We start from the raw sequence: 230686 nt of genomic DNA, 5'->3' as shown, positions 1-230686 counted from the left end.
TCTCGAAAATCTATGGCTAATATACGGTACGTTCAGCCCTACGCCATTCCCTGTTGTAGCAGAAATCATGAGCAACACTCTCTTCTCGCTCGCATACATATGTGTAGGATTCTGGTCTCTTAAAGAATTCCCGATGCGAGTACGTGGGCGCTGGATCCTCGCCTTCGGCATACTCGTTGGCAGCATAATAGTGTCTACACTCATAGCCTGGGCATTACTCTCATTTTCGCCGATGCACGCCGAAAGTCACCTATTCGAAACCGCCCTTAATACAGCGTTAGGGCTTTCGCCAGATGATCTGGCCGAACGCGGCCAATACTGGGCTCCACCAGCCGTCCGCGTTATTTCAGGAATCATATCCGCCGGCGGTCTCTATATCGCACTGATCGTGTTGCTAAAGTCTGCAAAAGTGCCATCAGTCAGTTCTGAAGAACACATGATGATCCGGCGGCTCCTCCTGGATCCGCCATCGCCAGATTCTTTAGGCTATTTCGCAACGCGATATGACAGAAACGTTGTGGCATCGCCAGATCAGAAAGCTGCTGTGACGTACCGTGTAGTCAACGGTGTGTGCTTGGCTGCCGGCGATCCAATCGGTGATCCGGCATCCTGGAAAGCTGCGATTAAAGAGTGGCGTGCCCATGCCCGGAAGAATTCGTGGGTGGTGGCCGCCGTATCTGCGTCAGAAGCCGGTGCGCGAGCATACAAGAGTGCCAGCCTAAATGCGATCCCGCTGGGTGATGAGACGATCATCGACGTGGCCGATTTTCATGTGAAAGATTTGCCTGATGTTCGGCGCGCGCTGAGCGCCCCGAACCGTGCGGGCTACACTGTGAAAGTTCGCCGTCAAAGTTCGATTCCAGCTGATGAACTTATCGAGCTCTCATTACGTGCAGATGCGTGGCGTGTAGGTGATGAACGTGGTTTTACGATGGCGTCGGAACGTGTAGGGGATCCGCGTGATTTCCGTAGCGTGATCGTCACAGCCCACGATGCCGATGGTCATCCTGTTGGAATCTTGACGTTTGCTCCGTGGGGTTTGCATGGTCTATCGCTGGATGTGATGCGGCGTTCGCCGGATGCCGTTTCTGGCGTGACTGAATTCATGGTGGCCTCTTTGGCTCAAGAAGCCCAAAACATGGGCATCGAACAGATTTCACTTAACTTTGTGGTGATGCGCGAAACTATTGAACGTGGTGCCAAAGTCGGTGCCAGCCCACGTGAACGCTTCGCGCTCAAGTTCTTGATGTTCACCTCCCGCTGGTGGCAGATTTATTCACTCTACAGATCGAATGTGAAGTACCGGCCCCGCTGGCAGACGCGCTATTTGTGCGTCGATAACGCATTCTTCACTGCTCGTACGCTGATCGCATACGCCACGGCAGAAGGCTTCTTGCCGTCGATTTCACGCTACTTCCCGCCGGTTGGTGATCCACACGAGATTATTGAATTAGAAAAATCACTCATTCATCAGGACGTTCCAGAACCACGGATTCCGGAACAGCGCCGGGTTCGACGCCGCAAACTCGTAGAATTTGAACAAGGCGGAGGGATCGGGTATCCAGTTAGTGTGCCACGTACACACTCCATCGCCGATGCGGTGAATATGGAGGCAGGCCACATGTCCTTGACCGGCCGTGTTCACCACGTTCGTGATTACGGTGGTGTTGTGTTTGCCGATATCGTGGAAGAACACGCTCACATCCAGGTGATTTTCGAACGAAGTGCAGGGGAGGCGTGGGCAACGTTCCGGGCTTGTGTGAATCGTGGTGATCTGGTTTCGGTTACTGGTGATCTTGGCGCATCGCATTCTGGCACATTTTCGCTCCTTGGCGAATCGTGGGCTATGGCTGCCAAATCACTGGTACCTATGCCAAAAATCCCGCTCACAAACCCGCACCTTCGTGCCAAACTACGGCACATCGATTATGCGATGAATCCACAGGCTTATAACTTGTTCCGTGCTCGGGCACAGGTGGTTGCCTATGTTCGTCAGACTCTGTACGCGCAAGGCTACTTGGAAGCCGAAACCCCTATTTTGCAAACAATCCACGGTGGTGCGAACGCCCGCCCGTTCCGCACGCACATCCGCGCCTATGATCAGGCGCTCACCTTGCGTATTGCTCCAGAGCTTTACCTTAAACGCCTGGTGGTTGGTGGTACGCCGAAAGTATTTGAGATCGGCCGAAACTTCCGTAATGAAGGTGTGGACGCCACACACAATCCTGAATTCACTTCACTTGAAGCGTATGAAGCATACGGAGATTGGGATACGATGCGTGTTTTAACGGAAGAATTGTTCCGTGGGGCTGCTACCGCGATTCATGGCAAGCCAGAAATCGTGGCAGAAGACGGCACGGTTCTAGATCTCTCCCAGCCTTGGCCAGTTGTTTCAGTATTCGATGCCGTGTCTGAAGCTGTAGGACGCACGATTGTTCCAGGCTCCACTATTGCAGAGTATGCGGACCTGTGTGAACGTTACGAAATCGAAGCAGAAACAGTGGGACAGCTTGTTACTGAGCTGTATGATGAGTTGATTGAATCGTCTACGGTATTTCCAACGTTCTACACAGGATTCCCGGTAGAAACTTCGCCTTTGACGATGGCCGATCCAGATAATCCGCACATTGCTCAACGTTGGGACCTGGTGGGATTGGGAATGGAGCTAGGCACAGCTTATACAGAGTTGGCTCATCCACTTGAACAACGAGCCCGCTTCACACAGCAGTCTCTGTTGGCCGCCGGTGGTGATCCTGAGGCAATGGAAATCGACGAACCGTTCTTAACTGCGCTTGAATTCGGTATGCCTCCAACGGGTGGTTTGGGAATTGGCATGGATCGGATGGTTATGTTCTTAACCGGCACAACGATCCGTGACGTTCTTGCTTTCCCATTTGTTAAACCTGAGAAATAAACGGCCACACAAGCTCTGGGTGCGTTAAAGGGAAGAGATGCCCTTCGCCCCAGAGCTTGTGCGTTGGTGCGTTCAGGATCTGGCCGAGTTGATCTTGCTCAGTGAGGAAACGCCGTTCGCTCCCATTTCCTGCGCCCACAAGGATCTGTGTAGGTACCTCTAGTTGCGTATCTTTTAGTAGTTTTGCTACCCGGTGTTCGACTATTGACGCCGTTGCAGACTGTTCGTACAAGAACTTCACGTTTTCTTTTCCACGGTAGCGTTGTTGAATAACAGCACGATCTACGAATGGGGTAAAGGCCAGTGGAATAAAAGGCGACGCTATCTGAGAAATAAGCGAAGAAAACCGGGGGCTGTGTAATTGTGTGTGTAACGCAGGGAAGGTTGGATCTAACAGGATCAGTGCGTTTATTCGCTCAGGAAATTGAAGTGCCCACTCCAGAGCAACCAGCCCGCCAAGTGAATGGCCGATGAGCGTAACTTGTTCAGGGGAGTCAAACTCAAAATCTGCATGAGTCCACGAATGACCCCACGGATCATAGATGGATACGTGGGGTTGATATGCGGCATAAAGTTCAGGTGCGAGTGCTAATCCGGGAATCAGTAATACCATAAGGGCGCAACACACTTCCTGCGAACATTAAAATCGCGCATGAAAAGAACACTTGGATTCGTTGCGGATAACCGACTGGGTACCCGCCAAAATTACAGATCGTCACAACCACAGTAAAGAAAATGTAAAGCATCGATACTCCAGCGATTACTGACGTATTAGGCTGTAAGAAGCGCCCACGATATGCCATCAACAGCGTTAACAGGGCAACAGCACACAATGCGATATTGGCAATCGCGGATGCCACCATGTGTGCGGTTAATCCAGTTTGTTCACAATAGCTGAGGGATTCGGCGCATTTTAACGGTAGCGTTACATCAAACACGGTAGCGATTGCGAACACGGAATACCCAATAGCGATGAGAATCTGGACTTTGTTCCATAGGGTAAAAACTTCCGCTAAACAGATGATACCTGACAGAACTAGAGCAGCCGATAAAAGATCGGCTGTAGCGAAAACTAACCGGTAGGGGCTATCGCGCGCAAAGTATTCAGATAGATAACTGGACGCGGGATCAAGTGGAAAATTAAAGACAGCTTCTATCAAAAACGATGCATACATGAGGCCACTGATTACGCATAGCCACAAGCCGAGTCGATAGACGTGCGATGAGGGACTAATAGTAACCACCTGCGATACATCAATGTTAGAAACGTAGTTACTCTAGCTTAGCAGAGGAACCAAAGGCTCACACCAACAAAATGTATAAAAGAAATACTATGACTTTAGTAAGTCAATGTCAATGTTTAGAGGAAATCTATAAAAGAATCGTTCATAATATGATATCCGCTAGTCAGGGAAAAGTAAATCTGGTTTGGTTGTAGTGCTGATAAACATAAGGAGGCATAATGAGGCGATTATTTTCCTCAGTTGCATTCGCATCGGTGGTGAGCATATCTCTAGGTCTTGCCCCGTGTGCGACGGCGAGTCCATTCGTCGAAAAGCCGCACTCCGCCGGTAGCGAGTTATCGTTCCATGACATGGAAGAAATACTTGGGCGGAGTGCAACGGCCGAATCAAAGCGGGCTCGCGTGCTGGTTATGCTTAAAGACCAGGAATTCGATCCATCTGAATCATCAGAAGAAAAGCATATTGAGACTCAAGAAGAGCTACTGTCACGCTGGCAGAAGAAATATGGCTTAAAAGTTCGCCGCCAGCTTGGGTACCTCGTTAACGGTTTCTCGGCGGACATGCCCGTGAAGAAAATGGCTGCGTTGCAGAATGAACCACGAGTATCGTCGGTTAAATTCGAACGCACCTATGCTCGTGCAGAACACAATGCCCGCCAGATGGAAGGCGTTCCACAAGCTTATGAACGCCATGGTTTAGACGGTACTGGTGTTGTCGTTTCGATTATCGATTCGGGTATCGATCCAACGCACAAGGATCTCAAGTTCACCGATGAAGATTGTAAGAAAGCCAAGCTCAAGCCTGACACAAAGCACAGCATTTTCACCTGCAAGGTGCCAACAGGTTACAACTTTGCTGATGAGAACTTTGAGATTACGGACAAGAATAAGTCGGAGCATGGTCAACACGTCTCTGGCATCGTTGCCGCGAACGGGTCGGCACACGGCAAGGCCGACGTCGTCGAAAATCAAAGTTTCGACGGCGTTGCACCTAAAGCGCAACTCTTGGCCATGAAAGTTTTCTCCAACAAACCTGATTCGCGGGCAAGCGATTCGGACTTGATCGCGGCGATTGAAAAATCGGTCAAACTCAAGGCAGACATCATCAATATGTCGCTCGGTTCGGCAAACGGAAATCGTAACGCATCCGATGGCGTATTCCGCGCAATCAAGAAGGCGCGCGAAGCCGGCGTGATGGTAGTTGTTGCTGCCGGAAACGAAGGCCTGAACTTCTCCGAAAACGGGGATACGAACGATACTCGTGGGCAACTAGACGACGGCACGCTCGGATCGCCAGCCGCTGATACGGGCGCGTTCGCTGTGGCTTCCCTTGATAATGCGGTGCAAGTGCTTCCTTTGGCCAAATGGAAGAAGAAGGATGGCAAGGAAGAAAACCTCATCCACAAGACTTCCACCGGCAAACCGGACAACACAGAACATACGATCGTGGACTTTGGGTACGGTGGAGCAGGGGAGTTCACTCCCGAAAAGAAAGCCCAAGTCAAGGGAAACATCGCGCTCATTCAGCGCGGTAAAGAAAAATTCTCTGACATGTTCAAGCGTGCCATCGATGAAGCGGGCGCTATCGGGGTTCTCGTCTACAACGATGAAAAGCGCGGCGAAGAATTCATTGGCATGGGCGGCGTAGAAAAGTACACCCAGTTTTCGGCATCAACCTACCATTCAGTTGGCGTGAAGATTGCTGAAGCAATCAAGCAGGGTGAAGTCAAAGTGACGTTCACTGACAAACGCCAGCTGGTTGACTATGCGGGGAAGAAGCACCTTCGTCCGTCGTCGTTCACCTCCTGGGGCCCAACCCCAACGCTCGATTTTGCGCCGCATATCGCAGGTATCGGCGGCGAAGTCTTCTCTACGTTGAATAAGGATCGCTACGCATCGGATTCTGGTACGTCGATGGCTGCGCCAAACGTGTCCGGACTTTCTGCGCTCCTGTGGCAGCATTTCACGAAGCAGAACCCGAAGATGTCTCGTGTGGACATCGTGAAGCGGATTCGTACCGCGCTCATGAACACGGCCCAGATTCCTACTAACGAACAGAACGTTCCGTACGCACCACGTCAGGTGGGTGCGGGTCTTGCTCGCGTTGATAACGCTGCGGAAGCGAATGTTACCGCCACCGTTGACGGCGAACCGTTCGTTTCTTTGGGCGAACTGAGTGGGCCAAAATCGTTCACCGTTACGCTTCACAACCACGGTTCGATGGCCGCAGTTTATTCAGTTCCAGCGCAGCGCGTTGTGAATGAAACGAACGGGGTGAATGAAAAGACAACGACGTTCGTGGCAACTAAAGAATCCCTGACCGCTGATCGTGACTCGGTAGTTATCCAGCCGGGAGCCGAAGAAAAAATTACGTTCACCGTGTCTCCCGCCGTGGGAACTGACCACTATATTGAAGGCTGGGCAGAGCTCAAGGGAACCCAGGTTCCAGATCTTGCGATTCCGTACCTCGGATTCGTGGGCAACTGGAACAAGGAAGCGATCATCGCTCCGGCAGGCGAACAGTGGGGCGATCCAGTGAAGGTTAAGGCCTCTACTGTTCTTGCTACCTTGCGCGAAGATTCAGCAGTGCCACTGACTGAAGTGCAGGATCTTGCAGAAAACAAGGACAACAAGCGTGACCTTTCGTTGTGGATCTCTCCAAACGGTGATCAGATGCAGGACGTGGTGTTCCCACAGATGTTGATCCGCCGCAACGCCGCCGACGTCGAATACTCGGTAACGAGCGAGGACGGAAAGTTCAAGCAAACCACCGGAAAGCAGCAGGATCTGCGCCGCCCGCAACTCAAGCACGCAGTTGAACCGGGAGCAACTCGCGAAGACATCCTCTTCACCGCGGGAGCATACGGGTTCGACGGCAAGATCTATGATAAGAAAAACGTCAAGTACACAGTTGTTCCCGATGGTAAGTATGTTTTCCATATCAAGTCGCGCGTGTCAGAAAAGCACCCTTGGCAAGAAGTGAAACTTCCATTTGGCGTCGATACATCGGTTCCAAAGATCACGATTGGTGAGTATGACGGCGAATACGTGAACTTTGATGTTGTTGATGAAGGTTCAGGAATTCAGGTCAAGCCGATCGCGGAAACTGATCGCGCGGTGAACATCGTCTCTGAACGTATTAACGAATCGGATACTCACTTCCGTGTGAAGGTTGGGAAAGACGCTAAATACGTGGCCATCACGGCAGGCGATATGGCTGCAAACGTTGCACGCGAACACAAGATTTTGCATGATGACAAGCTGGCTATTGCCTTCGAAACTGCGATGACGAAAAAACTTATCGGTGACGTCACGCCATTCGTTGTGAAGTACGGTGAACCTGCTGGGCCTAAGGCAGTTATCAGCGGTTACGTTGCGCCTGAAGTTGATAGTCTGACCGTCAACGGCAAGAACGTTGAGATTGATAAGCATCACTTCGAAACTCTTGCACCTCTCACGGTGGGGGAGAACAAGATCGAGGTCAAGGCGTTTGATAAAACCGGTAAGGTGCTTAAGTCGATTGTTCTGACTCCGTATTATGACAACGTTGCTCCAACTCTTAAGATCACGGAACGTAAGATCGACGGAAATAAGGCCACTATTTCGGGTACTATCGCGGATAACAGTGACCTAGCCGAATTGAGCGTTATTGCTAATGGGCAGAACGCTACCTTGAGCGACGATGTGACCAAGAACAGTAAGACGTTCACTGTAACGGTTGACTTCGATGAGGAAACTCAAGAAATCACCGTTGTTGGATCTGACGGCGGAAACCGTACTACCAAGACGGTATCTGTGACTGGTGACTTTACGCCTGATCCGGCAGGACCAGGTGGTCCAGGTGTGCCGCCGCCACCTCCGCCGTTGCCAGGTGGACCAGGCGTACCACCTCCACCGCCACTTCCGCCGGGAGGCTTCACGTCATTTAGTGCAAACCTTCCAAAGATTGACAACGCTACCTGTGGTCAGAACATCCCAGTGTGTGCTGTTCCAAACACCACGCCAGATTATGATCGTGCCACGAAGACGTTCACGTTGCGCGGCACGGTGAACGCAGGAACTGTGGCCAAACTTCAACTCGTACCATCCGGAGATGATCGTGACGGTGTGATGGCTGAAGGTAAACCATTTGTTGCGACAATCCAGAAAGACGGAAAGTTCGCTCTTCCTGTTCACGCAGAAACTGGCCAGAATCATTACCGGCTTGAACTGTTTGTTGCAGGGGAAAAGGAACCTGTTCGCACGAAGGCGCAATCCTTCAAGCTACTCATTGATGTCAACGTTCCAACAGTCACGTTCAGCGAACCGAACGTGATTGCAGGATCGATCTTCACTAACCAGGACGCTGTTACCTTTACTGGAAAGGTTTCCGATGATGGCTGGGGATACAAGTTCCTCATCAACAAGGACACGGTTGAAGAGCGCGAAAACGAAGCAGGCCACGGGCCAGAATCGAACGAACGCGAATTCACCTACCCAGTGAAGGTAGAAGACGGCGATAAGGTACTCGTCACGGTCATCGATCGTTTCGGCAACCAAATCCTTGGTGTTTATCCGGTAGTTGTGGATAAGGACGCCCCCGTCGTCGGCTTCACTCAAGAAAAGCAACCGGTGGTGGACGGACGTCGTCTTGAAAGCGACGCCACAATCGTTACCAAGGCTGAAGATAAAAATCTGCGCGGGTTCACGCTCTCAGTTGTGGACCACAAAGGCAAGCAAATCTTCACCGATACCCAATATTCCGACGTTGAAATGACAGAAAAGAAGCCAGAAGAACTCATGGCAGACGTACGTGAGATCCGAAAGGAAGCACTGGCTCGCTCGGCTGAAAAGAAGCGTCTGGAAGAAAAGGAAACCGAAACTGGTGACAAGGCGGCCGAGCAGCCAAAGGATGAAGTCGTTGTTTCTGGAAGCAAAGCGACCGTGACTGCACGCGAACTCGCAATTCCGTTCGCCGTAGACAAACTGCCAGCAGGAAACTACGCAATGACCGCAACCGCAACCGACCTGGCAGGAAACCAAACCGTTTCCTCCGTCAGTATCGTTGTGGATCGAATCCCAACCATCAAGGGTCCTGAATCGGTAGACGTTACGGTAGCGAAGAGCCAACTAGCGAAATTCGCAACCATTGGTGAACAGGTGTTTTCCCACTACACAATCGACGACGACGGGGTAGCAGACCTTCTCGGAACCGGTGGCGTAGAGGGCGAAACTGAACTACAGTTCGCGTCTGGAACCGAGTTCAAGGAAGGCGCTAATACTGTGACAATCCGTGCGGTGCAACCAAACGGTCTTGAATCCTCACGCGTTATCGCCGTCAAGGTGACCATCGATGACTCGAAGGATACTCAACCGGATTCTTCCAATAATGGTGGGGAAGAAGACCGCACTCCGGGAACACAAGGCGGGAACTCCGATCGACCCGGGCGCACGATTCCAGTTCCACCTACCCAGGTGGCCTCTGCTGGTAAGGCTTTGGCTGCCACCGGTACCGTTGCAGGAGCATTGGGCCTTGTGGCCATGGCGTTCATTGCTGCTGGAGCTGTTATTGCGCGGCGGCGGGCTTAATGTGAGGCTATAGGAAATGCCTGCAATTTCATAGGGAATACGGCACGGCCTCCAACATACGTGGAGGGCGTGCCGTATTCCCATATTTTGTGCAGGTGTTCGATTTTTATGGTCCGGCGCGGGGTATAGCGGTTCGGCGGAAATACGGCCAATTTTTACCCGGCGTGACCGAACCTCGTAGAATGATTCCATGCGTATCCTCGTTACCGGCTTCGAGCCATTCGGAAAAGACACAGAAAACGCCAGCTGGGAAGCAGTTTCCAGGCTTCCGCGGCATATCCTTACCGAAGATGGTGATATTACGATCATGACCGCCCGGCTCCCTGTGGTGTTTGCGACGGGGCCCGATGCGCTGCGTGCGGCGATCGCAGAACACGAACCAGATGCAGTGATTGCGGTGGGAGAAGCGGGCGGGCGTACGGATATTACGCCAGAAAAGATCGCCAAAAATATCGCAGACGCACGGATTCCGGATAATGCGGGTGCCCAGCCGCGCAATGAACGCCTCGATGATGGCGAACCAGAACTTTTGACGCGCCTGCCCAATGCCCAGATTGTTGCAATGTTCCAAGCGATGGGGCTACCTGCTTCAGAGTCAGAAAATGCAGGGGAGTACGTGTGTAACGCGATTTTTCGGGCGGTGCTCACCTCGTTCGCGGGGCCGGCCGGTTTTATTCACGTGCCGGCGGCTCGTTCGCAGGGTCTGGCCACGGTTGGCGAAGAAACGGATCGTGATGGTGCGCCAGCGCAGCCGAACTTGTCTTTCACATTTGCAGATCTGACCAGGGCGCTCACGCTTGTCTGCCGCATTCTGGCAACAAATGGCAACAGGGCGGAGTAAATAATCTGCGCGCTGTAACGTTGTGAGTCATAAGGCTCACGTTTTCATCGTGGGCCTGTCGCATTCAACGAGGTATGCAAAGGAATATCGATGAAATACCGACGCAGATTGTTCGCCGTACTTGCGGCAACAACGTTACTATTAGGCGGGTGTGCTGGTTTTGGCGGCATCGATCTTGCTAATGTAGGAAAACCTGACACAGTTTCGTACTTTAAGATCGCACTTAACCAGACAGAATCGCACCCGTCGTTCAAGGCTTTGGAGAAGTTTTCGCAGAGCGTTGCAGAGAAGACCAACGGCCGGTACAAGATTGAAATCTTCCCTAATGAACAGTTGGGATCGCAGCAGGAAGTGTTGCAGCTGGTGAAGAACGGCGCTATTGAGATGGCGATTGTTTCTGGCACCCAGCTTGAGAATGTGAATAAGGATTTCCAGGTTCTCAATATGCCAACGACTTTTTCGTCGATCGAACATCAGATGGATGTGTTGCAGGATCAAGACATTGTAGGGCCGTTGTTTAGTTCGCTGGAAAAGGGCGAAAATATTACGGTTTTGGGTGGCTACACGCAGGGCACTCGTAACATTTACACCACGAGCAAGGAGATTCGGGAGCCTGCTGATTTGGCGGGTTTGAAGATTCGCGTTCAGGAGTCCGATATGCATATTCGGATGATTGAGTTGATGGGTGGTTCTGCTACGCCGCTTTCGTATGGTGAAGTGTATTCGGCGTTGCAAGCTGGCGTTTTGGATGGGGCTGAGAACAACGAGGTGTCGTTCAACACGGCTAAGCATATGGAGGTTGCGAAGCATTACGCGTACACGAACCATTTGGTTGGTTTGGATTACATGATTATGCGTTCTGATTTGTTGCATGCGATGCCGCAGAAGGATCGTGAGTTGTTGTATTCGGCTTGGTACGATTCGATGGATTTCCATACGGAGTTGTGGAAGGAATACACGCAGGAATCGGTTGCGATTGCGAAGAAGAATAACGCTGTGTTTAACGACGTCGATCGCGCGGCTTTCGATGCTGCTTTGGCTCCGATGAAGGATGAGTTTTTGACCACGACGGAGCAGCGTGATCTCTTTGACCGTATCCAGAAGGCGAAGAAGGAGGAGAAGTGATGAAGGCTTTGACTCAGCATGTTAACCGGGTTGTGGGTTATGTGTGTGCGTTGCTGTTTGCGTTGTTGGTTGCAACAACTGTGTGGCAGGTGTTTTCCCGGCTCGTTTTGGATTCGCCTGTGACGTGGTCTGAAGAGCTGGCAAAGATTTTGTTTGTGTGGCTGTCATTCTTGGGTTCGGCGTATGTGTATGGTGAACGTGGGCATATGGCTGTGGAGTTTTTGGCGCGTCGTTTCCCGAATGCGGTTGAGCGATTGTTGGCGTTGGGTACTCATGTGGCTGCGTTGTTGTTTGCTGTGATCGTGTTGGTATGGGGTGGCGCGAATGCTGCGGCGAATGCTTGGTCGCAGAATTTGACTGCGTTGCCTACCACAATTGGTGTGGTTTATGTGGTGATTCCGATCGCTGGTGTGGCATTTGTGTTTTATACCGTGAGCCATCTGATTGCTATTTCTACTGGTCAGATGAGCACGTATCCGATCCCTGATTCTGAGCGTGTTGTGGCTGAAGGCGAAGAGATTGCTGAGAATACTGAACTTGTTACGGAAGGAGAGATGAAGTGACTCCAACTGTTGTAGCAGGACTGATTCTCCTTGTTGGAATTGTCCTTTTGATTGCTCTTTCTGTGCCTATTGCTATCGCGATTGGTTTGCCTACGGTGATTGCTGCGATGGCAGTAATGAATCCGGATGTTGCTGCGATGTCTATTGCGCAGCGTATGTTTACTGGTGTTAATTCTTTTGCACTGTTGGCGATTCCGTTCTTCATTTTGGCTGGCGTGCTGATGAATCATGGTGGTATTGCTGGCCGTCTGATTGATGCTGCGAAGGTTTTGGTTGGCCGGATGCCGGCGTCGATGCCTCAAGCGAATATTGTTGCGAATGCGATGTTCGGTGCTGTGTCTGGTGCTGCTGTTGCGGCTGCTTCTGCGGTGGGTACGATCATGGGCCCGCGCATGGAGAAGGAAGGCTATTCTAAGCCGTATACGGCTGCGGTGAATATTGCGTCTGCTCCGTCAGGTATGTTGATTCCGCCGTCGAACACGTTCATTGTGTATTCGTTAGTGTCTTCTACTTCGATTGCAGCATTGTTTGCTGCGGGCGTTGGCCCGGGCTTGCTGTGGGTTGTTGCATGTATCGTGGTTGCGTTGATCTTGTATCGTAAGGAAAACGTTATTCGTGATGAGGAGCGTCCATCGCTTAAGCTCGCTCTTGTTACGTTGTGGCGTGCAGTTCCATCGATGTTCATGATTGTGATCGTGATTGGCGGTATTATCGGTGGTTGGTTTACGGCTACAGAATCGTCGGCTATCGCGGTTGTGTACTGTTTGGTGTTGGGCTTTGCATACAAGAACTTGTCCGTGCGTGATCTTCCAGGGATTTTGCTGGACTCTACTCGTACGACTGCTGTGGTCATGTTGCTTGTGGCTGTGTCTTCTGGCCTGTCATGGGTGATGGCGTTTGCACGTATTCCAACGTTGATTACGGATACGCTCTTGTCGATTACAGATTCTAAGACTGGCATCTTACTGATCATCATGGCGATTCTGCTTGTGATTGGTACCTTCATGGATCCGACTCCGGCTATTTTGATCTTCGTACCAATCTTCTTGCCGATCGTGACGAACTTGGGTGTGGATCCGGTTCACTTTGGCGCGATGGTAGTTATGAACCTATCGGTTGGTGTGATCACGCCGCCAGTGGGCAACGTTTTGTTCGTTGGCTCTAAGGTTGCTGGATTGCGAATCGAACCTGTGATTGCCAAGCTGTGGCCATTCCTGGTGGGAATCATTTTGACACTGCTTATCGTGGTGTTTGTTCCTCAGGTATCGCTCTGGCTACCGCAGGTTGCAGGGCTGATGTAAACTGCGCGTGACGCAAGGGGGCCGAATCGTCTGATTCGGCCCCCACTTGCGTTCAACGGGTGTTGAGCTTAGGCGTGCATGCACCACCCGATCCACCGATTTGCAACGCTGCAAGAGAATACTTGACAATTGCCACAAGACATTGACGAACGGCAGATAGATGCCAGGTGGGGAGGGAGCGCTATCCCTCCCCATACGCCAACGATAAGACGCCTTACTGACGTGTTGATCGAGCTACATACGTATCCGTAATAACCGTGTTACGAACACGGTTAAGTAGATCTTCACGATCCTCCCAATTGTGAGCCATGAGTTGGGCTGCGGTGAATTCGGCGTCGATCACAGGGTTAACCTTGTAGGTAACAAGAGAAACACCTGTTGCTACAACGAAGTTCACGATGAATCCGGGAACGATTTCGTACAGATCGAAGATTCCGCCAGTGAGGTTGCTCCATACTACTACCGTGACAGCTCCAGCGATCATTCCGGATAATGCACCAGACGTTGTCAGCTTGCGCCAGAAGAGCGCCAAAAGTACAACAGGACCGAACGCACTGCCGAAACCAGCCCATGCGAATGCAACGAGTTTCAAAATAGTATCCGACGGCGATATTGCCAGCCCAGCCGCAATCGCAGAAATAATCGTGACGCCCGCGCGAGAAAGCAGAACACCAGTCTTTTCAGACACGCTCTTGTGGAAGAACACCGAATAAATATCTTCAACAAGTGCCGACGACGATACCAGTAACTGCGAAGAAATCGTGGACATGATTGCAGCCAAGATCGCCGCCAGCATGAAGCCTGCAATAAGTGGGTGGAAAAGGATCTGCCCCATGTAAATAAAGACTTGCTCAGGGTTATCAAGAAGCGGAATCTCACGTTGATGCGCGTAAGCAATTCCAACCAGGGCAGTACCCATCGCACCCAACACTGAAATTGCCATCCAGCCGATACCAATACGGCGGGCGGCAGGCGCCTCTGATGGTTTTCGCAACGCCATAAAACGCACAATAATATGCGGCTGGCCAAAATAGCCCAAACCCCATGCAACAGCAGACGCGATACCAATCAGACCAGTAGTGGTGAGTGAATGTTCGCCAAGAAGCGAGGTTAGGTGAGGATTCACAGCCGTTGCCGACGTGAACGCTTTAGACGGCCCACCCACAGCAATGAACCCCATCACCGGTACCATCACAAGCGCAAGAAGCATCATCGCGCCCTGCACAAGATCGGTCCACGACACGGCCAAGAAGCCACCTATAATCGTGTAAAAAATAGTCACGATCGCAACCAGCAACATACCCGTCAGATAATCAGTTCCGAACGCCGCGTGGAAGAACGTACCGCCAGCAACCATGCCAGACGATACATAGAACGTGAAGAAGAACAGAATGACGATTCCAGACACGATGCGAAGCGCATGCGACGAATCGCGCAGACGCGAATCCAGAAACGACGGAACCGTGATCGAATCGTGTGAAACCTCAGTATAGGAACGCAAACGCGGCGCAACAAACTTCCAGTTCAACCATGCGCCGATCGTCAAACCAATCGCGATCCACGCCTCCACAAGGCCACGAGCATACAGAGCCCCCGGCAACCCCATCAAAAGCCAGCCAGACATATCTGAAGCCCCTGCCGAAAGAGCAGCAACTGCGGGGTTCAGTTGGCGGCCACCAAGCATGTAGTCATCAACTGACGTATTTTTGCGATAAGCCCACAGGCCGATACCAACCATCGCCATCAGATAGACGGCCATCGATATGATCTGGTAGATCTGCTCGCTCATATACCACCTCCATAGTTTCCATATTCGGCAATAATTGCTTCATCTTGTAACACAGACTCACTCATGGTACAACCATGACAGGATACCTTGATGGGACATGCGAACAAAGGTGATGATAACCCTCCCCCATGTTGCGCTAAAAGCGATCAAACAGGTATAGTCCAGATCTGCGATCGGCGTAGCCGCGTCGTCGTCCCTAACACCCCACGTGCCCAAGCACGTGAGGCGATCCCTATCAGTCAAACTCAGAACGCTGGAATGATCTCGCCGTCTGGGTAAGAATCGCGGATGAACTCAGCAACCTTCGGATCGTGAAGAAGTTTCTCCAACTTCGCGATCGCCTCAGCCTTCTTCGAATCCTTCTTCCACGCCAAAATGTTGCCGTACGGGTTATCTTCGCCAGACTCAATCGCGATCGAATCCTTTGCCGGGCTCAAACCGTGATCCAAAGCGAAGTTGCCGTTGATAACCGCGATGTCAACGTCTGGAAGCTGGACTGGAACAATCGCCGGATCCGCCTCAATAAGAGTGAAGTTACGTGGATTTTCAGCCAAATCGTGAATCGTTGGGTTCTTAACGTCCTTCAACGTAAACACCCCAAGCTTCTCCAACAACTTCAACGCACGAGCCTGGTTAGACGGATCGTTGTTTACAAGAATCTTCGCACCATCAGCAAGATCCTTAACATCCTTCACCTTCTTGGAGAACACAGCGTAAGGTTCGATTTGAACGCCCTTGCCATGTTCAAATTCGTAACCTTTATCTTCAACTTCAGTATCGAAGTAAGGCACATGCTGGAAGAAATTAGCATCCAGTTCGTTTTCATCCAACGCCACGTTTGGCTGAATGTAATCAGTGTATTCCTTGATCTCGATCTTGATGTTTTCAGATGCGGCCAAGTTTTCGCTCACGAATTTGAGGATATCTGCGTGTGGAACAGGGGAGGCGCCCACCACGATCGTGTTCGAATCGGAGGCGGCGCCGGACGCACCGTTGTCCGCTCCAGAAGAGCATGCGGTCAGGGCAAGAAGGGAAGCGAGAGTAGCCGTAGCAATATGACGAAGTTTCATGATGTTCCTCTACAAGTTAAGGATGTGGCAGATAAATGGGAAGCCACGATAAATGGCGTGCGCGCAGGGAAGAAACAGGCGCGTGACGGGACGTGCCAAGGCTGGGAAGCCCGGCTGGTAGAGCCTTAGCGGTGATCCACCAGCCGGCTAAACATGTCACCCATCCACTGGACGATCTGAACCATGATAAGGATGACGATAACGGTAATGATCACCACGTCAAAGTTGTGGCGCGTATAGCCGTGGTTGATTGCCAGGGCGCCAAGGCCACCGCCGCCAACCATAGACGACATAGCAGAATAGCCGATCACTGTAATCGTAAGAATCGTGATGGATTGAATGATTGACGGGAGCGCTTCGCGAACAAGTACACCAGACATGATGGCAAAGCGTGATGCGCCGGCCATCTGTGCTGCCTCCACTTTTCCTTGGGAAACAGCCAACACATTAGATTCAACCAGGCGTGCAAAATACGGCACTGCGGAAACGATCAGAGCAACTGTGAAGGCCGGCCAGCCAACAGTAGATAGCCATGGAACGTTGATGAATCGGATCGCGTAGAGCACGATAACGGCTAAGATGATGAAGGGGATTGCGCGGCCGATGTTGACGAACGCGCCAATAGTTTTGTGAGCCCAGCGGTGTGGAATCAAGCCATCTTTGCGTGTTTCGGCAAGAATGACCCCCAGCGGCAGCCCGAGGAGCACTGTGACGATCGTCCCCACGCCAACCATGTAGAGTGTTTCGATGATCGCTGGCCACAGCTGCTCTTGGATGATTGGGCGGTTGAACCACGTGCCTTCATCTCTGCGGGCAGTGTTGATGAGGGCTGGCAGGTAAGTTGTGAGTAGTGTGTTCATGCTTCTCGCACCTGCGCAAAAATCGTGGATTTATCAAATTGGGCGGCACATCGTTCACCAGTGCCGATAGGGACTGTGAGGGCTAGGCGGCCCACTTGCACATCATCAACCGATTCGAATGTTCCGGCGGCGATATCTGCGCCGAGTTCGGCAACTTTGCTCAGGACGCGCGATCCAGTTGGTTCACCCGGACGTGACGTGAAGTAAAGATCGATAATATCGTTGAGTTCGCCAACTTCAGGATCGAGTTCCGGTAGCGGGATAAGCTTGCGTGCCAAAACTGATGATGGATCGCTTAAGATATCGCGAATGTGCCCAGTTTCAAGGATACCGCCTGCATCGAGTAGCGTGACGGAATCGCAGATTTTCCGAACAACGGACATTTCGTGGGTAATAACGACGACGGTGACGCCGGTTTGTTCCCGAACGCTCTGGAGCAAGTTCAAGATTGATTCAGTGGTTTCTGAATCGAGCGCGGAGGTTGGTTCATCTGCGAGAAGGACGGCTGGTTTATCTGCTAGGGCGCGAGCGATTCCGACGCGTTGGCGTTGCCCGCCAGATAACTGAGCGGGGTAGGAGTTGGCGCGATCTTGTAAGCCAACAAGTTTAAGAAGTTCTTTGACGCGCGTATCGATTTCTGCCGCTGGAACTTTCGCGATACGGAGCGGGTAAGCGATGTTTTCGTAGGTGGTGCGAGCATCGAGAAGATTTGCTCCCTGGAACACCATGCCAATTCTTCTGCGTGCGGCACGAAGTTCTGATGAACGAAGCTGAGTGAGATCTTGGCCATCAACTAAAATAGCGCCAGATGTTGGGCGTTCAAGTGCGGTGAGGCATCGGATAAGTGTAGATTTTCCTGCTCCCGATTCGCCCACAATGCCGTGGATCGTGTTGTCAGCGATACTGAGAGATAGGTTGTTTAAGGCATGGACATCTGAGCTGCCCTTTCGAGGATATACCTTCGATACGCTCTTGAGCTCAATCATGCTTGCCTCCATCGTTCCCGGCGTTAGCACCCACCTGATGTGGGTTGCTGCAGCTTCTGCGAGCCGAGTCTCTCTGCTGCTCTTGATGAACACATTCAAGGTTTCCATGTTCCATGCTGAAAATCAACCCGTTCCAGCATACGGACGTGTTATGTGGGGTATCTGGCATGCGATGTGCATAGTGTTCAGTAAAGTGTGTGGGAGGCTCGTGCAACTATTGAATCTATGAATGAAAAAGAACCATGTGAAACCAGAAAAAATCTATCTCCGCTGCAGATACGCCCAGCCCGTATTCATGTTGAAGTTATTCCCATCTTTCCGTGCCGTGCGCACGTCAAGGACATCAGAAACATGGTAGAAACCACAGTGCTGCCTACTTCTTCAGAAGCAGGCAGCACGTAAGGGTTAGCCGTGATCGCTATTTTAAGGAAAGATTGTTAGCAGTGAGCGGCGGCAACAGCAAGCTTGAGTGCCTTTTGGAAGTTGTTTTCGCGTTCTTCTGCGGTCATATCTTCACCCGGAACAGTGATGTGATCGGAGATCGTGAGAACGGACAAGGCTTGGCGATCATACTTGGCTGCGAGCCCGTATAGTGCGCCTGCTTCCATTTCGGCACCGAGGCAGCCAACCTTTGCGAGCGCTTCGTTATCAGCTGGATCAACGCCGTAGAAGCGATCACGGGACACAATTGGGCCAACAACGACGTTCTCATCATCGCCGGCGGCATCTGCTGCTGCGCGAACCAGTTCGTAGGATGCTACTGCGGAAAAGTGAGTATTTGGTGTGAGGAACGTGTTCATCACGCCTTCGTAGTGTGCGCCGTTAGCAATCACAACATCGCCAACCTTGACCTTAGGGGAGAGGCCGCCAGCAGTGCCAACACGGATGATGCGCTGCACATCGTAGTGCATGAATAGTTCGTTTACGTAAATGGAGAGCGATGGTTGGCCCATGCCAGAAGCCATGATAGAAAGCGGCTTGCCGTTAACTTCTCCGGTGAAGCCAAGGATTCCACGAACATCTGTGACTAAGCGGGCACCTGGCATCAGCATGTGTGCCATGCGTGCCGCACGCTTTGGATCGCCTGGCATAAGAACTGCTGGAGCGAAATCGCCGAGCTCGGCACCAATATGAGGAGTTGCCATTGAAAACATCCCTTTCAAAATTTTCTCGTTTATGTTCAATAGTCTCACATTTGTTTATGTGAGCAATAGTAGAAAACTATTTCTTTTCTGACGTGCCGAAAACCTTTGCGATCATAGCTTTGCGTTGGGCGCGTTTAGTCTGCTTTTGGACGGTTGGAGAATCGTTTTGGGCCACGTTCACGGCGAAGTCTTCCCAATGTTCTTTACGAAGTTCCAGGAAATCGCGTGGAGCACCGCCTGGCCGATCTTCCATCGTGTTGAGGTATGGGTAGAGATCGTGCCCGCGCAGGTAAAGCACAATAGCATTGACGGCCGCTACGATCGGCACGATAAAGAGCGCGCCAACGATACCTGCTACGGAAGAACCACCTGCCACGATAAGCACGATCGCAAGTGGATGGATGTTTAGTGCGTTACCTTGTAAAACAGGTTGAAGGAGATTGCCTTCAATTTGCTGAACTACCAAGATCCCCAGCATCATCATGGCTGCCATGAAGAACGATTGGGTGTTCACCAGCACGATGATGACGGCCACGAAACCGGAAACAAACGCGCCCACAATAGGTACGAATGCAGCCAAGAAAACAATTACACCAATAGGAAACGCAAGACTGAAAGGCGTGTTGAGGAGAAGGGCGATTGCGGCAATACCAACGGCATCTACTAAAGCAACGATAGCCTGAGTCTTGGTGTAGTTTCCTACCATCACCCATGCGCGAATACCTGCTTCATTGGCAGAATTCTGGTATTGCAACGGAAGAAGGCGAACCATCCAGTGCCAAAGCCGGCGTCCGTCTTTAAGGAAGAAGAAGAGTGTGAAGAGAACTAAGACGAACCCGGTAATGAGGGAAGTTACGGTTGATCCAACGGCAACGACGCCGCCAAGGATACGCCCGGAGTTTGTGGTGAGAGTTCCTTGTAGTGAGTTCCATGCTTCATTAACGTACGCGCCGATATTAGGGAAGCGTTGGGTGACTTCTTGCACGATGGAGCTAACACCTGCTCGAATCTGATCGGAAACTTCAGAGACGCCGGAAATGATGCCCACGCTAGATCCCCAGATGAGTACGCTTAGGAACGCGAGTAGCGTGAGTAGCGCAATGGCTGCCGCCAATCCAGAACCGAACCGGAGATGTTTAGAGAGTCCTGATGCTAAAGGTTCTAAGATCACTGCTAGCAAAAGCGCCACCATCACGGAAATGATGAGTGTGTAGAACTGAAAACTCAACCAGCCGATCCCAGCTAGTACGATCGTGACAACGATTAATCGCCAAGCCCATGCTGCCGCGGTGATCAACGGTAGGGGAACTTTGTTATCACGATGTTCTTCTGCGGGACTTGCTTTCATAAATATCTCCTTAAGTGCGTACAATGTTTTCAGCCTATCAATTGCCTGCGACGTTGCGGGCAAACATTCCCGCGAGCTTTGGAGAAAAATGACACAGTATGCCTTAATTGCGTTCGATTTAGACGATACGCTTGCGCCTTCTAAGTCTCCGTTGCCACCTCACATGGCGAAGGCATTGTGCCGTTTACTTGATTGCGTAGAGGTTTGCGTGATCTCCGGTGGTCATTTTGGCCAATTTTCGGCCCAGCTCCTTGCCAATCTTGACGCAACCCCGCAGCAACTGACTCGCTTGCATCTGATGCCTACTTGCGGCACACGATACTTGCGTTTCATTGATGGCGATTGGGAAACGATCTACGCTCGTGATCTGGAGCCAGAAGAACGTGCAGCCGCGCTTGCATCGTTGGAGAAGCGCGCGAAGGAATTGGGCTTGTGGGAAATCGAAACATGGGGTCCGATTTTGGAAGATCGCGGTTCTCAGATCACGTTTTCGGCGCTGGGGCAGGAGGCTCCGGTTGATGCGAAGAAGGCCTGGGATCCTGATAAGACGAAGAAAGAGGCGTTGCGTAGCGCTGTTGCGGCAGATTTGCCTGGGCTTGAGGTACGGTCTGGCGGTTCCACGTCGGTTGATATTACTCGATCTGGAGTAGATAAGGCGTATGGTATTGCAGAGTTGTCGAAGCAGACGGGCATTGCTATTGACGATATGTTGTTTGTAGGGGATCGTCTTGATGAAGGCGGTAACGATTTCCCTGTGCTTCGACTTGGTATTTCGGCCTACGCTGTAACAGGTTGGCAAGATACAGTTGAGTTTGTTACCAGTTACGTAGATGAAAGATGTGGCGCTCATGAGTAAGAAGTCTGTGCGCGAGTTGAGCGAAGCTGAAATCGATGCGCGTATTGCAAAGTATGAGTCTCGCCCTACATCTCACCAGCGTGCGGGTGGCGCCGAACCCGGTTTTGCCTGGTTAGTGACGATCTGCGGTGCGATTGGCGTATGGGCGGCGATTTCGTTGCTAGTTGCTGAAAAGCAGAAATTATTGCACCCAGATAGTGTTTTGCCATGTGATATCAATCCGCTGGTGGGGTGTGGAAAATGGGTTGGTACCTGGCAAAATGAGGTCTTTTTTGGCGTGTCTAATTCGGTGTACGGGTTAGCATTTTTTGCAGGTATCGTTGCGCTTGGTCTTGCGCTGGTTTCGGGTGCTCGATTCGCGCGCTGGTTATGGTGCGTTTTGGCGGCCGCGCTTAGTGCAGGCATGTTGTGGATCGCTTGGTTCATGTACGAAAGTTTTGCGGTTGAAGGTTCGCTGTGTCCGTACTGCTTAGTCACATGGTTTGTCACGATCACCTTGTTTGCTCACACGATTTCTCGCGTGGCACAGTCAGGGCATTTTGGGGATAAAACCGCCGACGCCGGGCGCGCACTTGCACGCAATCGCTGGCTCGGCGCCGGGGTTGGGTATGCAGTTATTATCCTGCTGATCGTTGTGACCTTCTGGGAACAGTTGCCACTATTTTTCGTATGAGCGCAGGTTATAGAGCATCCATATATTCTGGGACGTGTTCGCCATAGCCAAGATCGAAGAGTGCACCGCGTAGTTGCATCATGGCTTTGGTGATATCGACCGCGGGTGCTGCAGTTGCGTTATGCAGGTTTGCGGCTGCTTCAGATTCGGCAGGAATTACGTGAATATGAGTGTGTGGAACTTCGAAACCAAGGATTGATACAACGCAACGTTCAACGCCGAATGCTTTTTCTTGAGCAGTAGCAATAATCTGTGCAACGGACATAGCGTGCGCGAAAACGCGAGGATCGACGTCGTTAAACTTCGCAACTTCTTCGCGTGGGACTACCATCACGTGCCCTGGACGTGCCGGTTCGATTGTGGCCATGACTACCACGTCGTCGTCAGCCCACACGAATTTCCCGGGGATGTTGCCTGCAATAATCTGTGTAAAAATACTACTCATAACTGTAGTCTACCTCTCGATGACGTTTGGTGGATCACACAAAGCGCACTCAAAGAATGTCGGTGGCCTGCGATACCATGGGAATTAAATGATTTTGTTAGAAAAATAAGGAGAATCATGTCGGCAATAGAGAGCTTCCCGCATCGCTACACTGCCGAACTTGCCAATAAGATCGAAGCATCGTGGCAAGATCGGTGGGAACGCGAAGAAACATTCAACGCTCCAAACCCAGTAGGCGAACTTGCTGGAGATGGCGAACTGGCTCCGGAAGCCTACTTCTTGCTTGATATGTTCCCATATCCATCAGGCAAGGGCCTTCACGTTGGGCACCCACTCGGTTTCATTGCAACCGATTGTTTGGCACGCTACCAGCGCATGCAAGGTAAAAACGTCTTGTACACCATGGGCTTCGATGCGTTTGGTTTGCCAGCAGAACAATATGCTGTGCAAACCGGCCAACACCCACGCATTACAACAGAACAGAACATTGATAACATGCGGGGGCAATTGCGTCGCCTCGGGATGTCGCATGAAAAGCGCCGCTCCGTTGCCACTACCGATAACGATTTCGTGGGGTGGACTCAGTGGATCTTCTCCCAGATTTTCAACTCCTGGTACGATCCGGAAGCTCCAGGCCGTGAAGAAGGCACCACTGGCCGCGCCCGCCCAATTTCTGAATTGATCGCTGGATTTGCCGATGGATCGATCCCAACGCCAGAGGGCAAGGCTTGGTCTGAGATGAGCCCCGAAGAACGCCGTGCAGCTGTGGATGCCCGCCGTTTGGCTTATGTCGATTATGCCCCGGTGAACTGGGCTCCAGGCCTCGGTACCGTGTTGGCAAACGAAGAAGTTACATCCGAAGGCCGCTCCGAACGTGGCAACTTCCCAGTTTTCAAGCGCAACCTGCGCCAGTGGATGATGCGTATCACCGCCTATTCTGATCGTTTGGCTGCAGATCTGGACAAAGTTGATTGGCCAGAAAAGGTCCGTTCGATGCAGCGTAACTGGATCGGTAAGTCTCAGGGCGCACACGTCGATTTCACTGCGCACGGCGCCGATTCCGATCACACCCTTACCGTGTTCACCACCCGCCCAGATACTCTCTTCGGCGCAACCTTCATGGTCGTTTCGCCAGAACACCCAATGTTGGCCGGGGAAGCACTTCCTGCCGAATGGCCAGAAAATACACAGCCTGAATGGACTGGTGGGGCAGCAGATCCTGCAACCGCAGTGAAGGAATACCAGCGTGCAGCCTCCCGCAAGTCTGATAAGGAACGTGCGGATATGGAAAAAACGAAAACGGGCGTTTTTACCGGCATCTTCGCTTCCAACCCTGTGAATGGGGCACAGGTTCCTGTGTTCACCGCAGATTACGTGATGATGGGCTATGGAACCGGTGCAATCATGGCCGTTCCATCTGGCGATCAGCGTGATTTCGATTTTGCGCGCGCGTACAACGTGCCAATTATTCCAACGATTCAAACCCCAGAAGATTTCGATGGCGAATCGGCATGGACTGAAGATGGCCCAATCATCAACTCTGAAAATTCCGAAATCTCGCTCAACGGCCTGGATAAGGTGGCTGGCAAGGCCAAGATCACCGCGTGGCTAGAAGAAAAGGGAATCGGTAAGGCCGCGATCACGTACCGGTTGCGTGATTGGCTGTTCTCACGCCAACGCTACTGGGGCGAACCGTTCCCAATTGTGTACGATGAAGATGGTGTGGCACACTCCCTGCCAGATTCCATGTTGCCAGTGGAACTGCCAGATACCCCTGATTACTCACCACGTTCGTTCGATCCGGATGATGCGGATTCTGAACCAGAACCGCCACTTGGCCGCCTCACCGACTGGGTGAATGTGGAATTGGATTTGGGCGATGGGCTCAAGAAGTACACCCGCGAAACCAACACCATGCCGAACTGGGCAGGTTCATGTTGGTACGAACTGCGCTACATCGATCCGCGCAACGGCGAACAATTCATTGCTCCAGAAAACGAAGAGTACTGGATTGGTCCAAAGGAAGGTAAGCCGGCTGGCGGTACCGATTTGTACATCGGCGGTGTAGAACACGCAGTTTTGCACCTGCTCTACGCACGTTTCTGGCATAAGATTCTCTTCGATCTAGGCTACTTGAGCTCTAGCGAACCATTCCACAAGCTGTTCAACCAGGGCTATGTTCAGGCATACGCATACACTGATTCCCGCGGCCAGTACGTGCCAGCAGATGAGGTTGTTGAAGTTGCCGCCACCGATGGTTCTGGCGAAGTGACGTTCGAATGGAACGGGCAACCTGTGAACCGTGAATACGGCAAGATGGGCAAGTCCCTGAAGAACATCGTTACCCCAGATGAGATGGCTGAACAGTACGGTGCTGATACCTTCCGTGTTTACGAAATGTCGATGGGCCCACTCGATGCCGATCGTCCATGGGAAACCCGTGCAGTTGTTGGGGCTCAGCGTTTCTTACAGCGTCTGTGGCGCAATATTGTTGATGAACAAACTGGCGAACTCGTTATCGTTGATGAACCAACTGATAAGGAAACAGCCAAGCTGGTTGCCCGTACGATTCGCGATGTGCGTGAAGAATTCGATGGCATGCGCATCAACACTGCGATCGCCAAGATTATTGTGCTCAACAACCATGTCACAGGTAAGCCAGTTACCCGCGAAGTCGCTGAAGCACTTGTTCTGTTGGCATCGCCAGTTGCACCGCACATTGCGGAAGAACTGTGGGCGCGCCTTGGACACTCTGAATCGTTGGCACACGTACCTTTCCCTGAAGTAACGGACGAATCGTTGCTCGTGGATGATACCGTTACGTGTGTTGTTCAGGTGAAGGGCAAGGTTCGTGATCGTCTTGAAGTCCCTACTGATATTTCGGATGCAGATCTTCAGGCGTTGGCGCTGGCATCAGAGAAGGTTGCGCAATTCCTTGACGGCGAACCACGTAAGGTGATTGTGCGTGCACCAAACCTCGTGAACGTCGTTCCGTGATAGACGGTGTATGAGGGTGTGCAGCAATTTTTGCTGCACACCCTCACTTTTACCCGGGCAAAGGAATTTAGGATAAGAATTTTCCACAATATGGGATTCGAGTTATCACATGTTCTGGATAAGAGAGTAAGCTAATACGAAAACCGCGGCGGGCGGTACTTGTGACGATACGAAAAAGGAGAATGTGTGGTGGCGATGGCTGGTACAACAATCGAAGCAACCAAATTTGATGGGATGCCGGCATGGAGACTAACCTCTGCTAGCGGGGCAACTGCACTTGTGGCTGAACGTGGTGCCACGCTTATCTCTTGGGAGCCTCGCCCGGGAATCAACGTTATTGACGGATACGAATCTGTGGCAGAAATGGAAGATGGGCGCGATGCTCGTTCCAAGGTTATGGCCCCTTGGCCAGGCCGTCTCACCGGTTCGTCCTATGTGTATGATGGCGAAACCTACACGGTGAATGAACTTCCAGAAGGTGCGGCACACGGCCTTGTTGGTGAAGCACAGTTTGATGCCACCAATACGGATGGCGCGCTTACACTCACCCACAAGTTCCCAGGTTCTTCCGGTTACCCGTGGTCGTTCGAACTATCTGTCACTTTCTCGCTTGATACCGGAGCAGATAATGAAGAGCACTTGACTGTTTCTTTCATGGCACGCCATGAACACAGCCACGGTATTCCATTTGCTATCGGCTGGCATCCATACCTTCGCTTCCCAGGTTCACGTGCATCGAACATGTCACTGACTATCCCCGCACGCACCCGCATCATCTTCAACTCATCGTTGATCCCACGGCCAGGCGAAGCCGCCTATGCTGGCATTAAGGCTCCTTACCAGCTTGATTTCTTGGGTTCCACAAAGCTCGATACGTCGTTCCGTGGGCTCGTTCCAGATGAAAACGGTGTTGTAACAACGATCCTTCGTGATCCATCCACAAATGCACAAATAGACATCGTTCAAGAACCAGCCGAAGCCCCAGTGGTTCACATCTACACGGCAGATGGTGCAACACGTAACGTTCGCGGTTCAATTGCTGTTGAACCATTGTCACATGTGGCTGATGCGTTCAACCGCCCAGATGCTGCAGGTTCGATTGTGTTGGCTCCAGGAATGGCCCGCACACTTACCGTTACTTTGACATACCGCAAGTAACCGCGCGATGCGTGAGCATCGTAAGAAACGTAGAGATGGCCGGGAATCTAGGTATTCCCGGCCATCTGTTTAGCCGCGTAACGGCGTCACATTATTTGCGGCGCGTTCCGAACAGGCCACGCGTGATTTCGCGTGCCAAGGTTCGTCCGGCAGTTTTGATCACGGAATCGAAGATAGAATCGCGGCGTTTTGCTGCACGTTCGGCTTCTTTTTCCGCTTCGCGTGCTCGCCGTTCTTGTTCGCGTTTTGCGGCGCGTTCTTCTGCTGCGATCTGTTTTTCTAGTTCGCGTGCTAGGCGATCTTGTTCTTTTGCCTGTTCACGTGCAAGTTTTTCGGCTTCCTTTTGAGCTGCGGCTTCGGCTTGTGCCTTAATCTTGGCAAGCCGTTCTGCTTCCATGCGGGCTTCAAGCAGTTCATAGGCTGATTCAGGATCAACCACGTCTTTGTATTTGGCCATGGAAAGTGATGCGTCCAAAGCAGCCTTGATCGCCGAATCGGATGCCACACCCATGGATGCGGACGGCGCCCAGATACGAGTTGGTGCTACAGGGGAGGGGCGTCCCTTCGAATCAAGAATAGTCACGATCGCTTCGCCCGTTCCGAGGCTCGGCAGGAGCTTCTCCAGATCAAGTGGTGAGTTCGGGAAAGTCTTGACTGTTTCGCGCAACGCCTTGGCATCTTGTGGAGTGTGAGCACGGAGTGCGTGCTGGATCTTCGCGCCGAGTTGCCCAAGTACGTCGTCCGGAACATCTTTTGGCGTCTGGGTGACGAAGAAAATACCCACGCCCTTGGAACGAATCAAGCGGACGGTTTGCACAACTTGGTTGAGGAATTCAGGGGAGGCGCCGTTGAAAAGCAGGTGCGCTTCGTCGAAGAAGAATACCAATTTTGGCACATCGGCATCGCCGCGTTCTGGCAGGATTTCGAACAGTTCTGCCAAAAGCCACATGACAAATGTAGAAAAGAGCGCTGGGCGCGAGTACACATCTGGCAGTTCGAGTGCGGAAATGACGCCACGGCCATCCGCCGTAGTTCTGATGAATTCAGAAACATCGAACGCGGGTTCGCCGAAGAATGCATCGGCGCCTTGTGCTTGGAGTTCGGCGATTTCGCGCAAGATAACGCCTGCGGTTGCACTGGAGATTCCGCCAATTGTGGCGAGTTCCTTCTTGCCATCGTCCGACGTGAGGTAAGTAGCCACAGCCCGCACATCATTCAAGTCAATGAGCGCTAGCCGTTCTTGGTCTGCCCAGTGGAAGATGAGCGAGAGTGCGGATTCTTGCGTGTTGTTGAGTCCGAGAACTTTGGAAAGGAGGATCGGTCCGAAGTCTGACACGGTGGTGCGGATCGGGGTTCCGTTTCCTTCTCCGCCGAGCGTGTACAGTTCCGTTGGGTATGCGCGCGGACTCCAGGTTTGGCCTTGTTTGGTTGTGCGTGCGATGAGTTTTTCCGATTCGGTTCCAGCTTCAAGGAGCCCGGTCAGATCGCCTTTGATATCGGTGAGGAACACGGGCACGCCTGCCGCGGAGAGTCCTTCTGCTAGCAGTTGGAGCGTACGTGTTTTTCCGGTTCCGGTTGCGCCGGCAACAAGTCCGTGGCGGTTGAGCATTCCGATCGGTAACGTAATATTCACGCCTGGTTGCGGTTCTCCATCTTCAATATAGGTGCCGATCGTGAGATGGTTTGGTGAGGAAGCGTAGGCGTCTTTTAGGTGGGTTCCGTAGTCTGAAAGACTGCGTGGTTCTTCAGCCACCGGTTCTTGGGCGGGTTGCGGGGTTTGCGTTGCGGCCATCGCGGCGTCGAGTGCCGCTTGCGCTGCAGCAGCTTTCGCGGCGGCGGCTTCAGCTTGAGCAGCGAGGGCTTCCGCCTTGAGGCGGGCGATATCAGCTTCAGTAGTCATACAGACATTGTACGTGTGATGACGAGTTTTCCACCGTTTGCGTTAACGCGTTTTTTATCCACAGATGATTTTCGACGACGACGCCGTGCGGCATACTCAAACTATGACTGAACCACCTCCTCGGCGTTCTACACGGCCACTTCGCAGATCACCTCGGCATCGTATCGGATACACGGATTCACAAGATACGAAGCGCGGTTCCTCCATGTCTCGAATCCACTCATTAACATCGGCAGCACTTGCCATGGGAGGCGGGGATGATATCAGTGCATTGACTCCGCATCGGCGTGTGCCAGCACGCTTTGAGGTTGGCCCTCAAGCTGCACGAATCATCGCGATAGGCGTGGTTCTAGTTGCGCTCGTGGTGGTTATGTCCACGATGATTCAAACTCCAGATCATGTTCATGCTCAGCAAGAAACTGTGGAAGAAGAAACCGGGCCTGCACAACCGCGCCAACCTCCTGTGCCTGTGAAACCCGAAGAACCGAGTACACTCACTGTTTATGTTTCAGGAGCCGTTCATCAGCCTGGCGTGGTGACTATACCTGATTCTTCGCGTATACATGATGCTGTTCAAGCCGCAGGTGGGCCCACAGAACATGCCGATATGGTTCGGATCAATTTGGCAGCTCGCGTAACGGACGGGGAACATATTCACGTTGCGAGCGTCGGGGAAGCCCCAACAAACGACGCGTCTCAGCCCGCATCGACACCCGCGAGTAACGGAATCGATATCAATACCGCGAGCGCCACCGAACTACAAACGGTTCCAGGGATTGGGCCCGCTACTGCGGCTGCGATTGTGCAGTGGAGGGAAAAGAACGGAAAGTTTGCCGCGGTCGATGATTTGACTCGGATTAGTGGGATCGGGGAGAAGACGATCGAACGTATCCGTGACCATGTGCGAGTGGGGCCGTAATGGCTGGGCAGGATTATCGGCTTGCTTTGCCGGCAGTGATAGTCATGATGGTGGCGTGCTCTCCGTTGACAATTCTGCCGTTCATATTCGGTGGAGCACTTGCCACGTTACTGTTTGGGCTTGTGATAGGGAAGCGTTACCCGGTGATTGGCCGTACGGTAGTTCTTGGGGGAGTGTGTGCACTGTGTAGTGCAACCACGTCGTTCGTGTGGGGAACGTCGTCGGCTTCTAGCCCACTTGGTCAAGCACAACGTACCCAAACTCTAGTGGTTCTTCACGGAACCGTGGCATCGCACCCGATGCGAAGCGCTCGAGGACTCGATTTTATTCTTCGTACACAAACCGTCACTACAGGTCACGATACACACCGGCAAGAATCTATCGTACGAGTAAAACTCACGGACCGCACAGATCTTCGACGCTACGATTCTGTGGTTATCACGGGGAAGATGGAAGAACCGTGGCCGGGAGATTTTTGTGAAGGACTGATAAAAGCTCGCAATGTGTCTCGTATTGGATCTGCACACGGCTGGTACACATATGTAGGGCAGGTTCATCGTGCCCTCGTTAATTTTGCTCAATCCACGCGAACACACGATGATGCGCTTATTCCTGGTGTTGCTCTGGGAGACGATTCATTGTTACCACGGCGAATAAAAGATGCGATGCGTTCGCTCGGATTATCTCATCTCACCGCGGTATCCGGAGCACACGTCTCTCTTACAATTGGTTTAGCCCTCATGATGATTGGGCAACGATGGCGCTACCTCGCAGGCGGTGGCGCGCTATGCGCTACATACATACTCACTACGCTCGTATCGCCGGAGCCCTCGGTCACTCGTGCAGTCATGATGGGCTGTCTACTGAGTATCGGGATAGGGCTACGCTACTGTGCCACGGCACTGCCGCTCCTGTGCCTCACCGTCATCTATGCGTCTCTTACCGATCCACGGCTAGTTCGCAGCCTAGGATTCCAACTCTCCACAGTAGCTGTAGCAGCAATCGTCATCGGAGGAGCTCCCTTACGCAACCACCTCACTACTATCATGCCTCGGCCCATAGCAGAAGCAATCGCCATACCATTCCTCGCTGGCATCGCAACCGTCCCGCTACTCATCAACATCCAAGAAACCGTATCAGTCCTCTCCATCATTGCCAACGCCATTGTTGCCCCAGTCATAGCCCCACTCACCATCCTCGGACTCGGCGGAGGAATCATCGCACCTCTCCTGCCAGCTTTCGGAACGATCCTCCTGTCAATAAGCGGCTTATGCACATGGTGGATAGGCGTCGTCGTCGAAAATCTCCCAACCTTGACTCTCCCAACGCTCCTTTCAACACTCACCAACGTCGCGATAATTTCACTAGTGCTCATCATCGCGAAACAACTACGCAAGAGAGAAATACGCCATGCGAACGTGGGATACTAGAACAATGACCTGGGATACTATTCAACTTGCGCCAATCGTCCTCATACAGTCAGGGGAACCCGTCTACGCCGAACGCGCCATTACGCTCCTCAAACGTCAAGCGCGCAGCATCGATCCCAACACAGAAGTAACCGATATCGATGCGCAAACCTATGGCCCCGGATACCTCTCCGCCATCGCGTCCCCCTCACTCTTCGGAGAACGGCGCCTCCTCATCGTGCCCAACCTAGAAAACCTCAACGCGGCCTTTCAAGACGACATCCTCACCTACCTCACCCAACCAGAACCAGACGTCGTACTCATTCTGCAACACAACGGGGGAGTCAAAGGCAAAAAAGTCCTCACCGCACTCAAAAAACACAACATCCCAACCACCACAATCTCCGCAGTCAAAAACCAACGCGACAAAACCCAAGCAGTCATGGCAGACATCCGCGCCGCCGGCCGCAAAATGACCCCCGAAGCAATCGGTGCACTCATCGAAGCCGTAGGATCAGACCTCCGCGAACTCCTCGCAGCCGTCCAACAACTCCTTGCAGACGTCCACGGACTCATCGGAGAAGACAACGTCCACACCTACTTTGCCGGCCGAATCGAAGCAAAAGGCTTCAACGTAGCAGACGCGCTCATCGTCGGAAACATCGGAGAAGCAGTCAAACTAGCACGGCACGCGCTCGCGACTGGCGCCAGCCCCACCGCAATCCTTGGTGCCATTGCTTCTAAATTACGAACGATGGCTCACATTTTAGGGCAGAGATCCGATGGAATCGACGTCAAAGTGAGCATAGTCCCTTGGATGGCAGAGCGGGCTAAACGGGACTTGCGCGGATGGACTCCTGCCGGGCTTGCCGTTGCTATATCAGCCATTGCCAAAGCCGATGCCGATGTTAAGGGCGGATCAAGAGATCCTGAATATGCACTCGAACGAGGCATCTTAGATGTTGGACGCGCCCGGAAAATACGTGGATAGCCCTCAGATTCGGAGGGTAAAGTCAGAAAGTAGATTCGCCGAAAGGAGACAAGGTGCGAATAGGTGTACCAAAAGAACCGCACGCGCAGCAAGCGCTCGTGTCCACAACCCCCGATACCGCCGCCAAACTGGTGAAACTCGGATATGACGTTGTTATTGAACAAGGCGCAGGGAATCGCGCTAGCTACCCTGATTCTCAATATGAAGCAGCAGGAGCAAGAATCGTTGGTGGCCCTGACGCGTGGGGAGCGGACATCGTTCTCACCCTAGATACTCCACCTGCGGAACAACGTAACCTTATGAAGAATGGTGCCACACTCATTTCGCGCATGGCACCAGCAGCTCACCCAGATACGCTGAACGATCTGGCAGAACGTGGAATTACCGGGCTTGCCATGGATATGGTTCCGCGTATTTCGCGTGCGCAATCACTGGACGTGCTTTCTTCCATGGCAAACCTTGCCGGATACCGTGCCGTAATTGAAGCTGCTGCTAACTTTGGGCGTTTGTTTAATGGGCAGGTGACTGCTGCCGGAAAAGTACCACCTGCCACCGTCTATGTGATTGGTGCTGGCGTGGCCGGCCTGGCTGCGATTGGCACCGCTAACTCCATGGGTGCCATAGTGAATGCTACTGATGTTCGTGCAGAAGTTGCTGAACAAATCGAATCCATGGGCGCCTCTTTCATAGGCATCCCAGCCCCTGCCCAAGAATCTTCCGATGGGTACGCGAAGGAAATGAGCCAAGAACAGGCACATGCTGCTGAAAAACTCTATGCTGAACAGGCTGCAGTATCCGACATCGTTATTACTACCGCGAATATTCCTGGCAGGAAAGCACCGATCTTGCTCTCTGCGGAAGCCGTGGCCGGCATGAAGCCTGGATCTGTGATCGTAGATTTGGCCGCTGCGAATGGCGGAAACTGTGAACTGACCGTCCCAGGATCTGTGATTACTACAGACAATGGTGTGATTATCGTTGGGCACACCGATTACTCGGTGAAGCTACCGGCACAGGCATCCCAACTATTCGGCCAAAACATTGTCAATTTCTTCAAGCTCACCACGCCGAACAAAGACGGTCAGCTTCACTTGGATCTTGACGACGTCATCGTGCGGCAAATGACTGTGACTTTGGATGGGAAGATTATGTTCCCGCCGCCTCCTGTGAAGGTGTCGGCTGCGCCTGCTGCAAAGCCGGCGCCAGTGGAGGTGCCCGCGCCTGAACCAGTTCACGAAAAGAGCTGGCTAGCCACATACTGGTGGATGCTTGCCGCGGCGGGCATGTTTATCGCGCTGATCTACGCTGCTCCTGCAGGAATGACAAGCCATTTCATGGTGTTTGCGTTGGCATGCGTGGTGGGCTTCTACGTAATCACGTCGGTTACCCACTCGCTCCACACACCTTTGATGTCCGTAACAAACGCTATTTCCGGAATCATAGTTGTAGGTGCACTAACCCAGATGGCCAGTGCATCAATTTTGGTCCAAATCCTTGCGTTCATCGCCGTAATCGTTGCATCAATTAACATCTTTGGTGGCTTTATGGTGACAGACCGTATGCTCAAGATGTTCACAAGGAGCTAACCCATGACAACGATGGATATCATGACTTTGACTAATCTCGATTTTGTTCCTTCATGGACGCACCAACTTCAATCGGTGGCCTACATTGTTGCCGCACTGCTCTTCATCTTGGCCCTTGCAGGGCTCTCACGCCAGGCAACGGCAAGCCGAGGAAATCAACTCGGCGTGATCGGTATGGCACTGGCACTGATTGCCACGGTGATCGTAGCATTCGATGGGGCACAAGCTCCAGTAACTACTGTGATCCTCACCTTGCTTGCCATGGGTATTGGCGGTGCTATCGGTATCTACAAAGCACGCAACGTTGAAATGACGGGCATGCCAGAACTCATCGCTCTGTTGCATTCCTTCGTTGGTCTGGCCGCAGTTCTTGTTGGCTACAATTCATTCATCATTCAGCCAGGTGGCATGCCAGGATCGGGCTTCCATTTAGGTGAAGTCGGCTTGGCTGTGTTCATTGGCGCCGTCACATTGACGGGATCAATCGTGGCTTACCTGAAACTGTCAGGAAAGATGGGTGGAGCACCTATGACCTTGCCTGGGCGCAACTGGCTCAACGCCGGTGCGCTCGCTGTGTCTTTCTTGCTGATCGTGTGGCTAGTTAATTCCACTTCGTTGGCTTCAGGCCTCATTCCGTTGATCATCCTCACCTTCGTTTCGCTTGCCCTCGGCTTCCACTTGGTTGCCGCCATCGGCGGTGGCGATATGCCTGTTGTTGTATCAATGCTGAACTCATATTCCGGATGGGCAGCGGCAATGGCTGGTTTCACGTTGAATAACGATCTGCTGATTATCACAGGTGCGTTGGTCGGTTCCTCCGGTGCCTACCTGTCCTACATCATGTGCCAGGCAATGAACCGTTCCTTCGTGTCCGTTATCCTTGGCGGTTTTGGTGCGGCACCAGCGGGCACAAGCGAAGCCCGCGATTATGGTACCCATACTGAAGTTTCGGCAGCAGACGTTGCCCGGATGCTCAAGAACGCTAAATCGGTAGTGATCACGCCCGGTTACGGTATGGCCGTAGCTCAAGCACAGTACCCGGTTGCTGATCTGACATCGAAACTTCGCGCACTAGGTATTGACGTCAAGTTCGCCATCCACCCAGTAGCAGGCCGTTTGCCAGGGCACATGAACGTGCTTCTTGCCGAAGCTAAGGTGCCATACGATATCGTGCTAGAAATGGACGAAATTAACGATGACTTTGGCGACGTCGATGTTGTTCTTGTTATCGGCGCCAACGATACAGTGAACCCTGCAGCACAAGAACCAGGATCTCCAATTGCCGGTATGCCAGTGGTGAAAGTATGGGAAGCAACCCGTGTTATCGCATTCAAGCGTTCCATGGGCAATGCCGGCTATGCAGGCGTGCAAAACCCACTCTTCTTCAACGAAAACACTGACATGCTTCTTGGCGATGCCAAGAAGACCGTAGAGGACATCATTAGCGCGCTCTAAACAGGTGCTCTGACGAAAATGAATCCAGGCGAAGACACAAGCGGATATAAAAAGGGCGTGGCCTGAAGGCCACGCCCTTTTGCGTTAAACGCGAGCTCACTTACCGAGCTTAGCTACCTGAACGGCGAGCTTCGACTTACGGTTAGCAGCCTGGTTCTTGTGGATAATACCCTTCGAAACAGCCTTGTCCAGCTTGCGGCTGGCAACCTTGAGAGCGTCGGTTGCAGCCTCAGCATCGCCGGTGGCGATTGCTTCGCGGGTCTTACGAACGAGCGTCTTGAGCTCGGACTTGTAGGCCTGGTTGCGGACACGGCGCTTTTCGTTGGTCTTGATGCGCTTCTTCTGGGACTTAATATTTGCCACGTGAATCTCTTTCATTTCTCGTGAATGCTTGTTGGCATTCGCGAAGGAATACGGTCGGTGAGGGCTTGCCTGATCCGGACTGTAAGGCGTGGGGACACCCGTGGTTATGAATCGAGGCCGGACTTCCTACCCGACCAGGTAAAGAAAGTCCGTAGCCCAGTCTAGCAGGTCACCCTCTCTAGTTCTGCCAAGTTATCGTGGAACGGATCACGCACAAAGATGCTTTTTGATCCCAGCCACAACGCGCTCAAAGATAGCCCGATCAATCTGGCCGCCAGTACGGCGAATCTGATCCACGTGCACGATCATCAGCCGGTTCAAACGAACCTCTGAATCGCGCCGCTTGGCATCCCACGGCCCGGAACCAATATCCATCCAATACCTGCCCCAACGGGCTTCATCGGCAGCATCGCGATCGTGATCCTTTGAGGTAGTTTGTGCAAATACCACGTGATCAGGGCCGTACATCGCTGCAACCAGTACGGGGCGATCTTTGCCACGGCCATCGTTTTCTTCATATGGCACCCAAGTCCATACGACTTCACCCGGATCAGGTGCGTCGTTTCGCACTGGATTGTAGGCGAAACGCGGCATCCCGAGCGTACGCACATCATAATCAATCGCGTGTTCGTAAGGGCTGGGTAGCGTTGTGCCAGGCGAGGGGGTGTGGGCTGGTTTTTCTGTTCGATGAGATGTTGAACCAGCCGAACGTGGAGACGAAGATGACGACGAAAGTGCGCTCTTCAACGCGCCAACGCCAAGGTCGATCAGAACATGAGAAAGACGATTCCACAAGCTCATCGTTACTGATCCGATTCTTCACGTTCGGTATTAAAAAGAAGCTCGGTGAGTTCAACGTGAAGGCGTTCCACGTTAGGCACATCGTGAAGCTCCAACGGATTTCCAGCAGAAGTTTCCAATATAAGCGTGCCGGCGCCAAAAATCCGATCGATGAAATCGTGTTCGTAGGCCACGTTAGAAATACGGGAGAGAGGAATATCGTGGCCAGTTTTAGAAAAAATACCGCTACGAGTAATGATTCGGCGAGTGGTGATCGTGGAGGTCGTCGTTACCCACTTGAGCCACGGAATACCCCATACGAAAAGTACGGCAACGGCCGCCACGCCAGCAATAGCCCACGCACCCCACGGAGTGAAGCGCTCTGGCATGTAGAGAATGCCAACAACTAGTAGTGCAAGCACAACAATAAGCGCGCAGGCGTTCCAAAAGAGAGCCTTCGGATGTTCATGCATGTGCCGGATAACGTGTTCATCACGGCCAAGAAGTTTTTCTGGTAAAGCCATAGTAGAGATTCTGCCACACCCTAGAGCCAAATAATTATTCCAACGAATATGAGGAAAATACCTACAGGAATCGCGGCCAGACTCATCACAGCACTCACGATAGTCAGCCGCAGATCATCTTTAAGATAAGGAGCCTTCTCCACGCCGCCAGCCCCAGCAATCGCAGCCCGCTGAGCCGCTTCAATCCGAGGAAGAAATACAGGACGCTTATTGGCAGCCTCGCGTGCCGCATCGGCATGGCGTTGAGCGGCTTGTACACGCGCAACTTCGTCGTCGAACGAATGAGACGTACCCACAACGCTACCGTCTTCATTCAACACCGTCACGTCAGACGTACCTGTTGCGGCGGTAGTCAACCGGTCAATCGTGGCATCCACAGCCCGCGCCAAACGGAACCGCAACACAGCAAAAAGCCCCACGAAACCCGCGAAAACAAGCGCCATCACGAACGGCCACCAACCCCACACGGTGCCAGACGAACGCCCAGCACCCCAACCCACAAGAAGCGCCAAACCGCTCACGCACCCAGACGCAATCGCAAGCATGCGCCCCGGAAGCCGCGTAAGCCGTTCAATCACGGGAAGAAGAAAATTTAAAGAACCTGCGGTGATACTCATAACCTAAGTGTGCCACTATGAGCGCACAAACGCTCGCCACTGGTATCGTTGGATCGACTATATGAAAAGGAGAACACGTGCCTGTTTCAACCGCTGCCGAGCTTAAAATCATTGAGCCCGCCGCTACTGATCCGTCGCGGATCCGCAACTTTTGCATTATTGCCCACATTGATCACGGCAAATCGACGCTGGCCGATCGAATGCTCCAACTTACTGGCGTTGTGGCAGAACGCGATATGCGCGCCCAGTACCTGGACCGCATGGATATTGAACGCGAACGCGGAATCACGATCAAATCGCAGGCCGTCCGTATGCCGTGGAGCGTGGATAAGCAGGCGTTCGCCTTGAATATGATCGATACGCCAGGGCACGTCGATTTCTCTTACGAAGTTTCCCGTTCCCTCGCAGCTTGCGAAGGCGCGATTTTGCTGGTGGACGCGGCCCAAGGCATCGAAGCCCAAACCCTCGCGAACCTCTACATGGCCCTGGAAAACGATCTGGTGATCATCCCGGTGCTGAACAAGATCGATCTGCCGGCCGCCAACCCGGATAAGTACGCGGCCGAATTGGGTTCGCTCTTGGGCGTGGATCCTGATGATGTGATTCGCGTTTCCGGTAAAACCGGCCAAGGCGTGGATGAACTTCTGGATCGTATCGTAGCTGAGATTCCGGCGCCTGTGGGCGATGCGGATGCCCCAACCCGCGCGATGATTTTCGATTCTGTTTACGATTCGTACCGTGGCGTGGTCACGTATGTGCGTGTGGTGGATGGCAAGTTGACTCCGCGCCAGCGCGTGTCGATGATGTCTACCGGCGCCGCCCACGAACTCCTGGAAATCGGCATTATTTCGCCAGAACCGAAGCCATCGAAGGGCTTGGGCGTTGGTGAAGTGGGCTACCTGATCACGGGCGTGAAGGACGTTCGCCAGTCTCGTGTTGGTGATACGGTTACCGATTTGCGCAAGCCGGCCGCGGAGCCGCTGGCCGGATACCGTGATCCGAAGCCAATGGTGTTCTCGGGTATCTATCCGATCGACGGTTCTGATTACCCAGCCTTGCGTGACGCCCTGGAGAAGCTCAAACTGAACGATGCCGCTCTCACCTACGAACCAGAAAATTCTGTGGCGTTGGGCTTCGGTTTCCGTTGTGGCTTCTTAGGCCTGTTGCATTTGGAGATCATTCGCGAACGCCTTGAACGCGAGTTCGATTTGGATCTGATCGCTACGGCGCCGTCGGTTATTTACCGCGTGGTCACCGACGCCGGCGAAGAACGCATCGTGGCGAATCCGTCTGAGTTCCCGGAAGGGAAGATTAAGGCGATTTACGAACCGCTTGTTGAAGCAACGATCTTGACCCCGAAGGATTTTGTGGGTTCCGTGATGGAGTTGTGTCAGCAGCGCCGTGGGATCATGGGCGGTATGGATTACTTGTCTGAAGATCGCGTTGAGTTGCACTACAAGTTGCCGTTGGCTGAAATCGTGACGGACTTTTTCGATCAGCTCAAGTCACGTACGAAGGGTTATGCGTCGCTTGATTACAAAGAGGAAGGCGAACAGCCTGCTGATTTGGTCAAGGTTAATATTTTGCTCAATGGCGAAACAGTGGACGCGTTTTCTGCGATTGTTCACCGTGACGCCGCGTATCATTATGGCGTTGAGATGACCGGCAAGCTGAAGGCTCTGATTCCGCGCCAGCAGTTCGAAATCCCAGTTCAGGCCGCGATTGGTACGCGTGTGATTGCGCGTGAAACGATTAAGGCGTTGCGTAAGGACATGCTTGCGAAGTGCTACGGCGGTGACGTTACGCGTAAGCGCAAGTTGCTTGAGAAGCAGAAGGAAGGCAAGAAGCGCATGAAGTCGATTGGCCGCGTGGACGTTCCGCAGGAAGCGTTTGTGGCCGCGTTGGCTTCGGAGATGCCGGAGGCGAAGAAGAAATGACGACGACGAACGAGCCTGAAGGCCGTAACAAGAACTATGGCCGGATCATTTCTTTTACCCGCCGCGGTTCGCGGCTGGGGGATAAGTTTGAGAAGGTCATGGCAGAGCATGGTTCGCACTATGTGATTGACTATCCTGCTGGTGAAGCTCAGACTACGATTGCTGACGATGCGTTTATCGATCTGAATACTGCGTTTGGGCGGGTTGCTCCTATCGTGGTTGAGATCGGTCCTGGTTCAGGCGAACAGTTGATTTCGCAGGCACAGGCGCATCCGGAATGGAACTTTTTGGCTCTGGAAGCCTGGGCTCCAGGTGTTGCACGATGCGTGAATGCTGCCGTGCGTGAAGGCGTGGAGAACGTGCGCATCATGGAAGTTGATGCTGCGCAGGCGTTGCCAATCCTGTTCCGTACGGATGTGGAGAATCCGAATACGCGGGCGGCACAAGTGTGGACTTTCTTCCCGGATCCGTGGCGCAAGGCTCGCCATCACAAGCGACGTATCGTGAACGAAACGTTCGCACGTACTGTTGCTGGCGTGTTGGCCGCTGACGGCGTGTGGCGGATGGCTACCGATTGGGATAACTACGCATGGCAGATGCGTGACGTTATCGAACGTAGCGAATGGATGGATAACCTGCACACTGGCGAACGCCCAGATCCGAATGATGAAGGCGATTTCGTTGGTGGTTTTGCCCCGCGATGGGATGGGCGCACCATGACTCGTTTCGAACAGCGCGGTATTGATGCCGGCCGAAGTATCCATGATGTGTGTGCATCGCCAAACCAGGCTGCGGCAACGATCTCCCTCCCGTGATCGATCTACCCGCCAAGCAACTGCCGGCTTTTGGACTGCCGAATCCGGATGTCACATCCGGATTCGGTGCCTACGTTCATATTCCGTTTTGTAGAGTGCGGTGTGGGTATTGCGATTTCAATACCTACACGAATACAGATTTCGGGCCGGGCGCTAAGGTCAGCGATTATCAAGAATCTGTTGCGCGCGAAATCGAACTTTCGTCCCACCAACTGATTGCAGGTGGTGATCCGTCACTCACCTCCATATTCTTCGGGGGTGGAACGCCAACCATGCTCAACGCAACCCAACTCGTGGCTATCTTGAGGAAATTGCGTGAGACGTTCGGCGTCGTCAATGGGGCAGAAATAACCACCGAAGCAAACCCGGAAAGCGTCAATCGTGACGCGCTCGAAACGTTGAAAAACGGGGGATTTACGCGCGTTTCGTTCGGAATGCAAAGCGCGGTTTCCCACGTGCTGGACACTCTGGAACGGCAGCACACGCCAGGGCAGGTACGCGAAGTGACGCGATGGGCGCGCCAAGTTGGGCTCGACTACTCTGTAGATCTGATCTACGGCGCGCCAGGGGAAAGCCTAGACGATTGGCAGCGATCACTGGATGCCGCTATCGCGCTTGAACCAGGGCACATCTCCGCATATGGACTCACTATCGAACCAGGCACGGCCATGGGGCGTAAGGTGCGCAAAGGCGAACTCCCCGAAACTGATCCCGATGAGATGGCAACCAAATACGAAATGGCCGAAGTCGCGCTGAACGAGGCTGGCTATTTCTGGTACGAAGTCTCCAACTGGGCCAAACCTGGAAAAGAATCCCGTCATAACCTTGCCTACTGGCGCAACACAAACTGGTGGGGATACGGGCCAGGCGCACACAGCCACATCAACGGCTCACGATTCTGGAATGTTAAGCACCCCGGCGCCTATGCGAAACATCTAGCTGCTGGAATGATCCCTGCCGCGGAAATCGAGCATCTCACCGATGCTGAACGGCGCGAAGAAGCCATTATGTTGGGCGTGCGCGTGGCTGAAGGGATTGCGGTTCCGGATGTTGAGCCGCATGTGGTTGCTGGGTTGATCTCGGATGGGCTGATTGAGCCTGGTGAGGCGCTGCGCGGGCGGATCGTGCTGACACTGCGCGGGCGGTTACTTGCGGACACGGTGATTCGGGCGCTGTGGTAATCGGGCCTGCTGATAGCAGGGACTCTGTGCACCCAGTTTGCATTTTTGGCTAGAAAACCGGGTTTTTCGGGGTAAAAGTTCCGAAAATGCAAACTGAATGCACGCAAGACCTATGGAAGATTGAATTGGCGCTTTTGCTTTGCCAAAGTTCCATCAACTACGATCACTATAGATATCAAGCGGGGAGTTCGCAGTACACTGCTAGCTCTCTAACCGAGAGGGTGTGCCATGGGGAACTACGTTATGCCAGCCATTACGATCATCTTTTTTACACTGATCATTGGCGCAATTGGGTATGTGATTTTCGGATCGCGGCACCAAGGTGCATGGGATGACGAAGCCAAAGTTAGTGCAGTCATGCGCAAACGTGGCTGGAAGGTTCGCCCGAAAGTCGATGAAGTAACATCGTTCTTGTTGGGATCAGACACGCCAGGGGAGATGTGGCCGATCGAAGCCGGAGAAACCGGTGTTCAAGGCATCGTCCATGCGCCATGGAAAGCGGTTACTGTTCAGGGCCTTCACGGAGATAAACTATATGTCACGCTAGAACTTGCTCAGCGTTCAGATGGTGCAGTTGCTAATCTCAGCGAAGCGATCGTGGAACGTGAACTTGAAGGATTTGAGGTCCGAACTGCCGGTGCTAGCATCCCCAACTACCTTACAGCGGACGTTCGTTCAAGTATTTCGTCATGGAACGAACTCGAAGCACTCTACCTTAATGGAGAACACCTCACGGCAGTTTTTGAAACTCAATACGGCGAAGCCGATATCGTAGAGCGTGTTGATGCCTACTCCCGCCGCTTGATAAGCATCGCTCACGAATTGCCTGCGAACCTCTGGGAATAACAGGCTAAGTCCCCTACAGTCCAGCAGACACGAACCTACAGTCCAGCAGACACGAAATCGATTAACTCTTCCATTCTGCCCAGCAAAGATGGCTCTAAATCCGTGTAGCTATTCACGGCCCCCAAAATACGTTTCCAGCCTAAACCGATATCTTCCGCTGTTTCGTGCGGCCATCCTAGGCGAGCAAGCGTACCAACTTTAATGTCTTCGCCACGCGGAACAACAGGCCATTCAGTCATGCCCAAAGCACGCGGCTTCACCGCCTGCCACACATCAACATACGGATGCCCTAGCACCAGTACGCCAGGCATTTTCATCGCCGCCTGCGCAATACGCGATTCCTTCGATCCAGGAACAAGATGATCTAGGAGAACGCCGGCCCGAACGTCGGCGGATGGATCAAACACAGCCAACATGTCAAGCAAATGATCGGCACCGAACAGCTCCTCAACCATGATGCCTTCATACGCCAAATCTTCGCCCCAAATTTTCGTAACCAATTCGGCGTCATGCTTACCCTCAACCCAAATACGCGACGGGCGGGCCACGCGGGCTTTGTGTGCAACGTGCAGCGAACCAGACGCGGTGAGGGTTTTGCCGGCAACGGTGCGAACGTCGTCGCTACGCCCCGCAACCAGTTTCGCAACCGGCGGTTTCAAATCCACCGCCACGCCTTCGTGCCAGAAGCCCTTCCCCAACTCGAACGAACGGCGCCGATGGTTCCGATCCTCCAACTCCATCTGCCACTGCCCACTCACTTTGCCTACGCGAACCACTTCGCCTACGTAACCAGACGTGACGTCCTCCAACACCATGCCCACCTCAACCGGAAGTGGACGTGCGGCCTTGCGGGCGTGCATGCCAGACGCCAAAACATCGGAACCATAACGATCGAAACTCATGCGTCCCAGCATAAAAGACAGCACGCCGCGTGTGGGTGCCGGCACGCCTGTGTGCGGGAAATCGGCACAACGATTGTAATCTTTATGAAGTTATTTATATTTTATGTGAAATAAATAAAATGAAAATAATTAAATAAAAATAAGTAATAACACTATACGTTGAAACGTATTGATGATCCTTATACGCCAAACGCAGGAGCAAAACCGCCTGTTCTCGCTGGTCGTGAAGAACAGATGGATGATTTTGAATTGCTACTTGCTCGTGCCTAAAAGGACGTCCGGCAGATCTCTTTAGGGATTCGCAGTGCGCTGTATAAAATCAAACCTCGTGCCAAGTGGAACGATCGACTCGAAGCTGCTGCGCGCGCATAAGCGCGGTGTGGTCCTTCTTATCGACGAAATTCAATTCCTAGAACGTTCCCAACTAGAAGCCCTCATTATGGCGATACATAAAACTGTGCAGCGTGCCTTGCCCATCACCTTGGTTGGGACTTCCGCAGATCGCTGAACTGGCCGGTGACGCCAAATCATATTCGGAGCGGCTATTTACGTTCCCTAAAATCAGTTCCCTTGAAGGCGATGCTGCCCGTGATGCGTTTGCTAAGCCCGCAGAAGAGGAAGGCGTAGAGTGGTCTGTTGACGCTTTAGAGCGTGCAAGGCATCTTACAGAAGGTGATGGGGCGTAGTTCGGTTTGGGACCAACGCGTTCGGAGCTAATCAATATGGGCTTACTGTATACCCCAAGGCACGGGTATGCGGAGTTTACTGTGCCACATTTCGATCGTTTTATGCTTCGTGAGATGCCTGAATTGATTGTTCCAGAACTTCGGAAGCGGCATGCAGCAGAATAGTTGAGTTGGTTTTGGGAAGGGGGTCGTGTTTCGTGGTGGGTAGGGTGTTCTGGGGTTTGAGGTTTTTGTTTAATGTAATCGTCGTGTTCGGTATAAAGGCCTTCTAGGTGCAATAGGTTGACTGTGTTTGTAAGTAATGCCATTTTTGTGTGTTTTGGTTTTGGGCTGGTGGTTTTTATAGCGTAGTATGCATATGACTAATCGGACAATTATCTAGTTTAATATACGGTGCCGTAGGTAGCGTCTAGTTTTTCTATATACAGGAGTTACGTCCATGAACACCAAAAATTCACTGGCAATGCGAGCCGCGCTTGCTGCTACGCTCAGTGGCGTTGTCGTCGCGGGGGCAGCGCCTGCTTTTGCTACCCCGGCTACGGGTGCTGAAGCTGCGAAGGTTGTTGTTTGCCCGACGGAGCAGGTAAAGCAGGAACAGCTTGAGCGTGCGCGCCAAGCGGTAGAAGCTGCTCGTGCAAAGGTTGTTGAAACACGGGCTGCTGTGGAGGCAGCAAAGTCCCATGTGGATGAAGCACAGGCTGTTTACGATGCGGCGCAACGGCAGGCTGATACGACAGCGGACAGTCTGGCAAAGGCAAAAGGTGAGCTTGTCAAGGCAAAGTCGGCCGTGAAGGTTGCGCAGAGCGCTTATGATGCCGCAGTCGCTGCAGAAAAGGCTGCGAAGGACGCCTATGATGCTTACCAGGCGGCTAAGCCTGATGAGGTAGCTGCGCGCCTCGAGGCGGCTAAGAAGGCTAGCGCGCGTGTGGCCGAACTCAACAAGGCAATGCGCGATGCGAATAAGGCCTCCGTTGAGGCAGGCGATGCAGAGGCGCTTCGCCGCGAGATGGTCAAGGCAAACAAGGATGCGATTGACGCTGGTAAGAAAGCCCAGGAGGCCGAGGCTGAGCGTAACGAGGCGAATAAGGCCGCGATTGACGCAGCAAAGAAGGCCAGCGACGCTAAGGCTGATCGCGACGAGGCGAATAAGGCTGCGATTGCTGCTGGCGAGGCGGTCAAGACCGCCGTAGAGGAACGCGATAAGGCCGATAAGGCACAAACGCAAGCGTACAACGCGTTTGAGGCTGCCAAGGCTGCAAAGAAGGCATACGATGAGGCTAAAGCTGCATATGAAGAGATAGGCCCGGGTGCTGTTGCGGAGACCCTCGAGAAGGCAAAGGCTGCTGCAGAAGATGCAGAAAAGCGCCGCGAGGCGCTGGTCGAGGCACAGCAGGCTTTGATGAAAGCAGGCGGTAACTTTGACCCGGAGACGCTCGCCAAGGCTAAGGCTGCCCAAGCAGAGGCTGATAAGAAGACCGCCGCCGCCGCCAAGACGCTCACGGATGCCGAGGAGGCTGTTAAAAAAGCCGAGACTGCTGTTGAAACGGCTAAGAACGTGAAGAAATTTGCTGAAGCCAACCTAACCGGGGCGGAAAAGGGCAAGGACGCGACAGAAATCGAAGAGGCCAAGAGGAAAGTCGAAGACGCGACGCAGAGGCTGGAAAAGGCGACGCAGGAGCTGACAAAAGCGAAGCAGGAAAAGCAAGCGGCAAATGAAGCGTTTGAGCAAGCGAAGCAGGAACTACTCGCAGCTAACAAGGTTTACTGGGAGGCACAGGCGGCAGAGAAGGCTGCCAAGGATCACGCGGCTTTGAAGGCTAAGGCTGAGGCAGCCGAGGCTGAATACAACAAGATTGATCACATTAAAGTGGCCCACGACCTTAAAGATGCCGAAGCGAAGGCAGCCGAAGCGGATAAGCTTCGCAAGGTGATGGACGACGCGCTCGAGGCCTCGCAGAAGGCAGGTCACCCCGACGAGCGTGAAGAGGCTATGCGTAAAGCTGCGCAGACCTGGGCAGCTGCAGACAGAAAGGTTAAGCCTCTCCAGGATAAGGAGGCCGCTGCTGATGAACACGCTAAGAAGATGCAGGATGCTCTAGTCGCTGCAGAGCAGGCGGAAAAGAAAGCTGACGCCCGTGGTGCTTCTGCTCAGGCGGATTTCGAGGCTAAGGAAAAGGCTGAGGCTGCTGCGGATGCAGTGCTGAAGAAGGCTATCGAGGATCATAAGCGGGCTGAAGTAGCGGAGGCTAAGGCACAGGAAGCATACGATGCTTACCATGCCGCTAAGCCGGAGGAAGTTGAAGCGGAGCTTGTGGCTGCGCAGAAGGCTGCTGAGCATGTGGCTGAGCTGAAGAAGGCAATGGCTGATGCTAATAAGGCATCCCTTGAGGCTGGCGACGCCAATGTCCTTAAGGATAAGCTTGCACAGGCGAAGGATGGTGAGAAGGCTGCTAGTGCAGCAGTGTCTGAGGCAAGTATTGCTGATGAGGCTGCGCGGGATGGCGTTCAGAATGCCAAGGATGCCCTTGCTTCTGTTAAGGCAGCTTTCGACAAGGCTGTTCAGGCTGCGTCGGATGCTGATGGTGCGCTCAAGGCTGCAAGCGGCAAGCTGAGCGAGATCGAGGCTCTGCCACCGTGCGAGGCTCCTGGCAAGGCTCCAAGCGATCCTAAGAAGCCAGCGGGTGCGGAGAAGCCAGCTTCTCCATCCAAGCCTGCTGGCCCGCAGAAGCCTGCGGGTGCGGAGAAGGCTGGCTCGCAGCTGGCTCGCACGGGTGCTGAGACGGGTAACGCTGTGGCGTTCTCGTTCATGGCGCTTTTGGGTGGTGCGGGGCTGTTCGGGGCTTCGCGCTACACCGCGCGTCATCGTCGGGGCTAAGTTGTCTACAACTTTGATCTAAGTGTGGGTAATCGCGTGTGCGGTTACCCACACTTGTTTTTAATATGCTGAGTGGTCGATGGGTGTTGACGTAGCTAGACGGTTAGGTCAGGCTTACCGTGTAGGAGCGAAGACATTCTTCATCCGGATCTGGACTGTGGAAGGTATGGCGTGCGGGACGTATGTGGCTGTGGGACTGCCAGCATGAATGGAGCCCCGTGAATGCCACGGTGAACGTATCGATGGCGAGCACTACTACAACAAGAACACCCGGGCTGTAGTGTTATCTATGAGCGCGGCAACGATCGACCGTTGACAGCCGAACGTGAAGAGCGTGTCGTGAAGGGCATATATGACACGCCCGAAGAACTCGCGCTCCTTGCCACACTCTATACACACGTGTGTTTAACGATGAACTATGTCACCCCAACGGTCAACCCCGCTGAACTCACCCGGAAAATCACCCCTCAAAACCACCTCATCGGCCATCCATGAAAGACAACCAAGACACTGACCATCGGCCCTGAAACAAAAACAGCACGAACAACGCTACCAACACGGAATCAACATCCGGCTCGCCTAACACCCATTACACACTCAAAAAACACGAAGCATGAAAATCATTACACACTCAAATTAACACGAGGCATCCCGCTGAAAATAATCAAAAACTCATCACTTATTTGCAAAATCAGGAATACATGCATCCCACTAAGCCAGAAGGGGAAGATGAGATAAGAGTATGTACGAAAAGCTAGTGATCTGATCGTATAGCAAAATTTTGGAGAAAGGCGCTATTGAATCAGAAGTACGGGACATCCTGGCAAGTAGTCTTAGGAAACCGAATATTGCTTTAGCGCTCATGAAGTCTATTCAAGAAGTGGGTGGAATTGATGATCTTCCAATTTCTGAGCGTGAGGAACGTGCACGGACGGCGGTGCTTCAGTGATTATTCTCGATACGAACGTTATTACAGAGATTCTCCGGACCGTCCCTAATGAATCAGTTACGTCATGGCTAAAATCTTGTACGGATGATATTGCTATTACAGCGATTACTGTTGCGGAACTTTTAGCGGGAGTAGAACTGCTTCCGTCAGGAAAGCGTAGAAATGCGTTGTCGGCGCGTATTAATGCTGTTCTCTCTATGTACCGTGGCACGCAGAGGAAGCGTAAGTATTTTGGCACGTTGTGAAACGATATGCATCTTATTGCATCCTGAAATACTGCCTTAACGTCGCAAACGTTCGCCCAACGTGAGATCGGTGACCAGAGCCGTGTGCTGCCATGAAACTCCCAGCCTTCCCACGTAGAATTAGCACTCGGGGCAGGCGAGTGCCAACACACAGTGAGGAGGGAACGTGTCAGACGAACGCAGGAAAATTGTGCTGGGTGCGATCGTGCGTGATTACGTTGCCACCCGCGAACCGGTTGGCTCTAAGGGAATTGTGGAACGGCACAAGCTGGGTGTATCGCCGGCAACGGTACGCAACGATATGTCTCACTTGGAGGAAGCTGGGCTGATCGTCCAGCCACACACGTCGGCAGGGCGCGTCCCAACGGATGCGGGCTATCGCGAATTCGTCGATTCGATTCATGAACTTAAACCGCTTTCGGCCCCAGAACGCCGTGCGATTGAAAAGATCCTCAGCGAAGCTGTAGATCTAGATGACGTCCTGGACCGTGCTACCCGCGCCCTTGCCCACATCACAGGCCAAGTGGCAGTCATCCAATACCCATCCCTGCGCCGCACGGCCCTGCGTCACGTAGAAATCGTGCCGCTCGGTGAACTCCACCTCCTGCTCGTGATTATCACGGACGCAGCCCGCGTGGAAGAACGCACTCTCACTCTCACGGCTCCGGTGCCGCCAGAAAGCATCGCCCTGATCCGCACGATCATGAATACGCAGTGTGCGGGCAAACAGCTTCAAGAACTGGACACAGCGTTCGAACGCGTCTACGCGGATGTCCCAGAACACCTCGCGTCTCTTGCCACCACGATCACCACGGCGATTTCCCACACGCTCGCCGCAGAATCGGAAGAACACGTGGTGGTGGCGGGCCGTAAAAACCTGGCCCAGTACGATCTAGATTTTGATGGCTCCCTGTCCTCAATGCTCGATCTGCTGGAAGAACAGGTGGTATTGATGCGAATGCTGGCGCATATGGACGATAGTCTTTCGGTCCATATTGGCCGCGAAAACGTGGATACGGAGTTGGATAACGCGTCGGTGGTGTCCACATCGTATTCGGGTACGGGAAATACGTCGGTTGCGCGCCTGGGAATTATTGGCCCAACGCGCATGGATTACCACCACACGATGTCGGGAGTCCATGCGGTTGCTCGCTATTTGTCGAATATTCTTGGTGGAACGCATGACCACCGTTAAAATCAATTTTTCACATGTAACTATCGAAGAAGGAACACGTGGCTGATTACTATCGCACGCTTGGTGTAGACCGTAACGCAACTCCGGAAGAAATTAAGAAGGCTTACCGGAAGCTCGCGCGTAAGCTCCATCCTGATGTTGCCGGGCCTGATGGCGCGGAGCAGTTTAAGGAAGTTTCTGAGGCTTACGATGTGCTTTCGAATAAGGAAAAGCGTCAGATGTACGATCTGGGTGGCGCGGATGCTGTGAAGAACGGTGGTGCTGGCGGCTTTGGCGGCGCTGGTGGCTTCGGTTTTGATGGCGGTTTTGGCGATATTTTCACGAGTTTCTTTGGCGGTGGCGCGGCTGAGCGAGGTCCGGCGTCGCGTGTTCGCCGTGGTGCGGATTCGTTGGTTCGCCTGGATTTGTCGTTAAAGGACGTGGTTTTTGGCGTTGAGAAGACGATCACGGTTAATTCGTTTGTTGAGTGCAATACGTGCCATGGGGATATGACTGCTCCGGGTACGTCTCCAGTGACGTGTACCGAGTGCCATGGTTCGGGTTCTGTTCAGCGCGTGACGAATTCGATTTTAGGCCAGATGGTGTCCGTTGTTGCGTGTAGTCACTGCCAGGGATATGGAACGATTATTGTGACGCCGTGTCCTGAGTGTGCGGGGGAGGGCCGTGTTCGCGCGAACCGTTCCGTCACGGTGAATATTCCAGCGGGTGTTGGGAATGGTATGCGGATTCGTATGCAAGGCCGGGGTGACGCCGGTCAGGCTGGCGGTCCTGCAGGCGATCTGTTCTTAGAAGTGTATATTGCTGAAGATCCGTTTTTTGCTCGCGAGGGTGACGATTTGATTGGGGCGATTGAAGTTCCGATGACGTCGGCTGCGTTGGGAACCACCTTGGATGTGAATACGTTTGATGGCGTTCACACGATCAAGATTGAGGCTGGCACGCAGTCGGGTGACGTGATTTCGTTGCCTGGTTTGGGCGTGGGGCGTTTGCATCGTGGCACGCGTGGCGATGTGAAGCTTCAGATTTCGGTGGCTACGCCTACGAAGATCGACGACGATCAGCGCGCTTTGCTTGAACAGCTTGCGAAGCTTCGTGGTGAAGAACGTCATGCGAAGCCAGTGACAGCCGGCGGATCAGTGTTTTCTAAGCTGCGCGATAAGTTTACTGGGCGTGCCTGATGACCTTGCCAGTGTATGTGGATCCTGATTTATCCGCGGCTTGCGTGGGGGAGACGATTCGTCTCGACGGCGATGAGGCCCGTCACGCTGCTACGGTTCGGCGTACTCGTGTAGGGGAGCGGATAGATATTGTTAATGGCAAGGGCTTGCGCGCCACGATTACTGTGACGGACGTGGCTAAGAGTTCGCTGGTTGGCACAGTGGAGCACGTAGCGAACGATCCTGCTCATAACCCGCAGATTACTCTTGTTCAGGCACTCGCTAAGGGAGGCCGTGATGAACAAGCGGTAGAAACAGCAACGGAATATGGGGCAGATGCCTTCATTCCGTGGCAGGCTGAACGCAGTATCGTCTCGTGGTCCGATCCTGCCAAGGCTCGCAAGGGCGTTGGGCGTTGGGAAGCCACAGCACAATCGGCTGCGAAGCAATCGCGCCGTTCCTGGATTCCTACTGTGGATCAGCCGCACTCTAGCGCGTCTTTGGCTTGCCATATCGCCGATTGTTGTGCCGATGGCGGCGTGGTCTACATCTGCCATGAAAGCGCCACCACGCCGATCACGACGCAACTGGATAGCTCCAGCCGCAAGGTGATGATCGTCGTCGGGCCTGAAGGTGGAATTACCGACAAAGAACTCGAACTTCTCACGAACGCGGGCGGGCGCGTCGTCCTGTTAGGCGAACACGTCCTGCGTTCCGCAACGGCGGGACCGTGGGCAATCGCGGTCATACGTGCGTAGAATGGAACTGATGACTACCTCGCATACTGTAACTGTTCCGCAACGTATCCCGATGATCAATGTGCTCGGGCACCGCGATGAAGTGCTCCGTGCGCTCGAACGCGGCCTTGCGCCGGCGCAACTCTACGTCCGCGGGCGTGATATTCAGATAACTGGCCCCGAAGCCTCCGTGGATATTGCGCGAAGCCTGATCGGCGAACTCGTCTCTGTGGCATCGTCCGGGCAACACCTCACAACTGACGCCGTGGAACGGGCCATGACAATCATGACTAACGGCCTCAACAAGCCAAAAGAAGTCCTCACCACCGATATTCTCACCAACCGCGGGAAAACTATCCGGCCAAAAACATTCGGCCAGAAAGAATACGTGGATGCGATCGATGAAAACACGATTGTGTTTGGAATCGGCCCAGCAGGTACAGGAAAAACATACTTAGCGATGGCGAAAGCCGTGGTGGCGCTCCAAACAAACCAGGTGAAGCGAATCATCATGACTCGCCCTGTCGTGGAAGCTGGCGAATCGCTCGGCTACCTGCCAGGATCGCTGAATGACAAGATCGATCCGTACATGCGGCCGCTCTACGATGCTCTCTACGATATGCTCGATCCGGAAGCAATTCCGAAACTCCTGGCTGCAGGTACAATCGAAGTGGCGCCACTTGCATACATGCGCGGCCGCACACTCAACGATGCCTTCGTGATCCTTGACGAAGCCCAAAACACCACGCCGGAACAAATGAAAATGTTCCTCACGCGCCTGGGATTCAACTCGAAGATCGTGGTCACAGGCGATTTAACCCAGGTGGATCTGCCGCGCAACACCACATCGGGACTCGGAATCGTGCGGCGGATCTTGCGTAACGTGGACCATATTAAATTTATTGAACTTGGAGCAGGGGACGTGGTGCGTCACCGCTTGGTAGCAGACATCATCGATGCATACGCACGATACGCAGGAGAGGATACCCATGATTGAGGTTAATGACGAATCTGGTTTTGAGCCAGCGCCACAGCTTGAAGAAATTTCGGAGCTAGCCACGTGGGTTTTGGACGATCTGCGGGTGCATCAACAATCTGATCTCTCCATCGTGATGCTCGATGAGGAAGCGATGTCTGCCTTGCATGTGGAATGGATGGATCTGGAAGGCCCAACTGACGTCATGTCTTTCCCTATGGATGAACTGCGGCCAACGCCGCTGGGCGTGGAACCTACGCCTGGCATGCTGGGAGATATCGCTATTTGTCCGCAGGTCGCGGCGCGTCAGGCGCTGGCGGCGGGGCACAACACGATGGAAGAAATCCTGCTTCTCACCACGCACGGTATTTTGCATTTGCTGGGCTACGATCATGCGGAACCGGACGAAAAGAAGGAAATGTTTGAACTTCAGCGGCGTTTGCTGTTGACCTTCTTGGCGCGCCGCCCGCGCGATCCACAAGATCCGAATGCGACTATCGATGACATCGCTCCTACGGTGGAGTAGCAGTGTCTGAAATAGAATCTGTGCCGTTGCCGATTCTTATCACGATTGCGGTAACGTGTGCGCTATTGGCTGCGTTTGGCGCGTTGCTACTTTCGGCCCTGTCGCGTATTACGCATACGCAGGTGGAGGAAGCAGAAGATGAGGGGCAGTCTGGCCCGTTCGTTTCGCTGATTGTGACTCACCGGTTGGCGGCGATTACTGCCGTGACTGCGGTTCGTTCAGGTATTTTGGTGTTGCTGGGTGCCACGTTGATGGTTTTGGTGGGGTTGGTGTTCCGCAACCTGATGCTGAACTTGGTGGGCGTTGTGATGGCGATGCTGCTCACGCTCGGTTTGACCAACATTATTATCCCTCCCACTTTGGGTTTTAAGTATCCTGTGCGGTCGGTTCGCTTAGGTGGCCGGTTGTTGTGGTGGCTTACGAAGATCGGTTCGATTTTTGTCTCGCGCCGTGATTCTGATGATGATGCGGGGGATACCGACGACGATCAGCGCACCTACATGGTTGAGCGCGTATCCGAATCCGAAGCATTGGAAGATGAAGAACGTGAGATCGTGCGTTCCGTGTTCGAACTGTCTGAAACGATGGTTCGTGAAGTGATGGTTCCGCGCCCGGATATGATTACGATTGGTGCAGATGAGCCACTGGATCGGGCCATTTCGCTGTTCAATCGTTCTGGGTATTCGCGTGCTCCTGTTATTGCGGAGGAAAGCGATGACGTGGTGGGCATTTTGTATCTGAAGGATGCGATTCGTAAGACTCACCGGAGGGTGGATGCGGATTCGCTCACCGTTTCTGATGTGATGCGCGAACCTGTGTTTGTTCCGGAAACGAAGATGGCTGACGATCTGTTGCGTGAGATGCGTGCAGACGCGAAGCATATGGCTCTTGCTGTTGATGAATACGGCGGGATCGCCGGCTTGGTCACGATCGAAGACATTTTGGAAGAAATCGTGGGGGATATGGTGGACGAACATGACAGGGCCGAACCTGAAATCGAAGAGTTATCGCCTGGAGTTTTTCGTGTTCCGGCTCGCCTTCCAGCGGATGAACTTGGGGAGCTTTTTGGTATTAAGATTGACGACGACGACGTCGAAACCGCTGGCGGCCTTCTAACCAAGGCGCTGGGCCGGATCCCTATCGTTGGATCGTGCGCGCAAGCGTATGGCGTAACCATGAGTGCTGACCGATTTGAAGGCCGGCGTAAACTCCTACAAACTATTATCGCTTCGCGTGTTGAAACAGAAGAGGACGAACCAAAGTGACTGATTCGATGATTGCTAGCTGGCCAGAAGATTACCGGGCTGGTTTCATTTCTATTGTTGGGCGCCCGAACGCCGGCAAATCAACTCTCACCAACGCACTGGTGGGAACAAAGATCGTGATTACGGCTAATCAGCCAGAAACAACGCGTCGAATCGTTCGCGGTATCGTGCAACGTGATCACGGGCAGTTGATTCTTGTTGATACGCCTGGTCTGCACCGGCCGCGTACGCTCCTTGGTGAACGTTTAAACGATATGGTTCGTGATTCGCTTGATGGTGTGGATGCTGCGCTTATGTGTTTGCCGGCTGATGAGAAGATCGGCCCGGGCGATCGTTATTTGTTGCGTGAACTTGCTGAGGCCCGCGTTCCGATTTTCGCTGCTGTGACCAAGATCGATAAAATTTCGCGTGAGGATCTGGCAGCGAAATTGATCGATGTCAGCCAACTGCACGATTTTGTTGAAATTATCCCGCTCAGTGCGAAGTCCGGGGAACAGGTTGCCTTGGCCGCCGATGTGCTCTTGAAGCATATGCCGCTTTCGCCACCGCTGTATCCGATGGATGCTGTAACTGACGAATCTGACGAAGCCATGATCGCAGAATTCGTACGCGAAGCCGCACTTGAAGACGTGCGTGACGAACTTCCGCACTCGATCGCCGTCGTCGTTGAAGAAATGATCGAACGTGAAGCGAAACCGGGCGCTCAACGACCGCCGCTAATCGATATCCATGTCCATATTTTTGTGGAACGTCCATCGCAAAAGGGCATCATTATTGGACACGGAGGGCAGCGTTTGCGCAAAGTAGGCCAGCAGGCGCGCGCGAATATTGAACGGTTGCTTGGCCGAAAAGTCTATCTTGATCTCCACGTCAAAGTGGCAAAAGATTGGCAGCGCGATCCTAAACAACTTGGCCGTTTAGGGTTCTGATCTGGCGTGAAAACCTACCGCGATGATGCCATCGTGCTGCGTACTCACGATATTGGGGAAGCAGATCGTGTGATTACCATGCTTTCACGCAATCACGGAAAAATCCGGGCTGTTGCCAAAGGCGTGCGGAAAACGGGCTCGCGCTTCGGGGCGCGAGTAGAACCGTTTTCCCACGTGGATGTGCAGATTTACTTAGGGAAAACGCTCGATACGATTTCGCAGGTGGATACGCTTTCGCAATATGGCCGCACGATTGGGCGCAACTATGATGCCTATACGGCAGCCAGTGCGATCGTAGAATTTGCGGACATTATTAATGACAGCGACAGTGCGGCCGATCCTCAACTCTTCGCGTTGCTTCACGGTGCTCTCTACGCCGTAGCTCAGCAGGTGCATCCTCCTGAATTGATCGTCTATTCCTATATCTTGCGATCGATGATGGTGGCCGGTTGGGGATTTTCTATCGATGAATGCGCGTCGTGTGGCGTGCCGGGGCCTCATTCGGCGCTGAATATCGCCGCAGGTGGGGCAGTGTGCGATGATTGCCGGCCTGTAGGATCAGCAACGCCGTCTGTGGAAACCTGGCAGTTGTTGCTGGCGCTGATCGTAGGAGATTGGGCCAGTGCAGATGCTGCCACGATCGCTGCGCGCAAATCTGCCGCCGCCATCGTCGGTGCTTACTCCCAATGGCATATCGAAAAACACGTGAAGTCTCTACGGCTTCTTGACGTAAAATGAGGAACCATGGAACGAATCACGCCAACAATGCATGACCCTATTGCTCCTCCGGCAGGAATTGCAGGGCCACCTGCAATTCCTGCCGATGCTGTGCCAAAGCACGTTGCTGTTGTGATGGACGGCAACGGGCGGTGGGCTAATGAACGCCATTTACCGCGAACCGAAGGGCATCGGGCTGGCGAAAAGGCGCTGATGGATGTTCTTGCAGGGGCAGTTGAAATCGGTGTTGAGGTGGTATCTGTGTATGCGTTTTCCACCGAAAACTGGAAACGTTCCCCATCCGAAATTGCCTTTTTGATGAATTATTCACGGGATGTGATTCACCGGCGCCGGCACGAACTTGACGATTGGGGAGTAAAGATTGTGTGGTCTGGGCGCCAGCCGCGTTTGTGGAGCTCGGTTATCAAGGAGCTGCAAGAAGCCCAGCGCCTCACTATGTACAACTCCACTATGACCTTGAATTTCTGCTGTAACTACGGCGGGCGTGCAGAGATCGCGGATGCTGTTGCGGAGATTGCGGCGGCGGCCGCGCGCGGTGAGATCAAGCCGCGAAAGATCAACGAAGAAACGATTGCCCAGGCGCTCTACCAGCCGCACCTACCGGACGTCGATTTGTTTATCCGTTCCGGAGGCGAACAACGCACGTCCAACTTTATGCTCTGGCAGGCATCGTATGCCGAAATGATGTTCGTTGATGAACCATGGCCAGAATTTGATCGGAATGTGTTGTGGCGATGCATCGAACAGTATGCATCCCGCAATCGCCGGTTTGGTGGGGCCGTGGATCAGGTCACGCAGGAGTCATAGGAGAGGTAGCTAGACGTTAGCTACGAGGATTCCGATTCCATACGTGACCCACATGGCCAAGTTTCCCCACACGATATTTCGGAGTGTGGCCGGAACGATCGGTGCTCCTCCAAGCCATGCAGAAACGGATCCGGTGATCGCCAACGCAAAGCTCACAGATATGACGGTGAGCCCAACTGCGAGGCTAGCAGGGGAGAAGATCATCGCCAAGAATGGAATGGTGGCTCCAAGAACGAACGCCACCATCGAAGCCCATGCAGCATGCCACGGATTCGTGAGTTCATCTGCATCAATCCCGTATTCGTATTGAGTGAGCGCGTGAACGGGATCCTTCTTGGCGAGTTCTTCAGATATCCGCCAGGCAAGAGGCTTGGAAATTCCTTTGCCCGCAATTAAACTGGCCAGCCGCATCTGAGCCCCGTATGGATCGCGAGTGAAGAATGCACGCTGGTGATCTACCGCCGCCTTTTCCGTATCGCGCTGAGTGGACACAGAGACGTATTCGCCCGCCGCCATCGAAAGCGCGCCAGCCACCATGCCTGCCAAACCGGCGGCAAAAAGTGCATGATTATCTACGGCAGCGCCAGAAACTCCCATAACGATACCGGCTGTAGACACGATGCCATCGTTTGCGCCCAGAACACCTGCGCGGAGCCAGTTGAGTTTTGTGCCAAGCTCAGCGGAATCTTCGTGTGCAGGCGTGAAATTTAGGTGTGAAGGAGCGCCACGTTTGACGTCGCAATTACACGCAGCATTATTAAAAGTAAGAGTCACTTTATACTCCTTTCGTCTCTAACTTCCCTATGTTTATCACCCTACTCGGAAAAGAAATGTTGGTATAGCAAGGTTAGGCACGCCTTGGGACGGTAGTCCTAAGTTTTGTTTTTAGGGTTTGAGGACGCATAAAATAGGAGACTGAATCATCATGAAAGGTTGAACCTGTGAACTCTGCGCGCCGTTACATCATTCTTACTACGTTCGAACATCCTCATATCGTTGCAGCAGTGCTGAGCCTTCGGGGGATTACCGCTTCCGTTGTTCCCACAGAATATGGGGCAGTAGTAGTTCGTGATATTCCGGTAAAAGAGTTTGACGATTGGGATATTTCCGAGTTGCTTGGGGAAACATCGGGTAATGACGATTCCATTGAACCTTCCGATCAGCCAGAACTTGTGGCTGCGTTACTTTCCGAGTTATCGCCGTACGGAGTTGTCTTGATGGTTGCCGAATTGGGAGACGACGTCGGGGCCGAAGCTGGCACATCTGGCATTGTATCGGGTGTGCGCTATATGAACGGCGAACGTGGAGAAGAAATACCTGGCGGTCTGTTATTGAATGCGGTTGATCCTCTAGTTGAATACCTCATTTTGGGAGAGAAGAAGCCTGCGGATATCGAAGGCAGTGTTGAACACCTCTCTCATAAAGAAATTGCTGAAATTCTGGGCGCTATGAATCCTGCAGGAGATGAAAACGATGCCTGATCTCGCATCTCTTCTTACTCCGAATCCGTATGCCAACGATGATGGCTCCATGCCACAGGAATTGCGTAAGGCATACGAATCGTCATCAGATCAGCGTGTTGAGAACATCGTGCGCGCACTAGATCGTGTTCTCCTGCCGGTTATCCCACACGCGCATCCGGGCACAGACGCCAACGGGAAAGTCCTCGAACATACCAGCCAACCATCCCATCCATTGGAACGTGAAGAAGGGCTTGTCACAGCCCAGGTGCACAATGGCCGCTCCGCCGTCGTCGTCTTTTCTCACGCGGAAGCGCTAACTAACTGGAACGCAACAGCGCGGCCGGTGCCAGTGAGCATCGAAGCTACCGCTATCGCAACGTTAAAACAGAAAACTGGGCTGATCGTGCTCGATCCAGGAACCGACAACGAAACGGTGCTGGGTAGAACCGCGGTTATTACGCTGGCGGCAGGCGGAAAATGGTTGGCTCCGTGGGCCGATCCGAAAATACGCGGTGTTATCACGAAGCTCGCGGAAGAATATCGTGACCATGTGCTGTCAATCGAACTTTTGCCAGATGTAAACGGAACCGCGATCGTGGATATGGTTTTTTCGCGGGACTCTGCCACAGAAACAGTAGTTGCTGTAGCGCAAGCCGTGGCGGCAACGCTCGAAACTGACCCATACGTGCGGGCGCGGCTCGATCTTGTAGAAATTCGCCCACGTCCAGAGTGAACGTGCGCAAGCTCACCGAAAAAACGCGAAAATGGCGCGGTGCTGCTTTTGGGAAAGTAAACGCAAGCTGGTAAAGTAACTCAGTGACCGACCGGCAATAGCCGGAACGCAAGCGGAGAAAATCCCACCTGGGTCCCTAAGGGATCGGGTTACGAGAATACGGCACTGTACCGTATGCCCTCTGGACTCCGTGCGCGTCGCACGTCGAAGTAAGTTAGAGGAGCAATTATCAACGAGCCAAGAATCAACGATCGAATCAACGTGGCTGAAGTACGTCTCGTGGGCCCTGCTGGAGAGCAGGTAGGCGTTGTACGTGTGGAAGATGCACTGCGACTCGCTCAGGAAGCGAACCTCGATCTTGTTGAAGTGGCGCCGAACGCGAACCCGCCAGTAGCCAAGCTTATGGACTACGGCAAGTTTAAGTACGAAGCCGCACAGAAGGCACGCGAGTCACGTCGCAACCAAGCCAACACGCAACTAAAGGAAATGCGCCTCGGTCTCAAGATCGATCAGCATGACTACGAAACCAAGTTGAAGCGAATCATCAAGTTTCTCAACGGTGGTGACAAGGTCAAGGTTCAGTTGCGCTTCCGTGGCCGTGAGCAGTCTCGTCCAGAAGTCGGTGTCCGGCTTATGGAACGTTTGGCTGCCGATACTGCAGAAGATGCTGTGGTTGAATCTGCACCGCGCGTCGATGGTCGCTCCATGGTGATGGTGCTCGCACCAACCCGCCGCAAGTCTGAGGCGAAGTCCGATCAGCGCCGCCGCCGCGAAGCTGAACGCGAAAACCGCCGCGCCGAAGAAGCACGCCGCGCCCAAAAGAACGCAGAACGTGTTGCTTCTAAAACCGGTGCTGAAGAAGACGAATAGCCTACTTACGACAAGCTGACACGAACCGCTTCCAGTCACGAGGAAGCCAGAACAGAACGCTGCTCTAAAGGCAGCATTGAGGGAAAATAAAATGCCAAAGATGAAGACGCACTCCGGTGCAAAGAAGCGTTTCCGTAAGACGGGATCCGGCAAGCTTATGCGTGAGCAGGCTGGCAAGCGCCACCTCCTCGAGCACAAGTCGTCCCGCCGCACCCGCCGCCTGTCCTCGGATCAGCCGGTGGCTCGGGCAGACGTCAAGCAGGTCAAGTCATTGCTCGGCATCTGAGCTAGCTCGCACTAAAGGAGAAAAAGAAACATGGCACGCGTAAAGAACGCCGTTAATTCCAAGAAAAAGCGTCGCACAGTCCTTGAGCGGGCTTCGGGCTACCGTGGTCAGCGCTCACGTCTGTACCGTAAGGCTAAGGAGCAGGTTACCCACTCCTTCGTGTACAACTACCGTGATCGTAAGGTCCGTAAGAACGAGTTCCGTAAGCTCTGGATCGCACGTATCAACGCAGGTGCTCGTGCAAACGGTATGACTTACAACCGCTTCATGCAGGGTCTCAAGCTTGCTGGTATCGAACTCGATCGTCGTATGCTCGCCGAAATGGCAGTGAACGATCCAGCTGCTTTCACTTCGGTTGTTGAAGCTGCTCGCAAGGCTCTTCCAGCTGACGTTAATGCTCCAGTTGCTTGATTCTAATCAATAAATTTCTGCGCTCCCGCTCTTAACTAGTAGAGTGGGAGCGCAGTCGTTTTTACGACACTGAAAAGAGGATGACATGCCACGTACCCCGATGATGACGATGACCGGCCAGCTGAAAAAAGCAACGGGACTGTACCGCCGGAAAATGCGCGTACAATACGAACAAGCAATTGTGGAAGGTCCACAAGGGGTTCGGGAAGCTTTATTGTGCTATGAACGTGGTATTCGCGATGTGTATGTGACGCAAGAAGCGTTAGAACGGCATCCTGATATTGATGCTTTACTGCGTCGTGTCGATCCATATACTCATATTCTTCCGAACGAATTGTGTAGCAGCGTTGCCCCTAATTCGCAAGGAATCTTCGCAGTTATTGCTATTCCAGATGAGGAAGATATCCGCGATATCTTTGCGCACGGAAAACTTGTGGTGTGCGCATTGGAAAGCGTAGATCCAGGAAACGTTGGAACAATTATTCGGTGTGCGGATGCATGCGGGGCAGACGCTGTTATTTTAGGGCGCGGTTCGGTTGAAGCAACGAACCCTAAAGTGATGCGTTCAAGCGCGGGCTCATATTTCCATATTCCCATTTTGGAAGATGAAGATGTGGCAGACGTGGTGGCTCATGCGCGTGAGGCTGGATTCCAAATTCTTATCGCTGACGGTCGCGGAGAATACGATCTGGGGCAATTAGCTGATCAGGCGCTTTTGGAGTCGGAAGGCGCGCAGTGCGGGGCTGCTGCGCAAGCCGGCAGCGCAGAAAGCGCTGCCGAACCGGGAAGCGCAGCTATCGATTTGCGTCGCCCAACATTGTGGATGGTCGGAAATGAAGCGCATGGTTTTACTGATGAACAATACGGCTATGCCGATGGTCTGGTTCGAATTCCGATGTGGGGAGCGTCCGAGTCATTGAACGTTGCGATGGCGACGTCGATATGTTTATTTTCGTCGGCGCGTGCTCAGCATCGCGGCTAGCGAAAGTTTCCGCATATCAGAGCATACTTTTGCGGAATGGTGCCGTAATATTTTCGATACTGCATCTAGCTAAAAATGCAGTAGAATGAAATCGTTACCGAAAAGTTATATGAAAATGGCGTTTTGCCTTGCACACTGGCAAAGGAGGCCATAACATAAATTTGTCGGACAACATACGAGCTAGTCGGTCGCGGCTGTTCATATGCTCAATGGAGAGGAAAATATATGTTTGTCAAGAAGACTCGCGTTGTTGCGGCTCTTGCTGCAACAGCTCTGGCGCTCAGCGCCTGCGGCGGTACTACAGGGGATAAGAAGGCAGACTCTGCAGCACCAGAAGCAAAGGGTCCATCCGGCGTTCTTAACGCTGGCGTTGCTTACGAAACCACCAACTGGAGCCCGATCCACGCTGGATCTGCTCTTGCTAACGGTGTTAACTGGCACATTCTTGAAGGTCTCTACAACTTCAACATGGCAGATTACTCCACCGAAGCAGCTCTTGCTGCTGGCGATCCAAAGGAAGTTGGTGAACTGACCTACGAAATCTCCCTTCGTAAAGGTGCAAAGTTCTCTGACGGCAAGGACGTCAAGGCTGAGGATGTTGTCAAGTCCTTCGAGCGCAACTCGAACGAAGGCGGTCTTTACACCCCATTCTTCAAGGCGATCAAGTCCCTGACCGCCAAGGATGACACCACCATCAAGGTAGAACTTAACTCCCCATTCGCAAAGCTTAAGGAGCGCTTGGCACTCGTCAAGGTCGTTCCAGCAACCATGACTGATGACGAACTCAAGACCAAGCCAATCGGTTCCGGTCCATACAAGTTCGAAGATGCGCCAAAGGAAGGCTCACCAGTGACCGCTGTGGTCAACGAGCACTACAATGGCAAGAACCCAGCAAAACTCGAGAAGATCGTCTGGAACCCACAGAAGGATGACAGCCAGCGTTTGGCTGCTGCCCTCGGTGGCACCACTGACGTGATGGAAGCTGTTCCAGCTGCTACCATCGATCAGCTCAAGGGTGCTGGTTGGGAAGTCAAGGAAGTTGAAGGCTACAACAACCCATTCTTGATGTTCAACACCACTAAGGCGCCATTCGATAAGCCTGAAGTTCGCCGCGCACTCCGCCAGGCAATCAACGTTCAGAAGCTCATCGATTCTTCCCTCGATGGCAAGGCTGTGGAAGCAAAGTCCTTCCTGCCAAAGGTCAACCCAGACTTCAAGGAACCAGCTACCGATCTGAGCTACTCCGTTGACAAGGCAAAGGAGCTCTTGGCTTCCGCTGGAGTTTCCTCCTTGGAAATCACCTTGCTGACAACCGATCACCCATGGGTTGCTAACCTCGCTCCACAGATCAAGGAAGACCTTGAGAAGGTTGGTGTGAAGGTCAACATCGAGTCCAAGGCTTCGGCAGCTCTCTACGCTGATAACGCAGACGTTGAGAACCCAACCTACGATGTCATCCTCGCTCCTGGAGACCCATCGGTCTTCGGTAACGATCCGGCCATCTTCTTCTCCTGGTGGTACGGAGACAACGCTTGGATGCACAAGCGTTCGAACTTCGCTAATTCCGATAAGGAAACCTACGACAAGATTCAGAACCTGATGGCTGAAGCAGCATCCTTGGCTGGTGCTGACGCTAAGGCCAAGTGGGGCGAGATCCAGGATATCGTTGCTGAAAAGGCTCCGATCTTCCCACTCTTCCACCGTACAATGATCACCGCCTACAACCCAGCAGCTCTTGATGGCGTTGACCCCATTGCAACAACCGGTCTGTACCTCCTCGGTGCAAGCCACAAGTAATTCAGACATCTGAATAGAGCCAATGAGGGGGCGGATGCGTATACCCGCATCCGCCCCCTCTAGGTTTGACAGTCGTCAGAAAGAATAGATGGAATGAACAATCTACTTAGACTCATCGGGCGCCGTCTGATTGCGTTGCCAGTGATGGTGCTGGGCGTGACAGTCCTCGTCTTCTTAATTATGGCACTTTCCCCAATCGATCCTGCCTACAGTACTCTTGGTGAAAACGCTACCCCGACCGAACTTGAAGCATTTAGAGCACAACACGGCTTGAACGAACCAGTCTTGGTTCGCCTCGGTGCATACATTCTTAACCTCGTCCAGGGTGATCTTGGTATCTACGGTGTTGGTGTATCAAACACGGTTTCTTCGCTCATCGCTCAGGCCCTTCCTGTCACGCTGCAGTTGACTTTCTTTGGACTCATTCTTGCTGTCCTTTTCTCATTCCCACTAGGAGTCATCGCAGCTATCTACCGTGATCGTTGGCCAGATCAGGTTATCCGTGTCCTTTCGGTTATCTGCATTGGTACCCCTTCTTTCTGGCTAGCTGTTCTACTTGTGCTCGCTTTCATCGGTAAGTTGCCAGTTTCGGGTGCCCTTCCTGGAATGTTTGACGATTTCAGCGGTTGGTTCCTCCGCATGCTTCTGCCGGCAGTCGCTCTGGCAATTCCAGTGATTGGCCAGATGACTCGCGTGGTTCGTACCTCGATGGTTGAAGAACTTGATCGTGATTACGTCCGCACTGCTCTTGGAGCAGGTATTCCAAAGTCTGTTGTTATTGGTCGCAATGTTTTGCGTAATGCCCTTATCACCCCGGTTACTGTTCTCGGTCTTCGAGTCGGTTATCTCATGGGTGGTGCTGTTGTTATCGAAATTATTTTCGCTATCAACGGTATGGGCCAAGTTCTTATTAAGGGTATCCAGAACAACTGGGTCAATCTTGTTCAGGGTGGCGCATTGGTGGTTGCAATCGCATTCATCATCGTCAACATTATTGTTGACATGCTCTACTTGCTGATTAACCCACGTATTAGGTCGGTGTGATCATGGGAAAGAAAGAAAAACTCAACAAAGTGACAAAGCCAGGCGCTAAATTCTCCCGAATTAGTAATATGAGCCTCGGTGCGCGAATCGCTCTAGGTTTGCTCACAACGATTGCATTTATTTCGTTGATTGCACCATTCATCGCGCCATATGCTCCTGATGCGATTTTCGATAAGTGGGCTGCCCCAAGTGGCGAACACTTCTTCGGAACTGATCACGTTGGCCGTGATATCTTCACCCGCCTCCTGTACGGTGGTCGCTTCTCACTAATCATTGGTCTGTGTGCAACTGCTATCGCGCTGTTCTTCGGTGCAATTATTGGCTCCATCGCTGCTGTTGTTCGCAAGTCCATTTCCGAAGTCATCATGCGTATTCTAGACATCATTATGGCTGTCCCGGGTATCGCAATGGCTGCTGTCACCGTGCTCGTCTTCTCCGCACGGTTCAGCTCCGACAACCTCGCAGGTATCCTGCTTGTTATCATCTGCTCGATCGCATTCGTCTACACGCCTCAGCTTGCACGTATTGTCCGTGCAAACGTTATGAGCGCTTACGGCGAAGATTACGTCCGTGCAGTTGTGGTTTCTGGTGCTCGCGCACCATGGATCCTGATCAAGCACGTTATGCGTAACACTGCAGCACCAGTGCTCGTGTTCGCAACAGTGCTTGTTGCAGACGCAATCATTCTTGAAGCATCTCTGACCTTCATCGGTTCCGGTCTGCAATCCGCAATGGTCCCAACCTGGGGCAACGTCCTGTCAGATGCATCTGCCAACATGTCCGTTATGCTCGGTAAATGGTGGACTGCATTCTTCCCAGGCATCCTCATCATGATTACCGTGCTTTGCCTCAACATCCTGTCTGAAGGTATCACTGACGCCATGGTGGCAGCGCCAAAGGGCGTGTCGGTTGCACAGGTCGCATCGTCGTCGAAGCGTAAAGCAGACATGCTTTTACTCGATCCTCGCAAGGCATACGCAGAACAAGCCGAATCGCTCCAGGCGCGCATCAACGCCCTCCATACCGTAGAAACGCAACGCAACGATCGTTTTATGGCAGATCCAAGCGTGACGCCGCTGCTCGAAGTCAAGAACTTCTCTATCAAGTTCCCACGCCACGGGGATGTGAACGTCGTCGATAACGTGTCCTTCTCTGTTGCGCCCGGCGAAACTATGGGCCTTGTTGGCGAATCTGGCTGCGGTAAATCGATTACAGCACTCTCCATCATGGGGCTCATCGATCCTCGTGCAGAACTTTCCGGTGAACTCCTGTACCAAGGAAAGAACTTGCTCGAGATGAGCGTGAAAGAACGTCAAGCGCTACTTGGCCACGAAATGGCCATGATCTACCAAGACGCCCTCAGCTCGCTCAACCCAGCAATGCTCATCAAGGCGCAGATGAAGCAGCTCACCTCGCGTGGCGGAACCCGAAGCGCGGAAGAACTGCTCGAACTCGTTGGTCTGGATCCAAAGCGTACGCTCGAATCCTACCCACACGAACTCTCCGGTGGTCAGCGCCAGCGTGTGCTCATCGCAATGGCACTCACGCGCGATCCAAAACTCGTGATCGCAGACGAACCAACTACGGCTCTGGACGTGACCGTTCAAAAGCAAGTCATCGCACTGCTCAACGAACTGCGTGAAAAGCTCGGCTTCGCCATGATCTTCGTGTCCCACGATCTCGCACTCGTTGCGGAAGTTGCCCACTCGATCACGGTTATGTACGCAGGCCAAGTTATCGAACAGGCGCCAACCTCCGAACTTCTGCTCCACCCAACCCACGAATACACCCGTGGTTTGCTGGGCGCAGTTCTTTCGATCGAATCTGGATCCGGCCGCCTCCACCAGGTGCCAGGAACCGTGCCATCGCCAAAGGACTTCCCAATCGGCGATCGCTTCGCGCCACGATCCTCGCACCCAGATTACGGATTGGACATCCGCCCAGTCCTCACCGAAGTTGGCCCACGGCACTACTATGCCGCGTTGCCACCACGGCCAGAACAAGCCACCGAAACACAGAAGGCAGGTGAAGCGCTGTGAATTCTCAAGACACACCTATCATCGAACTGAGAGACGTCAAGGTCACCTTCACCACCCGAACCGGATCTCTATTCAAACCAAATAAGATCCAAGCAGTTCGCGGCGTGAACATGAAGGTCATGCCAGGGCAGACACTCGGTATCGTGGGCGAATCCGGCTGTGGTAAGTCCACCACCGCAAATGTGATGTGTGGCCTCCAGATGCCAACCGAAGGCCAAGTGTTCTTTAACGGTGAAGAAGTCACGAAGCGTACAGCAGATGCTCGCCGCCGTATCGGACGCGTTGTGTCGGTTGTGTTCCAGGATCCAGCCACCGCGCTCAACCCACGTATGGTTGTGCACGATCAGCTTGCCGATCCAATGCGCGTGCACAAGATTGGAACCGAAGCGGACCGCGAAAAGCGTGTGAGTGAACTGATTTCGATGGTCGGCCTACCAGCATCGGCATTGGATGCTCTCCCAGGGCAGCTCTCCGGTGGCCAGCGCCAGCGTGTGGCAATTGCTCGTGCGCTTTCACTGGAACCAAAAGCGATCATCGCAGATGAACCAACATCCGCACTAGACGTTTCAGTGCGCGCACAGATCCTGAACCTACTCACGGATCTCAAGAAAGAACTGAACCTCGCAATGGTGTTCATTTCTCACGATATTCAAACGGTTCGCTACGTTTCTGATCGTATCGCCGTGATGAATAAGGGCCTTGTTGTTGAAGAAGGCCCAGCAGCAGATCTTCTTTCGAATCCGAAAGATCCTTACACACGGAAACTCCTGGGCGCAGCGCCGTCATTGCTACACCCAACTCTTTAAGGAAAAATATCATGACAGAATTTCGTGGAGTTATTCCACCAGTAGTTGTTGCAGAACACGAAGATGGTTCATTCGACGCCGAATCGTACCAGCGTGGTCTCGATCGTATGATCGAAGCCGGAGTCCATGGTGTGTTTGCTTTGGGTTCGTCTGGTGAAGGTGCATTCGCAACCCCAGCGCGCCGTGAAGAAATCTTACGCGCAACCAACGAAGTGGTTGCCGGGCGCGTTCCAGTGTTGGCTGGTGTGATCGATACTCAGACTGATCGCGTGATTGAGCACGTTAAGCAGGCCGAAAAGATTGGCGTGGATGGCATCGTTGCCACCGCTCCGTTCTACGCACTTGGCGGTATGCCACAGGTTGAACAGCACTTCCGCGCAGTGAAGGCCTCAACGGATCTTCCAATGTTTGCTTACGATATCCCAGTGTGTGTTCACACCAAACTTTCACCAGCACTGTTACTTAAGCTTGGTCAAGAAGGCATTCTTGTAGGTGTGAAAGATTCGTCAGGTGACGACGTTTCGTTCCGTTTCCTCCTACAGGACAACGAACGTGCAGGCCACCCGCTCTCGCTGCTCACCGGCCATGAAGTGGTTGTTGACGGAGCATACTTGGGCGGTGCTGATGGTTCGGTTCCTGGCCTTGCCAACGTTGATCCTGCTGGCTACGTTCGCCAGTGGAACGCATACCAGGCGGGGGATTGGGAGACTGTCCGTAAGGAACAAGATCGCCTCTCTGACTTGATGCGAATCGTGATGGTTCCATCTTCCACCACAGGATTTGGCGCTGGTGTTGGCGCCTTTAAGACGGCTCTGAAAGTTCTGGGTATTTTCTCCTCCAACCAGATGCCAGAGCCAGTATCCAAGCTTCTCCCAGCTGAAGAAGAGGGCATTGCTCAGATTCTTCGCCAAGCTGGTTTGATGGACTGAGCATAGCCAGTTCTTCCACGAGACCCTTGGGTTAGTGAACGTGTGGGGCCGCAGTGATGCGGCCCCACACGTTAGATATCTGGCTATATGCTGTTTTTAAAGCCAGGATTAGTGATAATCAGGATTCTTGATCTTCCAATCGATCGTTGGCCTCATCGATTTTATCTTCGGCACGATTGGCAAAATTTCCTAGCTTATCCGATACAGTTTCGCTTGCCTGATCTAGTTTGCGATCAGCTTTGTCAACGATGGAATCGTTTTGGCCAAGCATATCTTGTGCTTTGTGCTTGGCATCGCGTGCTACGTCAGTGGCCTTTTCGCTCGTTGTGCGAATTCCATCTACAACGGTTGCTTTTAGATCGGTCAGTTTTTCCTTGGTTTCGGGAGAGGTGACTGTCTCTTTCGCATTATCGAAGAGTTCCTTGGCGGCGTCTGCTGCCTTTTCGAACATATTCTTTTCGTTAGTCATGATCGTCTCCTTTGGTGATCGTTGATCAGTTAATTATTCTCAACCCTACGCAGAAAGATGCCGTTTTAGAGCTTTTTACGCTGTTGGCGAGTAGAGCGTGACGAATCATATGTGCTCTCTCTTACAAGGATGTTGGATACTCGGTTTACAATAGAAGAGTTACAGATGTACGATGAAAGGCCATTATGGAATCGCTAAGTCCGTTGGATGAGGCAGGAATCGCAGCGGCTGTTCTTGCAGCGAAGGAAGCATTCGCCAATGCCTCGTCTCTTGATGAGCTGAAGGATGCACGCCTTGCGCACAGCGGTGATAACGCACCGATCACCCATGCCAACATGCAGATCAAATCGCTTGATAAATCAGAGCGCCCAATCGCCGGCAAGCTCATGGGCGGCGCGCGCAAGGAAATCCAAGCAGCGTTAGCAGAAGCTACAGAACGCATTGAAGCCGCTGCAGAGGCGCGTATGTTGGTTGAAGAAACTGTTGATGTGACAGTTCCGTTCCGTCGCACGCCACGCGGTGCCCGCCACCCGCTCCCAGCACTCATGGAAGATATTTCTGATCTTTTCGTGGGAATGGGATGGCAGATCGCAGAAGGCCCTGAACTTGAACATGAATGGTTCAACTTTGATGCTTTGAATTTTGGCCCAGATCATCCGGCACGCCAAATGCAAGATACGTTTTACGTCAAGGGCGTGGAAAAGGTTGGCAGTGGTGAAGAAGCCGCGGCGCAGCCAGGCCTTGTTCTTCGTACCCACACGTCACCAGTTCAGTCGCATTCGATGCTGGAACGTGGAGTCCCGCTCTATATCGTCTGCCCAGGCAAGGTGTTCCGTACGGATGCCCTTGATGCAACGCACACGCCAGTGTTCCACCAGATTGAAGGTTTGGCCGTGGATAAGGGCCTGACTATGGAGCATTTGAAGGGCACGCTGGATCACTTTGCGCGTAAGCTTTTTGGTCCGGATGCCCGCACGCGCCTGCGCCCGTCGTACTTCCCGTTCACAGAACCGTCTGCAGAAATGGATTTGTGGTTCCCTCAGAAGAAGGGCGGCGCTGGCTGGATCGAATGGGGCGGTTGCGGAATGGTCAATCCTGAGGTTTTGCGTAACGCTGGAATCGATCCGGAAGAGTATACGGGTTTCGCGTTCGGTATGGGTATCGAACGTACACTTATGCTTCGTAATGCAATTGCTGATATGCGTGACATGGTTGAAGGCGACGTCCGTTTTTCAACGCAGTTCGGCACTACTGGAAGGGGAAACTGATGCCACTTATTCCAATTGATTGGCTGGCTAGCCATGTGGAAGTTCCCGAAGATTTGACTGCGTCTCAACTTGCTGCAGATCTTGTGAAGGTCGGCTTGGAGGAAGAAGAAATTCATGCTCCAGACGTCACTGGGCCGATCGTCGTCGGCAAAGTCCTCACCCTCGTTAAGGAAGAGCAGAAGAACGGCAAGCTGATTAACTACTGCCGCGTGGATGTTGGTTCGCACAATGATGCTCCAGGTGAGGGCAAAGAACCTGTGGATTTCCCGTCGCGTGGGATTATTTGTGGTGCGCACAATTTTGTGGAAGGCGATTACGTGGTTGTGTCGCTTCCTGGCGCGGTGCTTCCGGGCGATTTTGCGATTGCTGCGCGTAAGACGTACGGTCACGTGTCTGATGGCATGATTTGTTCGGCGCGTGAATTGGGGTTGGGCCAGGATCACGATGGGATTATCGTTTTGGCTCATTCTGACGACGACGCCGCTGCCGCGAACCTCCCAGCTGTTGGTGAATCCGTGTTGCCGTATCTTGGGCTTGGCGGTGAAACGCTTGAAATTAACGTGACTCCAGATCGTGGATATTGCTTTTCGATGCGCGGTGTAGCACGCGAATACGCTCACTCTACGGGGGCGAAGTTTACGGATCCTGGTTTGGAAGAAAACTTGGCAACGGATCTGGCAACACCGAATGATTCTGGTTTCGCGGTTGTTGTTCGTGACGATGCACCAATCCATGGTGTTCCAGGGGCCGATCGCTTCGTTACTCGTATTGTGCGTGGCGTAAATTCGGCGGCACAATCGCCAAAGTGGATGCAGGATCGGCTAACTGCGGCTGGTATGCGTCCGATTTCGTTGGCTGTGGATGCCACGAACTACGTCATGCTGGATTTGGGGCAGCCACTCCATGCATACGATCTTGGCAAAGTTGAAGCTCCGTTGGTTGTTCGCCGTGCTCGCGCGGGTGAAACGGTCACTACGCTCGATTCGGTTGAACGCACGCTTGATCCTGAAGATCTGGTGATTGCTGATTCTTGTGGTGGTGAAGGCGCACGCGTTGTTGGCCTGGCTGGCACGATGGGCGGTTTGGATACCGAGGTTTCTGATGAAACCACGGATATCTTGATCGAAGCGGCTCATTTCGATCAGGTATCGGTAGCACGTATGGCACGTCGTCATCGTCTTCCGTCTGAAGCATCGAAGCGGTTCGAACGCGGTGTTGATCCAACACTCGCGCCGATCGCTGCGCAAATGGTGGCAGAGTTGCTCGCTGATTTCGGTGGCGGCACGATCGATGAGGGCGTGTGCGATGTGAACACGGTTCCTGCAATCGCTCCGATTGAATTCGCAACGGATGATGTTCGCCGTCTCACCGGTCTGAACGTTCCAGAAGCCGATATCGTGCGGATCTTGGAAGAGATCGGCTGTACGGTGGAAGGCCGGGGCACCCTGCAGGTGACGCCAGCTCCATGGCGTCCAGATCTTGTAGGCCCTGCTCACTTTGTGGAAGAAGTTGCTCGCCTTGTTGGCTACGATGAGATCGCATCGATTCTGCCAACTCCGCGTGGCGGTGCAGGCCTGACCAAGCGCCAGCGCCATCAGCGCGATATGGTTCGTGCGCTTGCTGAACAGGGGTGGACTCAGGTTCTGTCCTACCCGTTCGTTTCAGCTGGAACGTTCGATAAGCAGCTTATTCCAGCAGAAGATTCCCGCCGTAGCGCGATCGTGTTGGCGAACCCGTTGCAGGATGAAGCGCCGTACATGCGTACGTCGATTCTCGATTCTCTCCTTGACACAGCGAAGATGAATGTGGCTCGCTCTAACCCGGCAGTGGCTATTTTCGAATCCTCCCTGGTTACGCGCCCAGATGCTCTTGTTCCAGCAACCACTCCTAATGTCGGTGGCCGTCCAACTGATGAACAGCTTGCGGCTCTTGCTGCTGCGATGCCAGCCCAGCCTCACCACATTGCTGGTGTTGCAACGCCGCTGGTGGCACAAGCATGTGCAGATATGCCTGCTGTTACCTGGGATTGGCGCGATGCGTTGGCAGCGGTTGATACGTTGGTCTGTACGCTCGGCGGCAAGGTAGAATTCGCCAACGTGGATCACGCCCCACTTCATCCAGGGCGCGGTGCGGAAGCATCTGTAAACGGCCATGTGATCGGTTATGCGGGCGAACTTGCACCAAAGGTGTGCCAGGCGTTCGATCTTCCGGCGCGTTCGATCGCGTTTGAAGTGGACGCGGATGTTCTCCTCACGGCACTGTCTGATAGTCCGATGTCGGTTACACCAGTGAGTGCGTTCCCGGCAGCGAAGGAAGATATCGCGCTGGTGGTGGATGCAGATCTCCCATCGTCCCAGGTAGAATCCGTGATTCGTGAAGCCGCTGGAGAGATCCTTGAGGACGTACGCTTGTTCGATGTTTACACTGGCGATCAGATTCCAGAAGGAAAGAAATCGCTAGCGTTTGCATTGCGTCTGCGCGGAACGGATCATACGTTGACTGCTGAAGAAGCAGCGTCGGTGCGTAAGCGCATTATTAAGAAGACGGGCAAGAAGTTCGGCGCGGAATTGCGCGGCTAATTTCTTACGTTGTTGTTTAACAACACTCAGTGAGGCGGGCACATGTGCCCGCCTCACGCGCTAGACTGCCCTTATGACTGCTTCGAACACTGTTTTGCTCACCGGCGCATCGCGCGGTATTGGTTCTCATCTGGCGCGCCGGCTGGCTTGCCCCGGTCGCACGCTTCTTTTGCTTGCTCGTTCACAGGAAGCGCTCTACGATACGGCGCGGGCGTGTAATGCGCGTGGGGCAGAGGTTGTCACGTTCGGTGTGGATTTGGCTGACGCCTCAGCGTTGAATCGCACGTTGGATTCGATCGCGGAGTACCCGGTTGATTTGATTGTGAATAATGCGGGCTTCATGGCGGAAGAAGCGTTGCCGTGGGAGACGGATCCGGAGGCGTGGTGGCGTACACAGGAGATTAATGTGCGTGCCCCGTATTTGATTTCGCACGCGTTGGTTCCGCACATGATTGAGCGTGGTGGCGGCCGGATTGTGGATTTGTCGTCTGGTGCTGCGGTGTGGGATGCGGATTTGGCGTCGTCGTATTACGTGTCTAAGACTGCGTTGTTGCGGTTTGCTGGTTCGTTGCATGAGGCGGGTGCGCAGTTTGGTTTGCGGGTGTTTTCGGTTGCGCCGGGTGTTGTGCGTACTGATATGACTGCGAATCGTGTGATGCATGAGGGGCGTACGGAGTGGAACGATCCGTCTGAGGTTGCGGAGATTATTGGTGCGATTGCTGATGGTGAGCTTGACGGGATTGCGGGTGCGCAGGTTCGTGCAGGCACGGATTTGCTTGCGGATTTGCGGGCGCGTTCGCAGCGTGGCATCGGGCCCGAAGAGCGCAAGTTGCGTTTGACTCCGTGGGAGAATGCGTAAGACGTTACGGGGCTAACATCTTTTTGTCACGTTCTATTCAGGTTTCGCTTGTATAGTTATGCGAGAAGTTGAGTAGAAGTTAGGTTCGGTATGTCTGATCTGATTCCGCGTTACGATCAAAGCATGATGGCCGCATACGGCTTGCCTCCGTTGGTTTTGACCAGGGGAGAGGGCGTTACCGTATGGGATTCTGAGGGGCGATCCTATTTGGATTTGGATTCCGGTGGTGGGGTCACGTCACTTGGGCATAATCATCCGCAGTTGCGTTCTGCGTTGTTGGCGCAGGCGGAGAAGATCTGTCACGTATCGAATAGTTTTGCTACGGAGCCGCAGGTTGCGTTGGCGGAACGTTTGCAGCAGTGTTTGTCCGATGAAGGATATTTGGGTGCTACGGCGCGGGTTTTCTTTTCGAATTCGGGTTCGGAGGCGATGGAAGCTGCGTTGAAGATGGCTCGCTTGCATAAGCCGCGTGGCCGGATTTTGACTCTGAATCGTTCGTATCATGGGCGTACGATGGGCGCTTTGTCGTTGGCTGACGAAGCGTATCGTGCCCCGTTTGAGCCGCTTCTTTCTGGGGTTCAGGTTGTTCAGAACGCGGCGGAGTTGGAGAGTGCTTTTGACGACGACGTTGCGGCGTGCGTTATCGACGTTCACCATGGCCGTTCCATCGAGCGTTTGAACGATCACGAACTGGGCCGCGTTCGTGATTTGTGCGATCGGTTCCGGGCGTTGCTGATTGTTGATGAGTCGCTTTCTGCTGTTGGCCGGACTGGCCGTTGGTTTGCTCATACTCCGCGTGTGGTAGCTGATGTGATTACGGTTGCTCGTGGTTTGGGTGGCGGCGTTCCTATCGGTGTGACTATTGGTTTTCAAACGGCGGGCCGTTTGGTTCAGCGCGGATTGGAGGCTTCGTCTACTGGTGGTAATCCGTTGGCTACGGCGGCAGGTTTGTGTGTGTTGAACACAGTGGAGCCATTGTTGCCTCACGTGGTTCGCACTGGTGCCTGGCTGAAGGCTCAGTTGGAGGCGCTAGCCTATGAAGTCCAAGGCGAAGGCCTGATGCTGGCAGTTGCGGTGCCGGATGCAGCAGATTACGAACGCCGGCTTCGAGAAAAAGGCTTTTTAGTGTCGTCAACAAGTGGGGAGCAGATTCGCTTGTTGCCACCGTTGATTATTACGCGAGATGATCTGCGCCCATTTATTGCAGCGATGGCAGAGTTAAAGGAGTACGCATGAGTGTTTCTATCCCAACAACAAGGGCCGCACGTCAAGCACGAATTATTGCAGTTGTTGAAACTACCACAGTTTCGTCTCAAGGGCAGCTGCGTCGCCTGTTGCAAGAACAGGGGATTGCAGTAACTCAGGCTACGCTTTCGCGTGATTTGGAAGAATTGCGCGCATATAAAGAACATAATTCGGCTGGCCAGCGGGTGTATCGAATCCCTGCAGTCAATGATCTTGCGGTGGCTGATAATGGTGTTCGGGCCCAGTTAAATCGGTGGGCACGTGAACTGTTGGTGAGCGCGCAGCATGCTGAAAACCAGATTGTGCTCCGTACGCCTCCTGGCGCTGCGCAACTCTTAGCGTCATCGCTTGATCGTGCCGTTATCGATGGCGTTTTAGGGTGCATCGCAGGTGACGACACGGTTCTTGTGATTACAGCTTCGGCTGAACGCGCTGTTGAATTAAAGGGGGAGCTGTTGGATACTGCCCATGCACGTTCAACTGAGGACGCATCATGAATGACACGATCAATGCGCAGTTGGCGCATCGATCGATTCGAGAGTTTGCAGATACGCCCGTCTCAGAAAACGTGATGGCTACGCTGTTTGAGGTTGCTATGCATACGTCAACTTCGCGTGGTTTTCAGCATGCCGCCTTGATTCGGGTCACATCGCCAGAACTTCGTGGGCGGCTAGCGCAGATCGGGAGCCAAGAGTACATTGCACGTGCTCCTGAATTGATTGTGGCAATTGTTGATACTCGCCGAAGCTTCCGGATTTTAGAAGAACATTGTGCAGATACCACACCAGCAACATCTGCAGATGCCTTCCGTGAAGGCTTCACGGATGCCGTGTTGATGATTCAGAACATGACTGTGGCAGCAGAATCGGCTGGGCTGGGCGTTACGTTACTCGGTTCGATCCTTAATGACATTCCAGCATTAGTAGAAGCCTTGAGCCTTCCACGTTACACGTTCCCTGCGTTAGGAATGATCGTGGGCTATCCTGGGCAAGAACCGCAGCTTAAACCGCGTATTCCAACAAACTTACGAGTAATGGAAAATGCCTACTGTGAACCAGAATCATGGTGTGAAGCGCTCCATGATTACGATGCGGAGATGACCACCTATTACGATACCCGTGACATGAATAGGCGAATGGATGCGTTTACCACCCAGGTTGTGCGAAAACTACAATCGACTCCGGTGAAAGACGCGTTCTTTGACCATGTCAAGGCACAAGGATTCGGCCTGTAATAAGCAGATACGTTGAAGGGCGACGCCTTGTGCGTCGCCCTTCAACGTATTACTTAGCGTTGTTCAGGCCGTTCGATATCTTGTGCTTGCGCTTCGAGTGCTTGAACTCGGGCTTCTGTCCGATCCATCTCGCCCTCAGTGATGACTTCACCGTTTTCTTCGGCGGCCGCTTCTTCTTCCCATTGCTGAGAAATCACTTCCCAGGCAGGTTCGACGTCGGCTTCGTCGTCGTCCTCAATCTCCGCAACTACTTCGGCAGAAACTTCACGGTGCTGTTCCAACGAATCAACGTTCGATTCCTCCAACGCAGCAACCAACGCGTTTTCGTGACGGCGCGTGAACACGCGAGTCACATCCCACTTCACACGCAACAAACGGCGAATACGTGCGCGAAGCTTGTCCTCATGCTTGATCTCCTCGCGGCGAGTAAACCAGGCGTACGCCAAAATCGCCATCATAATCATGCCCGCATACCCAATCATCGGATACAACGTGCCCACAAGCGCTTCGAAACCAATAAACGACAAACCGAAACCAATCAACGAAAGAATCGTAATCGCAGGTAAGAAAAGCTGTGGACACGACGCAGTAACACGCTTCGCAAGCGCATAATACAACCCAATCGCAGTATTAAAAATCATGCCATACACGATCACTGCCATCGCAGTACCTGCTACCGGATGAATCTGATTCACCAACTCAAGCATTGGCATCGGAGCATCTTTTACCTTGTCAATCTGTGCGAAAATTGCCAACACGGCCGCAACCAACATGATGCCGAAAATACCGCCACCAAGTAAGCCACCCAACCCCGCAACGCGAGTGTTCAAAAGATTGCCACCCATCACCAACGCCATTGAAATAGCCAACGCCATTGACATCGTGACGTAATTGATCATGGATAAAAGTAATGAAGAAATTGCCGGCTTTAACGTGGTGGCAACTGGCTCCAAGGCACTAATCGATAGTGTGGCATCCGTGAACGAATGAATTGCCGCCATAATAATGAACACCAAAATAAACGGGGTGATGAAACCAATAACGGCAGTGACCTTATCGACGTCGAGCATGCCAGCACCGATCACCAATCCAACCATCACCAAAGAACCAACCCACACCGGAAGTCCATATTGCTGATGGAAATTCGCGCCCGCTCCAGCAATCATTACAAACCCCATCGAAAACAAGGTCAAAACGGTGAACACATCCAACAAACGGGAGACAATCGGATGAGACACCTCATCGAAAACCGCCGAATGCTCTTTCGCCTGAAAATACGACCCCAACTGCATCACGATATACCCAGACAGCGCAAAAAGCGCCGCTGCTCCAAGTGCACCCCAGATACCTGGAATACCAAAAGCAATAAAAAATTGGAGGAGTTCCTGGCCCGATGCAAAACCTGCACCAATAATCAGCCCCATAAAAGCCAAGGCCATGACAATAGCTTGTTTCAACACGATAAAATCAACTTCTCGATGTTCAATAATCAACTTTTCAATAAAAATAGTTTACGTGGTTGCTCGCAGACTCGCTTCCACTGCGGTACGTCCCACACTCCCTTCTACACAAAGTTGGAGAGTGCGCGAACCGTGAGGCACAATAGTTCTTGTACGTTTTGTACATCTAGAACGATTGAAAGGAACTCCCTTGGTTGACGTCCTCGAAGAACTCCAGTGGCGCGGGCTGATTGCTCAGCACTCGGATATTGATGAGCTACGCAAAGCTCTTAACGAGGAGAAGATCTCGTTCTATTGTGGCTTCGATCCAACCGCGGCGTCCTTACACCATGGCCACCTTGTTGCCGTGAAGATGATGAGGCACTTGCAGATGGCGGGGCATCGCCCAATTGTTCTTGTTGGCGGCGCTACCGGTTTGATCGGCGATCCGCGGCCAAAGGGGGAGCGCTCCCTCAACACACGTGAGACCGTTGCGCAATGGACCCAATCGTTGCGCGATCAGCTGGAATCCTTGCTTGATTTCGACGGCGAAAACGCGGCCATTACCGTGAACAACCTGGATTGGACTCAATCCATGAGCGCCATCGATTTCTTGCGCGATCTGGGCAAGCACTTCCGTATGGGAACCATGCTGTCTAAGGATATCGTTGCGCGGCGTTTGCAATCAGACGAAGGCATTTCCTTCACCGAATTCTCTTACCAGATCCTGCAAGCAAACGATTACCTCGAATTGTTCCGCCGGTACAACTGCACGTTGGAGCTGGGGGGCAACGATCAATGGGGCAACATCGTTGGTGGTATGGAACTTATTCGCAAGGTGGAAGGCAAGAGCGTTCATGTTCTGACGAACCAGCTCATTACCAAGTCTGATGGCACCAAGTTTGGCAAGACTGAAGGCGGGGCTGTGTGGCTGAATCCAGAAATGCTGAGCCCGTACAAGTTCTACCAGTTCTGGTTGAACACGGCGGATAACGATGTGATCCGTATGCTCAAGGTGTTTACCTTCCTGCCAAAGGAACGTATTGAAGAACTTGAAGTTGAAGTTGCGGAACGTGCGTTTGCACGCGAAGCACAACGAGTGTTGGCTGATGAAGTCACTACGTGGGTTCACGGTGCGGAGACAACCGCCCGTGTTAAGGATGCGTCTGCCGTGCTGTTTGGAAAGAAGGAACCTGCTGACGTTGACGCTGCCACCCTGCGCGATGCCGTTGCTGAACTTCCGTCCGTAAAAGCGGAACTGGGTGCAAGCCTGCAAGACGTTCTTGTAGATCTTGCCTTTGAAAAGGGCCGCGGTGCGGCACGCCGAACCATCGGTGCCGGTGGTGTTTCGCTGAACAACCAGAAGGTTGATGACGAAGAACGTGTATTGACCGAAGCCGATGTTCTGGCTGGTGGAGTCATCCTGATCCGCAAGGGCCGTAAGAATATGGCTGTTATCCATATCGGGTAAATATCTGCGCCAAATCGAGTAGATATTTACGTTAAATCTGGTAGACATCTACGCTAATGCTGGCGTGAAGGGAGCGAGGGCTTGGCCCTCGCTCCCTTTTTGTATGTGCTTTGCCCTTGTGGATAAGGATCTATGGGTAAGAGCGCTTCCTGCGCAGGGATCTGATCGTTGCTAAATGCCATGTGTGGTGGGGGTTACGTTGGTTTGGTTTGACGTTGTGGGGTGTGGGTGGGTAGAGTATTTATTCGTTGCGAGGGGCTGGAACGGTTCTTGCGGGATGGTTTTCTTCGTGATGTTGCCTTCTTGATGGTTGTCTGCTTTTGTGGTGGGTGGTTGTTGGGTGTGGGTGTGTTGTTTGATATCTCAATAGTGTGTCAGCTTTTTTACGATATTTTTTTGGTGTTGGGCTGGCTGGTTTTTTGCTGGTTGGTTTGATGCTGTTTTTTGGATGAGCTAGTTTTGGTTTGTCTTTTTTTGTTGAGCCTGTTGGGCTTTTCGGATGTATTGATTGGATGCCTTTTGTGGGTGTTTGGTTTTTTGTTTGGAGAGTTTGATCCTGGCTCAGGACGAACGCTGGCGGCGTGCTTAACACATGCAAGTCGAACGATGAAGGCTCCTGCTTGCGGGGGTTGGATTAGTGGCGAACGGGTGAGTAATACGTGAGTAACCTGCCCCTTTCTCTTGGGATAAGCCTTGGAAACGAGGTCTAATACTAGATATTCTGCTTCTGCCGCATGGTGGGGGTTGGAAAGGTTTTTTCTGGTGGGGGATGGGCTCACGGCCTATCAGCTTGTTGGTGGGGTGATGGCCTACCAAGGCGTCGACGGGTAGCCGGCCTGAGAGGGTGACCGGCCACATTGGGACTGAGATACGGCCCAGACTCCTACGGGAGGCAGCAGTGGGGAATATTGCACAATGGACGGAAGTCTGATGCAGCGACGCCGCGTGGGGGATGAAGGCTTTCGGGTTGTAAACTCCTTTTAACACTGAACAAGGCGAAAGTTGAGGGTAGGTGTTGAATAAGCGCCGGCTAACTACGTGCCAGCAGCCGCGGTAATACGTAGGGCGCGAGCGTTGTCCGGAATTATTGGGCGTAAAGAGCTCGTAGGCGGTTTGTCGCGTCTGCTGTGAAAGACCGGGGCTTAACTCCGGGGCTGCAGTGGGTACGGGCAGGCTAGAGTGCGGTAGGGGTAATTGGAATTCCTGGTGTAGCGGTGGAATGCGCAGATATCAGGAGGAACACCGATGGCGAAGGCAGGTTACTGGGCCGTTACTGACGCTGAGGAGCGAAAGCATGGGGAGCGAACAGGATTAGATACCCTGGTAGTCCATGCCGTAAACGTTGGGCACTAGGTGTGGGGCCTTTTCCATGGGTTCTGTACCGTAGCTAACGCATTAAGTGCCCCGCCTGGGGAGTACGGCCGCAAGGCTAAAACTCAAAGGAATTGACGGGGGCCCGCACAAGCGGCGGAGCATGCGGATTAATTCGATGCAACGCGAAGAACCTTACCAAGGCTTGACATACACCGGGATTATGCAGAGATGTGTGAGTCTTCGGACTGGTGTACAGGTGGTGCATGGTTGTCGTCAGCTCGTGTCGTGAGATGTTGGGTTAAGTCCCGCAACGAGCGCAACCCTTGTCTTGTGTTGCCAGCACGTTATGGTGGGGACTCACGAGAGACTGCCGGGGTTAACTCGGAGGAAGGTGGGGATGACGTCAAATCATCATGCCCCTTATGTCTTGGGCTTCACGCATGCTACAATGGCTGGTACAGAGGGTTGCGAGCTTGTGAGGGTGAGCGAATCCCTTAAAGCCAGTCTCAGTTCGGATTGGGGTCTGCAACTCGACCCCATGAAGTCGGAGTCGCTAGTAATCGCAGATCAGCAACGCTGCGGTGAATACGTTCCCGGGCCTTGTACACACCGCCCGTCACGTCACGAAAGTTGGTAACACCCGAAGCCCGTGGCCTAACTCGTTTGAGGGGGAGCGGTCGAAGGTGGGATTGGCGATTGGGACGAAGTCGTAACAAGGTAGCCGTACCGGAAGGTGCGGCTGGATCACCTCCTTTCTAAGGAGTCACGTACCACGCGTTATTGTGTTTATTGTTGTGTGGTGCCTAGCCTGGTGGTTGGGTAGTGGTTTTTAGTGGTTTATCGTATGAGGGTTGGCATGCTGTTGGGGTGTGGGATAATAGATCCTGTGCTGCCTGTGCTTGCGTGTTGCGACGGTTGTTGTGGCGTGTGGGTGTGGTGTTGGTGTGGTGGTTGAGAATTGTATAGTGGACGCGAGCATCTTTGGTTTTTTGTAAGTGTTCAAGAGCGTTCGGTGGATGCCTTGGCATGCAGAGCCGATGAAGGACGTTGTAGCCTGCGATAAGCCTCGGGGAGTTGGCAAACGAGCTGTGATCCGGGGGTGTCCGAATGGGGGAACCTGGCCAGAGTTATTTCTGGTTACCCGCACCTGAATGTATAGGGTGTGTGGGGGTAACGCGGGGAAGTGAAACATCTTAGTACCCGCAGGAAAAGATATTCTGTGAGTAGTGGCGAGCGAAAGCGGATGAGGCCAAACCATGCGTGTGTGATAGCTGTCGGGCGTTGCGCGTGTGGTGTTGTGGGGCCATGTTTGATCCAGCCGATACTGGGTCGGGTAGTGATAAATGTATGGTGTGTAGACGAATCAGTTGGGAAGCTGGACCGTAGACGGTGAGAGTCCGGTAGTTGGAACATGCCTGCCTGCTTTATGTGGTGCCCAAGTAGCACGGGGCCCGTGAAATCCCGTGTGAATCTGCACAGACCACTGTGTAAGCCTAAATACTCTGTGTGACCGATAGTGGATAAGTACCGTGAGGGAATGGTGAAAAGTACCCCGGGAGGGGAGTGAAATAGTACCTGAAACCGGACGCTTACAATCCGTCAGAGCCTCCTTGGTAGGGGTGATGGCGTGCCTTTTGAAGAATGAGCCTGCGAGTTAGTGGCATGTAGCGAGGTTAACCCGTGTGGGGAAGCCGTAGCGAAAGCGAGTTTTAAAAAGCGTGTGAGTTGCATGTTCTAGACCCGAAGCGGGGTGATCTACCCATGGGCAGGTTGAAGCACGTGTAAGAGCGTGTGGAGGACCGAACCCACTTCAGTTGAAAATGGAGGGGATGACCTGTGGGTAGGGGTGAAAGGCCAATCAAACTCCGTGATAGCTGGTTCTCCCCGAAATGCATTTAGGTGCAGCGTCGTGTGTTTCTTACCGGAGGTAGAGCGACTGGATGGCCGATGGCCCTTATCGGGGTACTGACGTCAGCCAAACTCCGAATGCCGGTAAGTCAGAGCACGGCAGTGAGACTGCGGGGGATAAGCTTCGTAGTCGAGAGGGAAACAGCCCAGACCGCCGGTTAAGGCCCCTAAGCGTGTGCTAAGTGGGAAAGGATGTGGAGTTGCTGTGACAACCAGGAGGTTGGCTTAGAAGCAGCCACCCTTGAAAGAGTGCGTAATAGCTCACTGGTCAAGTGATTCTGCGCCGACAATGTAGCGGGGCTAAGTACACCGCCGAAACCGCGGCAATAAACACTTTGTTTGTTGGGTAGGGGAGCGTCGTACGTGAGGTGAAGCAGCACAAGTAATTGGTTGTGGATTTCGTACGAGTGAGAATGCAGGCATGAGTAGCGAATGACGGGTGAGAATCCCGTCCGCCGAATGACTAAGGGTTCCAGGGCCAGGTTCGTCCGCCCTGGGTTAGTCGGGTCCTAAGGCGAGGCCGACAGGCGTAGTCGATGGTCAACCAGTTGATATTCTGGTACCGGCGAAGAACCGTCCCTGTCGAACCAAGGGATACTAACCACCCAAACCATCCATCCACGTCTTCGGGCGTGATGGTATCGGGGAGCGTGGGACCTGATCTTGTAGTAGACAAGCGTGTTAACAGGGGTGACGCAGAGTGGTAGCTCCGCGTGGCTAATGGCTTGCCACGTTTAACAGCGCAGCCCGTTCCCCAGGCAAATCCGGGGAACATTAAGGGGTGAGGCTGGATGATGACCCACACTAGTGGGGAAGCAGAGTGATCCTGTGCTGCCAAGAAAAGCCTCGACGTGAGGTTCTAGCCGCCCGTACCCTAAACCGACACAGGTAGTCAAGTAGAGTATACTAAGGCGAGCGAGTGAATCGTGGTTAAGGAACTCGGCAAAATGCCCCCGTAACTTCGGAAGAAGGGGGGCCAAAACCCTGAAGCCCTTCACGGGCTAGGGGTAATGGCCGCAGAAACCAGGGAGAAGCGACTGTTTATCAAAAACATAGGTCCGTGCGAACACGTAAGTGGATGTATACGGACTGACGCCTGCCCGGTGCTGGAAGGTTAAGAGGAACGGTTAGAACCCTCGTGGTTCGACGCTGTGAATTTAAGCCCCAGTAAACGGCGGTGGTAACTATAACCATCCTAAGGTAGCGAAATTCCTTGTCGGGTAAGTTCCGACCTGCACGAATGGCGTAACGACTTCTCCGCTGTCTCAACCACGAACTCGGTGAAATTGCATTACGAGTAAAGATGCTCGTTACGCGCAGCAGGACGGAAAGACCCCGGGACCTTTACTATAGCTTGGTATTGGTGTTCGGTACGGCTTGTGTAGGATAGGTGGGAGACTATGAAATACCAACGCCAGTTGGTATGGAGTCATTGTTGAAATACCACTCTGGTCGTACTGGATGTCTAACCTCGGACCATAACCTGGTTCAGGAACAGTGCCTGGTGGGTAGTTTAACTGGGGCGGTTGCCTCCTAAATGGTAACGGAGGCGCTCAAAGGTTCCCTCAGCCTGGTTGGCAATCAGGTATCGAGTGTAAGTGCACAAGGGAGCTTGACTGTGAGACCGACAGGTCGAGCAGGTACGAAAGTAGGAACTAGTGATCCGGCGGTAGCTTGTGGAAGCGCCGTCGCTCAACGGATAAAAGGTACCCCGGGGATAACAGGCTGATCCTGCCCAAGAGTTCATATCGACGGCATGGTTTGGCACCTCGATGTCGGCTCGTCGCATCCTGGGGCTGGAGTAGGTCCCAAGGGTTGGGCTGTTCGCCCATTAAAGCGGCACGCGAGCTGGGTTCAGAACGTCGTGAGACAGTTCGGTCCCTATCCGCTGCGCGCGCAGGAAACTTGAAAAGGGCTGTCCCTAGTACGAGAGGACCGGGACGGACGAACCTCTGGTGTGCCAGTTGTTCCGCCAGGAGCATCGCTGGTTAGCTACGTTCGGAAGGGATAACCGCTGAAAGCATCTAAGCGGGAAGCCTGCTTTAAGATAAGGTTTCCACGATCCTAACGATCGGAAGGCCCCCTACAGACCATAGGGTTGATAGGCCAGACGTAGAAGCCCGGTAACGGGTGAAGCTGACTGGTACTAATGGCCAACCACCTACAAAAACACGTAACAAACACGCACGCGTCCACTATACAACTCCCAACCCCCAAACCAACCACAGAAACTATTCATCCAACCGTTTTGACGGTGGTCACAGCGGTAGGGAAACGCCCGGACCCATCCCGAACCCGGAAGCTAAGCCTACCAGCGCCGATGGTACTGCACCCGAGAGAGTGTGGGAGAGTAGGACACCGCCGTCACCACACCATCGAGGGGCTAACCAACACACCGGTCAGCCCCTCAAACACACCCCACAACACAACAACACCAAGCCCACACATCATACGCGTGGGCTCACATCCATATACACCCACACCAAGCCCACACATCATACGCGTGGGCTTAAATTTATATATAACCCACGGCAAAACAAACCCACACAGACACCAAACCACGCTAAATGGTGCTAAATGAGGCAAATGTGAATAGAAATGGGTCAAAAGGTGTAATTGCGCCACCAAGATGCAATAAAAAGCGCTAAACCGACATGTTAGTTTGCTAAAGACAAAGACTATGAAGCGCTACAACAGTCAACTACACGACACCAAAAAGCGCCACAGACAACAAGAGAGCCATATACAGCACTCCCGCGCAATCCCCCACCTATATAGCACTATATCGCGGGAAATGGCGCCAAAGCATGGTAAATGGCATCAAAATACGCAAGGTCTGCACAGAATTACACCAAAAATCATAATTACACCACCAAGATGCAACAAAACACACATCCAAACTTAGCCTCAGCAACACATGCCTCAAAACATACGCACCCCATGTGAAACACATTCCTAACCAACGCAGATCTTGTTTCGTAGTGATCTGTCTAGTGTAAGATGAACAGCGAATGCATTAGGGCATCCCACTGATTTTTTACAATTTAAGCCGAGGAACATATGTCAGATTACCGTAATAATAACGAACACCGCTCTCATCGAGATGGTGGTTCCTCGGGATGGAAGCCCGCGGGTGAGCGCCGTTGGAATAATGACCGTAATGATCGCCGTGATGACCGTGGTGAGCGCCGTTGGAGCAATGATCGTAATGATCGTCGTGATGATCGCGGGCCACGTAAGTGGGATAACGACCGTCGCGAAGATCGTGGTGGGCGCCGTTGGAATAACGATCGTAATGATCGTCGTGATGATCGCGGGCCACGTAAGTGGGATAACGATCGCCGAGAAGATCGTGGTGGGCGCCGTTGGAATAACGATCGTAATGATCGTCGTGATGATCGTGGGCCACGTAAGTGGGATAACGATCGTCGTGATGATCGTGGGCCACGTAAGTGGGATAACGATCGCCGAGAAGATCGTGGTGAGCGCCGGTGGAATAACGATCGTAATGATCGTCGCGAAGATCGTGGTGAGCGCCGTTGGAGCAATGATCGTAATGATCGTCGTGATGATCGTGGGCCACGTAAGTGGGATAACGACCGCCGAGAAGATCGTGGTGAGCGCCGATGGAGCAACGATCGTAATGATCGTCGTGATGATCGTGGGCCACGTAAGTGGGATAACGATCGCCGCGAAGATCGTGGTGAGCGCCGTGGGGGAGACCGCCGCGAAGAACGCTACCAACGCAATAGCCTTGTTGCAGAAATTCCAGAATCGATTACCGCGCAGTCACTCGATGCTGAGGTACGCCGTCACCTCATGAGTCTCAATAAAGAAAATAGCGAAACTGTAGCACGTCACCTTGCATATGCAGGTGAAATGATGGATATCGATCCAGAAGTTGCCTACACTCACGCCCATGCTGCATACCTCCGTGCAGCTCGCGTCGATGTTGTTCGCGAAGCGCTTGGCCTTACTGCATACATCACTGGACGTTACGCAGAAGCACTACGTGAACTGCGTACTTACCGCCGCATGAGCGACGATTACTCGCATATCCCGCTTGAAGCCGATTCAGAGCGCGGTATGGGACGCCCAGAAAAGGCTCTCCGTTTTATCGAAGGTGTACCACTGGCCCGCCTCGATGCCGAAGCCAAGATTGAACTCGCACTCGTTACTTCCGGTGCTAGAGCAGAGACTGGCGATCATGAAGGCGGCCTTTCAGTCCTTGAAAAGATTATTGTTGAGAACCTCGATTCGGAACTCGCAGCTCGCGTCCAGCTTATTAAGGCAGACCGCCTAGAAGAACTCGGCCGCCTTGACGAAGCAACCGAGCTCCGTGCCGAATGGGAAGCTGTACTTGAAGATAACGAAGATTTCTCCATGATGGTTGATCTCGATGACGTCCTTGATGATCTCCCAGAAGAACCAGAAATGGAGATGGAACACGACGATTTTGCAGAAGCTCGTGACATCGTAGAAGCTGACGAAGAAGAATTCGACAGTGAATTCGACGATGAAGAGAACTTCGACGACGATGTTGATGGCGAAAAAGCTGACGACGAACCAATGGATGAAGAAGATCCAGAGTTCGACGAAGCATTCGACGAACTCTTTGACGCTGAAGAAGACCAAAGAAAAGACCACAAGGGTAGTGATGAGTGACCGCGTGATTCTCGATTCTTATGACGTGATCCTGTCAGATCTTGACGGGGTTGCCTATCGTGGCGCAAGCGCTGCCACGGGTGCTGTTGAAGGATATGCGGAAGCGAAAGAACGAGGCGTGCGAGTTGTTTATATGACCAACAATTCGGCACGTATCCCGCAGGATACTGCGGATCAACTTTCGTCACTTGGCATCCCAACAGAAGCAGATGACATTGTTTCGAGCGCCATTACTGGAGTCATGCTCCTAGCCACGCTGGTACCGGCAGGCGCCAAGGTTCTGCCTCTTGGTGCGGAGGGCGTATATGACGCCCTCCGCACAGGAGGATTCACCATTGTAGAATCTGCAGATGATAAGCCAGATGCAGTTTTGCATGGCCTGAACCCAGAAACGACGTGGAGTGACCTCTCAGAAGCAGCCTTGGCTATTCGCGCTGGTGCGATCTACGTTGCCACCAACACGGATGCGACTCTTCCACGAGAACGCGGCGAATACCTCGGCAACGGATCGCTTGTAGCGGCAATTACGCATGCTACTGGAGTAGTTCCACCGTCGTCTGGCAAACCAGAACCAACAATGTACAAGCTGGCCCTTGAAAAATCTGGTGGTCTGCGCCCTCTCGCAGTAGGGGATCGACTCAACACCGATATCCTCGGAGCTAACCACACCGGATATGATTCGGCGCACGTGCTTACAGGCGTGACAACCATGCGTCAGGTCATGCTTGCTTCCATAGACGAACGGCCAACCTACCCGGTTTTTGATTTGCGTGATTTGTCAACTGAATACCACGCTCCTATCGCTGATGGAAAGCGTGTGTATGTTGGAAATATCTATGCTGAAATCGATGGACACACCATCGTGCTCAACGGCAGAAGCCTTAGCAACAACGACGCCCTGACCTGTGCCGAATACCAGGCCGTCGTGGCAGCCGTATGGCGCGCTGTCGATAGCGGAACAGATATGGATTGGATCCCGCAGTTCCAACCTCTCTGGTACAAGTGACAACAATGATCGCGGATAACACTCGTCATCCACTTCCTGAACATCCAGCACCCAAACCTACGATTCAGATCGATCCGGTTCGGGTGCTGGATGCACTTGCAGGTAAGCCAGCATCCGATCAAATCACCGATCTAGAGAACGTCCACCAAGAATTGACGCGCATGCTCGGCCGCGCCACACTGTGACACCCGCAAAGGAATAAACCATGGCAAAACTGATCCGTGTTGATGCAGAGCTCGTGCGTAGAGGGCTTGCACGTTCCCGAAGCGAAGCAGCAGAACTCATCAACGCAGGGCGGGTTCTCCTTGATAAAAATGTGGTTGTTAAACCATCACGCCAGATGGATCCAGCGCAGGCCCTCATCGTCAACGATCAGGATCGCGACGATTATGCGTCCCGAGGTGCTCACAAACTGATCGGCGCACTGGATTACTTAGGCGATGCTGCCCCTCAAGTGAAAGGTGTACGTGCCTTGGATGCAGGCGCATCCACCGGTGGCTTCACCGATGTGTTACTTCGCCGTGGTGCTGCATCAGTTGTGGCGGTTGACGTCGGCTACGGCCAACTGGCTTGGCGCCTCCGCGAAGATCCGCGCGTAGAAGTCCATGAGCGCACGAACGTCCGCACACTCTCCCCAGACGTCGTTGCTCCCGCACCAGGGCTGATCGTGGGCGATTTATCCTTCATCTCGCTCACATTACTTATCCCACCGCTGGTTGCCTGTGCATCGCCCACCGCCGATTTCCTTCTCATGGTGAAGCCTCAATTTGAGATCGGTAAGGACCGGCTCGGTGCAGGTGGCGTAGTGCGAAACCCGGAGCACCACGTCGAAACAGTGCTCAATGTGGCGCTATGTGCCCGCGAAAACGGCCTTGGTATCCAGGCCATCGCACCGTCTCCGCTTCCAGGCCCTGCAGGAAACGTCGAATACTTTATTCATATGAAAGCTGGCACGCCAGATGCGTTGGGCGAGGATCTCGAAAACGCTATCCGCGAAGCCGTAGCCGCAGGACCTGCAGGACAGCACTGAACCCGATTAGCATTAAGGCACGAGGTCTTATTAAAGGAGGTGCGATGGCCAGGAACGTGGCTCTCTTGTCGCACGATCGTAATCCTGACGTGATTGAATCGGCTAGGCGTGTGGCGCGCGCATTAACAGAGGCCCACGTGGAGGTCACGTGGCTACCAACAGTTCCGTGGGATACAGCCGAAGACGATACTATTGCGCCGTTGCAAGCCGACCTGTCAGGTGTGGATCTTGTTGTGGTGATTGGCGGAGATGGCACGATTTTGCGTGCTGCCGAATTGACGTATGGTTTGGATCTTCCGATTTTGGGTATCAACTATGGTCACATGGGTTTTTTGGCGGAAGCTGACCCGGAATCGTTGGATCATGTGATTTCCGCGATTCGGCTTGGGGAGTGGTCTGTTGAACGCCGCATGGCAGTGAGCGTGGTGATCGAAACTCCTGATGGGAAGGAATCGCGCAGTTGGGCGCTGAACGAAGTATCGATTGAAAAAGATCCGGTGTCGCGTATGGTCGAAGCTGATATTGCGATTGATGAGGTTCCGCTATCGGCGTTTAGTTGCGATACGGTTTTGGTTTCCACGCCCACGGGGTCTACAGCGTATTCGTTTTCGGCGGGTGGGCCGGTTGTGTGGCCCGACGTCGATGCACTCGTGGTCACTCCCGTTGCGGCGCACGCGTTGTTTGCGCGCCCGCTTGTGGTTGGGCCTGATTCGCACGTCTCGGTTCGGATCAATAGCGATAACGCACACGTGTGGTGCGATGGGCGCCGGTTGTTTTCGGCGCCGGCAGGCACACGCGTGAGCGTGACGCGAGATCAGCACAGAGTTACCTTGGCCCGGTTGAACGCGATGCCGTTTACGTATCGTTTGGTTCGGAAGTTTAATTTGCCTACGCACGGGTGGCGTTACGATGGGGAGAACGCATGATTGAAGAGCTTCGTATTAAAGATTTGGGCGTTATTGAACATGCGCACGTACAGTTTGGGCCTGGTTTGAACGCTTTGACGGGTGAAACAGGCGCTGGAAAGACCATGGCTTTGACGTCACTCATGATGCTCATGGGGGCCAAGATCGATTCGGCGAAAGTTCGCGCGGGAGCTCAGGCTGCGGTTGTGGACGGTACGTTTGTCGTTGACGCGCACTCGCCTGCGATCGATATTGTGCGTAACGCTGGGGGAGACGTCGATATCGACGACGATCAGGCCGTCATTTACGTCAGCCGTCATGTTCCGGCGTCTGGCAGAACTCGTGCCTATGTTGGAGGCCAAGCGGTACCACTTGCGATTTTGAAACAACTAAGTGAGCATCTTGTTACTGTTCACGGCCAAAAAGATCAACTTCGGCTCACTGCACCCCAAGCGCAACGGAAGGTTCTTGATACGTACGGTGGCACCAGCGTCGGTAAAACTCTAGAAAAATATCGCGACGCGTGGGAAACCTACCAAACTACGCAACGGGAACGTGACGAATTCGCGGCGAAAGTTGCGCAAGCTGGAACGGAAAAACTCGCCCTTCAAGCGTTTATCAAGCGTGTGGATGCGGTGAGACCTGTGTTAGGCGAAGAAGAAGAACTAAAAAAGCGCGCGATGGTGCTCGAAAATGTGGAAGACGTACGAAACGCGTTGACCAATGCGGCTGTGGCTCTTGACGCGGAAGAAACGGGAGCGCTCTACAACCTGGACCGGGCCGCCCATGAACTTGCCAAAATATCAACGACGGATCCAAGCCTGGCTGAACTCGTCACGGTACTTCGTGAGGTGAGCTCGCGCGCGTCCGATGTGTCAAACGAACTCGGAGTCAAGCGCGCAACCTTGGACGCCGATCCGGAACAGCTCAACGCAATCCACGAACGGCGCGCCGAACTCCGATCGCTTCAACGCGATCTCGGCATGGATATCGCTGATATTATCGAACGCCGCGAAACCGCAGACGAACGCCTTGCTGCCATTGCCGATTCTCAAGCAAATCTTGAAAAAATGACCCAAGCTGTGAATAAAGCATGGGATGAAGTCGAACGTATCGGAACCAAACTCAGCGAACAGCGCGCTGCTTCCGCCAAAAAACTAGGTATCTCCGTAACGCGAGAACTCGCGCAACTAGCCATGAAAGACGCCACATTTTCTGTCAGTGTGACCCGTGCGAACGAAGCCCGTTCGCACGGACTTGACGATATCGAATGCCAACTCGCGCCCCACCGTGGAAGTAAACTATTACCACTCGGAAACACAGCTTCGGGCGGTGAAATGTCACGCGTGATGCTCGCACTCGAAGTCGTGTTAGCTGACGGCAATTCCACCGCGGAACACACCTTTATTTTCGATGAAGTGGACGCTGGAATCGGCGGTAAGACAGCACTTTCTATCGGAGAAAGGCTTGCCTTACTTGGCCGTGGTTGCCAAGTGATTGCCGTAACACATTTGGCGCAAGTTGCCGCCTACGCGTCACGCCATCTGACCGTAGAAAAAAATCTCACCGCAAGCGGTGGATTGACCAACGTTAAAGTACTTGATGCTGACGAACGCGTGGCCGAATTAGCCCGAATGCTCTCCGGACACGAAGAATCTGAAGCGGCACTCACACACGCGGCTGAACTACTTAGCACCGCACATGTGTCATGATATTTCTATGGTATTCAAACGGCGTAAGAATGCGAACGCGGATCTCAGTGGCGATCATGAGGGATCCGTCAAAGTCGATTCCCGAACAAAGAACCTAACAAAACGTCTTGTTGCGGGTGATATTGCGATCATCGATCACGAAGATCTGGATCGCGTATCAGCCGAAGCACTCGTTGAATGCAAACCTCGTGCAGTGCTCAACGCGGCCAAATCCACATCAGGACGTTACCCGAACCTCGGGCCAATCATCTTAAATGAAGCAGGCATTCCACTCATCGATGATCTCGGTTCGGCAATTATGGACGTACGCGAAGGCAGCATCATTAAAGTGGACGCTGCGGGCGTTGTCACTGAACGTGGCGAAATCATCGCTGAAGGCCGAGTACAAACAGCGCAGACTATCGAAGACGCGCGCGAAGCGGCACGCGCCGGAATGTCTACCCAACTCAAGGCTTTCGCCACAAACACGATGGAGTATGTGGAGCGCGAACAAGATCTGATTCTCGACGGGATTGGCATGCCAGACGTTCGCACGTCGTTCGCCGGCCGCCACGCGCTGATTGTTGTGCGCGGATACCGCTATAAGGAAGATCTTCAAGCGCTTCGCACCTACATCCGCGAATACCGGCCAATTTTGATCGGTGTTGATGGTGGAGCAGATGCGCTGATCGAAGCCGGATACAAACCAGACATGATCGTTGGGGATATGGACTCTGTGTCCGATGAAGCCCTCAAATCTGGTGCAGAAGTTGTTGTGCACGCATATCGCGATGGCCGGGCACCGGGCCAAAAACGCGTAGAACACTTGGGAATTGAACACGTTATCTTCCCTGCTACAGGAACATCCGAAGATATCGCGATGTTGCTAGCTGATGCCAAGGGTGCGAACCTGATTGTTGCGTTGGGTACTCACTCAACACTGATCGAATACCTGGATAAGGGACGCCGCGGCATGGCATCGACATTCTTAACTCGTTTGCAGGTTGGTTCGAAGCTGATCGATGCAAAGGGTGTGAGCCAACTGTATCGCTCACGAATTTCTAACTGGCAGATTGCGTTTTTGCTGATCACAGGCGTGCTTGTGATCGCGGCATCGCTGGCAGTTACTGACGCCGGGCAAATTCTTTTTAGTTTGGTCAATGTCTGGTTCTCAGACACGGTTTTCTGGTTTAAGAATCTTTTTAGGTGGAATCATGGTTGACTTTCGTTATCACCTCGTCTCGCTTGGCGCAGTATTTATCGCCCTTGCTGTTGGTATTATTTTGGGCGCCGGCCCGTTGCAGAATTCGATCGGCAACGTGTTGAACTCTCAAGTTCAGGCGCTATCTGAAGCGAATTCGCGGCTCAAAAATGAGACCAGCGAACTTCGTAAGAGCATTGCGCAACAGGAAGCAGCCTGGACTGACGTTGCTCCAACCTTGGTTTCTGGTACGCTGACAGGCCGTTCCGTTGCGATCGTGGCACTGCCAGGCACCAACACGGAACAGATTGTTGCTACCACTGAACGTCTTACCCAGGCAGGCGCAAGTGTGAACATGCAGGTGACCTTGAATAACGTCTGGACGGCAGCAGACCAAACCGCCTACCGCACAACATTCGCGTCCCAGTTGGCATCGTATATTGAAGGTGCAGAACAAGGTGCCGATGCGAACACGATGATGGCGGATGCTTTGCGTCAGCTCACAGTCAAGGGGACTGGTTTTGGCCAGAATGCCACCTTGCGTGACATCTTCACCGGGTCTGAAAGGCCAATGATGACAATCGCTGTAACAAACGAAGCCGAAGCGCAGGCCGTTGTTTTCATTGCTCCTGACACGGATCAGGCTGAGATCGATAAGAAAGCCGCAAAGAATTCTGAAGTTCAAGCACAGGCTACCTATGATGCTCAAACCTATGCTGAACTGGCTGCTCGTTTCGCTAAGCACATTCCAACCGTAGTTGCTGGAGTTGCCGATTCACCAGCGGATGTGGCACGAGTTGTCCGCGATGCTGGTAGTGCTTCTACTGTGGATAACCTGAATGAATCACTTGCAATTGGCACAGTGAACGTGGTGATGGCAGTTGCTGCAGAACTTAATGATTCTCTGGTTCACCTGGGGTTTGACGACGGCGCCGGTGCCCCCCTCTCACCTCGCGTCGAATCGGTTAAACCTGCCGATAATCCGCCAGCTGCAGGCGAAGCCCCTGCACAGGAGCAACCAGCAGCATGATCAGGAAACTTCTAGCGGCTGCCGCTGGCGCAACGATCGCTTATGGGATTGGGAAAGCCGCTAAACGCCTTCCACTGGATTCGTGGGAACGGCCTTCGTTCAAAGGCACTTCTGTATCCTTGGTGAGCGGTGCACAGCTTGCCGGCGGTATGATGGCAGGCACATTGCTCACAGCCCGTGGTTCGATCCGTGGTGCTAGCCTAGTTGCCACGGGAGCTGGTGCCGCTGCAGGATATATCGATGATCATTGTGAAGGTTCTTTTGCGGCGCAGGGAAAAGGTTTCCGTGGGCATCTTGGTGCTCTCAAGCAGGGCAAAGTAACTTCCGGTGTGGCTAAGATCGCGATTATCGGTGCTGGTGCAACGGTGGCAGGGATCTGCCTGGAAAAGCCAAGATCGTTTTCTGGCCTTATAGCTGCTGGCGTGGATGCCTTGTTGATCGCTTCCACGGCAAACCTGATTAACCTTCTTGATTTGCGGCCAGGCCGGGCGTTGAAGGCATCAGGGATGGTTGCCTTGCCGCTGGCTTTGGTGCAAAAAGATGGGGGAGTACCGTTGTATGCGCTGATGGGAGCGGGAACATTGGTCGCTCCAGACGATCTCAACGGTACAACCATGCTAGGCGATTTGGGCGCAAATGCGATGGGCGCACAGTTGGGCGTTTCATTGGCAGCCACGTTGCCTGTGCCAGCTCGGCTGCTGGCTCTTGCGGGCGTTGCAGGCTTAACCTTGGCCTCCGAAAAGGTCTCTTTTTCCTCTGTGATTGAGCATAACCGAATTCTTTCTATGATTGATGCGTTTGGCCGCCCGTAAGGAAGCCTTATGAAGAAGACATCGTCGGTTGCGGGAGCAGCAGGCATTATCGCGCTGCTAACGTTGGGTTCGCGCATGATGGGATTGGTGCGTAAGTTAGCGCAATCGTGGGCTATGTCCGATGGTGCGGTGGCAGGTACGTACGATACAGCTAACACGGTTCCGAATGTGTTGTTTGAGGTGGCAGCAGGCGGCGCGCTTGCGGGTGCAGTGATCCCGCTGGTGTCGCGCTTCATGGCGCGCAATCTCCGGGCAGAAGTGTCGCAGACCGTCACGGCTTTGTGCACGTGGATTTTGTCTGTGTCGGTGCCGCTGGCTGTGATAGTGATACTCGCAGCCCCATCGATCGTTGGTTTCTTGCTTGGTGATGTGCCTGCTGAACAAGCCGCGTTAGGCACGAGTCTGCTACGGATGTTCGCCATCCAGATCCCGTTGTATGGCATATCGGTGGTGTTTTCCGGAGTGTTGCAGGCGCACAAGCAGTTCGTGTTGCCTGCTCTTGCGCCATTGCTATCGTCGATCGTGGTAGTTGGTGTGTTTGCCTGGTATGCGCTCACTGTTGGCCCGCAGATAGAACCTGCTGAGGTTACGATGGCCGCGGTGAGTTTGTTGGGGTGGGGGACAACTGCGGGTGTTGCCGTGTTCTCGCTTGTCCAGTTACCTGCGGTGCTCAAGTTGGTTCAGATTCGAATCGGATGGAGCTTCCCTGATGGTGTTGGGCGCGATACGGTTCGTATGGGTGGCGCTGGTTTGGCTGCGCTGGCGGCTCAACAGGTTGCGATTATTGCGATTATGTACACCACGAATGCGTTGTCTGACGCCGGCACGTTTGCCGCGTTTAACTATGCGTATGCGATTTTCATGGTTCCGTATGCTGTGTTGGCTGTCCCGATTGCTACTGCGGTGTTTCCACGGATTTCCGAAGCGAGCGAACTGGGGGAGACAGCGAAGCTGAAAATGTTGGTTGGGAAATCGACTTACCTTGTACTGGTCATGGGGAGTGTTGCGGCAGTGTTGATTGCCGTGTTGGCTGGTCCAGCTAAGACTGTGGTTGAGTTGGGTAATCCGATCGTGGGCTTGGATCTTGCGTTACAGACGATGGCATTAGGAGCTGTCGGTTTTTCGCTTCTATATCACGGTGCTCGCGTCCTGTATGGTTTGGGACGCCCGCGTTATGTGGTGTTGACGAACACGATTGCGTGGGCGGCCACGATTGCCGTGTTGATTTTTGCGAATGCGCTAGGAGTTTCTGGGCGTGAGGCTACATTGGCGTGGGTTGGTAGTGCGCTGTCGATTGGCTTAAGCGTCGGTTCAATTGTTTTGTTAGGGATTCTTCGGCGGACGAGCGGTGCACGGATCATTGGCGATTATGGGAATCGTTTGGTTCGAGTTTTACCTGTACTCGCTGTGACAGGCGTGGCTGCATGGTTTGGCGTGCCGTGGATTCAGGGTATGACTAGTGGTGGCATTGTGGGTGCGTTTGTTGCGGCTGCGTGCGGTGGGCTTGGAGTGCTGGTGCCAGTAGTTTTCGTGATGCGGCATGATTTGCGTGGAAAGGGTTTGATGTGAGCACCTACAGGACTGTTCTTGGTGAAATCGCGTTAGAAGACGTATCGGTACCAGATCACGTCAAAGTTTTATCATCGACGCACGAGTATTCCAGTCCCGTTTTTGAGGTGTGGAACGATCAGCTTGAGTTTGATTCGGGGGATCGTGCGTTTCGCCAGTATATGGATCATGACGACGCCGTGGGCATCGTAGCGATTCGGCCTCACGGTGATTCGTGGGACGTGTTGTTGATTAACCAGTATCGGCATGCTCCTCGGCAGATGATGTGGGAGATTCCTGCCGGGTTGTGTGATGTTGCGGGTGAAGATAAACGAGTTGCTGCTGCGCGGGAGTTGGCAGAAGAGACCGGCTATGAGGCGGGGCAATGGACCGAGCTAGTAGATTTTCATGCGTCAGCTGGTGTGAGCAACGAAAAGATCACGATCTTCTTGGCTGAAGACGTGCGTGAAGCAACTGCGGTTGAGTTTGAGCGCATGGAAGAAGAACGCGAAATAACTGTTCATTGGGTGAACATTGATGACGTTATGGACGCTATTTTCAGCCGCCATATATCCTGCCCTACGCTTGTTGTTGGGGTGCTCGCTGCAATGTTCTATGTGAAAAAACGTGGGTAACGCCCGATATAGCGGGTTTTAGTGACACTTTTGCATTCGATTGTGGCGTAACTCTTCCTAATCCGACTTGCAAAACTTTAATATTGCAACAAAAATGTTGTGTAAAGATTGAAGTAGTTGGAGGTGGCCATGACTGACGGAGAAGATGTAGGGACCTGCGAACAGATCCTACGCTTGATCGTTGAACGTGGTCCGATCACAGCAGGTGAACTCGCACGAATCTTAGTTCTCACTCCAGCGGCAGTTCGTCGTCACATATCATCCCTGGTTGCAGATGATCTTATTCAAACTCACGAAGGAAATAGCCAAGGTCCGGCACGCCGTGGGCGCCCATCGCGCCGGTACGTCGCTACCGCGGCAGGTCAGGAACTTCTTGGCCAAGGATATGCAGATCTTGCTAACCAAGCGTTGGCATTTTTACGAAACGAACTCGGAAACGAAGGAGTGGCTGAATTCGTTCAGGCACGTACTCAAAAACTCGAATCGCGATATCGCTCTATTCTGGAACGGTCTGGTGAATCGACTGCCGAAAAATCAGCTACTCTTGCGGAAGCACTTACAAAGGATGGATTCGTCGCAACGCTTAGGCGAGGTGGGCCTCACGCGTTAGCGATCCAGTTGTGCCAAGGGCATTGCCCAATCCAGGAAGTTGCTAAAGACTTCCCGGAAATGTGTGAAGCAGAGACCCAAGCATTTGCTCGTCTCTTAGGCGTCCCAATTCAGCGCCTCTCCACGCTAGCTAGCGGTGGTCACGTGTGTACAACAAACATCCTTTTAGGTATTCCACAAAACTTGCGGCCACGTCACGGTTCGCAACGCATCACGCCGGAAGAATCTGGCGATCGGGAAGGAAATAAATGACCCAAAGCGGGATGGGTTCACAAGAACAGCTAACCCAAGAAGAAACTATCGAAGCCATTGGAGGCTCGTACCAGTATGGGTGGCATGACACCGATACAGCTGGTGCTTCAGCAAAACGTGGTTTGAATGAAGACGTCGTTCGCGATATTTCTGAACGTAAGGGCGAACCAGAATGGATGCTGAAGAAGCGTTTGAAGTCGCTGAAGCTCTTCGAACGCCGTCCGATGCCAACCTGGGGCGCAGATCTTGGCAAAATCGATTTCGATTCGATCAAGTACTACGTGAAGTCCACAGAAGGTCAAGCAACCTCCTGGGAAGATCTCCCTGAAGACATCAAGAACACGTACGATCGGCTAGGCATCCCAGAAGCTGAAAAAGCACGCCTGGTTGCCGGTGTTGCAGCCCAGTACGAATCGGAAGTCGTTTACCACAAGATTCGTGAAGATCTTGAAGAACAAGGCGTTATCTTCCTCGATACCGATACCGGCCTACGCGAACATCCAGAAATCTTCCAAGAATACTTCGGTACAGCAATTCCATTAGGTGACAACAAGTTCGCCTCCTTAAATTCGGCAGTCTGGTCTGGCGGCTCCTTCGTCTACGTCCCTAAGGGCGTTCACGTGGAGATCCCACTTCAGGCATACTTCCGTATCAACACTGAGAACATGGGGCAGTTCGAACGTACGCTTATCATCGCTGACGAAGGCTCCTACGTTCACTACGTCGAAGGCTGCACAGCTCCAATCTACTCATCGGATTCGCTGCACTCCGCCGTCGTTGAAATCTTCGTCAAAAAGAACGCGCGAGTCCGTTACACAACCATCCAAAACTGGTCCAACAACGTCTTTAACCTGGTCACGAAGCGTGCAATGGTCGAAGAAGGCGGAACCATGGAATGGATCGATGGCAACATCGGTTCCAAAGTGACCATGAAGTACCCAGCCGTCTACCTCACGGGCGAACACGCACGCGGCGAAACGCTGTCGATCGCATTCGCAGGCGAGGGCCAATACCAGGACACCGGTTCGAAGATGGTTCACATGGCGCCGAATACGTCGTCGTCGATCGTGTCGAAGTCTGTTGCGCGCGGGGGTGGACGCTCCGCATACCGTGGCCTCGTTCAAATCGAAGAAAATGCACACAATTCGAAGTCAAACGTGCTGTGTGACGCACTCTTGGTTGATTCTATTTCCCGCTCTGATACATACCCGTACGTGGACGTACGTGTGGATGACGTCGAAATGGGCCACGAAGCAACCGTATCCAAAGTGTCTGAAGACCAACTCTTCTACCTCATGTCCCGAGGTATCGAAGAAACTGACGCCATGGCGATGATCGTGCGTGGCTTCGTTGAACCAATCGCACGCGAACTTCCGATGGAATACGCACTCGAATTGAATCGACTAATCGAACTTCAGATGGAAGGATCCGTCGGCTGATGTCGCAAGTAATGAACTCTCGCGCAGATCGCGCACTCTCATTCGATCTCGAAGCATTCCCAATCCCACACGGGCGCGAAGAAGATTGGCGCTTCACCCCGATCGAAAAAATCGACGACTTCTTCACAGGCGCCACAGACGAAACACCTGCCGTTACCGTGACCGGTGACGCTCGCTACGAACTCATCGCACGTGACGATTCGCGACTCGGCCGCGTATCTCCACCAGAAGATCGCACCTCCGTTGTTGAATGGAACGCGTTCACCCAGGCACACGCCATCACCCTCCCACGCGATACCAAACTCGAACACGAAACCGTGATCGCAGTGACCGGGCAGGGAAACACTGACGTTGCACCACTTCACGTATACGTTGAAGCAGAATCGCATTCAGAAGGAATCGTCGTCCTTACCCACAACGGAACTGGGCGAATCAACGAAGGTGTGGAAATCGTCGTCGGCGATGGAGCCCACCTCACGTTTGTTACCGTTCAAGAATGGGACGAAGGCACAGTACACACCGCCTCCAACCGAATCCGTATAGGACGCGACGCAACCCTGAAACACATCGTGGTTTCCCTAGGAGGATCGCTCGTACGCGTGGTGTCCTCCGTAGAATACTCCGCACCGGGAGCGAACGTGAATATGCTCGGCGCCTACTTCGTAGATGGTGGCCAACACATAGAAAACCGACTCCTCGTGGATCACAGCGTGCCAAACGCAATCTCCAACGTCACCTACAAAGGTGCGCTACAAGGAACCGACGCCCACTCTGTGTGGGTAGGCGATGTTCTCATCCGCCCAGAAGGAACCGGAACTAATACGTACGAACTCAACCGCAACCTCCTCCTTACCCGTGGAGCACGCGCAGATTCCGTACCAAATCTTGAAATCGAAACAGGCGAAATCGAAGGCGCCGGCCACGCATCTGCAACCGGCCGATTCGACGACGAGCAACTCTTCTACCTCATGTCCCGAGGCATCTCAGAAGACGAAGCCCGGCGCCTCGTAGTTCGCGGCTTCTTCGCTGAACTCATCCAACAAATCGGTGTGGAACAGGTGGAAGCGAAACTCATGCAAGCCATCGAAGCCGAACTCGATCTAACAATGGGGTGTGCAGATAATGCCTGACATTCGGGTATGCGCAACCTCCCAAGTAGAACCCGGAAACGTGGAAGGATTCGAACTTTCCACGCCAGACGGTGCCCCACTATCCGTGGCAGTAATTCATACAGAAAGCGGGCGCTGGTTCGCATCGCAAAACCGTTGCTCGCACGGGCGGTTCAAACTCTCCGAAGGATGGGTGGAAGATGACACGATCGAATGCACGCGCCACGGCGCCGCATTCGACCTGGCCACCGGCGATGTCATCACACCACCCGCAACCCAGCCGATCACCACTTATCCAGTGACATTAGACGGCACAGACGTCTATATCACCATCTAAAATCCCTAGTATTAAACGTTGAAGAGAAGAGAAAAACACGTGTCTACGCTCGACATTAAGAACCTGCACGTTTCCGTTGAAACAGCAGAAGGCCCGAAGCAGATCCTTCGCGGCGTAAACCTCACCATCAACTCCGGCGAAATCCACGCGATTATGGGCCCGAACGGGTCCGGAAAATCCACCCTGTCCTACGCCATCGCAGGCCACCCGAAGTACACCATCACCGAAGGCGACATCCTGCTTGACGGCGAAAACATCGCCGAAATGTCTGCCGATGAACGCGCCCGCGCTGGCGTTTTCTTGGCCATGCAGTACCCAGTTGAAGTGACTGGCGTGACCGTGACCAACTTCCTGCGCACCGCCAAGACCGCGATCGACGGCGAAGCACCAAAGTTGCGCGAATGGGTCAAGACCATGAAGAAGGCCATGGCCGATCTGAAGATCGACGACGACTTCGCGTCCCGCGATGTGAACGTCGGCTTTTCCGGCGGTGAAAAGAAGCGCGTTGAAACGCTCCAGCTGGAAATGCTCAAGCCAAAGTTCGCCGTGCTTGATGAAACGGATTCCGGCTTGGACGTGGATGCACTTCGGTTGGTTTCAGAAGGCGTTAACCGCGTTCACGAATCCACTCAGAATGGCGTTCTGCTGATCACCCACTACACCCGCATCCTCAACTACATCAAGCCTGATTTTGTGCATGTGTTCGTTGATGGCCGCGTGGCTGAATCTGGCGGGCCAGAACTTGCTGCAGTACTGGAAGCAGAAGGCTACGAAAAGTACGAAGGCTAAAACCGTGATTAGTGCACGAGTTGCACGGGCGGATTTCCCCATCTTGGGCCGTGATGCTCACGATGGGGTACCTCTCGTTTACCTTGATTCTGCTGCCACGTCGCAAAAACCATCTGTGGTGATGGAAACGGTTGCAGAACAAGAACTGATGCATAACGGCGCTGTGAATCGCGGTTCGCATATATTGGCGGCTGAATCAACGATTGCGGTTGAGGATGCGCGCGCGAAGGTGGCCGCGTTTGTGGGGGCGTTCCCTGACGAAATTTCGTGGACCAAGAATTCAACAGAAGCATTGAATGCTGTTGCGTACACGTTTGTGAATGAATCGCTTGACGCGCGGAGAGGGAAAAAGACTCCGTTTGCGTTGCGCGAAGGCGATAATATAGTGGTCACTCGCGCTGAACACCATGCGAACCTGATCCCGTGGCAAGAGGTGTGCCGCAAGCTGGGCGTGGAGTTGCGCTGGCTGGATCTAATGCCTGACGGGCAGATTGCTCTTGGCACGCTTAGCGTGATTGATGGGCATACGCGAGTTGTGGCGTTCACACACATTTCCAACGTGACGGGCGCGATTTCTCCTGTGGAAACGATCGTTGCGGCGGCACGTGCAGTCGGTGCATTTGTTGTGTTGGATGCCTGCCAGTCCACTCCGCATATTCCGGTGGATTTTCACCAGGTGGATCCAGATTTTGCCGTTTTTTCTGGGCATAAGATGATGGGGCCAACGGGGATTGGGGCGCTGTATGTGAAGCGTGAGTTGGGGCGGCGTATGCCTCCGTTCTTGACTGGCGGTTCGATGGTGGAATTAGTGACGATGGAGAAAACCACGTTTGCTATGCCACCAGCGCGTTTTGAGGCTGGGACTCAGCCAGTGGCTCAGATCGTTGGATTTGGGGCTGCGGTTGATTATCTTTCCACAGTTGGCATGAAGACGGTTGCCGAACATGAGAAGGCGTTGACTGCGTATACGTTGGAACAGATGCGCAACCTGGATGGGATTCGTATTTTGGGGCCAGTTTCTGCGGAAGATCGCGTGGGCGTGATTGCGTTCGACGTTTCGGGGGTTCATCCTCACGACGTCGGGCAGATTCTTGATGCTTCTGGCGTTGCGATCCGTGTGGGGCACCATTGTGCTCAGCCGATTCATCAGCATTTCGGCGTTTTCGCGTCGTCACGAGTATCGTTCGGCCCGTATAATACGGAAGATGATGTGAACGTATTCCTTGAGGGGCTGGCGCGTGTGCGCTCGTACTTTGGGGTGGAAGGATAGTCATGAGCGATCTTGATCAGATGTACCAACAGATTATTCTTGATGCTTCGCGTGAACGGCACGGTGAGGGGCATCTGGATGACGCTGGGGGAGAGTCTTTCCAAGTGAACCCAACGTGTGGCGATCAGGCCACGATGCGAGTGAAGTTGTCTAGTGACGGCTCGCGTTTAGAAAAGGTTGCGTGGGAAGGTCAAGGTTGTTCGATTTCGCAGGCTTCCTTGTCTATCATGCACGATTTAGTTGAGGGCAAAACTATTGAAGAATTCGACGAATTGTTCGATGCTTTCCGTGACATGATGGATCAGCGTGGACTTGAGATGGACGACGACCTTGCCGATCTTCTCGACGATGCTTCTGCCTTCCAAGGAGTGTCCAAATTCCCGATGCGTATTAAGTGTGCGTTGTTAGGTTGGATGGCGTTGCGTGACGCTACTGATCAGGCATTGCAGGATCAGCAGTAATATTTAAATCAAGCTAAGGAGTATATATGACCGATTCTCAGGTCACAGTTGAAGAGCTAGAAGAAGCCCTTCGCGATGTGATTGATCCCGAACTGGGGATTAACATCGTTGATCTTGGCTTGTTGTATGGGCTAACGATTGATGGCGATTCGGCGGTTGCTGATATGACATTGACATCGGCGGCATGCCCGCTGACTGACGTCATTGAAGAACAAGCCGCGATGGCCGTGGCTAACCTAGTGAAAGAATTCCGGATTAATTGGGTGTGGCTTCCACCATGGGGCCCAGATCGGATTACGGAAGATGGCCGAGACCAGCTACGTGCTCTCGGATTTAACGTCTGATCGGATATGTGAAGAGGCGGCAGGGGATTCCTGCCGCCTCTTGTGACTTCTGGTTTCTTGTCCAGTTGTAAGGTTACGGGGTGGGAACGCTCCATGTATCGCACGCGTTGTATGTGCCGTTTTCGATGCCAACTTTGAGCCATTCAAGCCGTTTCGCTGCTGAACCGTGAGAGAAGTTATCTGGATTCGCGCGGCGGCCAGAAATTTCAGCGATATGATCATCGCCAACGGCTGATGCTGCTTCAAGAGCTGACGTGAGTTCGGCATCTGTTGGTTGCTTCATAAAAGGGATGCCAGTATCTGGATCCACCGTGGTAGATGCGTGGTGAATCCAAGCACCAGCTAAACAATCAGCCTGGAGTTCAGAACGAACCATGGAGGATTGGGGGCCAGATGAACGGTGATCGATTTGTTGTAGTACGCCTGTTTGAAGCTGAATATGGTGGCCCCATTCGTGTGCCAAAATGTAGAGTTGAGCCAAAGGCGCGTTCTTCGCTCCTAGGCGTTCTAGCTGGTTGAAGAAAGAAACGTCAATATAAATCGTGTCATCGCCTGGGCAGAAGAACGGACCTTGTTGAGATGAGGCGGTGCCACACGCGGTGTTTACTCCATTGGAGAAGAGCGTGAAGCCAGGCGTTTTGTGTTTGATCCCCGTATCTTTTGGTAGCTGAGCATTCCACATTTCGTTAATGGAATTTTGCCCAGCAACCATCCGGCATTCAACTTTAGTGTTCGCATCTTTGCCTGAACGGCATTCCTGTTCTAATGAACTTTGGCTTTGTTGTGAGGTTTGTGATTGTTGCGCAGAACCGATGATTGTTTCAAGTGGTGGTAGTTGCCCCGTGAAAAGGAAATAGATGAGCACACCGGCAAGTCCTAGACCACCGATTCCGCCTGCTGCAACTTTTCCCCCGCCTCCACGGCGAGTTCCTGACGTATCTAGCGTGATGTCATTATTAAAACTCATGTGCATTCCTCACTCGATGGGGATAGTACTGCGAGTCTACACGGTTGGTGTGGGGAGCTACACCACGAGCGAGATATAGAGAAACGCAGGAGATAGGTAAACTAGGAGGGTGATTCATACCCAAGATCTTTCAATGAATATTGGCACACGCACCCTCATGGCTGGAGCAACTCTTCACGTCGATAAGGGCTCTGCCATCGGTTTGGTTGGCCGTAACGGTGCTGGCAAAACAACACTTCTACGCCTACTTGCTGGAGAAGGCACAACATCGGAAGTTGTGGAACACGCTGGTATGATCAGCCGAAAAGGCTCCATTGGGTATCTAGCACAAGATCCACGAATTGGTGATCCTCATCAAACAGCACGCGATCGTATCCTGTCTGCTCGTGGAATTGAACAGACTTTGCGTTCGCTTGAACGCGCTGAGCATGATATGGCCACCCTCACCGGTGCTAAGCAGCAAAAAGCTATGGAAAAGTATGTACGTCTAGATATGCAGTTCACTGCTGCAGGTGGCTACGCTGCCAAAGCTGAAGCCGCGCAGATTTCTGCATCCCTTGGACTACCGGAACGCGTGCTTGATCAAGAACTGCACACGCTATCGGGTGGTCAGCGCCGCCGTGTTGAGCTTGCCCGTGTACTTTTTTCTGGAGCAGATACGCTTCTTCTGGATGAACCAACGAACCATCTTGATCACGATTCTATTATCTGGCTTCGAGATTGGCTCAAGGCGTATTCCGGCGGGTATGTGGTGATCTCCCACTCTGTTGAATTGCTACGCGAAACCGTCAATCAGATCTGGTATCTGGATGCTAACCGTTCCGTCATCGATATTTATTCGATGGGCTGGGATGCGTATCTTAAACAGCGGGAAAGTGACGAAGCCCGTCGTCGTCGTGAACGCGCAAACGCAGAAAAGAAAGCCGCCGCGCTCACCGCGCAAGCAAATAAAATGCGTGCCAAAGCCACCAAGGCAGTCGCGGCCCAAAACATGCTCAAGCGAGCCGAAAAACTCGTTGGCGATCTGGAAGAAACTCGCGCTGCAGAAAAAGTTGCTCACCTGCGGTTCCCTGAACCCGCGCCGTCAGGAAAAACACCACTTTTGGCAAAAGGACTCTCCAAATCGTATGGTTCGCTAGAAATCTTCGCGGGGCTCGATCTGGCTATCGATCGCGGATCTCGCGTGGTTGTGCTCGGCTATAACGGTGCCGGAAAAACCACGCTCCTGCGTATCCTTGCCGGCGTGGAAGAATCTGATACAGGGGAAGTCATCGCAGGTCATGGCTTGAAACTGGGATACTATGCTCAGGAACATGACACGATTGATACCAACAAAACCGTGGTCGAAAACTTGCGCTATGTGGCCCCAGAACTTGATGATACTGGCGTGCGTTCCGTGCTCGGATCGTTCCTTTTCTCCGGAGATGACGCGGATAAACCCGCAGGTGTACTCTCTGGCGGTGAAAAAACGCGTCTGGCGTTGGCGATGCTCGTCGTCTCCGCCGCGAATGTCCTACTCCTGGACGAACCAACCAACAACCTTGATCCAGCATCGCGCGAAGAAATCCTGCGCGCCCTACGTAAATATGAAGGCGCCGTCATTCTTGTGACTCACGATGAAGGCGCAGTGGAAGCACTCGATCCTGAACGCGTGCTCCTTTTACCTGATGGAGATGAGGATCTCTGGTCCGATGATTACCTCGAACTGATTGCGATCGCCTGATAGCAACGCACTTCCTAGCCGGGATGCAACAGCGCCTAACCGAAGTATCGGCTAGGCGCTGCGCATGGAGTGGAGATCCGTGGGTCAGTCCCGTTTGATGTGAACTCCCTTTGGAACAACGACTATGCCACCTTCTGATACCCAACATCCGCGGGCCTTATCGTGTTCATGATCGATGCCGATCTGGGCGCCTTCGTCGATCTTTACGTATTTATCTACGATTGCACGGATCACTGTGGCGTTTCGGCCAACGTTGACGCCGTCGAAAAGGACGGAATCGCGAACGGAGGACCAGGAATTGACGCGGACGTGTGGTGAGAGCACGGATGCGATCACTTCACCGCCGGAGATGATCACGCCGGGGGAGATGACTGAATCGAGTGCGTGGCCCAATCGTTCGTGGTGGCCATAGACGAACTTGGCCGGTGGTAAACCAGTGTAGCCCGTGTAGAGCGGCCAATCCGTGTTATAGAGATTGAAGATTGGGTTGATGGCAATCAGATCTTGATTCGCTTCGTGGAACATGTCAATTGTGCCGACGTCACGCCAGTAGTTGCGATCGCGTTCGGTGGATCCTGGGATTTCGTTGTATGTGAAATCGTAGACCCCACAATCGCCTCGGTTAACGAACATTGGGACGATGTCGCCACCCATATCGTGGTTGGATGAATCGTTTTCGGCGTCAGTGTAGAGCGCGTCTACGAGTGCGTCCGCACTGAACACGTAGTTTCCCATGGATGCCAGGAATTCGTTCGGGGAATCTGGCAGGCCGTCAACGTGTTCTGGCTTTTCAAGGAATTGGCGAACCTTCGTGGAATCGGTTGGATCCGTATCGATCACACCGAAGGAGGAGCACATCTCTAGTGGCTGGCGGAGGCCCGCTACTGTGAGGCCGCAACCAGATTCGATGTGCTGGGCTACCATCTGGGAGAAGTCCATACGGTAAATGTTGTCCGCGCCAGTGATCACAACGTAATCTGGGCGTTCGTCATCCAGAATGTTGAGGGACTGAAATACGGCGTCCGCAGAACCAGAGAACCAACTTTTGCCCACACGTTGCTGTGCTGGAACAGGAGCAATGTAGTTATCCAGAAGGGTGGACATGCGCCACGTTTGGGAAATGTGGCGGTCGAGTGAATGGGACTTGTACTGGGTGAGCACAACAACCTTGAGGTATCCCGAGTTCACTAAGTTTGACAGGGAAAAATCGATGAGTCGGTAAATGCCGCCAAAGGGGACTGCTGGTTTGGCGCGATCTTGTGTGAGCGGCATGAGACGTTTGCCTTCGCCACCTGCAAGAACGATCGCCAGAACACGTGGTTTTGATCTTCTTACTCCATACATAGTGCCAACTTTAACGAAGTGCGTCAGCTAGTGGGGGATATTTGGACATTTACCTGAGCAATGTCGAATATTTGCAAAAAGTTTCCATTATTCTGCAAGAAATTACCGTACTTGCGTGAGAATATTTTCGTTGTTTTACACGAAAACACGCTATTGTTAAGTCAGAATCAAGCTCCACGAAAGGAAAAACCATGCGGGTCGATCTGCTGACACGTGAATATCCACCACACATCTATGGAGGCGCTGGAGTCCATGTTGCCGAACTTTCTAAGGTTTTAGCAGCACATGCGGATGTTCATGTTCACGCGTTTGACGGCCCTCGGGAACCTGGCGCATATGATTCTATTCGGGTTACTGGTTATGACTATCTTGATGGGCTTGAAAGTGCGAATTCTGCGTTGAAGACTTTCGGTGTGGATTTGGCGATGGCCGGTGGAGTGGGAGGAACGGACATCGTTCATTCTCACACGTGGTATGCGAATATGGCGGGGCACTGGGCATCATTGTTACACGAAGTGCCGCACGTGATTTCGGCTCATTCGTTGGAGCCGTTGCGCCCGTGGAAACGGGAGCAGCTTGGTGGCGGTTATAATGTTTCTTCGTGGGCGGAAAAGACCGCGTATGAAGCGGCTGACGGCATTATTGCTGTGTCTCATGCGATGCGTGCTGATATTTTGCGTTGTTACCCGAACGTGGATCCAAGCAAGGTTCACGTTATTCATAATGGTATTGATCTTGATGGGTGGCGTGCTCCTGAAACAGATGAAGAAATCGCAGCGGCGCGGGCTTACACCGAATCGTACGGCTTAAATCCGGACGCACCTACGATCGCGTTTGTTGGGCGGATTACGCGCCAGAAGGGTGTGCCTGGTTTGTTGCGTGCGCTTGAATATGTGCCAGCGGACGTTCAAGTTATTTTGTGTGCGGGTGCTCCAGATACTCCAGAGATTTTGGCGGAGACTCAAGGACTTGTTCGCGGGCTTCAAGAGCACCGTGATTCTGTTGTGTGGATTGACGAACACCTTCCGCGTTTGCAAATTCAGCAGCTTCTTGCGTGTTCTACTGCTTTCGTTACGCCATCGGTGTATGAACCATTGGGGATTGTGAATTTGGAAGCGATGGCGATGGGGCTTCCGGTTGTTGGGACAGCTACCGGTGGTATTCCTGATTGTATCGACGACGACGTGACGGGCACGCTTGTTCCGATCGAACAGCTTGATGACGGCACCGGTACCCCGGTTGATCCAGACACGTTTGAGCGTGATCTGGGTGAAGCGTTGGCGGCTATGGTTGCAGATCCAGAGCGTGCTGCTGCGATGGGTAAGGCTGGCCGTGAGCGTGTTGAAGAAATGTTCTCGTGGGAATCGATTGCTGTCAAAACTATGGAGTTTTACCGAGCAATTCTCAATCGCTGAACTACTGTTTTGATGCCAAGATGATTTAGGCTTGTTGTATGGGTGAAGTTTTAGACGTAAAAAATGTCATTGTTCAGCGTAACGGAAATGCGATTCTTAACGACGTCACGTGGCGTGTTAATGATGGTGAGCGATGGGTGATTCTGGGTGCAAACGGTGCCGGTAAGACTACGCTGATTTCTATTGCGTCTGGGCGTATGCAACCGACCTCTGGTGATGTTGCGATTGTAGGGGAAAGGCTCGATAGTGCAGATATGGCAGAAATGAAGGCGCTGGTAGGCGTGGCTTCGTCTGCTGTGGATGCCAAGATTTCTGCTCGGGAAACTGTACTTGATGTTGTTCGCACGGCCGCATATGGAAAAATCACGGCGTGGAATGAACGCTACGAGGACGAAGATACGGAGCGTGCTCTAGGGTTGTTGGCAACGTTGGGTGTTGCTCACGCGGCAGATCGTACGTTTGGTTCTCTTTCTTCTGGTGAACGTAAGCGGGTAGGAATTGCGCGCGCTCTTATGTCAGATCCGGAAATTCTTGTTCTTGATGAACCTGCATCTGGTCTTGATTTTGGTGGCCGTGAAAAGCTACTTGAGACGCTGAGCGATCTTGCACAGGCTGTGTATGCTCCAGTGATGGTGTTGGTAACTCACCACATGGAAGAAATTCCTGCCGGGTTTACGCACGCATTGCTGATGAAGGATGGCAAGGTGTTTGCTGCGGGGGAGATTTCATCTGTTCTTACTGATGTGAACATCTCTGATGCTTTTGGTATCCCTGCGCGGATCGAACACGTCAATGGACGGTATTTCGCAACATCACGCCGGTAATGTCTATCTTTTCTGGCCTGGTCGGGTAAGATATCTATACGATCAGGTCCAAAGAAAGGACTCCAATGGCTTGGGGAATTTGGGCAATAATTTCGGCAGTGTTGCTGATTTTAGAAATGCTTACCGTTGATTTTACGTTCACGATGGTGGCAGGTGGTGCTCTTGCAGCCGCAGGTGTTTCCGCTTTAGGCGGGAATCTTGTGATGCAGGTTGCCACGTTTGCCGTTGTCTCAACAGTGCTTCTGTTGGTGGTACGTCCGTGGGCACGAAAGCATATCAATAATTCATCCACCGGTGAATCTAATGTGTATGCGCTAGTTGGCCGTGGCGGTATTGCCCTGAGTGCGATTGATGAAAACTCTGGGCAGGCAAAAATCGGCGGTGACGTGTGGAGTGCATCTACACTCGAAGGTCCTATTGAACCGGATACGGCAGTGATTGTCAGTGCTGTTGAAGGCGCTCGAGTCGTTGTTGTCACGGCCTAATGTTAATGAAAGGTAGGTGTCTTTGATGGGAAATGAACCAGATATCGCATCGGTTATTCTTCTTGTTGTTCTAGGCATCCTTGCTCTGCTTATTGTTGTTGCTGTATGGCGTGCAGTTTTGCAGGTTCACCAGGGCTTCACTGTGATTGTTGAACGCTTGGGAAAGTATCATAAGACTCTCAAACCGGGGCTTCACTTCCTCGTGCCGTTTATTGATTCTGTACGTCAACGAATCGATATGCGTGAACAGGTTGTACCATTCCCACCGCAACCAGTTATTACATCTGACAATATTGTGGTGAACATTGATACGGTCATCTACTATCAGGTCACTCAGCCTGAAGCAGCAACCTATGAGATCGCGAATCCGATGGCGGCTATCGAACAGTTGGCTGTGACAACGCTTCGTAACATCATCGGCTCCATGGATATGGAACAGGCCCTAACCGGCCGTGATCAGATCAATGGGCAACTTCGTGGCGTTCTTGATGAAGCAACTGGCCGCTGGGGTATTCGTGTTTCGCGCGTGGAACTCAAAGCAATTGATCCGCCGGCAACCGTCCAATCTGCAATGGAACAGCAGATGAAGGCAGAACGTGATCGCCGTGCAGCGATTTTGACTGCCGAAGGTATCAAGCAATCTGCGATTCTTACAGCTGAAGGCGAAAAGCAATCTCAGATTCTTCGTGCCGAAGGCCAAGCACAAGCTGCTATTTTGCAGGCACAGGGTGAATCCCGTGCTATTTTGCAGGTCTTTGATGCAATCCATCGTGGCAACGCTGATCCTAAGCTCCTGTCGTACGAATACCTGAAGATGCTGCCGGAAATTGCGCAATCGTCGTCGTCGAAGCTATGGATTGTTCCAACTGAACTCACCGCGGCTCTCAATGCAGTTACTGCCGGTTTCACCGGCAAAGCTGGCGATGAGAACGTGAAGGTTGATTTCAGCGGGCTTGATGATGGTGAATTTGCAACGTCGCTTGCGAATACAAGTCTGCAAAGCACGGACGAAGCGCTGGCAGATGCGAAAGATGAAGCCAGCCGGGCAACTGAAGTAGCGGAAGAAACAGGCCAAAACCTGTAACTTTAGGCAACCGACTCCACAAGACTCCCCACGGTTTTCCGTGGGGAGTCTTGTACACTAGAAGCGTGATTATTGAGCTAGAAACGTTAGACGATCCGCGGCTTGCGGACTACACAAAACTTACTGATGTGGCGCTACGCAAAAGCCTCGAAGCCGAACGCGGCCTCTACATGGCTGAAGGTGATAAAGTTATTGGCCGGGCCATCAATGCGGGGCATACGCCACGGTCGTTTATTATGTCTGCTCGTTGGCTTGAAACGTTACAGCCAATAATCGAACAAGCTACAGGGCACGCCGATGGTGGCGATATTCCTGTGTATGTTGCGTCGGAAGAGCTTATCGAAGAACTTACCGGCTTTCATGTTCACCGTGGTGCTCTGGCCGCAATGAACCGGCCTGAACTACCATCGGTAGAAGAGTTTCTTGGGCCTGATAGTACGGCGCGGCGAATCATTGTGTTAGAAAACCTCGTTAACCACACCAACGTTGGGGCCGTGTTCCGTTCGATGGCGGCCCTTGGTTTTGATGCGGTGTTATTGACTGATTCGGCATCTGACCCGTTGTATCGGCGTGCCGTGCGCGTATCGATGGGGACCGTTTTCCAGGTGCCGTGGACTCGGATTCCGCACTGGCCACGCTCCATGCAAATGTTGAAAGATCGGGGCTGGATTACGGCGTCGTTGGCGTTGCGTGATGATGCTTTGCCACTGGATCAGTTCGCCCAGTTGCCGGACGTGATGGCGCCTGATTCGAAGGTGGCGTTGATTTTGGGTACAGAAGGTGACGGGTTGAGCGCAGCAACTATCTCGCATGCGGATCATGCCGTGGTGATTCCGATGGCAGGCGGGGTCGATTCGCTCAACGTGGCAGCGGCTGGTGCTGTGGCGGCGTGGGAGTTGCGCGTTCGTTAGATGCGTTCTTGCGCGTTCATGTGAGCTTCCGTGAGGTGGTAGGCCTTGATCGCATCGTTGAGAAGTACCGAGACGGGGATATCAAGCACTTTTGACAGTTTGATAAGAGTGCTGAGCCGCGGGTTAAGTGGCGAGTTACGTTTACGATCTGATCGCCCGTATTCCATTTGCTGATAGTGTTCACGGTTGATGTCTGCTTCGTTGGCTACTTGTTCTTGCGTTTTGCCAAGTTCTTTTCGACGGCGAGTAAGCGTTTTTCCTAAAACCGTTCCGAGTACCCGTTCTGCGTATGAATAGTCAGTCATACCTCCAAGGATTGAGGTATACCCGGCGTAAGTCAGCGGGGTAAATCCGGTATCCTTGGAGGTGACGTTTTAAGAAATAGGTGCAGCCGACGGGAATCCTAACTGACGCCATGCTTCATAGACGACGATCGATGCTGAATTTGCCAGGTTAAGTGAACGGCGGCCTGGGAGCATGGGGATGCGTAGATGCTTGGTGAGGTAGGGATCGTTCAATACCTCATCGGGGAGTCCAGTTGGTTCTGTGCCAAACAACAAGATGTCGCCATCTTGATACTGCTCATCTGCGTAATTGTTTTCTGTGTGTGATGTGAAAGCAAAAACGCGCCGATCGTCACCGAAATATTCTTTTGCTGCTTCCCAGTTCGGGTGGATAACCACGTCCGCCAAATCGTGGTAGTCCAAACCAGCGCGACGCAAGTGAGCGTCGTCGAAATTAAACGCTAGTGGCTCAATGAGGTGAAGGCGCGCACCAGTGCAAGCCGCGAGGCGAATCGCGTTACCGGTGTTGCCAGGAATCTTTGGTTCATGAAATACGAAATCTAACACGTTTTAAGGGTAGCTCAAAAGTGTCATCCGTTTTATGTGGGAGGCAGATCATAGATTATCGAACATAGGTTCGAATGGAGATGTGGGGTGAATACTCGTCTAGCTGTGGCACGGAAAACGCTACAAGAAGCAGAATTGCTGGAATAGCCGCTGGTAAAGAAGGCTGGGTTGCATGCGTAGGAATTCTGCACAAGTAGCAAACGTGATCGCCTATCGTTCCCGTTCGGCTATACGTGATAGCGCTGGGTATGCACAAGAGTTAGCCCTTGTTGACGATCCAACCCTGCCAGGCACCGAAACCGCACACCACAGCGGTCCTCTACCCACCATGAACGCAGAGGAAAAGAACAACACACTCATCATCCGCGGAACAATCGAACAACACGACGGGGCAATCAACCTCACCGCCGACGGAATCGAAAAAATTACGCTAACAGTCCCAGCGCGCTCGCGAAACTTCCGTTAAATACGTCTCTTTCGGAAACAACACGATAAGATTGCACATGGTTACGAGAGGTGGAAAACATGGGAAAAATTAAAACTCTTATTCGTATTGCGGCAGTTGTTGGCCCCACCGCAATCAAAATCATTAAAGATTACGGACCTCAGATACGGCAATTACTTAAAGAAAACCCAGAATTTTTTGACACGTTTAAAAAGCGGCTCACGTCCCTTGGATCTAGCAGTGGGCGTGGGACTAAGCACCTTACTGATCGGGTATCTGTTCTACGCGAACAAGCGGCTTACCTTTATGGGACGGCCAATAACGCACAAACAGCTAAACAAGCCGCGGCATGGCGTGATGAACTCGATAGTATCGCGAAAGCGTTGCCGGTACTTGAACACTTAGACCGGGCGGAAAAGAAGAAGACGAAGAAAACAATCGATATGCACGTCAATGATTTAGCAGCAAAAATTGTGCAGGCAACTCTCGAAGACGATATTGAAGATGCTGAAATCATGACTGAAGAGGATCGTAAACATGAATGAAAACATGGATGTTACCTCTCAGGTCGGCCGTGTTGAACGCCCAACGGCCATTAAACTGTCGGCAATTATGGGTGGAACAGGCGCACTCGTAACGACCGCCAGTCTTTTCATGCCGTTCCTGTCAGTTGTACCTGCAACGATTGAAACTGTTGACCAAGAAGACATCGTAGGATCTTATTTTTCATCACCGTTAATCGAAAATAAAACGATGGGCATACTGCTTTTGCTGCTGTCACTTGTGGCACTATGCGCATCTCTTTGCGTGCTCAGCCAGTGGCAGAACAGGCTCCGCCTATTCATCATTATGTTGTTGCAGCTTGGAACGGGATCATGTGCAGTGTTGTTCTGCGTCCTCTATGGAATGGATCCGAACGTTCATGAAGCGTTAGATCTAGGTGCACATATCGGCATGGGACTAGGTATGGCTGTTGTTGGTGCTATCGTGCTCACCAGTGCAGGTTTAACCACGTTAATCGCGGGGATCCAACAGCAACGTTCATAAAATTCCTGGAACCTCCAAGGGGTAAACGTTTGTGGGCGCGGCTAGAAAGCCGCGCCCACAGTGTTTTTATGATTCGAGAGCCCGTGAAATGTCCGGAGGGAAATAGTCAGGCCCTTTGAGTACTTTGCCATCTTCACGGTAAATAGGCTGGCCGTCGGCTCCCAGCTTTGACAGGTTCGATGCTTGAATCTCATCGAGAACACGCGATAGGGGAATACCTAACTCCAAGGCCATTCCGTAGATCACGTAAATAAGATCACCAAGAGCATCGGCAACTTCAACGGTATCGCGAGCCTGCTCATCAACAGTCTGAGCCTGCGCCCAGGCGTCTTCCATAATTTGACGTGCCTGTGGGCCGTACGCGGCTCCAAGGAGCTCTGCGAACTCTTCGGCGATCAAGCTCAGGCGCATATGGATTCGTTCTCTGGCTGCATCAGGCCTATCAGTAACTATTGGCAGTTTGTAAACCTCATGGAACTGGCGAACAAGGAGTTCGGGTTGATTCGGATCGGGGCGTTGTGGCTGTGAATTCATGTTATCCACCCTACCGTGAAGGCCCGAAAACGGGTTGAATGAATCAGAAATTTTTAACGTATCCCAGATCACACTAAAATTGACCCAAATAATTTTGCAACCCGCTCCAGAGGGTGCTAAATTATTTTCTGTTGCTTGAGGCACTGCTTCGAAAGAGGTTGAGTTTCAACCACCTGCGCGGGTGGCGGAATAGGCAGACGCGCTAGCTTGAGGTGCTAGTCCACGTATAGTGGGTGGGGGTTCAAGTCCCCCTCCGCGCACGGAAAGACCGTTGATTTATCAACGGTCTTTCTTTTTATACTTATAGTCAGTACACAACCTTGTCATAGCGGAGTACAGGTTATAAGCCCTTGTGGGTTGCTCAACATAAATTTGGGCTGAAGTGTCCCGGGTTTTGTTCTGTTTGAGTAGATGGGAATATCTTCGAATATATCAAGAAAGTTTGATCAGGATGCGAAGGAGCGTGTGGTCCGTCTTGTGGAAGACCACATCTTGGCGGAAAACATGTTGGTGCAAGCCGCAGGCAGTAGCTCTAAAGCTGGGCGTCTCGTGGCACACGGCCCGTCAATGGACGCAGGCCCGTCGTGCAGAACCTGTGCCTGAAGATGTGGCCGCCAAGAACGCGAGGCTACGTCGTATCACCAGCTACGCGACACTAACAAGCTGCTGAAGGCCGCTTCGGCTTTTTTCGCATCCGAACCAGGCCACGTTAAGAAATGATCCGGTTTATTGATCAGTATCGGAATTGAACGCATGAGTGCTGTTCATCGGGATAATTACGGTGTCTACGGGGTGCGGAAGATGTGGCATGCTCTTTGCCGTGACGGAATTGATATCGGTGGTGAACAAATTGTGGGTGGCTTACTTTTACGTATATACGCCACTAGGAAAGGGTTCGTGTACACCGCGTTCGTGACCGATGTGTACTCCAGGAGGATTGTCGGGTGGGCGTTATCGGATTCGATGCGAACAGAAGCTTTGCCGCTGCAGGCGCTCAACCAACTGATCGTGTGTGCTTAAGGACACAACAGGGTTTGATTCACCATTCGTATCACGGGTCGCAGTATGTGAGCATCGTCGACAACGAGCGCCTGGCTGAGCACGGGATTGCCGCTTCCACCGGGACGGTTGGCGATTCCTATGACAATGCTCTAGCCGAAAATATTAACGGCTCCTACAACAACGAACTGATCCATACTTGCAGGTGGGATGACGGTGTCGAGGTAGAAAACACGACATTCGAGTCGGTATCCTGATGGAACAAATCACGGCCCCACCAGAGCCTGGACTACCGAACCCCGATCGAGATGGAAGTCGAATTTTGGAAGCAGAACCTGCCACAGGAAATAATAAAAATCAAAGCAAAAGCCTAGGAACAAAACTCGGAGCACTTCATAGAAAGTATTTGCCACTAATGATTATCAGGTCTGTATTATCGGGTGAGCAGTTCTTCAGGTATGAAGCTCTGAGGATGTAGCGATATTGTGAAGGTGTATCGTTTACAAGTCATTATCTAGAAAGTCGTTCCCTGAACAGGAGAAAGAAATGATTTACGGGCTGATACCTATCTTGGTTGGTCTTGCGATCGTGGCGTTTATGAATAACGTTCAACATAAAGCACACATCGCACGGATACAGAAGCAAATTGACACATTGGCCCGATTAACAGGGCATGATGAGGTTACATCCGCATACCTATCAGGCGAAGAAAAAGCGATGATTATTCGCTTAAAGAGCGATGGAAAGTCCGTGGTGGCCATCAAGAAAATTAGAGATATCACTGGGCTTGGTCTGAAAGATGCCAAAGAATATTTTGATAGTTTATAAGTCTGTTGGCTACCTCGCCTCCGAGTAAGAAAACAAGATATTCCATGCCTTTACATTTCGGCCTTATCGGCGATCCGATCGAACACTCGCTGTCGCCTCTTATCCATAACACGTCATTTCGTGCGCTTGGCATCGATGCCACGTACTCATTGCTAGAGGTTCCTGATCATGACGTTCCCTCAGCGATCCGCTCCTTCAAAAACCTCGGCATCGCCGGCATCAACGTGACGATGCCATACAAGCGCGCAGTTCTGCCGGCACTCCACGAACTCACGCCTACGGCGGAACTCGCTCAGTCCGTGAACACGGTGGCGTTCCGTGACAATCAGATTATCGGCCATTCCACAGATGGCTTGGGAATGCTTAAACCGTTGCGCGATGCAGGCATCGATCTTTCCCATGAACATATTTTAATTTTGGGGTCCGGGGGAGCGGGTACGTCGGTAGCGCTGGCGGCAGCACAATCTGGAGCACGCCGCGTCACACTCATGAATCGCGAAGGGGCAGGCTTAGAGCGGGCCCATCGCCTTGCCGCCAGAATCCGTGAATTGCCGGACGAATCGTGCACGATCGGCGTCGTCCCACTTGCTACCACAGTTGAGACGGAACGTTGTGTACGTGACGCAACGGTTATTTTGAACTGTACGGCGGCAGGGATGAATCCGAATCCTCACGCCACGCCAGTACCTACGGAGTGGTTGAGTAACCGCCACGTGGTGATGGACGCGGTTTATACGCCGCGCGTAACGCAGTTTCTTCGCGATGCTTCAGTCGCTGGCGCCCGCACCTTCGACGGCTTATCGATGCTCGTTGCGCAGGCCGCCTTGGCGGAAGAACTTTGGCTTGAGTGTACGATGCCAACTGAATATGTGATTGAGGAGCTTGGGAAATCTGCCCAGTTTTCGCTGTGAGGTTTGCTATTTCACAGAAGAGAGATAATCTTGATGTATGGTTACTGATCCACGTCTTGCGTTCGAAAAATTACGTTTTGCACTTGAAGAGTTTCATGCTGCGGCGGTATCGTACCGTGATCCGGATGCGCCCGAAGTCTTGCGCTGTTCGGAAGCGCTTGCCGATGCGTACATTATGTATGACGATACGTTGTTTACTCACTTTGGTATTGAGGCGCCGTTCGATACGTTTGACGATGAGGATTTTGAGGACGACGATTTCGAAGAAGACGACGATATCGATGAATTCGACGACGATTTTGACCTTGATGAAGATATTGTCACTGAAGATATTCGTTAACGCATATTAGGCTGTAGTAAAAATAGGGTTGTCCAGGCTCAAAGCCTGGACAACCCTATTTTATGGCAGCTTCATTCAATGATGGATCCTCAGTTTCCACGCTGTCTGATAGGACTTCGGCCTTGGTGTTGTGTCCTGTCATTGGTGCACGATAATTGAACGATTTACCAGCACATTCTCCATGGAATAATCCAATAAGAGTGCTTTTATCTTTATCGTCAAAGGTGAATCCGAAGCTGTTGTATCGTTGCAAAACGGCTGTCATGCGTAGAGCGTATTCGCATTTGAACGCAGAATTATCAGGCATCCATTCTGATGGGCCCTTGTCTTTCTTCACATTGTTTGCTTTTCCATCAACGGCAAGCAAATTCAATGGATCGTTAGCAAACTGTTCCATAACGTTTTTCCCACCGTTTTTTGCAATCGCCCATGCGCCATGGCGGTAGGCATATCCTAGCGGGATAACGTGGTCAATCTGAACCTTACTTCCGCTTTCTTTCCCGCGTTTAAAATCGATAATTTTTCCGGTGTATGGATCGTTGAGCTTTCCGGAATAGACGGTCGCGTTGCGGCATCCGCTCTTACCCTTTTTCACACCCTGGGTGATATCTTGGATTCCGGGTTCTTCAGAATAATCAGTATCAAAGAGATCTCGCGAGAGAATATCATTGCGTGTATCGCACTTGTTATGATCGACATCTTTCCAAGCGCTACCAAATAGATTGGTACGATTTCCAGAATAAAGCTGGCCGTGATGAGGATCGGGATTGTCGGCTGTCATGTGATTTTGAAGAAAATTGATAGCCTGTTCTGACGTGAGAGTTATATCGTCAGGAGTGTTTGCTGAGAGCTGAGCTGGCGTCAGTGCCAAAACAGCGGAAAGCAGTACGTTAGTTAACATTGCGGCTTCTTTCTTTTGCGTTTTCTGCCACTACCAGAGTAAGAAGAAAACGCAGATAGTGTGGACGCTTTACGAAAATGCAACGAAATTCATCCCAACGTATGATCCTCTTGTCATTCTAAAAGATGACAAGAAGAAGGGGTAATTTTGAACTTTTTAGTGTTAGACGGTTACTTCGCTGAGCACGTCATCAACTGGTGCCGGAAGAGCGCTGAGATCCAGCGCGAGGAGTTGATCGAATTGTGCGGCGGTACGAGCGCCAGAAAGCACACTGGCCACGTGATCGCGCGCAAGTAGCCATGCCAATGAAACATCGGCTGGTGTGCGGCCCAACCCATCCGCTGCCTTAATCACTGCCTCCACGCTACGCCGTGAATCAGAATCCAAGTAGCGATCAACGGTGGCAGAGAGATGCTCGGTAGCTGCACGCGATGTGGCAGGGATTGTGTTGCGGTACTTTCCCGTCAAAACACCAGCAGCGAGCGGCGATTGTGCAATGATTCCCAGCCCAAACGCTCCGCACACAGCAGACACATTGTCTTCCACCGTACGATCAAGTAACGAATAATCGGCGTTCACACTGGCAAGATCCGTCAGCCGCATATCCGAAAGATATTGAGCCACGCGCGCAATCTGCCATGCAGGGTGGTTGGCAAGCCCAATGTAGCGAGCCTTACCGGAGGTCACCAATGCCGCCAGTGTTTCGATCATCTCGCGGAACGGCACGTCGTGATCAGGCGCAGCAATGGACACAATATCTAGATGATCAGTTCCGAGTTCGCCCAGAATCTGATCCACAGACGCAATAATTCCACTGCGTGACGAATCTTGAATAACACGCCCGCCATGTACGCTCAGGCCGATGTGCGCAGAAAGAACGAGTTCGGTGCGATCCACGTCGCCGTCGAACATACTGCCCAAAACCCCGATCGCTTGCCCTTCGCCGTAAAGCGGAGAAATGTCAACCAGGTTCCCGCCATGGTCAATGAGGGAGCGAACCATGCGCGCCGCGTCGTCATATTCAGTATCGCGTCCCCACGTGAGGGTTCCCAGGCCAATCTGGCCGACGCGCAATCCGGATGTTCCAACCTTGTTCTTCTTCACATGTGTCAGCCTAATAGACTTTCGTGTTGGAGGGTAATGTGAGCACGTGGGTATTTTTGAAGCAATTATTTTAGGTATCGTTCAGGGGCTTACTGAGTTCCTTCCGATTTCGTCCTCTGCACACTTGCGTATCGTGGGGGATTTGTTCCCTGGCTTGGGTGATCCTGGTGTCACGTTCACTGCCGTGACTCAGATTGGCACCGAAGCCGCGGTGATTATGTATTTTTGGAAAGATATTGTGCGGATTATTTCCGCGTGGTTTATGGCGTTGCCGTTTGGGCCATGGAAGAATCGCGTTCCGCAGTCGGATCCAGACGTTCGGCTTGGATGGATCGTTATTTTCGGCACCATGCCAATCGTTGTGTTAGGGTTGCTTCTTGAAGATGCGATCGATTCTGTGTTCCGGAATATGTATATTACGGCTCTGATGCTTGCAGTTTTCGCGGTATTCTTGGGGGTAGCGGATCGAATCTCAAAGCGCCGGTTGGTGTTGGAGCAGATGTCGTTGCGTGACGGGATTATTCTTGGTTTCGCTCAGGCTATGGCGTTGATTCCTGGCGTTTCGCGTTCTGGCGGCACGATTACGGTTGGTTTGTTGCTTGGGTATACGCGGAGCGCGGCGGCTCGCGTCTCGTTCCTGCTGGCAATTCCTGCCGTGTTGGGTTCTGGTTTTTACCGTTTGCTTTCTGACAACGGGACTGCGTCTCACGTGGGTGCCATGCCAACGTTAGTTGCGACTCTGGTTGCGTTTGTTGTTGGGTACGCGGTGATCGTATGGTTTTTGCGTTTGATTGAGACCACGTCGTACATGCCGTTCGTTGTGTACCGTTTGGTAGTTGCAGTGGCTGTGGTGGCGTTGCTTTCTGCCGGCTTGCTCCACGTTTACTGAGGAGAATTGCGATGGTTTTATCAGCAGCCTTATTTGACATGGACGGTACGTTAACTGATTCCGAGATTCTGTGGTTTGAAGCGGAAAGGTCAGTTTTCGCACGGTACGGGAAGCCATGGAACGACGGCGATCAGAACGATTTGATCGGCCGCGCAATTGAGGATTCATGCCGGCTTTTGGTTGATCGGCTGGAACTGCCGTTGACTCCTGACGAACTTGGCCCGATGCTTGTTGCTGAAGTTGTTCATCAGGCTAAGACTCGTGGTATGCCGTGGCGTCCAGGGGCTCGTGAACTTTTGGAAGAATGTGCCCAGCGGAGGATTCCTACTGCACTCGTCACATCGTCCTACCGTGAATTCGCTCAGCTAACGTTGGATGCTGCTCCGGAAGGTACGTTGACTGTGGCCGTGACTGGTGACGAACTTCCGGTTGGCCGCGGCAAGCCGGATCCGTTGCCATACCTGTTGGCTGCCGAAAAACTAGGTGTTGATATCACCACGTGTGTGGCTTTCGAAGATTCACGCCCAGGTATTCGTTCGGCTCATGCGTCTGGCGCTCTGACGATCGCCGTTCCATTCCAGGTAGAGATCCCGATGCTTGATGGGCTTGTGATCGTGGAATCGTTAGAGGAACTCAGCGTTGATGTTCTGGAGCAGATGGTGGCCGCTGCGCGGTAAGGAGCTTTTCAACTCCTTCTGCGCTCATCTCTGGAACAACGTTTCCAAACGCAGGGCAGATCGACGAAAAATGGCACCAGTTACACAGCGGGCCTTTTTTGGCTTCGAAGTGAGCGTCGTCGATCCGCCCGCGGATGGCAGACCACACGTGGTTTAGTTCGTTGGTGGTAGCCTCGACGTCGGCTGGAACCGGATCGTAGGTGAGTACTCGTTTATCCTTCAAATAGAGGAGTTGAGTGCGTAGTGGCAGTGTGCCTTCTTCATAAAATAACGCCGTAGCGTAGAAGCGCATTTGGAAAATCGCTCCATCTTGGAAGCGTGGAGCAGGGGATTTCCCGGTTTTATAATCAACGATTCGCAAGGCTCCGTTGGGTGCCTTATCGAGCCGATCGATGATGCCGCGAATGGCCAAGCCGGAAGGTAGCGTGGCATTGACGAATCGTTCGCGTCCGTGTGGCTCCAGATACTGAGGGTTTTCTAGAGTGAAGTAGGACGAAATGAGCGGACGTGCTGATTCTAACCACGTGGTAAACGACTCAGAATCAGTGAAAAGTTCGGCATCAGCGGGAGACTTTTCGGCATGTTGCTCCCAGATATTTTCTAAAGATTCTTGTGCGAGCGCTTCGCCACGTTCAGATGCGGGAACATCGTAAAGACGTTCAAGAACGGAGTGGACGATCGTTCCGCGAAGGGCCTCTAACGATGGGGGTTCAGTAAGCCGATCGATAACACGGAATCGGAACTTGAGCGGGCAGGAACGGAAATCGGATACCCGTGACGGGGAAAGAGCTGCATGAATAGTGGCCATATCTCTATTAAAACACGGGTTTATCGGACAGGCCGAGGCAGCTTGATGGAGCTACTGGTATTCCTCATGTGAATGCCAGTATTTTTCACAGTTTTGTCGCTGACGCCACCACTTAGGGTCACGTAAGATTGATAGGTGACTACATATCCTCATCCTTTAGGCGCCCAGCGCCGCCGTGGCCCATTCCGTGCGGGCGAACGCGTGCAATTAACCGATACTAAGAACCGTAAGTACACCGTGATGCTCACCCAGGATGGTTTTTTCCAATCCCAACGTGGCAGCTTCCGGCACAGTGAGCTCATTGGGAAAGAAGAAGGTACGGTTATCGATACCGCAACCGGTCACCGCCTATTGGCGTTACGCCCGTTGATTAACGATTACGTGCTCTCTATGCCTCGTGGTGCAACAGTTGTGTACCCGAAAGATGCTGGCCAGATCATCCAGCAGGCTGATATTTTCCCTGGTGCTCACGTAGTCGAAGCCGGTTTAGGCTCAGGTGCGTTGGCGATGTCTCTACTGTCTGCTGTTGGCATGGAAGGCCACTTGACCTCCGTTGAACGCCGTCCAGAATTTGCTGAAATTGCGAAAGCAAATGTTGAATCCTGGTTCGGTCCGCAACTTCCACCATGGGACGTGGTCCTTGGTGATCTTGATGCCGTGCTGGATTCTATGGAAGAAGGCTCGATCGATACCGTTGTGCTGGATATGCTTGCGCCATGGGAGAACATCGGATCTGCATCACATGCATTGCGTTCCGGTGGTGTCATTATTGGGTACGTGGCAACCACAACCCAGATGTCTCGCTTCGTTGAAGATCTTCGCGCATCCGAATGCTTCACCGAACCTGAATCATCTGAAACGATGGTTCGTACGTGGCATCTTGATGGCTTGTCAGTTCGGCCGGATCACCGCATGGTTGCACACACCGGATTCCTTGTTGTAGCACGCCGGATTGGGCGCGAATCCACTCCGTTAATCCCAACAAAACGTCCAGCCCCAGCTGCCCATTCTGAACCACTTGCATGGCAAGCGGAAGATTTCAAAGAACGGGCGATGTCAGAAAAGAAGTTGCGTAAGGTTCGTCGCGATGTTGCTCGCCGTGCCGACGTCGAAATTTCTGGCACGTCTGAAGCCGGGGAAAACACTGCAGCGATGAACGCACAACTGGATGCGGAATCGCAGGCACGTGTTGAAGAAAAGCGCCGCGCTCGAATGAACCAGCAGAACGACTAGAAGAATAGTGATGACCACCCAGGAACCTGATCTCAGAGCCCTAGCCCAACAAAATCGCGAACTGAGCAAGGCACTTGCTTCTGCGCGGGAACGTATCAAGGAATTGAGTAACCACCTCGAATCCTTATCGAAACCGCCCAACACGTTCGCAACTTTTGTGAGCGCGCAGACGTCCCAACATACGGCTACTGTGCTGCAGGCAGGCAAGCAACTTGACGTCACGGCCGCCGCTTGGGTGTCTCTCGCAGTTGTTAAACCTGGCCAAGAAGTTCTCCTCAACGAACGTCAAGTGATTATTGGGGTGGGCACCTATCCTAAAGTCGGCCAGGCTGTTGCTGTAGAAAACATCGTTGATCCTGATCGAATCTTGATCACGGCTGTTGGCGGGGAAACCCGGATTGTTCGCCTGGCCGGGCGCCTCAAAGAACAAGGCGTCCGGGTAGGGGACATGGTGCTAGCAGATCTTGGTACTGGTTTCGCTCTCGAACAAGTGGAACGCCCAGATGTGGCACAACTTCTCCTAGAAGAAACGCCACATGTTCCATATGAACAGATTGGTGGCTTAGCACCTCAAATTGATGAGTTGCGTGACGCGATCGAACTTCCTTTCTTGCATCCAGAACTTTACCGAGATCATGGGCTCAAACCACCAAAAGGCGTGCTGCTATATGGCCCTCCAGGCGTTGGTAAAACCCTTATTGCTCGCGCGGTTGCAACGTCACTATCACGGATGTTCGGAGAAGAAAACGCATACTTCCTCAATATTAAAGGCCCGCAACTGCTTGATAAGTTCGTCGGCCAAACAGAACGCCAAATCCGCGAAATCTTCGAACGCGCCCGCGAAAAAGCATCCCATGGGATACCTGTGGTGATCTTCTTCGATGAAATGGAAGCACTCTTCCGCACCCGCGGTTCTGGCGTCTCGTCTGATGTGGAAACAACCATCGTTCCACAGCTCCTCGCAGAAATTGATGGGGTAGAACAGCTCGATAACGTGATTGTTATTGGTGCCTCCAACCGTGAAGATATGATCGATCCAGCAATTTTGCGGCCAGGCCGCTTGGATGTGAAGATCAACATTTCGCGCCCAGATTATGATGGAGCCATCGATATCCTCGGCAAATATTTGACCGTTGACGTGCCTCTTCACGAATCTGAAGTTGCCGAACACGGTAGTCCAGAAAATGCTGTTCGTGCCATGATTCGATCCACTGTGGATAACTTATGGCAGGAATGCCCGAAAAACGCGTATGTTGATGTTACGTACCGTGATGGAACTAGCGAAACGCTCTACGCTCACCACGTTGTGTCCGGCGCTATGCTGGCAGCGATCGTTGAACGCGCAAAGAAATTTGCGATTAAAGATCTGCTAGCAACCGGGGAACGCGGGCTACGAACGCAGCACCTTATCAACGCGGTTCAGGCAGATCTCACCGAAAATGAAGCCTTAGCCCACGTTGATAACCCACAAGAGTGGGCACGCATTCAAGGCCGGCATGACATCGTGGCTGTGCGCCGATCTGTTCGCTAACCAGACATAGAAAGACCAGGAATGAGTATTCGCAGAATAGTTGGGCTCGAAACCGAGTTCGGGATTCTTGATCTGAACGCACAAACCCAAGATCCCTTTGGATTGAGTGCAGCGGTGGTTGATGCTTACGTGCGCCACACGTCTGATCCAGTAGCAGCATGGGATTTTTATTCAGAAGATCCGCTTAACGATGCTCGTGGATTTAGAGTTGGGCCACGGCATGCTCACCCAGATCAACTCACGAACAATCCGGTGCCGCCTTTACGCGATATGCTCCCTGGTACACCCATCACCAACGTAGCGTTGGCAAACGGCGGGCGCTGGTACGTGGATCATGCCCACCCGGAATACTCTAGCCCGGAAGTCACGAATCCGTACGATGCTGTTTTGTGGGATCGTGCAGGAGAAGCCATCGCTCAAGAAACGATGGCGTACCTAGCAAACGGCGGCCACAACGTCGTCGTCTATAAAAACAACGTCGATGGAAAAGGTGCTGCCTACGGTAGCCACGAAAACTATCTCCTCACACGCGCCGTGCCTTTCAACGATGCGATCCGTTACCTCACACCATTCTTCGTTTCGCGGCCAATCTTGTGCGGAACAGGCCGAATCGGGCTGGGCCAAGCCTCCCAAGCCCCAGGCTTCCAAATCTCGCAACGCGCAGACTACGTTGAAAACGCGGTAGGCCTCGAAACCACATTCAACCGGCCAATTATTAATACACGCGACGAACCCCACGCGGATGCTAGCCGCTACCGCAGGCTCCACGTGATCGGGGGCGATGCAAACCAGTTTGATTACTCAACACTCCTCAAAATCGGCACCACAAACCTGGTGTTGTGGATGCTTGAACAAGACGCGATGCCGCTGGATCTCGAAGCCCTCGTGCTCTTCGAACCCGTTGCCGCTACCTGGGAAATATCGCACGATCCTACACTCAAACGTGCAGTCGATATGCATGATGGATCGTCACGCACGGCACTCGATATTCAAGAAATCTACCTAGATGCCGTGCGCACCACCCTGGAGCGCACCGGAATAGACGATCCTGAAACGTGGGAATTCGTGCGCCTCTGGCAAGAAACGCTCGATACGCTCGCCACCGATATGTTCGCGGCCGCCCCACGCATCGAATGGATCGCCAAATATCAGATGCTTAACCACATGCGGCACCGCCAGGGGAGCACGTGGGATTCTGATGCGCTCCGGGCCTTCGATCTGCAATGGCACGATTTGCGGCCAGAATCATCGATCGTGCGCCGTTTGGATTCGGCTGGCCGAATTGATCGTCTCTTCACTCCGCAACAGGTAGCCCACGCAGCCCACCACGCTCCTGAAGGAACACGTGCCGCGCTACGTGCCCGCATCCTCCGCGAACACGGAACACGTGCCCTCACGGTGGGGTGGGCATCAGCCCACGTTGCCACCGCCGATTCCACGCAACACATCCACTTCTTAGATCCATATAAGACAGAACTGTAAGGAGCCTTTCATGAGCGAACAAGATTTCCTCCGCCACCGCAGCGAATCGCAGTACACAGAAGAAACATTCGAATCAGAAACCGGCGCGGCACCATTTGATGTGGACGCGCTTCTGGACGATATCGATTCAATCCTTGAAACGAACGCTTCGTCGTTTGTGCAGGGCTTCGTGCAAAAGGGCGGCCAGTGATACAGCGGATTATGGGCATCGAAACTGAGTATGGCGTGGCCTGCTCAGATTTTTCGGGTGCCCATGTTGATCGGGACGTCGCGGATGTTACTGCGCAGATTTTCGCTGATATGCAGGCGCGCACAGGTGCCACGTCTGCCTTTTTGGGCAACGGCGGCCGGCTCTACCTGGATATTGGCGATCATCCGGAATATGCCACGGCGGAGTGTACACAATTGGCGGACGTCTTGGCGCAGGACCGCGCCGGCGATCAGATGTTGGCCCAGATGGCATTGGACGCAGAACCACGGTTGAGTGCGCCGGATGCGCCGGTGCGGGTTCATCTGTTTAAGAACAACGTGGATGCGGCATCGCATTCGTATGGCTGCCACGAAAATTATTTGGTGCGCCGCAGGCTTGATTTTATGGACCGGTTGAACGATTTAGTGCCGTTTTTCGTGTCGCGCCAGTTGTTAGTGGGGGCGGGTTACGTTCATCGGGAACCGGGCACAGTTCGCTTTGAGCTGTCACAGCGGGCACGGCATATGCATGGGGCAATTTCTACGTCGTCCACGCGTACGCGCCCGATGATTAACACACGCGATGAACCGCACGCAGATTCCGAACACTATCGGCGTATGCACGTGATCGTGGGGGATTCGAACATGAGCGAGTCCGCCACGCTTCTGAAAGTTGGTATGACGTGCGCTGTGTTGAACGTGATGGAGTCTGGGGTCCGATTGCCTGCAGTTTCTTTGGCAGATCCGATGGACGCGATTCGGCGTATTGCCCGCGATCCTTCTGGGAAGGCTACGTTGCAGTTGGAGAACGGATCTGTGACGTCCGCGCATGATATTCAGCGTGCCGTTTTCGATACGGTTGCGGGGCATTATGATCGCGAGGGCTGGTTGGATGCGTCCGATCCGTTGATACTTCGCGTTTTTGACTTGTGGTCCAGGGCGCTTGACGCGTTTAGTTCTGGCGATTTTTCCCACGTTCGTACCGAGTTGGAATGGGTAGCGAAGTACGAATTGATCACGCGTTATCGGCATCGTTATGGGGTGGCGTTGAGCGACGATCGTATTTCCCGCCTCGAACTTGCTTGGCACGACATTTCGCCTGCTGGGTTGCGTCCGCGTTTGGAGAGCACCGGTGTGTTACGGCGTGTGTTGAGGGACGACGACGTCGCGACCGCTCTTGTTGATCCTCCGATGACATCTCGTGCGCGCATTCGTTCAGCGTTCATTAAGGCGGCCCAAGATCATCGCCGCGACTATGCTGTTGATTGGGGGCTTGTTCGGCTGTTTAACGAAGGAACCGGAACAACGATCCATTTAGATGATCCGTTTGCTGTGGCAGACACCGTGGTTGATACGTTGATTGATTCGATGGAGGCATAGATGAATAAAGTGGTGGCGGGAGCCTTAGCATTATTCGGCTTTATTTTAGGAATCGCAATCTCTACGGTGATCTGGAACGTTACGCATGAGAGAGGGGAATTTTCTCTCCGTGTAGAGGGGAATTTTGGCGCGGTAGTTACAGTGACAACTACCGGCGAACCCGCTTCAGATAAGCGTGACGTTCGCTTCCTCATGTCGGGTAGCGGCCGTGAAATCACGAAGGATCAACAGGTGCTCATGCGAGCAACGAAGTTTACGGCATCTGGCTATGAGTGGTCTCAAGTTGCAGATCTGCCCACCATCGTGAGCGGGGTAGCGAATTCGAAGTCAGTAGGGAAGCTAGCGGACGTCGTCGTCGGAAAAAAAGAAGGCTCCCGTTTGGCGATTATTCAGCCAACTGACGGGCACGTCTCAATCACTATCGTGGATATCCTACCTACCCGAATCGCGGGAACCCAACAAACTCAAATTACAGATCCTCTTATCCCACAAATCACAAGTAACGACGACGGCGTGCCAGTACCTAGCGCAATCTCTGGAGAAATCGGGAACGTTAAAGTTGCTCCAATCATCGTGGGTAAAGGTGCGCAAATCACGGATGGTGATATTGTGTACGCCAACTATGTTCTTGCAAAAGCGGATGGAAGCGTGATCGAAAGTACGTTCACAAATGGTAACCCACCTGCGTATATCGCGGTGGAAGATGTGTTCCCGGGGCTTCATGCAGGGCTTGTTGATCAACGCGTCGGTTCGCGTGTGGCTATTGTTGTTCCATCAGCGCAAGCGCAAGGAGAAGGCGATGTCATCATTGTTGTTGATATCCTTGCTGTAGCTGATAAAAAGCCAAGCGCAAAATCTACAAATGTTTAATACGTCTCTGAGCGCAAAGGAGAACCCGTGCTCACATCAATTCCGTCCCCACCACAGTCAGTGTGGATGCTTGGCCCAATCCCGATCCGAGCCTACGCTTTGTTTATCCTCGCCGGGATTTTAATCGCGTGGTATATGGGAGATAAACGTTACCAACGGCGTGGGGGGCCAGAAAACGTGTCTGAAGATATCGGGATCTGGATGGTGCTGGCGGGTATCGTGGGCGCACGCATTTACCACGTGATTACCTCACCTACTGCATACTTTGGTGATCACGGGGATTGGACGAAGATCTTTCGCATTTGGGAAGGCGGCTTGGGCATTTGGGGCGCGGTGCTCTTTGGTGCTCTGGCGGCCTGGCTGATGCTACGCCGGTACAATTTGCGCTTCGGTGCGTTCGCAGATGCCTTTATTCCAGGCGTGATGCTAGCTCAGGCGATTGGCCGAATGGGTAATTATTTCAACCAGGAACTTTTTGGTGCACCAACGGACGTGCCATGGGCGTTGGAAATCGACGATGCTCACCTGCCAGCCGGATTCCCTTCTGGAACGACCTTCCATCCTACCTTCCTCTATGAGATGCTGTGGTGTATCGCTGGGTTCATGTTCTTGCTGTGGGCAGAACGTAAGTTTTCATTGCACGGCGGGCAAGTGTTGGCGCTCTACATTATTGTGTACACGCTGGGGCGCGTGTGGATTGAATATCTGCGGATTGATGATGCCACTATGATTATGGGGCTCCGATTGAACGTGTGGACCTCGTTAATTGTGTGCGTAGGCGGAATTTTGGCATTCTTCTGGTTGCGTGATCGGCTCAAAACTCATCCAGAAATGGCAGATATTTATCGAGTTCAGCCAGAAGTAACAGACGAACAAAAAGTAATCGGGTAGGATAGACATCATGCGTAGAGCGAAAATTGTATGTACTTTAGGTCCTGCGGTTAATTCCAAGGATCAGATTCTTGAATTGGTGAAGGCTGGCATGAACGTGGCCCGCATCAATGCCTCTCACGGCTCGCATGAAGAGCACGAAGAGCGCATCGATTGGGTTCGTCAAGCCTCCGAAGAACTCCGGAAGCCAGTGGCTGTTCTTGTGGATCTTCAAGGTCCAAAGATTCGCCTTGGGCGTTTTGCAGAAGGCCCCGTGCTTCTGAACACAGGTGATATTTTCACGATCACCACTGATGATATTCAGGGCGATAAGGATCGCGTGTCCACCACATTTAAGGGTCTGCCAGGGGATTGTTCCGAAGGTGATTTGATTCTTATTGACGATGGCAAGGTGCAGGTACGTGTACTTTCTGTGGAAGGAAATGACGTCCGTACCCAGGTTCTTGTTGGCGGAACTGTGTCCAACAACAAGGGCGTGAACCTGCCAGGTGTGGCTGTTTCTGTTCCAGCTCTGTCCGAAAAGGATAAGGAAGATCTGGAATGGGGCCTCGAATACGGTGCTGATTTGATCGCGCTGTCATTCGTCCGTTCGCCAAAGGATATCGATGACGTCCACGAAGTTATGGATCGTGTTGGCCGCCGTATCCCTGTTATTGCGAAGATTGAAAAGCCACAGGCTGTAAATGTTCTTGAAGATATTGTTCGAGCATTCGATGGTTTGATGGTGGCGCGTGGTGATTTGGGTGTGGAACTTCCACTCCAGCAGGTGCCGATCGTGCAGAAGCATGCAATTTCCATTGCACGCCGTAATGCGAAGCCAGTTATCGTGGCAACGCAGGTTCTGGAATCCATGATCTCGGCTCCAACCCCAACTCGTGCAGAAACGTCTGACTGTGCTAATGCGATTCTTGATGGTGCCGATGCGGTTATGCTTTCTGGCGAAACCTCGGTGGGTAAGTACCCGATCATTTGTGTTCAAACAATGGCGTCGATCATTGAATACACGGAAGAACACGGTATTGAATCTATCCCGCGTATCGGCAACCTGCACCGTACTCGCAATGGCGTGATTACCCGTTCTGCTATGGATATTGGTGAAGCAATCGGCGTGAAGTTCATTGCCGTCTTTACTTCGTCTGGCCAGACTGCCCGCCGTATGTCTCGCCTCCGTGGCCGTATTCCACTTGTTGTCTTTACAGATAACGAACAGGTACGCCGCCAGCTGGCACTCTCGTGGGGTCTTGACACCCTCACCTTGGCACCAGTCTCATCTACCGATGAAATGGTTGACCAGGTTGATGATGTGTTGCGTAAGGAAGGTCTTGCCGTGGATGGCGATCGCGTTGTGATCGTTTCCGGTATGCCACCAGGCGTTGTTGGTTCCACTAACACGATTCGCATTCACAAGATGGGTGAGACACGCCGTTGATGTGGAAAACGATAATGTGATTCTTGCCTAATTGAGGTGAGTTCGCAGGATAACCAATGATCGTGTAAGGTTGTGGTTGTCCATCGCTCCTGTGGTGGAATTGGCAGACACACAGCACTCAAAATGCTGCGCCGAAAGGCATGAGGGTTCGAGTCCCTCCGGGAGCACTTTTTACTGCGCAAAGGCGCGCATAGCTAGCGCGTTGAGCGCGTTTACACCAACAGTATGTATGCCTAGGAGGCCATCGTGGCAGAGATGATGGATGATTCTCAGTTTGAGGATCTTGATCAAGATACTAATCCACGTGAGGTGCGCGCTCTTGTAGTTGAAGATGAAACCTTGATCCGTTTGGACATCGTTGAAACGCTTCGTGAAGCTGGCTTCAACATTGTTGCTGAAGGTTCGAATGGTGAAGAAGCAATTGCTCTTGCCGCAGAACACGAACCTGATCTGATCGTTATGGATGTGAAGATGCCAGGTCTCGATGGTGTTTCTGCCGCAGAACGCATCCTTGCCAGCCAGCGTTGTGCGATTGTTATGCTCACCGCGTTCTCCCAAAAAGAGATTGTTGATCGTGCCCGTGATGCCGGCGCCATGGCATTCTTGGTTAAGCCATTCAGCCCAACCGATCTGCTTCCTGCAGTGGAAATCGCGTTATCACGGCACCAAGAAATCGTTTCACTTGAAGCGGAAGTAACATCGCTGTCTGAACAGTTCGAAACTCGTAAGCGGGTCGATCGCGCCAAGGGCTTGTTGCAGGACAAGATGGGGCTCACGGAACCAGAAGCCTTCCGATGGATTCAAAAGACTTCTATGAACCGCCGCCTCACCATGCGCGAAGTTGCTGATGCGGTTATTGACCAGGTTGGCGAATAAACACACACGTCATTCTGCCAGTTGCGGTTAATTCGTTTTCAGCATCCACAATATCAACGTGAGCAGTAAGTGATCTGTGCCCTGCACGGATCACTTTTGCATACGCTGTGGCAGTGCCAGTCAGGTTCGGTGCTAGTTGAGAAATATTGAGTTCAGTACCTACCGCAATTCGGCCTTCTGGCGCATTCAGCAAAGCTAACCGGGATGCGGCATCCTCAACTAAAAAAGCGTTCGCACCACCATGGAGCACGCCAAAGGGCTGTAAACTGCCAGCTGTTGGGATTTGCTCAACCACCTCAGAAACTGAAGCAGAAAGAACCGTAACCTGCATTCGTGCGGCCAGTTCGGCGTCGTTAATAGTTAAAACGTCACGTGTCATAAAAATAAGTCTACCTGTCCGGTAGGCTTAGAACGTGACTGAAAAAACGATGCTTCTCCTTGATGGCCACTCGATGGCCTTCCGCTCATTCTTCGCCCTGCCAGCCGATTCGTTCAGAACTGCGCAAGGGCAATACACGAATGCCGTCCACGGATTTATCAATACTCTCCTGCGCCTCATCAACGATTACAAACCCACCCACATCGCGGTGGCGTTCGATCTGCCAGGCGGTACTTTCCGTACCCGTGAATACGGAGAATACAAAGGGGGGCGCGCCAAAACTCCCGAAGAATTCAAAGGGCAAATCGGGGTTATCCAGGAAGTCCTCAACGTCATGGGTATTTCGTGGCTCACGGTGGACGATTACGAAGCCGATGATATCGTTGCCACACTATCGGCGCGTGGTGAAGCCGAAGGCATGAATGTTTTTATTGCGTCAGGCGATAAAGATTCCTACCAGCTCGTGTCGGACTTGACGTCGGTTGTCTACCCGATGCCACGCTCTCAAATGCTCCTCTTAAACCCGGCAGGCGTGGAAGAACGAACCGGTGTGCGCCCCGATCAATACTCTGACCTCGCGGCACTCGTGGGTGAAAAAGCCGATAACCTTCCCGGTGTTCCCGGTGTTGGGCCAAAAACTGCGGCCAAATGGCTTAACCAGTACGGTGGTTTGGGGCAGTTGCTCGATCACGCCGAAGAAATCAAAGGCAAAGCAGGGCAGTCCTTACGTGACAACATAGAACAAGTGCGGCTCAACCGTGTGCTCAACAAACTCGTTCGCGATCTTGATATCGTGCCAAACCTCGATCAACTGGTGCCGATGGGAGTAGAACGTCAGGCACTTCACGAACTCTTTGACACCCTGGATTTCACCACGTTGCGCACGCGCGTGCTTGCCGAACTGCCAATTCGGGAAGGTAGCGAAGATGTAGTTGAGGAAGCCGATAAGCCTGAAGCGCGGGACGTGACGTTGTGGGAAGGTAGCTGCGGTGCTTTTCTTGCTGAACACGCAGGACCTTACGCGATTGCCATTGAAGGAAACGGGAAACCTGGCGCTGGAAGCGTTGCGCGTTTCGCGTGTGCTGCGCGGGACGGATACGTTTTTGGCGGCGAACCAGCCCTGATATCTGAAGAAGATTCGGCCGCGTTCAGTGCGTTACTTTCCGATCCGAACGTTGGCAAAATTGGGCACAGTATGAAGGTTCAGATCCACGCATGGCTAGGGGAGGGGTACACTCTGGCTGGGATCGTTGGCGATACGGAAATCGACGCATACCTTTTACACCCTGACCAACGCACATATGATTTCACCGATCTCGTTCAACGGTATCTTGCGATCGATCTTGGCGGAGGCGCGCAAGATACTCTGGGCATCGGACTTGATGGCGAAATTGTGGACGATCTTGCGGCTCGCGCTGTGGCTACTCACGATCTGCGGGATGCGTTTGCTCGTGCTTTGGAAACCGAAGAACAAAGCGATGCGTTGCGCGAAATGGAATTGAGAGTCTGTGATGTGTTGGCGCGCATGGAGCAACGCGGCATCGCGGTAGATGCGGACCAACTCGCACGCCTTCACGCGGATTTTGATGCGCGAGTCAATCAGGCTGCCACCCAGGCGTGGGAGGCGATCGGGGATTCGTCAGTAAATCTTTCTAGCCCGAAGCAGCTTCAAGCCGTGTTATTCGATCAACTAGGGCTTCCAAAAACAAAGAAAACAAAGTCTGGCTACACAACAAACGCCGATGCTCTTGAACAATTGCTAGTCAAGATCAGCATGCGTGAAGACGATCAGGCGTTAGCAGGCCAGAACTTCCTAACGGGACTCTTGGCTCACCGCGATGCGATCAAATTGCGTCAATCTGTTGAAGGCTTACAGCGCTCACTAGGTGACGATCAGCGGATTCGTACCACATATCAGCAAACTGTGGCGGCTACCGGCCGGCTATCGTCCACTGATCCAAACCTGCAAAATATTCATGCACGCACGGAAGAAGGCCAGAAAATTCGTGAAGTATTCGTGCCAGGTGACGGCTACGATTACTTGATGACCGCCGATTATTCACAGATCGAAATGCGATTGATGGCCCATTTATCAGGAGATGCGGAACTCATCGTTGCATTTAATGCGGGTGCTGATCTGCACAACTATGTTGCTTCACGCGTGTTTGGTGTTGCTGAATCTGAGGTGACGCCAGCACAGAGATCGAAGATCAAAGCCATGTCATATGGCCTGGTATATGGGTTGTCTGCTTTTGGGCTCTCCGCACAGTTGAAGATCCCAGTGCCAGAGGCACAAAACTTGATGGACGGGTATTTCTCTCGGTTTGGCCGAGTAAAGGAATACTTGGATGGGTTAGTGGCTCAAGCCCGTAAAGATGGCTTCACTCAAACGTTGCTTGGCCGGCGCCGATACCTGCCAGAGCTTTCTTCTACGAACCGGCAAGTGCGCGAGTCAGCAGAGCGTATGGCGCTGAACGCACCAATCCAGGGATCTGCCGCGGATATTATCAAGATCGCCATGCTGAATGTGGAACGGGAATTGGCTGCGGCGCAACTATCGTCGCGTGTTCTCCTTCAAGTGCATGACGAACTTGTACTCGAAGTCGCCGCGTCAGAAGCCGAACAGGTTGAAGCTATCGTACGTGAGCAGATGGGGAACGCCTGGGAGTTATCAGTACCGTTATCGGTGGGGGTGGGCATCGGCCGTAATTGGCGCGATGCCGCCCACTGATCGGCCTACCATTTGATCGATCGAATCATCAGTGTGCCGGGCAGGATAGGGGAGCGCTCTGGCCCCCATCCACCCCACACAACAGTCCGGCCAGCAGGCCACGGTGGTTCGAACAGCTCGTCGATCGTAAAACCAGAATCGATCAGCGAATTAATGTGGTCTGAGAGCGTGTGATGAAATTCGGCGTAATCGAGAGTAGACGAACCGCGTTCAATATATGGTGTTCGGTCGAAATATGAACGATGTGCCGTGAGCCCATGATGGGTAGGGTCATCTGGGAACATCCAGCGGGTTGGATGCAGTGCTGAAAAAGCCCAGACCCCGCCTGGGCGTAAAACTCGTGCAACCTCACGGTGAACATCCCCAAGGTCGGGAACAAATGGCAACACGCCAAAACTGGTGAACACTACGTCAAATTCCGCATCTTTAAACGGAAGGTGACGTGCATCGGCACGCAGGAGCTCGACGTCGATACCAACCTCACGATTCAACCGTGCGGCATGGTCCAACATTCCGTCCGCAAGATCGGTAGCCACCACGCGAACCCCACGCGATGCCAAATAACGGGAGCACTGCGCAGCCCCTGCACCAATTTCTAGCACGCGCTTGCCGCGTAGAGAACCAAGAAACTCAATATCAGCCTCTCGTAAGCCTTCTGGGCCCCAGATGAAATCGGCGTCGCCAAGCGTATCTCCGTGTTCGGCAACGTATTCGGCAGCGTGTTCGGACCACCACTGTTCATTAGCGTGGACTGGATCATCATGTGCGGTAAGCTCGTGGTGTCCATATTTCATGATGGCCTCCTAGTTGTGGCGAAGATGGCATTCCAACTCGCCGGTTTAATGTTGCTATTGCGCGGTAAAACCCCGTAAACTTGGACCTTGGTACGCTTGTATGTTTTCCATATTGGCATACCACCTGTCCATATTAGAAACTATTATTAATTCGGAGTCACCAACTCTATGACCACGAACAACACTACTACCGAGGTTGCCATCAACGATATTGGTACCGAGGAAGAGCTTATTGCTGCCGTTGACGAAACCATCAAGTACTTTAACGATGGCGACATCGTCGAAGGCACAGTAGTCAAGGTCGATCGGGACGAAGTCCTGCTCGATATCGGCTACAAGACCGAAGGCGTTATTCCTTCGAAGGAACTGTCCATCAAGCACGATGTCGATCCAGATGATGTCGTCGAAGTTGGTGACAAGATTGAAGCCCTCGTCATCCAGAAGGAAGACAAAGAGGGTCGCTTGATTCTTTCCAAGAAGCGTGCACAGTACGAGCGCGCTTGGGCAAAGATCGAAGAGATCAAGGAAGCAGACGGCGTCGTTACCGGTACCGTCATCGAAGTTGTCAAGGGTGGTCTCATCCTCGACATCGGTCTTCGTGGCTTCTTGCCTGCATCCCTCGTTGAAATGCGTCGCGTGCGCGATCTCCAGCCATACATTGGCAAGGAAATCGAAGCCAAGATCATCGAACTCGACAAGAACCGCAACAACGTTGTTCTTTCCCGTCGTTCTTGGCTCGAGCAGACCCAGTCTGAGGTCCGCTCCACCTTCCTCAACACCCTTCAGAAGGGCCAGGTTCGCGATGGCGTTATTTCCTCCATCGTTAACTTCGGTGCATTCGTTGACCTCGGCGGCGTTGACGGCCTCGTTCACGTTTCCGAACTGTCCTGGAAGCACATCGACCACCCATCAGAGGTTGTCGAAGTTGGTACCCCAGTGACCGTCGAAGTTCTCGAAGTCGATATGGATCGCGAACGCGTTTCGCTCTCCCTCAAGGCTACCCAGGAAGATCCATGGCAGACCTTCGCACGTACCCACGCTATCAGCCAGGTCGTGCCAGGTAAGGTCACCAAGCTCGTTCCATTCGGCGCATTCGTTCGCGTTGAGGATGGCATCGAAGGCCTCGTTCACATCTCCGAGCTTGCTCAGCGTCACGTTGATCTGCCAGAGCAGGTTGTCAAGGTGGGCGACGACGTCTTCGTGAAGGTCATCGACATCGATCTCGATCGTCGTCGTATCTCCCTCTCGCTCAAGCAGGCTAACGAGGGTGTTGACCCAACATCTGAAGATTTCGATCCATCGCTCTACGGTATGTCCGCTGAGTACGACGAAGAGGGCAACTACAAGTACCCAGAAGGCTTCGACCCAGAGACCAACGAATGGCTCGAAGGTTACGAAGCTAACCAGGCTGCTTGGGAAGCTGAGTACGCTGCTGCTGAGGCTCGTTGGCAGGCTCACAAGCTTCAGGTTGCTGCTGCAGCCGAAGCTGACGCTGCTGCCGCCGCTGCTGCACCAGCTGCTACCGTCGAAACCGAAGAAGTTGCTCCAACCAGCTACTCTTCCGAAGCTGACATGTCCGGCACCCTTGCTTCGGACGAAGCACTCGCTGCTTTGCGTGAGAAGCTCACCGGCAACTGAATCTTTTCGACTCGTTAAGAGTTGAGATTTAGAACAGTATAAAAGGTTCCCCCGAACGTAGTGTTTGGGGGAACCTTTTATAGGAATTAGGGTTGTGTTCGCGTGATGCGTATGCCGTGAACCCCAAAATACGCTAATCTAAATAGGTAACGATTTATTTGCGTTATTGAAAGGGGAGCGCGTTCGCTGACGAACGCCGCAGATACATGCTCAAAATTGCTGTGACAGGTGGAATCGCATCCGGGAAGTCCACATTGACTCACGTGTTTGCTACGCGTGGAGCTGTTGTGATTGATGCTGACGTGGTTGCGCGTGATGTTGTTGCCCCTGGCACGAAAGCATTGGAACAAGTTGCGCGTACGTTTGGGCCTCGGGTGTTACGAGCAGACGGTTCTTTGGATCGTGGCGCGCTGGCGAATGTTGTGTTTACAAATCCTGCAGCTAGAGCGCAGTTGGAAGGCATTATCCATCCGCATATTGCGCGCGAGGTGGCAACTCGGCTCCGTACGGCGCACCCCAGCCAGATCGTAGTGTATGACGTTCCGTTGTTGGTGGGAAGCGCGAACCAGTTTGCGTTCATGGCAACGATTAATATTCACACTCCTGACGCTCAACGTGTTGAACGTATGATGACTAATCGTGCGATGACAGCACAGCAGGCTCGTAGCCGAATCGGTTCGCAACCGGGGGATATGGCGCGAAGTGCGATCTCCGACGTCGTCGTACATAATTCCTCCAACGAATCTGATTTCGTTGCGTGCGCGGAAGAACTGTGGGATTCGTGGGTGATCCCATACGATTGGGCGCTTAGCCAAGAACGGCCGAGTGAACCCGCACCAAAGTTGGATAGCGTAACGTTCCGGACTGATACGCATTTGCAGGCGACTAGGCTTCGTCACGCAGGGTGTGACGTCGTTGAAATTCAGGGGAACCACGTGCGATTACGTTCGAATCCTGGTGCAGATACGTTACTTGATGCCGGGTGGATTTTGAGCGGCGCGCGCCAGGCGATGAGCGCTAATCCAGCGCAACACTATACGCTCAGCTGGTAACGACGCCGGTGCGCTCGTAGCGATTGACACCAAACGTTGTGGGAGGCATTAGGTAGGCTATACCTATGCGTCCTGTTACTGATATTGTCCGCCAAGAAGCGCCCTTCGAAGTTATTTCTGAATACACCCCGTCTGGTGATCAGCCGGCTGCTATTAAAGAGCTTGCTGAACGAATCAACGCGGGTGAAAAAGATATCGTGCTGTTGGGTGCAACCGGTACAGGTAAATCGGCTACTACCGCATGGCTAATTGAGCAGATTCAACGGCCAACGCTCATCATTGAGCCCAATAAAACGTTGGCTGCTCAGATGGCGGCAGAATTCCGGGAGTTGTTGCCAAACAACGCCGTTGAATATTTCGTCTCTTATTACGATTACTATCAGCCAGAAGCCTACGTTCCGCAAACAGATACGTTTATTGAAAAAGATTCGTCTATCAATGATGAAGTGGAGCGCTTGCGCCATTCGGCTACTAATTCGCTGATAACCCGGCGCGATACGGTTGTGGTGGCGTCCGTATCATGCATCTACGGCCTGGGAACTCCGCAAGAATATGTGGATCGTATGGTTGACGTTCATGTGGGCCAAGAACTGGAACGGGATGCGCTCTTGAAACAGTTCGTCACCATGCAATACACACGTAACGATATGGCGTTTACTCGTGGTACGTTCCGCGTGCGTGGCGATACAGTAGAAATCATTCCTGTGTACGAAGAACTGGCCATCCGAATTGAGTTCTTTGGAGATGAGATTGATTCGATCGCACTCCTACATCCACTTACTGGAAATGTGGTGCGGCAGGTGGATCACGCCTATATTTTCCCGGCATCGCACTATGTTGCTGGTGAAGAGCGTATGAACAGCGCGATTGCGTCTATTGAAGATGAGCTACGGGATCGTCTGGGGGAGTTGCGAGAACAAAACAAGTTACTGGAGGCGCAGCGGCTTGAGATGCGCACAACATACGATCTGGAAATGATGCGTAATCTGGGATCATGTTCCGGCATTGAAAACTATTCACGGCACATTGATGGTCGAGGGCCAGGCACACCACCGAACACACTACTGGATTATTTCCCAGAAGATTTTGTGCTGATTATTGACGAATCGCACGTCACAGTACCGCAAATTGGTGCTATGTATGAAGGGGACATGTCCCGGAAACGCACTCTTGTTGAATTCGGATTCCGGCTTCCGTCCGCCATGGATAACCGGCCACTGAAGTTCGCTGAATTCCTTGAACGAATCGGGCAAACAGTTTATCTTTCGGCAACTCCAGGAAAGTATGAAATGGAATTGTCTGATGGATATGTGGAGCAGATTATTCGCCCAACTGGCCTAGTGGATCCAGAAATCATTGTGAAGCCAACAAAGGGCCAGATTGATGACCTTCTAGAACAGGTACGCATCCGCACTGAACGCGATGAACGCGTACTGATTACAACATTGACGAAGAAGATGGCGGAAGATCTTACTGATTACTTCGCCGAACGCGGCGTAAAGGTGGAATATCTCCATTCAGACGTGGATACGTTGCGCCGTGTTGAGCTCCTTCGCGAACTGCGGTTGGGGAAGTTCGATGTGCTCGTAGGTATCAACCTGTTGCGCGAAGGCTTGGATCTGCCAGAAGTGTCCTTGGTGGCGATTCTTGATGCCGATAAGCAAGGCTTCTTGCGGTCAACAACATCGTTGATCCAGACCATCGGCCGTGCTGCCCGTAACGTTTCCGGTCAGGTTCACATGTACGCTGATTCGATTACCCCTAACATGAAGGAGGCGATTGACGAAACGAACCGCCGTCGTGAAAAACAACTTGCCTACAACGAAAAGCACGGTATCGATCCGAAGCCGTTGCGAAAGAAAATCGCGGATGTTACCGATATGTTGGTGCGCGAAGATATCGATACAGACGAACTGTTGAAGGGCGGGTATCGCAAGGAAAAGAGCGTCAAAGATCGGCTCCCTGCCGATGGCCACGAAATCGAACTGTTACTGGTGGAACTCCAAGAACAGATGCGTGTGGCCGCCGAACATCTCCAATTCGAACTCGCGGCACGGCTCCGTGACGAAATCAACGATGTGAAACGGGAATTGCGAGCAATCAAGCAGGCATAACAGCGTGATAAACTTGAGCAAGCGAAGGGGAGTATTCCCATGAAACATCGGTTCGTCATCGCGGCGTAACAGCCCGGGCCGAGGCCACCACTCTCACTACTGAGATGGCGGGAAGAGACCTTCGGTCTTGTTCTGTACCGAAAGGCTAACTTTGCTTACCTCATTATTTTCTGTTGCGTCTTCTCCAGCAGCCTCTGATCCATCGATGATTGTTGAATCGTGGGAATGGCTTGTTCTCGGGATCGCAGTTATTGCACTTATCCTGTTCGATCTGTTTGGGCACGTGCGCAAAGCTCACGAACCTACGATCGGTGAAGCTTCACGATGGACTGCCGTGTACATCTCCCTTGCCGTACTCTTCGGAATCTCCACGTACTTCCGGCATGGTGGACGATTTGCTACCGAATTCTTTGCCGGCTATATCACCGAATATTCGCTCTCGCTGGATAACATTTTCGTTTTTATCATTATCATCGCGGCCTTCAAAGTTCCTCGTAAATTCCAGCAGAAAGTGCTGATGTGGGGAATTATTATCGCATTGGTGCTGCGGTTCATTTTCATCATGATCGGTGCAGCGCTGGTTGAACAGTTCGTGTGGGTATTCTTCGCGTTTGGTATCTGGATGATTTACACAGCAGCCAAGCAGATCCTCGATGGTTTGAAGGAATCCCGTGACCGTAGGAACGGTGTTGAAGAAGAGGACGAATACCAGCCAACGGCTATGACTCGTTTTATTTCACGCGTGTTCCCAGTTACTGCAGGTTTTGTGGGGGATAAGCTCTTCCACCGCGCATCTGGTAAAACCTTCCTCACCCCGTTGATGATTTGTATCGTCTCCATCGGCACCATCGATTTGCTGTTCGCTCTTGATTCGATTCCGGCAATCTTTGGTTTGACTAAGGAACCGTTCATCGTGTTCGCATCCAACGCGTTTGCGTTGCTGGGCCTGCGCCAGCTGTTCTTCCTGGTGGATGGCTTGCTTGATCGTCTCATCTACTTGCACTACGGTTTGGCGGCCATCCTTGGTTTCATCGGTTTGAAGCTTCTGCTCCACGCCTTCCACGGATACGGTATGCTCACCGCAATCACTGAACCAACGCCAGGCGTGTCGGTAGGCATCATCCTAGGCATCATTATTGTGACTGTGGTGGCCTCCATTATTGGGGCGCGCAAACTTCGGGCTGAACAATAAGGCTAATCAACGGCGTTGGGGCAGGAAAATTCCTGCATACAGACGGCGGCCGTGATTATTTCCGAAATGGCGGCATATATTGCCGCCATTTCGGCTATAGTCAGCACATTACCAAAACGTAGGTTCGTAGCGTGAGGATTCGTAACATGAGTAGCACGATCTGGGCTAAGCCGATCGATCCGAAATAAAGGGCAAGAATAATCCCGATAATCAGCGGATCTTTGCGCACGTCACGCCCACGGGCCGTAAATAACAGTCCACTTGGCGACGTCAATATCGGAAATCACTCCGGCTTCATTGAACGGATCGCGAACAAGAAGTTCGCGGGCGCCTTCGGCGGATTCAGCTTCGACGACGATGAGTGCGCGCCCGCCGTCCAAAGGACCGGATGCCTTCAAAGCGCCTGTATCAAAGAGAGACTTGAGAAACTCGCGGTGGTGTGGACGGACCTCGGCGGTGAGATCTGCTTGAGCCTGATCGTATGTGTAAATAACTGCATATGTATCCATGTGCACTATCTTACGTTGTGCTGAAGGAAAACTGGCGTGGAAACGTGTCGGAGGTGATCGGTAAGATCGGAAGCGTGCATGATTCAATCCATATTCAAGGTGCTCGCGAGCATAACCTCCGCAACGTAACGCTCGATATTCCACGGGACAAGATGGTTGTCTTTACTGGCTTATCGGGGTCTGGTAAATCGTCATTGGCGTTCGATACGATCTTCGCAGAAGGCCAGCGGCGCTACGTCGAATCTCTATCCTCCTATGCCCGGCAGTTCTTGGGGCAGATGGATAAGCCGGCTGTTGATTTTATCGAAGGCTTATCACCGGCTGTGTCGATCGATCAGAAATCGACGAACCGGAACCCTCGTTCAACGGTCGGCACGATTACTGAAGTGTATGACTACCTGCGTTTGCTCTATGCTCGCGCGGGCACGCAGTATTGCCCGGAATGTGGTGCGCTGATTGAAGCGCAATCGGCCGAACAGATTGTGAACCGGCTACTTGAGGAAGAAGATGGTACGCGTATCCATATTCTTGCTCCGGTGATTCGTGGGCGTAAAGGCGAACACCTTGAACTGCTGAAACAACTACAAACTGATGGTTATTCGCGTGCTCGTATCGATGGTACCGTGTATCGTTTGGATGAAGCGCCGGCATTGGCCAAAACGTATAAGCACGATATTGACGTGGTTGTGGATCGGTTGGCGATTCGCGAAGGGATTGCTTCCCGCCTGAACGATTCGATTGAAAATGCCCTTCGGCTTTCGAAGGGCGTGGCTGTGATCGAATATGTTGATCGTGATCAGGATGATCCGGATCGTGAGCGCCGTTTTTCGGAGCATCGTTCTTGTCCGAACGATCACCCGCTCGAACTTGAGGAAATTGAACCTCGCACGTTCTCGTTTAACGCGCCGTATGGCGCCTGCCCAGAATGCGATGGCATCGGATTCAAACTCCAGGTAGATCCGGATCTGGTTATCCCGGATGAAGATTTGACAATTGAAGATGGGGCAGTGTTGCCGTGGTCTGTGACTGCATCGGCTACCGCGCGCGATTATCACCTGCGTCAGTTGTCTAGTTTGGCAGAGGAGATGGATTTCGATCTGTCTACACCGTGGAAGAAACTTCCAAAGGCTGTTAAAGATGCGATTTTGCGTGGCCGTGATTTCAAAGTGAAGATGAAGTACCGCAACCGGTGGGGCCGTGAAAAAGTGTACTCATCTGGTTTTGAAGGTGTACTGAATTTCGTGAAGCGCAAGCATGATGAAACAGAATCTGACTGGTCTAAAGATCGGTATGCAGGATTTATGCGGGAAGTCGCCTGTTCAGAATGTGGTGGTGCTCGTTTGCGGCCAGAAGTCTTGGCTGTTCGAGTAGGAAAACTCAACATTGCTGAATTGACCGATCTTCCTATCGGTGAAGCACTTGACTACGTGACGCACATCGATTTGGACGAGCGCTCCAAGAAGATCGCAGAACAAGTGTTGCGCGAAGTCGTGGAGCGTTTGACCTTCCTTGTATCCGTTGGCCTTGATTACCTCACGCTTTCGCGTGCTGCTGGTACTCTTTCTGGCGGTGAAGCGCAGCGTATTCGCCTTGCTACCCAGATCGGTTCTGGCCTTGTTGGCGTGCTGTATGTGTTGGATGAGCCATCGATCGGATTGCACCAGCGCGATAACGAAAAGCTTCTTGAAGCACTCACCCGGTTGCGCGATTTGGGCAACACGTTGATTGTGGTAGAACACGATGAGGATACGATCCGGCAGGCCGATTGGCTTGTAGATATCGGGCCAGGCGCTGGCGAACACGGTGGAGAAATCGTCTTCTCTGGCGAACCTGCCAAGATTAGCCAGGCCAACCGTTCCATTACCGGCGATTACCTCACCGGTAAGCGTGCGATCACTGTGCCAACCGAACGCCGCAAAATTGATAAGAAAAAGCACATCACTGTGAGCGGAGCACAGGAAAACAACCTGCAAAACGTCACCGTGAAATTCCCGATTGGCGTATTTACAGCTGTTACTGGCGTATCTGGTTCTGGAAAATCGTCGCTTGTGAACACGATCCTCTACAAAGTCTTGGCAAACGAACTCAATAGAGCGCGTTCGCTACCCGGCAAGCATAAGAAAGTCACCGGGCTTGAAGAACTAGACAAAGTGGTCCACGTGGATCAGTCACCTATTGGGCGTTCACCACGGTCTAACCCGGCAACCTACACCGGAATGTGGGATCCGATCCGCAAGCTCTTCGCTGAAACCCAAGAAGCGAAGGTTCGCGGCTATGGGCCTGGCCGTTTTTCGTTCAATGTTAAAGGTGGCCGTTGTGAAGCGTGTTCTGGCGATGGCACGCTGAAGATCGAGATGAACTTCTTACCAGACGTGTATGTTCCGTGCGAAGTGTGCCATGGGGCGCGCTATAACAGGGAAACTCTCCAAGTTCATTACAAGGGGAAGAATGTGGCTGAAGTGTTGGATATGACCATCACTGAGGCGCGTGAATTCTTTGGCAACGTTAACCGTATTGCCAAATACCTTGAGATGCTTGAACTCGTTGGCCTTGGGTATGTGCGATTAGGGCAGCCAGCAACCACGCTTTCTGGTGGCGAAGCCCAGCGCGTCAAACTAGCATCCGAACTGCACCGCCGCTCCACCGGCCGTACCGTGTACGTTCTTGACGAACCAACAACCGGCCTCCACTTTGAAGACGTTCGTAAACTGCTTGGCGTTCTCCAATCGCTCACAGATAAGGGCAATACGGTTATCGTTATTGAACATAATCTAGACGTAATTAAATCAGCCGATTGGGTGATCGATCTGGGCCCAGAAGGTGGCCGTGGAGGCGGCCTGGTGATTGCCGAAGGCACACCAGAAACCGTGGCTAAGGTGGAAGAATCACACACAGGCCGATTCCTGAAGCCTCTTCTTCAAGCAGCAAGAACCGTGGCGTAAGCATGGCCGATCCGCAAAGTTATCGCCCAACGGACATCCCCACTAACCCGGGGGTGTACCGGTTTATTGACGACGAAGGCAGAGTCATCTACGTCGGCAAAGCGTCATCCTTGCGAAACCGCCTATCCAACTATTTCCAAGATCCAGCCCAACTCCACCCACGCACACGGGCGATGGTTTTTACCGCCGTCAACGTGCAGTGGGTGGTTGTTGGATCGGAAATTGAAGCCCTCACGCTTGAATACGCCTGGATTAAAGAATTCGCTCCGCGTTTTAACGTGATGTATCGGGATGATAAATCGTACCCGTACCTCACCGTTACAATGAGCGAAAAATATCCGCGCGTGCTCGTCACCCGTAATGCTCACCGCAAAGCAGATAAGTATTACGGCCCGTACACGAAAGTGTGGGCCGTACGCGAAGCGCTCGATCTTTTGCTACGAGTCTTCCCCATGCGTTCATGTACCAAAGGCGTGTTCAATTCAGCCCAACGCACTGGCCGGCCATGCTTGAACGGCTACATTGATAAATGTGCAGCGCCGTGTATCGGCCGAGTCACCGAAGAAGAACACCGCCAGATCGCCCGCGATATGATCGCATTCTTGGATGGTTCTGGCGAAAAACTCATCAAAGAAAAACAGCCCAGATGATGGAGGCTGCCGCCGATCAAGATTTTGAACGCGCAGCTCGCCTTCGTGATGATGTGGCAGCCTTGACAACCGTTGCCGAACGAAACACGGTGGTGCTTGATCGCGATATTGATGCCGATATTTTCGGCCTCGAATTCGATGAACTGGAAGCATCCGTGCAGGTGTTTTTCGTGCGTGGCGGGCGCATCCGTGGCCAACGCGGCTGGGTTACCACCGTTGAAGGTCTTGGAGAAGCCGATCTGCTCAACCAGCTTCTTCTGCAAGTTTACGGTGGGTATGCACCCACGTCGTCGCCGAAAAAACTTAGCAACGCAAGGTCAATTGACGACGTCGAACACACGGCAACCGACGCAATCCCGCGGGAAATCTGGGTTCCGTCCGAACCTGCGGAACGCGAAACGCTGGAAGAATGGCTTGGGAACCTGCGCGGTGGAAGCGTCAAAATTCGCACTCCGCAACGCGGAGCGAAAGCACAACTGGCCCAAACCGTGCATACGAACGCGGTCCAAGCGCTCCAACGCCACAAAATCCAGCGTGCCGGCGATATTACGGAACGTTCGCAGGCACTCGAAGAATTGCGTGACGGGCTCGGGCTGGAACGTGCGCCACTGCGAATCGAATGCTACGACGTCTCGCATACGCAAGGCACCCACCAGGTGGCATCGATGGTTGTGTTCGAAGATGCTCTTGCGAAAAAATCGGACTATCGGCACTTTATCGTCCGTGGGCCAGACGGCCAGGGAGCCCGTGACGATACCGCGGCCATGGACGAAGTCTTGCGCCGCCGCCTCGCACGCCTTCAATCGGGCGCCGCGGCAGATGATGCCTCCGATGACGAACCAATCGAAACCCCAGATCCCAACGCAACCCAGCCACGGAAATTCGCCTACACCCCGGATCTGATCGTGGTTGATGGTGGCCTGCCACAAGTAAACGCGGCTCAACGCGTGATTAATGACATGGGCGCAAACCTCATGGTGATCGGGCTGGCAAAGCGGCTCGAAGAAATCTGGGTCCCAGGGGAGGAGTTCCCAGTGATCCTCTCGCGTTCGTCCCCAGCGCTTCGGCTGCTGCAATATGTGCGCGACGAATCGCACCGATTCGCCATCACGTTCCACCGGAAGAAACGCAGCAAGGCGATGACTCGCTCTGCACTCGACGACGTGCCAGGGCTCGGCCCGGCAAAACAAAAAGCGCTCCTCAAACACTTCGGATCGCTCGCAAAAATCAAGGCGGCTACGTATGATGAGCTTCTTGCGGCACCCGGAATCGGGCCCGCGTTGGCGAGGGCTCTACAAACGCAGTTAGCCACCACCCCATAAAATTTGGCAAGATAGTGATATGGACAACATTAACGATACAGCTAACATTCCGCTCGGCGTGGTGATCGATGATGTCACCGCCGCACTCCCAACCCCAGATATTCCAGAGATCCTTATTATTACTGGTATGTCAGGGGCCGGGCGTTCACGTGCTGCGGCGACTTTGGAAGACTTGGGATGGTATGTGGTTGATAATTTGCCGCCGCGGTTGCTCTCCGCGTTGGCGGGGTTGGTGACGCCAACATCGGGTGTGCGCCGTTTGGCTGCCGTTGTGGACGTGCGTTCCCGCGAGTTTTTCCGGGAGCTTGAAGGAATCATAGAATCGTTGCAGGGGCATTCGGTGGATTACCGGATCCTGTTTTTGGATGCATCCGATCAAGTGCTTGTGCAACGGTATGAATCGGTGCGCCGCCCGCATCCGTTGCAAGGTGATGGCCGGTTGCTTGATGGGATTGCGCAGGAGCGGGAGATTTTGGCTCCGTTGCGGCGCCGTGCCGATATGCTGATTGATACATCCGATTTATCCGTTCATGATTTGTCGCGGCAGGTACGCAAATTGGTTGCAACGTCTACGGAATCTGATGTCCATGTGACAGTGATGAGTTTCGGGTTTAAGTATGGACTGCCGATGGATGCGGATCACGTTGCCGACGTTCGTTTCTTGCCAAATCCATATTGGGTAACCGAACTTCGAAACCTCACCGGCCGCGATGCTCCCGTGCGCGATTTCGTGTTAGGGATCAACGGTGCTCGCGAATTCGCTACGAAGTACGTTGACTTGATTCATCCGATTTTGGATGGTTACGTTCGTGAGCTGAAACCGTACGTCACGATTGCGATTGGGTGTACAGGCGGTAAGCATCGTTCTGTTGCCATGACTGAGTTTGTTTCTGAACAGTTGCGCGCACTCGGTCATTCTGTGCGCACGTTGCACCGTGATTTAGGACGTGAATGATGGCCGAAAGGCGAGATTTTGGGGCGCGTGGCCCTCACGTTGTGGCGTTGGGTGGCGGGCATGGTTTGTACGCGTCGCTTTCAGCGTTGCGTATTTTGACACCTCACCTTACTGCGGTGGTAACAGTAGCCGACGACGGCGGTTCCTCCGGTCGTATCCGGCAGGAAATGGACGTATTGCCACCTGGCGATTTACGAATGGCGCTGGCTGCGTTATGTGACGACGGCGATTGGGGCCAAACCTGGCGGGATGTCCTGCAATACCGTTTTTCTTCAACGGGGCCACTGGATGGGCACGCCGTCGGCAACCTGCTCATTGTTGCCACCTGGCATCTGTTGAATGATGAACTTGACGGGTTGGATCTTGTCGGGCGATTACTTGGGATTCGTGGCCGCGTGGTGCCGATGGCTCAAATCCCGTTGCAGATTGAGGCCGATGTTCGCAAGAAGAGCGGGGAACTGACGACCGTGTGCGGCCAAGTTGCTGTAGCAAAATGCCGTGGGCAGGTGGAACGAGTAGGAATTATTCCTTCCGAACCGCCAGCGCATCCGGCTGCCGTGTCTGCGATTGACGATGCTGATTGGGTTATTTTCGGGCCAGGTTCGTGGTACACCTCGATCGTTCCGCATCTGCTAATTCCACAATTGCGTCAAGCGTTGGTTGCGACTTCTGCGCGGAGGGCATTAGTTATCAATTTGGTGCCAGATGACGAAACAATGAGTGCTACGCCTGCGGAACTGATCGACGCCTTTCATAAGCATGCGCCAGATGTGCGCATTGATGCGATCGTTATCGATAGCTCGGCCAACCTAGCCGATCCACAACTGGCAGAAGCAGCGAAACGTGTGGGCGCCGTCGTCGTCGATTATCACGTGGCACAGCGTGCCAACCCAGCGCAACACGATCCTCTTTTCTTAGCCGCCGCGTTTCGTGAAGTTTTCGATAATCTTTCATTGCAATCGGCGTAATACATACCCAAACTTGTAGTATCAAATCACTCGCCGAGTCATATCTGCTTAAGGAGTCCAGATGCCAGCATTGACAACATCTGTGAAGGACGAAATCTGTCACGTTTACCCACATAACCTTTCGTCGATGGTTGCGGAGCTGTCGAGCATGTTCCGATTTGCTGGCGGACTCCACATCAACGGCGGGATCATCTCTCTACAAGCAGAGCTGACTCACCTTGGCGCCACCCATCACTTAGCGGAATTAGTGCGGAAAGTTTATTCTGTGGAAGCTGAGATCGTTGCTATCAGTAATTCGATGCGGCAAGGAAACATGTATCTTCTGCGAGTGGTAAAAGATGGAGAACGCATCGCTAAACGTGCCGGTATTTTAGATCCACGCGGGCGGCCGATTCGCGGGTTAGCGCCACAGATCGTAGGCGGCACAAAAGCTGATGCTGCTGCTGCGTGGCGTGGTGCTTTCTTGGCACGTGGATCTTTGCTTGAACCTGGGCGCAATGCGGCTCTAGAAATTACATGCCCGTCAATGGAAGCGGCGTATGCAATTGGCGGTTTGGCGCGGAGGCTCGATGTGTCATATCGAGCACGGGAATCGCGTGGCTCTATTCGGGTAGATATCCGTGAAGGCGATGGAATTGCGGCGATGCTTGCTCGGATTGGGGCGCACGATGCTGTGCTCACATGGGAAGATCTCCGTACTGAACGAGAAGTGCATGGCCAAGCTAATAGGCTTGCCAACTTTGACGATGCCAATATGCGCAGAAGCGCCGATGCGGCGGTTGTTGCTGTTATTCGAGTGAAGCGAGCATTCGATATCCTCGGCGATGATATTCCAGAAAATTTGCGCCAGGCTGGAGAATTTAGAATTAAGTATCCGGATGATTCGCTTAATTTACTAGGGGAGAGGCTTACTCCGCCGGCTACAAAGGATGCTGTTGCAGGGCGTTTGCGCCGGCTGAACACGATGGCCGATAAGCGGGCAGCTGAACTTGGCATTGCCACCACGATGGACGCGGTTGACCAACATATAGGTGTATCTGAGCGCACAATCTAGACCGGGCCCAAGGTCACTGAAAACTAGAAAATATTGGCAATTTGCGCAACTAATTTCACCTAGGCGCGAAGTTACCTAGACAGCACCGTAGGGGTAGCGAGTAGAATGGAGCACGGATCGAACGTTAAGGCGCGTCGTGTCTTACGTTCGTGAGTCAGCGGGTAGAACTCGCTGAGAAATTTACGATGTGCACCCAGATGCACAAGGAGGATACGCAGTGACTATTCGCGTTGCTATTAACGGTTTTGGCCGTATCGGTCGTAACTTCATTCGCGCTGCCTACGAAAAGGGCGCCGGCTTCGAAGTTGTTGCAGTTAACGATTTGACCGACAACAAGACCCTCGCACACCTGCTCAAGCACGATTCGATCCTCGGCAAGTGGGATCACGAAGTTTCTTACGATGATGACGCCATCATCGTTGACGGTCGTGAGATCAAGGCTTTCGCAGAGCGTAACCCAGCCGATCTCCCATGGGGCGATCTTGGCATTGACATCGTTGTCGAGTCCACTGGTTTCTTCACCGACGCAACCAAGGCTAAGGCACACATTGAAGCTGGCGCAAAGAAGGTCATCATCTCCGCTCCAGCAAAGAACGAAGATGCAACCTTCGTTGTTGGTGTGAACCACGAAGATTACGATGCAGAAAAGCACAACATTATCTCCAACGCTTCTTGCACCACCAACTGCTTGGCTCCAGTTGCCAAGGTTCTTCAGGAGAAGTTCGGTATTATCAAGGGCCTCATGACCACCGTTCACGCTTACACCGGTGATCAGAAGATTCTTGACGCCCCACACGGTGATCTCCGTCGTGCACGCGCTGCCGCAATCAACATCGTTCCAACCAAGACCGGTGCTGCAGCAGCTGTTGCTCTCGTTCTCCCAGAACTCAAGGGCAAGTTCGATGGTTTCGCAATGCGCGTTCCAGTCCCAACCGGCTCCGCAGTTGATTTGACCTTCGAATCTGCTAAGGCTGATGTCACCGTTGAAGAAATCAACGCTGCAATCAAGGAAGCTGCTGAAGGCGAACTCAAGGGCGTTCTCGCATACTCCGAAGAACCATTGGTTTCCACCGACATCGTCACCGATCCACATTCCTCGATCTTCGATGCAGGTCTCACCAAGGTTATCGACGGCCAGGTTAAGATCATCTCTTGGTACGACAACGAATGGGGCTACTCCAACCGCCTCGTTGACCTCACCGATCTCGTTGCTTCCAAGTTCTGATTTTTAATCACGAACAGGTTTGAGTAATGACTCGCGGGCCCGGGCATGCGTCAGCGTGCCCGGGCCTTCTGGTTAGATTTCGGTACCAAAGATGGTGCCATCCACATATGAAGGACTTTTATGAGGACTATTGAAACGCTCGGCGATCTTGCCGGCAAGAAGGTTTTTGTTCGTTCGGACTTCAACGTTCCGCTCGATGCTGAAAAGAACATCACAGATGATGGCCGTATTAAGGCTGCTCTTCCAACTATCACCCGTCTGGTTGATGCAGGTGCTCGCGTTATCGTGGCAGCTCACCTTGGCCGCCCAAAGGGTCAGGTTAACTCTGACTTCTCTTTGGCTCCAGTAGCAAAGCGTCTTGGCGAACTTCTTGGCAAGGATGTTGTTCTTGCTTCTGACACGATTGGCGAAGGCGCACACGCTGCTACCGCAGATATGGCTGACGGTGACGTCGTCTTACTCGAAAACGTTCGTTTCGATCCTCGTGAATCTTCCAAGGTCGATGCTGAACGCGAAGAACTCGCAGCCGAGTACGCTAAGTTAGCTGATGCTTTCGTGTCTGATGGCTTCGGTGTTGTCCACCGCAAGCAGGCATCGGTCTACGATATTGCTAAGGTTTTGCCATCCGCAGCAGGTGAACTAGTGTTCAAGGAAATCGATTCCCTTTCTAAGGCAACTGCAAACCCAGAGCGCCCATACACCGTTATCCTTGGTGGTGCTAAGGTTTCCGATAAGCTCGGTGTTATCGCCAACCTCCTTGAAAAGGCTGATCGCCTTATCATTGGTGGCGGTATGGCCTTCACATTCCTCAAGGCTAAGGGCTACGAAGTAGGCTCTTCTCTTCTCGAAGAAGATCAGGTTGAAACTGCACAGTCTTTCATTGAAAAGGCTGCAGAAAAGGGCGTTGAGTTCCTGCTTCCAATCGATACCGTTGTAGCTTCTGAATTTAAGGCTGATTCACCTGCTGAAGTTGTTGCAGCAGACGCCATGCCAGCAGGCAAGATGGGTCTTGATATTGGTCCAAAGACCTCCGAACTCTTCGCACAGGCAATCGCTTCTTCGAAGACCATCGCATGGAACGGCCCAATGGGCGTGTTCGAATTCGATGCGTTCGCTAACGGTACAAAGGCTGTTGCTGCTGCACTCGAATCTGCTGACGGATTCACCATCGTTGGCGGCGGCGATTCCGCTGCCGCTGTTCGTCTCCTCGGTTTCGATGAGACAAAGTTTGACCACATTTCTACCGGTGGTGGCGCTTCCCTCGAATACCTCGAGGGCAAGGAGCTCCCAGGTATCGCAGTTCTGGAGGACTGATAATCATGGCACGTACCCCAATTATGGCTGGCAACTGGAAGATGAACCTCGATCACCTCGAGGCCACCGCTCTTGTCCAGAAGCTAGGTTGGACCCTCAACGATCTCAAGCACGATTTCTCTGCAGTTGAGTGTGTTGTTGTTCCACCATTCACAGACATCCGTTCTGTCCAGACTCTGGTTGATTCTGAAGACTTCAAGATCACCTACGGCGCACAGGATGTTTCTATCAACGATGAGGGCGCATTCACCGGCGAAATCTCCACCGGCATGCTCACCAAGCTTGGCGTCACCTACGTTGTTGTTGGACACTCTGAGCGCCGTGAATACCACGGCGAAACCAACGAACTGATTGGCAAGAAGGCCAAGAAGGTTCTGGATGCTGGCATGACCCCAATCGTCTGCTGTGGTGAAGCACTGGAGATCCGCAAGGAAGGTACTCACGTTGAGTACGTTCTGGGCCAGATCGCTGCTATGTTCGCTGATCTTTCCGCAGAAGAAGTTGCAAAGCTCGTTATTGCTTACGAACCAATCTGGGCAATCGGCACCGGCGAAGTTGCAACCCCAGCTGACGCCCAGGAAGTTTGTGGCGCTATCCGTGGCAAGATCGCTGAGATGTTCGACGCCCCAACTGCTGAAGCAGTTCGCATTCAGTACGGTGGCTCCGTTAAGTCCTCGAACGTTGTTGAGATCATGGCACAGCCAGATGTTGATGGTGCACTCGTTGGCGGCGCATCCCTCAAAGCTGAAGAGTTTGCAAAGATCGTAACTTTCCAGCAGGCATGAGCATAGCCCATTCTGTGTAAAACGCAGTAGGGTGACGAAATGCGCGGGTGAGAGGTTTCCTCTTACCCGCGCATTCTTGTATGCTTAGGTGAGGTACGTTTTACGTTAGAAAGAGAACACATCGTGGCGATTCTAGAAATTACTATCACCGTTTTGCTGGTTATCTCCAGCCTTCTTCTCATCGGTTCGATTCTGCTCCACAAGGGCCGTGGAGGTGGAATCTCTGACATGTTCGGTGGCGGAATCTCAACCGCAATGCGTTCATCTGGTGTGGCTGAAAAGAACCTGAACCGCATTACTGTGATTGTGGCGCTCGTATGGATCACGTGCGTTATTTTGCTTGGTTTGATCACCAAAGTGAACTTCTGATCTTAAAATAATGGCCGGGATTTTCCCGGCCATTTCTATTTAACGAAAAATTCACCCAGAACCGGGGAAGAGCCTTTATATGAGCCTATCTCCGGATATAAGTGAATTTTTCGTCGGTGAGAAAGGAAAAGCCGGGAATATCGGTGAGATATTCCCGGCCAAAGGGCTAGCCGTGTCAGGCCTGAGCCAACGATTGCTTAGCTGCTGCAACAACGTTAGCGGCAGTCATGCCGTATTCCTTCATCAAGTAATTGCCGGAGGCTGATGCACCGTAGTGATCGATACCAACGGCAACGCCAGCATCGCCGATAATGTACTTCCAGCCAAAGGTGGAGCCGGCTTCAACAGAAACACGAGCCTTCACTGCTGCTGGGAGCACAGATTCACGGTAGTCAGCATCTTGGGTTTCGAACCATTCGATACATGGCATCGACACAACGCGGGCACCAATTCCTTCAGCTGCGAGTTCCTTGCGGGCTTCGAGCGCCACAGCAACTTCAGAACCGGTAGCAATCAGGACCACATCAACGGATTGCGAATCTGCCAACACGTAGCCGCCGCGCAGAACGCCTTCAGCGGATGCAAGTTCATCACCCTGTGCGTCACCTGCGCCGCGTTCGAAAACTGGAAGGTTCTGACGGGAAAGCACGATACCGGATGGGTTAGTATCACGCTCCAAGATTCCGCGCCATGCGTAAGATGTTTCATTGGCGTCTGCTGGGCGGACGATGTCCAAACCTGGAATTGCACGATAGGACCAAAGGTGTTCGATTGGCTGGTGGGTTGGGCCGTCTTCGCCAACGCCAACAGAATCGTGGGTCCACACGAAGATCGATGGAACATGCATGAGCGCAGCCAAGCGAACGGCTGGACGCATGTAGTCAGAGAACACGAAGAAGGTTCCGCCGTATGGGCGGGTAAGCCCGTGCAACGAGATACCGTTTAGGATAGATCCCATGGCGTGTTCGCGAATACCAAAGTGCAAGGTACGGCCATACTTGTGGCCGGAGAAAGCAGCAGATGAGCGATCTTCTGGCAAGAAAGATGGTTCGCCAGCCATCGTGGTGTTGTTCGAACCAGCCAAATCGGCAGATCCGCCCCAGAGCTCAGGGAGAACGTCCTTGAGCGCGGTTAGAACCTTGCCAGATGCCGCACGGGTAGCGATCGATGTGCCTGCTTCGAATTCGGGAAGGCTCGCCTCCCAACCGGAAGGAAGCTCGCGTGCCTGGAGGCGGGTGAGGAGTTCGGCCTTATCTGGGTGAGCGGCACCCCACGCGCCAAACGTAGCATCCCATTCTTCATGAGCATCTGCCGCACGCTGTGCAGCATTGCCACGAGCATAGGAGAGAACTTCTTCTGGCATCTGGAAGGATGCTTCAGGATCGAGCCCAAGAGCTTCCTTCAAACCGCGGATTTCTTCCGCGCCCAAAGCAGAACCGTGCGATGCGCCGGTGTTCTGCTTTGTTGGGCTTGGCCAAGCGATGATAGTGGAGAGTTTGATGATGGATGGACGATCGGTTTCGGCCTGAGCAGCCTTGATTGCGTTGTAGAGTGCGTCCACGTCTTCAACGTAATCAGCACCAGGCTTACGCCACTGAACGTGCTGGGTGTGCCAGCCGTATGCTTCGTAACGTGCGAGCACGTCTTCGCTGAAGGCAATAACGGTATCGTCTTCAATCGAGATTTGGTTGTCATCAAAAATAACAATCAGGTTGCCAAGCTTCTGAGTGCCAGCAAGCGAGGAAGCTTCAGAGGTGACGCCTTCTTCCAAATCGCCTTCACCACAGATGACGTACACGAAGTGATCGAATGGGCTGGTGCCTTCTTCTGCTTCTGGATCAAACATGCCACGTTCACGGCGGGCAGCCATTGCCATACCAACGGAAGAAGCGAGGCCCTGGCCGAGTGGGCCGGTTGTCATTTCAACGCCTGGAGTCCAACCGTATTCCGGGTGGCCTGGAGTCTTGGATTCGTAGGTTCGCAGGGCTTCAAGATCGGCCATTTCCAGGCCGTATCCTGCGTAGAAAAGTTGGGTGTAGAGGGTGAGCGAGGAGTGTCCGATGGAAAGTACGAAGCGATCGCGGCCTAGCCATGCTGGATCGGCTGGATCGTGTTTCATGACTTTTTGGAACAGCAGGTATGCTGCAGGCGCAAGTGAGATTGCGGTTCCGGGGTGGCCGTTGCCGGCTTTTTGCACAGCATCGGCGGCCAACACTCGACCATATCGCACGGCTTGTTTATCCAAGTCGGTCCATGTAAGTGACGTCATCTGACTCATCTTTCTCCTGTGAATTAGTATTCGTAATTAAGAATATATGTTTCTTGTGTCAAGCGTAGAGTTTGTACCGGTATCGCGAGGGAGGGATTGATGACATTTCGTGGTGAGTTCGATCGTGCGTTGCGTGACTATGTAGCACATTTAGGAATTGAACGGTCGTTATCGGACAATACGCTTGGTGCATATCGGCGGGATTTAACGCACTATAAAGAGCATTTGGAGCTTCGTTCAGTTGCGTCGTTGGCTGCGATTTCTCCGGAGGACGCGGCGTCGTTTGTGGAGTATTTGCGTGACGGGAGCGCTGGGAGCGTCATGGCGACGTCGTCAGTTGCCCGGATGGTGACGGCCGTTCGAAGGTTCCACGAGTTTCTGCTTGCTGAGGGGATAACGACGACGGACGCGTCGGCAGACCTGCATCCTCCTAAAATCGGAATGCGACTCCCGAAAGCCATCACCATTCCAGAAATGGAACAACTCCTAGCGGTGGTTGCTCGTGGCGATGACGCGATTTCTACCCGTGACCGGGCATTGCTTGAAATCCTGTATGGAACGGGTGCGCGTATTTCTGAAGTTGTCGGATTGACAGTGGATGATATGTCGTGCGAAAACGCTACGATCCGGCTCTTTGGTAAGGGGCGAAAAGAACGCATACTTCCATTAGGTACCTATGCCATCGAAGCCATTAGGGCGTATCTAAACCATGGGAGAACGGAACTTGTGGCGCGAAGTGCCGCCCCCACGTCGTCGTTCTTCCTCAATAAACGCGGAAAAACTCTTTCGCGCCAAAGCGCGTGGGGAGTCATCCAAGCCGTTGCGGAAGAAGCGGGGCTTACCGATATTTCTCCACACACGTTCCGCCACTCGTTCGCAACCCACCTCTTGCAAGGCGGAGCAGACGTGCGCGTGGTGCAAGAAATGCTGGGGCATTCCTCCGTCACCACAACGCAAATTTATACGAAAGTGACGCGCGAAACACTCAAAGAAATTTACGCCACGGCCCATCCACGTGCGTGGCACGAGTAAATATCCGGTAGATTAGAAGTGTGACTGCAGAACAAACATCGCTCGTTAATAACTCGCCGGAAGATTTTCCACTCCCGGCAGATCTTCACGCCCACGGCCCGGCGCGAATCATCGCTATGTGCAACCAGAAAGGCGGCGTGGGCAAAACTACCACGTCCATCAACCTGGCTGCGGCGCTGGCAGAATATGGCCGGAAGGTTCTGATCGTCGATTTCGATCCGCAAGGTGCCGCTTCGGCAGGGCTGGGCGTCAATGCTATGGCGCTCGATCGCACAATCTACGATGAAATGGTGTCCACCAAACCGGATATCACGCGAGTCATCCACAACACGTCTGTGCCAAACCTCGATGTGGCGCCGGCAAACATTGAACTTTCTGCCGCAGAAATTCAGCTCATCAACGAAGTGGCCCGCGAACAATCCCTCATGCGAATCTTGCGCCCAGTGATGGATACGTATGACGTGATTATTGTGGATTGCCAGCCGTCGCTGGGTCTGCTCACCGTGAACGCGTTGACTGCCGCCCATGGTGTGATCATCCCGCTCGAAGCAGAATATTTCGCGATGCGTGGCGTGGCGCTTCTGGTAGATCAGATCGAACGCGTCCAGGATCGCCTGAACCCGCGCTTGCGGATCGATGGCGTTCTACTGACCATGGTTGATACCCGCACACTTCACGCCCGCGAAGTGATTTCGCTGATCAAGGAACGGTTCGGCGATCGTGTGTTCGATACGATGATTGGCCGTACCGTGAAGTTCCCAGATGCCACGATCGCTGCGGAACCGATTACTACGTTTGCGCCTGGCCATGCTGGAGCAAAAGCTTATCTTCGCTTAGCGCGCGAACTCATTTCGCGTGGTGGTAGTGCCTGAAAGGCCCCACATGGTGGTACAGGAGGATCTCGGTTCGGGATCCAGATTCGCGGTCAATTTGGACGTGTTTTCTGGTCCGTTCGAGGTCCTCTTGTCCCTTATCAGCAAACATCGCTTGGACGTGACGGACGTGGCGTTGGCCAAAATCACCGACGAATTCCTTGCGTTCGTGCGCGATCAAGACGAAGCCGCGTTGGATCAGATGAGCGAATTCGTTGTGGTTGCGGCTACGTTGCTGGATTTGAAAGCGGCGCGGTTGCTTCCACGCGATGAAAGGGAGGACGACGATCTTCTTGCGCTCTTTGAAGCCCGCGACGTCTTGTTTGCCAAGCTTTTGCAGTACCGGGCCTTCAAAAAAGTTGCTGTGGAATTGGCGCAGCGGATGCGCGAACAATCGTTGAGTTTTGCGCGCGATGTTCCGGTGGAGCCAGAGTTTTCGCAGATCACGCCACCTGTTGAGATCCGGTTGAGCCCGGTGGAGTTGGCCTTGTTCGCCGCCAGTGTGTTTGCTCGGAAACCTGACACCGTGGCAACGGAACATATTCATGATCCGTTGGTGCCGGTGGAAAGCCAGGTGGCATATATTCGGGAACGGTTGGCTGTAGGCGAATCGATCACGTTTGGCGATCTGTGTTCGGATGCTCCGGATGTTTCTACTGTGGTTTCCCGATTTTTGGCCGTGCTGGATTTATTGCGGCGTGGCGAAATCGAATGTGACCAAACCGGGCCGTTGGCACCGCTCACAATTACTCGCATCGTTGTAGCAAATGGGGTAGCCTTAAAATCTATCGATCGCAGTGATGCAGAACGGAGCCCTAATGAATGACGATTCATATCGTCGCGGTGCGCTCGAAGCCATATTGATGGTGGCACCCGAACCAGTATCAGCAGATTCTCTTGCCCGGGTTGTAGGATCAACGGTGGCGGATGTTACTGATCTGCTTACCCAGATGGCAGACAACTATTCGGCTGGCGAATACCCTCACGGTTTTCAACTGCGCAACGTTGGTGGCGGGTGGCGTTTCTATTCTCATCCTCGCTATGCGGACGTGGTGAGTGAATTCATGACTGCCGGACAATCCTCAAAACTTTCGGTTCAAGCCTTGGAAACTCTTGCTGTGATTGCCTACCGCCAGCCCGTATCTCGCGCCCAGATCGCTGCTATTCGTGGGGTAGATGTTGATTCTGTTGTTCGCACGCTTCAAACGCGTGGGCTCGTTCAACCCGCTGGAGTTGCCCCAGAATCAGGCGCAGTGCTCTACGGAACAACCGATCTTTTCTTAGAAAAAATGGGAATGAACTCCCTTGACGAACTTGATCCTCTGGCGCCCTACTTGCCAGATGATGACGAATTTAATGATGTAGTAAAGGAGATGGCATGAGCCGCAAATCGCAAGATCTGCACAATCCGCAGGGCGAACGCCTGCAGAAAGTGCTTGCGCATGCCGGCGTGGCGTCACGCCGTGCTGCAGAAGATATGATCCAACAAGGCCGCGTGAGCGTTGAAGGAACGATCGTACGCCAGCTAGGTATCCGGGTTGATCCGCAATCCGCAGTTATTCATGTAGACGGCAACCGGGTTCAGCTCGATCAAGAGTTAATCACCGTGGCGCTCTACAAACCGCCGGGGGTTGTCTCCACCATGTCTGACGATCAAGGCCGTAAGACTCTGGCGGATTTCGTGGAAGACTACCCGCAGCGCTTGGTTCACGTTGGTCGCCTAGACGTGGATACGGAAGGCCTCATTCTTCTTTCGAATGATGGTGAACTCGTACACCGCCTTACCCACCCATCGTACGAAGTGCCAAAAACCTACATTGCGCGTGTTGAAGGCACGGTTACTCGTGGCCTGCAGCGTGTGATGGAAAAGGGCATCACGTTGGAAGACGGCCCCGTTCACGCCGATCGCTTCATCATTCGTGAAGTGGCCAAGAAGAATTCGATCGTGGAGATCACGTTGCATTCTGGACGTAACCGTATCGTGCGCCGCATGATGGAAGAAGTCGGACACCCTGTGATGGAGCTGGTGCGTATGCAGTTCGGCAACATTGTGGCGGGTCACTTGAAGCCTGGCCAGGTTCGCCAGATTGCTGGTTCTGAACTGGGTGCCCTCATGTCGATGGTGGGTATGTGATGGCGTTACGTGTTGCTATTGATGGCCCATCCGGTTCGGGCAAGTCTACGGTTGCGCGCCGGGTGGCGCAGGAATTGGGCTTAGGCTACTTGGATACGGGCGCGATGTACCGTGCGGCTACGTGGTGGGCGTTGCACGAAGGTATTGATCTAGACGATCCTGCCGCTGTTCTTGAGTGCACAAAGACAATGCCGCTTGAGATCGTGCTTGATCCGCAGGGACAGAAGTTTGTGTGTGGTGGTAGCGATATTACTGCTGATATTCGAACCTCTGAACTATCCAAGGTCGTTTCGAAAGTTGCCGTAAACGTTCCTGTTCGTAAGGAAATGTTGCGCCGCCAGCGTGCGATTATCGAATCGCAAGATGCGAGCGATTCCTATTCGGAAGGCCGCGGCATTGTGGCGGAAGGCCGCGATATTACAACGGTTGTTGCTCCTGATGCTCACGTTCGTGTGCTACTCACCGCGTCTGAAGAGGCGCGTTTGGCACGCCGTGCGTTAGAAGTTCGGGGCAGTGCGGACGCGGCTGCGCTTGCGCAGACGCGCGATGAGGTTTTGCGCCGTGACCGGGATGATTCTACGGTTTCAGAGTTTATGACTGCCCAAGATGGCGTGACTACGATCGATTCGTCGAACTTAACGATTGACCAGGTTGTGGATGCTGTTTTGACATTAATTAAGGAGTCGCAGGTATGAGTGACGAATACGTATTCGATGACACGTTTGATCCGAACGCAACATTTGCGTCCGTAGAAGAGGACGATCCCGAAGCTTTGGCTCACGCTGACGCCATGCGTTCGTTCTTGGACGATTATGATTTGGACGACGAAGATCGTGCTCTCCTTGATGGAGAAATCGAATTTACTCCTATTACTGAACAGTGGGGTAAGCCTGTTCTTGCTATTCTTGGACGTCCAAATGTTGGCAAGTCAACGCTCGTCAACCGTATCGTTGGCCAACGCGTTGCCGTTGTCCAGGATACCCCTGGTGTTACCCGTGACCGCGTGAAGTATGACGCCGAATGGGCTGGCGTTGATTTCACCATTATGGATACTGGCGGCTGGGAAGCAGTTGTTGAAGGCATCGATAAGTCTGTGTCTGATTCTTCCGAACAGGCAATTAACGAAGCCGACGTTGTGATGCTGGTTGTGGACGCAACCGTGGGCGCAACTGATACCGATGAACGCATGGTTCGCCTCCTGCGTCGTAGTGGAAAACCAGTCATCCTGGCAGCAAACAAGGTCGATTCCCCACAAGGCGAATCTGACGCTGCGGCCCTGTGGAATCTCGGTCTGGGTGAACCGCACCCGATTTCGGCGCTCCACGGCCGCGGTACAGGCGATCTGCTTCACGCGGCAGTCAAGATGCTTCCAGAAGTATCGGCTGTTGCGTTGGCACGGCCTGACAACGGGCCGCGCCGTGTTGCGCTCGTTGGCCGCCCGAACGTCGGAAAATCGTCGCTTCTCAACCAACTTGCCGGGTCAAACCGAGTCGTTGTGAACGAACTCGCGGGAACCACGCGCGATCCAGTTGATGAAGTTATCGAACTCGATGGGCAGCCATGGACGTTCGTGGATACCGCAGGCGTTCGGCGTCGTGTTCACCTCACCAAGGGCGCCGATTACTACGCAACTTTGCGTACGCAATCCGCCATCGAAAAGGCGGAACTTGGTCTGGTGCTCATGGACGCATCGGAACCAATGGCAGAGCAAGATATCCGCGTTGTACAACAGGTGATCGACGCAGGTCGCGCCGTTGTTGTGATCATGAACAAATGGGATCTGGTGGAAGAAGAACGCCGCCTCGAACTCGATCGTGAATTCGAACGTGAACTCGTTCAAATCCAATGGGCGGAACGAATCAACCTATCTGCGAAGACCGGCTGGCACACCAACCGCCTCACGCGCGCAATGAGCACTGCGCTCGAATCGTGGGACATGCGTATCCCAACCGGAAAACTCAACGCATTCTTGGGCGAACTCCAAGCGGCCAACCCGCACCCAGTACGCTCCGGAAAACAGCCACGAATCCTCTTCGCATCGCAGGTAGCCAACCGGCCACCACGATTTGTCCTGTTCACCACCGGATTCTTCGATCACGGCTACCGCCGCTTCATCGAAAACCGGTTGCGCCGCGAATTTGGCTTCGTTGGAACTCCGGTAGAAATCTCCGTGCGACCACGCCAAAAGCGCCAACGCAAGAAGTGACGTGAAGGCCTAGGGAAACCTGGGCCTTTTCGTTTTTTAGCGCCGATGAGTTCACGTGAAATTGCCAGCACGTTCAGTTGTGATGTAACCTTGGGATGTTTCGGGCTATGGCGCAGTTTGGTAGCGCACTTGACTGGGGGTCAAGGGGTCGTGGGTTCAAATCCCGCTAGCCCGACTCGGGAATACCCGGCGATATGTCCATATCGCCGGGTATTTATTTTGGCTAGCCCACGTTTTCTGGCTCCATCCCCGCAGGCTTGGAGCCAGATTCACGCCCAGCTGAACAGCACTGCCTTATATGACACTCCTGTTCTGCCTCCCGCCGATCGGGTGCCACGCACTACGCCAAACCCACCAAATTGTGCCTCCCCAGACCAAGCGTGGAAGAATGGATGGTATGAATACTGAAAACCTCTCCCGTTCTGAAGCCCGCGAACGTTCGGATGCTTTGGAGATCACGAATCACTACATCGATCTCAATGTTGTTGAAGCGCCAGCGCAGGGCGATACGTTTACTGTCACGTCTCATATTGAGGTCACGGTTCGGTCCGCGATCACAACGTTTGCTGATTTTATTGGCCGTGAGGCAACGCTTCAGGTTGATGGGGTAGAGGTTGATCCGAAGTTCGATGGCGCACGGGTTTATCTGCCAACACTTGAACCGGGCATTCACACGCTGACTATTCACGGTATTGGCGTGTATTCCACAACGGGAGAGGGCCTTCACCGCTTCCGGGATCCGCAAGATGGCCAAACCTATCTTTACACGCAGTTCGAACCGGCAGATGCCCGCCGCGTGTTCCCGAATTTTGAGCAGCCCAATTTGAAGACCGAGTTCCACATTTCTATTACAGCGCCCGCAACCTGGACTGTTCTGTCGAATGGTTCTGAGGTTCGCCGGGAGCCAGTGGGGCAGAATTCGTTGGGAACTGATTGTGTAAAGGTTGCGTTTGCTCCAACGAAGCGCCAGTCCACGTATCTCACAGCGTTTATTGCAGGTCCGTATGTTGGGTTCCAGGACGTTGCGGAAACAGCCCAGGGCCCGATTGATGTGGGTTTCTACTGCCGGGCAACATTGGCAGAGTATTTTGATTTGGACGATATTTCTACCGTTACGAAGCAGGGTTTGAACACGTTCCCAGCGGCGTTTGGTTCGCCGTATCCGTGGGGCAAGTACGATTCGGTGTTTGTTCCTGAATACAATTTGGGTGCGATGGAGAATCCTGGCTGCGTCACGTTTTCTGAGGATCACTATATTTTCCGTGGGCTTTCTACTCGCGCCCAGCGTGCTACGCGTGCGAACACGATTCTTCACGAAATGTCCCACATGTGGTTTGGCGATTACACCACACCTGTGTGGTGGGATGATTTGTGGTTGAAAGAATCGTTTGCGGAGTTTATGGGTGCGTGGGGTAGTGCTCAGGCAACGCAGTACACTGAGGCGTGGGTTGATTTTGCGGGTGCTCGGTTGAATTGGGCGATGCGTACGGATCAGCTTCCAACCACGCATCCGATTGTTGCGGATATTCCTGACCTCGAGGCTGCTGACCAGGCGTTTGATGGCATCACGTACGCGAAGGGTGCCGCGGTTTTGCGCCAGTTGGTTGCGTTTGTCGGGGAAGAGCAGTTCTTCAGTGGCGTGCGTGCGTATTTTGCTCAGCATGCGTTCTCGAACGCTACGCTTGAGGATTTGTTGGTTGCGTTGGAGTCTGCGTCCGGCCGTGATTTGCGTGAGTGGGCACAAGAGTGGCTTCACACCACGGGTATTTCTACGGTTATGGTGGAGCGTACTGACGACGCCGTTGTGCTCACCCAAGTTGGTACCGATTCTGTTTCTGGTTTGCCGATTCGCCGTCCACACCGTATTCGCGTTTCCGGCTTCCGCGTTGAAGACGGCGTGTTGCGCCGGGTTGCGTCGGTAGATACGGATCTTCGTGATTCTGTAGAGATTCCGTGGGATGCGATCGGTGGGGTAGACGTGGATGTGGTGTTGCCTAACGACGACGCCCTCTCGTACCTTAAGGTTGCATTCGATGCACGGTCGCTTGAAGCGGCGTTGGTGTACGACGTCGAAGACGCCCTGTCACGTTCAGTGGTGTCGGGGCAATTGTGGCAGATGACGTATGACGGGCTGTTGAAGCCGGAGCAGTACGCTGCTTTTGTTGGCCGTGAACCGTTGCTCCCGTCTGCGTCGTTACTCTCCCAGCGCACAACGTCTGCACTGTACGCGTTCCGTCACTTTAGCCCGGTAGATAGCCGATCTGAGGTGTTGAACGGTTACTTTGATATGGCGCTTGCATCGCGGGAACAGGCAGAACCTGATACTGATCCACACACGATCTGGACTCGCGCGATCGCGCTTATCGGCTCACTTTTGTCAGAGCGCGATGCGGATGTCGCACGCATCCTTGAAGAAACAACCGATTCCGATCTGCGCTGGATGTTGCTCATTGCTCGCAGTGCTTCTGGCGCCGTCACTCGTGAAGAGTTGGATGCTGAACTGGCGCGGACGGGCGCTGCGTCCGACGTCGTCTCTCACCTCGAAGCAACCGCGTCATTACCTGGCGGACGTGCCGAAACCCTCAACACGCTACTCACTGGCGCGTTGTCTAACGATCATCTTCAAGCCTTGGTAAATGGGTTCACCCAATACCAACATGCGGCCGAAGCCCGTGAAGCTCTGCCACATTTCTTCGAACTAATCGAAGAAATGTGGCGCACACGTTCGCAAGAACTCGCAGAACGGCTTATCTACGGGCTTTACCCGATGTCTGACTTGGCCGAAGGAACCCTGCCAGAAGAAAACGCTGATGTTGTGGAGGCAACGCGCTGGCTTGATGAGACGCCAGACGCACCGGCAGCGCTACGGAAGATTATTCTTGACCAACGCGACACTCATCTTCGCTCTCTGCGTAACCAATTCCGGTGACTGTGGGAATGAATCCTAGGGGTATCCTAGGCTAAGATTGAATGCGTAAACGTGACAAAGAGGAGACAACGATGAACAACGAGCTCAACACACCAGAACAGTGGCAAGATCCAACCGCTACGTCTCGGTTTAGCGCGATCTCGCAGCATACGGAGTCTCCTGTACCAGGGCGTGGCCTCGATGCCGAAGATATCGCAACCATTAACGCGTTACCTGAATCTTCAGCACTCTTGATCGCCTTGAAAGGCCCAAACGTGGGTGCTCGCTTCTTGCTTAACGCAGATCGGGTCCTCGTTGGCCGCCATACACGTGCAGATATCTTCCTTGATGATGTTACTGTGTCACGCAAACACGCCGTGTTCGAACGCACGGCGGAAGGATTTGTTGTGCGTGATTCGAACTCATTGAATGGCACCTATGTGAATATGCAACAAGTTGACGAAGCCGCACTTCATGATGGCGATGAGGTGCGAATTGGCAAGTATCAGCTCACGTTCTATGCAGCTCCAAAGGTTGCCGAATGAGTGCATCCCCTAAGCGGGTTGTTGCTGAAGAATCTGATCTTGGCACATGGCCCCACGATGTTTCGCATCAAGGCACGCTAAAAATTGGTGAGGTCATTGGGCTTCTTGCCTATGACTTCCCGTTTTTAGCGGCCTCTAAGATCCGCTATTTTGAGTCTCAGGAACTTATTACACCTCAACGAACGGCATCAAATCAGCGGCTTTTCTCGATGGCAGATGTGGAACGTTTACGCTTCATTCTGGTTGAACAACGCGATCGGTATGTGGCTTTACCGCAGATTAAAGAAATGCTACGGCAGTTGGATGCGGGGGAGAGCACTGCTCATCATCCTGGCTTGATGCGTGTTGTCAGCGATCGTGATCGTGCTAAGCCTAGCCCAGGTACCCGTCTTCATATTCGTGAACTAGCCGATCTTGTTGGAGCATCTTGTGACGATATCCAACGTTATATAGATGCGCGTATTTTGACTACCGATGCTCGCGGCAGGCTGACATCGCAGGCTGTTGATATTGTTCGTTTTGGGCTGATGCTTGAAGCTAAAGGAATGGATATTCGCCATGTACGTGCGATCCGCCACTCGGCTCATTCGCATGCAGCCAATATTGTCACAATGTTAGCTACGGAACGTACGAAAAATACTCCGCTGGCAAAAGAACGCGTTATCGCTGAAACTAGCGAATTTGCAACGATCTTTAACCATTTATATCAGGCGCTTTTGCTGGAAAACATTGACGTCGAACTTCGCTAATCCGCCACGTCAAGGAGAACTTGACGGCATAGCAACACGCCGAAAGCGTATCAAGGATGTCGTTGGAAAATATCATGTGGGGGAATACCCTATAGGGAGAAACATTCCACAAGGAGGGTCCGTGACTGACGGAACTGAATACACTGTATATCCACAGCGCGCACAGCAAATGCTGTTCGGCGATACTTTGCCGGATCTTGATTCTGAATCTGGATACCGTGGCCCTGCAGTATGCCGTGCGATCGGGATTACGTACCGTCAGCTTGATCATTGGGCTCGTACTGGCGTTGTTGAGCCATCTATCCAGCATGCGTTTGGTTCAGGCTCTCAGCGTTTGTATTCTTTCCGGGATGTTCTTGTTCTAAAAATAGTGAAGCGATTGCTTGATACTGGTGTATCACTTCAGCAGATCCGTGTGGCAATTACTCAGTTATCTGAATACGGTGTTGATGATTTATCGTCAGTCACGCTCATGTCAGATGGCGCGTCTGTGTACCTGTGTACGTCGAATGATGAAGTAATTGATCTGATCAACGGTGGTCAAGGCGTGTTTGGCATTGCTCTTGGGCGTGTGTGGCGTGATGTCGAAGGTTCGCTCAGCGAAATCCCGTGCATGCGTATCCATGATGAAGCTATTGATGAACTAGCTATTCGGCGCAGTGCTAAGGCTGCTGCAGGAAAATAGCCTGTAGGGGAGCCACGATAAAAGCTCATCCTTTGTGGTGGGCTTTTCTTCTATTAGTAATTTGACATAATGTACATTATCGGGGAACTAGATAGATGTGCATTCGCTACATATCAACGTAAAGCTAGACCCCTTTTCACCATTGATATACTGATTTACGGTTTATGACGAAAGGATAATCATGGTAGAACGCTCATTGCGTGGTATGAAGATTGGCGCAAACTCTCTGGAATCAGATATTGGTGTTGCTCTTGTTGAACGCCACGATGAAGATTACGTGTGCGAACGCAGCCACAAGTTCACAATCACGTTTGCCCAGGATGCAGATGTTCCTGCAACGTGGGAATGCAAATGTGGCTCTGAAGCCAAGCTTGTAGGTAACCACGGCGAAGATGGTGACGAAAAGGCTCTCAAGCCTGCACGTACCCACTGGGATATGCTCCTAGAGCGCCGTTCTGAAGAAGAGCTCCAGATTCTTCTTGACGAACGTCTTGAACTGCTCCGCACCGGTCGTTTGTACGCCCGTCGGCACTGATTCTCTTTTCTTAACCTAAATGTTTGGTGGCCTGGGCGAAAACCCAGGCCACCAATGTTATGTCAATTTAGCACGCCAGCCTGCAATAGCCGCACCCAACCCGATGGCTACACAGACATATCCGAGATACTCTAGGAACGTGCTGTAACGCGCGGCCAAGGTTAGATGGTTATGTAGCACCACAGGAACCGTACGGACATCCTGAACGAAGATATCGCTCACGTACGTCACGTTTCCCTTAGAGTCTACAAGCCCGCTTGTGCCTGTTGTTGATACTTGGATTGCGCTGCGTCCGTGCTCGATTGCCCGGAATCGAGTCATGGCAAATTGTTGATACGGTTCTCCAGACTCCCCGAATGAAGCATTATTCGTTGGAACCACGATCAATTGCGCCGGTACGGTTTCACCGCGTACGCCTTCAGCAACGATCGCATCGTATGCGACTTCGAAACATATAGGGGTGGCAATAGCGAGCGCCTCTCCCCTATACGGGACGTGAATATAAGCCGGCTTGTGGCCAGGAAGCATATCGATCGATACTTGCTTCACGATTGCCGCAACAGTATCAGACATCCCGCTAAAGAATTGCCGCATTGGAATATATTCGCCGAACGGTACTGGATGCTGTTTTGAATAACGATCAGTGATCGTGCCATCTGGCGTCATGGCAAGGTAATCGTTGTACCGCCCGTCTTGCGTGTATTCTTGCGTCCCAAACAGAATAGGAACTCCAGCATGTGCAGCGGTGGACCGAATAATTCCTCCGGCTTCGGGATCAGTCCGAACGTCACGATCCGACGTCGATTCAGGGAAGACGACGAGCTCTGCCCCACTAATCTGACCAGCCATATCGGCATGCTGTTGCGTTACGCGCAACGCACGTTCGTATCCATCAGGGATTTCTTGTTTCGACGGCGTATTGCCTTGAACAATGCCCACGTTGATTGTTCCCAGCGGCTTTCCACCTATAGGAAGCATAAGGGGTGCAACGAGGATCATCGTGGCAAGGCTAGCACTCATGACGCTAACAAATGGACCGCTGCGTGCATTGCTAACCGTATAAGCCAGCAAAATACTTATCCAGGCTGCCACTAGTCCAACCAACAAGGTCGATCCGACAGGAGCCAACCGTACGAGCGCAGAATCATTGAGCGCGAACGCGATTTTCCCCCACGGCATACCGCCGAACGGGAGTGAGCCGCGAAGGTGTTCATAACCGCTCCATGCGAAGCCGGCGAATATCCAGGCATATGTGTGTGATAAATGGGACAATTGAGCCCACACAATTCCCAAGAGGCCTGAGAATACAGCCTGACTTACCGCCAACGCCACCATGGCCAACAGTGAGTTCGAGGCCGTGATTGCCCAGTCTAAATGAGGGAGGAAAAAGCCTAGTCCCCACATGAATCCCAATGAGAAGGCACGCAGTGGCGATGCTTGAAACGTTATGTGCCAGAGAAGGCCTAAGGACACAAAAACGAGTGGCCACCACCCAAGTGGCTCATGGGCCGCCCACAGGGCGCATCCCCCACCGATGCTGGCAAGTATTTGAACGATTGTAGTCACAGTTGAAGTATAGACAAAGGCTCCCATTCGCGAACCTCGGACCGATGCAAACATCGTTTTCTATCGAACGCGATATAGGAGCCTTACTCACGTCTTGTGGGTATATGACTAACCGTAGTGGAGGTCTTTTTGATCGCTCAAGCCCACACTGCTGTCAAATCAACGGCAGGCCTCTTTTCCTTACGTAACATTGTCAAGTGATATATATCACTGCCCGGGAAAAGTCACGTCCAGTCCCACCTGCGCAACAATTCACGAGCCTGATAAGCGCGCTCCCCTAGCCAGCTATCACCGCCAACATCAACGAGCTGCCCCAGAATGTCAATTAAACGTCTGTTCGCCGTAATCAGATCACCAACAGCGAGCTTGGATGCAGCAACCGCGGTTTCCAGATCCGCACCGCTGGCCAACAAGGTGAACGCATCGATCGCACCAGGGGTCGGCACCCCAGTTCGTGAGATCCCCGCAGCATATTCACGCCCCACCAGATCGTCCATGTTTGCTTCGATCCGGCCCCACGCAAACCGCAGTTGTGGATCCCGTGGTGCGAACGACGAGAATCGCCGATCACACAGCAACGCCGAGCACACGCCAGCAAACTTGGCAGGGCTGAGATCTTCAAATACGGGTTCAGACATACACATGACGGTCAGTGCGTCTGCTTCGCTGTGGATACCGCGAAGCAGCGTTCCGCCCATGCTCAGTTTCGCTCGCCCGTCTTTCACATGCAGATAGCCAAGCTTTTCGAGTACGCCAACAGTGGCATCGAATTCGCGCGCCACAGACCCATCGTACGATTCGCGCACAGTCACGAGTTCCTGGCGCCTATCCAGCAACGTGCTATATTCGGCCGCTTGAGCACGGTGCAGATGCCGATCGGCGCAGGCGTGTACGGGATGCGCTTCAACAACCGGAGTTTCCCGTACAGCGTAGCGATCCCACGATTGGCGCAAGTCTTCATCAAGCCCCAGATCAAGTCGTTCTTCGATGGCGTTATGGATGGTATCCGCAAAATCTTCGCGCACGCTCGGATCTTTCACAGACCGCCCGTATGGGAGATCGATGAATCCGAGGTCACGCAGTTGCGATGAGAGATCGGCGTGGCGCAACCAGAACACGTCCCCATACACGTCGATCATGCGGATTCGTTTGTCTGATACAGAGAGCGCGATTCCGTAGTCCAGTTCTCCATCCACGGCGAACGCATAGAGCATGCCGGTAACCGCGTTGTACCACGATTCGTCGATTTCCTTGCGGTAGGCTTCTTTGGCAGCTTTGCGTTGAGATTTCGATGCGCGCCCGGCTTCTTTGAGCACCTCCACGTATTCGGTAACGGATCCAAGTTCGCACGCGTGTTCCAGTTCTTCCGATGTTTGCGTAAGCCTCCGTTCCACCCGAGCAAGTTTCGCTTCGATCGTTCCCAGATCCGCGTTCTTTTGGTATTGTGCGAACGATTGCCCCATGATCGCACGGGCTTCGTCCAGTGACAGGTGCGTGAGTAGATTAACCACCGTGTTATAGGACGGCACGAACGCCGACATGAGCGGATCCACGTGCCCAGAACCAATATGGGCTAAGTATTCGACGTCCAGTTCCGGAGTGTGAACCACCACTGCGTTGCCATGCGTATCCTTGCCGCGCCGCCCCGCACGCCCAATCAGTTGCGTATATTCCGTTGCCGTGAGCGGGACAAAATCGTCACCATTCCATTTGATCAGATCTTCGATAATCACCGTGCGTACAGGCATATCGATTCCGAGCGCGAGCGTTCCCGTTGCGTAGACGAGTTTCAGCAGCCCGTCATCCATCAGTTGTTCCGCCAGTTCCTTGAGCGCGGGGAACATTCCTGCATGGTGAGCTGCGAATCCACGTGAGAAAGCTTTGGCCCAGAATCCAAAACGTATCGTTCGAGCATCGGCTTCGCTCATGGTTGCTTTGACGTCTGACAGACGACGACGAATAATCTTCGCTTCATCCTTCGTTGTTAAGAAAACATCTGCGTCTAAAAGATCCGCAACAGCAGTATCGCATCCCTTGCGTGAGAAAACGAAATGGATCGCAGGGAGCATCTTGGCATTTTCTACCGTTCGTAGGGTTTTACGACGTCGGCCAGCGGGGTCGCCACGGCGTCGTCGTCTATCCGAATCTGGCCGCGGCGAATCATTCGGCACGGCCAGATTTCCTTGCCGATCAAACAACGGAACCAAGGAACGCTTCGTGGCCACAAACTGCTCCAACGGAACAGGGCGAACGGTACTCGTAATCACTTCTGTTGTACCGCGAACCGAACGTAGCCAAGACGTAAACTCGTCAATATTCGCAACGGTTGCGGAAAGCGAAACGAGGCGTGCGGTGCGCGGCAACTGAAGAATAATTTCCTCCCACACCGGGCCACGGAACGGATCGCCTAAGAAATGAACCTCATCCAAGACCACGTAACCGATATCGGCGATTCCCGAATCGCGGGTCAACAGCATGTTGCGAACAACTTCGGTTGTCACCACCAAAATTGGGGCGTCACGATTGATCACCGTATCGCCCGTCACCAAGCCAACGTGCTCGTCTCCGTAACGTTCGCACAAATCTTTAAACTTCTGATTCGACAACGCCTTAATCGGAGCGGTATAAATGCACCGAGTTGAGCGCGCCAGAGCCAATTCAACTGCACACTCTGCAACCACCGTTTTACCAGCGCCGGTAGGTGCACTCACAAAGACGTCCCGGCCCTTCGCCAACGCCTCCATCGCCTTCACCTGGAAATCGTCAAGCGTGATCCCACGCGCAGAATACCCATCAACAATATGGGAAATAACTAAATCTACCATCACACTCTTTCCACGCGTTCTACCTTCTGGCCGAGACGCACCACTAATGACATCAACCAAGAACGATGACGCACAGGAAGTTCAATGATGTCATAGTTATCGCGTTGCGTCAGAGTTGATCCCGGAATGTCCTCCACAACCCAGCGGCACCCCGGTTGACACCACAAACGAACCTTCACGCCATCAATCGTATCGCGGCCAGCCGCACCAGAAATACGGCGCTCCAATCGGCCAGAAACTGCCCGATTACCCACGGTAGCCTCCGTGATTCTATCAATCCGATAGCGCCGAACCTCATTATTACAGGACGCCAACAAGAGCGGATGACGGCCAGGTATGATGCTCACTGGCGCTACTTCTACCAGTGATGGCGCCATTCGGTTCGTTGCCAGATCAAACTTCCAATACTCAATCGTCAGATACTGAGCGGACGCCAGCGCCTCATTCACAGCATCGAGTACCGCTGGCAACGCCTCCATTTGAGGAGCAGGCCACAGAACCGATCCATATCCCTTCGCCTCTGTGGCCTCCACGATTCTGCCACGCAATTCGCTCAAAGCCTGAGCGTCATCACTATCTGCAGCAACAAACGCCGTATCGATCGCACCCAGCAACGAAACGATTTCAGCCGGCGATAATGCCGGCATTCCCTCAGTTTCCACATGAGAAACGCGGATAAGGGAATCGGGGGTCGGAACGTCGTCGTCAATCCACACATCAAACGGAGACTCAAAAAACGAACCACTCACCAACTCAACCGTAGAAAGCTGTGAAACCTCATCACGCAACGCCTCCCACGACAACCCAAAATGCGTAGCCGCCTCCCCCAACGAAACGTTCGGGCGGCGGAACAAAAAATCGACAATCGCACGCTTGCGGGCAAGCGACAAATCACCAAACCCCATCAAGAACCTCCATCGCGTGATCCAGACGCTCCGCAACCTGATCGCGCAACCACGCAGGCTCCACAATCTCCGCACCGCCCTGATACAACACAATCTCCTCAACGATATCCCAGCGATCCACCGCCTCATACGCAACCAAAACCCCGGCGTCACACTCCGCAACCACCCGGCCACGCCTAGCCAACGGAGCACGCGGATCCGCAACCAACAACACCACGTCAACCGGCGATAAATCAGACTCAACCTCAGAGACAACCGGGAACTCACACGGCAAATCCACCACCTCAACCTGACCAATCACACGCGATAAGCGGAACGTACGCACCTCCGCACCAACGCTGCACCCAGCGCGAGACACCACAGCTCCAACCAAATAAAACGCGCCAAAATGAACGCCAATCCGCCACGGCTCCACCACATACTGAACCGGCGTACCCTGCCTATCATACGAAAAACGAATCCTGCACCTTACAGTTATGGCATCTGCAACTTCAACCACACTATCGCCCACCGGAACACTCAACCGATACGGCGCAACCTTGCCCGAAACCTCGCCACTCCCAATCACCTTCGTAGCACCAAACTGAGCAAAAGCCTCCACATTATTACGGCGCTTCGTACCCAAAATACGCCGAATCGCAGTCACATCCACGCCCGTTACGTCCAGGCGAATCTTCGCCGAATCATCCACCCGGTAGCGATACTCCGAATCCACCACAATCACGTGGCCAGACAGCCGCAAAGTCTGAATATCTCGCTCAATCATCCGCTGCAGCGCCACCCCAGTATGAGCACGATACGCAGGCAACAAGCCAATCTGGGCGCTCGTAGCCGGCTCTCGCGACAACAACGTGAGAAGAGTAAAACGGCGTTCTTCGACAGATGTAGACATACCTATACTTTAGTGCACTAAGGTTAAGACATGATGATGTACAGACAAGGCCACATTGTTCAGTTACGCCGTTCTTGGGGGCACGCATACGAATACGCCGTTGAACTCACCGATCAACGCACCGTTCGGGCTCTCGCATACGAACCCATCGTTGGGGTTCTGGAGATTGGCGATCGGGTAATCCTTTCCGGCTCCGCGTTCGAACGTGGCCTTGGCACCGGCGGATACATGATGATCGTGGTGGCACCTGATCGATTGCCTGCCGATCCACCACCTGCGCCTGGCCACATCATGAAAGCTCGCTACACACCGCAACAGTTCATGGTTCAAGGTGTGGACGAACAGGAATCGCCGCATCATGAGGCGCTTGAAGATGCCGATTCTATCAATGGGATGCCCGTGATCGTGGCCGATCTTCATTCCGCACTACCGGCGATCGTAGCAGGCGTTCGGGCCACGCGGCCGGATGCGTCCATTGCGTACATCATGACCGACGGCGGTGCGCTTCCCGCCTGGTTCTCTATGGCGGCACAAAAACTTGCTGATCTCGGCTACATTCAGGGCACGATCACATGCGGGCAGGCGTTTGGGGGCGATCTGGAAGCCGTGAACGTTCACAGTGCTCTTCTTGCCGCGCGCCACGTGTGGGGCGCCGATATTGCAATCGTTGCGCAAGGGCCCGGCAACCTTGGCACGGGAACACGCTGGGGATTCTCAGGCGTGGCCTGCGGCGAAGCCATCAATGCCGTTGATACGCTGGGCGGTAGCGCGGTGGCATGCGTGCGCATGTCCAACGCCGATGCTCGTGGCCGCCACTTTGGGATCTCACACCACACAATCCGCGTCCTTGCCGATGTGGTCAAAGTTCCGTGTACTGTTCCGCTGCCTCTGTACTCATCAATGCCAGAAGAACTTATCGGAGGCGATTGGGTGGAAGTAGCAGAGCAGCAGCGAACCGATCTAGCCACCATCAGCAGGCTTGATCTTGTTGAGGTTGATGCTACCGGCCTTTACGATGCACTTCGTGATTTCCCGGTGGGGCTGAAAACAATGGGCCGCGGCCTGGATGAAGACGTCACGTCATTCATCGCAGCCGCGGCCGCAGGCGCTTATACCGCCCAGATGCTTGATTAAGCCTACTTCTTCAACGCTTCGGAAAGCTTGACAACCTCCGCTGTGAATGCGCTCAGCGGAGGAACAGCTTTCTCCACGATGCCCACCTTGGCAAGGAACGTGCTCATCTTCTCCCATGCCTGCGAGTCCTGATGGCCGAATTCCTTATCGCCCTTGTAGAGCTTCAAGGTTGCATCGAACACCTTGTGCGCCACCTTGCGCTGATCAGGATCAGACAGCGACGTTACATGCTTCGCGATCAGATCCATCGCTTCTTCCGGATTCTTCATAGAAAATTCCACACCGCGTTCGATCGCGTTCAATATATGCGCATAAGTTTCTGGCTTCATGTTCGACTTCAAAGAGCCAAGCCCCACGCCAATCAACGGCATATCGCCCTTCACCATCGGAACCTCAACGACATCAAGGCCAGCGTTCGCGATAGCAATCGAATCATTATTGTTAAAACCAATAATCGCATCAACCTGGTGGCCTACCATCGCAGCCGCCTGCGTGTAGCCAATGTAATCAACGGAAAGCTTGTCCTTCAGGTCGTAGCTATCTTCCATTGCCAACAGGCTGTAATAGTTTTCCCCATACGGGCCAGGAAGCCCCACCTTTTTACCAACCAAATCAGCAGGCGTAGAGATCCCCGCGTCCTTCGTAGTAATCAACGTCACCGGATACTTCTGGTACAGCGTAGCCCAGTTAACAACGTCCAGGCCCTTCGTCCGAGCCTGCATCATCTCCGTAGCCCCAGCAAAAACGACGTCTTCTTCACCAGATTCCAACGCCCCAAAAAGTGCTTCCTGCGCACCGTGATGCCTCAACGTGACGTCCACACCGGCGTCGGCAAAATACCCCTTCTCCAACGCAACATACAACGGACCAAACTGAACGTCAGGAATGTAGGTCAATCCAATCGTGACCTTCTCCGGCGCAGCCTTCTCAACCTTGCCAGAATTGGCCCCCTGGCACGCGGCCAAACCAGCCATCGCAACACAAGCGGTGACTAACGCAGTAAATTTCTTCATTGTGCTTCCTTTTACGAAACTAAGGCCAACACGCGCGTTTCCAACGCACGCAAAGCCAGATAAATGCCAACAGCGAGCACGGCCAAAATCGCAATCGCCGCAAACATTCCCGGAGCATCAGTTAAATGTTGCGCTGTTGATAATTCAATCCCCAACCCACGCTGGCCACCAATCACCAGCTCGCCCACAACCGCCCCCGTAACAGACAGCGTGAAGCCAGTGCGAATCCCCGCAAGAATGCCAGGAAGCGCCAATGGAAACTCAATATAACTCATCAAACGCATACCAGATGCGCCATCGAGCCGAGCCGCAGCGATCAGATCAGGATCAACATCCCGAACCCCCACCGCAGTATTGATAATAATTGGGAAAACAACCATCAGCACACACAACAACACGATCGGCGTAGTCCCATACCCCACCCACAACACGAGCAGAGGTGCGAACGCTACCGCAGGAATTGCTTGCGACGCTGCAAGAAATGGTTCCAATGCCGCACTGAACGGCGCGAAATGTGCGATGCCAAAACCTACAGGGATTCCTATCAATGCGGCGGTAAGCGAACCGATCACAGCAACATGCAACGTTTGCCATGCAGATGCCAGCAAGTACCCATCACTAATTCCGCGTACAAGCCGCGTGAACACAGATACCGGATCAGGGAGCGCGAAAGCACTCACCAGATTACATCGAGAAACGCCTACCCACAGCAGAAGTAGAACAACGGCAACCACGATCGGCGCCACGATTCTGCTTCTTTGCATAACAATCCTTCCCCGTAGGCACCGGGGAAGACATGAGTACGCGAAAGCCGCGCACTCATGTTGCTCCTACCATCCGGACTTTAACCGTCGGTTTGGGAATTTCACCCAATCAACCACTTTCGTGGGTCGCGGACTATCACCGCCGGTTCAGACTTACACTGACCCCGGAGCACGTAAACCCTATTATTCCACGTCTTTTCCCCGCAGGCAAAAGGATCAGTGGCAGTGGTGATGCGATGCTAATTCGCGAAGCGCATCGATTTCTGCGTGCGTATCTGGCGACGAGTACACAGCTGATCCGGCCACGAACGTATCGGCACCAGCGCTAGCTGCTTGTTCGATAGTGGCGCGGGAAATGCCACCGTCTACCTGTACCCACACGTCAAGGCCCGATTTGTTCACGGCTTCGCGGGTTCTAGCCACCTTCGGCATCATCGTATCGATGAAGGATTGGCCGCCGAATCCTGGTTCGACCGTCATGATCAGAATCATGTCAAATTCGTTGAGGATCTCAAGGTATGGTTCGATTGGGGTTGCAGGTTTTACGGCCAGGCCAGCGCGGGCGCCCATTGCCCGCAGTTCACGGGCAAGGCGTAGTGGAGCTTTTGCAGCTTCGGCGTGGAACGTAACGGATTGCGCGCCGGCTTCTACGAAGGCAGGTGCCCAGCGATCTGGATCTTCGATCATGAGGTGTGTATCGATTGGGATTGGCGAGACGCGCGAAATCGCTTCCACAATCGGCACACCCATAGTGAGGTTCGGGACGAAGTGGTTATCCATCACGTCCACGTGTGCCCAATCAGCGTTTGAGATTTTATCCAGTTCTCCGGTGAGGTTTGAGAAGTCGCAGTTGAGAATTGAGGGGCTGATACGGATTCCCATAGTGTTACTCCATTAGTTGTTGGCTGGCTTTGAGATAAGGGCTAGGTACATGGCGTCTGAGTTGTGAAGATCGGGCCAGAGTTGGAGTTCTCCGTTTTCTCCAGCGATATCTACGCGTGCTTGCGTTGACGCGATGGCGGGCGTGTTGAGGCGGATCGCTTCTGGATGTTTCTCCACGAACGCATTGATAATCTCCGACGTTTCAGCCAAGTATGGTGAGCAGGTTGAGTATCCGAGCACGCCGCCTGGGCGGAGTGCGTTCCAGCCCGCTTCGAGGAGTTCTGCTTGGAGTTTCGCAAGATCTAGGGCGTCACCTGCTTCTTTGCGCCAGCGAGCTTCGGGACGACGACGTAGGGCGCCGATTCCCGTACATGGGGCATCGATGAGGATGCGCGCATAGCCGTTGGGCGGGATCACGCCTTCTTGTGTGGAATCGCCAAAATCGCGGCCGTCGCCTTCACGAACATCGACGATGTCTGCCCATGGCTGGATCGAATCGAGGACGAGTTCAAGCCGGTGCGGGTGGAGTTCATTGGCATGGATACGGCTTCCACGCTGATCTGCAATAGAGGCAAGCGTGGCCGTTTTGCCGCCGGGGCCGGCACACATATCGAGCCATAGATCATCGTCTGTTTCGAGCTGAGCGGCTGCAAGTGTGCGGGCAACAAGCTGTGAACCTTCATCTTGAACACCCGCTAGCCGATCTTTGATCGCAAACACACGGCTAGGATCGCCGCCATGTAGTAGAACTGCCGAATCAACAAGTTCGCCTTCTTCGGAGTGCATGTGACCGCGGCGGATATCTTCACGCAGATCCGCCACAGAAATACCGCGAGCAACCAAGGAAACAGATGCCGGAGTGTTGTCCGATCTGAGAACATGGAGAATGTCCTTATGTTCGCGGCCATGATACTGAAGTGCCTTATCGAGGGCGCGAACAACCCACTGCGGGTGCGAATACCAAGTGGATAAGAATGCTACGGAGTTGACCTTGCCGCCGGCATCTTCCTTCAATTGTTGCTGCCACTGCGCGGTAGTGCGCTCACTCACTCTGCGCAACACAGCATTGATAAATCCGGCGATGCCTTGAGAGAGTTCGTTACGCGCAATAACCACGGTTTCGTTGATGGCTGCGTGTGGAGGTGTTTTCAATTCTAGGAGTTGGTGAGCACCCATTCGCAACAGTACTTTGACTGCGGTATCGAGTTCTGCGATTGGACGGCCGTTTGTACAGTGAGCCAAAATAGCATCCCACCGGCCAAGAAGGCGCAACGTTCCGTAGCACAAGTTAGTTGCATACGAGGCGTCCTGTTTGTTCAGGCGGGCCCGGCGGATTTCACGCGGGAGAGCAAGGTTGGCGTAGGCGCCGTCTTCTTCAACTGCCATAAGCACGTCGAAAACGACCAGACGTGCCCGATCCGATGCACCGCGGCCTGGCTTCCAGTTAGTCGGACGCTGTGAACTCATTTGGTTTCCTCCCCTGTGTGGAACGATGTATCGCCATCATTCAATCCTCGAGCCCACGCTTCTGCGGCCATCGTTTTCTTTCCAGCCGGCGTGACGTCAGATAGCACGACGGCGGTGGTGCCGGTACCTACCTTGACGTGCTTGCCTGGCACTACCCGGCCTGCCGGGATTCCGGTTTCATCAGTAACTGTGACCGGGGCGAGTTTAATTCGCTGGCCTTCTACGTACGTCCACGGCCCTGGTTCTGGGTAGTATCCACGAATCTTCGCATCGATCACCTTTGCTGGTTGCGAAAAATCGATAAACGAATCGCGCGTAGAAAGCTGTGGAGCCAATGTGACTTCCCCTTCTTGAGGGGTTGATTTGGCACTTCCCTGCTCTAGTGCAGCAAAGACGCGAGCCAGCTGTTCCGCACCCGAATCAGATAGCGCATTGAGTAAATCTCCAGAGCTACGGCCATCAACTGCGTGTTCTTCTACATCAAAAATCGGGCCAGTATCCAGCCCTGCTTCGATCTGGAATACGCACGTGCCCGTTATCGTATCTCCTGCAGCAACGGCGTATTGTACAGGTGCGGCCCCACGCCACCGTGGAAGGAGCGAATAGTGAAGGTTGAGCCAACCGTGCTGTGGAAGATCTAGAAGATTTTTCGGAATGAGTAAACCATATGCCACTACTGCAATAGCTTCTGGCGCGAAAGCACGAAGCTGTTCTTCGATTTCTTCTCCACGAAGTGATGTAGGAGTAAGAACTGGCAGCCCTAACTTTTCTGCTTCTTGATGAACAGGAGACGGGGTGAGCACTTTCTTCCGTCCCACGGGAGCGGGAGCACGAGTGAGCACTGCTACGACTTCATGATCTTGCATAAGCCGATGGAGAGAAGGGATTGCTGTTGCTGGTGTACCTGCAAAAATAATACGCACGTCTTTAGTGTATCTTTCTTTATCTCGAGATTTGAACGGCTTACACAGATGTGTCTATCTTGATAGTGATTCGGCCAAGTTTTTGAACGGAAAACGTTTTGTGTGCATGAGCAATGACCGGTGTTATCGCCTCACGTGCCGTTTCAGGGAAGGTGAGATACACATGCAGATCATCTGTATCTTTTCCTGGATACGGTCCCACAACTCGCATGCCGGGAATCAGTTCTTGGGCGCCAGTTCCTAGCAGTGTGGCAAGCGGCCGTTTTTCGGCAACGAACCCTGCTTGCTGCGCAAACGCTTGAAGGATCGAAAGATAGTGGCGCAGTGTATCCATCGTTCCAGTCACTTCAGTCCACACATAGGCAGGAGGTAACGATAATTCACGGCGTTCATTCAAAGCTTTCATTGCCCACCCATACATATCCCATTTTTTCAGTGTCAGCATCAGTGAGCCAGGGACATCTCCTACGATAAGCATCTGACCGCCATCAGCACGTGGAGCCACCGTGGTTGCGATATGAGTGAGAGAACGTAAGAAGTAGACTTCAGCATCCAGTTTTTCTGACCGAAGAAGATATCCAGCATCAAGAACAACCACTGCGCTAAACGGTTCTGGCATCCGTGGAAGAGCGCCAGGTGTTGCGATCACAATCCGATTCTCATCTGTACTGGGAGCGATCTCTTCGCTTATTCCAGCAACATGAATCGGCACGCCACGAAAAGCACGGCCGATTTCTTGAGCAGTGCGGTGCGAACCGATCCGCACTGGTTTGAGGCGATGATGCTTGCAATGCCGGCAGGTAAAATCGTTGATAATCGTTGCACATCGTGAACATCGTGGTGGCTGGCCAGGCCCATCAATCTGAATACGCCCGTCACACACCGGGCACGATGCCAGTTCACGGCATCGTGCACATGCTACCACTGGGATATAGCCAGTTCGCGGCACAACGATCAGGACGTTTCCCCGTTCGAGCCCACTTCGTACCACGGTAAAAACAGACGACGGCATTCGTGACCATTGTTCGCCTTCATATGCCAACGCTGATGCGGCTATTACTTGGGGAACGGAGTGCGGATTGCTCCCGTTTAGTGGCACGACTGGAACAACGTTGCTTGCCGTAGACGCAACCAATTCAACTGACGGCCCATAGTTAAGCGCCACAAAACTGCAATCAGCCTGGACGCTCCGCAATAACAGCAGATCGCGTGTATGAATATACGGATTGTGCAGTTCTATGTGTGAACGATGGTGATCATCGATTATCACTACGAGCCCAAGATTCTGAACTGGAGCCCAGGCAGCGTTGCGTGTGCCCACAACGATATTGATATAGCCGTTCTTCACTTCTAGGAACGTGCGATACCGTTCTTCAGGGGAATCTTCGGCCACCATCGTGGCTACGCGTTGACCGAGTGCATGAGATAATGCTTCTGCATATCCCTTTGCCTGCCGAGCTGTGGGAAACACGACGATCACACCGTGGCTTCCGCTAGCCGATGCCTGCACGATTCGTTCGCATAGATCCGCAACCGTATCAACGCTGCGCATGTGGACAAGAGCTCGCGACGTGTCACCGCGCTGTAGCCGTTCCAAAAGAATTGGACCGCCTTCATACGCTGCCCAAGGCCCAGATTCTGGGGCATCGATCGGAGAAAGATCAGCATATTCGCGGGCTAAAAATTCTTTTTCAGCCCGCGCGTGCCGCTGTGGAATAGCCAGCTTAAAGCACTGTGCAACAGTGGAACTTTGCCGCTCCGCTACCTTTTGAGCGAGAACATAAATGGCTGGATCAACTACCGGTTGCGCTGAAACAACCTTATGAATCGGGCGCAATCCAGTGCTAAATCTGGTTCGATCCACCCGATCAACGATGAATCCAGATACTCTGTTTGCCCCCACATCAACAATCACACGAGCACCCAGTGGAACATCAGCGAACTTTTCGGGCACTTCATAATCGAACACACTGCCCATGTGGATGTGTGGAACGTCCACAACAACCTTCGCAACCGGAGCAGGCACAGCCGATGCCACGGCACGTTCTACTGGTTCAAGACGCAGCAGCTCTTCTTGCTCCGAAAATTCAGGTAATGAAAACAGGTCACTCATATTATCAAGTCAAGCACACAGCTCCACCACAGTTTGGTGACGCGGCTACGCCTTGCGTGCCCGCGTCACCGATTCACAAACCAGCGGCAACCCGAAGTTGTTCTACGCGATCAGTCTTTTCCCACGTGAATTCGTCAAGCTCGCGGCCAAAGTGACCATAGTTCGAGGTTAACGCGTAAATCGGACGCAACAAATCCAGATCGCGAATAATCGCAGCCGGACGCAAATCGAACACTGACTTCACGGCATCGGCAATCACGGATTCGTCAACGTGGTTCGTACCAAAGGTTTCAACACGCACTGAAACTGGGCGTGCACGGCCAATCGCATACGCAACCTGAACCTCGCAACGATCAGCAAGCTGCGCTGCCACCACGTTCTTCGCTACCCAACGGGCCGCATACGACGCAGACCTGTCAACCTTCGATGGATCCTTACCAGAGAATGCACCACCACCGTGGCGTGCCATACCGCCGTAGGTATCTACGATGATCTTGCGGCCAGTCACGCCCGCGTCACCCATTGGGCCACCGATTTCGAAACGGCCAGAAGGGTTCACCAAGAAGGTCACGCTATCCCACGCAACATTGCCTGCATACTGGGACAACACAGGGGTAATCACGTGTTCGATGATCGCTTTTTGGAGTTCTTCCAGCGTGATCTGTGGATCGTGCTGAGTAGACACAACCACCGTATCGATGCTCACCGGAGTAACGCCGTCATAGTTCACCGTGACCTGAGTCTTGCCGTCCGGGCGCAACCCGGCAACGATGCCCTGCTTACGCACCTCAGAAAGACGCTCAGACAGCCGGTGAGACAAGAAAATCGGCAACGGCATCAACGTTTCGGTTTCATTCGATGCAAAACCGAACATAAGCCCTTGATCGCCAGCGCCTTGCTGATCGAGCGCATCCACAGCAGCCCCGCTACGAACTTCCAACGAGGTATCAACAGAACCCGCAATATCTGGCGATTGCTGATCAATAGAAGCGGAGATACCGCATGAAGAACCATCGAAGCCAATAGAAGAAGACGTGTAGCCGATTTCGTTTACAACTGCCCGGACGATTTCTGGAATCTCTACGTATCCTTCAGTGGTGACTTCGCCAGCTACATGGACAAGTCCGGTTGTGACCATCGTTTCTACCGCCACACGCGAGTGTGGATCCTGCGCAAGAATTGCGTCAAGAATTGAATCTGCGATCTTGTCACAGACTTTGTCTGGATGTCCTTCTGTGACTGATTCCGAGGTGAATGGCTGTAAAGTCATGGACGTTCTTCTTTCTGTGTGCCGTTATGTGATAGACGTTCAATTGTTTCGACGATTTTCTGTGCTACCCGGATTTTTGTTCCAGAGAACGAGCCTTCTTCAGTAGCGTTTGAGGTGACAATCGTGACAGTTGTGGCAACATCGCCAAAACCGTCGCCTCCCCCAACTTTATTGATCACCAGCAGATCTGCTCCCTTGCGGCGTGCTTTTTGTTTGCCGTAGTCCAGGTAGGACGTGGTGTTGTCCCCTGTTTCTGCTGCGAAGCCAACAACACACTGGCCAGGGTGACGCCGGTTTGTGGCGAGGTCGTGCAAGATATCCGGGTTTGGTTCGAGGTGCAAGGTGAGTTCTCCCCCGCGTTTAATTTTGGTTGCGGATTCTACCACCCGATAATCGCTGATAGCTGCGGCCATTACGATCACGTTCGCGGCATGTGCGTAGTGATCCATCGTTTCATGGACGTCACGTGCACTTGTGACAGGAACGATCATGACGCCAGGCGCACATTTCTCCAGTACCGTGGAAGTGATATTTGCCGCCACGAGCGTAACGTTATGCCCGCACGCCCGGGCCGCGTTGGCAATATGGACTCCCATGAGTCCTGACGAATGGTTGCCAATGTAACGTACCGGATCGATTGCTTCGTGGGTTCCTCCTGCGGAAATAACCCAGGTTAAACCAGTATTTTCTGGGGTGCCAGCCGCGTTAAAACCGAGTTTTTCGAGCATCGCGATCGCTTCATGCGCGATATTTTCAGGTTCTTCCATCCGTCCGATACCTGAATCTGAGCCCGTGAGCTGCCCGTTTGCCGGGCCGATGAGTGACCATCCGTGGCGGACGAGCGTTGCGATATTTTCTTGGGTTGCTGGATGTTCCCACATTTGGGTGTGCATGGCAGGCGCGATGAGCCGTGGGCAGGTTGCCACAAGCGCCGATGCTGTAAGGAGATTATCGGCTAAACCGTGTGCGAGTTTCGCGATGGTGTGTGCTGTACCTGGAGCGACGACGAACAGATCCGCTTGCGCTCCCGTATTCACGTGAACAACCGCGTGAGCTTCTTCTGGAATATCCACGTGAACTGGGTTTCCAGAGATCGCTTCCCACGTTGTTTTCCCCACCATGTCCAGTGCCGCATGAGTTGGGACGACGACGACGTTGGCGCCCCACTGGCGTAATCTACGCACTGCTGTAACTGCTTTATATGCGGCAATGCCACCAGTAACCCCAAAGAGTACTCGTGGCTGGGCATGAGACAAGCCTCCCGATTGGGAGGCTCGTTCACTAAGATGTGAGTTCATGTTACTCGCGTGTGAACTTCAGCTTATCGTCAGCAACTTCTTGAAGCGCAACCGAGAGTGGCTTATCTTCTGGAGAAGACTGAACGAGTGGACCGATGCTGGTGATGTTGCCATCGCCAGACTTGAGTTCCTGACGGTAGGAGTTAATCTGACGTGCACGAGCTGCACCGAAAACAGCCAACGTGTACTTGGAATCGACCTTCTCTAACAGGTTGTCGATTGCCGGGGACGTAATACCCTCTGGGTTGGCGGTTGTTCCAGACATGTGTACCTCTTCTACAAGTGGATCGGCCGGTTCTTATACAGATGATTATTTTACCGCGGAACTGGTAAGAATACTCAGTAGCGCCGCGGTGGCATTAGCCACTGTATCGTTCACGATCACGTCATCGAATTCATCTTGGGCTGCGAGTTCAGTACGCGCGGTATCTAGCCTGCGATGCTGTTCTTCTTCAGATTCGGTAGCGCGCCCTTTCAGGCGGCCTTCTAGTTCTTCCCATGACGGTGGAGCGATGAAAACCTGACGCGCTTCTGGCATTGCCTTACGGACTTGGCGTGCACCATCAAGATCAAGCTCAAGAATGACGTTCTTGCCGGCAGCCATTGCTTCTTCAACAGGCTGGCGCGGAGTTCCATAGCGATGGATCTTGTGCACAACGGCCCATTCAAGCATCCCACCAGTAGCAACGAGTTCATCAAATTTTTCTGGCGTGACAAAGTAGTAGTGAACCCCATCGATTTCCCCTGGGCGAGGCGCCCGGGTAGTTGCAGAAACCGAATACCACAAGCCCGAATCCTGTGCGAGAACTTCCTTAAGGACCGTTCCCTTACCAACAGCAGTGGGGCCACATACAACGAAAGCTTGTCCGTGAATCTGAGTCATGTGTTCTATGGTGCCAGATCTTTCACGCTTTCGATAAATATACGACTCTGGTGTGATCGTTCACCCAAGCCGTTCAAGCAAAGCGGTGCGCTGGCGGTGCCCTAACCCGCCAATTCGACGACTCTGAGCAATACCGATCTTTTCCATAATCGCATGCGTCTTGGTTTCCCCAATGCGCGGGAAAGCAATCAGGAGATCTTTTACCTTCATACGTGCGATAGCTTCATCATCCCCCGCAACGTCAAAAACGTCACGCAAAGTTAGCTTTCCTTCTTTAATTTCCTGCTTCAATTCAGCGCGACGTAGCCGGGCCTGACCCGCCTTCGCGAGAGCCTTAACGCGCTGTTCCCGGGTCAGATGTGGAACTACCATATCTATTTACCACCTTTGTGTGAGGAGACATATAATGCAATAAACGTAGTCTAACTCGCATTGGTGGCAGAAAGTGCCAAAATCGCAAAACTCCTCAGACGAATTTTTGAGAACTTTCTCAAGGAACCACCCAAAGAATAAAACATGAGGGCCCACACCACATATCATGTGGCATGGACCCCATGGTAAAAAGCTCGGATATTATTCCGATGTGTCACGTCCAGATGTTTCTTCCGAACGGATTTCTGCAATCCGATTCAGCACGCCCATCGTGAATCCAACGGCTTTATCAGTGGAGAAATCTCGAACAAGCGCCGTAATTTCCTTCACCACGATAGCAGTTGGAACATCAAGATACATGAGCTCAGTTGCGCCAATACGCAACAAGTTACGATCAACAACGCTCATACGTGCCAGTGCCCATTGAGGCGATGCTGCTTCGATCATCGAATCAACATCATCTGCCCATTCGGCGTAGGTGCTCACAATGAGTTGACCATACTTTTGGATTGGCTGCTGTGATGGCGAGAGCTGTGAACGTTCTTCAAGCAAAGATGCAAGATCATGTTCTGCTCCACGTACGTCAGCTTCGTAGAGGACATCGAGCGCACGCTGGCGCTGCAGCGAGCGGCCCTTCCGGCCGTTATTCCGCCGCTGTTGTGTACGTTCTTCGTTACTCATCAGGCGCGGTTGATGTACTCACCGGTGCGGGTATCAACCTTGATCTTGGTACCCTGGTCAAGGAAGAGCGGAACCTGAAGTTCGTAACCGGTTTCCACGGTAGCTGGCTTGGTGCCAGAGTTCGAACGATCGCCCTGGAGGCCTGGTTCGGTGTAGGTAACTTCAAGAACAACCGATGCTGGGAGCTCAATAAAGAGGACTGTGCCTTCATGCATAGCCACGATTGCGTTAGAGTTCTCCAACATAAAGTTCTTTGCAGTGCCAACCACTTCAGCGGTCACAGGAAGCTGTTCGTAGGTATCCAGATCCATGAAAATGAAATCGGTGCCATCGTTGTAGAGGTACTGCATGTCACGGCGATCAACCGTTGCAGTCTCAACCTTCACACCTGCGTTGAACGTCTTATCAACGTTCTTGCCGGACAAGACATTCTTGAGCTTCGTACGAACGAATGCTGGGCCCTTGCCCGGCTTGACATGCTGGAATTCCACAACCTGCCAGAGCTGGTTGTCAATCTTTAGCACCATGCCGTTCTTGAGATCGTTTGTGGTTGCCACGTTAATCCAATCTTTAGCGTCAATGATTCCTCTTGGATTTTAGCGGTTTTTCTTCACTGACTTGCCTAAGAACCCGTATTTATGAGCATGATTACGCGATTGGCTAGTTCTTTTTCCAGATCTGATAACTCAAACCTGCTTGTATCAAAGTCAAAGTCCGCATATTCCTCATATCGCGGCAATCGTTCTTCAAGCCGAATCGACAGCTCTTTTCGAGGCAACACAACGTTCGTCACCCGCGGCCCAAACATCCCCAGTCGCCTCATAAGCACATCAACTGAAGCCCGGACATGAAGAAAAACCACGTGCTCACATTTTCGCAGCGAATCGCATATAGCTTCCAGTTCGACGTCGTCACAAAAATCGGCAGGTAACGCAACCGCGAAACGCGTCTCACGATCAGCGCGAATATCTGCCAAAAGATCACACGCGACCCTGCGAGCACATGCGCGACGTTGTTCCGACGGAACCTCCAAAAACATATCCTCTGGCGAAACCACAAGTTCATAGGCAACGAGAGAATCGACGTCGGCGGTTAAAAACCCATACGTTTCCAACACGCGCAATACGCTACTCTTGCCAGCCCCATCTGCGCCAATAACAACAACGCTCGTCATAAACTAATCTGCTCCCACGCAAAATCAAGCATTTGCGGGCTGGGGTTCACCACACGCATAGTCTGCGATTCGTCCACCACCACGAAACGCAACACGCCAGCTCGCACCTTCTTGTCTGCAAGCATCGCACGCTCAACTTCCTCACGCTTCGCAGCCGAATACGTTACCGGTAAACCCAACGACACAAGAATACGCCGATGCTCCTCAATAAAACGCGGTTGAGCAAAACCTGCCGCTACTGAAAGCGCTGCCGCAAACACACAGCCAACCGACACCGCGGCACCATGCTTCCACGAAAAATTCTCCACCTTCTCAATCGCATGCCCAAGCGTATGCCCATAATTAAGCAACTCACGCACGCCAGACTCACGCAGGTCCTCGCCCACGATGCGAGCCTTCACCGCAACCGCACGACGAATTAAATCATGGAAATCAAGCGGAGAAGAATCAAGCGCAGAAATAATCTCCGAATCTGCAATAAAACCGCACTTCGCCACTTCTGCCAGCCCACTCGCCACCTCCGCTTCAGGCAACGAACTCAGCACGTCAATATCGCAAAACACGTGCGACGGAGTCCAAAACGTCCCCACCAAATTCTTGCCAGAACTCGTGTTAATCGCAGTCTTACCCCCAACCGCAGCATCCACCATTCCCAACAACGTAGTCGGAACAGAAATCAGCCGCACACCACGCATCCACGTGGACGCGAAGAAACCCGCCACGTCAGTCGTGGCACCACCACCAACCGCAACCACAACACAATCACGTCCAAGATGAAGATCCCCTGCCACATTCCACAGCCGCTCCACAACAGACAAAGACTTCGCAGCTTCCCCGTCAGGAACCTCAAATGCGTGTGTGGACAGGCCTGACACGCTTAACAACTCATCGATACGGCTAACGAAACTCGTCACGTTCGGGCTATGTACCAACAGCACCTTCGACGCAGGATGAGCCGCACGAACAATCTTTTGCACAACATCGTAACCAATCACCACATTATATCCAGGATCAGCCATCACCGGCACCGTGCTGAGCGGAGACGAAATCTTATCCAACGCACGCCCCACAACCATATTGATCCCCCGATCGTCAGATACAACAACGTCAGACGCAACCTCGTAATAAAAACCAATCCGCTTGCGCCGAAGCTGCGCAACCGACTGCCCAATGTTCTTCCCCAAGGCCGGCCGAACCGTACGCGAACGGCGCAGGCGACGCACCAAAACCGAATCCTCAACATCAATAAAAATAACCCGTTCGCCAATCAGCAACGCACGCGTACGAGGATCCAACAACGCCCCACCGCCAAGAGACAAAATGCCACGGCGGTTCGCGCACGCCTCCGCAATCACCTCATGCTCTAGTTCCCGGAAAAACCGCTCCCCATACGACGAAAAAATATCACTAATCGACATCCCGGCTTTCTGCACAATCAACCGGTCAGAATCAATAAACGGCTGATGCAAGCGGTTGGCCACGATTCGTCCCACCGTAGATTTCCCCGCGCCAGGCAGACCCACAAAAATGGCCGTTAACGTCATTATTTCACCCCTTGCCAGTCCGGTTGCTGCGAACGGGCGAAAAGATCGTAGTGCGCACGGACGTCTGCCACCTGATCCCCCGCTGATCGCTCCAATACGGCTTCCGCCAGCGTGAGTGCCATCATCGCTTCTGCAATAACAGCTGCAGGCACTACCGCCGTGGTATCTGAGCGCTGGTGGATTGCTGTAGATTCTTCTCCGGTAGATAGATCTACTGTGCGCAAGGCCCGCGGAACTGTGGCAATCGGCTTCACCGCAATTCGGGCAACGATCGGTTCGCCATTGCTCATTCCGCCTTCGATCCCACCAGCGTGGTTGGTGGGGCGTTCAATGCCTTGTGGGGTGCGAGTGATGTGATCGTGGGCTGCGCTCCCGCGGCGGCGGGCCGATGCGAAACCGTCACCGATCTCTACACCTTTAACGGCAGGTATGGACATGAGCGAGGCGGCCAGGCGCGAATCGAGACGATCTCTCCACACCGTGTATGTGCCCACTCCCACCGGCACATTCCAAGCAACAACCTCTACCACGCCGCCAAGTGTATCGCCGGCGCTTTTCGCAGCATCAATTTCCGCAATGAAGCGGGCCGCAACGGCCGGATCTGCACAGCGAACAGACGATTCTTCGATTTGTGGGCGATCGCGGAGAACAATGGGGTGGGCGGTGGCCGCCTGCTCCGATCCCACTTCTACCACGTGTCCCGCAATAGCAATATCCGCTACCTGTGCCAGAAATTTTTTTGCCACGTAACCTGCCGCTACGCGAGCCACCGTTTCGCGGGCCGATGCGCGTTCAAGAACGTTGCGAATATCCGAAAATCCGAACTTTTGCACGCCTGCGTAGTCAGCGTGGCCAGGGCGTGGCCTGGTGAGGCGGGCGTTGCGGGCAAGCTCTTTACTATCCCCACGCCCGGTAGATTTGTAGAGTTCTGCAGGTGCAACCGGATCAGGGTTCATCACTGCTTCCCACTTGGGCCATTCTGAATTATGGATTTCGATGGCGATCGGGCTGCCTAGAGTGCGACCGTGGCGCACTCCAGAAATAAACGTGCATTCGTCTTGTTCAAATTGTTGGCGGGCACCACGCCCATATCCTGTGCGGCGCCGGCGCAATTCTTCCGCAAGTTCGTGAGTGGATACCTCTACCCCGGCAGGTATCCCTTCGATAAAAGCAATCACGTGCCGCCCGTGTGATTCGCCTGCACTACTCCAACGCATCATAGACACAATTGTGTCAAAGAAACGGCGTTCATGCTCACCCAGATCGCCCATGAGCTTCCCACAAGGAAGGGCCCGAACGGAATCGTGGAATTCCTAGTGAACGCCTTACACACAAGGCCTGCCGTGGCGACAATTCCTGCGGAGATAACGGCAAGCATTAATACGTATAGAATAGTTGTGGTGTGCCACACAATGAGCGGGACAAGGAGCCGGACGTCTCCCATTCCAATCAGCGCTCCACGTGAGAGCCGCGATATCGCCCATAACGGCACGCAGATGGCAGTAAGTATGAGGGCGATATTCAACCATCGTTCCGGTTCAATACCGTAGTTCCACAGTGTTTGGGCAATCGCCACACACAAGGTTGCATGCGTGAGCGATACAAGAAGCGTTTGGGTTATGTAATCGTGGACTGCATTGGCTGTTAGCAGACCGAAAAAGAGTGTTGCGCAGATAAGCGTTACGTAATTTGGTGCGATAATTCCTGCAATCGTTGCACAGATTAACGCAAGAATACAGGAGATTTTCCAGTGACGTTGTTCCATACGAACAGCTTAGAGAACATGTATCTTTAACGAAGAAAGTTATCCACAGCCTCAGTTAGCGTATTGATCGGCGTATCTTTCCCGGAAGCCACGAGTATCATTTCACGCAGATAGCACGCCCAGAACGTGCAGTACTGCTCACGTGCGTGGTGAGTTTCGTAGAGGAAAATATCGCTATGAACCGAAGAATCGCGTGGGATTCGCTCATCTGTGGCGGCTTCCGTATGGATGACGATATCTGTTTTTGCGAACCGCATTTCTTCTGGGCGCAACGTTTCGCATTCGATTCCGATTTTGTGGGCTACCGCAAGTGGCGTTCCTGGACCACCGGTGGGATCAGCGACGACGACGATCTGGCGTGCTCCAAGCTCCGCTGCCGATGTGACCGCGCTAGCAGCCATGTAACCGCCTCCGATAATGACAATCCGGGAGGACGGAGTGAACATCGGCCTAACAAGTGGAGTAAGAGCGCGTGAAGCAACAGAAAAACCAACAAGGAGGGATGTTGCACCGGTGGGCTGGCGGACCACAATATCGCACATGCCAACAATCTTCGCCATGCCGTCTAAGAGATCAGCGTGGTGGCCAAGAATAGGATTCTTGGCCACCCATACCGAGTGGATATCGCTGTCATTGAGAAGATTGTGAACACTAGAAGATGCACGTTCGCACCCGGAAATAATCTGTGATGCTACACGTACTTCCCATTCATCACCTATAATTGCGTGCCGCATTAGTTCTTCTGGTGATCGGCGTACCACTTGCGAAGGATTTCAACGTTCTTAGAGTGATCGTCAATATTATTCGCAAACAAGGTTTCGCCGGTTTCAAGATTTGTGGTGACGAAGAACAGCCAATCACCTGCAGGGGGGTTTGCCGACGCTTCAATCACTTCTTGGCTCGGGTTTGAAATAGGATATGGCGGGAGCCCTGCATGAATATAGGTGTTGTATGGGTTGTCGTTCTTTAATTCGGCTTCAGTTGGGATCCCACCAAACTTTCCAACACCATACATTGTGGTGGAATCCATCTGGAGTTTGCCGTTGACTTGGCTTGTATCGACCAAACGGTTTTCGATGATGCGAGCAACTTGGCCATAGTAATCAGGCCAGTTAACTTCACGTTCAACGATCGAGGCCACGATGAGCGTACGTTGCCACCGATCGCGGGGGATCTTTGTTTTTTCTAGCCCTTTGACGCGGTTAGCTACCATGTCAGAAAGAATGTCTTTTACTGTAGCTTTCGGAGCCACGGTGTAGGTTGCTGGAGCTAGCCATCCTTCTGGATGACCATTTGCTTCCGCTGGAAGGCCGATCTGAGCTGGATCTTTAAGAACGGCTTCTACGTCAGACGTAGGAACGTTCATAATATTCGCGACACGTTCGACAATCTGTGCTTGGGCAAATCCTTCCGGAATCGTGATCTTCAATTCAGCTTTGCTTGCCGGATCTAACAACGCTGAAACAGCGCCCTGTCCAGACATCTTGAGCTTTAGCTTGTAAGATCCAGGCTGGATCGACGCGGATCGTGGATCTGATTTAAATGCGTCAATAAATGCACGTGAAGAAGCGACGACGTTAGCTTCAGCCAAGATTTCACCCATGGTCGTACCAGTTGATCCTTCAGGGATCTCAATGAGTACTTCGCCGGTTCCCGGCCCTGGGAAATCTGCAACGTTTTGAGCATTCAGTACTTGCTTGACGTATGGAACAGCAACCACTGTTGCGGCAACAACTAACACACAGGTAAAGAACAACACCATCGCGGAACGAATTCGCTTCTTGCGGTGATAAGCACGCCGTTCCTTATTGTTCTTTTTCCGCCGTAACTCTGTTTGTGTGAAAACCTCTGACACTCACTTCTCCTGTAGTTCGACGAGCTCGCCTGGAGGCATACCCGTTGTCCGCTCTTGCGCGAGGGCACTTTCTAAAATGATAACTGCTGCAACTTGATCAACAACGCTTCGGTGATTAATTTCTTTCCGCCCCGATTCGTGAAGCATCTGGTGCGCAGAAACAGTGGTAAGACGCTCGTCAACCATACGAACGTGAACTGGAGCAATACGCCGCGCGAGGCGTTTAGCCCAACGGCGAGCATTCTTTGCTGACTTCCCTTCGGAACCGTCCATATTCCGAGGGAGGCCAACAATGACTTCAAGAGCATCCGCTTCGCGAACTAGCTCAATGACGGAGGAGAAATCATCACGTTCACGGCGATACGTTGCTACTGGCGTAGCAAGGATTCCTGCAGTATCACACCGCGCTACTCCAACCCGGACGTCACCAACGTCTACCGCAATCCGCGTTCCGATTCTCATCAGTGTGGACGAACCTTTCAGGCTTGTGCAATCGCCGCAGTGATGGCATCAAATGCGTGTGGGATCTGGGTGACATCCGTGCCACCGCCTTGAGCCATGTCAGGCTTCCCGCCGCCGCCACCGCCAAGGATCTTAGCTGCCACAGACACCAAGGCACCGGCCTTGATGCCCTTAGAGCGTGCCGCGTCGTTTGTTGCGATAACGATAGTCGGACGTTCCTTAGCAACACCAGTGAGAGCCACGACTGCTGGTGTGCTACCGAGGCGTTCGCGAAGATCCATTACAGCTACACGCACGTCATCTGCCGACGCCACATCACCCAAATCGTGTGTGATCACAGCAATACCGTTGATATCAGTGCGCTGTTCCAAGACGGATGCCATAGCGGAAAGCATCTTTTCCTTGCGTAGTGCAGAGATTTCCTTATCTGCATTCTTCAAACGGTTAAGAAGCGTATCGATATGCTCTGGCAATTCTTCTGGCCGCACGTGAGTCAAAGTGGAAAGTTGGGAGAGTAACGCGCGTTCGCGTGCACCAGCAGCATATGCTCCTTGGCCAACCAATGCTTCGATACGGCGTACACCTGAACCAATGGATGACTCGCCAAGAACGGTAACAAGACCAATCGCACCAGAATCAGACACATGGGTACCCGCACACAGTTCGCGTGACCAATCACCGCCGATGGACACCACGCGCACATCATTGCCATATTTCTCCCCGAAGAGAGCCATAGCGCCAGAAGCCTTTGCAGCTTCGATGTTCATAACTTCTGCACTTACCGTGAGGTTATCTTGCAAACGTTCGTTCACACGCGATTCGATATCGTGAAGGATCGTGGTTGGCACCTGTTCACCGTGGCGGAAATCGAATCTGAGGCGAGAAGGTGAATTCTCAGAGCCAGCCTGAGTTGCCTGCTCCCCCAAGTATTCGTGAAGAGCCTTGTGAACCATGTGGGTTGCGGTGTGAGCACGAGCGATTTGTTCACGGCGTGGGATATCGATAGCGGAACGGACAGAATCATCCAGAGCAATCGATCCTTCAGTCAACGTACCACGGTGAACGAACAGGCCTTTCACTGGCATCTGTACGTCAGTCACATCAACTAGGCCGCCGCCAGCAACGCTGATAGTGCCGTGATCAGCAAGCTGACCTCCTTGCTCTGCCCAGAATGGAGTTTGATCAAGGACGATGTCAATTTCAGCTGGTGCTTCTGCAGCTGGAACCGAAACACCGTCTTTCAAAATACCTATGACCTTGCCATCAGCAACGTAATCGGTGTAGCCCAAGAAACGAGTATCGCCGCCAGACTTAGCCTGGATTTCGTGGTAAACAGTGGCATCAACGTGACCTGTCTTCTTTGCCTGAGCATCGGCGCGGGCACGATCCTTTTGCTCCTGCATCAGCTGGCGGAAGCCAGCTTCATCAACGGCAATACCCTTTTCAGATGCCATTTCAAGAGTCAAATCAATTGGGAAGCCATAGGTGTCATGCAAAGTAAATGCGGCATCGCCTGGGAGCTGGATGCCAGCTTCCTTGGCTTCTGCAGCAGCTTGTTCGAAGATCTGTGTACCTGCAGTAAGAGTGCGGCGGAATGCCTGTTCTTCGTTGTAAGCGATCTGAGAGATACGATCAAACTCAGCTTCAAGAACTGGGTAGGAATCCTTCATTGCGTCCTTGGTAACTGGAAGCAATTCTGGGTATGCAACGTCGGTGTAACCAAGCAGCCGCACGGACCGAACAGCGCGGCGGATCAGACGGCGTAGAACGTAGCCGCGGCCATCGTTTCCTGGACGCACACCATCCGCAATCAGCATCATCGACGAACGAACGTGATCGGCAACCACGCGCATAAGGATGTCGTCTTCATCATTTTCGCCATACGTCTTACCCGTAATACGTTCGGTAGCTTGAATTACTGGGTAGACTTCATCGATTTCGTACATATTCTTCTTACCTTGCAAGAGGTAAGCGATACGTTCTAGGCCAGCACCTGTATCGATGGCAGTTTGTTCGAGTTCGCCAAGAAGTGGGAAGTTCTTGCCTTCGCCTTCACCACGGAGGTACTGATCAAACACCAGGTTCCAGATTTCCAAGTAGCGATCGCCGCCTGGATCAACAGTACCGCCAACTGCTTCTGGGCCAAACTCCGGGCCACGATCGTAATGAATTTCTGCACAGGAACCTGCAGGACCAGGCTGGCCGGTAGACCAGAAGATTTCTTCACGCTTGAGCTTCACAATATGACGTGGATTAAGGCCGATTACCTTAGTGAGGTGATCGAAGGAAACATCGTCCTTCTCCCAGATCGTTACCCACAGGCGGTCCTTTTCAAGGCCGTAGCCGCCTTCATCTACAGATGACGTGAGCAAGCCGAACGCAAGGTCAATTGCGCCTTCCTTGAAATAATCACCGAAGGAGAAGTTCCCGCACATCTGGAAGAACGTACCGTGGCGGGTGGTGCGGCCAACGTTATCAATATCGTTTGTGCGGATGCACTTCTGCACTGAAGCGATACGCGGGTGTGGGGACTTTTCGGTACCAATAATGTATGGCGTGAAAGGAACCATACCGGCGATAGTGAACAGGATCGATGGATCTGGAGAGATCAACGAAACGGACTCAGCAATATGGTGATTGTGCTTAGCAAAGTAGTCCAACCAGCGTTGACGAATCTCAGCAGTGCGCATTGTGATTTTTCCTTACGACGATCTTGCCATGGTTTATGGCAATACTAACGATCAGTTTAGCGGTCTCTACGGTGTCTCGCACACACGCGCCGGTGTGATAAAGCGCGCCACGGCTTTTGCCGTGGCGCGCTTTATGTCGCTTACAATCAGCGAGAGTAGAATTCGACGACCATCTGGACGTCACAGGTTACTGGAACTTCCGCACGCTTTGGACGGCGAACGAGTTCGAAGCGAAGCTTCTCAAGCTCAACCTTCATGTACTCTGGAGCAGCTGGCAGAACGTCTGCGTGCTGACCCTGAGCAGCTGCGAGGAACTGTGCCGATGCCTGGGAGCGTGGCTTGACCTGGACAACCTGGCCTGGCTTCACGCGGAAGGATGGGCGATCAACGAGCTTGCCGTCAACGAGGATGTGACGGTGAACAACAACCTGGCGAGCCTGCGCGATGGTGCGGGCAAAGCCTGCACGGAGCACGAGAGCATCGAGACGCATTTCGAGAAGCTCAACGAGGTTCTCACCGGACATGCCTTCGGTGCGGCGTGCTTCATCCCAAACCTTGCGAAGCTGAGCTTCACGGATACCGTACTGAGCGCGAAGACGCTGCTTTTCCTTCAAACGAACCGAGTAGTCAGATTCCTTGACGCGGCCACGACCATGTTCGCCTGGACGGTATGGACGACGCTGCATGTAGCGCTCTGCCTTTGGGGTGAGAGCGAGACCAAGTGCACGGGACTGGCGCACGAGCTTACGGGCACGATTAGTTGCCATAATTATTCTCCTGTCGATTATTAGCGCTTGGTTTCCCAAGCGGGGCCAACCTTTCTGGCTAAGGCCCCAGGGTGTTGTGAGTGAACACAACTTCACAAGGATAGCATGGCTATGAATCGAGAACTGCCCTAATCCTGTCGAGTCGCGACGTGATTTGCGACTCGAAACCGCGCTGTGACGGTTCGTAATACCGCACAGATTCCAGATCGTCTGGCAAGTATTGCTGTTTCACAATCCCGTTCGGATCGTCATGTGGGTACACGTATTCACGATATTTCCCGGTACTGCGAGCAGAAATCTTCGACGCAGTAACGCTCTGATCACGCAAATGAACAGGTACCGGCCCCACTTTCCCAGCCCGCACATCGGCCAGCGCTTTGTTGATAGCGAGATAAGCACGGTTGGATTTTGGCGCTGTTGCCAAGTGAACCACGGCCTCTGCCAGGATGATTCGTGCTTCAGGCATCCCTACGAGTGCCACAGATTGTGCGGCCGCAGTAGCGGTTTGTAACGCAGAAGGATCGGCCATCCCTACATCTTCGGCGGCGCTAATCATGAGGCGGCGGGCAATAAACCGCGGATCCTCCCCTGCTTCGACCATACGTGCTAAGTAGTGCATGGCCGCATCTACGTCCGATCCGCGAATCGATTTGATGAACGCCGAGACCACGTCGTAATGCTGATCTCCGTTGCGATCGTAACGCACCGTATGGACGTCTACTGCCCGTTCCACGTCTTCGATACTGATGTGCCGATTTCCTGCACTTGCGGAGGCTTCGAGGATGGTGAGGGCTCGCCTGGCGTCCGATCCTGCCAGCATGATGATCTGATCGCGAGCGTCTGATTCGAGAGTCACGTTTCCACCGAATCCACGTTCGTCACTCAACGCACGATCGATGAGGGTTGCGATATCTGAGCGCGTGAGTGGTTGAAGGGACAGGAGAAGCGATCGGGAAAGTAGTGGCGAAATTACTGAAAAGCTGGGGTTTTCTGTAGTTGCAGCCACGAGGATAACCCAACCATTTTCAACAGCCGGTAAGAGTGCGTCTTGTTGCGCCTTCGAAAAACGGTGGACTTCATCCACGAAGAGAACGGTTTCTTTTCCTGTGATCGCAAGCTCGTCTTTAGCGCGCGCGATACTTTCGCGCAGTTGCGCCACGCCTGATGAGACGGCAGAAATTTCGGCAAAGTTTCGCCCGCTTGTTCCAGCAATAAGATAGGCAAGGGTTGTTTTTCCAATTCCGGGAGGCCCCCACAGGATCACCGAACTTGGCACGCCTGCATGGGACGGTTCGATGAGTTGCCGAAGAGGTTGCCCTGGCCCGAGCAGGTGAGTTTGGCCCACGACGTCCGATAACGACGTCGGACGCATACGTACCGCCAGTGGCGCACGTGCGTGATTTTCTAGTTTCGTATCGCTTGAGTCAAACAAATCCACATAGGCAAGTCTACGTTTTTTGCCAGGAAAAATGCGATACTTCTAAGAACTGAATTTACCCTCTTAACACATGCAGTTATCTATGACACAATAAAGATATGTTTGAACGGTTAGGTAATCGCGTTGCGCGACGGCCAAAAACCTTCATCCTCCTCTGGGCGGTCATAATGATCTTGGGCGCCTCGGGAGCCTTGTGGGGCTTTGGCCAGGGGAATTTGTTTGCGCGTTTGGATTCTTCAGAATCAATGATTCCAGGGTCCGAATCGGATATCGTCCTCCAGGCTTCTGGAACGCATGGAGTCGGTGAGAAGATCATCGTCGTCGTCAATAATGGAACTGTGCCCACCACGCACTCTCAGCTTGCAGACTTTCGGAAGAATGTACGTAACCTCAGCCACGTCACATCTGTAGCGGATCCAGAAACTGTGCATGCCCAGTTCGAAGCAGAAAAAACTGAACGCATCAATCAAGCAGTACAACAAGCCCTCGCGCAATACGGCAATGCTGTCGATCCTGCGATTGCGCACGCAATCAGGCAACAAGTCACGCAATCTGTGGAAGAAAAACTGCGTGCACAACCCGATCCCGCAGATATGTTTACGGCCAAGAATTCTTACGTGATAGCAATCAGCCTTGAACCCGGTCACTGGCCAGACACTGTTACGCAAATCGATCGGTACGTCACTGAATTCAACACCGGGCTCAAAAATTCCTCAGCCCATGCGCTCTCTACCACCTTGGCGAAAAATGCCATCATGGAGCAAACGGCACAAGACCTCGTGATTGGAGAAGCTGTAGGGTTACCGCTTGCACTTGTGCTCCTTATCGTGATTTTTGGCGGTTTTCTGGCGGCAGGAATGCCACTCATCGGCGCACTCACCTCCATCGCAGCCGGACTCGGAGTTATCTGGGTACTTACCTTCGTAACCACAGTAGATAATTTTATTATCAACATCGTGTCCCTTATCGGGCTTGCTCTTTCCATCGATTACGGGCTGCTTATCGTGTCCCGTTTTAGGGAAGAAACGCAACACACATCGGATCCGTCTCAGGCTATTCAACGAACGATCTCCACGGCAGGCAGAACCGTAGCTTTCTCAGCGCTCACAATAGCCTTTTCCATTTGCGGGCTCTTCTTTATGAACGCGCCGATCCTCCGCATGATCGCTGCAGGTGGCGTGAGTATTACACTCCTTGCAGTCCTTACAGCTCTCACATTGGTGCCGGCACTGATCGCACTCAATGCACGCCGCCTCCAGGCACCATCTCCATTGGCTCGCATCGGGCTTATCCGTATTCTCTTTAAGAAAGTCGGAGATTCGTCATCTGACCACGGGATATTCTCACGGCTCGCACGGTGGATCCACCGCAAGCCATGGCCTGTACTCTTAAGCTCCGCCACCATAATTGCCCTTCTGATCCTTCCACTATCCGGTCTTTCTATGCGATCGAATTTCATGGAATATCTCCCCCAGAACTCCCCGGAGCGTAGCGCCTACACGAACATCCAATCCACATTCCCAGCATTTTCTATTCCGTCTGGAACTGTCCTTGCCAACGCTCCTGTAGGGAGCACAAAAGAACTCCAACGCCAGATCGCCGAATTGCCTCACGTGGCGAACGTGCGTGAACCAATCGACATTGGCAACAACCGAACCTTGATTGATTTCGTTGTAGATACGCCAGATCAAGCCGGACCGCTCGTCACTCAAACGGTCCAGAAAATTCGCGCATTACAACCTGGATACACCCATTTCGTTGGTGGTTCTGGGGCGCTCCAACTCGATTTCAACGAATCGATTCGGCAGGATGCTCCTGCCGCCTTGGCAGTCGTGGCCATCGCTGTGCTGATGTTGTTGTTCTTCATGACCAGATCTGTGATTGCTCCCCTCACTGCACTCCTGATCAATTCCGCCTCGTTATTGGCAGGGCTTGGCGGTGCCACAGTTATCTTCAAACATGGTCTCTTTGGATTGCCACAAACCCCCGGCCTTGAAACATTCGTTGTCGCAACTGCCGTGGCATTCGGCTTCGGTTTAGCAATGGACTACGAAGTGTTCTTGCTTGCCCGTATCAAAGAATATTGGGATGCCGGCGAATCGAATGACGACGCGGTTGTTCACGGCCTCCAGCGCTCAGGCCGCATCATTACATCTGCAGCCGCGATCATCGTGGCCGTGTTTATCGGGTTCGTGTTTGGCGATCTCGTCGCGGTTAAGCAGATCGGCGTTGTCCTTGCGCTCATTGTGATCATCGATGCAACCGTTGTGCGCATGCTCCTTGTTCCTGCAATGATGACTTTGCTTGGACGATGGAATTGGTGGGCTCCTGCCCCACTCAAGCGCCTTTATAATCGGTTCAGAATCATGCACTAAGGGCTGGGTCTATTTTCGGTATCCCCGAAGATAACGAGGGACAGTTTCCCGGCCTCATATCCTAGGTTTACGGCAATATCGGCATCGTGACGCAGATAGATCACATCAGTACTGTGCCGTGGCACTGCATCACTTAATTGCCAGAAATCTGAATCTGCTCCGCTATTTATATTAGTAGTGCGATACAACAACGGTTCCAAGCGGGGCCCAATCGTAGAGGCTCTTGGCATCGTTGACTGAAACATTGATACAACCGTGCGATCCATTTGCTCCTGCATGGAAGCCAAAGTTTTTAAACCAAGGAGCACCGTGGATTGCGTAGTCACCATGGAAATACATGATCCATGGCACGCCTTTGGCTTCGTATCGGGTTCCGTCTAGGTTGGTTCCGCGCATTGTTTGGGAGGCGTTTTTCAGCCATACTTTGAAGGTTCCGGTGACAGTTGGGGTTTCAGTTGCGCCTGGGATGAGCGGGATTGGACCGCGGACGGCTTTTGCTCCTTCGTATCCGATAATCGTGAAGTTACTGAGGTTCACGTCAATCCATTTTTCGCCTTCCGCTGCAGGGTAGGCAAGGTTTTCTGCACCGGCTGCAACGAGGTGGTCTTCCCAGTGTTTTTCTTCTTCAGAGATGTGCGCTGTGACGTTGCTTGGTTGGCCTGCTAGGAGATTCGTTGCGATTTTCGAAACCATGTCGTCAATATTCGAAACAACTTTTTTGCTCACCGCTTGGGTACCGACACGGATGATTTCTCCTGCGGTGTTTTTGTATCGCACACCAACGGTTTCGTCTGATTCAAGAACCTTGGTTACATTTTTGACCCATTCGGTAAGGGCGTCACGCTTTACGTCAAGTTTTTTACCATCTGAAATGATCCACGTGGTTTTGGTTGGAACGTCAGCTGTAACAACGTCTTCTCCTGTGGTGACGGCCACCTCAGTGGCAACCAGCGTATTGGCGGTTTCAGCAAGCTTTTTGAGTTCGGCGCTTGGTTCTTCCGCAGGAAGATTCTCCGATGTGATTGTGATCGGGATGGATTTTTGTGCGTCCGCGAGTTCTTGCGCCGCGCGTTTCACTTCTTCGATAGAGACGCCTCGCCCACTTGTTCCAGGGACGACGACGAAGGTGCCGTCCTTGGCCTCGACACGCGGAGGAACTGGCAAGGTGGCAGATGGCTGATTAGCCGTTAATGATTCTGCAAATTTTTTGGTTTTTTCTAGATCGTCAAACGTGACGTCTGCTGCCACGTTGGTGGAAGCAAAGATGCTGGTGACGTATGAGAATACGGACTTGCGTGGTTCTGCTACAGCTTTGCGGGCCGTTGTTTTCGAATCGAGCGATGCCCCCATATCTGCAAGGGTTGCGTCAGATTTATTGATGCCGTCACCGCTGATCGATGCGGCCATGGTAGCCGCATGTGAGGAAAGTTTTGATTCGATCTCAGATACGCTCATCCCTCCCACATTGATATGCCCAACGTGGGTATGGGGTAAGGCTCGGCCAGAAATAGCAAAATATCCAATGTAGGTTACGAAAGCAACAACAATAACGCCTGCTAGACCAATTAAACCGCCAAGGGCTAACCGTTTCTTCGTCATAATTTCCCCTACAACCGGAATTACATATCGCTGACATGTGGTGCATAATTCAGATACTGCACCACACGTCAGCAATTGAAAATGCTACTACTTAGAATCGGTCTTTTCTACGTTAACGGTCGATTCCACATCGGACTTCTTCTTTGGCTTTGCATCAACGCCAGCTTCTTTACGCTGCTGCGGCGTAATTGGTGCTGGAGCATCGGTCATTGGATCCCAACCGTTACCGATCTTCGGGAAGGCAATAACGTCACGGATAGAAGGAGCCTTGGTAAGAAGCGCAACGATACGATCCCAGCCGAATGCGATTCCGCCGTGTGGTGGAGCGCCGAACTTGAACGCATCAAGGAGGAAGCCAAACTTCTCCCGTGCCTGCTCTTCATCCAGCCCCATAACCTTGAACACGCGCTCCTGAACGTCGCGGCGGTGGATACGGATGGAACCGCCACCGATTTCGTTACCGTTACACACGATGTCGTATGCGTATGCAAGTGCGTTGCCTGGATCCTGATCGAACGAATCCAACCATTCTGGCTTTGGCGAAGTGAAGGCGTGGTGAACGGCGGTCCAAGCGCCGTCTGCCACTGCCACGTCACCTTCAGCTTCAGCAGCCTTGGTGCTCTTGAACAGTGGAGCATCCACAACCCACACGAACGCCCAATCGTCTTCGTTAATCAAACCGCAACGCTTACCGATCTCCAAGCGAGCTGCGCCAAGGAGTTCGCGCGATGGGCCAGGTTCACCGGCAGCAAAGAAGATACAATCGCCAGCAACTGCGCCGGTAACGTCGAGCAAGCCTGCGCGTTCGTCGTCGGAAATATTCTTCGCAACTGGGCCACCGATGGTGCCGTCTTCTGCAATCGTGACGTATGCAAGCCCCTTGGCACCGCGAGCCTTCGCCCACTCCTGCCACTTATCGAACGTACGGCGTGGCTGCGAACCGCCACCAGGCATAACAACAGCACCGACGTAGTCGTTTTGGAACACACGGAATGGAGTGTTAGCAAAGTAGTCGGTCAAGTCAATGAGCTTCTGCTCAAAACGCAAATCGGGCTTATCGGAACCGTAGTTCTCCATCGCATCCTTGTACGTCATGTGCGGAATTGGAGTTGGCAGTTCGTAGCCAATTAAGCCCCAGATTTCCTTCAAAACATCTTCTGCAACGGCCATGACGTCTTCTTGTTCAACGAAGCTCATCTCGACGTCGAGCTGGGTGAACTCTGGCTGGCGATCCGCACGGAAATCCTCATCACGATAACAACGCGCGATCTGGTAGTAACGCTCCATACCAGCAACCATCAGCAATTGCTTGAACAACTGAGGAGACTGCGGAAGCGCATACCACGAACCTGGAGCCAAACGAGCCGGAACAATGAAGTCACGTGCGCCTTCAGGAGTGGAACGAATCAGCGTTGGAGTTTCGATCTCAACAAATTCGTGACCATCAAGAACACGGCGAGCAGCCTGCGATACCTTCGCGCGCAAACGAATAGCCTTCTGTTCGTAACTACGGCGCAAATCGAGGTAACGGTACTTCAAACGAGTTTCTTCATTCACGCTACCGGCATCTTCAGCGGCATCGGACACCTGGAACGGCAACGGAGCCGATGGGTTAAGAACCTCAACCTCAGCTGCTTCAACTTCAATATCACCAGTTGGAATCGCTGCATTTGCGTTGCCCTCTGGACGTTCATTAACAGTACCCGTGACCTTAAGAACGTACTCAGAACGAAGTTCGTGAGCCACTTCTGCACGAATAGTAATCTGGGCAATGCCCGAAGCATCACGAAGATCAATGAAGGCAATACCGCCGTGATCACGGCGGCGATCAACCCAACCAGTCAATGTGACTGTGGATCCGATATCTTCCTTGCGCAGGGAACCTGCCATACGAGTGCGTAACACGCAATCCTCATTTCTCTCTTTTTGAGTGTTCATCCGCGAGACGAGCGGACTACAGCGCACCACGAGACGGGTGGCGCGCACGATACCCATGTTACGCTCGAATTCTGACTAAACGTCAAGCCCCTAACAGGGTATAGGTCACGTCTCAAACTGTCCGCGGCGGTAAATATCACGTTTTCTTCACGTGAAGGTCCCCCTAAATCATAGAAAGGTATGTAAGGATGGCATCTATGACGTGTCCAGCAGAGAATAATGAAAACGTTTCAGTGTCACGAAACCTCGAGCGATGGATCTTGATCCTTGCCGTTGTATTTATTTCACTCGCGGCTTTTCAGACGATGGCAGCCACAACAGCTATGCCGTATATCGTCGAAATCCTCGGTGGCAAGCATCTATATGCGTTGGCTGCCGGGATCGTGTTCGCGGCACAACTGATGACTACCGCGCTTTCTGGCCCATGGGTAGATGCGAAAGGCCCGAAACCCTCGTTCTTTACTGGGGCAGCCCTAGCAATGATCGGACTCACGATCGCGTCTCTGGCACCAAATATCGAAGTGATTGTGGTAGGGCGTGCCCTGCAAGGCCTCGGTTCTGGGCTCCTTGTTGTTCCTTTATATGTGCTGGTTGGCAACTTCATTTCCAAGGAACGCCAGCCACGATACTTCGCAGCGTTCGCAACCGCGTGGGTCATCCCCTCACTCGTTGGCCCATTCTTGGCCGGCCTGATGGTGGAATATTTATCATGGCGGTGGGTTTTTGGCTTCACCCCTGTTGTGTTCATGTTGATCATGCCGATGGCATGGAGCCAGTTCAAAGCCCTTCCAAAACATCAAAACCTCCAACCACTTCGGGCACTGAACATCTTTTATATGTCTGCAGGCGCCGCTATCGGCATCTCTGCATTGCTCGTGGCTTCGTCGAACAAAGGGCACCCAGATTTAAAGACTATTGCCCTACTTGGAATCGGCATGATATTAGTTGCCGCATTTGCCCCGCTTCTGTTGCCAGAAGGAACATTCAAAGCGGTACGCGGCGTGCCATCTACAGTTTTATTACGTGGCACGGCTAACGGATGTTTGATGGCGGTTGAAATCTACTTGCCACTGATTTTGAAAGAACTCCACGGCTGGTCTGCTACCCGCGCAGGATTCGTACTGACGATGTCTGCTATCTCTTGGGCTCTTGCCTCACAGCTTCAAGGGCGCATCACCGATGAAAAGAAACGCTCCCGTATTCCACACATCGGCGTAGCACTTCAGCTAATTGGCACAACAGTGGTTTTCCCGGCTGTTTTCCCATCAATATCCGGCCTCTTTATTCTTGTTGGTTGGTTCGTTGCTGGATTCGGACTGGGCTACCTCTACCCTGCTCTTACAGTTCATGCACTCAGTCTCACTCCGCTCCAACGCCATGGTGAAGTATCCGCCGCACTCCAGATCGCAGATACGCTTGGTGCCGCCTTCCTTATCGGTATTGCGGGCATCGCCTTCGCGGTCTCAGCCGGACTCGGCTACCTTGCCTACGGAGTTCCTGTTCTCATCATGATTGCAATCCTGTGTGGAGCAGTAGCACTCACCAACCGGATCGATCCTGCCAACGTGTGATGGCACACGGTAAGCCATATCACCGCTAGCTTCCCCTCTTTTTACCCCGCTACCCATTACAGTTAGGTATGCGCAAGTCTTGCGCCAGGCCCGCTAGTGTTTGCATGGGGATTTTCCGCGGGCTTAACCGATCTACGTTTGGAATTTCTACATGGCTAATGCCACTACTTTTGCTGATCTTAATTTGCCAGAAACTATTCTTTCGGCTGTTACTGATCTTGGGTTCACATCACCAACTGCTATTCAAGAACAGGCTATTCCGCTGTTGCTTGAGGGGCGTGACGTGCTCGGCGTCGCACAAACCGGCACCGGTAAAACTGCCGCTTTCGCGCTTCCAATGCTGGCACACGTCGATCCTAACAATCGCCACGTGCAAGCTCTCGTGCTCGCACCAACCCGCGAACTAGCGCTCCAGGGCGCAGAAGCAATCAATACGTTTGCTGCGCGTACCGGTGGACTCGACGTCGTCGCTGTCTACGGCGGTTCCGCATACGGTCCGCAACTCGGTGCGCTTCGTGATGGTGCGCAAGTCGTCGTCGGTACTCCAGGCCGCGTGATGGATATGATCGATCGTGGCGCGCTCGATCTGTCCACAATTCGCTACTTCGTGTTGGACGAAGCCGATGAGATGCTTCGTATGGGCTTCGCAGAGGACGTCGAAAAGATTGCAACCGGCCTTCCAGAAGAACGCATCTCTGCCCTCTTCTCCGCAACTATGCCAAAGCAAATCCGCATGGTTGCAGAAACTCACTTGAATAATCCTGCTGAAGTGCAGGTATCATCACCAAGCTCCACTGTTGATACGATCACTCAGACGTACGCGGTTGTGCCAACCCGTCACAAGATCGGCGCGCTTGCTCGCGTCTTGGCTACCACGGAAGCTGACGCTGCGCTCGTGTTCGTCCGTACCCGTGCAACGGCTGAAGATCTCGCAATCGAACTGTCTACCCGCGGCGTTCAAGCTGCTGCGCTTTCTGGCGACGTGGCACAAAAAGATCGTGAGAAACTGGTTGATCGTTTGCGTCAAGGTTCGATTGACGTGCTCGTGGCAACAGACGTTGCGGCGCGTGGACTCGACGTCGAACGTATCGGCCTTGTTGTCAACTTCGATATTCCACGCGAAGTCGAAACCTACGTCCACCGCATCGGCCGTACGGGCCGTGCAGGCCGTGAAGGTACCGCACTTTCGTTCGTCACCCCGAAGGAAAAGCAGCGCTTGCGCCGCATCGAAAAAGTTACTCGCACGCAGATGACCCAGGTGGAACTCCCAACTCCAGCCGAAGTTTCTGGCCTGCGTGCCCGCAAACTTCTTGCTGAAGCAGTAGAACGCCACGCAGTTGGCCGCCTCCATGTGTACGATGATCTGATCGCAGAATTCATCGCAGCACAAGAAGATGCCCAAAACGATGGCATGGAATTGTTGAGCCTGGCAGATCTTGTTTCTGCTCTCTTGGCGCTGGGCGTTCGCGATCCGGGCCCGCAGGCAACTGACGAACCTGAAAAGCTTACTGTTGGCTTTACTGCGGACGATGACCGCCGTGAAAAGCGTGGCCGCCGTGAAGACCGCGGTGGGCAGCGCCGTGGCGGGTTCGACGAACCTGGCACCACATACCGTGTTGAAGTTGGCCGCCGTGACGGCGTGGCTCCAGGCGCAATCGTTGGCGCAATGACGAACGAAGGTGGACTTCGTGGTTCCCAGCTGGGCAAGATTGATATCTTCCCATCGTTCTCACTCATTCACGTTAATGATGAACTCGATCAGGCAACGCTTCGTCGAATCGCTAAGGCACGCGTATCTGGCCGCACGTTAGATATCACTAAGGATAATGGACCTCGTGGTGGCCGCCGTCCATCGGAAGCCCATGCAGACGATTCCGGTTTGCGCAAGTACCGTGCCGATCGTAAGTTCGGTGAAGAGCGCGCACAACGCCGCCAAACGCATTCCAACCGCCGTGGTTCGTTCAAGAAGAGCTACCGTAAGGACAATCGCCGTTCATTCCGCGATTCATACTGAGGCTTAGCCGTGGCTGTAATACGCAACTGCGGCTGATAGAAGGGCTCCCCGGCAGGTGATCTGCCGGGGAGCCCCTCGTTTAGCATTAGTTGACAGTTGTTAATTGTTGGCATTTCGCAATCGTGCGATCATATTCATCTACACGTGCGAGGATGGGTGCAATCACATGTTGTGTAATATCTGCGGCAAATTCTTTGCGTAAGCGGCGGATAACACGTGTTTGAGTTGCTCGTTGCCCACGTGCCGCAAAGAATCGGGAAGCTAGCGAGAGGATCCATCCAAGCGCTACCCCCGCCGCAACAAGCACAAGCGGTAGAGGAACGATTCCGATCATTGGCGGACGTTCCAGCCAGAGCCCCAGGTTCAACGCCAATGCACGAAGCCCAAGCCATACACCACCAGTAATAACAACCGCGATCAACACCCATTGGAGTAGATTGATGATTCTCCACCATAACGGCCGGCGTTCAGCTTCAAGTTGCGCCTGCGAGCTGACATAATCGGCGCGGCGAACCACTGTAGTGAGAACGTCAGATTCTTCCGCCACGTCATTTGCCCACCGCCGTGGCATGTGGCAAGTGGCAGCACTAATGAATCGAGCGCATTCATTTTCTGCCTGGCGTAGCGCAACATCGGATCGTTCAATCCCCGTCACTGGTGTGAAACTCTCATGTTCCTTGGTAGTCCCAAGCCGGAATCGTTGCAGAGGATCTACCTTCATGTTCGTGATCCATCGTGTCAATGGCCAGCGTGTGGCTTTCTTTGCTCGATAAGCGTAGGATTCGCCAGCCAGCCGAGCAACGGTATGGGCACCTGCAGCCTGGATTGCCGCGTTGATCAACCTAGTAGAATCCGGTGTATCTGCAGGCGTGAGCTTGCCGCCATCTGCCTGAAGATCGCCACCTATTTCCCGGCCAATAGTGCGAATATCTGCGGCAAGTTTTGCGGTTGCGGCATGCTGGTTATCCGCCAAATCCGCAATCTTAGAGCGAAGATCAGCAATCCCATCCCCTGTTAAGGCAGACGCTACATGAATATTCGACGTAACTCCGCGATCGCGCATAATCGCCGTTAACGAATCAACCACTTGGTGAGTTTCGGTGGCCGAGAGACGGTCCGCTTGGTTAAGTACCGTGAGCATCACGGTCGAGTGTTCGCTCCGTTGCGCGAGATAATCGTCATGAACAACGGCATCAGCATACTTTTGAGGATCCACAATCCATAAGACGACGTCGGCTGCGCCGATAATCGATGCCGCAATAGCTCGATTTGCGGCTGATGTAGAATCAATATCCGGCAAATCCACGATAACGAAATCAGATGTAGCACCGAAGGCGTCTTTCAGCCCAGGGCGCTCAAACCGCTGTGTTATGTCAAGCCAAGACAAAAGATCGTGTGCCTGCACTGTAGAAACTGCACACGGCTGTGCCGTGGTAGGCCGCGTTGCCGCAACACGTGCAAGGTTCTCCCCTATGAGTGCGTTAACAATCGACGATTTTCCACTACCAGTAGAACCGGCAATAGCAACGACGCATACGTCAGGATTGTGTTCGCGGCGTTCGCCAGCATAACGGCTAATAGTAGCCGCGTGTTCTACAACATCGTGACTCAAGTAAGGTTCAGCGATCGTAACAACGTCACGTAGCATCTCTACCCCGGAATTCAACGTTAGACTCATGAAGCGCTCTCCTTCCGGTATGCGTGGCGCAATGTCGTTGTAGCTTCTGCAAGTTCACGATGCTTTTCTACAGTAATACCGAGATCATCGAGTGTCGTTCGAAATACATCCACATCTTCTCCGATAAAATCTGCCGCACGTTCACGTAGTGATTCAGTAGCTTTCTTAGTCATTCGCCGCACGGCGTCGTCGCCAAAAACTGCTTCCAAAACTCGCTGAGCAACAACTGCGGTACCACCCGCGATCGCCACTTCGCCGCCAGCCAACCCAGCGGTCGCAGAAAAAACGGTAATCATCAGTGCTAATCCAATAGCGTTCACACCAAGTGCAAGAACGCGCGCAGTGGCTTTCTTTCCACCGATTTCTGCAGAAACCAGAGCGAACAGTTCTTCTTGCCATTCACGCACGATCCGTGCAGCTTCTTCCTTACGTTCTGTATCGCTTCGCAGAGGAGCAGGAGATTCAATCAGTCCACTGCGTTGCCACGCAGTATGAACCTGCCGCACAGCAGTTTCCGCCTGCGCAACCAGAAGCGTATGAACGCCTTCTTCGATAGCCTCAACGGCATCAGATTCCGGCGATTTCTTCCCAGTGAACCATTCTGAGATGCGATCCCTGATTTTCCCAACACTGTTATCTAGAGCGCGGGTCCACGTTCCCGCCCCTACGATGTCTTGCCATCTGGCCAGCACTTCGCCACGAAGAAGCACCCCGTCCCTCAGCGCGTGATCTATATCAGACATGGCGTGATCAACGGCGTCGTCAATATCCCATCGTAGAGAATCAATGATCTCTACTTGTTCACCATACGATTCATGAATATCTGTCAAGGTCACAGTCAATCGAGAAACTGCCCCAGCCAAGGTCTGCCGAACCACGGCAGAGCGTGCGCCAGCATCGCGAGTCATTGCGGTAAGCCAGCCGCGAAGTGACGCCACGTCGTCGTCATGGATAAACCCAACGTCATCGAAGTCTTGTTCGGAAATCATGAACAGAGGCGCACTCCCCAACCCGCGACTATTGAGACGTTGCACCAGATCAGGCCTAATTTCCGCACCTTGCCCGCGAGGCACACGGTTGAGTACCACGCCGATCACAACATTGCGTTCGGCCGCGTCGTCGAGCATCGCCCACGGAATCGCGTCGGCGTAACGCGCCGCGGTTGTGACGAACACCCACAGATCGGCTGCGGAGAGAAGTTGCGCTGCGAGTTCACGGTTTTCTTGTGCGAACGAATCGATATCTGGAGAGTCGATCAGGGCGATACCAGTGGGTACAGATTCGCTTGCATGCAACGATAAGTGATGGTGTGGTTCGTCAGTTACCGCAGCGTTTTGGGTGCGAATGAGCTCAGGCAGGATGCGGTTGTCTGTAAACCAGGCTTCGTCTGCCGGGTTGAACATGAGCATCGGTTGCCGTGTTGTTGGGCGTACTGCAGACGTATGCGCCACATGTTCTCGCACGATCGCATTGATAAGAGTAGATTTTCCAGACCCCGTGGAGCCTCCGATAACAGCTAGGAGTGGCGCATCGAGGTCCCGGTAACGCGGGAGGATATAATCATCGAGTTGATGGATCACGTCCGTTTGAGCATCGTGGCCTGTTTCTGCGCTGGGTGTGGGGAAAGGGAATGCGAGCGATGAGAGGAGGTCGCGCACATCTGCTAATCGTTTAGAAACGTCGCTCCGTTTCTCATCGCTCACCATGTGTCACTCCCCTGCAATTAGTGTTGGGTGAAGATCTTCGGCCGGTGGTTGCCACGTGAGTGTGGTTGTATCGCTTTGTTCCCCGGAACGAATATCTTTGACTTGTTCGCCTTCTTCGGTGGAGAACCACACGTATGGGATTCCGCGGCGATCAGCGTATCGGATTTGTTTTCCGAATTTTGCCGACGACGGCGATACTTCCGTTGCGATTCCGCGCTTACGAAGTTCGAAGGCAGTTTTTTCTGCGTGGGCTCGTTCGGATTCGTCGTTCACTGCCACGAGCACGGCCGTTGGAACCTTGCGGCTTGGGGTAACAACATTCTGGCCGATCACGCGGGCCAGGATTCGTGACACGCCGATGGAGAGGCCGACCCCCGGGAAGGTGCGCTTGCCATCAGACACGAGCGAATCATAGCGGCCACCTGAACAGACGGATCCGAGATCTTCGTGGCCTTCCATCACGGATTCATAGACCGAACCGGTGTAATAATCGAGCCCGCGGGCAATCTTAAGATCGGCAACAACCGACCCCGGAATGAGTGAATTCGCGCCCTCAACCAATGCCACGAGTTCGTTCAAACCTTCATCGAGTAGATCAGAGTGCAAACCGAATGATGCAATCTTGTCAGCAAATGATGCATCTTCAGTGCAAATCTGAGCCAATTCGAGTGTGAGGCGAGCCTGATCGGAAGTGGCGTTAACATCACGTTCCAGGAGTTCGGCAACAATTTCCGGACCAACCTTGTCCAGTTTATCCACGATGCGGAGGGTCTGTTCGACGTCGTCAATCCCAATCGCTTCGTAGAAACCTTGCGCAACCTTACGGTTCGACGCATGGATACGAACACGCGGAATCGGAAGCTTGGACAACGCGTCTACCATAACCAGCGGCAATTCGACTTCGTGATGGAACGCCAACGTATCTTGGCCAACCACGTCCACATCCGCCTGAATGAATTCACGGAAACGGCCGTCTTGTGGGCGCTCGCCACGCCACACTTTTTGAATCTGGTAACGGCGGAATGGGAAATCCAGATGCCCCGCGTTTTCCAGCACGTAACGAGCCAGAGGAACAGTCAAATCAAAGTGAAGCCCAAGCTCATCCTTGTCCGGGGCATCACCAGCTTGGAGACGACGCAGAAGATAAATTTCCTTCGACGTTTCGCCTTTCGACAAAAGGCGTTCCACTGGCTCAACTGCACGCGTTTCGATGGACGAAAAAGCATGCAGTTCAAAGGTCTTACGAAGAGTGTCCAATACTTCCTGTTCAACAATACGTCCTGCAGGAAGCCACTCAGGGAATCCAGATAAAGGTGCAATCTTAGCCATAAATTCTATTCTTTCACGAATCCGCGCTGAAAACGGAATCCTACCTCTTGTTTGTGATAAACGTTCTTTAGCTCATTGCCGAATGGAGAAACGGCGAATGGCGCGTTTCATGGAAGAGCATCGTTTGTGGGCCGTGCCCTGGGAAGATATAGGTTTCTGGTTTGATAACCTGGACGATGAAACGCAACGTGGATGCCATCTGGTATTCGTCACCACCTGGCATGTCAGTACGGCCTATACCGCCGTTGAAAATGACGTCTCCCCCGAGCATGAACGATTCTAGGCGCCCGGTTGGCATCATGACTGAGTACGGTGCGTGCGTGATTTCTCCTTGGCAGATAAATATGGTGGAGCCTTCGGTGTGGCCTGGGGCTGGAACAGCACGCAGTGGGATTCCTGGTACCAGGCTTACTGCCTGAGAGAAGATTTCTGCTGGGAGAAGTTGGAGGTTTTCAGGCTTAACCCACGATTGCCCGCCCAAGCGTTCCAAGGCGAGTTCACGGCCTGGATCAGCTGGAAGGTGCGAGTTTGGATCTTCCATGCGGTATGCGTCAGGTTGCGAAATATAGACGGGCGCTCCGGCAGCAACTTTTTGGCTATCCCACACGTGATCCGGGTGTCCGTGTGTCAACAAAACGGCACCTAACGTGAGGTTGAGCTCGGCTAACGTGTTTTTAACCCACGTTGCGCTTCCAGCGCCAGGATCGACGACGAGGGCTACCCGTTCGTCGTCGTCTGCAAGAATATACGTGTTCTCTTGAAGGAACGTTTGATCGTATCGCAAAAATAACATGCCTTAACCGTACCGGAAGAGAAAGAAAAACACGCAGATTAGGCGTAAACTGGGAAGTACGTATGACAACGAGAACGGTCTACCCCGTCTGAAGGAGGGTCTCATGACTGATAAGAATCCCACCCCCACTCCGCGCGTAGTGGCACACCCAAAGCCAATGGACGTCCCAGCTCCGGCGGTTGATAACGCGCAGGCAGCACACGCTGCCACTTTTGGACGCGTCGATAATGAAGGTAACGTCTGGCTGAAGGAAGCCGACGGTACCGAACGAAACGTCGGCCAGTACGCAGCTGGCGGTTCTGAACAAGATGCGTTGGATCTCTATATTCGCCGCTTCCTCGATCTGCAAGCACAAGTAGCCCTCCTTGAGACGCGCATTTCGCACATCTCACCTGAGGAAGCTCGCCAATCCCTCAAGGCTCTCCATGAACAGCTGGTTGAACCAGCTGTGGTTGGCGATGTCGCATCCTTGAAGGAACGCGCTGCCAAGCTTGATGAACTTGCTGAAGAACGGAAGAAGGTTGTTGAAGCCGAACGCGCCGCCGCTAAGGAACAGGCACTCGCAGAACGTACTGCGATTGTTGAAAAGGCAGAAACCCTTGCCAACCAAGATCCTGCACACACCCACTGGAAGAACTCCCGCCAAGAACTCGCAGATCTTCTTGACGCGTGGAAGAACTCTCAACGCAACGGCGCCCGCATCGATCGTGCAACCGAAGAAGCTTTGTGGAAGCGTTTCTCTTCTGCACGCACCCAGTTCGATCGTCACCGCCGCCAGTACTTCTCAGAGCGTGATGCAGCGCTCAAGGTTACTGTGGCTCGTAAGGAAGAACTGATTGCTGAAGCAGAATCGCTCTCTACATCCACTGAATGGGGTCCAACTGCTGCTCGCTTCCGTGACCTCATGGAAGAATGGAAGGCCGCTGGCCGTTCCATCAAGAAGGAAGATGATCGCCTCTGGGAGCGTTTCCGTACGGCACAACAGACCTTCTTCGATGCTCGCACATCGTACAACACCGCTCTTGACGAAGAATTCGGTGCAAACTTGCAGGCGAAGTTAGCTCTTCTTGCCGAAGCCGAAAAACTCGTTCCAGTTTCTGATGTTGAATACGCCAAGGAACAGATCCGTTCCATCGGCGAACGTTGGGATGCTATCGGCCGTGTGCCACGTGCAGACGTTGCCCGCACCGAAGGTCGCTTGCGTGATATCGAACATGCGATCCGTGACGCCGAATCTGAGCAGTGGCGTAAGTCCGATCCTGATAAGCAGGAACGGTCACACGGCATGGCAGCACAGCTCGAAGCCCTGATCGAAGAACTTGAAGGCCAGATCGCCAAGGCTCAGGCAGCCGGCGACGATAAGAAGCTCAAGGAACTCAACACGGCACTCGAAGCTCGCAAGGCATGGCTGGCAGCAGTCCGCGCCGAGTGAAAATTCTAGCTTACCCTAGAACAGCACCTCTCTGATGGCGGGAATCCACAGCTGTGGATTCCCGCCATCAGCGTCGTCGAACTTATGGTTAAGGTGGAGTCATGTACTCCTATATTTTGACGGCACATAACTTAAGTCAACGCCATGAATACGGCGTGCTTGCACGCGAAGGGCTCCTCATCGAACTCGCGGGAATCGGGTGGGTAGCGCGCGACCACGTGCAAGCACCAGAACAACGCGCACGCGTCATCTCGTATGTTCACGGACACTCCATCGTTGCTTCCCACTCCAGCGCATACTGGATCTATACCGGAAACGTGATCCCGGAACTATCCCGATCACTACACCTCTGCAACGCGCAACAGTCCCGTTCGCAGGGATTCCCCCGCAATCCATACGATCCCTGTGATCTTACGTCACTCTACGGAATCACGATCACTACACCAGAACGAACTGCGATCGATCTCCTGCGATCCGATCTACCTTCCGGATTCGAAGCACTCATGGCGCTTTTACGAATCGGGGCAAACTATGACGTGATCGTCCAACGCGGAAACCGCCTACGCTACCATCCTGGTATCAAGAACGTGCGAGATCTCCTGTGCCAGTTGCCTGCTGATCTGGATGTCATCGCTAATTCGCATTCCGGCGAGGCGCAGGAGTTTCTGCAGCTCTCAGAAGCCGATCTTCATCCTTCTTATTTCCTGTGACACGGTAAGCATCGTAGACGCCTTCGATTTTTCGCAGTTCGCGCAGGACGCGTTCCAAATGATGTGGATCAGCCATTTCAAACGTAAAACTCGATTTTGCTACGCGTTCAGAGGACGTATTGATGGTTCCCGAAATCATGTTGACGTCATGTTCTGCCAAAGCGCGAGAAATATCGGCCAGGAGGCCGCGCCGATCGAGCGCTTCAATCTGCACCTGCACCAAGTACACGGCATCTGCCCCATGATCCCAGGCAATATCGATGAATCGATCAGGTTCCCTCCGCAACGAATCCACGTTTGGGCAATCAGCACGGTGAACGGAAATCCCCTTACCGCGAGTCACAAATCCAACGATTTCATCCGGCGGGACAGGCGTACAGCATTTCGCCAACTTTACCAGCACGTCCGTATCTTCAATCGACGCAACGATAACTGCCGAATTGCCATGACCATCTGACCTGTGCTGGATCCGGGTTGGAGTAACAGCTTCGGCCATCGTTTCTTCAGCACCCGCGCGCCCGCCTTGGGAAATGATCAGACGGCGAACCACAGACTCTGCAGAAATAGAACCTTCACCAATCGCAGCGTAGAGATCTGATACATCGTTACGGTTGAGATCCTGAGCAACGGCTTTCAACGTCTCGTGGCTCATCAACCGCTGGATAGGTTCATTATGGCGGCGGATGGCTTTGGCGAGCTTATCCTTACCGGATTCTACAGTTTCATCCTTACGAGAACGCGAATACCACTGCTTGATCTTGGAACGAGCACGGGCAGTGACCACGAAATCTGCCCAGCCTTGTGACGGCGCCGCATCTTCAGACTTCGACGTGATAATTTCAACCGTATCGCCTGATTGGAGTTCATGATCTAACGTAACAAGGCGATCGTTTACTTTCGCCCCCACCGTTCGGCAACCGACTTCCGTGTGAACTGCAAACGCAAAATCGACTGGCGTGGAGCCTGCCGGCAGTTCCTTCACTTCCCCTGCAGGTGTAAAAACGTAGACCTTATTCTTAGACATCTCATAACGCAACGAATCAAGGAACTCTGACGGATCAGCTGTGTCACGTTGCCAATCAACCAGTTGACGCAACCACTCAAGCTGAGTATCTTCCTTGCTCGTAGGCTGGTTGGTGCCTTTGGCATTTGGATTTTCCTTATAGCGCCAGTGTGCGGCCACACCGTATTCGGCACGTCTGTGCATATCATACGTACGGATCTGCACTTCAACCGTGCGGCCGCCAGGCCCCATCACCGTAGTGTGGATTGATTGGTACAGGTTAAATTTGGGCGACGCAATATAATCCTTGATACGGCCCTGGATCGGCGTGTAAGCCGAATTAGCCACACCCAACGCCGTATAACAGTCTTGTACTTCTTCCACAAGCACACGAACGCCCACCAGATCATAAATATCTTCAAAATCACGGCCACGCAGAATCATCTTCTGGTAAATCGAATAGTAGTGCTTCGGGCGCCCAGAAATCGTACACTTCACATTAGCTTTCGCAAGTTCGCGTTTGAGCGTTTCCTTTACTTCTTCAATGAAACGTTCGCGTTCTGGTGCACGTTCGCGCACCATTCGTTCAATTTCAGAATAGACTGCTGGGTAGAGAATGCGGAACGATAAATCTTCTAATTCCCACTTAATTGAATTCATGCCCAGGCGGTGAGCAAGTGGCGCGAAAATTTCTAGGGTTTCGCGGGCTTTGCGTTGCGCAGAAGACTGAGAAACAAACCGCCAGGTACGCGCATTATGCAGACGATCGCCTAGTTTGATCAAGAGCACGCGAATATCTTTGGCCATCGCGATAATCATCTTGCGCACGGTTTCAGATGCTGCCGCTTCCCCGTAGTTGACCTTATCCAGCTTCGTTACGCCATCAACAAGAAGAGCCACCGTTGGGCCAAATTCGGCAGAGAGTTCTTCAACCGTGTAGGGAGTATCTTCTACCGTGTCATGAAGTAACCCGGCTACTAAAGTATCTTCATCGAGGCCCAGTTCAGCCAGAATAGTGGCGACGGCGACCGGGTGCGTAATGTATGGTTCTCCCGATTTACGATTCACTCCACGATGGAGCCGTTCAGCCACTTCATAGGCGTGGATGATCCGTTCCAGATCCATAGACTTAGTAGATTCCACGCTCATCATCGGTTCTAGGATAGTGGGCACAGTAACTTTTTTACCCAGCCAAGAAAGACGCGAACGCACTCGCGGAACGTACGAATGAGAAGACATCGTGAAACCTCCTAAACATTAGGTAATACACCATTTTAGCGTACTTTGTCCAAACCCTTACTATCGAGTGATACAGAAAAGGGAGGCAAGGCAGAACCTGCCTTGCCTCCCCACTGGGTTTAGAACGCCGTAATTTCAGTATTGAAGAACCGAATCTACTTCAACGCCTTCGCCGAGGTAATCGCGACCGCTGAACTCAGTGAGTTCGATCAAAACACACAGGCCAACTGGATCGCCACCTGCCTGGCGAATCAGATCGCACGCTGCACCTGCCGTACCGCCCGTTGCCAGGACGTCATCAAGCACGAGCACACGTTGGCCATCTTCTACCGTGAATGGCTGAAGTTCCATACGAGCCGAACCATATTCGAGATCGTAATCGATGCCAACAACTGGACCAGGCAAACGGCCAGCTTTGCGAACTGTCAACATACCAACACCGAGTGCAACAGCAAGCGGTGCTGCCAGGATGAAGCCACGCGATTCGAGGCCAGCAACTGCATCAACCTTGCCGCGGTACTTATCCGCAAGCATCTTAATGAGGGCTGCGAAACCTTCTGGATCTGCGATCAATGGAGTGATGTCCCGGAACAACACGCCACGTGCTGGAAAGTCCTGGACTTCACGGACATGTGAACGGACGAGATCAACCACGTCCTGTGGGAAATTATTATCGCTGCTCAACGTTTCTTCCTCTTCTTTTTGCGTTTCGGCTGTGCGTGGTGCCCGACATGAGCGCCAGCGATAGTTTCTACTGGATCAAGTTTATCGCTTTCACCGGTTTCGTGGCTGGTTTCTGCTTGTGCAGCCGCGCGCCGAGCAAGAATATCTTGCGTATGTTCCCGAATCTTCGGGTTACGCATCGCAAGAACAACTGCCAACGGAGCTGCAATGATCAGAGACGAAAGTGTAGATAATAGCATACCCACGAACATGACGAGTGCAAGATCGCGGAGTGTGTCTGCACCTAACACGTACACGCCAATGAAGAGAATTGCTGCAACTGGCAACAGACCGGTGATTGACGTATTCAACGAACGAATCAACGTCTGGTTCATTGCCTGGTTGGCAGTTTCTTCATAGGTATAGGTGTGCTGGTTGGTGATGTGTTCAGTGTTTTCACGAACCTTATCGAACACCACAACCGTGTCATAGAGCGAGTAGCCCATAATGGTAAGCAAACCAATAACAGTTGCTGGGGTGATTTCGAATCCGGCCCACCAGTACACGCCTAGAGTCACGATGAAATCGTGGATAAGTGCGCCGTTGGCGCCGACCGCGATTGCCCAGGAACGGAAGTAAATAGTAAGCACGAGCGAGATGAGCACCATGAAGATGATCATTGCGCGAACTGCTTTCGACAGAATATCCGCACCCCACGATGGGCCAACGAACGTTGAGGTCACTTTGCTTGGATCCACTTTATATGCGCTTGCAAGGGCATCGCGCACTTCCTGTGTTTGCTTGTCATCAAGTTTGACCGTTTGGACACGGATTGACGACGAGCCAAGCGAAGCTACGCGTGGGGAGTCATCTTTACCGACGGTCTTAATGACGTCATATGCTGGCTTGTGCTCCGTGATGGAGGTACCAGATACAGTGAATTGGGAGCCACCACGGAATTCGATACCAGTGTTTGGCGACTTAACCACGAATGCAAGTAGGGACAGCACCATCAGAGCCATTGCGAGGGAGAACCAAAGCTTACGACGCCCGATGATATTGACTGAGGATCGACCTGTGTAGAGATCATTTCCGATTTTGTACATCGATAACATCAGTTCTCCCCTTCCTGTGCAGCGGCTTTACGTTCGCGGCGTTCCCGTGCTCGGCGTTGTGCCAAAGTTTCCTGTTTGTCAAGGAAGCGCTCATCTGGATATTCGTAATCATGCAAATCAACGTTTCCGCTAGCACCGGTTGCGCGAACCGTGCGAGTCTTCTTTGTAGGCTTTGGTGCGGAATATGCACGGCCGCGGTATATCGGAGTGCGTTCGAGCTTGTCAGCATCCAAACCAGAACCACGCTTACCTTCACCAAAGTATGCAGTCTTGCCTAAGTAATGCATGATCGGATAGGTGAACATCATAACGACGATCAAATCGAGAACTGTGGTTACGCCTAGTGTGAACGCAAACCCGCGAACAGATCCGACAGTCAAGATGAAGAGCACGGAGGCTGCTACCAAGTTGACGACGTCAGAGATGATGATTGTGCGGCGAGCGCGTTCCCAACCGTGTTCAATACCGCCACGGATGGTGCGACCATCGCGAATCTCATCGCGGATTCGTTCAAAGTACACGATAAATGAATCGGCTGTCACACCAACTGAAATGATAATACCCAAGACTCCTGCCATTGACAGACGATAATCCATGGTCCATGACAACAAGGAAATCACGAAGAACGAAAGACCTGTGGAAACAGCAATCGATGCAATAGCCACTAGGCCAAGCGCATGGTACTGCCAGATCATGTAGAGAACGATGAATAAGATACCGAAGAGGCCGGCGATCAAACCAGATTCAAGCTGTTCAGCACCCAATGTTGCCGAAATCTGTTCTTCCGATTGCACTTCAAAGAACAAAGGTAGCGAACCGAAGTTGAGCTGGTTAGCAAGGTTGGCTGCTTCCTTCGCCTTGAACGAGCCCGTAATCTGCGCCTGGCCACCGGTGATTGGGTTGTCAGTCTTTGGAGCCGAAACGGTCTTGCCGTCAAGAACAATAGCGAACTGGTTCTGTGGAGACTTTAGCTTGGAGATGCGGCCGGTAACTTCGGCAAACTTCTTAGAGCCTTCGGAATTGAAGTTCATGTGAACAGCGAAGCCACCGTCTGGTTGACCTTGCTGGTTCACGGATGGGCCAGAGGATGCAGAAGAAATCTGCGAGCCTTCAAGTTCTGCTGGACCAAGAATATACTTGGTGCCACGGCCCGGTTCACATGACACAAGTGCCTTTGCCGGATCATCAGCGTTCGATGCGATTGCCTGATCTTTCGAACCGCATTCGAGGATCAACGAGTTGTACACAACCTGTTCAGTGATCCACGCAGGATCCGACGCATTCGCCGGAGTTTGTTCCGGAGCGTCAGAGAGCTGACCATCGCCGTTCTTATCGGCAAGCTTCATGACAGCATCTTTGTACTGTTCGTCAGTCATCGTCTTAGGATCGAGGCCTTGAGCCTTATCCCCTAGCTGCTTGACAAGATCTTCCTTGGAGATTGCCTTTGGATTTGCGTAAGACAAGACTGGACGCATGCGAAGCACTGCTGATGTGCGCACAAGATCGAGCGTTGCTTTATCGGGTTGTCCTGGAAGAGCAACAATAATGTTAGATCCGCCTTGAGCGGTGATCTCTGCTTCGGCAACACCGGAGGCATCGACACGCTGACGGATGATTTCAATTGCTTGCTTCACATCTTCGTCTGTCACCTCCGAGCCATCAGTTGTTGCTGGGGTGAGGATGATTTGGGTACCACCCTCAAGATCTAGTGCTAGTTCTGGCAAGAAACGATTCTTAGCGCCGGTAAAAGTGCCGAATCCAAGTGCGGCAAAGAGCGCCACAATCATCACGGTAAGTGTTATCAGGCGCCCTATGGGCTTACTTTGCTTGCTCAGTTCATCACGTGATGTTTGCACGCGTGTACTCCTTGACATTCTTTAAGGCTGGTGGTTACTTCCACGCAGATCCTTGGTTATCGCTCGATGTGGAATCAGATGTGAGCGGCGACGCTACTTCTTCCTCTTCATCAGCGTTATACGATTCGTCTTCGTCAACTGTGGCGAGCGGGATGTCCATTTGCGACATGATCGCGGAACGTAGCCACACAGTTTCGTCACCTGACGGGGATTCCAATGTAATGGCGTCTCCATCAATATCAACAATGCGCCCGAAAAAACCGGACGTTGTGACAACATTATTGCCAACGACGATTGCTTCTTCTCTCCGTTCGTTTTGTTGACGTTGCGTTTTACGCGCAGTCGCATTCATGAAGAAAATGAATATCACGACAAAGAGAAGCGGAATAATGAATTCCATTGATAATCCTCGTTCCAATAGAGAGATGCCATACGGATCAAAGTCTACCCGTTATAGGTGCTAGAACGGAGATTCCTCCGCATTTTGGTACAACGCCACATTAGAACACGTAAGATACGGAGTTTAGCCCGCCTGTTCTTTAAGAAAATAGTGTGTTTTCGGGCGGGATTATCCCTAAGTGTTCCCAGGCCATCGGAGTTGCGATGCGCCCGCGCGGAGTTTTAGAAATAAACCCTTGCCGCATAAGGTACGGTTCGGCAACGGTTTCAATCGTTTCTGGTTCTTCGCCTACAGAAACAGCCAATGTTGTGAGGCCTACAGGGCCACCATTGAAACGCCGGCACAGCGCCTCAAGCACTGCTCGATCCAGCCGGTCAAGCCCACGTAGATCAACTTCAAACACGTTCAACGCAGAACGTGCAGCTTCAACATCCAGTTTTCCCGTACCGCGAACTTGAGCCCAGTCCTGGACACGTCTTAACAGCCTGTTGGCGATACGTGGGGTCCCACGCGAACGCGAAGCGATTTCCACAGCGGCATCAGCAGATAGTTCCGCATCAAGTTTTATCGCATTTCGCTCCACGATAGATGCCAGTTCTTCGTGAGTATAGTAATCAAGATAGGCCGTAAAGCCGAATCGATCACGTAATGGTGCAGGTAGCATGCCCGCACGCGTAGTTGCCCCAACAACGGTAAATGGTGGCAATGCCAATGGGATCGACGTGGCCCCCGGGCCTTTACCCACCATCACATCCACGCGGAAATCTTCCATCGCAAGATAAAGCATTTCTTCAGCAGTGCGAGCAAGGCGGTGGATTTCATCGATGAAGAGAACATCGCCTTCTTGAAGCGAAGAAAGCACAGCTGCAAGATCACCAGGGTGTTGAATCGCCGGGCCAGAAGTGAGACGCAACGCGCCCCCCACTTCAGCAGCGATAATCATCGCAAGCGTGGTTTTTCCTAGTCCAGGAGGCCCGGAAAGTAATACGTGATCCGGAGCTTTCTGGCGTGCGATAGCAGCATCTAGAACTAGCGAAAGTTGTTCGCGTACGATCTGCTGCCCCACAAAATCTTCTAATCGTTTCGGCCGCAATGCAGCTTCTTGAGCGCGTTCAGTATCTGACGCACCGGTATCAGTGATCTCATTCCATTCCATGGTTATCTCCTGCTACCTAGAATCTGTAAAGCGGCACGTAGAAGTTCTGCCACAGAAGCACCAGGCATTTTATTCGTTGCTTCGTGAACCGCCGGGGCGGCTTCGCGTTCATTCCAGCCCAAGTTAACGAGGGCTTCTAGAACATCCGCATCAGCAGGCACCACGCGCGTATCGGCTCCACTAGCCGTAGCGCTCCCCCGCGTAGGCCCAAGTTTGGAGCCCAGTTCAAGAATCATACGTTGGGCACCCTTTTTGCCAATACCCGATACGCGAGTTAAAGCCGCTTCATTCTTTGTAGCAACAGCATCACGTAAAGCATCAGGAGTTAACACAGCTAAAACAGCCAGAGCAGTACGCGGCCCGATTCCGCTAATCCCAGTGAGAATATCAAAAACATCGCGTTCATCGATATCACCGAAACCATAAAGAGTAAGTGAATCTTCGCGGACTATCAGGGAGGTCATAAGATGAGCTTCAGCGCCCATACGCAACGTGCTCAACGTTGTAGGGGTGGCCTGCACGCTCATCCCAACGCCACCAACCTCAATTACTGCCGATGTAATGCCAATAGCACTAACTATTCCACGCAGACTTGCGATCACAATCTTTTACCTTTCGAACACCTGTTTGAATCAGTGTATCATGAAGGCTTGACTGCTCCGTGCCTACGTGACATACGCTCAGCCGCTGCCCACGCTTTCTGAGCAGGAGTAAGATCGGCGCCTTCGGCACGAGGCAACATACCTGCGCCACCGTGCTGGGAGCGATCCAGTTCCACGAAGTCCTGTGCTCCCCCGCGCCAGGCATGGCAGATAGCCACGGCGATCGCATCAGCGGCATCCTTCGGGCGCGGCAGCTTATCCAGCCCAAGGATCCGTTGCACCATAGTCTGTACTTGGATTTTTTGAGCGCGCCCATTTCCCGTCACGGCTGCCTTTACTTCAGATGGCGAATGCATCCCCACCGGCAAACTTGCCTTCGCAGCAGCCAACAGTACAATCCCCACAACTTGAGCAGTAGACATCACGGAACGCACGTTATCTTGCGCAAACACACGTTCTACCGCAACCACATCTGGCCGATGGGCGTGGATCGTTTCTTCTAGTTCTTGGGAGATCATTAAAAGCCGTTGGTGCGGCGCCATCTGGGGATCAGTGCGCGCCACACCAACGGATACAAGCGAAATCCTGCGCGCTCCGGCGGCATCAAGAACGCATATACCGCAGCGCGTCAGACCGGGATCAATCCCGAGAATTCGCATTTAGTCTTCCTCAGCGAGTGCTGCTTCGACGTCGTCAGAAAGATCCAGGTTGGAGTACACAGCCTGGATGTCATCAACGTCGTCAAGAGCGTCAATCAGCTTCATGAGCTTGTTGGCGGTCTCTACATCGGTAATCGGCACCTTCATCGATGGCACAAACTGAACTTCAGCGGAGTTGTAATCGATGCCTTCGGCCTGGAGTGCTTTACGAACCTCAACGACGTCATTTGGTTCGGAGAGGACTTCGAATACGTCGCCTTCGTTCGTCACTTCTTCAGCGCCTGCATCGAGTACGGCCATCAGGATGTCATCTTCACTGAAATCACCGGTGTTTGGCACTTCAACAATGCCCTTGCGGGAGAACATGTAGGACACGGAACCTGGATCTGCCAAGGTTCCACCGTTGCGGGTGAGCGCCACGCGAACGTCGGACGCTGCGCGGTTACGGTTATCGGTCAAACATTCGATGAGGATTGCCACGCCGTTTGCGCCGTAGCCTTCGTACATGATGTTTTCGTAGTTGACTTGTTCTGCGCCTTCACCGGATCCACGTTTGACTGCACGATCGATGTTATCTGCTGGAACCGAGTTCTTCTTTGCTTTCTGGATCGCATCATAGAGGGTTGGGTTTCCAGCAGGATCTCCGCCGCCGGTGCGGGCAGCAACTTCAATGTTCTTGATAAGACGAGCGAACAACTTGCCGCGCTTGGCATCAATCGCTGCCTTCTTGTGCTTCGTGGTGGCCCACTTAGAGTGTCCTGACACGGGTGTCTCCTTCTATCACGTTATCTACCTCTGGCATTCTACAGCCTTTTACAGGTGTGCCGAAAAATTTAGGGCTATTCTTCTACGATAGTGCGACACACACCATCCCAAGTGCCCTGCCATTCGCGTGCGAATTCGGGCAGATCACGTGGGAATACCCATTGGCCTGTGTCTTGGATGGCGCGTAACGAGTCAAGGTTCCACCATGTTTGATCGTCGAGTAGGTGATGTTCCAGCGTGGTCCATTCACGATTGTGCCCTGAGTTGATGAGTTCTGCTTCGGATTCGTCGATATGAATGACGAAGAATTCTTCGTCTTGTTTTCGTGTTTTTGCGGCGAAGTGGAAGGTTGAGTATCGCATGAGCACGGGGCCTATGAGCCGCTTTTTATCGACGACGAGCCCCGTTTCTTCCCTCAGCTCACGTACCGCAGCATCGGCGGGGCTTTCTTCTGCTTCGATTCCGCCACCTGGCGTGAACCACCAGGTTTGGCTGGGTTCATCGATATCGTGGCCGAGGATCAGAAAAATTTCCCCGGCAGGATTAAAAACGACTATTCGCGCGGCTTTTCTGTATGGGTATCCTTCTTCGTTGAGAGGCCATTCGACGAAGTCGATTGTGTCTTGTGAGGTCATGAGTGTTCCTTACCCCGTGGTGAAGACTGATCGTAAAGTTTGTGCTTTGAGGAGGAGTTCTTGAAGATAGGTTTGATCGGATAGGGCCACGTGTTTTCCACTGCGTTGGGCGCGAGTTGTTTCGTGGCCAACTTGTAGCATGATGTCTTGGAAACGGCGCATGGCTTCAGTTCCTTTGCCTGGTGGAGCACCGAGTTTGCGCGCTTGGCGTTCTGCCCACAACAATGCTTGTTGCCGGTAACGCATTCGGGCGATCATTGTGACTTCGTAGCGTGCGAACCAGCCTTCACGCACGTACCGTTCGAGGCCACCAAGTACTGCTTTCTTTTCGTATGAGCGAGCGTAGATCACCATGGCTGAGGCGACGACGGCGAGCGGCACGTTTGAGATGACTTTATACGTTTCGTACGTCATCCCTTCCCAATTAAGTGCGTCATTATTGATGAAGTGGAATGTTCCCGCACTGAGCATGGCCGGAATTGTCCACCACACGATCGCCCATTTGTGGCGTGAATACTCTGCGAAACCAATAAAGAAGCCAAAAAGCGCAGAATACGTATCATGGCTGAGAGGCCCATCGAGGAATCGAACAGTAAATACTTCGGTTAAGAAATCGAAGTTGCGTACGAAGTAGAGAATGTTTTCAGTGAAGCTGAAACCAGCGCCGATCAGCGCGCCGTATACGATTCCATCTACAGGTCCGTTGAAGTAGTGCCGGAAAGCTACGTAGATCAGGATGATCCCAGCGCCTTTCACGGCTTCTTCTGAAATTGGTGCAATCCACGATGCTGTGTAGCGCGAAATGTCATACACTGTGGCACCTTCATCAAGAAGTTTTGGAATCAGACGTGACGATGCAAAATCGTTAATCAGGGCGCCAACAAGAACGGAAACGCCACCGCCCCAGGCAAATGCCAGTGCGTAGAGCCACAGTGGTTCTGGCTCCCAATAATCGATGATCCACACCAGTAAAAGCGTGAAAATCACGGGAACCAACGCCCATACCCCGGCTACAACTGCACCAGAAATTCCAGCCGGCCCAGCAAGTGCCGGCCACACTTCAAGAAACGCAATACCAGTGAAAACGATCAGACCAATAATATAGGCATAGAAATCAAGCGAATGCTTTCGTGGCAACCGTAAGTATTGTGCTTTATTCATCATCAAGATCCACCGTTTGAGGCCATGAAGCATATCCGTGAATGCGGAACATCCGAGCAAGAAGGGTTCGGCGAATGCGCCGAGCTCCGGCTACGTGAATGTTATGGAAGCGGCGAGTTAATCGAACAGCCTGGCGAACACGGTCAAGTTCAGCTAATAATTGCACGTCGCCATGGATATCAGCATCATCTAATTCATCAACCGTGTAGCGCAAAACCCGCGATAGTTCAGATTCGGCAGCAACCCGATTTGGTCCGCCACGTTTTAGGGCACTGATCCGTTCGCCGTCGGGATCACTGACGTAGATGTCATCCAGGCCGTCGTCGACTAAAACATAACCCGCGCCTTGCAGACATTCGCTGGCTGCCTGATCAACCACCACAGAACTTGCCAAATTCAAAACACCGCTACGCGACACTTCAATCGCGCACCGAGCCCGCGAATTCAACGCGGCCTCAAGCGCTACCCGTGACTTCACGATATTTTTATGAAGCGCATCCAACCGCCGTGCCTTGAGCGATGCCACGATCCCAATAAGAATCACGCACGCAACAACGGTTCCGATAGCATATGCCATTACTCCATCACCTCAAGTTCGGCCGTAGATCGGGCAGTTTCATACACAGTTAAAATCTGCGAAGCAACGGAGGACCAGTCATAACGCCACGCGGCGGCCTCCGCATCCTGTGCACGTTTCCCCCTCCCTTGTGGATCTCGCAACACGGAACAGACAACGCGAGCCAAGTCATCGGCGTCGTTATTAGAAAAATGAGCCCCAAAACTCCCATCCCCCAACACGGCACGAAACGCGGGAATGTCCGACGCAACAATTCCGGCACCAGCGCTCATCGCTTCAACCAAAATAATGCCAAACGATTCGCCGCCCGTATTCGGTGCCAGATAAATATCGGTGCTGGCGAGAAGACGTGCCTTATCTTCATCGGAAACAGGACCTAAGAAGGTGACTGCATCGGCGTCGGAGCCAAAAGATTCGCGCGCAACATCCACGTCACCTTTGCCCGCCACGAACAATCGCACGCCCGGAAACTCGCGGCGAATCGCACCAAATGCCCGCGCAACCACAGGTAGCCCCTTGCGAGGTTCGTCCAAACGCCCCAAAAAACTTAACGTGGGTGCCTCTACACTCCCCACAAATCGTGAATCCTTCTCCAAAACTCGCATAGAATCAACGAAAACTCCGTTAGGAATCACCCAAGCATCCGCACCAAGATACTGCACGGCCGTACGGCGCGCCTCCTGCGAAACAGCGATTCGTGCCTGAATTTTTTCCAACATCGGAACCAAAAACGGAGAAGCAATAGACATCAAACGCGATTTGTCCATCGCCGTATGAAACGTAGAAACCACAGGGCACGATGCGCTCATCAACGCCAACATCGAAACAGACGGAGTAAAAGGTTCATGCACATGCAACACGTCCAGCTGCGAATCACGCAACCAGGCGCGAACCTGCCGATTTACCTTCGGCCCGAACGCCAAACGTGCCACGGAACCGTTGTAATGAATAGGAATCGCTGCCCCCACGGGGTAAACGAATTCTTCCAAACCATCGCACCCGGGTTGACGTTCGGAAGGGGCGATCACACTGACCTCATGCCCGCGGGCAATCAGTTCCTGCGCGAGATCGCGAATATGGAACTGGACTCCCCCAGCAACATCCCACGAATATCCGCAGGCTATACCGATTTTCATGGTGTCTCCTTCTGGGCGCGCGCGAGGCGGGCTGGATCAAGATCTGCGACGAATACTTTTTGGAGCATGTGCCAGTGTGTGAGGTGTGGTGTGGCGGCGCTGCTCATGAAGTGGGCCCATTCGTCCATCATGCGTTGCACGTCACGGACGCGTTCTGGCCGGGAAGCTGTTGGTGGGACCTGCGGCGTTATCGGGTTGCCGATGATGAGGCGTATCCCCCATGTGGTTCCGGCGCGCGCCACCCGTGCTTTATCGTGGTGAAAGTTTTCCGCAATACAGAAGATGGGGAACATGGCCGAGCCGGTTTTTTGCGCTAGGATCGCGGGGCCGGGTGCAACGCGCGCGTGGTGCCCAAATAGGTTGACGTCTACTCCAGTGGCGCTGAGATCACGATCGCATAGGAGTGGCACGAAGCAACGAGTGGCAGCCATATCACGGGTCAATTTTTCTACCACGTGCTGGGATTTTTCTGCGTGATAGATGGTCATGCCTAGTTTTCTGCGCAGATCAAGGAACGTGTGGGTGATTTCTGGGGGTTCGAGTTTTTCGGCCACGGTGTGGACTGGGGCCAGGTTTCGGGTGGCCCATGCGCCCGCAAGATCCCAGTTTCCGGCGTGCATGAGCGCTGCCGTGCACGATCCGGTTTTGAGTGCGGCGGCTAGCGGCTCCATATTTTCTACCGACACGCGCGCATCGATCTGTTCTGGCGTGAGGTATGGGAGCCGGAATGCTTCATAGTAGTAACGCAGGTAGTGGCGCATTGCAGTGGCAGAGCGCAGTTTTTTGGAGATTCCCGACGCCGGGGCCACACGTTCGTAGTTCGCCCTCAGTTGCATTATTCCTGAGGAAGACGATAAGCCTGCAAGTGTACCGATTGCAGCGAATAACGACCGGGCGCATGCTTCTGGCATGCGCCTGGCCGTCACATCGATCAGCTTAAAGATCAGATGAGGATTCATGATCTCGTAACTGCGAGCGTACGTAGAGCATCCGTTGAATAACCGTGATCCCGGCTAGGAGGGCAAGTACCCACATGCCACCGGCTAGGATCCAGTGTGAGGCACCGAGGCCAACAGCAACCGTGCAGACCCCTGCAAAGACGAGGCGATCTGCACGTTCAGCAAAACCAATTGCGGCTTCGCATCCGATACTTTCTGCCTTTGCCCGGCTGTATGGAACAACGCTTCCAAGTAGCCCGGAAGCCAGTGCTCCACTCATCATCCACGGCGCAACGGCAGGATCTGCATGATAGTAGCCCCAAGCAGCCAGTGCTGCAAAGACGGCGGCATCCGTGACGCGATCTAGCGTGGAATCCAGGAACGATCCCCATGCGGAACTCGATTTGGTAAGCCGAGCAATCTGGCCATCCAAATTATCGAAGATCAGCACAATCGTTGTGAGGATTGTGCCGGTGATCAGCATGTTGCGAGGCAGAAAGAAGAGCGCGGATGCACACGATAACACTGTGCCAACCCAGGTCACGATATTCGCGCCAATCCCCAATTTTACGAACAGCCGCGCAACTGGTCCAAAGACCAGTTGCGCGAAAGGTCTACCACTGCGTGAAAGCATGAGTATCCTTACTGGTTCGTATGGTTGCGGATATGATCGACGATGCGTGCAACGGCTTCATCCACAGCCACACCGTTATCTTGCGAACCATCTCGCATACGGAACGAGACTGCACCGGCTTCCATATCTTCGCCACCTGCGATGAGCGTGAATGGAACCTTGTCCTTCGATGCGTTACGAATTTTCTTCGGGAAGCGATCGTCAGACTTATCAACCTCAACGCGTACGCCCTGAGCACGGAGTTTGTCAGCTACCGAATCTAGGTAGTCGTTGAACGCATCTGCAACTGGAACACAGCGAACTTGGACTGGTGCCAACCATGCTGGGAAGGCACCTGCGTAGTGTTCGGTGAGAACGCCGAAGAAGCGTTCGATAGAACCGAAGAGTGCACGGTGGATCATTACTGGGCGGTGGCGTTCGCCATCCGGGCCGGTGTATTCCAGATCGAAGCGCTCAGGCAAGTTGAAATCGAGCTGGATCGTGGACATCTGCCAGGTGCGGCCCAGGGCGTCTTTTGCTTGAACGGAAATCTTCGGGCCGTAGAAAGCAGCGCCTTCTGGATCTGGCACGAGTTCCAGGCCGGACGCTTCTGCTACTTCCTGAAGAGTGCGGGTGGATTCTTCCCACACATCATCGTCACCAACAAACTTCTTTGGATTCTTGGTGGACAGTTCGAGGTAGAAATCATCCAAACCGTAGTCTTTAAGAAGATCCAGCACGAAGGTGAGCAAGCGCGTAAGTTCATCCTTCATCTGATCGCGGGTGCAGTAGATGTGGGCATCGTCTTGAGTGAAGCCACGAGCACGGGTCAAACCGTGAACAACACCGGAGGCTTCGTTACGATACACAGTGCCGAATTCGAACAAGCGAAGTGGAAGTTCACGGTAAGAACGGCCGCGGGACTTGTACACCAGGTTGTGCATTGGGCAATTCATCGGCTTCAGGTAGTAAT

Annotated in this window: 205 protein-coding genes, 3 tRNA genes, 3 rRNA genes, 2 pseudogenes and 2 riboswitches (2 of these 215 only partly in view); of the genes and pseudogenes, 134 read left to right on the top strand and 79 right to left on the bottom strand. The window is 52.9% G+C overall.

All coding sequences use genetic code 11. The features are described from left to right. On the top strand, positions 1 to 2914 hold the 3' portion of the coding sequence (gene lysX / locus ARCH_RS05175) for a bifunctional lysylphosphatidylglycerol synthetase/lysine--tRNA ligase LysX (protein ID WP_013170234.1). It extends 275 nt beyond the left edge of the window; 2914 of the gene's 3189 nt are visible here — the last part of the coding sequence; the start codon falls outside the window, past its left edge; the stop codon is at positions 2912 to 2914. Here lysX and ARCH_RS05170 read toward each other — a convergent pair. Next, positions 2898 to 3527: an alpha/beta fold hydrolase gene (locus ARCH_RS05170; protein WP_013170233.1), complete on the bottom strand. Its 630-nt coding sequence runs from the start codon at positions 3525 to 3527 to the stop codon at positions 2898 to 2900. The genes lysX and ARCH_RS05170 overlap by 17 nt on opposite strands. Then, a complete protein-coding gene (locus tag ARCH_RS05165) occupies positions 3490 to 4089 on the bottom strand; it encodes a DUF998 domain-containing protein (protein ID WP_041640375.1) in 600 nt (199 codons plus the stop codon). Before ARCH_RS05165 ends, ARCH_RS05170 begins: the two co-directional genes overlap by 38 nt. Before the next feature lie 287 nt (positions 4090 to 4376). Here ARCH_RS05165 and ARCH_RS09375 point away from each other — a divergent pair, with 287 nt between their 5' ends. From ARCH_RS09375 to ARCH_RS05140, 5 genes are all read left to right on the top strand, one after another. Further along, positions 4377 to 9725 carry a S8 family serine peptidase gene (locus ARCH_RS09375; RefSeq protein ID WP_013170231.1) on the top strand — a complete coding sequence of 1783 codons (5349 nt, stop codon included), beginning with the start codon at positions 4377 to 4379 and terminating at the stop codon, positions 9723 to 9725. Positions 9726 to 9915: 190 nt separating this feature from the next. Beyond that, positions 9916 to 10566 (top strand): pyroglutamyl-peptidase I, encoded by a 651-nt coding sequence (locus ARCH_RS05155; RefSeq protein WP_013170230.1) that lies wholly within the window; start codon positions 9916 to 9918, stop codon positions 10564 to 10566. Between the two features lie 90 nt (positions 10567 to 10656). Continuing rightward, entirely contained in the window at positions 10657 to 11691 is a 1035-nt protein-coding gene (locus tag ARCH_RS05150; RefSeq protein ID WP_013170229.1) for a TRAP transporter substrate-binding protein, read from the top strand. Next, a complete protein-coding gene (locus ARCH_RS05145) occupies positions 11691 to 12254 on the top strand; it encodes a TRAP transporter small permease (RefSeq protein WP_013170228.1) in 564 nt (187 codons plus the stop codon). The genes ARCH_RS05150 and ARCH_RS05145 overlap by 1 nt, the downstream gene beginning before the upstream one ends. Then, positions 12251 to 13555, top strand: coding sequence for a TRAP transporter large permease (locus ARCH_RS05140; RefSeq protein WP_013170227.1), 1305 nt, complete (start codon positions 12251 to 12253; stop codon positions 13553 to 13555). Before ARCH_RS05145 ends, ARCH_RS05140 begins: the two co-directional genes overlap by 4 nt. Before the next feature lie 214 nt (positions 13556 to 13769). Here the strand turns inward: ARCH_RS05140 and putP are convergent, their stop codons facing one another. Further along, positions 13770 to 15344, bottom strand: coding sequence for a sodium/proline symporter PutP (gene putP, locus ARCH_RS05135; protein ID WP_013170226.1), 1575 nt, complete (start codon positions 15342 to 15344; stop codon positions 13770 to 13772). Between the two features lie 245 nt (positions 15345 to 15589). Then, positions 15590 to 16414 carry a MetQ/NlpA family ABC transporter substrate-binding protein gene (locus tag ARCH_RS05130; protein ID WP_013170224.1) on the bottom strand — a complete coding sequence of 275 codons (825 nt, stop codon included), beginning with the start codon at positions 16412 to 16414 and terminating at the stop codon, positions 15590 to 15592. Between ARCH_RS05130 and ARCH_RS10115 the strand changes: the two genes are divergently transcribed. Further along, positions 16400 to 16543 carry a hypothetical protein gene (locus ARCH_RS10115; protein WP_170121743.1) on the top strand — a complete coding sequence of 48 codons (144 nt, stop codon included), beginning with the start codon at positions 16400 to 16402 and terminating at the stop codon, positions 16541 to 16543. The genes ARCH_RS05130 and ARCH_RS10115 overlap by 15 nt on opposite strands. On the opposite strand, the gene ARCH_RS05125 is transcribed toward ARCH_RS10115, so the two are convergent. The 4 genes from ARCH_RS05125 to ARCH_RS05110 form a co-directional block, all read right to left on the bottom strand. Further along, the gene (locus tag ARCH_RS05125; protein WP_013170223.1) at positions 16540 to 17274 is read right to left on the bottom strand and encodes a methionine ABC transporter permease; all 735 of its coding nucleotides are present in this window, start codon (positions 17272 to 17274) and stop codon (positions 16540 to 16542) included. The genes ARCH_RS10115 and ARCH_RS05125 overlap by 4 nt on opposite strands. Further along, a complete protein-coding gene (locus ARCH_RS05120) occupies positions 17271 to 18260 on the bottom strand; it encodes a methionine ABC transporter ATP-binding protein (protein WP_013170222.1) in 990 nt (329 codons plus the stop codon). Before ARCH_RS05120 ends, ARCH_RS05125 begins: the two co-directional genes overlap by 4 nt. 5 nt (positions 18261 to 18265) lie before the next feature. Then, positions 18266 to 18352: riboswitch (SAM riboswitch) on the bottom strand. Positions 18353 to 18697: 345 nt separating this feature from the next. Beyond that, entirely contained in the window at positions 18698 to 19405 is a 708-nt protein-coding gene (locus ARCH_RS05115; RefSeq protein ID WP_013170221.1) for a purine-nucleoside phosphorylase, read from the bottom strand. A gap of 76 nt (positions 19406 to 19481) precedes the next feature. Continuing rightward, positions 19482 to 20753 (bottom strand): AI-2E family transporter, encoded by a 1272-nt coding sequence (locus ARCH_RS05110; protein WP_013170220.1) that lies wholly within the window; start codon positions 20751 to 20753, stop codon positions 19482 to 19484. 88 nt (positions 20754 to 20841) lie between these two features. Between ARCH_RS05110 and ARCH_RS05105 the strand changes: the two genes are divergently transcribed. Beyond that, positions 20842 to 21609, top strand: a complete 768-nt coding sequence (locus ARCH_RS05105) for an HAD-IIB family hydrolase (RefSeq protein ID WP_013170219.1) — start codon at positions 20842 to 20844, stop codon at positions 21607 to 21609. Further along, positions 21602 to 22282: a vitamin K epoxide reductase family protein gene (locus ARCH_RS05100; RefSeq protein WP_049765828.1), complete on the top strand. Its 681-nt coding sequence runs from the start codon at positions 21602 to 21604 to the stop codon at positions 22280 to 22282. Before ARCH_RS05105 ends, ARCH_RS05100 begins: the two co-directional genes overlap by 8 nt. Positions 22283 to 22289: 7 nt before the next feature. Here the strand turns inward: ARCH_RS05100 and ARCH_RS05095 are convergent, their stop codons facing one another. Next, positions 22290 to 22727 (bottom strand): HIT family protein, encoded by a 438-nt coding sequence (locus ARCH_RS05095; RefSeq protein ID WP_013170217.1) that lies wholly within the window; start codon positions 22725 to 22727, stop codon positions 22290 to 22292. A 117-nt stretch (positions 22728 to 22844) separates the two neighbouring features. Between ARCH_RS05095 and leuS the strand changes: the two genes are divergently transcribed. Together leuS and ARCH_RS05085 are read left to right on the top strand one after the other, a co-directional pair. Further along, the gene (gene leuS, locus ARCH_RS05090) at positions 22845 to 25724 is read left to right on the top strand and encodes a leucine--tRNA ligase (protein ID WP_013170216.1); all 2880 of its coding nucleotides are present in this window, start codon (positions 22845 to 22847) and stop codon (positions 25722 to 25724) included. Between the two features lie 195 nt (positions 25725 to 25919). Next, on the top strand, positions 25920 to 26882 hold the full coding sequence (locus ARCH_RS05085) for an aldose 1-epimerase (RefSeq protein ID WP_111724956.1): 963 nt from the start codon (positions 25920 to 25922) through the stop codon (positions 26880 to 26882). Positions 26883 to 26973: 91 nt separating this feature from the next. Here ARCH_RS05085 and ARCH_RS05080 read toward each other — a convergent pair whose 3' ends face one another. Next, positions 26974 to 28782, bottom strand: a complete 1809-nt coding sequence (locus ARCH_RS05080; protein ID WP_013170214.1) for a helicase HerA-like domain-containing protein — start codon at positions 28780 to 28782, stop codon at positions 26974 to 26976. Positions 28783 to 28846: 64 nt separating this feature from the next. Here ARCH_RS05080 and ARCH_RS05075 point away from each other — a divergent pair, with 64 nt between their 5' ends. Genes ARCH_RS05075 through pntB form a run of 5 tightly spaced genes read left to right on the top strand, consistent with a single transcriptional unit; the run spans position 28847 to position 35142 of the window. Continuing rightward, positions 28847 to 29701, top strand: a complete 855-nt coding sequence (locus tag ARCH_RS05075; protein ID WP_013170213.1) for a ComEA family DNA-binding protein — start codon at positions 28847 to 28849, stop codon at positions 29699 to 29701. Next, positions 29701 to 31131: a ComEC/Rec2 family competence protein gene (locus tag ARCH_RS09370; protein ID WP_013170212.1), complete on the top strand. Its 1431-nt coding sequence runs from the start codon at positions 29701 to 29703 to the stop codon at positions 31129 to 31131. The genes ARCH_RS05075 and ARCH_RS09370 overlap by 1 nt, the downstream gene beginning before the upstream one ends. 4 nt (positions 31132 to 31135) lie before the next feature. Then, positions 31136 to 32101: a DNA polymerase III subunit delta gene (holA, locus tag ARCH_RS05065; RefSeq protein WP_013170211.1), complete on the top strand. Its 966-nt coding sequence runs from the start codon at positions 31136 to 31138 to the stop codon at positions 32099 to 32101. A gap of 53 nt (positions 32102 to 32154) precedes the next feature. Then, on the top strand, positions 32155 to 33687 hold the full coding sequence (locus ARCH_RS05060) for a Re/Si-specific NAD(P)(+) transhydrogenase subunit alpha (RefSeq protein ID WP_013170210.1): 1533 nt from the start codon (positions 32155 to 32157) through the stop codon (positions 33685 to 33687). 21 nt (positions 33688 to 33708) lie between these two features. Beyond that, on the top strand, positions 33709 to 35142 hold the full coding sequence (pntB, locus tag ARCH_RS05055) for a Re/Si-specific NAD(P)(+) transhydrogenase subunit beta (RefSeq protein ID WP_041640881.1): 1434 nt from the start codon (positions 33709 to 33711) through the stop codon (positions 35140 to 35142). A 96-nt stretch (positions 35143 to 35238) separates the two neighbouring features. On the opposite strand, the gene rpsT is transcribed toward pntB, so the two are convergent. The 4 genes from rpsT to ARCH_RS05035 all read right to left on the bottom strand — a co-directional run bounded on the left by rpsT (position 35239) and on the right by ARCH_RS05035 (position 37426). Then, a complete protein-coding gene (gene rpsT / locus ARCH_RS05050; RefSeq protein WP_013170208.1) occupies positions 35239 to 35505 on the bottom strand; it encodes a 30S ribosomal protein S20 in 267 nt (88 codons plus the stop codon). A 207-nt stretch (positions 35506 to 35712) separates the two neighbouring features. Then, positions 35713 to 36306 (bottom strand): type II toxin-antitoxin system PemK/MazF family toxin, encoded by a 594-nt coding sequence (locus tag ARCH_RS05045; RefSeq protein WP_013170207.1) that lies wholly within the window; start codon positions 36304 to 36306, stop codon positions 35713 to 35715. 2 nt (positions 36307 to 36308) lie between these two features. Further along, positions 36309 to 36809: a PH domain-containing protein gene (locus tag ARCH_RS05040; RefSeq protein WP_013170206.1), complete on the bottom strand. Its 501-nt coding sequence runs from the start codon at positions 36807 to 36809 to the stop codon at positions 36309 to 36311. A 20-nt stretch (positions 36810 to 36829) separates the two neighbouring features. Continuing rightward, entirely contained in the window at positions 36830 to 37426 is a 597-nt protein-coding gene (locus ARCH_RS05035; protein ID WP_013170205.1) for a hypothetical protein, read from the bottom strand. Positions 37427 to 37503: 77 nt separating this feature from the next. On the opposite strand from ARCH_RS05035, the gene lepA reads away from it, so the two are divergent. The 4 genes from lepA to ARCH_RS05015 all read left to right on the top strand — a co-directional run bounded on the left by lepA (position 37504) and on the right by ARCH_RS05015 (position 42205). Then, positions 37504 to 39363 carry a translation elongation factor 4 gene (lepA, locus tag ARCH_RS05030; protein ID WP_013170204.1) on the top strand — a complete coding sequence of 620 codons (1860 nt, stop codon included), beginning with the start codon at positions 37504 to 37506 and terminating at the stop codon, positions 39361 to 39363. After that, a complete protein-coding gene (gene trmB, locus ARCH_RS05025) occupies positions 39360 to 40178 on the top strand; it encodes a tRNA (guanosine(46)-N7)-methyltransferase TrmB (protein ID WP_013170203.1) in 819 nt (272 codons plus the stop codon). Before lepA ends, trmB begins: the two co-directional genes overlap by 4 nt. Further along, complete coding sequence (gene hemW, locus ARCH_RS05020; RefSeq protein WP_013170202.1) at positions 40175 to 41359, top strand: radical SAM family heme chaperone HemW; 1185 nt, start codon at positions 40175 to 40177, stop codon at positions 41357 to 41359. The genes trmB and hemW overlap by 4 nt, the downstream gene beginning before the upstream one ends. Before the next feature lie 228 nt (positions 41360 to 41587). Beyond that, a complete protein-coding gene (locus tag ARCH_RS05015; protein ID WP_013170201.1) occupies positions 41588 to 42205 on the top strand; it encodes a hypothetical protein in 618 nt (205 codons plus the stop codon). A gap of 35 nt (positions 42206 to 42240) precedes the next feature. Here ARCH_RS05015 and ARCH_RS05010 read toward each other — a convergent pair whose 3' ends face one another. Next, positions 42241 to 43107: a DUF3097 family protein gene (locus ARCH_RS05010; protein WP_041640373.1), complete on the bottom strand. Its 867-nt coding sequence runs from the start codon at positions 43105 to 43107 to the stop codon at positions 42241 to 42243. A 464-nt stretch (positions 43108 to 43571) separates the two neighbouring features. Between ARCH_RS05010 and ARCH_RS09930 the strand changes: the two genes are divergently transcribed. The 13 genes and pseudogenes from ARCH_RS09930 (at position 43572) to ARCH_RS04950 (ending at position 56192) form a co-directional block, all read left to right on the top strand. Further along, positions 43572 to 43793 carry a hypothetical protein gene (locus tag ARCH_RS09930; protein WP_145961612.1) on the top strand — a complete coding sequence of 74 codons (222 nt, stop codon included), beginning with the start codon at positions 43572 to 43574 and terminating at the stop codon, positions 43791 to 43793. 439 nt (positions 43794 to 44232) lie between these two features. Next, positions 44233 to 46668 (top strand): hypothetical protein, encoded by a 2436-nt coding sequence (locus tag ARCH_RS05000; RefSeq protein WP_013170199.1) that lies wholly within the window; start codon positions 44233 to 44235, stop codon positions 46666 to 46668. 312 nt (positions 46669 to 46980) lie between these two features. Continuing rightward, the gene (locus ARCH_RS10110; RefSeq protein ID WP_145961613.1) at positions 46981 to 47163 is read left to right on the top strand and encodes a hypothetical protein; all 183 of its coding nucleotides are present in this window, start codon (positions 46981 to 46983) and stop codon (positions 47161 to 47163) included. 450 nt (positions 47164 to 47613) lie between these two features. Further along, positions 47614 to 47862: a PIN domain-containing protein gene (locus tag ARCH_RS04995; protein WP_013170198.1), complete on the top strand. Its 249-nt coding sequence runs from the start codon at positions 47614 to 47616 to the stop codon at positions 47860 to 47862. Positions 47863 to 48028: 166 nt separating this feature from the next. Next, complete coding sequence (hrcA, locus tag ARCH_RS04990) at positions 48029 to 49057, top strand: heat-inducible transcriptional repressor HrcA (protein ID WP_013170197.1); 1029 nt, start codon at positions 48029 to 48031, stop codon at positions 49055 to 49057. 38 nt (positions 49058 to 49095) lie between these two features. Continuing rightward, positions 49096 to 50235, top strand: a complete 1140-nt coding sequence (dnaJ, locus tag ARCH_RS04985; RefSeq protein ID WP_013170196.1) for a molecular chaperone DnaJ — start codon at positions 49096 to 49098, stop codon at positions 50233 to 50235. Next, the gene (locus ARCH_RS04980) at positions 50235 to 50972 is read left to right on the top strand and encodes a 16S rRNA (uracil(1498)-N(3))-methyltransferase (RefSeq protein ID WP_013170195.1); all 738 of its coding nucleotides are present in this window, start codon (positions 50235 to 50237) and stop codon (positions 50970 to 50972) included. Before dnaJ ends, ARCH_RS04980 begins: the two co-directional genes overlap by 1 nt. A gap of 10 nt (positions 50973 to 50982) precedes the next feature. Further along, positions 50983 to 51948: a PhoH family protein gene (locus tag ARCH_RS04975; protein WP_013170194.1), complete on the top strand. Its 966-nt coding sequence runs from the start codon at positions 50983 to 50985 to the stop codon at positions 51946 to 51948. Beyond that, a complete protein-coding gene (gene ybeY, locus ARCH_RS04970) occupies positions 51941 to 52453 on the top strand; it encodes an rRNA maturation RNase YbeY (RefSeq protein WP_013170193.1) in 513 nt (170 codons plus the stop codon). The genes ARCH_RS04975 and ybeY overlap by 8 nt, the downstream gene beginning before the upstream one ends. A gap of 2 nt (positions 52454 to 52455) precedes the next feature. Next, positions 52456 to 53718, top strand: coding sequence for a hemolysin family protein (locus ARCH_RS04965; protein ID WP_013170192.1), 1263 nt, complete (start codon positions 52456 to 52458; stop codon positions 53716 to 53718). Between the two features lie 20 nt (positions 53719 to 53738). Then, a pseudogene (era, locus tag ARCH_RS04960) lies at positions 53739 to 54647 on the top strand (GTPase Era); the annotation flags it as partial. A gap of 6 nt (positions 54648 to 54653) precedes the next feature. Next, the gene (gene recO, locus ARCH_RS04955; RefSeq protein WP_013170190.1) at positions 54654 to 55385 is read left to right on the top strand and encodes a DNA repair protein RecO; all 732 of its coding nucleotides are present in this window, start codon (positions 54654 to 54656) and stop codon (positions 55383 to 55385) included. 6 nt (positions 55386 to 55391) lie between these two features. Continuing rightward, positions 55392 to 56192 carry an isoprenyl transferase gene (locus ARCH_RS04950; protein ID WP_013170189.1) on the top strand — a complete coding sequence of 267 codons (801 nt, stop codon included), beginning with the start codon at positions 55392 to 55394 and terminating at the stop codon, positions 56190 to 56192. A 9-nt stretch (positions 56193 to 56201) separates the two neighbouring features. Here the strand turns inward: ARCH_RS04950 and ARCH_RS04945 are convergent, their stop codons facing one another. Continuing rightward, on the bottom strand, positions 56202 to 56966 hold the full coding sequence (locus ARCH_RS04945) for a VIT1/CCC1 transporter family protein (protein ID WP_013170188.1): 765 nt from the start codon (positions 56964 to 56966) through the stop codon (positions 56202 to 56204). Between the two features lie 167 nt (positions 56967 to 57133). Between ARCH_RS04945 and ARCH_RS09360 the strand changes: the two genes are divergently transcribed. From ARCH_RS09360 to ARCH_RS04890, 11 genes are all read left to right on the top strand, one after another. Next, the gene (locus ARCH_RS09360) at positions 57134 to 57673 is read left to right on the top strand and encodes a hypothetical protein (RefSeq protein WP_013170187.1); all 540 of its coding nucleotides are present in this window, start codon (positions 57134 to 57136) and stop codon (positions 57671 to 57673) included. Continuing rightward, positions 57666 to 58388 (top strand): SseB family protein, encoded by a 723-nt coding sequence (locus ARCH_RS04935; RefSeq protein ID WP_013170186.1) that lies wholly within the window; start codon positions 57666 to 57668, stop codon positions 58386 to 58388. Before ARCH_RS09360 ends, ARCH_RS04935 begins: the two co-directional genes overlap by 8 nt. A gap of 225 nt (positions 58389 to 58613) precedes the next feature. Further along, positions 58614 to 59258: a translation initiation factor IF-3 gene (infC, locus tag ARCH_RS04930; protein WP_081440773.1), complete on the top strand. Its 645-nt coding sequence runs from the start codon at positions 58614 to 58616 to the stop codon at positions 59256 to 59258. 91 nt (positions 59259 to 59349) lie between these two features. Further along, positions 59350 to 59544 (top strand): 50S ribosomal protein L35, encoded by a 195-nt coding sequence (gene rpmI / locus ARCH_RS04925; RefSeq protein ID WP_013170184.1) that lies wholly within the window; start codon positions 59350 to 59352, stop codon positions 59542 to 59544. Between the two features lie 30 nt (positions 59545 to 59574). Next, on the top strand, positions 59575 to 59955 hold the full coding sequence (gene rplT / locus ARCH_RS04920) for a 50S ribosomal protein L20 (RefSeq protein ID WP_013170183.1): 381 nt from the start codon (positions 59575 to 59577) through the stop codon (positions 59953 to 59955). 85 nt (positions 59956 to 60040) lie between these two features. Then, positions 60041 to 60937 carry a TrmH family RNA methyltransferase gene (locus tag ARCH_RS04915; RefSeq protein WP_013170182.1) on the top strand — a complete coding sequence of 299 codons (897 nt, stop codon included), beginning with the start codon at positions 60041 to 60043 and terminating at the stop codon, positions 60935 to 60937. A gap of 225 nt (positions 60938 to 61162) precedes the next feature. Next, complete coding sequence (locus ARCH_RS04910; RefSeq protein ID WP_013170181.1) at positions 61163 to 62734, top strand: ABC transporter substrate-binding protein; 1572 nt, start codon at positions 61163 to 61165, stop codon at positions 62732 to 62734. Between the two features lie 93 nt (positions 62735 to 62827). After that, complete coding sequence (locus tag ARCH_RS04905) at positions 62828 to 63778, top strand: ABC transporter permease (RefSeq protein ID WP_013170180.1); 951 nt, start codon at positions 62828 to 62830, stop codon at positions 63776 to 63778. 2 nt (positions 63779 to 63780) lie between these two features. After that, positions 63781 to 65817 carry a dipeptide/oligopeptide/nickel ABC transporter permease/ATP-binding protein gene (locus ARCH_RS04900; RefSeq protein WP_013170179.1) on the top strand — a complete coding sequence of 679 codons (2037 nt, stop codon included), beginning with the start codon at positions 63781 to 63783 and terminating at the stop codon, positions 65815 to 65817. After that, a complete protein-coding gene (locus tag ARCH_RS04895; protein ID WP_013170178.1) occupies positions 65814 to 66623 on the top strand; it encodes an ABC transporter ATP-binding protein in 810 nt (269 codons plus the stop codon). Before ARCH_RS04900 ends, ARCH_RS04895 begins: the two co-directional genes overlap by 4 nt. Before the next feature lie 8 nt (positions 66624 to 66631). Next, positions 66632 to 67552: a dihydrodipicolinate synthase family protein gene (locus tag ARCH_RS04890; protein WP_261974476.1), complete on the top strand. Its 921-nt coding sequence runs from the start codon at positions 66632 to 66634 to the stop codon at positions 67550 to 67552. A gap of 118 nt (positions 67553 to 67670) precedes the next feature. Here the strand turns inward: ARCH_RS04890 and ARCH_RS04885 are convergent, their stop codons facing one another. Further along, positions 67671 to 68021, bottom strand: a complete 351-nt coding sequence (locus ARCH_RS04885) for a hypothetical protein (RefSeq protein WP_013170176.1) — start codon at positions 68019 to 68021, stop codon at positions 67671 to 67673. A gap of 185 nt (positions 68022 to 68206) precedes the next feature. Here ARCH_RS04885 and pheS point away from each other — a divergent pair, with 185 nt between their 5' ends. From pheS to ARCH_RS04855, 6 genes are all read left to right on the top strand, one after another. Further along, a complete protein-coding gene (pheS, locus tag ARCH_RS04880) occupies positions 68207 to 69289 on the top strand; it encodes a phenylalanine--tRNA ligase subunit alpha (RefSeq protein WP_013170175.1) in 1083 nt (360 codons plus the stop codon). After that, positions 69289 to 71868: a phenylalanine--tRNA ligase subunit beta gene (pheT, locus tag ARCH_RS04875; protein ID WP_013170174.1), complete on the top strand. Its 2580-nt coding sequence runs from the start codon at positions 69289 to 69291 to the stop codon at positions 71866 to 71868. The genes pheS and pheT overlap by 1 nt, the downstream gene beginning before the upstream one ends. A gap of 73 nt (positions 71869 to 71941) precedes the next feature. Beyond that, positions 71942 to 72727 carry an SDR family NAD(P)-dependent oxidoreductase gene (locus tag ARCH_RS04870; protein ID WP_013170173.1) on the top strand — a complete coding sequence of 262 codons (786 nt, stop codon included), beginning with the start codon at positions 71942 to 71944 and terminating at the stop codon, positions 72725 to 72727. Positions 72728 to 72817: 90 nt separating this feature from the next. Further along, the gene (locus ARCH_RS04865; protein ID WP_013170172.1) at positions 72818 to 73963 is read left to right on the top strand and encodes an aspartate aminotransferase family protein; all 1146 of its coding nucleotides are present in this window, start codon (positions 72818 to 72820) and stop codon (positions 73961 to 73963) included. Next, positions 73960 to 74469 (top strand): arginine repressor, encoded by a 510-nt coding sequence (gene argR / locus ARCH_RS04860; protein ID WP_013170171.1) that lies wholly within the window; start codon positions 73960 to 73962, stop codon positions 74467 to 74469. The genes ARCH_RS04865 and argR overlap by 4 nt, the downstream gene beginning before the upstream one ends. After that, positions 74466 to 75206, top strand: coding sequence for a nitroreductase family protein (locus ARCH_RS04855; protein WP_013170170.1), 741 nt, complete (start codon positions 74466 to 74468; stop codon positions 75204 to 75206). Before argR ends, ARCH_RS04855 begins: the two co-directional genes overlap by 4 nt. Before the next feature lie 53 nt (positions 75207 to 75259). Here the strand turns inward: ARCH_RS04855 and ARCH_RS04850 are convergent, their stop codons facing one another. Then, positions 75260 to 76666: a YkvI family membrane protein gene (locus ARCH_RS04850; RefSeq protein WP_013170169.1), complete on the bottom strand. Its 1407-nt coding sequence runs from the start codon at positions 76664 to 76666 to the stop codon at positions 75260 to 75262. 190 nt (positions 76667 to 76856) lie between these two features. On the opposite strand from ARCH_RS04850, the gene tyrS reads away from it, so the two are divergent. From tyrS to ARCH_RS04735, 24 genes are all read left to right on the top strand, one after another. Then, complete coding sequence (gene tyrS, locus ARCH_RS04845; RefSeq protein ID WP_013170168.1) at positions 76857 to 78116, top strand: tyrosine--tRNA ligase; 1260 nt, start codon at positions 76857 to 76859, stop codon at positions 78114 to 78116. A 538-nt stretch (positions 78117 to 78654) separates the two neighbouring features. Then, positions 78655 to 80185 (top strand): 16S ribosomal RNA (locus ARCH_RS04840). 234 nt (positions 80186 to 80419) lie between these two features. Beyond that, positions 80420 to 83507 (top strand): 23S ribosomal RNA (locus ARCH_RS04835). Positions 83508 to 83588: 81 nt separating this feature from the next. Then, a 5S ribosomal RNA gene (gene rrf, locus ARCH_RS04830) occupies positions 83589 to 83705 on the top strand. Together the 16S, 23S and 5S rRNA genes form the textbook arrangement of a ribosomal RNA operon. A 784-nt stretch (positions 83706 to 84489) precedes the next feature. Next, the gene (locus tag ARCH_RS09920) at positions 84490 to 85161 is read left to right on the top strand and encodes a hypothetical protein (protein ID WP_145961614.1); all 672 of its coding nucleotides are present in this window, start codon (positions 84490 to 84492) and stop codon (positions 85159 to 85161) included. Then, positions 85158 to 86003: a tetratricopeptide repeat protein gene (locus tag ARCH_RS09355; RefSeq protein ID WP_049765897.1), complete on the top strand. Its 846-nt coding sequence runs from the start codon at positions 85158 to 85160 to the stop codon at positions 86001 to 86003. Before ARCH_RS09920 ends, ARCH_RS09355 begins: the two co-directional genes overlap by 4 nt. Further along, complete coding sequence (locus ARCH_RS04820; protein ID WP_013170166.1) at positions 85996 to 87009, top strand: HAD-IIA family hydrolase; 1014 nt, start codon at positions 85996 to 85998, stop codon at positions 87007 to 87009. The genes ARCH_RS09355 and ARCH_RS04820 overlap by 8 nt, the downstream gene beginning before the upstream one ends. Positions 87010 to 87014: 5 nt before the next feature. Then, complete coding sequence (locus ARCH_RS04815; protein ID WP_113722191.1) at positions 87015 to 87194, top strand: hypothetical protein; 180 nt, start codon at positions 87015 to 87017, stop codon at positions 87192 to 87194. A 20-nt stretch (positions 87195 to 87214) separates the two neighbouring features. Further along, positions 87215 to 88039 carry a TlyA family RNA methyltransferase gene (locus tag ARCH_RS04810; protein WP_013170164.1) on the top strand — a complete coding sequence of 275 codons (825 nt, stop codon included), beginning with the start codon at positions 87215 to 87217 and terminating at the stop codon, positions 88037 to 88039. Between the two features lie 44 nt (positions 88040 to 88083). Next, positions 88084 to 88965 carry an NAD kinase gene (locus ARCH_RS04805; protein WP_013170163.1) on the top strand — a complete coding sequence of 294 codons (882 nt, stop codon included), beginning with the start codon at positions 88084 to 88086 and terminating at the stop codon, positions 88963 to 88965. After that, a complete protein-coding gene (recN, locus tag ARCH_RS04800) occupies positions 88962 to 90656 on the top strand; it encodes a DNA repair protein RecN (RefSeq protein WP_013170162.1) in 1695 nt (564 codons plus the stop codon). The genes ARCH_RS04805 and recN overlap by 4 nt, the downstream gene beginning before the upstream one ends. Before the next feature lie 7 nt (positions 90657 to 90663). Continuing rightward, on the top strand, positions 90664 to 91857 hold the full coding sequence (gene steA / locus ARCH_RS04795) for a putative cytokinetic ring protein SteA (protein WP_049765825.1): 1194 nt from the start codon (positions 90664 to 90666) through the stop codon (positions 91855 to 91857). Then, complete coding sequence (locus ARCH_RS04790) at positions 91850 to 92866, top strand: copper transporter (RefSeq protein ID WP_013170160.1); 1017 nt, start codon at positions 91850 to 91852, stop codon at positions 92864 to 92866. The genes steA and ARCH_RS04790 overlap by 8 nt, the downstream gene beginning before the upstream one ends. Beyond that, entirely contained in the window at positions 92863 to 93678 is an 816-nt protein-coding gene (locus ARCH_RS04785; RefSeq protein ID WP_013170159.1) for a hypothetical protein, read from the top strand. Before ARCH_RS04790 ends, ARCH_RS04785 begins: the two co-directional genes overlap by 4 nt. 9 nt (positions 93679 to 93687) lie before the next feature. Next, positions 93688 to 95247, top strand: a complete 1560-nt coding sequence (murJ, locus tag ARCH_RS04780; RefSeq protein ID WP_013170158.1) for a murein biosynthesis integral membrane protein MurJ — start codon at positions 93688 to 93690, stop codon at positions 95245 to 95247. After that, positions 95244 to 95861, top strand: coding sequence for an NUDIX domain-containing protein (locus tag ARCH_RS04775; RefSeq protein ID WP_013170157.1), 618 nt, complete (start codon positions 95244 to 95246; stop codon positions 95859 to 95861). The genes murJ and ARCH_RS04775 overlap by 4 nt, the downstream gene beginning before the upstream one ends. 129 nt (positions 95862 to 95990) lie before the next feature. Beyond that, positions 95991 to 96722 (top strand): helix-turn-helix transcriptional regulator, encoded by a 732-nt coding sequence (locus ARCH_RS04770; RefSeq protein WP_013170156.1) that lies wholly within the window; start codon positions 95991 to 95993, stop codon positions 96720 to 96722. 11 nt (positions 96723 to 96733) lie between these two features. Continuing rightward, positions 96734 to 98161 carry a Fe-S cluster assembly protein SufB gene (sufB, locus tag ARCH_RS04765; RefSeq protein ID WP_049765895.1) on the top strand — a complete coding sequence of 476 codons (1428 nt, stop codon included), beginning with the start codon at positions 96734 to 96736 and terminating at the stop codon, positions 98159 to 98161. Further along, the gene (sufD, locus tag ARCH_RS04760) at positions 98161 to 99291 is read left to right on the top strand and encodes a Fe-S cluster assembly protein SufD (protein ID WP_013170154.1); all 1131 of its coding nucleotides are present in this window, start codon (positions 98161 to 98163) and stop codon (positions 99289 to 99291) included. The genes sufB and sufD overlap by 1 nt, the downstream gene beginning before the upstream one ends. Beyond that, positions 99284 to 99607 (top strand): Rieske (2Fe-2S) protein, encoded by a 324-nt coding sequence (locus tag ARCH_RS04755; RefSeq protein WP_013170153.1) that lies wholly within the window; start codon positions 99284 to 99286, stop codon positions 99605 to 99607. Before sufD ends, ARCH_RS04755 begins: the two co-directional genes overlap by 8 nt. Before the next feature lie 39 nt (positions 99608 to 99646). Beyond that, on the top strand, positions 99647 to 100396 hold the full coding sequence (gene sufC / locus ARCH_RS04750) for a Fe-S cluster assembly ATPase SufC (protein ID WP_013170152.1): 750 nt from the start codon (positions 99647 to 99649) through the stop codon (positions 100394 to 100396). Between the two features lie 4 nt (positions 100397 to 100400). Continuing rightward, complete coding sequence (locus tag ARCH_RS04745; protein ID WP_013170151.1) at positions 100401 to 101666, top strand: aminotransferase class V-fold PLP-dependent enzyme; 1266 nt, start codon at positions 100401 to 100403, stop codon at positions 101664 to 101666. Positions 101667 to 101668: 2 nt separating this feature from the next. After that, on the top strand, positions 101669 to 102127 hold the full coding sequence (gene sufU / locus ARCH_RS04740; protein ID WP_013170150.1) for a Fe-S cluster assembly sulfur transfer protein SufU: 459 nt from the start codon (positions 101669 to 101671) through the stop codon (positions 102125 to 102127). A 26-nt stretch (positions 102128 to 102153) separates the two neighbouring features. Beyond that, complete coding sequence (locus ARCH_RS04735; RefSeq protein ID WP_013170149.1) at positions 102154 to 102471, top strand: metal-sulfur cluster assembly factor; 318 nt, start codon at positions 102154 to 102156, stop codon at positions 102469 to 102471. Between the two features lie 73 nt (positions 102472 to 102544). Here ARCH_RS04735 and ypfJ read toward each other — a convergent pair whose 3' ends face one another. Next, positions 102545 to 103438 (bottom strand): KPN_02809 family neutral zinc metallopeptidase, encoded by an 894-nt coding sequence (gene ypfJ / locus ARCH_RS04730; RefSeq protein WP_013170148.1) that lies wholly within the window; start codon positions 103436 to 103438, stop codon positions 102545 to 102547. A 109-nt stretch (positions 103439 to 103547) separates the two neighbouring features. Between ypfJ and ARCH_RS04725 the strand changes: the two genes are divergently transcribed. Continuing rightward, positions 103548 to 105161, top strand: coding sequence for an ABC-F family ATP-binding cassette domain-containing protein (locus ARCH_RS04725; protein ID WP_013170147.1), 1614 nt, complete (start codon positions 103548 to 103550; stop codon positions 105159 to 105161). A gap of 84 nt (positions 105162 to 105245) precedes the next feature. Here the strand turns inward: ARCH_RS04725 and ARCH_RS04720 are convergent, their stop codons facing one another. Then, entirely contained in the window at positions 105246 to 106505 is a 1260-nt protein-coding gene (locus tag ARCH_RS04720; RefSeq protein WP_013170146.1) for a glucose-1-phosphate adenylyltransferase, read from the bottom strand. 191 nt (positions 106506 to 106696) lie between these two features. Here ARCH_RS04720 and glgA point away from each other — a divergent pair, with 191 nt between their 5' ends. The 5 genes from glgA to ARCH_RS04695 all read left to right on the top strand — a co-directional run bounded on the left by glgA (position 106697) and on the right by ARCH_RS04695 (position 111224). Further along, entirely contained in the window at positions 106697 to 107920 is a 1224-nt protein-coding gene (gene glgA, locus ARCH_RS04715) for a glycogen synthase (protein WP_013170145.1), read from the top strand. Positions 107921 to 107958: 38 nt separating this feature from the next. After that, on the top strand, positions 107959 to 108744 hold the full coding sequence (locus ARCH_RS04710; RefSeq protein ID WP_013170144.1) for an ABC transporter ATP-binding protein: 786 nt from the start codon (positions 107959 to 107961) through the stop codon (positions 108742 to 108744). Positions 108745 to 108809: 65 nt separating this feature from the next. Continuing rightward, entirely contained in the window at positions 108810 to 109229 is a 420-nt protein-coding gene (locus tag ARCH_RS04705) for an NfeD family protein (protein ID WP_013170143.1), read from the top strand. Between the two features lie 25 nt (positions 109230 to 109254). Then, complete coding sequence (locus ARCH_RS04700) at positions 109255 to 110313, top strand: SPFH domain-containing protein (RefSeq protein WP_013170142.1); 1059 nt, start codon at positions 109255 to 109257, stop codon at positions 110311 to 110313. A 65-nt stretch (positions 110314 to 110378) separates the two neighbouring features. Beyond that, positions 110379 to 111224 (top strand): TrmH family RNA methyltransferase, encoded by an 846-nt coding sequence (locus ARCH_RS04695; protein ID WP_013170141.1) that lies wholly within the window; start codon positions 110379 to 110381, stop codon positions 111222 to 111224. Here ARCH_RS04695 and ARCH_RS04690 read toward each other — a convergent pair. Both ARCH_RS04690 and ARCH_RS04685 read right to left on the bottom strand, forming a co-directional pair. Then, the gene (locus ARCH_RS04690; RefSeq protein WP_013170140.1) at positions 111221 to 111529 is read right to left on the bottom strand and encodes a helix-turn-helix domain-containing protein; all 309 of its coding nucleotides are present in this window, start codon (positions 111527 to 111529) and stop codon (positions 111221 to 111223) included. The genes ARCH_RS04695 and ARCH_RS04690 overlap by 4 nt on opposite strands. 69 nt (positions 111530 to 111598) lie before the next feature. Then, complete coding sequence (locus tag ARCH_RS04685) at positions 111599 to 112075, bottom strand: tRNA (cytidine(34)-2'-O)-methyltransferase (protein WP_013170139.1); 477 nt, start codon at positions 112073 to 112075, stop codon at positions 111599 to 111601. 172 nt (positions 112076 to 112247) lie between these two features. Here ARCH_RS04685 and ARCH_RS04680 point away from each other — a divergent pair, with 172 nt between their 5' ends. From ARCH_RS04680 to ARCH_RS04670, 3 genes are read left to right on the top strand one after another with little or no spacing between them, the layout of a single operon-like run. Continuing rightward, a complete protein-coding gene (locus ARCH_RS04680) occupies positions 112248 to 112541 on the top strand; it encodes a hypothetical protein (RefSeq protein WP_041640369.1) in 294 nt (97 codons plus the stop codon). A 59-nt stretch (positions 112542 to 112600) separates the two neighbouring features. After that, positions 112601 to 113065, top strand: a complete 465-nt coding sequence (locus tag ARCH_RS04675) for a hypothetical protein (RefSeq protein WP_013170138.1) — start codon at positions 112601 to 112603, stop codon at positions 113063 to 113065. After that, positions 113058 to 113567: a hypothetical protein gene (locus ARCH_RS04670; RefSeq protein WP_013170137.1), complete on the top strand. Its 510-nt coding sequence runs from the start codon at positions 113058 to 113060 to the stop codon at positions 113565 to 113567. Before ARCH_RS04675 ends, ARCH_RS04670 begins: the two co-directional genes overlap by 8 nt. A 66-nt stretch (positions 113568 to 113633) precedes the next feature. On the opposite strand, the gene ARCH_RS04665 is transcribed toward ARCH_RS04670, so the two are convergent. Then, positions 113634 to 114101, bottom strand: a complete 468-nt coding sequence (locus tag ARCH_RS04665; protein ID WP_013170136.1) for a pyrophosphohydrolase domain-containing protein — start codon at positions 114099 to 114101, stop codon at positions 113634 to 113636. Between the two features lie 175 nt (positions 114102 to 114276). On the opposite strand from ARCH_RS04665, the gene ARCH_RS04660 reads away from it, so the two are divergent. From ARCH_RS04660 to ARCH_RS10105, 6 genes are all read left to right on the top strand, one after another. Next, a tRNA-Leu gene (locus tag ARCH_RS04660) sits at positions 114277 to 114361 on the top strand. A 493-nt stretch (positions 114362 to 114854) separates the two neighbouring features. After that, on the top strand, positions 114855 to 115121 hold the full coding sequence (locus ARCH_RS10480; RefSeq protein WP_389400575.1) for a hypothetical protein: 267 nt from the start codon (positions 114855 to 114857) through the stop codon (positions 115119 to 115121). Beyond that, the gene (locus ARCH_RS09660) at positions 115046 to 115357 is read left to right on the top strand and encodes a hypothetical protein (protein WP_111724903.1); all 312 of its coding nucleotides are present in this window, start codon (positions 115046 to 115048) and stop codon (positions 115355 to 115357) included. The genes ARCH_RS10480 and ARCH_RS09660 overlap by 76 nt, the downstream gene beginning before the upstream one ends. Before the next feature lie 289 nt (positions 115358 to 115646). After that, positions 115647 to 115928, top strand: coding sequence for a ribosomal protein L7/L12 (locus ARCH_RS04650; RefSeq protein ID WP_013170135.1), 282 nt, complete (start codon positions 115647 to 115649; stop codon positions 115926 to 115928). Between the two features lie 44 nt (positions 115929 to 115972). Further along, complete coding sequence (gene aroE / locus ARCH_RS04645; RefSeq protein ID WP_013170134.1) at positions 115973 to 116839, top strand: shikimate dehydrogenase; 867 nt, start codon at positions 115973 to 115975, stop codon at positions 116837 to 116839. 37 nt (positions 116840 to 116876) lie between these two features. Further along, the gene (locus ARCH_RS10105; protein WP_013170133.1) at positions 116877 to 117179 is read left to right on the top strand and encodes a hypothetical protein; all 303 of its coding nucleotides are present in this window, start codon (positions 116877 to 116879) and stop codon (positions 117177 to 117179) included. A 55-nt stretch (positions 117180 to 117234) separates the two neighbouring features. Here the strand turns inward: ARCH_RS10105 and ARCH_RS04635 are convergent, their stop codons facing one another. Both ARCH_RS04635 and ARCH_RS04630 read right to left on the bottom strand, forming a co-directional pair. After that, positions 117235 to 118080: an HNH endonuclease family protein gene (locus ARCH_RS04635; RefSeq protein ID WP_013170132.1), complete on the bottom strand. Its 846-nt coding sequence runs from the start codon at positions 118078 to 118080 to the stop codon at positions 117235 to 117237. Between the two features lie 162 nt (positions 118081 to 118242). Then, positions 118243 to 119184 (bottom strand): aldo/keto reductase, encoded by a 942-nt coding sequence (locus ARCH_RS04630; RefSeq protein ID WP_013170131.1) that lies wholly within the window; start codon positions 119182 to 119184, stop codon positions 118243 to 118245. A gap of 46 nt (positions 119185 to 119230) precedes the next feature. Here ARCH_RS04630 and ARCH_RS04625 point away from each other — a divergent pair, with 46 nt between their 5' ends. Both ARCH_RS04625 and ARCH_RS04620 read left to right on the top strand, forming a co-directional pair. Further along, complete coding sequence (locus tag ARCH_RS04625; RefSeq protein ID WP_013170130.1) at positions 119231 to 120073, top strand: undecaprenyl-diphosphate phosphatase; 843 nt, start codon at positions 119231 to 119233, stop codon at positions 120071 to 120073. A gap of 11 nt (positions 120074 to 120084) precedes the next feature. After that, positions 120085 to 120750, top strand: a complete 666-nt coding sequence (locus ARCH_RS04620; protein ID WP_013170129.1) for an HAD family hydrolase — start codon at positions 120085 to 120087, stop codon at positions 120748 to 120750. Here the strand turns inward: ARCH_RS04620 and ARCH_RS04615 are convergent. Next, positions 120707 to 121558, bottom strand: a complete 852-nt coding sequence (locus ARCH_RS04615) for a RecB family exonuclease (RefSeq protein ID WP_013170128.1) — start codon at positions 121556 to 121558, stop codon at positions 120707 to 120709. The two genes, ARCH_RS04620 and ARCH_RS04615, sit on opposite strands and share 44 nt — an antisense overlap. 135 nt (positions 121559 to 121693) lie before the next feature. Between ARCH_RS04615 and ARCH_RS04610 the strand changes: the two genes are divergently transcribed. The 10 genes from ARCH_RS04610 to ARCH_RS04565 all read left to right on the top strand — a co-directional run bounded on the left by ARCH_RS04610 (position 121694) and on the right by ARCH_RS04565 (position 131439). Then, on the top strand, positions 121694 to 122791 hold the full coding sequence (locus tag ARCH_RS04610) for a tRNA (adenine-N1)-methyltransferase (RefSeq protein WP_013170127.1): 1098 nt from the start codon (positions 121694 to 121696) through the stop codon (positions 122789 to 122791). A gap of 10 nt (positions 122792 to 122801) precedes the next feature. Next, positions 122802 to 124322: a proteasome ATPase gene (arc, locus tag ARCH_RS04605; protein WP_013170126.1), complete on the top strand. Its 1521-nt coding sequence runs from the start codon at positions 122802 to 122804 to the stop codon at positions 124320 to 124322. Positions 124323 to 124343: 21 nt separating this feature from the next. Next, entirely contained in the window at positions 124344 to 125804 is a 1461-nt protein-coding gene (gene dop / locus ARCH_RS04600) for a depupylase/deamidase Dop (RefSeq protein ID WP_013170125.1), read from the top strand. A gap of 10 nt (positions 125805 to 125814) precedes the next feature. Continuing rightward, positions 125815 to 125994: a ubiquitin-like protein Pup gene (locus ARCH_RS04595; protein ID WP_013170124.1), complete on the top strand. Its 180-nt coding sequence runs from the start codon at positions 125815 to 125817 to the stop codon at positions 125992 to 125994. An 11-nt stretch (positions 125995 to 126005) separates the two neighbouring features. Beyond that, positions 126006 to 127373 carry a proteasome accessory factor PafA2 family protein gene (locus tag ARCH_RS04590; RefSeq protein WP_041640368.1) on the top strand — a complete coding sequence of 456 codons (1368 nt, stop codon included), beginning with the start codon at positions 126006 to 126008 and terminating at the stop codon, positions 127371 to 127373. Then, entirely contained in the window at positions 127374 to 128243 is an 870-nt protein-coding gene (locus tag ARCH_RS04585; protein ID WP_013170122.1) for an FKBP-type peptidyl-prolyl cis-trans isomerase, read from the top strand. 27 nt (positions 128244 to 128270) lie between these two features. Then, positions 128271 to 129134: a prolipoprotein diacylglyceryl transferase gene (gene lgt / locus ARCH_RS04580; protein ID WP_013170121.1), complete on the top strand. Its 864-nt coding sequence runs from the start codon at positions 128271 to 128273 to the stop codon at positions 129132 to 129134. A gap of 10 nt (positions 129135 to 129144) precedes the next feature. Then, complete coding sequence (gene pyk / locus ARCH_RS04575) at positions 129145 to 130563, top strand: pyruvate kinase (protein ID WP_013170120.1); 1419 nt, start codon at positions 129145 to 129147, stop codon at positions 130561 to 130563. Between the two features lie 85 nt (positions 130564 to 130648). Beyond that, a tRNA-Leu gene (locus ARCH_RS04570) sits at positions 130649 to 130730 on the top strand. Positions 130731 to 130818: 88 nt separating this feature from the next. Next, on the top strand, positions 130819 to 131439 hold the full coding sequence (locus tag ARCH_RS04565; protein WP_223804439.1) for an ANTAR domain-containing response regulator: 621 nt from the start codon (positions 130819 to 130821) through the stop codon (positions 131437 to 131439). On the opposite strand, the gene ARCH_RS04560 is transcribed toward ARCH_RS04565, so the two are convergent. Continuing rightward, positions 131417 to 131818 carry a PaaI family thioesterase gene (locus tag ARCH_RS04560; protein WP_013170118.1) on the bottom strand — a complete coding sequence of 134 codons (402 nt, stop codon included), beginning with the start codon at positions 131816 to 131818 and terminating at the stop codon, positions 131417 to 131419. The two genes, ARCH_RS04565 and ARCH_RS04560, sit on opposite strands and share 23 nt — an antisense overlap. Positions 131819 to 131852: 34 nt before the next feature. Between ARCH_RS04560 and polA the strand changes: the two genes are divergently transcribed. Further along, positions 131853 to 134549, top strand: a complete 2697-nt coding sequence (gene polA, locus ARCH_RS04555; protein WP_013170117.1) for a DNA polymerase I — start codon at positions 131853 to 131855, stop codon at positions 134547 to 134549. A gap of 5 nt (positions 134550 to 134554) precedes the next feature. Here polA and ARCH_RS04550 read toward each other — a convergent pair whose 3' ends face one another. Continuing rightward, entirely contained in the window at positions 134555 to 135343 is a 789-nt protein-coding gene (locus ARCH_RS04550) for a class I SAM-dependent methyltransferase (RefSeq protein WP_013170116.1), read from the bottom strand. A gap of 168 nt (positions 135344 to 135511) precedes the next feature. On the opposite strand from ARCH_RS04550, the gene rpsA reads away from it, so the two are divergent. The 4 genes from rpsA (at position 135512) to ARCH_RS04530 (ending at position 141339) form a co-directional block, all read left to right on the top strand. After that, complete coding sequence (gene rpsA, locus ARCH_RS04545; RefSeq protein WP_013170115.1) at positions 135512 to 136981, top strand: 30S ribosomal protein S1; 1470 nt, start codon at positions 135512 to 135514, stop codon at positions 136979 to 136981. Between the two features lie 206 nt (positions 136982 to 137187). Further along, positions 137188 to 138033, top strand: coding sequence for a dephospho-CoA kinase (gene coaE, locus ARCH_RS09350; protein ID WP_013170114.1), 846 nt, complete (start codon positions 137188 to 137190; stop codon positions 138031 to 138033). Between the two features lie 65 nt (positions 138034 to 138098). Continuing rightward, positions 138099 to 140147, top strand: a complete 2049-nt coding sequence (gene uvrB, locus ARCH_RS04535; protein WP_013170113.1) for an excinuclease ABC subunit UvrB — start codon at positions 138099 to 138101, stop codon at positions 140145 to 140147. A 205-nt stretch (positions 140148 to 140352) separates the two neighbouring features. After that, on the top strand, positions 140353 to 141339 hold the full coding sequence (locus tag ARCH_RS04530) for a TerC/Alx family metal homeostasis membrane protein (RefSeq protein WP_013170112.1): 987 nt from the start codon (positions 140353 to 140355) through the stop codon (positions 141337 to 141339). Between the two features lie 230 nt (positions 141340 to 141569). Here the strand turns inward: ARCH_RS04530 and ARCH_RS04525 are convergent, their stop codons facing one another. Continuing rightward, complete coding sequence (locus ARCH_RS04525) at positions 141570 to 141848, bottom strand: YciI family protein (RefSeq protein ID WP_013170111.1); 279 nt, start codon at positions 141846 to 141848, stop codon at positions 141570 to 141572. 74 nt (positions 141849 to 141922) lie between these two features. On the opposite strand from ARCH_RS04525, the gene uvrA reads away from it, so the two are divergent. From uvrA to secG, 9 genes and pseudogenes are all read left to right on the top strand, one after another. Next, positions 141923 to 144790 carry an excinuclease ABC subunit UvrA gene (gene uvrA, locus ARCH_RS04520; RefSeq protein WP_041640843.1) on the top strand — a complete coding sequence of 956 codons (2868 nt, stop codon included), beginning with the start codon at positions 141923 to 141925 and terminating at the stop codon, positions 144788 to 144790. A 2-nt stretch (positions 144791 to 144792) separates the two neighbouring features. Next, a pseudogene (gene uvrC, locus ARCH_RS04515) lies at positions 144793 to 146762 on the top strand (excinuclease ABC subunit UvrC). Positions 146763 to 146781: 19 nt separating this feature from the next. Then, positions 146782 to 147717, top strand: a complete 936-nt coding sequence (rapZ, locus tag ARCH_RS04510) for an RNase adapter RapZ (protein ID WP_013170109.1) — start codon at positions 146782 to 146784, stop codon at positions 147715 to 147717. Continuing rightward, a complete protein-coding gene (locus ARCH_RS04505; RefSeq protein ID WP_013170108.1) occupies positions 147714 to 148685 on the top strand; it encodes a gluconeogenesis factor YvcK family protein in 972 nt (323 codons plus the stop codon). Before rapZ ends, ARCH_RS04505 begins: the two co-directional genes overlap by 4 nt. A gap of 61 nt (positions 148686 to 148746) precedes the next feature. Next, positions 148747 to 149739 (top strand): DNA-binding protein WhiA, encoded by a 993-nt coding sequence (gene whiA / locus ARCH_RS04500; RefSeq protein ID WP_013170107.1) that lies wholly within the window; start codon positions 148747 to 148749, stop codon positions 149737 to 149739. A 217-nt stretch (positions 149740 to 149956) separates the two neighbouring features. Then, positions 149957 to 150964: a type I glyceraldehyde-3-phosphate dehydrogenase gene (gap, locus tag ARCH_RS04495; protein ID WP_013170106.1), complete on the top strand. Its 1008-nt coding sequence runs from the start codon at positions 149957 to 149959 to the stop codon at positions 150962 to 150964. Positions 150965 to 151084: 120 nt separating this feature from the next. Next, a complete protein-coding gene (locus tag ARCH_RS04490; RefSeq protein WP_013170105.1) occupies positions 151085 to 152278 on the top strand; it encodes a phosphoglycerate kinase in 1194 nt (397 codons plus the stop codon). 5 nt (positions 152279 to 152283) lie between these two features. Beyond that, positions 152284 to 153063 carry a triose-phosphate isomerase gene (tpiA, locus tag ARCH_RS04485; protein ID WP_013170104.1) on the top strand — a complete coding sequence of 260 codons (780 nt, stop codon included), beginning with the start codon at positions 152284 to 152286 and terminating at the stop codon, positions 153061 to 153063. Positions 153064 to 153186: 123 nt separating this feature from the next. Beyond that, positions 153187 to 153432, top strand: a complete 246-nt coding sequence (gene secG / locus ARCH_RS04480; RefSeq protein ID WP_013170103.1) for a preprotein translocase subunit SecG — start codon at positions 153187 to 153189, stop codon at positions 153430 to 153432. 175 nt (positions 153433 to 153607) lie between these two features. Here secG and tkt read toward each other — a convergent pair whose 3' ends face one another. Further along, entirely contained in the window at positions 153608 to 155710 is a 2103-nt protein-coding gene (tkt, locus tag ARCH_RS04475; RefSeq protein WP_013170102.1) for a transketolase, read from the bottom strand. A 90-nt stretch (positions 155711 to 155800) separates the two neighbouring features. Here tkt and xerD point away from each other — a divergent pair, with 90 nt between their 5' ends. From xerD to ARCH_RS04410, 13 genes are all read left to right on the top strand, one after another. After that, positions 155801 to 156733, top strand: a complete 933-nt coding sequence (gene xerD / locus ARCH_RS04470; RefSeq protein ID WP_013170101.1) for a site-specific tyrosine recombinase XerD — start codon at positions 155801 to 155803, stop codon at positions 156731 to 156733. A gap of 20 nt (positions 156734 to 156753) precedes the next feature. After that, complete coding sequence (locus ARCH_RS04465; RefSeq protein ID WP_013170100.1) at positions 156754 to 157605, top strand: ParA family protein; 852 nt, start codon at positions 156754 to 156756, stop codon at positions 157603 to 157605. Positions 157606 to 157615: 10 nt separating this feature from the next. Then, a complete protein-coding gene (locus tag ARCH_RS04460) occupies positions 157616 to 158431 on the top strand; it encodes a segregation and condensation protein A (RefSeq protein WP_013170099.1) in 816 nt (271 codons plus the stop codon). Further along, the gene (gene scpB, locus ARCH_RS04455; protein ID WP_013170098.1) at positions 158424 to 158987 is read left to right on the top strand and encodes an SMC-Scp complex subunit ScpB; all 564 of its coding nucleotides are present in this window, start codon (positions 158424 to 158426) and stop codon (positions 158985 to 158987) included. Before ARCH_RS04460 ends, scpB begins: the two co-directional genes overlap by 8 nt. Further along, the gene (locus tag ARCH_RS04450) at positions 158984 to 159739 is read left to right on the top strand and encodes a pseudouridine synthase (protein ID WP_013170097.1); all 756 of its coding nucleotides are present in this window, start codon (positions 158984 to 158986) and stop codon (positions 159737 to 159739) included. The genes scpB and ARCH_RS04450 overlap by 4 nt, the downstream gene beginning before the upstream one ends. After that, a complete protein-coding gene (cmk, locus tag ARCH_RS04445) occupies positions 159739 to 160434 on the top strand; it encodes a (d)CMP kinase (RefSeq protein WP_013170096.1) in 696 nt (231 codons plus the stop codon). The genes ARCH_RS04450 and cmk overlap by 1 nt, the downstream gene beginning before the upstream one ends. Beyond that, on the top strand, positions 160431 to 161945 hold the full coding sequence (gene der, locus ARCH_RS04440) for a ribosome biogenesis GTPase Der (RefSeq protein WP_013170095.1): 1515 nt from the start codon (positions 160431 to 160433) through the stop codon (positions 161943 to 161945). The genes cmk and der overlap by 4 nt, the downstream gene beginning before the upstream one ends. 101 nt (positions 161946 to 162046) lie before the next feature. After that, positions 162047 to 162120 (top strand) — tRNA-Pro (locus ARCH_RS04435). 222 nt (positions 162121 to 162342) lie between these two features. Next, positions 162343 to 164874, top strand: coding sequence for an aminopeptidase N (gene pepN, locus ARCH_RS04430; protein WP_013170094.1), 2532 nt, complete (start codon positions 162343 to 162345; stop codon positions 164872 to 164874). A 71-nt stretch (positions 164875 to 164945) separates the two neighbouring features. Then, positions 164946 to 165398 (top strand): FHA domain-containing protein, encoded by a 453-nt coding sequence (locus ARCH_RS04425; protein WP_013170093.1) that lies wholly within the window; start codon positions 164946 to 164948, stop codon positions 165396 to 165398. Next, a complete protein-coding gene (gene ftsR, locus ARCH_RS04420) occupies positions 165395 to 166147 on the top strand; it encodes a transcriptional regulator FtsR (RefSeq protein WP_013170092.1) in 753 nt (250 codons plus the stop codon). The genes ARCH_RS04425 and ftsR overlap by 4 nt, the downstream gene beginning before the upstream one ends. 169 nt (positions 166148 to 166316) lie before the next feature. Beyond that, a complete protein-coding gene (locus tag ARCH_RS04415) occupies positions 166317 to 166832 on the top strand; it encodes a MerR family transcriptional regulator (protein ID WP_049765894.1) in 516 nt (171 codons plus the stop codon). 181 nt (positions 166833 to 167013) lie between these two features. Continuing rightward, positions 167014 to 167367 (top strand): RNA polymerase-binding protein RbpA, encoded by a 354-nt coding sequence (locus ARCH_RS04410; protein WP_013170090.1) that lies wholly within the window; start codon positions 167014 to 167016, stop codon positions 167365 to 167367. 57 nt (positions 167368 to 167424) lie between these two features. Here ARCH_RS04410 and lnt read toward each other — a convergent pair whose 3' ends face one another. From lnt to ARCH_RS04390, 4 genes are all read right to left on the bottom strand, one after another. Further along, positions 167425 to 168933, bottom strand: coding sequence for an apolipoprotein N-acyltransferase (gene lnt, locus ARCH_RS04405; protein WP_170121747.1), 1509 nt, complete (start codon positions 168931 to 168933; stop codon positions 167425 to 167427). A 224-nt stretch (positions 168934 to 169157) separates the two neighbouring features. Then, on the bottom strand, positions 169158 to 171758 hold the full coding sequence (locus ARCH_RS04400; protein WP_013170088.1) for a DEAD/DEAH box helicase: 2601 nt from the start codon (positions 171756 to 171758) through the stop codon (positions 169158 to 169160). Continuing rightward, on the bottom strand, positions 171758 to 172663 hold the full coding sequence (locus tag ARCH_RS04395; RefSeq protein ID WP_013170087.1) for a helix-turn-helix transcriptional regulator: 906 nt from the start codon (positions 172661 to 172663) through the stop codon (positions 171758 to 171760). The genes ARCH_RS04400 and ARCH_RS04395 overlap by 1 nt, the downstream gene beginning before the upstream one ends. Then, positions 172650 to 173555 carry a helix-turn-helix transcriptional regulator gene (locus ARCH_RS04390; RefSeq protein WP_013170086.1) on the bottom strand — a complete coding sequence of 302 codons (906 nt, stop codon included), beginning with the start codon at positions 173553 to 173555 and terminating at the stop codon, positions 172650 to 172652. The genes ARCH_RS04395 and ARCH_RS04390 overlap by 14 nt, the downstream gene beginning before the upstream one ends. A 30-nt stretch (positions 173556 to 173585) precedes the next feature. Here ARCH_RS04390 and ARCH_RS04385 point away from each other — a divergent pair, with 30 nt between their 5' ends. Beyond that, positions 173586 to 174689, top strand: a complete 1104-nt coding sequence (locus ARCH_RS04385) for a DUF3866 family protein (protein ID WP_013170085.1) — start codon at positions 173586 to 173588, stop codon at positions 174687 to 174689. Between the two features lie 2 nt (positions 174690 to 174691). On the opposite strand, the gene ARCH_RS04380 is transcribed toward ARCH_RS04385, so the two are convergent. From ARCH_RS04380 to ARCH_RS04270, 23 genes are all read right to left on the bottom strand, one after another. Next, on the bottom strand, positions 174692 to 175702 hold the full coding sequence (locus tag ARCH_RS04380) for an ABC transporter substrate-binding protein (protein ID WP_013170084.1): 1011 nt from the start codon (positions 175700 to 175702) through the stop codon (positions 174692 to 174694). A gap of 11 nt (positions 175703 to 175713) precedes the next feature. After that, positions 175714 to 176466 carry an ABC transporter permease gene (locus tag ARCH_RS04375; protein WP_013170083.1) on the bottom strand — a complete coding sequence of 251 codons (753 nt, stop codon included), beginning with the start codon at positions 176464 to 176466 and terminating at the stop codon, positions 175714 to 175716. A 57-nt stretch (positions 176467 to 176523) separates the two neighbouring features. Next, positions 176524 to 176642, bottom strand: a riboswitch (FMN riboswitch). 40 nt (positions 176643 to 176682) lie between these two features. Further along, the gene (gene rpe / locus ARCH_RS04370; RefSeq protein ID WP_013170082.1) at positions 176683 to 177348 is read right to left on the bottom strand and encodes a ribulose-phosphate 3-epimerase; all 666 of its coding nucleotides are present in this window, start codon (positions 177346 to 177348) and stop codon (positions 176683 to 176685) included. Between the two features lie 12 nt (positions 177349 to 177360). Continuing rightward, the gene (locus tag ARCH_RS04365; RefSeq protein WP_013170081.1) at positions 177361 to 178815 is read right to left on the bottom strand and encodes a transcription antitermination factor NusB; all 1455 of its coding nucleotides are present in this window, start codon (positions 178813 to 178815) and stop codon (positions 177361 to 177363) included. Further along, positions 178812 to 179738: a methionyl-tRNA formyltransferase gene (gene fmt / locus ARCH_RS04360; protein ID WP_013170080.1), complete on the bottom strand. Its 927-nt coding sequence runs from the start codon at positions 179736 to 179738 to the stop codon at positions 178812 to 178814. Before fmt ends, ARCH_RS04365 begins: the two co-directional genes overlap by 4 nt. Before the next feature lie 40 nt (positions 179739 to 179778). Continuing rightward, positions 179779 to 181851: a primosomal protein N' family DNA-binding protein gene (locus tag ARCH_RS04355; protein WP_013170079.1), complete on the bottom strand. Its 2073-nt coding sequence runs from the start codon at positions 181849 to 181851 to the stop codon at positions 179779 to 179781. Positions 181852 to 181924: 73 nt separating this feature from the next. Beyond that, a complete protein-coding gene (gene metK / locus ARCH_RS04350; protein WP_013170078.1) occupies positions 181925 to 183121 on the bottom strand; it encodes a methionine adenosyltransferase in 1197 nt (398 codons plus the stop codon). Further along, on the bottom strand, positions 183118 to 184419 hold the full coding sequence (gene coaBC / locus ARCH_RS04345; protein ID WP_013170077.1) for a bifunctional phosphopantothenoylcysteine decarboxylase/phosphopantothenate--cysteine ligase CoaBC: 1302 nt from the start codon (positions 184417 to 184419) through the stop codon (positions 183118 to 183120). The genes metK and coaBC overlap by 4 nt, the downstream gene beginning before the upstream one ends. A 1-nt stretch (position 184420) precedes the next feature. Beyond that, entirely contained in the window at positions 184421 to 184684 is a 264-nt protein-coding gene (gene rpoZ, locus ARCH_RS04340; RefSeq protein WP_013170076.1) for a DNA-directed RNA polymerase subunit omega, read from the bottom strand. Between the two features lie 45 nt (positions 184685 to 184729). Beyond that, on the bottom strand, positions 184730 to 185302 hold the full coding sequence (gene gmk, locus ARCH_RS04335) for a guanylate kinase (protein ID WP_013170075.1): 573 nt from the start codon (positions 185300 to 185302) through the stop codon (positions 184730 to 184732). Between the two features lie 60 nt (positions 185303 to 185362). Further along, positions 185363 to 185674 (bottom strand): integration host factor, actinobacterial type, encoded by a 312-nt coding sequence (mihF, locus tag ARCH_RS04330; protein ID WP_013170074.1) that lies wholly within the window; start codon positions 185672 to 185674, stop codon positions 185363 to 185365. Between the two features lie 201 nt (positions 185675 to 185875). Beyond that, positions 185876 to 186355, bottom strand: a complete 480-nt coding sequence (nusB, locus tag ARCH_RS04325) for a transcription antitermination factor NusB (RefSeq protein WP_013170073.1) — start codon at positions 186353 to 186355, stop codon at positions 185876 to 185878. Beyond that, on the bottom strand, positions 186355 to 186912 hold the full coding sequence (efp, locus tag ARCH_RS04320; protein ID WP_013170072.1) for an elongation factor P: 558 nt from the start codon (positions 186910 to 186912) through the stop codon (positions 186355 to 186357). The genes nusB and efp overlap by 1 nt, the downstream gene beginning before the upstream one ends. Before the next feature lie 65 nt (positions 186913 to 186977). Continuing rightward, positions 186978 to 187529, bottom strand: coding sequence for a nucleoside/nucleotide kinase family protein (locus ARCH_RS04315; protein WP_013170071.1), 552 nt, complete (start codon positions 187527 to 187529; stop codon positions 186978 to 186980). Beyond that, complete coding sequence (gene aroB, locus ARCH_RS04310) at positions 187526 to 189073, bottom strand: 3-dehydroquinate synthase (RefSeq protein WP_013170070.1); 1548 nt, start codon at positions 189071 to 189073, stop codon at positions 187526 to 187528. The genes ARCH_RS04315 and aroB overlap by 4 nt, the downstream gene beginning before the upstream one ends. Beyond that, positions 189073 to 190293 (bottom strand): chorismate synthase, encoded by a 1221-nt coding sequence (gene aroC, locus ARCH_RS04305; RefSeq protein WP_041640363.1) that lies wholly within the window; start codon positions 190291 to 190293, stop codon positions 189073 to 189075. Before aroC ends, aroB begins: the two co-directional genes overlap by 1 nt. Further along, a complete protein-coding gene (locus ARCH_RS04300; protein ID WP_013170068.1) occupies positions 190290 to 190838 on the bottom strand; it encodes a prepilin peptidase in 549 nt (182 codons plus the stop codon). The genes aroC and ARCH_RS04300 overlap by 4 nt, the downstream gene beginning before the upstream one ends. Before the next feature lie 26 nt (positions 190839 to 190864). Further along, positions 190865 to 191572: a Rossmann-fold NAD(P)-binding domain-containing protein gene (locus ARCH_RS04295; RefSeq protein ID WP_013170067.1), complete on the bottom strand. Its 708-nt coding sequence runs from the start codon at positions 191570 to 191572 to the stop codon at positions 190865 to 190867. After that, positions 191572 to 192693 carry an endolytic transglycosylase MltG gene (gene mltG / locus ARCH_RS04290; protein ID WP_013170066.1) on the bottom strand — a complete coding sequence of 374 codons (1122 nt, stop codon included), beginning with the start codon at positions 192691 to 192693 and terminating at the stop codon, positions 191572 to 191574. Before mltG ends, ARCH_RS04295 begins: the two co-directional genes overlap by 1 nt. Next, positions 192694 to 193155: a Holliday junction resolvase RuvX gene (gene ruvX, locus ARCH_RS04285; protein ID WP_013170065.1), complete on the bottom strand. Its 462-nt coding sequence runs from the start codon at positions 193153 to 193155 to the stop codon at positions 192694 to 192696. A gap of 17 nt (positions 193156 to 193172) precedes the next feature. Continuing rightward, a complete protein-coding gene (gene alaS, locus ARCH_RS04280) occupies positions 193173 to 195845 on the bottom strand; it encodes an alanine--tRNA ligase (protein WP_013170064.1) in 2673 nt (890 codons plus the stop codon). A gap of 146 nt (positions 195846 to 195991) precedes the next feature. Next, a complete protein-coding gene (rpsD, locus tag ARCH_RS04275) occupies positions 195992 to 196612 on the bottom strand; it encodes a 30S ribosomal protein S4 (RefSeq protein WP_013170063.1) in 621 nt (206 codons plus the stop codon). Positions 196613 to 196721: 109 nt separating this feature from the next. Continuing rightward, on the bottom strand, positions 196722 to 198050 hold the full coding sequence (locus tag ARCH_RS04270; protein ID WP_013170062.1) for a replication-associated recombination protein A: 1329 nt from the start codon (positions 198048 to 198050) through the stop codon (positions 196722 to 196724). Between the two features lie 98 nt (positions 198051 to 198148). On the opposite strand from ARCH_RS04270, the gene ARCH_RS04265 reads away from it, so the two are divergent. Beyond that, the gene (locus tag ARCH_RS04265) at positions 198149 to 200425 is read left to right on the top strand and encodes an MMPL family transporter (protein ID WP_013170061.1); all 2277 of its coding nucleotides are present in this window, start codon (positions 198149 to 198151) and stop codon (positions 200423 to 200425) included. A 171-nt stretch (positions 200426 to 200596) separates the two neighbouring features. Here the strand turns inward: ARCH_RS04265 and ARCH_RS04260 are convergent, their stop codons facing one another. Together ARCH_RS04260 and aspS are read right to left on the bottom strand one after the other, a co-directional pair. After that, entirely contained in the window at positions 200597 to 202024 is a 1428-nt protein-coding gene (locus tag ARCH_RS04260; RefSeq protein WP_013170060.1) for a L,D-transpeptidase family protein, read from the bottom strand. Positions 202025 to 202111: 87 nt separating this feature from the next. Continuing rightward, positions 202112 to 203929, bottom strand: coding sequence for an aspartate--tRNA ligase (aspS, locus tag ARCH_RS04255; RefSeq protein ID WP_041640362.1), 1818 nt, complete (start codon positions 203927 to 203929; stop codon positions 202112 to 202114). 230 nt (positions 203930 to 204159) lie between these two features. On the opposite strand from aspS, the gene ARCH_RS04250 reads away from it, so the two are divergent. Together ARCH_RS04250 and ARCH_RS04245 are read left to right on the top strand one after the other, a co-directional pair. Beyond that, positions 204160 to 205533, top strand: a complete 1374-nt coding sequence (locus ARCH_RS04250; RefSeq protein ID WP_013170058.1) for an MFS transporter — start codon at positions 204160 to 204162, stop codon at positions 205531 to 205533. Between the two features lie 151 nt (positions 205534 to 205684). After that, the gene (locus ARCH_RS04245) at positions 205685 to 207547 is read left to right on the top strand and encodes a DEAD/DEAH box helicase (RefSeq protein ID WP_013170057.1); all 1863 of its coding nucleotides are present in this window, start codon (positions 205685 to 205687) and stop codon (positions 207545 to 207547) included. Between the two features lie 85 nt (positions 207548 to 207632). Here ARCH_RS04245 and ARCH_RS04240 read toward each other — a convergent pair whose 3' ends face one another. The 4 genes from ARCH_RS04240 to ARCH_RS04225 form a co-directional block, all read right to left on the bottom strand. Next, complete coding sequence (locus ARCH_RS04240; protein ID WP_013170056.1) at positions 207633 to 209225, bottom strand: dynamin family protein; 1593 nt, start codon at positions 209223 to 209225, stop codon at positions 207633 to 207635. Beyond that, complete coding sequence (locus tag ARCH_RS04235) at positions 209222 to 210931, bottom strand: dynamin family protein (RefSeq protein ID WP_013170055.1); 1710 nt, start codon at positions 210929 to 210931, stop codon at positions 209222 to 209224. Before ARCH_RS04235 ends, ARCH_RS04240 begins: the two co-directional genes overlap by 4 nt. 3 nt (positions 210932 to 210934) lie before the next feature. Continuing rightward, positions 210935 to 212260, bottom strand: a complete 1326-nt coding sequence (gene hisS / locus ARCH_RS04230) for a histidine--tRNA ligase (RefSeq protein ID WP_013170054.1) — start codon at positions 212258 to 212260, stop codon at positions 210935 to 210937. A 67-nt stretch (positions 212261 to 212327) separates the two neighbouring features. Next, complete coding sequence (locus tag ARCH_RS04225) at positions 212328 to 213053, bottom strand: MBL fold metallo-hydrolase (protein WP_013170053.1); 726 nt, start codon at positions 213051 to 213053, stop codon at positions 212328 to 212330. Positions 213054 to 213156: 103 nt separating this feature from the next. Here ARCH_RS04225 and ARCH_RS04220 point away from each other — a divergent pair, with 103 nt between their 5' ends. Beyond that, a complete protein-coding gene (locus tag ARCH_RS04220) occupies positions 213157 to 214485 on the top strand; it encodes a DUF349 domain-containing protein (RefSeq protein WP_013170052.1) in 1329 nt (442 codons plus the stop codon). Positions 214486 to 214586: 101 nt separating this feature from the next. Then, positions 214587 to 215195 (top strand): hypothetical protein, encoded by a 609-nt coding sequence (locus tag ARCH_RS09910; RefSeq protein ID WP_013170051.1) that lies wholly within the window; start codon positions 214587 to 214589, stop codon positions 215193 to 215195. On the opposite strand, the gene ARCH_RS04215 is transcribed toward ARCH_RS09910, so the two are convergent. The 16 genes from ARCH_RS04215 to thrS form a co-directional block, all read right to left on the bottom strand. After that, the gene (locus ARCH_RS04215; RefSeq protein ID WP_013170050.1) at positions 215119 to 217437 is read right to left on the bottom strand and encodes a RelA/SpoT family protein; all 2319 of its coding nucleotides are present in this window, start codon (positions 217435 to 217437) and stop codon (positions 215119 to 215121) included. The two genes, ARCH_RS09910 and ARCH_RS04215, sit on opposite strands and share 77 nt — an antisense overlap. Before the next feature lie 135 nt (positions 217438 to 217572). Beyond that, positions 217573 to 218121: an adenine phosphoribosyltransferase gene (locus ARCH_RS04210; RefSeq protein WP_013170049.1), complete on the bottom strand. Its 549-nt coding sequence runs from the start codon at positions 218119 to 218121 to the stop codon at positions 217573 to 217575. Then, positions 218118 to 219215 carry a protein translocase subunit SecF gene (gene secF, locus ARCH_RS04205; protein WP_013170048.1) on the bottom strand — a complete coding sequence of 366 codons (1098 nt, stop codon included), beginning with the start codon at positions 219213 to 219215 and terminating at the stop codon, positions 218118 to 218120. Before secF ends, ARCH_RS04210 begins: the two co-directional genes overlap by 4 nt. Then, a complete protein-coding gene (gene secD / locus ARCH_RS04200; protein ID WP_013170047.1) occupies positions 219215 to 221071 on the bottom strand; it encodes a protein translocase subunit SecD in 1857 nt (618 codons plus the stop codon). The genes secF and secD overlap by 1 nt, the downstream gene beginning before the upstream one ends. A 34-nt stretch (positions 221072 to 221105) precedes the next feature. Continuing rightward, the gene (gene yajC / locus ARCH_RS04195) at positions 221106 to 221471 is read right to left on the bottom strand and encodes a preprotein translocase subunit YajC (RefSeq protein ID WP_013170046.1); all 366 of its coding nucleotides are present in this window, start codon (positions 221469 to 221471) and stop codon (positions 221106 to 221108) included. A gap of 139 nt (positions 221472 to 221610) precedes the next feature. Continuing rightward, the gene (gene ruvB, locus ARCH_RS04190; RefSeq protein ID WP_013170045.1) at positions 221611 to 222627 is read right to left on the bottom strand and encodes a Holliday junction branch migration DNA helicase RuvB; all 1017 of its coding nucleotides are present in this window, start codon (positions 222625 to 222627) and stop codon (positions 221611 to 221613) included. A gap of 2 nt (positions 222628 to 222629) precedes the next feature. Next, complete coding sequence (gene ruvA, locus ARCH_RS04185; RefSeq protein ID WP_013170044.1) at positions 222630 to 223229, bottom strand: Holliday junction branch migration protein RuvA; 600 nt, start codon at positions 223227 to 223229, stop codon at positions 222630 to 222632. 38 nt (positions 223230 to 223267) lie between these two features. After that, positions 223268 to 223888 carry a crossover junction endodeoxyribonuclease RuvC gene (ruvC, locus tag ARCH_RS04180; RefSeq protein WP_013170043.1) on the bottom strand — a complete coding sequence of 207 codons (621 nt, stop codon included), beginning with the start codon at positions 223886 to 223888 and terminating at the stop codon, positions 223268 to 223270. Beyond that, positions 223889 to 224653 (bottom strand): YebC/PmpR family DNA-binding transcriptional regulator, encoded by a 765-nt coding sequence (locus ARCH_RS04175; RefSeq protein WP_013170042.1) that lies wholly within the window; start codon positions 224651 to 224653, stop codon positions 223889 to 223891. It abuts the gene before it with no gap. Between the two features lie 74 nt (positions 224654 to 224727). Further along, positions 224728 to 225288, bottom strand: a complete 561-nt coding sequence (locus ARCH_RS04170; RefSeq protein WP_013170041.1) for an NUDIX hydrolase — start codon at positions 225286 to 225288, stop codon at positions 224728 to 224730. A gap of 9 nt (positions 225289 to 225297) precedes the next feature. Then, positions 225298 to 226452: a PrsW family intramembrane metalloprotease gene (locus tag ARCH_RS09345; RefSeq protein WP_049765822.1), complete on the bottom strand. Its 1155-nt coding sequence runs from the start codon at positions 226450 to 226452 to the stop codon at positions 225298 to 225300. Further along, positions 226442 to 227026, bottom strand: a complete 585-nt coding sequence (locus ARCH_RS04160) for a hypothetical protein (RefSeq protein WP_013170039.1) — start codon at positions 227024 to 227026, stop codon at positions 226442 to 226444. The genes ARCH_RS09345 and ARCH_RS04160 overlap by 11 nt, the downstream gene beginning before the upstream one ends. Next, the gene (locus tag ARCH_RS04155; protein ID WP_013170038.1) at positions 227026 to 228162 is read right to left on the bottom strand and encodes a glycosyltransferase family 4 protein; all 1137 of its coding nucleotides are present in this window, start codon (positions 228160 to 228162) and stop codon (positions 227026 to 227028) included. The genes ARCH_RS04160 and ARCH_RS04155 overlap by 1 nt, the downstream gene beginning before the upstream one ends. Beyond that, positions 228159 to 229121 carry a phosphatidylinositol mannoside acyltransferase gene (locus tag ARCH_RS04150; RefSeq protein ID WP_013170037.1) on the bottom strand — a complete coding sequence of 321 codons (963 nt, stop codon included), beginning with the start codon at positions 229119 to 229121 and terminating at the stop codon, positions 228159 to 228161. Before ARCH_RS04150 ends, ARCH_RS04155 begins: the two co-directional genes overlap by 4 nt. Next, entirely contained in the window at positions 229099 to 229734 is a 636-nt protein-coding gene (pgsA, locus tag ARCH_RS04145; RefSeq protein WP_013170036.1) for a phosphatidylinositol phosphate synthase, read from the bottom strand. Before pgsA ends, ARCH_RS04150 begins: the two co-directional genes overlap by 23 nt. Before the next feature lie 8 nt (positions 229735 to 229742). Next, on the bottom strand, positions 229743 to 230686 hold the 3' portion of the coding sequence (gene thrS, locus ARCH_RS04140; RefSeq protein ID WP_041640360.1) for a threonine--tRNA ligase. It continues 1087 nt past the right edge of the window; 944 of the gene's 2031 nt are visible here — the last part of the coding sequence; the start codon falls outside the window, past its right edge; it ends in the stop codon at positions 229743 to 229745.

Origin of the sequence: Arcanobacterium haemolyticum DSM 20595, from assembly GCF_000092365.1 — a bacterium.
Classification (GTDB): domain Bacteria; phylum Actinomycetota; class Actinomycetes; order Actinomycetales; family Actinomycetaceae; genus Arcanobacterium; species Arcanobacterium haemolyticum.
The sequence above is the reverse complement of the archived record's forward strand: the minus strand, read 5'-3'. Positions and strand labels throughout refer to the sequence as shown.

Bases quoted from the DNA above. Each gene is read 5' to 3' on its own strand.
- ybeY (WP_013170193.1), top strand. From the start codon at position 51,941: ATGATTGAGGTTAATGACGAATCTGGTTTTGAGCCAGCGCCACAGCTT.
- pepN (WP_013170094.1), top strand. From the start codon at position 162,343: ATGAATACTGAAAACCTCTCCCGTTCTGAAGCCCGCGAACGTTCGGAT.
- ARCH_RS04790 (WP_013170160.1), top strand. From the start codon at position 91,850: ATGGTTGACTTTCGTTATCACCTCGTCTCGCTTGGCGCAGTATTTATC.
- ARCH_RS04390 (WP_013170086.1), bottom strand. From the start codon at position 173,555: ATGTCTACATCTGTCGAAGAACGCCGTTTTACTCTTCTCACGTTGTTG.
- gmk (WP_013170075.1), bottom strand. From the start codon at position 185,302: ATGACTCAGATTCACGGACAAGCTTTCGTTGTATGTGGCCCCACTGCT.
- ARCH_RS04505 (WP_013170108.1), top strand. From the start codon at position 147,714: ATGATGGCCGAAAGGCGAGATTTTGGGGCGCGTGGCCCTCACGTTGTG.
- rpsD (WP_013170063.1), bottom strand. From the start codon at position 196,612: ATGGCAACTAATCGTGCCCGTAAGCTCGTGCGCCAGTCCCGTGCACTT.
- rapZ (WP_013170109.1), top strand. From the start codon at position 146,782: ATGGACAACATTAACGATACAGCTAACATTCCGCTCGGCGTGGTGATC.
- ARCH_RS05150 (WP_013170229.1), top strand. From the start codon at position 10,657: ATGAAATACCGACGCAGATTGTTCGCCGTACTTGCGGCAACAACGTTA.
- ARCH_RS09370 (WP_013170212.1), top strand. From the start codon at position 29,701: ATGGCTGGGCAGGATTATCGGCTTGCTTTGCCGGCAGTGATAGTCATG.
- yajC (WP_013170046.1), bottom strand. From the start codon at position 221,471: ATGGAATTCATTATTCCGCTTCTCTTTGTCGTGATATTCATTTTCTTC.
- ARCH_RS04385 (WP_013170085.1), top strand. From the start codon at position 173,586: ATGATGATGTACAGACAAGGCCACATTGTTCAGTTACGCCGTTCTTGG.
- ARCH_RS05165 (WP_041640375.1), bottom strand. From the start codon at position 4,089: ATGTATGCATCGTTTTTGATAGAAGCTGTCTTTAATTTTCCACTTGAT.
- ARCH_RS05095 (WP_013170217.1), bottom strand. From the start codon at position 22,727: ATGAGTAGTATTTTTACACAGATTATTGCAGGCAACATCCCCGGGAAA.
- ARCH_RS04670 (WP_013170137.1), top strand. From the start codon at position 113,058: ATGAATGAAAACATGGATGTTACCTCTCAGGTCGGCCGTGTTGAACGC.
- scpB (WP_013170098.1), top strand. From the start codon at position 158,424: ATGAATGACGATTCATATCGTCGCGGTGCGCTCGAAGCCATATTGATG.
- ARCH_RS05130 (WP_013170224.1), bottom strand. From the start codon at position 16,414: ATGAAACTTCGTCATATTGCTACGGCTACTCTCGCTTCCCTTCTTGCC.
- ARCH_RS04250 (WP_013170058.1), top strand. From the start codon at position 204,160: ATGACGTGTCCAGCAGAGAATAATGAAAACGTTTCAGTGTCACGAAAC.
- ARCH_RS04425 (WP_013170093.1), top strand. From the start codon at position 164,946: ATGAACAACGAGCTCAACACACCAGAACAGTGGCAAGATCCAACCGCT.
- ARCH_RS04220 (WP_013170052.1), top strand. From the start codon at position 213,157: ATGACTGATAAGAATCCCACCCCCACTCCGCGCGTAGTGGCACACCCA.
- ARCH_RS04375 (WP_013170083.1), bottom strand. From the start codon at position 176,466: ATGCAAAGAAGCAGAATCGTGGCGCCGATCGTGGTTGCCGTTGTTCTA.
- secF (WP_013170048.1), bottom strand. From the start codon at position 219,215: ATGTTATCGATGTACAAAATCGGAAATGATCTCTACACAGGTCGATCC.
- ARCH_RS04525 (WP_013170111.1), bottom strand. From the start codon at position 141,848: ATGGATACATATGCAGTTATTTACACATACGATCAGGCTCAAGCAGAT.
- ARCH_RS05085 (WP_111724956.1), top strand. From the start codon at position 25,920: ATGGCTGGTACAACAATCGAAGCAACCAAATTTGATGGGATGCCGGCA.
- ypfJ (WP_013170148.1), bottom strand. From the start codon at position 103,438: ATGAGTTTTAATAATGACATCACGCTAGATACGTCAGGAACTCGCCGT.
- ARCH_RS04935 (WP_013170186.1), top strand. From the start codon at position 57,666: ATGCCTGATCTCGCATCTCTTCTTACTCCGAATCCGTATGCCAACGAT.
- ARCH_RS04460 (WP_013170099.1), top strand. From the start codon at position 157,616: ATGGTGGTACAGGAGGATCTCGGTTCGGGATCCAGATTCGCGGTCAAT.
- ARCH_RS04215 (WP_013170050.1), bottom strand. From the start codon at position 217,437: ATGTCTTCTCATTCGTACGTTCCGCGAGTGCGTTCGCGTCTTTCTTGG.
- ARCH_RS05015 (WP_013170201.1), top strand. From the start codon at position 41,588: ATGGGGAACTACGTTATGCCAGCCATTACGATCATCTTTTTTACACTG.
- ARCH_RS04235 (WP_013170055.1), bottom strand. From the start codon at position 210,931: ATGGTGAGCGATGAGAAACGGAGCGACGTTTCTAAACGATTAGCAGAT.
- ARCH_RS05145 (WP_013170228.1), top strand. From the start codon at position 11,691: ATGAAGGCTTTGACTCAGCATGTTAACCGGGTTGTGGGTTATGTGTGT.
- tkt (WP_013170102.1), bottom strand. From the start codon at position 155,710: ATGAGTCAGATGACGTCACTTACATGGACCGACTTGGATAAACAAGCC.
- ARCH_RS04770 (WP_013170156.1), top strand. From the start codon at position 95,991: ATGACTGACGGAGAAGATGTAGGGACCTGCGAACAGATCCTACGCTTG.
- ARCH_RS04170 (WP_013170041.1), bottom strand. From the start codon at position 225,288: ATGACCTCACAAGACACAATCGACTTCGTCGAATGGCCTCTCAACGAA.
- ARCH_RS04785 (WP_013170159.1), top strand. From the start codon at position 92,863: ATGATCAGGAAACTTCTAGCGGCTGCCGCTGGCGCAACGATCGCTTAT.
- ARCH_RS04550 (WP_013170116.1), bottom strand. From the start codon at position 135,343: ATGAAATATGGACACCACGAGCTTACCGCACATGATGATCCAGTCCAC.
- ARCH_RS04700 (WP_013170142.1), top strand. From the start codon at position 109,255: ATGGGAAATGAACCAGATATCGCATCGGTTATTCTTCTTGTTGTTCTA.
- steA (WP_049765825.1), top strand. From the start codon at position 90,664: ATGGTATTCAAACGGCGTAAGAATGCGAACGCGGATCTCAGTGGCGAT.
- ARCH_RS09345 (WP_049765822.1), bottom strand. From the start codon at position 226,452: ATGATGAATAAAGCACAATACTTACGGTTGCCACGAAAGCATTCGCTT.
- ARCH_RS04815 (WP_113722191.1), top strand. From the start codon at position 87,015: ATGATCGCGGATAACACTCGTCATCCACTTCCTGAACATCCAGCACCC.
- rplT (WP_013170183.1), top strand. From the start codon at position 59,575: ATGGCACGCGTAAAGAACGCCGTTAATTCCAAGAAAAAGCGTCGCACA.
- ARCH_RS05110 (WP_013170220.1), bottom strand. From the start codon at position 20,753: ATGAAAGCAAGTCCCGCAGAAGAACATCGTGATAACAAAGTTCCCCTA.
- ARCH_RS04915 (WP_013170182.1), top strand. From the start codon at position 60,041: ATGCCACGTACCCCGATGATGACGATGACCGGCCAGCTGAAAAAAGCA.
- ARCH_RS05045 (WP_013170207.1), bottom strand. From the start codon at position 36,306: ATGAGCTTGTGGAATCGTCTTTCTCATGTTCTGATCGACCTTGGCGTT.
- pheS (WP_013170175.1), top strand. From the start codon at position 68,207: ATGGAATCGCTAAGTCCGTTGGATGAGGCAGGAATCGCAGCGGCTGTT.
- ARCH_RS09375 (WP_013170231.1), top strand. From the start codon at position 4,377: ATGAGGCGATTATTTTCCTCAGTTGCATTCGCATCGGTGGTGAGCATA.
- sufU (WP_013170150.1), top strand. From the start codon at position 101,669: ATGAGCGATCTTGATCAGATGTACCAACAGATTATTCTTGATGCTTCG.
- sufB (WP_049765895.1), top strand. From the start codon at position 96,734: ATGGGTTCACAAGAACAGCTAACCCAAGAAGAAACTATCGAAGCCATT.
- nusB (WP_013170073.1), bottom strand. From the start codon at position 186,355: ATGAGTAACGAAGAACGTACACAACAGCGGCGGAATAACGGCCGGAAG.
- ARCH_RS05125 (WP_013170223.1), bottom strand. From the start codon at position 17,274: ATGAACACACTACTCACAACTTACCTGCCAGCCCTCATCAACACTGCC.
- ARCH_RS05115 (WP_013170221.1), bottom strand. From the start codon at position 19,405: ATGGCAACTCCTCATATTGGTGCCGAGCTCGGCGATTTCGCTCCAGCA.
- aroB (WP_013170070.1), bottom strand. From the start codon at position 189,073: ATGACGTTAACGGCCATTTTTGTGGGTCTGCCTGGCGCGGGGAAATCT.
- ARCH_RS04905 (WP_013170180.1), top strand. From the start codon at position 62,828: ATGAACAATCTACTTAGACTCATCGGGCGCCGTCTGATTGCGTTGCCA.
- ARCH_RS04585 (WP_013170122.1), top strand. From the start codon at position 127,374: ATGAATAAAGTGGTGGCGGGAGCCTTAGCATTATTCGGCTTTATTTTA.
- sufD (WP_013170154.1), top strand. From the start codon at position 98,161: ATGTCGCAAGTAATGAACTCTCGCGCAGATCGCGCACTCTCATTCGAT.
- ARCH_RS05075 (WP_013170213.1), top strand. From the start codon at position 28,847: ATGATTTTCGACGACGACGCCGTGCGGCATACTCAAACTATGACTGAA.
- ARCH_RS05105 (WP_013170219.1), top strand. From the start codon at position 20,842: ATGACACAGTATGCCTTAATTGCGTTCGATTTAGACGATACGCTTGCG.
- ARCH_RS09920 (WP_145961614.1), top strand. From the start codon at position 84,490: ATGACCGTAATGATCGCCGTGATGACCGTGGTGAGCGCCGTTGGAGCA.
- ARCH_RS09355 (WP_049765897.1), top strand. From the start codon at position 85,158: ATGAGTCTCAATAAAGAAAATAGCGAAACTGTAGCACGTCACCTTGCA.
- ARCH_RS04635 (WP_013170132.1), bottom strand. From the start codon at position 118,080: ATGTTAACTAACGTACTGCTTTCCGCTGTTTTGGCACTGACGCCAGCT.
- ARCH_RS04380 (WP_013170084.1), bottom strand. From the start codon at position 175,702: ATGAAGAAATTTACTGCGTTAGTCACCGCTTGTGTTGCGATGGCTGGT.
- ARCH_RS04755 (WP_013170153.1), top strand. From the start codon at position 99,284: ATGCCTGACATTCGGGTATGCGCAACCTCCCAAGTAGAACCCGGAAAC.
- ARCH_RS04950 (WP_013170189.1), top strand. From the start codon at position 55,392: ATGGAACGAATCACGCCAACAATGCATGACCCTATTGCTCCTCCGGCA.
- cmk (WP_013170096.1), top strand. From the start codon at position 159,739: ATGGCGTTACGTGTTGCTATTGATGGCCCATCCGGTTCGGGCAAGTCT.
- ARCH_RS04265 (WP_013170061.1), top strand. From the start codon at position 198,149: ATGTTTGAACGGTTAGGTAATCGCGTTGCGCGACGGCCAAAAACCTTC.
- ARCH_RS04595 (WP_013170124.1), top strand. From the start codon at position 125,815: ATGAGCGAACAAGATTTCCTCCGCCACCGCAGCGAATCGCAGTACACA.
- rpe (WP_013170082.1), bottom strand. From the start codon at position 177,348: ATGGGAATCCGTATCAGCCCCTCAATTCTCAACTGCGACTTCTCAAAC.
- ARCH_RS04240 (WP_013170056.1), bottom strand. From the start codon at position 209,225: ATGAGTCTAACGTTGAATTCCGGGGTAGAGATGCTACGTGACGTTGTT.
- ARCH_RS04365 (WP_013170081.1), bottom strand. From the start codon at position 178,815: ATGAGTTCACAGCGTCCGACTAACTGGAAGCCAGGCCGCGGTGCATCG.
- ARCH_RS09910 (WP_013170051.1), top strand. From the start codon at position 214,587: ATGTACTCCTATATTTTGACGGCACATAACTTAAGTCAACGCCATGAA.
- mihF (WP_013170074.1), bottom strand. From the start codon at position 185,674: ATGGTAGTTCCACATCTGACCCGGGAACAGCGCGTTAAGGCTCTCGCG.
- ARCH_RS05040 (WP_013170206.1), bottom strand. From the start codon at position 36,809: ATGGCTTTACCAGAAAAACTTCTTGGCCGTGATGAACACGTTATCCGG.
- ARCH_RS04160 (WP_013170039.1), bottom strand. From the start codon at position 227,026: ATGGCATATGCTATCGGAACCGTTGTTGCGTGCGTGATTCTTATTGGG.
- rpoZ (WP_013170076.1), bottom strand. From the start codon at position 184,684: ATGTCTGGAACAACCGCCAACCCAGAGGGTATTACGTCCCCGGCAATC.
- ruvC (WP_013170043.1), bottom strand. From the start codon at position 223,888: ATGCGAATTCTCGGGATTGATCCCGGTCTGACGCGCTGCGGTATATGC.
- ARCH_RS04735 (WP_013170149.1), top strand. From the start codon at position 102,154: ATGACCGATTCTCAGGTCACAGTTGAAGAGCTAGAAGAAGCCCTTCGC.
- ARCH_RS04720 (WP_013170146.1), bottom strand. From the start codon at position 106,505: ATGTATGGAGTAAGAAGATCAAAACCACGTGTTCTGGCGATCGTTCTT.
- rpsA (WP_013170115.1), top strand. From the start codon at position 135,512: ATGACCACGAACAACACTACTACCGAGGTTGCCATCAACGATATTGGT.
- ruvX (WP_013170065.1), bottom strand. From the start codon at position 193,155: ATGAGAATCGGAACGCGGATTGCGGTAGACGTTGGTGACGTCCGGGTT.
- tpiA (WP_013170104.1), top strand. From the start codon at position 152,284: ATGGCACGTACCCCAATTATGGCTGGCAACTGGAAGATGAACCTCGAT.
- ARCH_RS04590 (WP_041640368.1), top strand. From the start codon at position 126,006: ATGGGCATCGAAACTGAGTATGGCGTGGCCTGCTCAGATTTTTCGGGT.
- pyk (WP_013170120.1), top strand. From the start codon at position 129,145: ATGCGTAGAGCGAAAATTGTATGTACTTTAGGTCCTGCGGTTAATTCC.
- uvrB (WP_013170113.1), top strand. From the start codon at position 138,099: ATGCGTCCTGTTACTGATATTGTCCGCCAAGAAGCGCCCTTCGAAGTT.
- alaS (WP_013170064.1), bottom strand. From the start codon at position 195,845: ATGCGCACTGCTGAGATTCGTCAACGCTGGTTGGACTACTTTGCTAAG.
- pheT (WP_013170174.1), top strand. From the start codon at position 69,289: ATGCCACTTATTCCAATTGATTGGCTGGCTAGCCATGTGGAAGTTCCC.
- ARCH_RS04400 (WP_013170088.1), bottom strand. From the start codon at position 171,758: ATGGTAGATTTAGTTATTTCCCATATTGTTGATGGGTATTCTGCGCGT.
- aroC (WP_041640363.1), bottom strand. From the start codon at position 190,293: ATGATGCGTTGGAGTAGTGCAGGCGAATCACACGGGCGGCACGTGATT.
- ARCH_RS10115 (WP_170121743.1), top strand. From the start codon at position 16,400: ATGACGAAGTTTCATGATGTTCCTCTACAAGTTAAGGATGTGGCAGAT.
- ARCH_RS04615 (WP_013170128.1), bottom strand. From the start codon at position 121,558: ATGGCCACTATTCATGCAGCTCTTTCCCCGTCACGGGTATCCGATTTC.
- holA (WP_013170211.1), top strand. From the start codon at position 31,136: ATGACCTGGGATACTATTCAACTTGCGCCAATCGTCCTCATACAGTCA.
- ARCH_RS05000 (WP_013170199.1), top strand. From the start codon at position 44,233: ATGAACACCAAAAATTCACTGGCAATGCGAGCCGCGCTTGCTGCTACG.
- arc (WP_013170126.1), top strand. From the start codon at position 122,802: ATGACCACCCAGGAACCTGATCTCAGAGCCCTAGCCCAACAAAATCGC.
- ARCH_RS04975 (WP_013170194.1), top strand. From the start codon at position 50,983: ATGACTACCTCGCATACTGTAACTGTTCCGCAACGTATCCCGATGATC.
- ARCH_RS04710 (WP_013170144.1), top strand. From the start codon at position 107,959: ATGGGTGAAGTTTTAGACGTAAAAAATGTCATTGTTCAGCGTAACGGA.
- ARCH_RS04155 (WP_013170038.1), bottom strand. From the start codon at position 228,162: ATGAAAATCGGTATAGCCTGCGGATATTCGTGGGATGTTGCTGGGGGA.
- ARCH_RS04620 (WP_013170129.1), top strand. From the start codon at position 120,085: ATGGTTTTATCAGCAGCCTTATTTGACATGGACGGTACGTTAACTGAT.
- ARCH_RS04450 (WP_013170097.1), top strand. From the start codon at position 158,984: ATGAGCCGCAAATCGCAAGATCTGCACAATCCGCAGGGCGAACGCCTG.
- ARCH_RS04300 (WP_013170068.1), bottom strand. From the start codon at position 190,838: ATGGAACAACGTCACTGGAAAATCTCCTGTATTCTTGCGTTAATCTGT.
- ARCH_RS05120 (WP_013170222.1), bottom strand. From the start codon at position 18,260: ATGATTGAGCTCAAGAGCGTATCGAAGGTATATCCTCGAAAGGGCAGC.
- pntB (WP_041640881.1), top strand. From the start codon at position 33,709: ATGACTTTGACTAATCTCGATTTTGTTCCTTCATGGACGCACCAACTT.
- der (WP_013170095.1), top strand. From the start codon at position 160,431: ATGAGTGACGAATACGTATTCGATGACACGTTTGATCCGAACGCAACA.
- ARCH_RS04900 (WP_013170179.1), top strand. From the start codon at position 63,781: ATGGGAAAGAAAGAAAAACTCAACAAAGTGACAAAGCCAGGCGCTAAA.
- ARCH_RS04150 (WP_013170037.1), bottom strand. From the start codon at position 229,121: ATGAATCCTCATCTGATCTTTAAGCTGATCGATGTGACGGCCAGGCGC.
- putP (WP_013170226.1), bottom strand. From the start codon at position 15,344: ATGAGCGAGCAGATCTACCAGATCATATCGATGGCCGTCTATCTGATG.
- metK (WP_013170078.1), bottom strand. From the start codon at position 183,121: ATGACTTTACAGCCATTCACCTCGGAATCAGTCACAGAAGGACATCCA.
- murJ (WP_013170158.1), top strand. From the start codon at position 93,688: ATGAAGAAGACATCGTCGGTTGCGGGAGCAGCAGGCATTATCGCGCTG.
- ARCH_RS04805 (WP_013170163.1), top strand. From the start codon at position 88,084: ATGGCCAGGAACGTGGCTCTCTTGTCGCACGATCGTAATCCTGACGTG.
- coaBC (WP_013170077.1), bottom strand. From the start codon at position 184,419: ATGAACTCACATCTTAGTGAACGAGCCTCCCAATCGGGAGGCTTGTCT.
- ARCH_RS04355 (WP_013170079.1), bottom strand. From the start codon at position 181,851: ATGAGTGACCTGTTTTCATTACCTGAATTTTCGGAGCAAGAAGAGCTG.
- dop (WP_013170125.1), top strand. From the start codon at position 124,344: ATGAGTATTCGCAGAATAGTTGGGCTCGAAACCGAGTTCGGGATTCTT.
- ARCH_RS10105 (WP_013170133.1), top strand. From the start codon at position 116,877: ATGGTTACTGATCCACGTCTTGCGTTCGAAAAATTACGTTTTGCACTT.
- whiA (WP_013170107.1), top strand. From the start codon at position 148,747: ATGCCAGCATTGACAACATCTGTGAAGGACGAAATCTGTCACGTTTAC.
- ARCH_RS04855 (WP_013170170.1), top strand. From the start codon at position 74,466: ATGAATGACACGATCAATGCGCAGTTGGCGCATCGATCGATTCGAGAG.
- ARCH_RS04225 (WP_013170053.1), bottom strand. From the start codon at position 213,053: ATGTTATTTTTGCGATACGATCAAACGTTCCTTCAAGAGAACACGTAT.
- ARCH_RS04650 (WP_013170135.1), top strand. From the start codon at position 115,647: ATGATTTACGGGCTGATACCTATCTTGGTTGGTCTTGCGATCGTGGCG.
- aroE (WP_013170134.1), top strand. From the start codon at position 115,973: ATGCCTTTACATTTCGGCCTTATCGGCGATCCGATCGAACACTCGCTG.
- ARCH_RS04810 (WP_013170164.1), top strand. From the start codon at position 87,215: ATGGCAAAACTGATCCGTGTTGATGCAGAGCTCGTGCGTAGAGGGCTT.
- argR (WP_013170171.1), top strand. From the start codon at position 73,960: ATGAGTGTTTCTATCCCAACAACAAGGGCCGCACGTCAAGCACGAATT.
- ARCH_RS04870 (WP_013170173.1), top strand. From the start codon at position 71,942: ATGACTGCTTCGAACACTGTTTTGCTCACCGGCGCATCGCGCGGTATT.
- ARCH_RS04315 (WP_013170071.1), bottom strand. From the start codon at position 187,529: ATGACGAGCGTTGTTGTTATTGGCGCAGATGGGGCTGGCAAGAGTAGC.
- ARCH_RS05100 (WP_049765828.1), top strand. From the start codon at position 21,602: ATGAGTAAGAAGTCTGTGCGCGAGTTGAGCGAAGCTGAAATCGATGCG.
- ARCH_RS04245 (WP_013170057.1), top strand. From the start codon at position 205,685: ATGGCTAATGCCACTACTTTTGCTGATCTTAATTTGCCAGAAACTATT.
- ARCH_RS05080 (WP_013170214.1), bottom strand. From the start codon at position 28,782: ATGACTACTGAAGCTGATATCGCCCGCCTCAAGGCGGAAGCCCTCGCT.
- ARCH_RS04530 (WP_013170112.1), top strand. From the start codon at position 140,353: ATGATTGTTGAATCGTGGGAATGGCTTGTTCTCGGGATCGCAGTTATT.
- ruvB (WP_013170045.1), bottom strand. From the start codon at position 222,627: ATGGAATGGAATGAGATCACTGATACCGGTGCGTCAGATACTGAACGC.
- glgA (WP_013170145.1), top strand. From the start codon at position 106,697: ATGCGGGTCGATCTGCTGACACGTGAATATCCACCACACATCTATGGA.
- xerD (WP_013170101.1), top strand. From the start codon at position 155,801: ATGACATTTCGTGGTGAGTTCGATCGTGCGTTGCGTGACTATGTAGCA.
- ARCH_RS04295 (WP_013170067.1), bottom strand. From the start codon at position 191,572: ATGCGGCACGCAATTATAGGTGATGAATGGGAAGTACGTGTAGCATCA.
- ARCH_RS04260 (WP_013170060.1), bottom strand. From the start codon at position 202,024: ATGACGAAGAAACGGTTAGCCCTTGGCGGTTTAATTGGTCTAGCAGGC.
- hisS (WP_013170054.1), bottom strand. From the start codon at position 212,260: ATGGCTAAGATTGCACCTTTATCTGGATTCCCTGAGTGGCTTCCTGCA.
- ARCH_RS04680 (WP_041640369.1), top strand. From the start codon at position 112,248: ATGCGTAGGAATTCTGCACAAGTAGCAAACGTGATCGCCTATCGTTCC.
- ARCH_RS04675 (WP_013170138.1), top strand. From the start codon at position 112,601: ATGGGAAAAATTAAAACTCTTATTCGTATTGCGGCAGTTGTTGGCCCC.
- ARCH_RS04560 (WP_013170118.1), bottom strand. From the start codon at position 131,818: ATGACACGTGACGTTTTAACTATTAACGACGCCGAACTGGCCGCACGA.
- ARCH_RS04410 (WP_013170090.1), top strand. From the start codon at position 167,014: ATGGTAGAACGCTCATTGCGTGGTATGAAGATTGGCGCAAACTCTCTG.
- ARCH_RS04885 (WP_013170176.1), bottom strand. From the start codon at position 68,021: ATGACTAACGAAAAGAATATGTTCGAAAAGGCAGCAGACGCCGCCAAG.
- ARCH_RS05035 (WP_013170205.1), bottom strand. From the start codon at position 37,426: ATGAGTATCACCGCAGGTTCTTTAAATTTTCTTCTTCCCGTGATTGAA.
- ARCH_RS05170 (WP_013170233.1), bottom strand. From the start codon at position 3,527: ATGGTATTACTGATTCCCGGATTAGCACTCGCACCTGAACTTTATGCC.
- trmB (WP_013170203.1), top strand. From the start codon at position 39,360: ATGACGACGACGAACGAGCCTGAAGGCCGTAACAAGAACTATGGCCGG.
- pgsA (WP_013170036.1), bottom strand. From the start codon at position 229,734: ATGCTTTCACGCAGTGGTAGACCTTTCGCGCAACTGGTCTTTGGACCA.
- ARCH_RS04690 (WP_013170140.1), bottom strand. From the start codon at position 111,529: ATGACTGACTATTCATACGCAGAACGGGTACTCGGAACGGTTTTAGGA.
- ARCH_RS04565 (WP_223804439.1), top strand. From the start codon at position 130,819: ATGATGGATGATTCTCAGTTTGAGGATCTTGATCAAGATACTAATCCA.
- ARCH_RS04490 (WP_013170105.1), top strand. From the start codon at position 151,085: ATGAGGACTATTGAAACGCTCGGCGATCTTGCCGGCAAGAAGGTTTTT.
- ARCH_RS04980 (WP_013170195.1), top strand. From the start codon at position 50,235: ATGACCTTGCCAGTGTATGTGGATCCTGATTTATCCGCGGCTTGCGTG.
- recN (WP_013170162.1), top strand. From the start codon at position 88,962: ATGATTGAAGAGCTTCGTATTAAAGATTTGGGCGTTATTGAACATGCG.
- coaE (WP_013170114.1), top strand. From the start codon at position 137,188: ATGCTCAAAATTGCTGTGACAGGTGGAATCGCATCCGGGAAGTCCACA.
- ARCH_RS05155 (WP_013170230.1), top strand. From the start codon at position 9,916: ATGCGTATCCTCGTTACCGGCTTCGAGCCATTCGGAAAAGACACAGAA.
- ARCH_RS04865 (WP_013170172.1), top strand. From the start codon at position 72,818: ATGTCTGATCTGATTCCGCGTTACGATCAAAGCATGATGGCCGCATAC.
- ARCH_RS04705 (WP_013170143.1), top strand. From the start codon at position 108,810: ATGGCTTGGGGAATTTGGGCAATAATTTCGGCAGTGTTGCTGATTTTA.
- ARCH_RS04665 (WP_013170136.1), bottom strand. From the start codon at position 114,101: ATGAATTCACAGCCACAACGCCCCGATCCGAATCAACCCGAACTCCTT.
- ARCH_RS04415 (WP_049765894.1), top strand. From the start codon at position 166,317: ATGCTGTTCGGCGATACTTTGCCGGATCTTGATTCTGAATCTGGATAC.
- leuS (WP_013170216.1), top strand. From the start codon at position 22,845: ATGTCGGCAATAGAGAGCTTCCCGCATCGCTACACTGCCGAACTTGCC.
- ARCH_RS05010 (WP_041640373.1), bottom strand. From the start codon at position 43,107: ATGAGTTTCGATCGTTATGGTTCCGATGTTTTGGCGTCTGGCATGCAC.
- rpmI (WP_013170184.1), top strand. From the start codon at position 59,350: ATGCCAAAGATGAAGACGCACTCCGGTGCAAAGAAGCGTTTCCGTAAG.
- ftsR (WP_013170092.1), top strand. From the start codon at position 165,395: ATGAGTGCATCCCCTAAGCGGGTTGTTGCTGAAGAATCTGATCTTGGC.
- ARCH_RS04820 (WP_013170166.1), top strand. From the start codon at position 85,996: ATGAGTGACCGCGTGATTCTCGATTCTTATGACGTGATCCTGTCAGAT.
- ARCH_RS04395 (WP_013170087.1), bottom strand. From the start codon at position 172,663: ATGGGGTTTGGTGATTTGTCGCTTGCCCGCAAGCGTGCGATTGTCGAT.
- ARCH_RS10480 (WP_389400575.1), top strand. From the start codon at position 114,855: ATGAGTGCTGTTCATCGGGATAATTACGGTGTCTACGGGGTGCGGAAG.
- ARCH_RS04910 (WP_013170181.1), top strand. From the start codon at position 61,163: ATGTTTGTCAAGAAGACTCGCGTTGTTGCGGCTCTTGCTGCAACAGCT.